Below are 221,473 nucleotides of genomic sequence, written 5' to 3'. Positions count from 1 at the left end.
ATGCCCTGCAACAGCGCGGCGATTGCGCCTGCGGTCAGGATTTTCACGGGTACGAGCTCCCTGCCTCTGCGGTCTGTGATTGCGCGAAGGTAGTATGTGGCGCGTGCCAACGCAATGAGGGCGGCTGATTTGCCGCCCTCGCATTCGCATCATTTCGCCTGTTGGTCACATATTGGGATAATTCGGCCCGTCGCCGCCCTGGGGCGTGGTCCAGACGATGTTCTGGGTCGGATCCTTGATGTCGCAGGTCTTGCAGTGCACGCAGTTCTGGAAGTTGATGACGAATTGCTGCTCGCCGTCCTTTTCCACGAACTCGTAGACGCCTGCCGGGCAGTAGCGGGCCGAGGGGCCGGCATACTTGGGCAGGTTCACCTGTACAGGGACGGTCGGGTCCTTCAGCTTGAGGTGGGCAGGCTGGCTTTCCTCGTGGTTGGTCATCGAGAAGCTGACATTGGTCAGCCGGTCGAAGCTGAGCTTGCCGTCGGGCTTGGGATAGTCGATTTCCTTGTGCTTGCTGGCCGGTTCGGTAGCCTCGGCATCGTTCTTGCCGTGGCCGATCGTGCCGAAGAACGAAAAGCCCAGCGTGTTGGTCCACATGTCGAGCCCGCCAAGCGTGAGCGAGGCGGTGAGGCCGTACTTGGACCACAAGGGTTTGACGTTACGGACCTTTTTCAGGTCCGCCCCGATGGCGCCGTTGCGGACTTCGGTCTCGTAATCGGCCAGTTCGTCGCTGGCGCGCCCGCCCTCGATGGCGGCGTGGGCGGCCTCGGCCGCGGCCTTGCCCGACAGCATGGCGTTATGGTTGCCCTTGATGCGAGGCACGTTGACCATGCCGACCGAGCAGCCCAGCAGGGCGACGCCGGGGGCAACCATCTTGGGCATCGACTGGTACCCGCCCTCGGAAATGGCGCGGGCGCCGTAGGCGACGCGTTTGCCGCCTTTCAGCAGGTCGGCCACCACCGGGTGATGCTTGAACCGCTGGAATTCCATGTAAGGGTAGAGGTGCGGGTTCTTGTAGTTCAGGTGCACCACGAAGCCCACATAGACCTGGTTGTTGTCGAGGTGGTAGATGAACGAGCCACCGCCCGCGTTCTTGCCCAAGGGCCAGCCCATCGTGTGGGTGACGGTACCTTCGCGATGCTTTTCCGGGTCGATTTCCCAGATTTCCTTCATCCCGAGGCCGTATTTCTGCGGCTCCTTGCCTTTGGAAAGGTCGTATTTCGCGATGACTTCCTTGGAGAGCGACCCGCGCACGCCTTCGCCCAGGAACACGTACTTACCGTGCAGTTCCATGCCGGGCTCGTAGCCCGGTCCGGGGGTGCCGTCGGCGTTCTTGCCGAATTCGCCGGCCACGACGCCCTTTACCTCGCCGTTCTCGCCATAGACGATTTCCGAGCAGGCCATGCCGGGGAAGATCTCGACACCCAAGGCCTCGGCCTGTTCGGCCATCCAGCGGCAGACATTGCCCATCGAGACGATGTAATTGCCGTGGTTGTTCATCAGCGGCGGCATGGGGAAGTTGGGGATACGGACCTTGCCCGCCTCGCCCAGCATGTAGAAATTGTCTTCCTTGACCGGGACGTTCAGGGGAGCGCCCTTTTCCTTCCAGTCGGGGATGAGCGCATCGAGGCCGCACGGATCGAGCACCGCGCCCGACAGGATATGCGCGCCCACCTCGGAGCCTTTTTCCAGCACGACGACCTCGCGCTCGGGGTCGAGCTGTTTCAGGCGGATCGCGGCGCTCAGGCCCGCGGGCCCCGCGCCGACGATCACGACGTCGTATTCCATGGCTTCGCGTTCGACTTGGGTCATCTTGGTCCTCTCCTGGTCGTCCGGTCGTATTCCGGCCCGCGTAAGAAACTTCGCAACTGGTTATCGCGCGGGGTTGCGCAAGGTCAATTCGAACACGACGTAACAGGTACCCAAAAGCGTCAAAAAGGCGCAAGTTTCGGCGCGATTGCGCGGGCGACGGTCAGGTCCCACTTGCATTGCCGGGTCAGGTCGGGTCAATCTGTCGCGCATGGTTTGAAAATGGCACGGGGTCGCGGAAGGGCGGCCCCTTGGTGATACTAGGGACAGAAAAAAGGACAGGTCATGGATAAGATCCCGATGACACAGGACGGTTTCGATGCGCTGAACGCGGAGCTGAAACAGCTGAAATCCGTCGAGCGCCCCGCCATCATCAAGGCGATTTCCGAGGCGCGCGAGCATGGCGACCTGTCGGAGAATGCCGAGTACCACTCCGCCAAGGAAAAGCAGTCCTTCATCGAGGGCCGTATCAAGGAACTGGAAGGCGCGATCAGCCTGGCGGACGTGATCGACCCCAAGAAGCTGTCCGGCCCGATCAAGTTCGGCGCCACGGTGACCCTGGTGGACGAGGATACGGACGAGGAAAAGACCTATCAGATCGTGGGCGAGTACGAGGCCAATATCGAAAAGGGCCTGCTGAACGTGAAATCGCCGATCGCGCGTGCGCTCATTGGCAAGGAAGAGGGCGATAGCGTAGAAGTGCGCACACCAGGTGGCGACAAGGCCTACGAAGTGCTGAAGGTCGCCTTTATCTGACCCGATACCTTTCACTCAGGTTTGCCCATGACCGACCGAAACCAGTCACCGCAGACGCCGCTTGGCGTCTATGACCGGCCCCGCAAGGACAGGGTGACCGGGGTCGAGGTGATCGCGCTCGCCCTGACAGCGGTGTGGCTGCTGGGAACGGCGGTGTTCTTTCTGGTGCTGGAGCCGATGGGCATGTTCACCGAATCCGGCGGGGCGCTGCAGTTCGTGGTGGTGCTGCTGGCGATCTTCATGCCGGTGGCGATGATCTGGGTCGCGGCGACCGCGGCGCGGTCCAGCAAGGTGATGCGTGAAGAGAGCCAGCGCTTGCAAACGGCGATCGACGCGATCCGGCAAGCTTACGTGGCGCAGAGCCAGGGCGTCCATGACGTTTCGCAGACCTCTGTCGCCAAGAAGCTCGAGGAAATCGCGGCGGCGCAGCGCAAGACGGAGACGGCCCTAGCCACGTTCTCGACCGTGCGGCAGGCCACGGAGCCGCGCCCCGCGCCGGTGCACGCGCCGGAAGAGACCAGCTCCGACCAGGTGGCGCTGCCGCTGGGCACGCCGCCCGAGGACATGACGCCCCCCTTGGCCACCGAGGATTTCATTCGCGCGCTGAACTTTCCCGAGAATGCCGAGGACAGGGCCGGCTTTGCGGCGTTGCGGCGGGCGCTGAAGAACCGGCAGAGCGCGCAGTTGATCCAGGCCAGCCAGGACGTGCTGACGCTGCTGTCGCAGGACGGTATCTACATGGACGACCTGCGCCCCGACATGGCCCGCCCCGAGGTCTGGCGCCGCTTCGCCGCCGGGGAACGGGGGCGCGCCGTGGCCGCGCTGGGCGGGGTGCGGGACCGTTCGTCGCTGGCGCTGACGGCCGCGCGGATGAAGCAGGACACGATCTTTCGCGATGCGGCGCACCACTTCCTTCGGCTTTTCGACCGCACGATCAGCCAGTTCGCCGAGGTGGCGACGGATGCCGAGATGTCCGAGATGTCGGACACGCGTACGGCGCGCGCCTTCATGCTGGTGGGCCGGGTGGCGGGCACGTTCGATTGATAGCGGTCCGGTCGGCCCAACCCGAAAGCGGCGGTTGCCCGATGCCTTCGAACCCGGCAATATGAACGCCGCAAGACAAAGGGAACATCATGCGCAAGTTTCTCGTGGTGCTGGACGACAGCCGCGAATGCCTCAACGCGATGCGGTTCGCCGCCATGCGCGCCAAGAACACGCAGGCCGGTGTCGAAATTCTCGCGGTGATTCCGCCCGAGGAGTTCAACCACTGGATCGGCGTTGGGGACATCATGCGCGAGGAGGCCCGCGAGCGAATCCACGCGCATTTCGAGGTTTTCGCCAAGTGGATGCGCGACAAGCAGGGCATCGACCCCGAGCTGGTCATCCGCGAGGGCGAGCCGGTGGCCGAGATCATGGCGCAGGTCCAGGAAGACACCGAAATCGGCGTGCTGGTGCTTGGCGCCAGTGCCGACAAGAAGGGCCCGGGCCCGCTGGTGTCGCAATTGTCGAAGAATTCCGGTGGGTTGCCGATCCCGATCACCATTGTTCCGGGTGATTTGAGCAAGGAGCGGCTGGAAGCGATCACGTGACCGTCTTTTTTAGAATCGTTCCAAACCTTGACAGCGCCCACCCCGCTGCGCATATCTTGAGCAACTGAAAAAGAGGGCGCGCACCATGTTCATCCAGACAGAATCGACCCCGAATCCCGCAACGCTGAAATTCCTTCCCGGCCAGACCGTGCTGGAAGCCGGGACCGCGGATTTTCCCACGGCGGACACTGCCGACAAGTCGCCGCTGGCCGCGCGCGTCTTTGGCGTGGACGGTGTGACCGGGGTCTTCCTCGGCAATGATTTCGTCACCGTGACCAAGCAGGACGCGGTGGAGTGGGATCACGTGAAGCCCGCGATCCTGGGCGCGATCATGGAGCATTTCCAGTCCGGTCAGCCGGTCATGACGGGCGAGGCCGCCGAGTCGGGCCACGCCGCGAGCGAAGGCGAAAACGCGGAAGTCATCGACCAGATCAAGCAGCTGCTGGACACCCGCGTGCGCCCGGCGGTGGCGCAGGATGGCGGCGATATCACGTTTCATGGCTTTGAACGCGGCGTTGTCTACCTGCACATGCAGGGCGCCTGTGCCGGGTGCCCGTCCTCGACCATCACCCTGAAGATGGGGATCGAGAACCTGCTGCGCCACTACATCCCCGAAGTCACCGAGGTGCGTCCGGTCGGGGTCTGACCTCGTGACCGACGCTCGGCGCGTTCTGGCATTCGACACCTCCGGCCCCTGGCTGGGGGTGTGCTTGCTTTCGGGGCAGGGCATCGTGGCGGAATCGCATGTCGAAATGCCCAAGGGCCAGGCCGAGGCCCTTTTCCCGGCGCTGGAAGAGACGCTGGACCGCGCGGGGGCCGCATGGGGCGACCTCGATGCTATCGGCGTGGGGATAGGGCCGGGAAATTTCACAGGCATTCGCATTTCCGTTTCCGCGGCGCGGGGGCTGGCCCTGTCGCTGGACGTGCCCGCAGTGGGGGTCAGCATCCTGGAAGCGGCGGCGTTCGGCCTTGACGGTCCGATCCTGTCGGTACGCGATGCGCCGCGGGATCAGGTCTATGCCCAAGGGTTCGGATTGCGGCGGGCGTTCGGGCCGAAGCTGGTGCCGCTCGACGAGGTGTCTGCGGAGATTTTCGACGCCAATCTGCAGTGTGTCGGTGCGGCAGCCGAGCCCGTGGCGGCCCGGATCGGGGCGCAGGCGTTGCGCCCGCTCCACGATCCCGCGACGGCGATTGCCCTGATCGCGGCGAGCAGGTTGGGCGAGCCGGTACCGCCGCCCGCGCCGCTCTACCTCAAGCCCGCGGACGCGGCGCCGTCACGGGACGTGCCGCCGGTCATCCTCGATGACGCCTGAGGCGCTGGCGGATCTTCATGCGCGGGCCTTTGCAGGGCAAAGTCGCAGCTGGAGCGCGGCGGAATTTCGGGACCTTCTGGACTGGGACCATGTTTTCGTCGTGGGGGACACCAAGGCCTTTGCCATGGGGCAGGCCGTGGCGGGCGAAGCCGAGTTGTTGACATTGGCCACCGATCCGAGGGTGCGCCGCCAGGGGCGCGGGCGGGCCTGCCTGCGCGCTTTCGAAGACGCGGCCGTGTCCCGCGGGGCCGAGCGCCTGTTTCTGGAAGTGGCCGCCGACAATGACGCCGCGCTGGCGCTCTACCTGTCCGAAGGGTTCTCGGACCTGGCGCGGCGGGTGGGCTACTATACCCGGTCCCAGGGCCGCCCGGTCGATGCGCTTGTGCTGGAAAAGCGACTGATCTGAAGCGCGTCAGATCGCCGGGCTGTGGCCCGCGCGGCTGAGGTCGTAGGCGTCGAGGCTGCGGGCGATCATCCGCGTCAGCGGGCGCGCCGCCGGGGGGATGAAGAGACCTTCGTTGCTGAGGTCGACAAGTCCGTCGAAGGCGCGTGCCGTCGGTTCGAGCAAGCTGCGGACAGCCTGGCGGGACATGCTGAACGTCTCGCAGATTTCACCGGCATCGACCCGGAAATCGCACATGACGGCCTCGATGAGGCGCGCCCGCAAAAGATCCTGACCCTTGAACACGTGCCCTCGACTGGTGGAGAAGCGGCCCTCGCGAATGGCGCCGGTGTGGGCGCCGGTGGCGGGGGCGTTCTGGGCATAGCCTTGCGGAAAACGCGAGATCGACGAGGCGCCAAGGCCCACCAGGACCTCGGACGTGTCGTCGGTGTAGCCCTGGAAGTTGCGGCGCAGGCGCCCCAGCTTCTTCGCGATGCTGAGGCCGTCATCGGGCGTGGCGAAATGGTCTATCCCGATCTTCTGATAGCCATCCCAGACGAACAGGCGGCGGGCGGCATCGAACAGCTCCAGCCGTTCCTCGGGCGTGGGCAGCGCGTCGGACGGGATGAGTTGCTGGCGCTTGGCCATCCACGGCACGTGGGCATAGCCGTAAAGCGCCACGCGGTCGGGGTTGAGCGACAAAAGCTTTTGCACGCTTTCGACCATGCGCGCCCCGGTCTGGTGCGGCAGGCCGTAAAGGATGTCGGCGTTGAGGCTGCGCACCCCGGCGGCGCGCAATGCGTCGATCGTGTCGCGGGTGATGTCGAAGGTCTGGATGCGGCCGATGGCCTGCTGGATCACGTCGTCGAAATCCTGCACGCCCACGGACGCGCGGTTCATGCCCGCGGCGGCGAGCGCCTCGATCCGGGGGGCGTCGATCTCGTTCGGGTCGATCTCGACCGAGAACTCGGTGTCGTCGCCGAACGGCACGGCGTCGCGCACGGCGCTGGCGAGGTCGGTGATCAGGTCGGCCGACAGCAGCGTCGGCGTACCGCCGCCCCAGTGCAGGCGCGACAGGGTGACGCCTTCGGGCAGGGTGTTCTTCAGAAGCGCCAGCTCGGCCTTGAGCGTTTCCACGTAGGCGGCGACGGGCGAGAGCGACTTGGTGCCTTGCGTCCGGCAGGCGCAGAACCAGCACAACCTGCGGCAGAAAGGCACATGCAGGTAAAGCGAAATCGCGCTGCCCGGCGTGATGGCGGAAATCCAGTCCCGCATGGTCGAAAACCCAACGGAATCAGAGAAATGCGGGGCCGTGGGATAGCTGGTGTAACGCGGTACATTCGCGTCGAACAGTCCCAGTCTGCGGAGTTGTTCTCGGTCAATCATGACGTTAGATTAGAGGTGGGAAAACACAAAAACCTTGATGCAGATCAACTCGACCGAAAGCACTGTCGATGCTCAAAGACGCACATGACGCGATCCCCCGTGAATGCGGGGAATGCCCCATTCGGCACAGGGCGGTGTGCGCGCGATGTGACGCGCAGGAACTGGAGCAGCTGGACCAGATCAAGTACTACCGCAGCTTCGAGGCGGGACGGACGCTGATCTGGGCTGGGGACCGGATGGATTTCGTGGGCTCGGTCGTTTCCGGCATCGCGATGCTGACGCAGACGCTGGAGGACGGGCGCACGCAGATGGTGGGTCTGCTGTTGCCGAGCGATTTCGTGGGCCGTCCGGGGCGCGAGAAGGCGGCCTATAACGTGGTCGCGGTGAGCGACGTGGTGATGTGCTGTTTCCGCAAGCATCCCTTTGAAAACATGATGGAAGTCACCCCGCATATCGGGCAGCGCCTGCTAGAGATGACGCTGGACGAGCTGGATGCGGCGCGCGAATGGATGCTGCTGCTGGGGCGCAAGACGGCGCGGGAGAAGATCGCGTCTTTCCTGGCCATCCTGGGTCGGCGCAACGCGGTGCTGAACATGTCCAAGGCCGCGGGCCAGGTGGTGTTCGACCTGCCGCTGACACGCGAGGCGATGGCCGATTACCTTGGCCTGACGCTGGAGACGGTGAGCCGGCAGATCAGCGCGTTGAAGCGCGACCAGGTGATCCACCTGGAAGGCAAGCGGCATGTGACGGTGCCGGATTTCGACCGCCTGCTGGAAGAGGCGGGCGACGACAGTGACGGCGGGATGCTGGCCTGAGCCCGGGAATCGGGGTTAACCGTTTGATTTCAGTCAAAATTCGATGTCGGTATCGCGTCGGTATTTGAGTGGTATCGCGACGGTGCGATTTTCCCGGATTGGTGGGGTTAACCGAGCGTTCGGGGTTAATGCCTGGTTAAGGCGCGGCGCGTGGGTTTTCATCCACCAAAGGTGGGTTTTCACCCACCCTACGGTGTGTTGGGCGGTCTTGACTTCACGAGGGCGGGGGCTTTGTTAGCGGGCATGACCGATCTTTCGACCCGCTCGCTGGACGACCTTACCCTTGACGAAGCCGCGCGGCCGACGGCGCCGCCTGTGCCGGAGGCCACGGACAGGCACCGGCGGCAGGGCCGGCAGCTGGCGGCGATCCACCGGCACTACCTGATGGAGATGGCGCAGATCGGCGCGGTGCTGGCGCGGATCGAGGCGCGGGACAGCCCGCCCGACGACCTGAGGCAGATCGTGCTGTCGCTGGACATGGCCGAAAATTTCCGCGTGTTCGGAACGCTGTGCGGGCGCGAGTGCCAGGTGTTGAAGCTGCACCACGACATCGAGACCACGGATATGTTTCCGCGGATCGAGGCGGCGGGCGGCGGGATGTTTTTGGAGGTCGTGGCCAAGCTCCTGTCCGAGCACGAGGTGGTCCACGAGTTGATCGTCCGCCTGGGGCACGCCGCGGACGCGCTTGCGGACAACCCCGTCGAGGCGAACTTTGCCCAGGCCGCCGCCACGTACCGAAAGCTGGAAGAGGTCGTGCGTTCGCATTTCGGGTACGAGGAGACGGAACTGGAAGAGGCCATCGGGTACTACCTCGGGTCGGTCTGAGGCCGAGGGGGACAAGACCTGTGCCTTGTCCCGAGCGCCGCGATGGTCCCCGCCTTAGTGCGCCATGAAGAGCGGCAGTGGCGCATGCTCCAGCATGTGGCGGGAGGCGCCGCCGAAGACCGCCTCGCGGACGCGGGAATGGCCGTAGGCGCCCATGACCAGCGCGTCGGCGTCGATGTCCTGCGCGCGGCGCAGGAGCACGTCGGCGACGCGGGGCAGGGTTTTCGACAGCACGTCGATTTCGACCGTGACGCCGTGGCGCACCAGATATTGCGAGACCAGCCCGCCGGGATCGGAGCGGTTCGGGCCGTGCACCGGCGGATCGACCACCACGACATGCACGCGGTCGGCGCGTTGCAGCATCGGCAGCGCGTCGCGGACCGCGCGCAGCGCCTCGCGCCCGTCATTCCAGGCGACCACGACCCGCCTGGGGTCGAGGGTGATGTCGGCGGCGTTCGGCAGGACCATGGCGGGGATGCGCCCGTCGAACAGGATCGCCTCGGTCAGGGGGGCAAGCTCGGGGCCCAGCCCCTCGCCGTAGGGCATGGGCAGCACGGCGAGATCGGCAAAGCGGGCGCGGTCGGCCACATGGTGCCCCAGGTCGGCCAGCTGCGCGACGCCCTTGTCGCAGGACCAGAAGAAACCGTCCTGCTTGCCCAGAACCGCGCGCGCGGCGCTGTCGATCTCGGCGGCTTCCTCGTGGCAGCCTTCGAATATGTTCTGCACCATCATGGCGGAGGCGCCGGCGCCGGAGAAGTAATGCGTGGCCGGATCGCGGGCGACACCGAGGCTGAGCACGTCGAGATGCGCGCCGTGCAGGCGGGCGAGATCGGCGGCATGGGTCAGGGTGTGCTCGACCCGGGACAAGTCGGACAGCGCGCAGAAGATCGTTTTCCAGGACATTGCGGTACTCCGTTTATTGACCGTTCGCGCAGAGCGTAGGTCCGGGCCGCGTGGCGCGCCTTGATGGGGATCAACCGTTACCTGCAAAACCTTTGATGCAGATCAAAGCGCCCCGAGTCGCCATCGGAAATAAGCGGGTCAGTCTGATAGATCCGTGCGGCGCCCCCGGGGGGCGTCCGTGCGGACATACGGCAAAGGGACGCAAAATGGGTAACTACGTAAAACTGATCCTGCTGGGGCTGATCGCGTTCTTCGCGCTGTTCGCCGCCAACCAGGCACGGGATATCGCGTACCTTGTGAATGCGCTGACCATCGCCCTGGTGGCGGCGGGCATGTTCATCTGGGTGCTGCGCAACACGGACGAGGACCGCCCCGTGGTCGATCTGTCCGGGGAATACATGGACGGGGTCGTGCGCGCCGGGGTGATCGCCACGGCGCTTTGGGGAGTCGTGGGCTTTCTGGTGGGGACGTTCATCGCGTTCCAACTGGCCTTTCCGAGCCTCAACTTCGAATGGGCGCAAGGCTACATGAACTTTGGCCGGCTGCGGCCCCTGCACACCAGCGCGGTGATCTTCGCCTTTGGCGGCAACGCCCTGATCGCGACGTCGTTTTACGTGGTGCAGCGCACCTGTGCGGCGCGCCTGTGGGGCGGGAACCTGGCGTGGTTCGTGTTCTGGGGATTCCAGCTGGTGATCGTGCTGGCCGCGACCGGCTACCTGCTGGGCGCGACGCAATCCAAGGAATATGCCGAGCCGGAATGGTACGTGGACTGGTGGCTGACCATCGTCTGGGTGTCCTACCTGGCCGTGTTCGTCGGCACGCTGGTGAAGCGGAAAGAGCCGCATATCTACGTGGCGAACTGGTTCTACCTGTCGTTCATCATCACGGTCGCGATGCTGCACGTGGTGAACAACCTGAGCATCCCGGTGAGCATCTTCGGTTCCAAGTCCGTGCAGGTCTTTTCGGGCGTGCAGGACGCGATGACGCAGTGGTGGTACGGGCATAACGCCGTGGGCTTCTTCCTGACCGCAGGGTTCCTGGCGATGATGTACTACTTCGTGCCGAAACAGGCCGGGCGGCCGGTGTTCAGCTATAAACTGTCGATCATCCACTTCTGGGCGCTGATCTTTCTTTATATCTGGGCCGGTCCGCACCACCTGCATTACACGGCGCTGCCCGACTGGGCCTCGACGCTGGGCATGGTGTTCTCGATCATCCTGTGGATGCCGTCCTGGGGCGGGATGATCAACGGTCTGATGACGCTGAGTGGCGCGTGGGACAAGCTGCGGACCGATCCGGTGATCCGAATGATGGTGATCAGCCTGGGCTTTTACGGGATGTCCACCTTCGAGGGGCCGATGATGTCGATCCGCGCGGTGAACAGCCTGTCGCATTACACCGACTGGACCATCGGGCACGTGCATTCCGGCGCGCTGGGCTGGAACGGGATGATCACGTTCGGCTGCCTTTACTTCCTGGTGCCGAAGCTGTGGAACCGCGAGCGGCTGTATTCCCTGAGCCTGGTGAGCTGGCACTTCTGGCTGGCGACGATCGGGATCATTCTTTACGCGGCGTCGATGTGGGTGACGGGTATCATGGAGGGCCTGATGTGGCGTGAAGTGGATGCCAACGGGTTCCTGGTGAACTCTTTCGCCGACACGGTGAGCGCGAAGCTTCCGATGTACGTGGTGCGCGGTCTGGGCGGGGTCATGTTCCTCTCCGGTGCACTCATCATGTGCTACAACCTTTACATGACAGTCAGACGGAGCCCGGCGGTGCAAACCGACAACTCCGCTGTCCCGGCTGAATAAGGAGGGCCGGAAAAATGGCTGACGATAGAATGCAGAAACCCCCGATGCCGGCTTCGGCCTCGGGCGTGGGGGACCGGCCCAAGAAGAAGACCTTCCTGGACCGGCACCAGATCCTGGAACGCAACGTGACCCTGCTGGCGATCTTTGCCTTCCTGGTGGTGACCATCGGCGGCATCGTGCAGATCGCACCGCTGTTCTGGCTGGAGAACACCATTGAGGAAGTGGAAGGGATGCGTCCCTACACCCCGCTGGAGCTGACCGGGCGTGACATCTACATCCGCGAGGGATGCTACGTCTGCCACAGCCAGATGATCCGGCCGATGCGGGACGAGGTGGAGCGGTACGGGCATTACAGCCTTGCGGCAGAGAGCCAGTACGACCACCCGTTCCAGTGGGGGTCGAAGCGCACCGGGCCGGACCTGGCGCGCGTTGGCGGGCGGTACTCGAACGCCTGGCATGTGGACCACCTGCGCGACCCGCAATCGGTGGTGCCGGAATCGGTGATGCCCAAGTATGGCTATCTCGAGGAGCGGCTGATCGACGGGCAGTACGTGGATGAGCTTCTGGCGACGCACAAGCTGGTGGGTGTGCCCTACGAGGACGCGCATGTGGAAAACGCGCAGGCGGATTTCAAGGCGCAGGCCGATCCCGACAGCGACTATGACGGGTTGATCGAGCGGTATGGCGAAAGCGCGCAGGTGGCCAATTTCGACGGCCGTCCGGGCATCAGCGAAGCCGACGCCCTGATCGCCTATCTGCAGATGCTGGGCACGCTGGTCGATTTCTCGACCTTCACGCCCGTGGCCAGCCGGTAAGGAGGGACGACGATGGACACCTATTCCCTGCTGAGGGAGTTCGCGGACAGCTGGATGCTGCTGGCGCTCTTCACCTTCTTCATCGGCGTCGTGCTCTGGGTCATGCGGCCCGGATCGCGGGGCGCCTACCAGGATGTCGCCGACATTCCCTTCCGCAACGAAGATGCGCCGGCCCCGGCCACGCGCCGTGCCTCCGAGGAGGACCAGAACAATGGCTAAGAAACCGCAAGACAAGCACGAGGTCGAGACGACCGGCCACGAATGGGACGGGATCGAGGAGTACAACAATCCCTTGCCGCGCTGGTGGCTGTGGGTGTTCTACGCCACCATCATCTGGGGCGTGTGGTACACGATCGCCTATCCGGCCTGGCCGATGATCTCGGGCGCGACGCAAGGTTACCTGGGGTACTCGACCCGGGCCAACGTGCAGACCGAGATCGAGGCGGCCGAGGCGGCCAACGCGCAGATCAACGAGCGGCTGGCAAGTGCCGAGCTGGCGGCGATCCCCGGCGATGACGAGCTGGCAGGTTATGCCCGGTCGGCCGGAGAGGCGGTGTTCAACACCTGGTGCGTGCAGTGCCACGGGCGCGAGGGTGGCGGGGCCACCGGCTATCCGACGCTGTCGGACGACGCGTGGCTGTGGGGCGGCACGATGGAGGCGATCCATACCACCGTCACCCACGGGATCCGCAACGACGAGGACCCCGACGCGCGCTACTCGGCCATGCCGGCCTTTGGTCGTGACGAGCTGCTGACCGAGGAAGAGGTCGTGCAGGTGGTGAACCACGTAATGTCCCTGTCGGGCGAGCCGCAGGACGCGGAAGCCGCCGAAGCCGGTGCGGAAGTGTTCGAGTACAACTGTGCCGCCTGCCACGGCGAGCAGGGCAAGGGCATGGTCGAACAGGGCGCGCCCAACCTGACCGACGCGATCTGGCTTTATGGCGGGGATTACGACGCGCTTTACGAGACGGTGTGGAACTCGCGCTTTGGCGTGATGCCGCCCTGGCAAGAGCGCCTGACGGAGGCCGAGATCCGCGCGGTGGCGGCCTATGTCCACCAGCTGGGCGGCGGCGAATGAGCTGACGTTCCCATATCGAAATTCCCGGAGGCACTATTGCAATGCCCCCGGGACGGCACCGGCCCCTCCCTCTGTTCGCGCATTCCAGGAGGGGCCGGTGTTTTTCGTTTCACCAGGTCAGTTTTCGAGCACGCCCGACAGGGCGCGCAATACCGCCTCGGGCGCTTCGAGCTGGGGCAGGTGGCCGACGCCCGGCAGCGTCTTAAAGTCCGACCCTGGCATCAGGCCATGCAGGGCGCGGCCCCGGTCGAGCGGGATCCAGGGATCGGCCTCTCCCCAGATTATCGTGACCGGGCAGCGGACCTCGCCATAGCGGGGTTCGATATCGGCGGTGAAGCCCTCGTCGGCCTGGGCGAACTGGCGGTAGAAACTGGCGCGTCCGGCGTCATCCAGCCAGGGGGCGACGAGCGCCTCGGTGTCGTCGGCATCAAGGCCGGTGACCAGCGCTCCGCCGATATAGGCCCGCACGATGGCCTCGTGGATATGCGGGGGCAGGCCGGTGAAGGCGTCGACATGGCGGCCGACATGATCGAAGAAAGCCGACCCCCAGGGCCGCATCGCCACGACGTTCATCAGCACGAGACGGTCGAATTCGGCCCCGTGCAGCAGATGCGCGCGCAAGCTGGTCGCCCCGCCGAAATCATGCGCCACGACGCGGGGGCGGTCGAGGCCCCAATGGGTGAGCATGTGGGCAAAGACCTGTCCCTGCACGTCGAGGCCGGTGGGCTGATCGGCGCGTTTGCCGGAGCGGCCATATCCGGGCATGTCGTACCAGTGGACGCTATGGGTTTCGGCCAGGGCGGGGATGAGCCGGTGCCACGACACCGACGACCACGGCCAGCCATGGGCAAGCACGAGCGGCGGACCCGACCCGGCGCTGCCCCAGGCGACGGGGCCGGCGGGCGTGTCTGCGGTGTGAGCCAGGTTCCAGGTCATAAGGTGGGTCCTGTTGGTCAAAAAAGACCCGTGGCGCGGCCATGAGACCGGGACCACGGGCCAGTCAGGGGAGAAGCCCCGCGCGCCTAACGCGCGCGCGGGCCGACATCAGGAGTTTGGAAGGGCCAGCGGCGCGTGCGCCAGGGCCAGGGACAGGGCCGGGGGCGCGAGGCCGGTTTGGGATGAAAGATGCGGGCCTCGAACATTGGGTCGGCCTAGCGCGGCAGGCGGGCGATGCGATGCGCCTCAAGCTCGGCATCGCGGCGGTTGTCGAAGCGCGTGTTGGGCGCCCAGTGGCCGCGGCCCTCGCGAATGTTGGTGTCATTGAGGCGGGTGGCGGTGCGGAAGCTATCTGAAAGAATACCAAGCATGTCGTGTTCCTTTCGGGTTCGTGTGATAGCCTCAATCTGGCACCTATAGCGCGTCATTGCGACTCAGGAAAAATTCCGATATGTAAGCTGAGATTACATGACGGATTGGCTGACCCTCCCGCCCCTGACGGCATTGCGCGCCTTTGCGGCCCTGTCCGAGACCGGCTCGGCCCAGGCGGCGGGGGCGGCGCTGAATGTCAGCCATGCCGCGATAAGCCAGCAGGTCAAGGCGCTGGAGACGCGGATGGGGGTGCCGCTGGTGGATCGCAGCGGGCGCAAGCTGCAGCTGACCACCGAGGGGCGCGAGCTGGCCGATGCGCTGAAGACCGGGTTCGACACGATCGCGCGCAGCATCGACGCCCTGACCGGGGCCGATGCGGACCGGGCGGTGCAGGTGTCGACGACGCAGTTGTTCGCCTCGACCTGGCTGATGCCGCGGCTGATGGATTTCCAGACGCGGCACCCGGGCGTGGACCTGATGATCAACCCGTCGGCGGAGCTGCACGAGCTGACGCCGGGGGGCTATGACCTTGCGATCCGGTTCGGCGACGGCAATTGGCCGGGGCTGGAGGTGGAGATGCTGGTGCCGTCGGACATCGTGATCACCGCCGCGCCCAAGCTGGTGGGCGACTGCGAGATCACCCGGCCCGAGCACCTGCTGGCGTATCCGTGGCTGGAGGAGCTGGGCACGTCGGAATCCACCGACTGGCTGCGCAAGCACGGGGTGACGGAAGGGCGCGCCAAGAGCGTGACGCAGGTCCCCGGCAACCTGATGCTGGACGGCGCGCGGGCCGGGCAGGGGGTGATCAGCACCGCCATGTCCTCGGTCGAGGCGGAGCTGGAGGCGGGGCGGCTGAAGCTGCTGTTTCGGGATGCGGGTGAAACGGGGTACCACATCGTCACCCGGCCTGGCGTGCTGCGGCCCAAGGCAAGGGCCTTCGTGACGTGGCTGCGGCGGCAGGCGTCCGAGAGGACCGACGCGGCGGTTTGACCTGAGTCAAAGTATTCGCGCCGTGGGCGTGTCAGAACGCAGGGGCGCAACAGACCATATCGGAGCGAGAGCTATCCGTGTCCTCTACATCTGAGTCCCCCGAAACCCCGCCCAGCCTTTATGCCGCGCGGGAGCCCGTCTTTCCCAAGCGCGTCAGCGGCTGGTTCCGCAACTTCAAATGGATCCTGATGATCTTTACGCTGGGGATCTATTACGTCACGCCGTGGATCCGCTGGGACCGGGGGCCGTCGCTGCCCGACCAGGCAGTGCTGGTGGACATGGCGAACCGGCGATTCTTCTTCTTCTGGATCGAGATCTGGCCGCATGAATTCTATTTCGTGGCAGGGCTCTTGGTGATGGCGGGCCTGGGCCTGTTCCTGTTCACCTCGGCGCTGGGCCGGGTCTGGTGCGGCTATGCCTGCCCGCAGACGGTGTGGACGGACCTGTTCATCCTGGTGGAACGCTGGGTCGAGGGGGACCGCAACGCGCGGCTGCGGCTGCACCGTCAGAAGAAGATGGATGCCCGCAAGCTGCGCCTGCGGCTGACCAAGTGGGCGCTGTGGCTGCTGATCGCGGTGGCCACGGGGGGTGCCTGGGTGTTCTATTTCACCGATGCGCCGACGCTGTTGCGTGATCTTTTCACGCTGGACGCGCATCCCATCGCCTATACGACCATTGCGATCCTGACCGGCACGACGTTCTTTTTCGGCGGGTTCGCGCGGGAGCAGATCTGCATCTATGCCTGCCCGTGGCCGCGCATCCAGGCGGCGATGATGGACGAGGATACGCTGACCATCGGCTATCGCTACTGGCGGGGCGAGCCGCGCGGCAAGGGCAACGTGCGGCGGCGGCAGACCGAGGACGCGGTCAAGGCCGAGGCGGCATCGCACGCCGCCGGGGCAACCGCCGGGGGCAGTTACGCCCGGACGCCGGTGCCCAATGGCGAGAGCGACATGGTGCCCGATGCCACGGCGGCGGCGAAGGGGCCTGGCGACTGCATCGACTGCATGGCCTGCGTGAATGTCTGCCCGATGGGGATCGACATCCGCGACGGGCAGCAGATGGAGTGCATCACCTGTGGCCTGTGCATCGACGCCTGCGACGACATCATGGCCAAGATCGGCAAGCCGCGCGGCCTGATCGACTACATGGCGCTGACCGACGAGGTGCGCGAGCGCGAGGGCAAGCCGCCGAAGCCGATCATGAAGCATATCCTGCGGCCCCGGACGATCATGTATACATCATTGTGGTCGCTGGTGGGCGCGGGGCTGCTCTTTGCGCTGTTCATCCGGGCGGATATCGACCTGACGGTGGCGCCGGTGCGCAACCCGACCTTCGTCACCCTGTCGGACGGGTCGATCCGCAACACCTACGAGGTGCGGCTGCGCAACAAGCATGGCGAGGCGCGCCCGATGCGGATTTCGGTCAAGGGGGACCCGTCGGTGCGCGTGCAGCTTGAAGGCACCCCCTATGAAACGGTAGATGTGCCGGCGAACGAGACCTATTTGCAGCGCGTCTACCTGATCGCGCCGCAGGGGTCGGAGGCCGCACGGAGTGACGCCACGGATGTACGTCTGTGGGTCGAGGACATCTCGAACGGGGACCGGGCCCACAAGGACACGGTGTTCAACGGGAGGGGCGAATGAAGACTGATTTCACGATCAAGGGATGGCACGTCTTCGCCGGGTTCGCCGGGGCGTTTTCGATCATCATCGCGGTGAACCTGGTGCTGGCGTTCTCGGCGGTGAAGACCTTTCCGGGGCTGGAGACGAAGAACTCCTATGTCGCCAGCCAGAGCTTTGACGACCGGCGCGACGCGCAGGAGGCGCTGGGCTGGAGCGTGGCGGCGACGCACAAGGCGGGTTTGCTGGAGTTGAAGATCACCGATGCGGACGGCCAGCCGGTGGAAGTGGCGGCGCTCGACGCCACGGTGGGGCGGGCGACCCATGTGAAGGATGACGTGACGCCCGCGTTCCGGTTCGACGGCGAGGCGTATTTCGCCACCGTGCCGCTGGGCGCGGGCAACTGGAACATCCGCATGGAGGCCCGGGCCGAGGACGGCACGGTGTTCCAGCAGCGCGTGGTGCTGATCAAGGAGGACGGCGCGTGACCGTGGCGATGCGGCATCAGGCGGCGATGGGCTGCCCGGCCTGTGCGGCGGCCCCCGGTGTGGACGACGTGGAGGTCGCGCCGGAGGCGGGGCAGATCGCGCTGTCGCTGCCGACGATCCATTGCGCCGCGTGTATTTCCAAGATCGAGGACGGGCTGACCGCGCATCCCGGTGTGCGCTCGGCGCGGGTGAACCTGACGCTGAAGCGGGCGAGCATCGACGCGGACGCAGACGTGACGCCCGCCGAGATGGTGGGGCTGGTCGAGGGGCTGGGATACGAGGCGCATGAGCTGGACCCCGGCACGCTGAACGCCACGGCGACGGACCGGGCCGGGCGCGAGCTGTTGATGCGGCTGGCGGTGGCGGGCTTTGCCGCGATGAACGTGATGCTGCTGTCGGTGGCGGTCTGGTCCGGGGCGGATGATGCGACGCGGGACATGTTTCACTGGATTTCGGCGGCGATTGCCCTGCCCGCAGTGGCGTTCTGCGGCGTGCCGTTCTATCGCAACGCCTGGGCGGCGCTGCGGCAGGGGCGGCTGAACATGGACGTGCCGATCACGCTGGCGGTGGGGCTGGCGGTGGTGACGTCGCTGTGGGAAACGGCCCTGTCGGGGCATCACGCCTATTTCGACGCGGCGATTGCGCTGGTGTTCTTCCTGTTGGCGGGGCGCTACCTGGATCACCGGACACGGGCCGTGGCGCGGTCGGCGGCCGAGGAACTGACGGCGCTGGAAGTGCCGCGCGCGTGGCGGATCGAGGACGGTGGGGAGGTCGAGCGGCCCATCGCGGAACTGGCGGTGGGCGACGTGCTGGTGGTGCGCGCGGGCGGGCGCGTGCCGGTGGACGGCGAGATTATCGACGGGACTTCGGAACTGGACCGCTCGCTGTTGACGGGCGAGACGGTGCCGGTTTTCGCCGGGCCGGGGCAGGCGGTGTCGGCGGGCGAAGTGAACCTGACCGGGCCGCTGCGCATCCGCGCCAGCGCGGTGGGGGCCGAGACGTCCTTGCACCGGATGGCGGATCTGGTGGCGATCGCGGAATCGGGGCGGTCGCGCTATACCTCGTTGGCCGACCGGGCGGCGAAGCTATATGCCCCAGGCGTGCATATCCTGTCGGCCTTAGCCTTTGCGGGCTGGTTTCTTTACACGTTCGACATGCGCACCGCGCTCAATATCGCGGCGGCGGTGTTGATCATCACCTGCCCCTGTGCGTTGGGGCTGGCGGTGCCGGCGGTGACCACGGCGGCGTCGGGGCGGCTGTTCCGCAAGGGGATGCTGATCAAGCACGAGACCGCGCTGGAGCGGCTGGCGGAGGTCGACACGGTGGTGTTCGACAAGACCGGGACATTGACCGCGGGGGTGCCGGTGCTGACCAATGCGCAGGGTCTGGACGATGCCGCGCGGGGCGTTGCGCTGGCGCTGGCGCGGGGCTCGGCGCATCCGCTGGCGCGGGCGATTGCGAAGGCATTGGGCGAGGCGGAGGCGAAGGCGGCGGACGTGACAGGGATTGCCGAGGTGCCGGGCTATGGCGTGTCGGGGCGCGTGGGCGACCTGGAGGTGCGGCTGGGCCGCGCGGCCTGGGTCGGGGCGGAGCCCTGCGACCGGACGGCGACCTACCTGAAGATCGGAGAGGCGGCGCCCGTGACGCTGACCTTCGAGGACGCGTTGCGGCCCGGCGCGGAGGAGGCCGTGGCGGCGCTGTTGCGCGCGGGCAAGGCGGTCTGGCTGGTGTCGGGCGACACCGAACCGGCGGTGAGGGCGCTGGCGGACCGGCTGGGGATCGCGGCGTGGCACGCGGGTGTGCTGCCCGAGGACAAGGCGCGGATCGTGGCGGAGCTGTCCGATCAGGGCGCGCGTGTCCTGATGGTGGGCGACGGGCTGAACGACACGGCGGCGCTGGCGGCGGCGCATGTGTCGATCTCGCCAGCCTCGGCGCTGGATGCGGCCCGGGTGGCGAGTGACGTGGTTCTGCTGGGCACGGACCTGGCCCCGCTGGCCGAGGCGCTGGTGGTGGCGGGCAAGGCGCGGCGGCGGATCACCGAGAATTTCCGGCTGGCGACGCTCTACAACATCATTGCCGTGCCGCTGGCGATGGCCGGTCTGGCGACGCCGCTGATCGCGGCCTTGGCGATGTCGGCGAGTTCGATTACCGTGTCGCTGAACGCGCTGCGGCTGTCGGGGAGGCGCGCATGACGATCCTGGCCTATCTGATCCCGATCTCGCTGATCCTGGGCGGGCTGGGGCTGGCGTTCTTCGTCTGGACGGTGCGCAGCAACCAGTATGACGACCCGGAGGGGAATGCCGAGCGCATCCTGCGGGACACTTACGACGACAAGCCGAAGAGGTAGCGGGCCGGGTGGCCGGGTGGCGGCCGTCGGATTTCGAGTATTTTCAGCAAGAAAAAACCGGGGGCGGGGCCCGGAATGGAAAACGCCTGCGCAATGGGGGCGCAGGCGTTTGTTTTTGCCGGATCGTGGCGGCCCGCGTTACGCGCCGGGATCGATCATGAAGCAGGTGATCTGCTTGGCCTGAAGCCGGCGGCAGGCGAGGTCCGCGCTTTCGCGGGTCATTCCCATGAAATTGGCGTCGAACCCGGTGGAGCGTTTGACCACCTTGCGCAGCGAGCCGTCGAGGGTCTCCATCTCGTTCAGGGCGGTTTTCAGCAGGACCTTCTGGGCCTTGTACTGGCTGGGATAGCGGCCCACGTTGATGCCCCAGTGGCGGCCGCCCGAGGTGGAAATGCGGGTGACCACCTTTTGCACCGGGTCGCCGGCGGGCTCCTGCGCCTTTGCCGTGGTGTCCGCAGACGGATCGACGCTCGCCAGGACCAGGTCCTCGGGGCGGGCCTTGGGGGTCGCCGTGGGCAGGGCGCTGCCCTGGGCGGCGGGCGGCGTGGCCTCTTCGGTGATGGTCTCGGCGGCGGCCAGAAGGGCCTTTTCGATGTCTTCCTTGTTGCCCACGTTCGGAGTGGCCTCGGCCACGATCGCCTCGCCGGGGCGGCGCTGCGGACGCAGGGATTTCTTGACCGCGGCGGCGGAGGCCAGGCGCACGGTCTTGCCGACGCCGCCGGGCACGGAATGGCCGTCGTCGGCCGGGCCAGGGCCGATCTTGCCCATGTAGACGGGCTTGGACGGGCGGTTCACGGCGACGCGGGTGGGGGCCTCGCGAAAGCCCAGATCCAGGAGCTCGGCCACCTTGGCGTTGCGCGAGGCGGTGGAGCGGCCGCCGAAGACGGTGGCGATGATGCGCTCGCCGCCGCGCTCGGCGCTGGCGGTCAGGTTGAAGCCGGCGGCGCGGGTGTAGCCGGTCTTGATGCCGTCGGCGCCGCGGTAATCGTTCAGCAGGCGGCGGTTGGTGTGATAGACCTTCTTGATGCCCGCATCGGCGGTGACCCGCGAGAAGAGGTTGTAGTACTCGGGGTAGTCATAGAACAGGTGCCGGCCCAGCAGGCTCATGTCGCGGGCGGTCGAGAGGTGGCCCTCTTCGGTCAGGCCGTGGGCGTTCTTGAAGGTGGTGCGGGTCATGCCGAGCGCCTTGGCGGTGCGGTTCATGCGCCGGGCGAAAGCGGCTTCGGAGCCTTCGATCGCCTCGCCGAGCGCCGTGGCGGCGTCGTTGGCCGATTTGACCGCCGCGGCGCGGATGAGATAGCGCAGCTTGATCGTCGAACCCGACCGCAGGCCGAGTTTCGACGGCGGCTCGGACGCCGCGTGTTTGGAGATGCGCACGGGCGTGTCGAGCGTGATTTCGCCGTTCTCGACCGCCTCGAAGACCACGTAGAGGGTCATCATCTTGGTCAGGGATGCCGGGTGAAGGCGGGTGTCGGCGTTGCGCGCGTGAAGCACCTCGCCGGATCGTGCGTCCATCACCAGTGCTGCGTAAGGGGCCGCGACCGCGCTCAGCGGTACGATAACCATCATCCAGATAGTGGCCATAGCCACCAGACCCCAGCGGATGGGCTGCCTGCTTCGCGTTCTCATGGAACTGCTCTTTCTCTGCCTCGTTCACCGCCGGTTTTCCGGCTGGCTATTCATTATGGGAAAAAAGGTAGCACAGGGGGGCATTTCGATAAAGTGTTTATTTTCAAAGATTTTGAGGTCATCCTTCGAGGAATCGGGGCACATGTTGTGGTGGGTTGTGCCCTGACCGCTAAACCGGCAATTGTGGCGGGATTATGTCGGTCGGGACGGCAGGCGGCGGGCCGGGTTCCACGACGTCCGTGGAACTGGCGCATGACCCCGCGCGTTTGCGTGCGAAGAGGAGGGGGACCTCATGTCAAATCGCAGTTTCGCCGTGATCGGCCTTGGGAATTTCGGCAGCACGGTGGCGACCGAGCTGGAACGGTTCGGCAACCACGTGATCGGCGTGGACATCGACGAAACCCGCGTCAGCCGCCACGCGGACAAGCTGGGCGAGGCCATTATCCTGGACGCACGCGACGACGAAGCCCTGAAGGAAGCGGGCATCGGCGAGGTCGACATGGCGCTGGTGGCGGTGGGCGACAACCTGGAATCGAGCATCCTCGCGGCGGTGAACCTGCGGCAGGTGGGCGCGGGCGCGGTCTGGGCCAAGGCCACCAGCCGGACCCATCACCGAATCCTGTCGCGGATCGGCGTGGACCGGGTGATTCACCCCGAGGTCGAGATCGGCCAGCGCATCGCGCAGGTCATGCACAATCCGCTGGTGCGCGACTATGTCGGCCTGGGCAACGGTTTCTTCGTGGTGAACCTGAAGGTGCCGGAAAAGCTGGAGGATACCACGCTGTCGAAGCTGAACCACGTGGACAAGTTCGACTTGCGCTGCCTGGGCGTGATGCGGGGGACCAAGTTCCTCGGGCAGGACGGGGACGATTGCACGCTGAAGGCCGGTGACCTGCTGTTGATGCTGGGTGAACGCAACAACCTGCGCGACTTTTCCGCGAGTCTCTGAGCGTGGCGCGACGATCGTCGATCAAGCTGGGCTCGACACGTCTGAGCCTGTCGCCGCCGGCGGTTCTGGCGGTGATGTATTTCCTGACCGTGGCGCTGGGCGCGCTGCTGTTATGGCTGCCGGTGTCGCATCACGACAAGGTGGGCCTGGGCGAGGCGATCTTTACCGCGACCTCGGCGGTGACGGTGACGGGCCTGGTGGTGGTCGATACCGGGTCGGATTTCACCCTGTTCGGGCAGATCATCATCGCCTGCCTGATGCAATTCGGGGGGCTGGGCCTGATGGTGTTCGCGGTGCTGATCCTGACCGCGTTCGGCATTCCCATCGGGATGCCGCACAAGGTGATGCTGCGCGAGGACCTGAACCAGGCGACGATCAGTAACCTCGGTCGGCTGGTGCGGATCATCCTTTACGTGGCGCTGGGCTGCGAGGCGGTGGGCGCGGTGCTGCTGGCCCTGGTCTTCGTGCCGGAGCTCGGCTGGGGGCAAGGGCTGTGGTACGCGGTGTTTCACAGCATCTCGGCCTTCAACAACGCGGGTTTCGCACTGGAGCCGGACAGCCTGTCGAAGTGGGTGGGCAACCCGGTGGTCAACCTGACGGTCACCACAATGTTCATCCTCGGCGGGCTGGGGTTCATCGTGGTGGGCGACGTCTATCAGCATCGCAAGTGGCGCAAGCTGTCGCTGCATTCCAAGCTGATGATCGCGGGGACGCTGTGGCTGATCGTGATCGGGGTGGTCTGTTTCGCGCTGCTGGAATGGAACAACCCCCGCACGCTGGCCGGGCTGGAGAGCACGGGCGACAAGCTGTGGGCCAGCTGGTTCCAGGGCGTGACGCCGCGCACGGCGGGGTTCAACACGATCGACACCGCGGCGATGAAGGATTCCACCTCGCTGCTGACGATCATGCTGATGATCGTGGGGGGCGGGTCGACCTCGACCGCGGGCGGGATCAAGGTGACGTCGCTGATCGTGATGCTGCTGGCGACGGTCGCGTTCTTCCAGAGGCGGCCGGCGCTGCATGTCTTCGGGCGGAGCCTGCCGCTGGACCAGGTGCTGAAGGTGATGGCGCTGGCGACGATCAGCGGGCTGTTGATGTTCGCGAGCCTGTTCGTGCTGACGGCGACGCAGAACATCGCGTTCCGGGACCTGGCGTTCGAGGTGGCCTCGGCCTTTGGCACGGTGGGGCTGTCGCACGGGGCGACCGGCGAATTGAACTGGCTAGGGCGGGCCGTGATCATCGCGGTGATGTTCCTGGGCCGGGTGGGGCCGCTGACGCTGGGGTTCTTCCTGGCGGTGAAGAGCCGGCCGCGGGTACGCTACCCGAGCGACAAGGTGTTCCTGGGGTGAGGCGATGGTGGGTTGGAAACCCACCCTACCCGGGATGTCAGAGAAAATAATCCTCCAGTGTCAGGCTCCAGTCGTCGCCTGCGTGATACACGAGGTCGTCCTCGATGATCTGAGAGGTGAGGGTCCCGGGTGAGTCCTCGTGGATCCTGAGAATGTCGATGCCGATTTCGAAATCCGTGATCGTAGCGTGGCCCGCCTCCGCGGTCCGGAACACGAAGCGATCGCTGCCGGCCCCGCCGGTCACGACATCGTTGCCTGCGCCGCCCATCAGCAAGTCGTTGCCGTCGCCGCCGGTGAGGGTATCGTGGCCGTTGCTGCCAAAGAGCCGGTCGTGTCCCGCGCCGCCGGTCAGCGAGTCCCGGCCTTCGCCGCCAGACAGGCGGTCGTTTCCATCGCCGCCGGTCAGGGTATCGTGGCCGTTGCCGCCAGAGAGGCGGTCGTTTCCGTCGCCGCCGATCAGGGTATCGTGGCCGTTGCCGCCAGAGAGGCGGTCATTGCCGTTGCCGCCGATCAGGGTATCGTGGCCGTTGCCGCCGGAGAGGCGGTCGTTTCCGTCGCCGCCGATCAGGGTATCGTGGCCGTTGCCGCCGGAGAGGCGGTCGTTTCCGTCGCCGCCGATCAGGGTATCGTGGCCGTTGCCGCCGGAGAGGCGGTCGTTTCCGTCGCCGCCGATCAGGGTATCGTGGCCGTTGCCGCCCGAGAGGCGGTCATTGCCGTTGCCGCCGGTCAGGGTATCCTGACCATTGCCGCCGGAAAGACGGTCGTTGCCATTGCCGCCGGTCAGGATATCGTCGTCCTCGCCGCCAAAGAGCCGGTCATTGCCGTCGCCGCCCGTCAGGGTGTCTTCGCCGTCGCCGCCAAAGATCCGGTCGGCGCCCGCGCCGCCCTGCAGGTCGTCGCGGTTGTCGCGCCCCCGGAGAATGTCGTTGCCGTCCCCGCCGAACATGAAGTCGGCGCGGGCGCTGCCTTTCAGCACGTCCGCGTCCGCCGTGCCGATGCTGCGCTCCATGGCGGCGAAAACGTCGTGTTGCAGCGCCCCCACATCGGTGTTGCGCAGGATGATGTCGCTGAGGGTCGTGTCCCAGAGCGCCGCGCGCGCCGCGTCGGTGAGCCCGTCGCGGGCCTCGCTCCAGAACGGATCGCCGTCGCGCAGGCGCGAGAACTGGTCGACCACCATGATGTGGAAGGTTTCGCCCAGGAGCCCGGTTTCGAGAGGATCCTCGGCCAGGCCGCCGATCCAGGCATCGACCAGGTCGACGGAGCCGTAGACCGCGGCAAGCTTGGCCGCCAGCGTGGTGTCGGACGTGATTTCCTGAAAGGTCGTGGCCCGTGCAAGGCCCAGCGCCTCGCGCAGGTCGTTGTAGCTGGCGATGCCGAGGTCGCGGCCGCGCTGGATGTTGAGCGCGGCGAGATCGAACCCGCCCGCGCCCGGCGGGCCGAACAGGAAGGAGCGCACGTCTTCGACCACTTCGGTGTCGAGCGCCTGGGCCGCCTGGGTGGCCGCGCCGCGCAACACGTTCTCGATCAGGTCAGGCTGATCGAGCAGTGCCGGCTGGAAGAAGGCGTCGCGCAGGGCCAGCGACGGGCCGACCGTGCCGTCCTCGGCCACGCTTTGAAGGTTCGAGGACAGGAGCGTGTGTCCGAGCCGGAACACGGCGGTGGAAAACTCGACCGAGATGCCGGGGTTCACCGTCGGGTCGTAGCCGTCATAGGCGGCAATGGCGTCCGGGCCGACGAGGATCGGCAGGAATTCGTTGAAGGTGACGGTCTGAACGAGGGCCTCGACCTGGGCGCGGGCCGTGTTGAAGAGTTCGTCATCGGTCAGCGTCGGGTCGGCTGCGGCCAGTTCATCGACGATGCGGTTATGCTCACGGGTGAAAATCGTGTGCATCGAGGACAGCATCACGTTTTCCGCGGCACGCACGTCGCCGGTCATCAGCGAGTCACCGTCCAGCACGAGCCGCTGGTTCTCGTCCAGCAGCAGCTTGCCCCCGTCCACGCGCAGCGCGGCCAGCGTGGCGGCGTCGGAGCCATAGATCATGGAGGCGTCGATGAAACTGGTGATCTCGTTCGCGTAGACGCCGTCATGCTGATCGACACGGAAGAACGGGATCTGGGCGGAACCGGTGTGGTACGGGTCGAAATAGGGGTCGCCCGCGGGGACGTCGATTGGCTCGTACTTGGTCGAGCCGGCCTCGGTCAGCGAGATGTCGTGGTCGATGAACTGGCCCCAGACCCACAGGAAATCCGAAGCGCCTGCCGCGTTCTCGGTATCGGCGGATTGCGCCGCCACCGCGTTGGAGACCTCGCGGGCGCCGGGCCTGTCCGCGCCGGACATTTCGCCATTCGGGCCAAGGTCCTTCGGAGCGATGCGCAACAGTTGCGTGCCCGTCGACCCCCAGTCCGGATTCCCGGTATTCGACCCGGTCCCGTCTGCGGGCCGAGGCAGTATGCTGGCAAATTGTGACACGTGGCTTCCCCTCACCTTGTGTCGCGCTTACGACGCGCAAAACATATTCAGTGGGCGTTCAGAGCCCTAATTCATCAAAAAATGCGCAGCGAAATGGGTGCGACTCATCTGTGATAACTCACACAGTATATCACGAAACCGTGAGCGATGTTTTTCATTAACCAAGAAACTTACTGTTTACGGCGCCAGCGGTCGCGGCGCCTCGCGCAACAGCGGCTGTCGGGTCTGGCAGCAGGCCCCCCGACGACCATTGCCCGCAAGAAAAGCCTCTGGGCGTTTCGCCTGTTGCCCGGTGGGACGGCGACGGGCGAAACGCGGTCGTTTCGGAGCGACAGGCCTCAGTTCAGGGCTTCGTCCGTGATCTGGTGGGTCCAGGCGGCCTCGCCCGGGTCCTTGGTGATCACCGGGTCGGAGCCGCCCGACAGGAGCGAGTCCACCGTGCGCTGGAAATCTTCCGGGTCGAGCGCGCCGTTGGAGCCGGCGGTCAGCTTGGCGACTTCGCTCATCATCCGCTTCTGGTGCTCTTCCGTCTGCGCGCCGGTGGCGTCGTTGTCGAGCACGATCATCGCGGCCTCGTCGGGGTTTTCCTCGGCCCATTTCCAGCCTTTCATCGAGGCACGGACGAAGCGGGTCATCTTGTCGGCGAAGGTGGGGTCCTCGAGGTTTTCCTCCAGCACGTACATGCCGTCCTCGAGCGTGGCGACGCCCTGGTCCTCGTACTTGAACACCACGAGATCGTCGGGCGTGAGGCCGGCGTCGATGACCTGCCAGTATTCATTGTAGGTCATGGTCGAGACGCAGGCCGCCTGGTTCTGCAGCAGGGGATCGACGTTGAAGCCCTGTTTGAGGACGGTGACGCCGTCCTCGCCGCCTTCGGTCGGGATTTCGAGCTGGCTCATCCACGACAGGAAGGGGTATTCGTTGCCGAAGAACCAGACGCCGAGCGTCTTGCCCTTGAAATCCTCGGGGCCTTCGATGCCGGTGTCCTTGCGGCAGGTCAGCATCATGCCGGAGCTTTTGAAAGGCTGGGCGATGTTGACCAGCGGCAGGCCTTTCTCGCGGCTGGCAAGGGCCGAGGGCATCCAGTCGATAATCACGTCCGCGCCGCCGCCAGCGATGACCTGTGCGGGCGCGATGTCGGGCCCGCCGGGCTTGATGGTGACGTTCAGGTCTTCCTCTTCGTAGAAGCCCTGGTCCTGCGCGACGTAATAGCCCGCGAATTGCGATTGCGTCACCCATTTGAGTTGCAGCGTGACGTCGTCGGCGGCCTGGGCCATGCCGCCCCAGAGGGTGGCGGCGGCGAGGCCGAGGGTGGTGGTGAGATGTTTCATTGTCTTCTCCCTGTTCTGGTTTGCTTTGGTTATGTCCGGCCCCGTTGGGACGGGTGCCAGAAGGTGACGGCGCGTTCGATCAGGACGACCGCGCCGTAAAATCCCGAGCCGGCGAGGGCGGCGACGACGATCTCGGCCCAGACCAGATCCATCGCGAGGCGGCCCACCGAGGTGGAGATGCGAAAGCCCATGCCCTGGATCGGCGAGCCGAAGAATTCCGCCACGATGGCGCCGATGAGCGCGAGCGTGGTGCCGATCTTGAGCCCGTTGAAGATGAAGGGCATGGCGGCGGGCAGGCGGAGTTTCAGAAGCGTCGTCCAGTAGCCGGCGGCGTAGGTGCGCATCAGGTCGCGCTGCATGGCGTCGGCCTCGGACAGGCCCTGCACGGTGTTCACCAGCATGGGGAAGATGACCATGACGACGACGACGGCGGCCTTGGACTGCCAGTCGAAGCCGAACCACATCACGAGGATGGGGGCGAGGCCGATGATGGGAAGGGCGGCGGCGAAGTTGCCCACCGGAAGCAGCCCGCGTTTCAGGAAATCGGAGCGGTCGACGGCGATGGCCGTCAGGAACGCGGCGCCGCAGCCGAGGATGTAACCGGTCAGCGCGCCCTTGATGGCGGTCTGGAGGAAATCGCCCCAGAGGATGTTGAGGGAATTGGCGAAGGTCACGGCGATGACGCTGGGGGCGGGCAGGAGGGCGAGCTTGATGCCCAAACCCCAGACGAGGCATTCCCAGACGGCGATGAGCGTGGCCCCGAAGACGATGGGGGCGGCCAGTTGTGCGGCGGTGTTCTGCGGGTGGCGGGCTAGCTGCGTGTTGATCCACCAGCCCACGGCCCAGATGAGTGCACCTGCGATCAGCCAGCTCATGTCGCCATCCCCATGCGCTTGAGCGTGATGCGCTGGATGAGGCCGATGAGGCCCACCAGAACAGCGGCCAGCGTGGCGGCCATGATCAGCGCGCTCCAGATCTGGATGGTCTGGCCGTAATAGCTGCCGGCCAGAAGCCGCGCGCCGAGGCCCGCGACGGCGCCGGTGGGCAGTTCGCCGACGATGGCGCCCACAAGGCTGGCGGCCATCGCGATCTTCAGAGAGGTGAAGAAATATGGCATGGACGATGGCAGGCGCAGCTTCCAGAAAGTCTGGGAGCGGCTGGCATGCCATGTGCGCATCTGGTCGAGTTGCATGGCGCTGGGGCTGCGCAGGCCTTTCACCATGCCGACGACGACCGGGAAGAACGACAGGTACATCGAGATCATCGCCTTGGGCAGCAGGCCGGAGATGCCCACGGCGTTCAGCACGACGATGATCATGGGCGCGATGGCGAGGATCGGGATGGTCTGGGACGCGATGACCCAGGGCATGACGCTCATGTCCATCGTGCGGTTGTAGACGATGCCGATGGCCAGAAGCGTGCCGAGGGCGGTGCCCAGCAGGAAGCCGAGCGCGGTGGAACTGAAGGTGATCCAGCTGTGGTAGATCAGCGAGCGCTTGGAAAAGGGCCGCCCGCTGGCGATCATCGCGCCGGTGGTGTTCCACATCTCGGTCGCTACCTGGTGCGGGGCGGGAAGCTTGGGCTTTTCCTGGGACCAGGTGTCGGAGACCAATTCGGGGAAGGTCAGCGTGACTTCGGCCCGCGCGGCCTTGTCATAGGCCCAGGGCGCGTTGAGGGCGACCGCGCCGGCGTACCAGAGGGCGATGAGAGTCGCGACGACGGTGAGGACGGGGACGATGTTGCGCATCAAAGCAACCGCCAAGTGCCTCGGGGCTTTTTGGTCAGTTCCCCTCGGTCTACGAGCTGCTGGGCAGCCCAGCGCATCTCGTACTGCCAAATATAATAGTCATCTCCTGATGCTTTGAGCGCCTTCTCGTGGTGAATGTAGATGTGTTTTGCCAGTTCCTTGATAGTAGCAGAACCACCAAGAGCTTTCAGGCCATCGCGCACGATCGGAACTAAGTCATCTCTAAGCGCCATAATTAGTCCTCATAGCTTTGCCCCGCGCGAAGCCCGTCGCGGACGCGGTGGGCAATTTCGAGGAATTCCGGCGTGTCGCGGATATCGAGGGGGCGTTCGCGCGGCAGGGTGCTTTCGATCACGTCGGCGATGCGGCCCGGACGCGGCGACATGACGACGATTTTCGTCGAGAGGTACACCGCCTCGGGGATGGAGTGGGTGACAAAGCAGATGGTCTTGTTCGTCCGGTCCCAGAGGTGCAGCAGTTGTTCGTTGAGGTGATCGCGGACAATCTCATCGAGCGCGCCGAAGGGTTCATCCATCAGCAGAATATCGGCATCAAAAGCCAGCGCCCGGGCGATGGAGGCGCGCTGCTGCATCCCGCCGGACAGTTGCCAGGGGAATTTCTTTTCGAACCCCGCGAGATCGACCAGTTCGAGGACGCGGGCGATGCGGCTTTGCTGGTCGGTCTTGGAATAGCCCATGATTTCGAGCGGCAGGCGGATGTTGCCGGCGATGGTGCGCCACGGATAGAGGCCGGCGGCCTGGAAGACATAGCCATAGGCGCGGCGCTGGCGGGCCTCGGCGGGAGTCATGCCGTTGACGGAAATGCTGCCGCCGGTGGGGTGTTCTAGATCGGCCATGCAGCGCAGAAAGGTCGTCTTGCCACAGCCCGAGGGGCCGATGAAGGAGACGAAATCGCCCTTCTCGACGTCCAGCGTCACGTCCTTGAGCGCATGCACGGGCCCGTCATTGGTCTGGAATGTCAGCGACAGGTCGCGGGCGGCAATCACGGAGCTGGGGGTCGATGTGGCTTGGGCGTCTTGCATTACGGTGTCGTGTCTCCGGGCCGGGTGAATGGAACAATCTCACGCCGCAAAGCGGTGTCAAGGCGGGCCCCGGCGTCATCTGCCTGTGATGCAGGCACATGATGAAATTGCGGGCAGCGGCGCGGGCGGATGGCGGCGTGGTTCATTCGCAGGGCGCCAGGTCTTCGACCGAGCCGTCGGGCAGGGTCAGCGTGACGCCGGTGCCATCGGCGCTGCGGGTGATGCCGAGGACCTGTTTGCGGGCCTCGGCGTCGCCGGGGCAGGTGGCCATGAGCGTGCCGGTCTGCACCGCGGTGATCTGGCAGATCGCGCCGTGCAGGTTGAGGTGGCCCGCGACGATGGCGACCTCGTTTTCCTTGGTGGCCTCCTGCCCGAGAATGCGGGCGCAGCCGTCGGGGTTGCCGAGCGGTGCTGCCAGCTGGGCAGTCGCCGGGTTGGCCAGCAGGAGAAGGGCGAGGGCGAGGCGCATGGGGGTGGGTGCCCGACGGGGTTGTGATGGCGCATGGGGCTCGATCGTGAGGACCTGGTGGCTGCTGGCATCGGTCGGGAAGGTACGCGCGCGGCTTCTGGCATGGATCACAGGGTGCTGGGCCGGCTGCATTTCAGCGACCCTGCGGTTTCGGAAAGCTCGTTTCCTGCCGCACCATGCGCGATACGCCCATCGGGTGTGGTGAAAATTGACAATTCCCGGATAGGTTGATACAATTGAACATATTTTCTGATGGTATTTTTGTTTCCATTTGGGTTGCCAGCTTCGTTTCACGCCAAACAAGGGGATTACCATGAAGTATGTATTTCAATTTCTGATCGCCGTCTGCCTGATGCTCTCCACAGTCTCGTCCGTGCCGGCGCAAACCGCCAGCACCAACGACGCCAAGACGCCGACACAGGCGGCTCCGGCGAACTGTCCGGCGCCGGGGACGATTGTCTTTGACAACAGGCATGTCGAGGAAAACATCCAGAGGGCGATCTTCGGGTACGTCAACCAAGCAGTTTCAGCGGGCTGTTTTCCCTGCTGCTTTTGCTGCGGCGAGGGCGACTGCTGCGATGAATGCAAGGATAACAACAACCTTACCATCCGCCCCCCATCCAACGAGTGACGCGGTCGCGTTTACCGCTTTCCTGCCAGCAGAGAGGCCGGGTCATCAAATACCCGCCGGAATATTCAGCGGATCGCGCTCGATCATCTTGGGCGCGGTCAGCGCTTTCCATTTCGACAGCGCCTCGTGTGCCGAGGGGAAGGCGGGGCGGGGGACGAAACGGCCGCGGCCCGGCTGGGGCTGGGAGTTCTGGCCCCAGGCCCAGATGACCTCGCCGCGCGAGATGGTGTAGCGGGAATTGGCGGTGACCTCGAAGCCCTCGAACACGTTGTAGTCGAGGATCGAGTGGTGGTTGGAGGCCGAGATCGTCTTGGTGATCTTGGGGTCCCAGACCACGATATCTGCATCCGCGCCTTCGACGATGGCGCCTTTCTTGGGGTAGATGTTGAGGATCTTGGCGACGTTGGTGGAGGTGACCGCGACGAATTCATTGGGCGTCAGGCGTCCGGTTTCCACGCCGCGCGTCCAGAGCACGGGCATCCGTTCCTCAAGCCCGTTGGAGCCGTTGGGGATCTTGGTGAAATCGTCGACGCCCATGCGCTTTTGCTCGGTGGAGAAGGCGGCGTGGTCGGTTGCGACGACCTGGAGCGAGCCCGCCTGAAGGCCCGCCCAGAGGCTGTCCTGGTGTTCCTTGTTGCGGAAGGGGGGCGACATGACGCGGCGGGCGGCATGGTCCCAATCCTTGTTGAAATACTCGCCCTCGTCGAGCGTGAGAAATTGCGCCAGCGGCTCGCCGTAGACGCGCATCCCCTTTTGGCGGGCGCGGCGGATGGCCTCGTGCGCCTGTTCGCAGGAGACGTGCACGATATAGAGCGGCACACCGGCGGCATCGGCGATGGTGATGGCGCGGTTGGCGGCCTCGCCCTCGAACTCGGGCGGGCGGGAATAGGCGTGGCCCTCGGGGCCGGTGATGCCCTTGGACAGCATCTCCTGCTGCATGTCGGCCACCAGATCGCCGTTCTCGGCATGGACCATGGGCAGCGCGCCCAGCTCGCGGCAGCGCTTGAAGGAGGCGAACATCTCGTCATCCTCGATCATCAAGGCACCCTTGTAGGCCATGAAATGCTTGAAGGAGTTGACGCCCATGTCGACGGCGTCCTTCATCTCGTTGAAGATGGTCTCGTTCCAGCCGGTGACGGCCATGTGGTAGCCGATATCGGAACAGATCTGGGGGGCGGATTTGCGGTGCCATTCCTCGATTGCTTTCTTGATGGAGCCATCCGCGCCGGGCAGGCAGAAATCCACCAGCATCGTGGTGCCGCCACAGGCCGCGGCCCAGGTGCCGGTCTCGAAGGTTTCGGCCGCTGTGGTGCCCATGAAGGGCATTTCCAGATGGGTGTGCGGATCGATGCCGCCGGGGATGACGTAGGCACCTTCCGCGTCGATGGTCTCGTCGCCCTTGAGGTCCTCGCCGATCTGCTTGATCTTTTCGTCCTCGATCAGGACATCGGCCTTCCACGTGCGGTCTGCGGTGCAGACGGTGCCGTTCTTGATGACTTTGGTGGTCATTGGCTAGCTTCCTTCCTTTCCAAAGGTTTGGTATCGCCCGATCGAACTTTCCCAATCTTTTACAAAAGGCCTAACTTTGAATCCTTTAGGATAAGCTTGGCCGTCGAACATAAAGGCCGATCCTTTTCGCTTCATCTTTACTGTAATGAATTTCGCCAGCTTATTGGCGTCGTGCAAAGGCTGCCATCCTTTGTTGTAACGAACTACAGGTTCCCCGTTCGGAGAACGATATTTGAGCGAACGATGGATTGTCTTCGCCTCATAAGTTCTTCCGACCTTGGTGAGCCTGTAGATGGGTTCTTGACCAATGTGAGGCATTACAACAATGCATCCGAGGCTTGGTAAAACAGGTGAGATCCGAACTCCGCGATGCAGACGGTGCCTTTAATGATAACTTCGGTAGTCAATTAGTATCTCCCTCTTTTGAGGTTGCTAAGCCGCGTCTATATCGATGACGAGGTTATCGTATATAACTACCGAGTTTGGATTCATCCGAACTCCGCTACCCGGATTAGCGATCAAGTACTGAGCTGCTTCTTCAACTGTTCGAAATTGCACTTCATCTTGGACTTGATTGCGCCTTCTTCCTTCGCCGTCTCGTGCTCGCTCTCTAGGGAAACAGCGGAATGTTGGATGGTCGCGGCCAGCTCCTGCAACAGGATACGCTGTCCTTGCTCCATCTCGTGTGCGAATAATCACTCCACAATCTCCGCCGTCTCCACCACCGCGTGCATCAGGACGTCCGTGCCTGCGGTGGCCCAGTCCTTGGAGATCTCCTCGGCCTCGTTATGCGACAACCCGTCGACGCAGGGGCACATGACCATGGCGGTGGGGGCGACGCGGTTGATCCAGCAGGCGTCGTGGCCGGCACCCGAGACGATGTTCATGTGCGAATAGCCAAGACGCTCTGCCGCGTTGCGCACGGCGGTGACGCAGCCCTCGTCGAACTCCACCGGGTCGAAGCCGCCGGCGACTTCGAACGCCACCTCCAGCCCCATGTCGTCGCAGATCTCCGTTGCGGCGGCTTTCATCCTTGAGACCATGTCCTCGATCACCGCCTTGTCGGGCGACCGGAAATCGACCGTGAAGACGGCCTTGCCCGGGATCACGTTGCGCGAGTTGGGGTAGATGTCGATATGCCCGGCGGCCCCGACGGCATGGGGGGCGTGGGACAGGGCGATCTCCTCGACCTTTTCAAGCACGCGGGCCATGCCGAGGCCGGAATTCTTGCGCATCGGCATCGGAGTGGAGCCGGTGTGGCTGTCCTTGCCGGTGATGGTGACCTGCGTCCAGTTGAGCCCCTGCCCGTGGGTGACGACGCCGATATCCTTGCCTTCGGCCTCCAATATCGGGCCCTGTTCGATATGCAGCTCGAAGAAGGCGTGCATCTTGCGGTTGCCCACCGGCTCGTCGCCCTTCCAGCCGATGCGGTCGAGCTCGTCGCCGAATGTCTTGCCGTCGGCATCGACGCGGTCATAGGCCCATTGCTGATCGTGCACGCCGGCGAAGACGCCGGATGCAAGCATGGCGGGGGCGTAGCGCGTGCCTTCCTCGTTGGTCCAGTTGGTGACCACGATGGGGTGCTTGGTCTTGATGCCGAGGTCGTTGAGGGTGCGGATGATTTCCAGCCCGCCCAGCACGCCGAGAACACCGTCATACTTGCCGCCCGTGGGCTGGGTGTCGAGGTGGGAGCCGACGTAAACGGGGAGCGCGTCGGGGTCGGTGCCGTCGCGCCGGGCGAACATGTTGCCCATGGTGTCGAGGCCCATGGTCATGCCCGCCGCCTCGCACCAGGACTGAAAGAGCGCGCGGCCCTCGGCATCCTCGTCGGTCAGGGTCTGGCGGCTGTTGCCGCCGGCGACGCCGGGGCCGATCCTGGCCATCTCCATCAGGCTGTCCCAGAGCCGGTCGCCGTCGGTCTTGAGATTTTGGCTCGGTGCGGTCATCGCTGTCCCCCTGTCTGTCGTATCATAGCACGGGTGGACGCGATACTGGCTGCCATCCCGGTTGCCACTTTTTTACCAAATGGTAAAAGCACGATTGCGAAGCGGGGCGGGCATGTCAAGCATTGCACCCGTCGCTGGCCAATTCGGGCCGGGCGGTGCTAGATCTTCGGGCAGGGAAATGTGAGAGGCGCGATGGAAGACGGGAGGACGCCCGAGGGCGGGGCCAAGCCGAGCCGGATACAGTTGCGTAACCGCAAGCGTATCCTGGACGCGGCGCTGGACGTGTTTTCGATGCACGGGTTCCGGGGGGCGACGCTGGACCAGATCGCCGAGGCGTCGGGGTTGTCCAAGCCCAACATTCTTTATTATTTTGCCGGCAAGGAAGAGATCCATGTCACGCTGCTGAACGGGTTGATGGACACGTGGCTGGATCCGATGCGCGCCATCGATCCCGCCGGCGAACCGCTGGCGGAGATCCTGCGCTATGTGCATCGCAAGCTGGAGATGAGCCGGGCGCTGCCGCGCGAGAGCCGGCTGTTTGCCAACGAGATCCTGCAAGGCGCGCCGATGATCGGGCCCGGGCTGGTGTCGGATCTCAAGCCGCTGGTGGACAAGACCGCGGCGCTGATCGAATCCTGGGGCGCGGCGGGGCGGCTGAAACCGGTCGACGGGCGGCACCTGATCTTTTCGATCTGGGCCACGACGCAGCACTATGCGGATTTCGACGCGCAGGTGCAGGCGCTGTTGGAGGGCCGGGACGTTCACGGCGAGGCGTCCGTGTTCCTGGATGCGCTCTATCGCCGGATGCTGGCGGTGTAGCGCCCGCACGGGGGCGCGATACGCCTAAAATGCTGTCTAGATTCCCGTCGCGGGAGACCACCGCGCCATGGTATGTTGATCTTTGGGTGCGGGTGCCGGATCTAGCGATCCCTCGTGTTTGGAGTGGACACATGAACATCACAGGACCAGCCCCTGTGACCGTCCTGCCCTCGGTGCCGACCGGCGCCGGGCAGAACCTTCAGAAACTCGCCGTCAAGAGCGCCTCGGGGTCGGCGGAAAGCAGTGCGAGCGGCAACAATTCCGACAATGCCACGGGCGGCGACGGACCGCGCGCGGAGGCAAGCCTGCGGCCCGGGCGGGATGCGATATCGCGATTGCCGGCCAGGGCGTCGGGCGAAAGCGTGCTCGACGCGCGGATCAAGAGCCAAGAGACGCCGCGCGATCAACTGGTCGCGGCGCAGTATGAACTGGTCGGACGGCAGCAGGACCTGCTGCGGGCCAGCACGCGGCTGGAGCAGTCGCGCGCGGCGCGCGACATCACCGACCTGCGCGAGATGATCGCGGTTCTGAAGATCGAGATGGGTGGCGAGGACGCGTCGAACGGGGCAGAACCTTCTGCCGTCAAAGCCGGGGATTGATGCGTTATCCGACACGCCCGAATCGCGGCTGACCCGTGAGATGCCACGCACCATTCGGTCGGTGCACGCGTTTCGCATTTGGCCGATGCCGCCGGCCACAGGCGCAACGCTTCGGATGGCCCGGGGAAGCGTGGGGCGCTGCGGTGCCTGCGGGCGCAGAAGCCTTAACCTGATTTTTACCAGGATGGCGGCAGGGTCGCGGCATGACGCAGATCATTCGTCCCGTTCCCGCCGCGCCCTGGGTGGCGCAACTTTTCTCGAGCCAGTCCGCGCGCAAGGGTGCTGTCGTGCGCCGCTCGCGTCGGTGGGTGGAGCGCGAGGTCGGCCGCGACGCGTTCGAGCGCGAAGTGCGCAGGCGGGGGTTTCACCTGATTGAAACCGGCGACCAGATGATCGTCGTTTGCCATGCGGGGCCCATCCGGATCGTGTTTTGATTCCGTGCGGGTGACCCCCAGAAAATTCGTACGAATTTTCTGGGGGTTCAGATTCTTCGTACGAAGAATCTGGGGTGGTTATTCTGCGGCGCAGGTTCCCGGGTTGTTTGGGTGGGTGGTCCAGTTGGCGTAGTCGTTCTGCACCGTCTTGCCGGTCCGGGGATCGGTCGTGCCGGGGGCCAGCTCTTCCATCGTGATGCAGTTCTCGACCGGGCAGACATTGACGCAGAGGTTGCAGGCGACGCATTCGGCGTCGATCACCTCGAACGTGCGGTCCGGGGATATCGAGATGGCCTGGTGCGAGGTGTCCTCGCAGGCGGCATAGCAGCGGCCGCACTTGATGCAGAGGTCCTGGTCGATCCGGGCCTTGGTGACGTAGTTGAGGTTGAGGTGCTGCCAGTCCGAAAGGTTCGGCACGGCGCGGCCGACAAGCTGATCGGTCGAGGTGAAGCCCTTCTCGTCCATGAACTGCGACAGGCCGGAGATCATCTCCTGCACGATCTTGAAGCCATAGGTCATGGCCGCCGTGCAGACCTGCACATTGCCGGCCCCCAGCGACATGAATTCGGCCGCGTCGCGCCAGGTGGTGATCCCGCCGATGCCTGAAATGGGCAGACCGGCGAGCGAGGGCGTGCGGGCGATCTCGGCCACCATGTTGAGGGCGATGGGTTTCACCGCGGGGCCGCAATAGCCGCCATGGGCGCCCTTGCCGTCGATGGTGGGTTCGGGGGCGAAGCTGTCGAGGTTGACGGAGGTGATCGAGTTGATCGTGTTGATCAGCGAGACCGCGTCGGCGCCACCGTCCCTGGCCGCCTGGGCGGGTTTGCGGACGTCGGTGATGTTGGGCGTGAGCTTGACGATGACGGGCAGATCGGAGTGTTTCTTGCACCATTCGGTGACCTGGCCCACATATTCCGGCACCTGGCCCACAGCGGAGCCCATGCCGCGTTCGGACATGCCGTGGGGACAGCCGAAGTTCAGTTCGACCCCGTCGCAGCCGGTTTCCAGAACGCGGTCGAGGATGGATTTCCAGCTGTCCTCGTCCACGGGCACCATCAGGGACGCGATGAGCGCGCGGTCAGGGTAGTCTTTCTTGACCCGCGTCATCTCGTCGAGATTGGTTTGCAAAGGCCGGTCGGTGATCAGTTCGATGTTGTTCAGCCCCAGCAGGCGGCGGTCGGCGCCCCAGATCGCGCCATAGCGCGGTCCGTTGACGTTGACCACGGGCGGGCCTTCTTCGCCCAGGGTCTTCCAGACCACGCCGCCCCAGCCGGCCTCGAAGGCGCGGCGGACGTTGTATTCCTTGTCCGTGGGCGGGGCGGAGGCCAGCCAGAAGGGGTTGGGCGAGGTGATGCCGATGAAGTTCGTGGTCAGGTCAGCCATGTCTCGCTCCTTCAGGCGCTGAGGGTCGCGTGGATGTCTTCGGCGGCGTCGCGGCCTTGGGCCACCGCCGTCACGGTCAGGTCGTCGCCGCCCGCGGCGCAGTCGCCTCCGGCCCAGACGCCGGCGACCGAGGTGCGGCCCGGGCCGGTGACGGCGATCTTGCGGCCGTCGAGATCGGGCAGGGCGTCGCCGGCGAGCGCCTGACCGATGGCCTTAAACACCTGGTCGGCGGGGATGCGGACGGTTTCGCCCGTGGGGGTGAGGGCGTCGTCGGTATAGTCGAACTCGATCTCGCGGACGGTGCCGTTGCCGTGGAGGGCGCGGGGCGTGGCGTTCGTGATGATGCGCACGCCCTTGGAGGCGGCGAGGTCCTGCTCGAAGACGCTGGCGTTCATGCGGTCGCGGCCACGGCGATAGACCAGCGTGACGTTGAGCGCGCCCAGCAGTTTAGCCTGCACGGCGGCGTCGATGGCGGTCATGCCGCCGCCGATCACCACCACGTCGCGGCCCACCTGAAGGTCGCGCAGGTCGCTGGCCTGGCGCAGATCGGAGATGAAATCGACCGCGTCGAGCACGCCGGTCTTGTCCTCGCCGTCGAGGCCGAGCGCGTTGACGTTGCCCAGGCCGATGCCGAGGAAGACCGCGTCGAACTGATCGCGCAGGGTGTCGAGGGAAAGGTCGGGGCCGAGGGCCTTGCCGTTTTCAAGGGTGATGCCGCCGATCTGCATCAGCCAGTCGACCTCGCGCTCGGCAAAACCGTCGGCCGTCTTGTAGGCGGCGATGCCGTATTCGTTGAGTCCACCGGGCTTGGGCCGGGCGTCATAGAGCGTGACGGCATGGCCGTGCATCGCCAGACGATGGGCGCAGGCCAGACCAGCCGGTCCCGCGCCCACCACGGCGACCGACTTGCCCGTCTCGGGCGCGCGGGCGAAGGGATGCGTGCCCGCGGCCTGAAGGGTGTCGGTGGCGTAGCGTTGGAGTTGCCCGATTAGGACTGGCTTGCCCTCGGCGGCTTCGCGCACGCAGGCCTGTTCGCAGAGCGTCTCGGTCGGGCAGACGCGGGCGCACATGCCGCCGAGGATGTTCTGGCTCAGGATCGTCTTCGCGGCGGCCTCGGGCGTGCCGGTGGCGATCTGGCGGATGAAGAGCGGGATGTCGATATCGGTGGGACAGGCCGTAATGCAGGGCGCGTCGTGGCAGAAATAGCAACGATCGGCGGCCACCAGCGCCTCGTGCGGGTCAAGCGGTGGATGCAGATCGGAGAAATTGCGGGCGAGGTCGTCCTCTGACAGGCGGCCGGAGGTGATGCCGGGGGTCAGGGCGGAATGGCTCATGGAGGGCTCCAGTGGCTGTACGCTTTGGAGAAAGTATTGCACAGTTCAAAATTTTATCAATTGGTAAAATTTAGGCGGTTTGTGAAGACGGATGAAAGGGCGCTCGGCAGGGCGCGACAGGCCCTGATGTGCTTGGCGCCCGGCGCAGCGGTGGGTGAACCTGCGCATTGCGCAGAACCACCCACCCTACGATGTTCGGGAAGGGTTCACCGGCGGTTCTCGTGTTCCAGGCGCTGGCGGGCGATGTGTTCGTGGGCCTCGGCCTTGCGCTGGTCGGTCAGCGCCCGTTCGACGAAATCGAGATGTGTCTCGACCGCCGCGCGGGCCGCTTTGGGATCGCGGGCAAGGATCGCGTCGCGGATGGCACGGTGCTGGTCCAGCAGGCTGGAGCGCCTGGTGGACTGGTTGAAAATGACCTTGCGGTTGTAGAACACGCCGTCCTGCATCAGCTGGAACATCGAGCGCATCATGTGCAGCATCACCACGTTGTGGCTGGCCTCCAGTATGGCCATGTGGAACTCGGCATCGAGCCGCGCCTCGCGTTCGGGATTGGCGCGGCCCTTGGCCTGTTCCATGCGGGCGAAAGTGGCGGCGATGACCTCGAGGTCGGTGTCGGAGGCGAGCCGGGCGGCGCGTTCGGCGGCGAGGCCTTCCATGTCGCGGCGGAAGGCGATGACGTCGAAGACCGCCTCGTCATCGCTGGCGAAAAGCTCGATGAGGGCGGGAGAGAATGCGCTGCCCAGCACGTCGGCCACGAAGATGCCGGCGCCGGCGCGTGTGGTCAGCAGGCCTTTCTGCTGAAGCTCGGCCACGGCCTCGCGCAGGGACGGACGGGAGACGCCGAAGCGGTCGGCAAGCTCGCGTTCCGAGGGCAGGCGTTCGCCGGGGCGCAGGATGCCGCGCAGGATCAGCTTCTCGATCTGGCGGGTGACCGCGAGCGAGAGTTTTTCGGGCGTGACTTTCTGGAACGGCATGAGGCGCCTCGGGATTGAATTGGTCAAATCATATGACCGGAGGCGATAGGGGGCAAGCGTACCGCAAGGGGCGGGAGATCCTCGGATCACGTCCAAGGATGACGCGGCACCTTAACCGGCGGTGTAGTTGCCGGACTGGTCGGGCAGGAACGCCTCGACCGCCGCGGTGGCGATGACGATGGTGTCGCCGGTGTCGGGGTTCACCACATTGTGCCCGCCGAACGTGGCCGTGACGGTGGCGTTTCCGCGCGGAAGGCAAGTGGCGAGCGCATCCGTGTCGAGCTTGTCCGGCTCCTGCACGCCGATGGTGACCTGCACGCGCATCTGCGAGGGGTCGAGCGCGGTGGTCGCGTACATCGGGATCGCCGAGCGGCGGATGGCGGATTCGATCGCGCGGGCGGCGGCCTTTTGATAATCCATGCCGTACTGGTCGTTGCCCATGCCCATTTCGATGATGAAGCGGTGATCGGTCATTTCGCGGGCTCCAGGTTCAGGCTGACATTGATGGCGGCGTTGACGATGACGGTGGGCTCGCCGTCGGGACGGGGGACGTCGAGGCCGCCCTTGTGGGCGGTGACGGTGACCTGGCCGTAGGGGAAGACGTCCGACAAAGCGGCGGTGTCGACGGCGTCGGGGTCCGGCGCGGCGATTTCCACGTCGATGATCATCGCCTCTTTCGGTTGGCCGAAAAGCTCCGCGAGGTTGATGGAGTTGCGCCAGAGCGCGTCCTGCAACGCGCGGCGGGCGGCGGCGGTGTAATCGCGGTGGCGCAGGGACGAGCCGATGCCGAATTCGGTGAGAAGGCGCGTTTTGGGCATGTGGAGGCTCCCCTGTGTGGCGTTGGGATTTGAGTATTTTTGGAACGGTGAAATTGCAAGGCGTCATTGGATCGGCGGACGCGCTGCGGGAAAGGCGCAGGGCGGTGCACCGTCGCGCCGCCTGCGATATCGAGCTTGGGCCGTGCGCGTTTCACGCTGCCGCGGCGGAACGCGGCGCGAGGCGACAGCCATGGCGGGGCAGAGGCCCGGCATATCCCTGTGGGACGATTCGGCCGAGGAGCCGGAGAGCGGCGGGCCGATGCGGGCGACGTGGTGACGGACGTGGCCATCGTGGGCGGCGGCCATACCGGCCTGGCGACACCGGCCTGGCGACCGCGCATTGTTGTGCACCAGCTGTGGAAGAGCCTCCAGGCCCAGCGGTTGCGCAACTGCAAACCGCCGCCCGGCATGGGGCGGCGGCAAAAACACGATACGTGTCCCGGCTTAGTTCCAGAAGCCTTCGTCGACGCTGTTCATGGCCTCGATGTCTTCTTCGTTGAAGCGGGTGACGAACGTGTAGCTCATGTCGTCGACGGGGACGAGCTTGGCGTCCTTCACCGACAGCATGACGTGCTTGTCACCGATGTCGAGGAAACCGCCGACTTCGACGATGATGCCGGTCAGCTTGCCGTCCTTGGACATCACGAGATCTTCGATCTCGCCGATCTGGTTCCATTCCGAGTTGACTTCGTCATACTCGGCCATGTCCCAGCTTTCGCCTTCGTCGTTGGCTTCGTTGGTGGTGTAGACCGCGCCGCCGGTGATGTCGCGGCTGCGGATCAACTCGCCTTGCATCTGGCTCATTTCTTCGCTGGACTTGTCCCAGTCCAGGCCGCTGTCATTCATGGCGGTCTTGTCGGAATCGCCTTCGGTCTGCATGTTGCCGCTGGCGTCGGCGCTGTTGTCCGAACTGTTCATCCCGGTGCTGGACTCAACCTGCGTGTTGCCGGTGTCGGTGTCCATTTCCTCGTTCGAGTCGCTTTGCGCGAACGCGGTGGTTGCGGCCAGGGCCATTGCGATGGCTGTGCTGCCGATCAGTTTCATGATGTTCCTCCTTCGTCATATGGTATCTGCATGATCAACGCGGGGGCCCCCCGGACACGTTCCTGTGAAGGCGAGAAAAAGAATGCGCCTTTCGCATGAAACAAATCGCGGTCCCTCGCGTTACGGCGGGCGCGAAAAAGCCATTGGTTACTGTTTCTTAACCATGGATCGGCGATGATCGCGCGATGCGTCCGTTGCTCTTGATACCGCTGTCGGCCCTGGCGGCCTGCGACACGGCCAGCCCGGAATTTTCCGGTGTCGCGCCGGTCCGTATCGAGGCAGGCGCGTCGGTGTTCGATATCCGGGTGGAGGGCCGCAGGGCCGAGGCGGTCCGGCTGAACGCGCAGCCTGCGTTCCGGCTGTCCAGCGTGGGCGTGCCCGCGGTGCTGGCCATCGAGGCGGTCAGCGGCTGCCGGGTGGACCGTCTGACCGGAGACCAGGCGATGATGCGGGCGACCCTGGATTGCGGCAGTGGCGCCCCGGCGCCGCGGCGGCCCGAGACGTATCTTGAATGCGACGCCTTCGAACTGGACGCGGCGGGCGGCGAGTTGATCTGCTACCCGTTCTGAACCGTGGGCGCGGTCAGGGCCTTTTCCATGTAGACGCTCGTGGCGTTCGGGCGGTAGTCGCCGAAGATGCCGCACCGGGTGAAGCCGTGCCGTTCGTAAAGACGGATCGCGGCGTCGAGGACCTCGCCCGTTTCGAGCCGCAGAACGGGCACGTCGTCGCCGCGGGCCTCGTCCTCGAGCGCGCGCAGGATCGCGGCGCCGACGCCGCGGCCGCGGGCGGCGGGAGACGTGAACATCGACTTGATCTCGGCATAGCCGCGCTTGAACGCCAGCGCCCCGGTGCCCAGCGTTTCGGCCCCGTCCCGGGCGGCGACAAAGCAGATGCCGGGCCCGCGCAGCTCCTCCAGGTCGAGGAAATAATTGTCTTCGGGCGGAAAAAGCGCGCGCATCATGGCGTGGCTTTGTTCCAGCAGGGCGCGGGGGCCGGGGGCCTTGGGGTTGGCCTGTTCGATGATGAGCATGGCGGGGACCTATTCGACGGTCACGGTCGTCACGGCCTCGATCGGGGTGCCGTTCGTGGCAAGGTGGCCGTGATCGTTGGCATTCAGCGTCACGCGGATTTCGTGCGTTCCCCTGGGGAGCGCGTCAAGCTGGACCCAGGGGCTGTAGGCGCGGGGCTGTTTCACGCCGTTGATGTAGACATGGGCGTGGCCGTGGCCGGGACGGTGGTCGCCGTTCACGCCTTCGGGGTCGAAGGTGAAGTTCGTGGTGACGATGTGCAGGTTGCGGCTTTGCGGGCCGTCGGGATGGATTTCGATGGCCAGCGTCGGCGCGGGGTCGCCGGCCTCGATCATCTGGTGATCGTGCATCGCCTGGCCCTCGCCGTGGTCATGGGCGGAATGGTCATGGGCCATCCCGTCGGACATCGCCGCCTTGGACATGGCGGGGCGGTCGATCACCGTGGCGGTGACCAGGGCCCCCAGGCCGGTGCCGGCGGCGAGACCGGCCAAGAGCAAGGCAATCGGGTTGGACATTGCGCGGCGTTCCGGGACAACGGCGTGAAGATTTCTGCAGCATATGGGCTTGGCGCGTGCGCTGCAATATCGTGGGCCAGGACAGGGCGGTAGCGCAAGTCTGAGCCATGAGAACGCAATATCTTGTGGATAAGTGGCGTGTCCGCGCCATATGCAGGGGTTTTGCGTTGACAGGGGCCAAGGTCCTGCGCTTGCATATCCTCCCAAGGCCGGAATCACGTCCAAAATCCAGACCGGCCCGAGCAGAGGGACACGCACCGTGCAGTTCACCAAGCTGAGATTGACCGGGTTCAAGAGCTTCGTCGACCCCACCGACCTTTTTATCCAAGACGGTCTGACCGGGGTGGTTGGGCCGAACGGATGCGGCAAGTCGAACCTGCTGGAGGCGTTGCGCTGGGTGATGGGCGAGAACCGCCCGACCTCGATGCGGGGCTCGGGTATGGAGGACGTGATCTTTGCCGGGGCGGCGACGCGGCCGGCGCGCAACTTTGCCGAGGTGAGCATTCATCTGGACAATTCCGACCGGCTGGCGCCGGCGGGGTTCAACGACGCCGATCACCTGGAGATCATTCGGCGGATCACGCGGGATGTGGGCAGCGCCTACAAGGTGAACGGCAAGGACGTGCGGGCGCGGGACGTGCAGATGCTGTTTGCCGATGCCTCGACGGGTGCGCACTCTCCGGCGCTGGTGCGGCAGGGGCAGATCTCGGAGCTGATCAACGCCAAGCCCACGGCGCGGCGGCGAATCCTGGAGGAGGCGGCGGGGATTTCCGGGCTTTATCAGCGGCGGCACGAGGCGGAGCTGAAGCTGAAGGGGGCCGAGAGCAACCTTGCGCGGGTCGATGACGTGATCGAGCAATTGGCGACGCAACTGGCGCAGCTGGCACGGCAGGCGAAGCAGGCGGCGCGGTACCGGCAGATCGGCGAGGAATTGCGGCAGGCCGAGGGGCTGTTGTTGTACCGGCGCTGGAAGGAAGCGGACCTGGCGCGGGCCAATGCGCAGAAGGAACTGACCGAGCGGACGAGCGATGCGGCCCGGGCCGAGGCGGCGGCGCGCGAGGCGGCAAGGCTGCGGGCGCGGGCCGACGAGGCGCTGCCGCCGCTGCGCGAGGAAGCGGCGATTGCGGCGGCGGTGTTGCAGCGGTTGCAAGTGAGCCGGGACACGCTGGCCGAGCAGGAGGCTGCCGCCAGGGACCGGATCGAGACGCTGCAATCGCGGATCGAGCAGTTGGCCCGCGACATGGAGCGCGAGGAGAGCCTGAACCGCGACGCGGGCGAGACGATCGAGCGGCTGGAATGGGAAGCGCAGGAACTGGCCAAGGCCTCGGACGGGCATGAGGGCAAGCTGGATGCGGCGAGCGGTGAGGCGGCGGATGCCAGCCAGGTGTTGCAGGCGCGGGAGACCGAGCTGTCGGAACTGACCGAGGATGTTGCGCGGCTGGCCGCGCGGCACCAGTCGGCGCAGCGGCTGGTCGAGGACAGCCGCAAGACCCGCGACCGGGCGGACGCCGAGGCGGCGCGGGCCAAGGACGCGGTGGAAGCGGCGCAATACACAGTGAGCCGTGCAGGCGAGGAATTCGAGGCCGCCGAGAAAGCCGAGAAAGAGGCGACCGAGGCGGCGCAGGCGGCGGAGGTCGCGCTGACTGAAGCCGACGAGGCGCGGGCCGATGCGCAGGGGCGCGAGGCCGACGCCCGGGCCGGACGCTCGGAAGCCGAGGGCGAGGTGAGCGCCCTGTCGGCGGAAGTGTCGGCGTTGGCGCGCCTGCTGGAGCGGGACACCGCCGAGGGCGGACAGATCCTTGACGCGGTGCAGGTGGCGGCGGGATATGAAAAGGCGCTGGGCGCGGCTTTGGCAGACGACCTGCGCGCGCCGGAGGTGGAGGCGGACGGGCCCTCGGGCTGGGTTGCGCTGGACGGGTATGCTCAGGCGCAGACCTTGCCCGAGGGTGTCGTGGCGCTGGGCACGCATGTGAACGTACCGGGTGTGCTGGCGCGGCGGATGGCGCAGATCGGGCTGGTGGATTCGGATGACGGGCCACGGTTGCAGGCGCTTCTGAAACCGGGGCAGCGGCTGGTCAGCGTCGAGGGTGACCTGTGGCGCTGGGACGGGTACCGCGCCTGGGCCGAGGATGCGCCGTCGGCCGCCGCGCTGCGGCTGGAACAGCTGAACCGGCTGGAGGAGTTGAAGCAGCAGCTGTCGCATGCCACGGCGCGGGCCGAGGGCGCGCAGAGAGCGCACGAGACGCTTAAGGCCCGGCTGGTGGAGTTGACCGAGGCGGACAAGGCCGCGCGCGAGGCACGCCGCGCTGCCGATGGCAAGGTCGCCGAGGCGAACCGGGCGCTGAGCCGGGCCGAGGCGGAGCGGAGCCTGGCGGGGTCCAAGTTGGAAAGCCTCGGTCTGGCGGTGAAGCGCCACGAGGAGGAGGCGCTGGCCGCGCGCAAGACGCTCGCCGAGGCGGAGAAGGCGATGGGCGACCTGGGTGATCTGGATACCGCGCGCGCCGAGGTGGAAGACGTCAAGATGACGGTCGAGGCGGCGCGGATGACGATGATGTCCAAACGCTCGGCCCATGACGAGCTGCGCCGCGAGGGCGAGGCACGGCTGAAGCGCAGCCAGGAAGTGACCAAGGAATTGTCCGGCTGGCGGCACCGGCTGGAGACGGCGAAGACGCGCAGCGCGGAGCTTGCCGAGCGCAAGGAGGCGAGCGAAGCGGAGCTGGCCGAGGCCGGGGCGAAGCCCGGCGAACTGGCGGCGAAGCGCGAGGCGTTGAATGCGGACATTTCGAAGGCCGAGGCGCGGCGGGCCGAGGCGGCTGACACGCTGTCGAACGCCGAAGGCGTCGCGCGTGAGGCTGTGGCCAACGAGCGCGACGCCGAGCGCCTGGCCGGCGAGGCGCGCGAGGCGCGGGCGCGGTCCGAGGCGCGCGCGGACGCCGCGCGCGAGACCCAGGCACAGGCGGCGGGACGGATCGAGGAGGAACTGGACTGTTCGCCCGAGGACCTGCTGGAGACGTTGCAGGCCGATCCCGAGACCATGCCCGCCTCGGAAGCCATCGAGGCCGATGTAAACCGCCTGAAACGCCAGCGCGATGCGCTGGGCGCGGTGAACCTGCGGGCCGAGGAAGACGCGCGGGAAGTCCAAGAAGAGCACGACACGCTGGTCAACGAAAAGTCCGATCTTGAGGAAGCGATCCGCACCCTTCGCAATGGTATCGCGTCGCTGAACCGCGAAGGGCGCGAACGGCTGCTGACGGCGTTCGAGCAGGTGAATTCGAATTTCTCGATGCTGTTCAAGCACCTTTTCGGCGGCGGCGAGGCGAACCTGGTGATGGTCGAGAGCGACGACCCGCTGGAGGCAGGGCTGGAGATCATGTGCCAGCCGCCGGGCAAGAAGCTGGCGACGCTGAGCCTGCTGTCGGGGGGCGAGCAGACGCTGACCGCGCTGGCGCTGATCTTTGCGGTGTTCCTGGCCAACCCGGCGCCGATCTGCGTGCTGGACGAGGTGGACGCGCCCCTGGACGACGCGAATGTGGGCCGGTTCTGCGACCTTCTGGACGAGATGTGCCGCCGGACCGAGACGCGGTTTTTGATCATCACGCACCACGCGGTGACGATGAGCCGGATGGACCGCCTGTTCGGGGTGACGATGGGCGAGCAGGGGGTGAGCCAGCTTGTTTCGGTCGACCTGAAGAAGGCCGAGCAGATGGTGGCGTGAGCCGCCTGTCCTTTTCCCTGAATTTTAGCCTTTTCTTCATCCCTTAAGTGTCCCTAGGCTCCACTGCAATCCATTGCAGTGAGAGGAGGTGGTAGGGCTGGATGAAAAGACATTCAGGAAATGGATGGTCGTTTTGGCGGCGGGAACGTTGACCGTTGCGATCGTCCGACTTTGGATAGGGCTTTGAAGTCCTGACAAAGAAAGACCCCGCGAAGCTGCAACTTCGCGGGGTCACGTCTTCAGTGATAGACTGGAAGACATTCAGATATGTGCACTATGATGCGCTTTTCTTGCCAAAAAGTAAAGCCGAGCGCGCGACCTTGGTTAACGCCTCAGGGCAGCGGCCCGGTTTGCCAGAGGGTGATGCGCAGGCCGCCATGTGCGACGGGTGGGCCGGGTTGGGTAAAAGGCAGGCCGGTGGCGTTGGCGAGGCTGGCATCGGTGGTCACGAGGCCAACGCGCCAGCCGGAAAACCGCTCCGCGAGGGTCTTGCCGAGCGCGCCGTAGAGGCCGAAAAGCTGTTTGCGCTCGCCGATGCGGGTGCCGTAGGGCGGGTTCACCATGATCAGGCCGGGCGGGCCGTCCGGGCGTTTCAGATCGCTGAAGGCGTGGTGCGAGATCGTGATGAGGTCGCCGAGGCCGGCGGTCTCTGCGTTGGAGCGCGCGCCGGTGACGGCACCGGCGTCACGGTCGCTGCCGTGGAAGCGGAGGCTGGTTTCGGTGTCGGGTTGGTCAGCCGCCAGATCCTTCCATGCGCCTGCATCGAAATTGGCGAAGCGCTCGAATGCGAAACTCCGGTCGCGGCCCGGGGTGCGGCCGAGCGCGATCTCGGCAGCCTCCAGCAGGAAAGTGCCGGAGCCGCACATCGGGTCGAGCACGGGCTCGGTGCCGGTATAGCCGCATTGGCGCAGGAACAGGGCGGCAAGGGTTTCGCGCATGGGGGCCTTGCCGACGAAAGGTTTCTGGCCGCGGCGGTGGAGCGGCGCGCCCGAGGTGTCGAGGCTGAGCAGGCACTGGTTGTCTTCGATCCTGAGCTGGACGCGGACGGGATCGTCGCCTTCCAGGGGCGCGCCGGTGACGTGGTGGATGGCGCGGGCGACGCGTTCGGCGGCGGCGCCCTGGTGGTAGATTTTGGATTTCCGGGTTGTCGCCTCGACCGTGATCGGCACGTCGGGGCGCAAGAGGCCCGCCCAATCCACCTCGCGCGTGAGAGATTCAAGCTGGTCGAGATGCATCGCCTGGAAGCGGGCGACGCGGGCCAGGACGCGGCCCGCGCCGCGCAGCGCGAGGTTGGCGCGCCAGACGTCCGGCCAGTGACCGCGAAAGCGGACACCGCCGGGCATTGCCTTGGGCTTGGCGAACCCCGCCGCCTGTGCCTCGTCCTTCAACGCGAGTTCGAGGCCGGGCGGGGCGGTGAGAAAGATTTCGAAAGCGCGGCGTGGCGTCATAGGGCGTTCAGAAGCGCGGGCGTGGGCCACGCGTCGGCGGGCATCCCGAGTTCCTGCTGGACGTCCTGCACGGCGGCGCGGGTGCCGGAGCCGAGGATGCCGTCGATCTTGCCCACGTCATAGCCACGCGCGGCGAGCTTTTCCTGAAGTTGTTTCATTTGCGCGCCGGAAAGGCCCGGATCGGGATTGCCCGCGTCGAACACCGGCGCGCCTTCCAGACGGTTGGCGAAATAAGCTGCGGTCAGGACGTAAACGTAGCTTTGGTTCCATTCGAAATAGACGTTGAAATTGGGGTGCGCGAGAAAAGCCGGACCTTTGCGCCCTTCGGGCAGAAGAATATTCGCGGGCAGGTCGCCACGGATCTGGCCGTGGCGCGGGGTGACGCCCATCGCCGCCCATTCGGAGGCGGGCAGGGTGGTGCGCAGACCCGTCTTGGACCAGTCGAGGGTGTCGGGCACATCGACTTCCTGCAGCCAGGGCTCGCCCGCGCGCCAGCCCAGATGTTGCAGCATCTTGCCGCCCGACATCAGCGCGTCGGGCGCAGAGGTCTTGAGATCGACGTGACCGTCGCCGTCGCCATCGACGCCGTTGTCGATGATGTCCTGCGGCAGCATCTGGACCATGCCGATTTCACCAGCCCAGGCGCCGGTGGTGCGCGCGGGGTCGAAATCGCCCATCTGGTAGAGGTCGAGGGCGGCAAAGACCTGCGGGCGGAAAAGCTCGGGCCGGCGGCAGTCATGCGACAGGGTGACGAGCGCGTTGAGCGTGTTGTAGTCGCCCTGGAAGCCGCCGAAATCGGTTTCGAAGGCCCAGAAGGCCAGGAGCACCCCGCGTGGCACGCCGTATTCGGCCTCGATGCGCTCGAACACGGCATCGTATTGCTGTGACTTGGCAAGGCCGGTGTTGAGGCGGCCCGAGCTGATCAGGCGGCGGGCGAATTCGGTGAAGGGTTTCTGAAAGACGCCCTGGCGGCGGTCGGCATGAAGGACGCTCTGATCCTGGCGCACGGAGGCGAAGAAGCTGTTCACCCGGTCCGGTGCGTGGCCGCGGGAAATCGCCTCTTGTCGGAGCGCGTCGACGAAGCCGGAAAAGGAGCCGCCGCAGCTTTGACCATAGGCGGTCGTGGCGGTGCAGAGCGACAAGGCAAGGGCGAGGCAGCGGATCATCAGTACTTCCTTTTTTGGGTGACAGTGCAGCAGCCGGCCGGTCAAGGCCAGTCCGGAAAACCTGTATTCGGCCGGTGTGTTATTCAATATCGCCTGACCCGAGCGCACGCGGCGGGCGGAGCGTTTCATCGAGTTGTACCGTCAGAGCACGACAGGCGGTGAGAGGCAGGCGCGTGGGGCCGCACGGGTGTCCGATCGGCCAGAATTAACCATTGATTAACCTTTTGTCCCGAAGACTCCGATCATTCTAAGCGCGAACACAAGTACCGAAGAAGATCAGAAGGTGAAAAAGCGACCATCGCGTGTGCTGATCGTGGAAAGCGATGCAGCACTTGGCCGGGTGTGGCAGCGCCACCTGGAGCGTCATGGCATCTGGGTGCGGCTGGAGCATGACCAGCAGGGCGCATTGGACGCGCTTGGCGCGATGCGCTGCGACCTGATCATCCTGGACATTATCCTGACACGCAGCAGCGCCTTTGCCATCGCCGATGCGGCGGAGCGGCGGTTTCCCGGAGTGCCGATCCTGTTCGTGTCGAAAACGTCGTTCTTCTCGGACGGATCGGTGTTCGGGCTGTGCGCGAACGCGCGGGCCTTCGTGAGCGCCGATACGCCGCCCGACGACCTGACCGCGATGGTGGAGCATTACGCGCGCTCGGGCTGAGGCGTGGTGTCGGGGGCGGCAAGCCGGGTCTCGATCCTGGAGGTCTGTTCCAGGGTCCGGTGGACCGGGCACTTGTCCGCGATTTCCAGGAGACGCTGACGCTGATCGTCGCCGAGCGCGCCCCTGAGGCGGATCGTGCGGATGAAGCTGTCGATCTTGGCCGGGCTGGTGCCGTCGGCATCCTGGGCATGGACCTTGTCGTGGGTGACGTCCACCGACACGTGATCGAGCGGCCAGCCTTTGCGGCGGGCATACATTCGTATGGTCATCGACGTGCAGGCCCCCAGCCCGGAGGCAAGAAAGCCGTAGGGACTCATGCCGCGGTCGGTGCCGCCATAGGCCTCGGGCTCGTCGGCGCGGACGTGGTGATGCGGCCCGGCGTGGATGTCCTGAAGAAAGCCGTCGGGATCGACCTCGCACACCCGCACGACGCCTTCGGGCGCGCCGGGGGGTGGCGCGGGGCGCTTGAGATCGAGATAGCGCTGCGCCCACGCGGCGATGACGCCGGCGGCGTATTCGGCATCGCCGGGGTCGGTGACCAGGTGGTCGGCGCTGTCGAGGGTGACGAAGCTTTTTGGATGCTTCGCGGCCTTGAAAATTTCGGTGGCGTTGTCGATGCCGACGGTGTCGTCGCGCGGAGCGTGCAGCACCAGGAGCGCGCGCTTGAGGCCGGAGATCTTCGGCGCGAGGTTCTCTGCGCGAACATCCTCGACAAATTTCTGGCCGATTCGAATGGGGTAGCCGCCCAGTGTGACCTCTGCCGAGCCGTCGGCGGCGATCTGGTCGAGCGCGCCGTCGAAGTTGTGCGTGACGTGGCCCGGATCGAAGGGCGCGGCGATGGTCGCCACGGCGCGGGCACTGTCGATGCGCGAGGCGGCGGCCAGCACGGCGGCCCCGCCGAGGGAGTGGCCGACCAGCAGACTGGGGGGCATGTCGCGGGCGGCCAGCGCGTCGGCGGCGCGCAGGAGATCCTCGACATTCGAGGTGAAGGAGGTGTTTTCGAACTCGCCCCCGGAATGGCCCAGCCCGGTGAAATCGAAGCGCAGCACGGCGATGCCCGCGCCCGCCAGCCGCGCGGAGATGCGGCGCGCGGCGGGAATGTCCTTGGAACAGGTGAAGCAATGCGCAAAGAGCGCGGTCGCCAGGTGCGGCCCCTTTGGCAAGTCGAGCCGTGCGGCAAGCTCGTGCCCGTCATGGCCCGTGAAAGTGAAGCGTTCGGTCGGCATGGGTGATCCTTTCGGTTGCCCTCAAAATGGCGGTTCCGGGCGGATGCGTAAGGTGTGTTTCAGGCCCGTCTCGGGAATGTGAGGCCGTGATGTTGCACAGGGTCGCCTTGGGTCGGACCACCCCCCATGCGTTGTTGCCCGACACCGCCGGGCTGTGCCATGGTGGCGGTATATTTGCAAAGTGATAGATGCAGGCATGTCCAGCAACTCCCTTATCGCCAAGTCGGTTATCCTGGTCTCCGCCCTTGTGGGCGGCGTTGTCGGGGTGTTCGAACTGGGTGATCGGTTCATGACGTCGAAACCGTCCGGGGACGTGGTGGTGACCAAGTCGGCGGCAAGCGGATCGTCCGACCCGGCGGAGCGTGGGGCCGACGGGGCGGAGGGCCCGGACGACGCGACCGCCGCGCTGTCAGAGACCGTCACAGAGGCCGATGGAACCGCAGGCACGGCGCTGGAGCGCGAGGTGGCGCAAAGGGTCTCGGAGCATCTGACGCGGATGGAGTGCCGGAACGTCACGGTGGGCCGGGTGTCTGCGACGGCGACGACCGTGCCGGAAGAGGAGACCAGCCACGGGTTCGAGGGGCACTTGCTGGACGGGGCCGTGACCCTGACAGGCAAGAGCGGCCCCGAGCGGATCCGGTTGGCGGGTTCGGGCAAGGGGCCGACGGGTGCGGTGAGTGCCGTGGACATGGCCCTGCGCGGGTTCGGGGATCATCTGAAGTTGACGGAAATTTTCGAAGAGAATTGCAGAGGGGACTGAGAATGCGGTGGACAAATCTTGTGGCGGCCTGCGGTTTCATGGCGCTGGCCGGGGGCGTCAATGCCGCCTCTTCGGTGGATGAGAGCCTTGAGGAGATCGCGGGTCAGATCGTGGAGCGGACCCGCACCGACGGAACGGCCACCATCGGGATTTCGACGTTCACCCACAGCGACGGCACGTGTTCGGACCTGTCGAATTATATCAGCGAGTTCATCGTGGACAGCCTGTTCAACGCGGGCGCGGGCACGATAGACATCATCGAACGGTCGCAACTGAGCGCCATTTTCCGCGAGATGGAGCTGGTCTTTGACGGCACGATCGCGCCGGATGCCGCCAAGCGGCTGGGCGAGATCGAGGGGGTCGATGCGCTGGTCACGGGATCGCTGATCCAGTTCGGCGAACAGGTGAAGGTGCAGGCGCGGATGATCAGCACGCAGGATGGACGGCTGTTCGCCACCGCGCGGTCGGAATTTCCCAGCGTGGGCAGCGTCGCGCAGATGATGGCGACGCGCAGCCGGGGCGCCTGCGGCTTTGCCGAGGCGGCGGGCGGCGGTGAGGACACGCCGACGACACAGGTCGTGGTGGTCGAAGGGGGCGGCGGACAGGCCACTGCAACGCAGGCCGGGGCGCTGGTCGAACCGTCCCGCCGCTATGCCGCGGATGTCTACGATGCCGAGGTCTCGACCCTGATCTATTCGAAATCGGCGGGCGACGCGACCTTTGCCATGCGGTTCAAGAACACCTCGGAGAACACGATTGCGCTGGCGTACATGCCGGAGTCCCTGTCTGTCGCGGACGGGCAGGGCGGGTTCATGGAATACAAGGGCAACTGGTCGGGCCTGCGCAGTTGTTATAGCGAGAACTACCTTCATTATTGCAATTCGAGCGACCCGAAATATGCCACCGTGCTGCCGCCGGGGAAGGCCGCGCAGCTGAATTTCCAGATGACGGGCGACAAGGATGTCGATGACCCGCGCTTCACGCTGGCGCTGGAACTGGTGGTGACGCCGAACGTGGAGGACAAGGAGGCCTACGCGGTTCAGTCGCTGGGGTTCTACGACATGCCGCCGGACAGCTGAGCGCGATCAGGCAAGACCCATCAAGGCCGCATCGAAGGGATACTTGGTCAGGTTCTCGTAGCCCGTGTCGGTGATCAGCACCTGGTCCTCGAGCTTGATCGAGAAATCGCCGCCGACCTCGCCCACCAGCGCCTCGACGCAGAGGGTCATGCCGGGTTCCAGCGGGTAGTCGAACGAGCCGGGCACGGCCTGGTCGGGGTACGCGACGAGGGGCCATTCGTCGCAAAGGCCGACGCCGTGCATCAGGCAGCCGTATTTCTGGGCCTGGTAGCGGTCGTCGAGCACATGGGTGCCGGCGCTGAGTTCGGGGATGGTGACGCCGGGTTTGAGCATTTCCATGTTGGTCATGATGTGCTCGTGCGCGTGCTGCATGGCATAGATCATGTCGGGGCGCGGTTTGGCGTCGCCGATCCACCAGCTGCGCGAGATGTCGACGCAGATGCCGTAGCTGCCGACAAGGTCGGTGTCGAAAGAGATGATCTCGTTGGCTTGGGTGATGCGTGGGCCGCATTCCTGGAACCACGGGTTGGAGCGCGGGCCGGAGGCAAGCAGGCGGGTTTCGATCCATTCGCCGCCGCGGCGGATGTTTTCGGCGTGCAGGATGGCCCAGATATCGTCTTCGCTGGTCTGGCCCAGCGGCACGTTCTGCCGTGCGAAACGCTCCATTTCGGCGACGGCGGTCTCGCAGGCGTGCGAGGCGCAGCGCATGGCGAGGATCTCGTCGGGGCCTTTGACGGCGCGGCACTTTTCCGTCAGTTCCTCACCTTCCATGATCTGCAAGCCCTGCGTTTCCAAAGCGCGGAGGCCGTGGAGCATGATCTTGTCCACCGCGAGGCGCGTGTTGCCGGGGGCGTGTTCGGCCAAAAGCACGCGCACCTCGTTCGAGAAGGTGTCGGCGGCCACGTCCACCTTGTCGCCCCGGTCGAAATAGAAGAGGTCCGCGCCGGAGCGTTGTTCGCGCACCAGCGGGTTGAAGGTGCTGAGGAAGGGCGAGTTCTTGTAATCCCACATCACCATGTAGCCGTCGGCGCAGACGAGCAGCGCGCGGAACGGGTTGTGGGTGTTCCAGAGCTGCATGTTGGTTGAATCGGTGGCGTAACGGATGTTGAGCGGGTCGAAGACCAGCAGCCCGGCATAGTCGCGGTCCTGGATGAAGCGGGTCAGGCGCTCCCAGCGGTAGCGGCGCATGGCTTGCAGGTCCGGCAGTTGGAGGCCGGCGGCCTCCCATTCACGGAAGGCCCGTTGGGTTGGGCCGATCTCGATCCGGTCGGCGTCATTGGGAGTGTTGTCGCCCAGTACGGGCCCGCGAGAGGGGTCGATCTTGCGCGTGTCGCGGAAATGGATGTTCATGGTGGGGCGCTCCTGGCTTCTTGCCAGATTGGGTGCCCGAAGCCCGCCTTGCGCGACGGAATGCGACATCGCGAATGTCGGAACTGCGACGGCGCGCGTCACAAAGGTTTTGCGAAACCGTCACGGTCCTTTTGGACAAGCGGCGATATTCCCGAGCGATGAAAACACGACATGGGAGATCGAGAATGATCCGTTTCACATTCGCCGCGGTGCCTTTCGCCATTGCCGGGCTGGCCGCACCGCTGGCCGCCGAAGAGGTCGGCTACGGGCCGCGCCCGGCCTACCTGATCGACCGGATGGAAGAGGGGCCGCTGAAGAACAAGCTGGCCTCGTGCATGGGGCAGACGCCGGCGCCGTCGGATTTCTCGATCGGACACCGGGGCGCGCCGCTGCTCTTTCCGGAACATACGGTGGAGTCCAACAAGGCCGCCGCGCGGATGGGTGCGGGCATTCTGGAATGCGACGTGACCTTTACCAAGGATCACGAGCTGGTCTGCCGTCACGCGCAGAACGATTTGCACACGACGACCGATATCCTGGCCTCGGACCTGGCGGGGACCTGCGTGACGCCGTTCAGCCCCGCCGAGGGCGAGACGGAGGCCACGGCGGAGTGCCGGACCTCGGAGATCACGCTGGCCGAGTTCCGCACGTTGACCGGCAAGATGGACGCGGCGAACACGTCGGCAACGACGGTCGAGGAGTACATGGACGGCACCGCCAATTGGCGCACGGACCTATACGCGGTCGAGGGCGGGACGTTGATGACCCATGCCGAGTCGATCGAGCTCTTCCGGGACCTGGGCGCTAAGTTCACGCCCGAGCTGAAGAGCCCGGCGGTGGAGATGCCGCATGACGGGTTCAGCCAGGAAGACTATGCGCAGAAGATGATCGACGAGTACAAGGCGGCGGGCGTGCCGGCCTCGGACGTGTGGGTGCAGAGTTTCAACCTCGACGATGTGCTCTACTGGATCGAGAACGAGCCGGAGTTCGGCGCGCAGGCGGTGTACCTGGACGGCCGGTACGACGTGGAGGGGTTCGATTACATGGACCCGGCGACGCTTGAGCCGTCGATGCAGGAGCTGGCCGACCAGGGCGTGAACTATATCGCGCCGCCGATGTGGATGCTGGTGACGCTGGAGGGCGACGAGATCGTGCCGTCGCCCTATGCCACGGCGGCCAGCGAGGCCGGGCTGAACATCATCACCTGGACGCTGGAACGCTCTGGCCCGCTGACTGGTGGTGGCGGCTGGTATTTCCAGTCGGTGGCGGACACGATCGACACCGATGCGGATTATTTCACCATGCTGCACGCGCTGCATGACAAGGTCGGCGTGGTCGGCGTGTTCAGCGACTGGCCCGCGACGGTGACCTATTACGCCAATTGCATGGGGCTGGACTGAGAATAACAAAATCCGCCCGGTGCCTGTGCGTCGGGCGGATTTATATTGAGTATTTTGGGAACGATGAAAGGCGCGGTCAGGCGCTGCGCACCGTGTCGATCATCAGTTGCACGTTGTCGGGATCGGCGTCGGGCGTGATGCCGTGCCCGAGGTTGAAGATGTGCGGGCCGCCGCGGAACGCCTCGACCACGGCCTTGGTTTCGCGCACCAGGGCGTCGCCGCCGGTGACCATGTGCGAGGAGGCGAGGTTGCCTTGCACGCAGCCGTCTTTCTGGACATGTTCGGCGGCCCATTCGGGGCTGACGGAGTTGTCGATGGCGACGCAATCGGCGCCGGTTTTTGCGTGGAAGCCGATATAGCCGTCGCCGGCTTCGCGCGGGAAGGCGATGACGGGAATGCCGGGGTGTTTCTCCTTGAGCGCCGAGATGATGCGCTTGGTCGGCGCGACGGCGAAATCCTCAAAATCCTGACCCTTGAGGGAGCCGGCCCAGCTGTCGAAGACCTTGACCGCCTCGGCGCCGGCGTCGATCTGGGCTGAGAGGTAGTGGATGGTTGCTTCGGTGATGCGTTCCATCAGCGCCTCGAAGAGCGGGCGGTTCTCGGACTTGAGCGCGTGTGCGGGGCCCTGATCGGGCGTGCCGCGACCGGCGATCATGTAGGTGGCGACGGTCCAGGGGGCGCCGGCAAAGCCGATGAGCGTGGTCTCGGACGGCAGGGCGCCGGAGAGGTTGCGGACGGTCTGGTAGATCGGGTTGAGCGTCTCGTGCACCTCGTCGGCCGGGCCGAGCTTGTCGAAATCGGCCTGCTGGGTGATGGTCGACAGGCGCGGACCCTCGCCGGTGACGAACCACAGGTCGGCGCCGAGGGCCTGTGGGACCAACAGGATATCGGCGAAAAGGATTGCCCCGTCAAAGCCGTAGCGGCGGATCGGTTGTAGCGTGACCTCGGTGGCGAGGTCCGGATTGTAGCACAGCGACAGGAAATCCCCGGCCTTTTCGCGCGTGGCGCGATACTCGGGCAGATACCGCCCGGCCTGGCGCATCATCCAGATCGGCGGTGTCGCCTGCATCTCGCCGGCGAGGGCCTTGAGGATGGTTTTCTGTGACGCCATGTCCGGTCTCCCTTTTGCTGGTTTGGTCCTCTTTGAGCCTTGGAAAGTCAACCAAAACTTGTCAGCCCAGATTTACACGTCTAGACCGTCTGCATGACAGTGACCATGCCCACCCCCGCCGCGCCGCTGAAGATCGGGACACGAGGATCGCCGCTTGCCCTGGCGCAGGCGAACGAGACGCGCGACCGTCTGGCCGACGCCTTTGACCTGCCGCACGAGGCGTTCCAGATAGTGGTCATCAAGACCACGGGCGACCGGGTGATCGACCGGCCTTTGAAGGAGATCGGCGGCAAGGGGCTGTTCACGCGCGAGATCGAGGAGGCGATGCTGTCGGGCGAGATCGACATCGCCGTGCACTCGATGAAGGACATGCCGGTGTTGCAGCCCGAGGGGCTGATGCTGGACACCTATCTGCCGCGCGAGGACGTGCGCGATGCATTCGTGTCACCGCGCTACGAGGGGCTGGCCGGGCTGCCCGAGGGCGCCAAGGTGGGCACGTCGAGCCTGCGGCGCAAGGCGCAGGTGCTGGTGAAATTTCCGCACCTTCAGGTGGTGGAGTTTCGCGGTAACGTGCAGACAAGATTGAAGAAACTGGATGACGGCGTGGCCGAATGCACGTTCCTGGCGATGGCCGGGCTGAACCGACTGGGACAGCCCGAGGTGGCGGTGGGTGCGGTGGACACGGACGACATGCTGCCCGCTGTGGCGCAGGGGGCCATCGGGATTGAGCGGCGGGCAGATGACAGCCGCGCGGCCGAGATGCTGGCGGCGATCCATGACGTCGAGACGGGCAAGCGGCTGGCCGCGGAGCGCAGCTTTCTTGCGACTTTGGACGGGTCCTGCGAGACGCCGATTGCCGGGCTGGCGGAGTTGCAGGGCGACACGATCCGGCTGCGCGGCGAGGTGCTGCGGCCTGATGGCAGCGAGAGCCTCAGCGACGAAGGCGAGGCGCCGGTCGAGGACGGGGCCAAGCTGGGCGACGCGCTGGCGCGCGGGTTGCTGGAGCGCGCGGGGCCGGGATTTTTCGACTGGCGGGAATAGCAGGTAGGTTGACGAGTTTCCTGTCCAGTGGGGGCGGGTTATTGGGTTGCGCGCGATGAACAAGAGAACGATCGAGATTTTTTCCGTCATCGGGGCGATTGCGGCGGTGATCGGCGTCGCGGTGGCGGTCTACTTCGGGTATCGTTCGTTGTCGCAACCGGGGATCGAGGTTCAGGGCATTTCCGAGCTGGTGGACGAGGCGCGCAAGGGCAACGAGATCAGCGGCGATATTCTGGACGCGGTGGCGGCCAAGGACCCGATAGAGGCGCTGTCGCGGCGCGGCTATGACTGGACACGAATGGATTTCTTCCGTGCGCTGCGGATGCAGGACGAAACTTCGGTCGCGCTCTACTGCGATGCCGGTCCGGTGAACGTGTTCGATGGTGACCTTGGCCTGCTTTGGACCACCAAGGATATCCCGCCGGCCCGGATTGCGACGCTTGGCGATTGCGCCGCTTTCGACAGCCGGTCGGTGTGCGGGAACGACGATTACCTGACGGCGTCGGCACGTGAATTCGATTGGGACGCGTATGTCGAACTTTGCGGCGCCGCGCCCGCGGAGGTGCTGCGGCAGCATGTGGCCGCGTGACTTGAGGCCGAGGCCAGCGAGGCACGGGACTATTGCGCGGATTTCAACGGCGCGTCCGACAGCATGAAAGACGCACTGTCCCGGAATTTCATGCTGCATTGGACGCGGTACAAGACCTGGCACAGGTTTGGCGGGGCGCATTCGGCGGTGGAGTTCTGTGACGGGGTCGCGCGCCTCGCCAAGTGAGGTGACGGCGGTGGGGCGCGTGGGTTCTCACCCCACAGAGGTGGGTTCTCACCCACCCTACGTGCAGGATTGACGGAACCCGGGGCGCGGGGCATCGTCGATGGATGCGGATCGAGGACAAGACCGACACCACCCTGACCCTGGTGGATGACCAGAAGGACAAGACGCTGGGGCTGACGCTGGCCGGGACACTCGTGGCGGGCACGTGTCTTTTCATGGCGTGGGAAGGGTTTCCCGAATTGCTGTTGCCGGGAGCGGTGCTGATCGTCGTGATGGTGGTCTACTGGAAGCGCAGCAGGATGCGGTCGGAGATGGTGTTCGACCGGACGGCGGACCGGGTGACGCTGCGCGTGACGGACCGCAAGGGGGCCGAGGAATGGGAGTGGCGGTTGAGTGACGTCGAAACCGCCGTGATCGGTACGGTGGGCGCCCAGGGCACGGATAGCGGGATCGACCGGCCGCATTTGCGCCTGACGGATGGGACCTATGTGCCGATGCGACCCTATCACGCGGCGGGCAGCCAGAGCTGGCACGCGGTGGCGGCGGTGAAGCTGTTCCTGGGGCAGAAGCTGGAAGATGCGCCGGTGGGGTGGTTGCCGCCCGAAGCGTTCGACCGGCATTTCGCGGAAGAGATGGCGCGGCTTTACCGGAAGTGACGGGTGCGCACGCGTGGGGTTTCATTCACCATGGGTGGGTTGTCATCCACCAAAGGTGGGTTGTCACCCACCCTACGGGGTGTCGGGCCACGGTAATGCGCGCGCGGGATCAATGCGCGGCTTGCCGCGCCGCGGCGCGCTCTTGCCGTCGCCGAAAGGGAGGCCGCCCGTCACGCGGGAGGCGTGCCGACCATGTAGGGCGCATCTCTGGTGCGTCGGGCTGGCGATCGGTGCCGACGGCGAGTCGCGTGGAGCTTTTGCGGGTCTGGCGGCCATGAAGTGCCCGGAACCTCACTTGGTTCGCCCTCCCGCAGTCCGGCGGTAGCGCGGCCGCGAAAGACTGCTATTGCCGCGAGAGGTCCAGGGTCAGGCCCGGGACGGGTGCGCTTGGGTGAGCGCTGCGTGCGGGATCAAGGCACGGCGAGTTGGTTCGGCTCGGCGCCTTGCTCGAATGTCTTGCGGATTTGGCGTGGATAAAGTGCTGTAGACCCACCGTTGGCTCGCCGCACCGCGGCCCGTCGATGCGCGGCCTTCTGGTCCAGAACCACCGCGTCCCGGACTTGATCCGGGACCTCTCAGGAGATGTCAGGTTTCGGAGGCCCGCGTGAGCGACAGGCGGGCGGTTTCCAGGTGTTCCTTCATGATGGTCGCGGCGCGCTCGGGTTCGCGGGCGCGGAGCGCATCGAGGATCTGGCGGTGTTGCCGGTTGTAGGTGGTGATCGTCGGCTCGTCCAGCGTCAGGCGGCGCATGCGGGTCCAGTCGTCCTGTCCGCGGACGCTGCCGATCTGGGTGAGGATCCAGACCAGCAGGCCGTTGCGGGTGCTGTCGGCGATGGCGCGGTGAAACTGCGTGTCGGCCTCGGAAAACGCGGCGGGGTCGTCGAGGCTGGCCTCCATCAGTTCGCAAAGTTCTTCCATCCGGTCGAAATCGGCGTGGCGGCCGTGCAGGACCGACAGGCGGCAGCTGTGCGGCTCGAGCGCGAATCGGGCATCCATCAGTTCCAGCGGTGTGGCGTTGTCGATGGCGCTGGCCGCCGCCGTCTCGGTCTTGTGCATGACATAGGTGCCGCTGCCGGGGCGGATCTCGACAAAACCTTCGGATTCCAATTGCATGAGCGCCTTGCGCACGGTGCCGCGCGCGGCACCGTAGGTCTCGGACAGGACCCGTTCGGGCGGCAGGCGGTCGTGCTGTTGCAGCGTGCCCTTCGATATTTCGCGCCGGATGAGGCCGGCAATGTCCGCCGAGCCCATTCTTTGTGCGTCACCCACTGTGATTCCTCCATTATTTGGACCAATTATATACCGTATAGCGGCCATTTCCAGCAAAAACTGCATGTTTGGATCAAATTCGGTTGACTTTTGGATTGCGTCTCGGAATCGTGAGGGTGCTGGGCGGCATCGCGATGCCTGCCCATGCCACCTAAAATACCGGCCGTCATTCGATCCTCGATCTGACAAAGGCGGCGCAACATCAGGGAGCTAAACCGTGGCTGAAATGGATCTTGAGAAATTTGTCGAGGCCCCCGGGCGCGACGAGAAAATCAAAGAAGTCCGCAAGATGATCGATGCGAAGGGCATCGAGTACCTTTACCTGCAATTCGTGTCGGTGACCGGCAAGATCATGGGCAAGGGCATTCCTGCCGATCACTGGGAAACCGTCGCGAAGAAGGGCTTTCAGCTGGTCTATGGCGCCACGGTGAACCTGTTCACCAACCGTGCGGGCGAGTATCTGGGTTATGGACCCGAAGCGGCCGAGCTGGTGGGGATCCCGGAACCGGAAACCTTCATGCAGCTGCCCTGGGCGCCGACCATCGGGCGCTTTTACTGCACGTTGTTCCGCAACCGCGAGGAAAAGGAAAATCCGGGTGGGTTCCTGACCTCGGACTGCCGGGGCAACCTGCGCCGGATGCACGAGGACTTCAAGAAGAAGCACGGCCGGAGCCTGCGCATCGGGACCGAGCCCGAGATGATGTGGCTGAAGTTCGACGAGAACGGCAAGCCGCGCGACGGCTATTCGAAGCCCTATTGCTATCACATCGACCAGTTCGAAAGCCTGCGTCCGGTGTCGATGCAGGTGATCCGGTATGCCCGCATGATGGGTCTGGACATGATCCAGGGCGACCACGAGGACGCGCCCGGGCAACTGGAGCTGAACTGGATGTTCGATGACGTGCTGCGCAACGCGGACCGTCTGACCACGTACCGCCAGATCTGTGCGCAGGTGGCGCGCGAGAACGGCATTTTCGCCTGCTTCATGACCAAGCCGTTCATGGGCGTGTCGGCCTCGGGCTGTCACCACAACATGAGCCTGTGGCGCGGCGGCGAGGACGAGTTCGTCAAGTGCGGCAACGATCCCAAGGATCTGCCGGGGATGAAAGACAACTACATGTACGTCAAGGGCGGTGAGAACACGTTCATGCCCGATGACGACGACCCGCAGATGCCCGGCAAGGAGGGCCTGGAGGCGATCGGCGGCGTGGTGCATCACCTGCAGGCGCTGACCGCAGTGGGCTGTTCGACGGTGAATTCCTATCGCCGGCTTTGGGACACGGGCTTCTGGGCGCCGGTCTTTGCCGACTGGGGCTTCCAGAACCGCACCACGGGCCTGCGCGTGTCGGCGCCGGGGCGGTTCGAATACCGTTCGGTCGACAGCATGGTGAACCCGTACCTGATGGGCTCGACCCTGTTGGCGGCGATGGACGATGGCATCGACAACAAGCTGGACCCCGGCAAGCCCGAAGAGCGCAACATCTACGAGGCGATCAAGGACGGCAAGGACGTCAAGAAACTGCCGATGAGCCTGGGCGAGGCGCTGGAATACCTCAAGAACGACGAGGTGGTGCAGCGCGGGATGCCCGGCGAGATGTACCGGCTTTACGACGAGTACAAGCACGACGAATACGCCCGGTTCATGTCCACCGTGACGGATTGGGACAAGGACACGTACATGGAGTGCCTGCCCTGAGGCATCCCATGCGTCTGGCGGCGGGTTGAGGAGCCCGCCGCCGATCAAACGACTATGCAACCCAGAGGAGGCGTTTCCAGATGTGTGGAATTGCTGGACTAATCTACAAGGGCAAGAGCAGCGATGTGGGGTCGGAGATGACCTCGATGCTGCTGGCGCTCAAGCACCGGGGGCCGGACAGTACCGGCTACGCGGTATATGGTGAACCGACCGAGGGCGATTACATCATGCGCCTGAAGGTGGCCGAGGCCGAGGACATGGAAAAGGGCCGTGGCGTTCACAAGGTGATCGAGGACCGCATCGCCTATGTCGAACAGGTGATGGAAGAGCATGGCGCCAAGATCAAGTCCAAGGACGCGCCGCTGGAATACGCGCTGCGCTATGTGTTCACCGGCGCCGACAACCTGGGCGAGATGGCCGAGCATATCGAGGAGCAGGACGGTATCGAGATCCTGTCGATGGGCAATGGCCTGGAGCTGATCAAGGACCTGGGCGATGCATCGGTTGTGTCAAAGGCCTACGGTCTGAATGACTTCAAGGGAACGCACGCCATCGGGCACACGCGGATGGCCACGGAATCGGACGTGGATATCAAGTCGGCCCACCCGTACTGGGCGTTTCCCTATAACGACGTGAGCGTGGTGCATAACGGCCAGATCACCAATTACTGGATCATGCGCCGCGAGATGGAGCGCAAGGGTCACCGGTTCATGTCGAACTGCGACTCTGAGCTGCTGGCGGTCTATACCGCGCATAACCTGGCCAACGGCATCACGCTGGAGGAAAGCCTGCGCAAGTCGATCGAGGAGATCGACGGGGTGTTCACCTACCTGGTGGCCACCAAGGACCAACTGGGCATGGCGAAAGACACGATGGCGGCGAAACCGCTGGTTCTTTATGAATCCGACGACCTGATCGCGATGGCGAGCGAAGAGGTGGCGATCCGCGCGATCCTTCCGCAGGAAATCGACACGACAGATCCCTATGATGAGGAGGTCCGGGTATGGCAAGCGTGAGCGACGCAGAACTGAAGAAGATGACCCAGGAGGAGCGGGTGACCGCGCTGGGCATGCGGACCGAACAGCTGACGGGCAAGTCGCTTTACGTCGAGTTCGACCCGGATGCCGAGGAGCGGTTTACCTACCCCTGGGCGCCCGACGTGGACTTCAACAAGCGGACCGAGATCGACTGTGACGGCAAGACCGTGACGGAAGTGAACTCGAACATCCGCGAGTTGATGCGCGAGGGGTATGGCACGATCGTGCTGCAGAACCCGCGCGGGATGCACAGCGTCGGCGTGGGGATCCTGAGCAAGCTGAACCTGATCATCGAAGGCTCGACCGGGTATTTCACCACCGGGCTGATCGACGGGCCGAACGTGCGCATCAACGGGCGCGTGGGCTGGTCCTGCGGCGAGAACATGATGTCGGGCACGATCATGATCGAGAAGAATGCCGGCTCGACCTTCGGCGCGGCCATCCGGGGCGGCGACCTTGTGTGCCGCGGCTCGGTGGGGTCGCGCACGGGGATCGACCAGAAGGGCGGTACGATCATCGTTGGTGGCGATACCGGCGCGCTGAGTGGCTTCATGATGCAGCGGGGCCGGATGGTGGTCTGCGGGAACGCGGGCAAGAACCTGGGCGACTCGATGTATGACGGCACGATTTACGTGGGCGGCGAGATCAAGAGCCTTGGCGTGGATGCTGTCGAGGCGGAGCTGACCGAGCTGGACAAGAAGTGGCTGACACGGAAGCTGACGCAATACGGCCTGATGCCCGAAAAGGGGGTGGATCACTTCACCAAGGTCGTCGCGGGCAAGATGCTGTGGAACTACGACAACCTCGAGCCGTCCGAGAAGAAGCTGATCCTGTGATGGCGGGGTGAACCCCGCCCTACACCCCGTAGGCCGGGGTTGACCCCGGCACCTGACAAAGGAGTTACAAATTATGGCTGATGGTGATCTGCCGCAGAAAAAACAGCTGAACCGCGATGTGAATCGCATCGGTGACAGCTTTATCTTCCCGCCGCGTGTGATGGATGACATCCACATCAAGTCCGAGCTTGGCCGCTACCGGATGCGGGGGTTTTCGCTGTTCAAGAAGATCCCGCACTGGGATGACCTGACATTCCTGCCCGGTACGCTGACGCGCTTTGTGATCGAAGGGTATCGCGAGAAATGTGAGACCAAGACCGTGATCGGGCCGCGCGCCAAGGTGCCGCTGGAGCTGGACATCCCGGTCTATATCACCGGCATGTCGTTCGGTGCGCTGTCCTATGAGGCGAAGACCGCGCTGGCCCGCGGCGCCACGATGGCGGGCACGGCGACCTGTTCGGGCGAGGGGGGCATGATCCCCGACGAGCGGCGCTATAGCTCCAAGTGGTTCTATCAGTGCATCCAGTCGCGCTATGGCTTCAACCCCAACCACCTTGTTCTGGCCGATGGCTGTGAATTCTTCATCGGGCAGGGCTGCAAGGTTGGTCTGGGTGGGCACCTGATGGGTCAGAAAGTGACCGACCAGGTGGCCGAGATGCGGTCGCTGCCCGCGGGGATCGACCAGCGGTCGCCGGCGCGTCACCCCGACTGGCTGGGCCCGGACGACCTGGCGCTGAAGATCCAGGAGATCCGCGAGGCGACCGACTGGCAGATTCCGATCCAGCTGAAGCTGGGCGCGAGCCGCGTTTTCGACGATGTGCGGATGGCGGTGAAGTGTGACCCGGACAGCATCTATATTGACGGGATGGAAGGTGGCACGGGCGCGGGCCCGCACCTGGCCACGGAAGATACCGGTGTGCCGGGCATGGCGGCGATCCGTCAGGCGCGCAAGGCCATCGACAGCCTTGGCAAGCGCGGCGAGATCAGCTTGGTCTACGCCGGCGGGATCCGGAACGGCGCGGACGTGGCCAAGGCCATCGCGCTGGGCGCGGATGCCATCGCGATCGGCCACTCGGCGATGATGGCGCTGAACTGCAACAAGGACATCCCCGAGGCCAACTATCCCGAGGAGATCGGAGCCGAGCCGGGCTATTGCTACCACTGTCACACGGGGCGCTGCCCGGTGGGCGTGGCGACGCAGGACCCCAAGCTGCGCGAGCGGTTGGACCCGGACGAGGCGGCGGAGCGCGTGTACAACTTCCTGCACACGCTGACCATCGAGGCGCAGCTCTTCGCACGGGCGTGCGGCAAGACCTACCTGCACTCGTTGGAACCGGAGGACTTGGCCGCGCTGACGATGGAGGCCTCGGCCATGGCGGGGGTTCCGCTGGCGGGCACCGGCCATACGGTTGGCGTCGAGGATTATCACCATTTTTAAGGGTGTGGCGGGGTTAACCCCGCCCTACCGCAAACGTAGGCCGGGGGTCACCCCGGCGCCCCGGAAGAGGAGAAAACAATGGCTGGAACACAGTATCGCGGCTCGGAGATCACCGATGTCGACCAGTTCCTGAAGGACAAGGACGGGCTTGGCTCGGAACGTGAAAAGGAAATCGGCCAGCATATCGGCTATCGCTATGACGTGAACCTTGTGCCGGATTATGACCGGATCACGCCGTTCCTGGAAAAGTACATCGAGACCATGGGCTGGGACGATCTTAACTGGCTGGAAGACGTGCACATGGGCTATGAAGAAGGCTCGCCGGCGGTGTTCGATCGCAACAACAACGGCTGGGTGCGGGTGCCCGACACGATCGAGCTGCCCGACAACCAGCAGGACCGGGACATGATCGCGCGGGAACTGCTGATCAAGTTCCAGATGTCGGACCGGCACCCTTTGGTGAACCTGCGCAAGGCCTATATGAAGTTCTAAGAGGACTTTGAAAGGACCAGAGATGACGCGCCCGATCCATATCGCCTGCCTGCAGACACGGCCCATGCCCGATTTCGCATCGGCCTGGGCGGAGGCGCGGCCGCTGGCCGAGAGGGCGGTGGCGGACGGGGCGAAGGTTCTTTTCCTGCCGGAATATTGCGGCGGGTTGAAAACGGAGGGTGCGGCTGTGGCGGCGCCTTCTGCCCCCGAGGCGGATCATCCGTTTTTGAGAGATGCGCAGGCGTTTGCGCGGGAGGCGGGGGTGTGGATCAACCTAGGCTCCATCGCCGTCGATGGGCCTGACGGGCGGATCATTAATCGCGGGATCATGCTGGACGAACAGGGCAGGGTCACGGGGCGGTATGACAAGATCCACATGTTCGACATCCAGTTGAGCGAGACGGAAGTGTACCGCGAGAGCGAGCGGGTGGCGCCGGGCAACCGGGCCGTCATACACGACACGCCGTTCGGGCGGATCGGGCATACGATCTGTTACGACCTGCGGTTTCCGATGCTGTGGCGCGGGCTGGCGCAGGCCGGCGCGGAGATGCTGATCTGTCCCGCGGCCTTTACCAAGAAGACGGGCGAGGCGCATTGGCATGTGCTGAACCGGGCAAGGGCGATCGAGAATACGCGGTTCGTGGTGTCGCCCTGTGCGATCGGGCCGGTGCCGGGCGGGGGCGAATGCTTTGGTCATTCGCTGATCGTCGGGCCGTGGGGCGAGGTGATTGCCGAGGGTGGCACGGAGCCGGGCGTGGTTCAGGCGGAGATCGACCTGGATGCCGTCGAGACCGCTGCTGGCCGGGTGCCGAGCCTGACCAGCGACCGGGAGTTCGACATGGAAACGCCAGACCCCGAGAGGAGCGTGGCATGACATCTTTGGCGGCCCAGTTGGGCCAGAGCTATTCCGACAACCCGCTGCGGCTGGGGTTTTTGAAGTGGCAGTGCCATGTGCGGCAGCTTGCGATGCGCAACAATGACGGGCGGCCGGATGATGCGATCATGCCGGAGGTGACGCCGGAAGGGCACGAGGCGCCCATGGGCGTGGTGATCACGCTGTTGAACAAGGCGCCGGGGTATTCGGTGACGCCGGAATTGCAGCACATGGCGGCCAAGACCAACGACCCGGCGCAGCGGCGGCAGACGGCGCTGCAATTCCTGTCGGCGACGTATTACCAGAAGGCCAAGGAGTTTTCCGATATCCTGACCGCGACCTTCCCGCCGGGCAGCGCAGGCGCGAAGACGCTGCACGAGGCGGGGCACGCGACGTTGCGGTTCGAGGCCTACGGGCAGGCGTTCGAGCTTTACTGCAAGGTCTGGCGGCTGGCGCCGCACAACCTGCTGCACCAGGCGACGATGGCACATAATGTCCTGTTCAACCCGGCCCTGCCGCCGGCGACGGAAGTGCTGGGCTTCGAGCCCGACTGGGACGCGAGCCGGGCCGATCCGCCGGTGGGCGGGCGGCGCTAGGCTTCCAGTTCGATCGAGCGCGTTTCACGCGCGCAGGTTTGCCTCGGCCTTGTGGCCTCGGGGGCGTGAGGGTGGCGTGACGCGCTCGGCCTGAGGTCTTGCCCGTGGCGGGCGGGGGCCTGCGGCGCGAGTATTTTTGGCAAGAAAAAGCGGGGATTGAGCGTGGTCCGGCGGGGGCGCGAAATTTGAATCGACGCGGCAATACAAAATGTATACATTATGTATTCAGCAAGGAGAGTCGATTTGACCGCCGACAAGAAAACCCAGTGCCTGGAAGACATGCGGATGCGTATCCTGACGCAGGAGATCGCGCCCGGCAGCGACCTCGACGAGGCGACGCTGTGCGAGCGTTACGCCATGTCGCGCACGCCGATGCGCGAGATCCTGCAGCGGCTGGGCGGCGAGGGGTATGTGGACCTGACACAGAACCGCGGCGCCAAGGTGGCGTCGATGGACCTGCCGGTATTGCGGACATTCTTTCAGACCGCGCCGATGATCTATGCCAATGTCGCGCGGCTGGCCGCCGAGAACCGGCGGTCGGATGAGATTGACGGGTTGAAGGACATACAGGACTCGTTTCGCCGGGCCACGCAAAGCGGCGACGCGGCGAAGGCGGCGTTGCAGAACCACCGCTTTCACCTGGCGATGGGAGAGATGGCGCACAATCCCTACCTGCTGCCCAGCCTGAAGCGCATGCTGATCGACCATACGCGGCTGAGCCAGACGTTCTATCGCCCCGCCTCGGCGGACGAGTCGCTGCGGGTGGTGAAGGCCTGCGACCACCATGACGCGATGATCGTGGCCATCGAGCGGCAAGAGCCGGGCCTGATGGTCGATCTGACGATAGAGCACTGGAACCTGTCGCGGGATCGGCTGGAGCGCTTCGTGAGCCCCGACCCGTTGCCGATTGACGTTTTGCCGATGAAGGATCGTGAAAATGCAGTTTGAGGGGATCTGGACGCCCATCGTGACGCCCTATCGGGAGGATTTCACGGTGGACGAGGGCGCGCTGGGCGACGTCGTGGAGCAGTTGATCGCGGGCGGTGTGGCCGGGATTATCAGTGCCGGGACCACCGGCGAGTATTACGCGCAGACCTTTGAAGAGCGTGAATGGCTGGCGCGTAAAACGCATGAGTTGATCAAGGGGCGTGTGCCGCTGGTGGTGGGCACGGGCGCGCTGCGCACCGAGGACAGTATCGAATTTGCGAAGATGGCCAGGGATGTGGGCGCCGATGCGATTTTGGTCGCGACGCCGCCCTATTCGGTGCCGACGGGGCGCGAGATCGCGCTGCACGCGCTGGCGATCGACCGGGCGGTGGATATGCCGGTGATGCTGTACAACTACCCGGGCCGGATGGGTGTGAACATGGACGAGGAGACCCTGGATCGCCTGGGCCGCTCGCCGAATTTCTGCGGCATCAAGGAAAGTTCGGGTGATATCAACCGGCTGCACTTGATCGCACGGGACTATCCGCATCTGGGGCTTCTGTGCGGGATGGATGACCAGGCGCTGGAATTCTTTGCCTGGGGCGCGAAAGGCTGGGTCTGTGCCGGGTCGAATTTCGCGCCCGAGGCGCATGTGGCGCTCTACCGGGCCTGCGTGGTGGAGGGGGATTTCACCAAGGGCCGGGCGATCATGTCGGCGATGATGCCGCTGATGCGGGTGCTGGAGCAGGGCGGCAAGTTCATCCAGTGCATCAAGCATGGTGTGACGATGCGGGGCATTCCGGCGGGGCCGCCGCGCAAGCCGCTGTTGCCGCTGAACAAGGATGACAAACGGGCGCTGGAAGAAGTGATCCGTACGATGAATACCGCGATTGCCGCGATCGAAGGGGGCAAGAAATGAGCAAGCTTCTGACACGGGACGAATACGGCGCGATTGCCGCCGAGATCGATCTGCCCAAGGCGCCTTTCGTGGATGGCAAGTTCCGCAAGGGATCGGGGCCGGTGATGGAGACGGTGAACCCGGCGACGGGGGACGTGCTGGCGAAGATCTCGACCGCGAACGCGAAGGATGTGGATTTCGCCGTGGAAAAGGCGCGGGAAGCTTTTGAGCGCGGGGAGTGGGCGAAAGCGCATCCCAGTGAGCGGAAGGATGTGCTGATCCGGCTGTGCAAGCTGATCACGCGACGGCGGCACGAATTCGCGGTGATGGAGAGCCTGGATAGCGGCAAGCCCATCCGCGACTGCGAGACGGTGGACATTCCCGAGGTCATTCACACGATCAAGTGGCATGCCGAGCTGATCGACAAGATCTATGACCAGGTGGGGCCGTCGGGCGACGACGCGCTGAGCCTGATCGTGCGCGAGCCTCTGGGCGTGGTGGCCTGCGTGCTGCCGTGGAACTTCCCGCTGTTGATGATGGCGTGGAAGATCGGGCCGGCGCTGGCGGCAGGCAATTCGGTGATCGTGAAGCCGGCCGAGCAGACCTCGCTCACCGCGTTGCGGCTGGCGGAGGTGGCGCATATGGCGGGCGTGCCGCGCGGTGTGTTGCAGGTGTTGCCGGGGGATGGGCCGAGCGTGGGCGAGCCCTTGGGCCTGCATATGGGCGTGGACATGGTGAGCTTTACCGGCTCGACCGAGACCGGCAAGCGGTTCCTGCGCTATGCGGCTAATTCCAATATGAAAAAGGTGACTTTGGAATGCGGGGGGAAAAACCCGGCTGTGGTTCTGGAGGATGCCGAAAACCTCGATCATGTGGCCGAGCATGTGGTGAACGCGGCCTTCTGGAACATGGGCGAGAACTGTTCGGCGGCCAGCCGGGTGATCGTGCACAAGGCCGTCAAGGCGCCGCTGATGCAGCGGATCGTGGCGCGGATGCGCGACTGGAAGACCGGCGATCCGCTGGACCCGGCCAATCATCTGGGGGCGCTTGTCGATGGCGAGCACACGAAGAAGGTGGCGGGGTATCTGAAAGGCAAGGCGGTGGCCGGGGGCGCCAAGCCCAAGGGCAATTTCATCGCGCCGACGGTCTACGAGGTGAAGAAGGACGACAAGCGGGCGAAGGAGGAGATTTTCGGCCCGGTCCTGTCGGTGATCGAGGTGGCGAGCGAGGCCGAGGCGATCGCGTTGGCCAATGACACGGCCTACGGGCTGGCGGCGTCGGTCTTTACCTCGAACGTGCGGCGGGCCATTCGGGCGGCGCGGGAGATCCGGGCGGGGACGGTGACGGTCAACTGCTATGGCGAGGGGGACATCGCGACGCCTTTTGGTGGCTACAAGCAGTCGGGGTTCGGTGGGCGCGACAACGGTGTCCATGCCCATGACCAGTTCACCGAGGTGAAGACGATCTGGGTCGATCTGAGTGATCCCAAGGACGGAGATCTGGTGGGATGAGCCGGGTCGGGTTCCTTGGGACCGGGCATATCGCGGCGCCGATGGCGCGGGCGCTGGCACGTAAGGGACATGACGTAACGGTGTCGCGCCGCAGCGAGGCGGTGTCGGCGGCGCTAGCGGAGAGCGGTCTGGGCATCGCAGTGGCGGAGAATGCGGCGGTCGTGGAGCAAAGCGATGTCTTGCTCTTGTGCCTGCGCCCGGCAGTCTGGAAAGACGTCGTTGCGGGCCTGCCGTTCCGGGCGGAACAGAAGATCGTTTCGGTCATGGCGGGCGTGCCGATGGCCGAGATCGTGGCGGCCTGTGCGCCGGTGCGGGACGTGTCGGTGACGATCCCTTACGGGTTTATCGAGAACGGTGGCTGCCCCTTGCCGGTGGCGGGGGATCCGGGTGTCGTGCAGGCGCTCTTTGGGACAGAGAACCCGGTGCTGCCTCAGGCGGACGAGGCGGCGCTGAACCACCATTTCGCGGCCTCGACCATGGTCGCCGCGGTGCTGGGCCTTCTGGAAGAGGGCACCGGGTGGCTGGCGGGCAAGACCGGGTCACCCGAGGCGGCGGAGATCTATGTGAGCAACCTGGTGACCGGGGTTCTGAACGGCCTAAGCCGGGACCGCGCGGGCGAGTTGCATGACGAGAAGATTGCGCTGGCCACACCCAACACCCTGAACCTGCAGATGGTCGAGGGGCTGGCGGCGCAGGGGGCCTTTGACGGGCTGCCCGGGATACTGGACGGAATATCAGACAGCATGGAGGACGACGCGTGACAGCAGTAACAGAAAAACCGGCGCGTCGAGGGCGCGGCACACGGACCGCGCTGCGGGCCGTGCGGGACGTGAAGATGTTGCCCAGCCTTAAGCGGGGGCTGCCGCTGACCGAGCCGATGAGCGCGGAAGAGATCGAGCGCATCGACGCGGCGAGCATGGATATCCTGGAAAACGTGGGGGTGGTGTTCCGCGACGAGATCGCGATTGCCGACTGGAAGCGTGTGGGCGCGGAGGTGCGCGACGGCGACCGGGTGCATCTGGACCGGGGGCTGGTGCGGGAGTTGATCAAGTCGATCCCCGACACGTTCACCTATCACGCGCGGAACCCGGCCAATAACCTGCCATTCGGCCGCGAGCACGCGATCTTCGTGCCGATGACGGGCGCACCGTTCCTGCGCGATCTGGACGACGTGCGGCGCAATCCGACGCTGGAGGACCTGGCGAATTTCCACAAGCTGGCGCAGATGTCGCCGGCGCTGCATTCCAGCGCGCATCATATCGTGGAGCCCTATGACCACCCGATCAGCCAGCGGCATCTGCGGATCACCTATTCCAGCATGAAGCACTCGGACAAGACGTTCATGGGGATGACGACCAGCCCGAAGAACGCCGAGGATGTGATGGAGATGTGCGCGATCCTCTTTGGGGAAGACTTCCTCGAGGATCATCCGGTGGCGACGGGCAACTGCAACGGCAACAGCCCGCTTGTGTGGGACGAAACCATGCTTGGCGCGATGCGGGCGTTCTGCCGCCGCAACCAGCCGGTGCTGTGCAGCCCGTTCGTTCTGGGCGGGGCCAATACGCCGGCGTCTGTTGCGCCTGCCGTGGCGCAGTTGAATGCCGAGGCGCTGAGCGCGCTGGCCTATACTCAGGTCGTGCGCAAGGGGTGTCCGGCCATTTACGGGCATTACCTTTCGACGGTCAGCATGAAGTCGGGCGCGCCGATGGCGGGAACGCCGGAGATCAGCCTGATGAACATGATGATCGGCCAGATGGCGCGGTTCTACGGCGTGCCGTGGCGGTCCTCGACCAACCTTGGCGGGGCCAAGACGCTGGACGCGCAGGCGGGGTACGAGAGTGCGACGACCCTGATGGCGTTGCAGATGGCCGGGACCAATTACATGTGGCACGCGGCGGGCTGGAACGAGGCGGGGATGCATTGCTCGATGGCGAAGTTCGTGATCGACGCCGAGCAATGCGCGATGGCCTACCGCATGGCCGAGGGCATCCGCTGGGACGATTTCGATGAGGCGGTGGCGGCCGTGGGCGATATCGGCCCCGGGGGGCATTACCTTGGCCATCCCCATACGCTGGCGAATTTCCAGCGGGCGTTCTTCATGCCGGATCTCTTTGACAACAACTCGATCGAGCAGTGGCAGGCCGAGGGTGGGGTGGAGGCGAATGCAAGGGCGCAGGCCTATGCGCGCAAGATGCTGAACGAGTATGAAGAGCCGAAGCTGGACGAGGCTGTGAACGAGGCGCTGCTGGCGTATGTTACGAAACGGGAAAGCGAGATCCCGGCGGCGGATGCGTTGAACCAGGAGTATTGAGAACGCGCGACGGCGCAAAGGAGTGACGCGCATGGGCAACCTGCCGTATCTGGACCTGAAAGACCCGGGGTTTTCCACCCGGGGGCCGGAAGTTGTCGCGGCGCGGGAAGCCCATTGGTTCGCCGAGACGCCCTTTGGTCTGGCGGTTTTGCGGTATCGGCAGGTGGGCAAGATCCTGCGCGACCGGCGGTTTCGGCAAGGCAGTCACAACTGGCCGGACACGGTGGGGATCGAGGGGCGGTTCGCGGATTTCTGGCGGGATTCCGTGATCGGGCGCGAAGGCGACGCCCATCAGAAGCTACGCGCGCTGGCGGTACCGGCGCTGAGCGAGGAGTACGTGCTGTCGCTGGTCCCGGCCTTCGATGAGATCGCGCGGGACCTTTGTGCGGAACTGCGCGAGAAGAGCGCCTGCGAGTTCCAGTCGGCATTTTGCGAGCCCTTTGCGGGGCAGGCGATCACCACGCTGCTGGGGATGGAACGCGAGGCGTGGCCGCTGGTGGCGCATAACGCCGCCGACCTGGGGCTGGCGATGGGGATCGAGGCGCCGAAGTATCAAGAGCGGTTCAACGCGGCCTGCGAGACGCTGTTTCAACTGGCCGATCAACTGGTGGTCAAGGTGCGGCGCGGTGAGGATAGCGAGAGTTACGTTGCGCGCATGGTGACGGAGTTCGACCGCAACGGGGACTGCACGCACGAGGAATTGCTGAACACCATCGTGATTTCGATCTTCGGCGGGGTGGATACGACGCGGGCGTTGCTGGGGCTTGGCCTGTCGCTGTTTATCGAGAACCCGGAGCAATGGCAGATGCTGCGCCGGGACGAGAGCCTGATCCCGAACGCGGTGGAGGAGTTCATCCGCGCGCGGCCCACGACCACGTGGTCTACCCGCGAGGCCGTGGAGGATGTGGAGATGGACGGGATGGTGATCCCCAAGGGCACGGTTTTGAACCTGCTGGTCCATGCCTCGGCGCGGGACCCGGAGATTTGCGATGATCCGGCCTTTGACATCACCAAAAAGCGCAAGCGGCATTTCGGCTTCGGCGGCGGGGCGCATCACTGCATCGGGCATTTCGTGGCGCGGACGGATACGGGTTGTGCGCTGGATGCGCTGCGGCAGACGTTCCGTACGGTGGCGTATGATGGCGCGCCGGAATGGTTGCCGGACAGCGGCAACACAGGGGCACTCAGCCTGCCAGTGAAGTACGAGGTGGCGTGATGCGGTTCGAGGGACAGTGTGCGCTGGTCACAGGCGGCGCGGGCGGCATCGGCGCCGCGCTGGTGCGGGCGCTGCGGGCCGAGGGCGCTCTTGTGGCGGTGAGCGACCGACAGAGCGGCGCGGTGGAGGCCGAGGCGCATCTGGATGGTGACCTGCTGGACGGGGCGTTTTGCGACGCGCAGCCGGGAAGGGCGGAGGCGGCGTTGGGCGGTCTGGACCTGGTGTTCAACAATGCGGGCGTGATCACGCGGGGTGACATTACCACGGCGCGCGATGACGACTGGCGCCTGACCATGGGGGTGAATGTGGAGGCGCCGTTTCGGATTTGTCGGGCGGCGATCCCGATCCTGGCCGCGCGGGGCGGCGGGGCGATCGTGAACACCTCGTCCTGCTGGGGGTTGCGGCCGGGACCGAGCCATCCGGTCTACGTGACCAGCAAAGCGGCGATTGCCAGCCTGACGCAATGCCTTGGCCGGGATCACGCGCACCAGGGCATCCGGGTGAACGCGGTCTGCCCCAACGAGGTGGACACGGCAATGCTGCGCACGGGCTTTGCGGCACGCGGGTTGGACCCGGAGCGGGCCATCGAAGACCTGAACGCGAGCGTGCCGCTAGGGCATATCGCCAGCCCGCAAGAGATCGTGGACGTGATGCTGTTCCTGGCGTCGGACGCGGCGCGGTACATGTGCGGGGCGCTGGTGGAAGTGAACGGTGGAAAGGCCGTGATATGAGCAGGTTCGACGGCAAGGTCGCGCTGGTCACCGGCGGGTCGAGCGGCATGGGCGCGGCCACGGCGGCGATGCTGGCCGAGGGCGGCGCACGGGTGTTCTGTGCGCAGCGCGGCGCGTCGGCGCACGAGGATATCGCGGCGGATTTCAGTGATGAGGCGGTGCCCGAACGGGTGATGGCAGAGGTCGCGGAGAAGGCGGGCACGCTTGATATTCTGGTGAACAATGCCGGGATCATGCGCGAGGGCACTGTCGAGGAGACGTCAAAGGCGGACTGGGACATCCAGTTGCATATGAACCTCACGGTGCCGTTCCTGCTGATCCGCCACGGGATGGGGATGTTGCGCGCGGATGGTGGCGCGATTGTCAATCTCGGCTCGGTCGAAGGGCTGGGCTCGAACCCGCGGCATCCGGCCTATGCCGCGTCGAAGGCAGGGTTGCACGGGCTGACCCGTGCCGTCGCGGTGGATCACGGGAAGGACGGCGTGCGCTGCAACGCGGTGGCGCCGGGGTGGATCGACACACCGCTGAACGAGGATTTCATAGAGAGCATGCCGGACCCGACGGCGTTTCGCGCCGGGATCGCGGGGATTCACCCTGTGCGGCGGACCGGCAAACCCGAGGAGGTGGCGCAATTGATCTGCTGGCTGGCAAGCGACGAGGCGAGTTTCGTGACCGGACAGGTTTGGACCATAGACGGCGGCCGGATGGCCCAATTGAGCCTGCCATGAAGGTGCGCCGGATGCCTTGCGATCCCGGTGTGACCGGGTGGAACGCGATCCTGCCCGAGGCGGAACCTGCGCAGCCGCTGGAAGAGGCGGCGACGGCGGACTGGCTGGTGATCGGCGGCGGATTTGCCGGGCTGGCGGCGGTGCGGCGGTTGAGTCAGCTGCACCCGGAGGCGCGGATCGTGCTGCTGGAGGCGAAGCGGATCGGTGAAGGGCCGGCGGGGCGAAACTCGGGCTTCATGATCGACCTGCCGCATGACCTGTCGTCGGAGGATTACGGCGGCGCGCTGGAGAAGGATATGGCGCAGACGCGGATGAACCGCGCGGCGATAAACTTTGCCGCAGAGATGGCGGAGGCGTTCGGGCTGGGCGTGGAGGCGTTCGTGCGGTCGGGCAAGACCAACGCGGCGGCGAGTGCGAAAGGGCATCGGCACAACTTGGATTATGCCGCGCACCTGGAGGCGATGGGCGAGGCGCATGATCTGCTCGATGCCGACGCCATGCGGGATCTGACCGGATCGGACTATTACCGCAGCGGGCTATACACGCCCGGGACTGCGATGATCCAGCCGGCGCTGTTCGTGCAGGGCGTGGCGCGCGGGCTGGCCAGCAATCGCGTAAGGATTTGCGAGGATAGCCCGGTGACGGAACTGCGGCGCGAGGGTGATTGGGTGGCCATGACGCCGAAAGGCCGGGTGACGGCGCCGAAGGTGATTTTGGCCGTCAACGGACATGCCGAGAGTTTCGGGCAGTTCAAGGGACGGCTGCTGCATCTGTTTCTCTATGCGTCGATGACCCGGCCTTTGAGCGAGGACGAGCTTGCACGACTGCGCGGCGCGGCGCGTTGGGGGCTGACACCTGCCGACCCGATGGGCAGCACGGTGCGAAAGATCAGCGGGACGGGCGGCACGCGAATCATCATGCGCAACCGGGTCACGTATGATCCGTCGCTGAAGATTTCCCAAGGCCGGGTGGCAGGGATGGGACGGTCGCATGACAAGGCTTTCGCGGCGCGGTTCCCGCAATTGGCGGGCGTCGAAATGGAGTATCGCTGGGGCGGTCGGTTGTGCCTGAGCTGGAACGGCGCGCCGGCGCTGGGCGAGGTCGAGGAGGGGCTTTTCTCGGCCTGTTGCCAGAACGGTCTGGGCACGGCGCGGGGCACGCTGCACGGGATGGCGATGGCGGAGCTGGCTTCGGGGATCGAGAGCGAGATCGTGGACCACGTCATGGCGCAGGGAACACCGTCGCGCCTGCCGCCGCTGCCCTTCACCTATGTCGGGGCGACTGCGACGATGAAGTGGGGAGAGTGGAAGGCGGGGGCGGAACTCTAGCCTGAGATTATTCGTACGAATAATCTTGGGGGAGAATTTTCGTACAAAAATTCTGGCGCTCAGTGGCGGGCGAGGTCGTTGAGGATCGGGCAGTCGGGCCGCGTGTCGCCGGCGCAGCACGCGACCAGGTGGCCGAGCGTGTCGGCCATGGATTGCAGTTGCGCGATCTTGTCATTGATCCGTGCAAGGTGCTCGCGGGCGATGGCCTTGACGTCGGCACTGGCGCGGGTGTCGTCCTCGTAGAGCGCCAGCAGCGTGCGGCAATCCTCTATCGAGAAGCCCAGCGTGCGCGCGCGGCCCAGAAAGGCGAGCTTGTGCAGGTGGGTGTCTTCGAAGACGCGGTATCCGTTGGCACCGCGCTCGGGCGTGACAAGGCCGATCTCCTCGTAATAGCGGATGGTCTTGGGCGGCAGGCCGGTCTTGTCCGAGACTTGGGAGATGTTCATGGGGTGGGCTCCGGCGAGAGGCGGCGCAGCCGCAGGGCGTTGCTGAGCACGAAGACAGAGGACAGCGCCATGGCGCCGGCGGCGAGCATCGGTGACAGGAGTGCGCCGGTCAGCGGGAAGAGCGCACCGGCGGCGACAGGAATGAGCGCGGCGTTGTAGGCAAACGCCCAGAAGAGGTTCTGGCGGATGTTGCGCAGCGTGCGGCGCGAGACATGCAGCGCGGTCAGCACGTTTGCGGGATTGCCCGAGACGAGCACCACGTCGGCGCTTTCGATGGCCACGTCCGTGCCGGTGCCCATGGCGATGCCGATATCGGCCTGCGCGAGGGCGGGGGCGTCGTTGATGCCGTCGCCGACGAAGGCTGTGGCGCCGTGGATGTCTTGCAGGCGGGCGATGGTGTCGCGCTTGTCGCCCGGCAGGACCTCGGCCTCGACATGGTCGATGCCCAAGGTGGTGGCGACGGCGCGGGCCGTGGCTGCCGTGTCGCCGGTGACGAGGGCGGTTTGCAGGCCGCTTTCATGCAGGGAGCGGATGGTGTCGCGGGCCGCAGGCTTGATCGGGTCGGAGACGGCGAGAAGGGCGGCAAGACGTCCGTCGATGGCGGCAAAGACCGGGGTCTCGCCTTGGGCGGTCAGGTGCGCCAGCGCGTCGGCGAAGGGGGCGATGTCGATGGCATGGTCGTGCATCAGCCGGGCGGTTCCGGCCAGCACGTTCTGGCCGTTGACGGTTGCCGAAAGGCCGTGGCCGGGGATGGCCCGGAACTCGGTTACGCGGGGCAGGGTGAGGCTTTCGTCGCGGGCCGCGGTCTCGATGGCGCGGGCGATGGGGTGCTCGGACTGCGCCTCGGCCGCGGCGATGGCGGCGAGGGTGTCGGCGCGGTCGACCCCCGGGGCGAGGTGCAGCGTGGTGAGGGTCGGGCGGCCAATGGTGAGGGTGCCGGTCTTGTCGAAGGCGACCACGCGGACTTCGGCCAGCGACTGGAGCGCATCGCCCTTGCGGAAAAGAACGCCGAGTTCGGCGGCGCGGCCGGTGCCGACCATGATCGAGGTGGGCGTGGCCAGTCCCATGGCGCAGGGGCAGGCGATGATCAGCACCGAGACACCGGCGACGAGGGCGAAGCCGAGGGCGGGGCTGGGGCCGAAGGCGAGCCATGCCAGGACGGTGAGCACCGCGAGGGTGATGACCACGGGCACGAAGACGCGCACGACCTTGTCGGCCAGGGCCTGGATCGGCAGCTTGGCGCCCTGGGCCTCCTGCACCATGGCGACGATGCGGGCGAGCATGGTGTCGCGGCCCACACCGGTGGCGGTCATGGTGAGCGCGCCGTCGCCGTTGATGGTGCCGGCGATGAGCGTGTCGTTGGTGGTTTTCGAGACGGGCAGGGGCTCGCCCGAGATCATGGATTCGTCCACGTGGGACGTGCCGTCGGTGACGGTGCCGTCGACGGGGATGCGGTCGCCGGGGCGCAGTTGGAGCGTGTCCCCGACGCTCACCTGCGCGACGGGAATGTCCTGTGCCGCACCCTTGCGGATCACGCGGGCGGTGTCGGGTTGCAGGCCGATCAGGCGACGGATGGCGGCGCCGGTCCGGCCGCGGGCGCGGGCCTCCATCCAGCGGCCCAGAAGGATGAGGGTGACGATGACGGCGGCGGCCTCGAAATAGACGGCGGCGGTGCCGGGGGGCAGGACGCCGGGGGCGAAGAGGGCCACCGTCGAGTACCCCCAGGCGGCCAGGGTGCCGAGGGAGACGAGGCTGTTCATGTCGGGCGCACCGCGCAGGAGCGCGGGCAGGCCCAGCACCAGGAACTGCCGCCCCGGCCAGGCGAGGACCAGCGTGGTGAAGAGAAATTGCATGGTCCAGAGGGCCTGGAGGCCGATGGTTGCGTGCAGCCGGTCGTGGAAGGCGGGTACGAGATGGCCGCCCATTTCCGATATGAAGACAGGCAGCGTCAGCACGGCGGCGATCAGGGTCGCATCGCGGGCGTCGGTGACCTCGGTGGCGCGACGGGCGGCGGCGGGATCGGGCGTCTCGTCCTCGGCGGGGCGGGCCGGGTAGCCCGCCCGGGTGGCGGTGCGGGCGAGGTCGGCGGGGGTGGTGGTGCCCGAGAGGTAGGTGACCTGTGCCGTCCGGGTGGCGAGGTTGACGGTGGCGCTGAGCACGCCGGGCGTGGCGGTCAGGCTGTCCTCGACCCGGCCCACGCAGGAGGCGCAGTGCATCCCGTCGATCGCGAGGGTCGTTTGCGCGGTACGGGCGGGGTAGCCGGCAGAGGAGAGCGCGCCTGTGATGGCGGTAAGCGACGCGGTGCCGGTGGCCACCTGCGCGGTGCCGGTGGCGAAGTTCACGGTTGCGCGGCCGAGGCCGGGCAGCGCGCCGAGGGCGCGTTCGGCGCGGCCCGCGCAGCCGGCGCAGGACATGCCGTCAAGTTCGAGGTTCAGCGTTGTCATGCGGCAGAGATAGGGGTTCCAGTGACTGGAAGGTCAAGGGAGTTTTCGGGAAATTCATGGGAGTCGCGTGGGTTTTCACCCACCCTACGCGTTGGTGAAGCGCTTGTGCGAGGGGTGCGGTGGGGTGGAACCACGCCCTACGCGTCGGTGAAGCGCTTGTGCGAGGGGTGCGGTGGGGTGGAACCCGACCCTATGCGTTGGCGGAGCGCATGTGCGAAGGGGGCGGTGGGGTGGAACCCCACCCTACGCGGTTGCGAAGCGTTTGTGTGAGGGGCGCGGTGGGGTGGAACCCCAGCCTACGGGGTTGCAGGTTACTTCCGGGCGCGCAGTTTGAAGACGCCGGTCGCCTCGGCGATGAGTGTGCCGGTGTCGTCGCGCACCTCGCCTTTGGCGAAGAAGGTGGAGCGGCCTCCGCCGGTCACGCGGGCCTCGGCCACCAGGTGCTTCCCGGTGGCGCGGGCGAGGTAATTGACCGTCATGCTGAGGGTGAGCGCGTTCTGTTTCACGTTCGGATCGCCGGTGAAGCAGCCGCAGAAGCCCATCGCGGTGTCGAGGATCGCGGCATAGACACCGCCGTGGGGCAGGCCCTGGCGGTTCATCAGATGGGGCGCGATGGGAGCCTCGACCCGGGCGTAGCCTTCGGACCAGTCGGTCATGTCGAAGCCGAGGGTTTCGGAGAGTGGCGAGGGTGCCTCGCGCAGATTGGGGTCGAAGGTGTCGGTCATTCGGTGGCGGCTTTCAGGCCCGAGCGGGCGAAGAAGGGAACGTAGGCGCCCAGTTTCAGGGCGCGGTCGGGGTCGGAGGCGTTGCCGTCGAGGGCGCGTTTCTTGACGCCCTGAAGGATGGCGGCCATGCGGAAATAGGTGAAGGCGAGGTAGAAATTGAAATCCGCGATGCCGGGGATGCCGCGCCGTTCGCAATAGGTGTCGATGAACTGCCGGTCGGACCAGAGGCCGTGGGCGGCGCGGTCGATCCCCTCCAGCCCGCGCCCCTCGGCGGTGGCGGGCATGGACCATTGCATGATGACCGCTGCAAGGTCGGCATAGGGGTGGCCGGTGGTCGACAGCTCCCAGTCGAGCACGGCGGCGACGCGGGGGGTGTCGGGGGCGAAGAGCAGGTTGTCGAGGCGGTAGTCGCCATGGACGAGCGTGCGCTGGCCGTCATCGGGGGGCATGTGGGCGAAGAGCCAGTCGATGAGGGCGTCCATCTCGGCGATGTCCTCGGTCGCGGTGGCGCGGTACTGCTGCGTCCAGCGTTCGGTCTGGCGTTCGCAGTAGTGGCCGGGCGGGCCGTAGTCGGCGAGGCCGGTGGCGTCGAGGTCGACGGAATGGATGGCCACGAGGGTTCGGTTCATGGCGTCGATGAGGGGGGCGCGGTCTTCGGGGGCGATTTCGGGCAGGGACGGCTGGTCGAAATTGCGGCCTTCGACATGGTCCATGACGTAGAAGGCCGAGCCGATCACGCTGTCGTTCTCGCAAAGGGCGTGCATCTTCGGCACCGGCACGCCGGTTTCCGCAAGGGCCTTTTGCACGCGGTATTCGCGGTCTACCGCGTGGGCGGATTTGAGGAGCACGCCGGGGGGCTTGCGGCGCAGGACGAATTGGCCCGAGGGCGTGTCGAGCCGGTAGGTGGGGTTGGACTGACCGCCGGAGAACTTGGTGGCGGTGATGGGGCCTTCGAGGGCGGGCAGGTGGGTCTTGGCCCACGCCTCGAGCGCGGCGGTGTCGAGGGGCAGGCTCACGCGCCGTCCTCGCGCAGGTCGGGGTGGACGTAGTCGGAGAATTGCTCGCGCAGGGTCAGCTTGGAGACCTTGGCGGTCGCGGTGAGCGGCAGGGCATCGGTGAAGAGGATGTCGTCGGGCATCTGCCACTTGGCGAAATGCGGCTCCAAGTGAGCGTGGATGTCCGCGAGAGTGGGCTTTTCGTCACCGGCTGGGACCACGACCAGAACCGGGCGTTCGTCCCACTTGGGGTGAGGCACGGCAATGACGGCGCAGGTGTCGATCAGCGGGTGCGAGATGGCGGCATTTTCGAGGTCGATGGAACTGATCCATTCGCCGCCCGATTTCACCAGATCCTTGGCGCGGTCGCGAACGATCAGGCGGCCATTGTCATCGACGGTGGCGACGTCGCCGGTGCCGAACCAGCCGTCTTCGTCCATTGCGGCGGCGGTGGCGTCGTCGTTGTTGTAGTAGCCCGAGATCACGGTGCTGCCGCGCACGAAGAGCTCTCCGGGGCTTTCGCCATCGTGCGGGACGAGATTGCCCGCGTCGTCCTTGAGCTTGAATTCGACACCGAAAAGGCGGCGGCCCGCGCCGACCTTGGCGTCGATGCGCTCGTCGAGGGGGGCGTCGTTTAGGCGGCTGGGCAGGATGCCGCGGGTGCCGATGGGGCTCATCTCGGTCATGCCCCAGGCCTGGTTGACGTTGACGCCCATCTCCTCGAAGGCGGCAATCATCGAGCGGGGGGCGGCGGAGCCACCGACCACGAGATCCTTGAATCCGTTGGGTGGCGTGCCGCGCTTGGCGATCTCCTGTTGCAGGCCGGCCCAGACGGTGGGCACGCCCCAAGCCGAGAAAACCTGTTCGGAATCCATCAGGTCATAGAGGCTGGCCCCGTCGAGTTGGCGCCCCGGCATGACCATGGTCATGCCCGCCAGCGGCGCGGTATAGGGCATCCCCCACGCGTTGACGTGAAAGAGCGGGACCACGGGCAGGACGCGGGACCCGTGGCGCAGGCTTTGCGGGTGGCCGGCGATGACCAAGAGCGCGTGCAGCACGGTGGAGCGGTGCGAATAGAGCGCGCCCTTGGGGTTGCCGGTGGTGCCGGAGGTGTAGCAGAGGCCGGCGGCGGTGTCTTCGGGGAAGCTGGGCCAGTCGTAGGTCTGGGGCTGGTCCGCCAGCAGGTCCTCGTAGGCGAGGGCGCCGTCTGGGGCGTCGGGCATGTGGTCGGCATCGGTCAGGACGATGACGCGGCAGCCGTTGGGCAGGGTGACCTTCTCCAGGAGCGGCACGAGGCTGATATCGACGCAGATCGCGCTGTCCTGCGCGTGGTCGAGGATATACTGCATCTGCTCGGGCGGAAGGCGGGGGTTGATCGTGTGGCAGACGCCGCCGATCCCGGCGATGGCGTAGTACAGCTCGAAATGGCGGTAGCCGTTCCAGGCGAGCGTGGCGATGCGGTTGCCGGTTTTCAGATCCAGCGCGTCGAGCGCGTGGGCCAGTTGGCAGACACGGGCCAGCGTCTGGGGATAGGTGGTGCGGTGAGTATCACCTTCGTCGCGCACGGAGACGAGGCCCTGTTCGGGGAAGGCCTCGGCGGCGTAGGTCAGGATGTCGATGATCCTGAGCGGGCGGTGCTGCATCTGGCCGAGCATGGTGCGGGTCCCCCTGAGCGGAATGGCGGGATCAATTGGTGGCACGAATGGCGGTGCGGTGCAATCCGGCGGCGCAAGGCTTGACGGCGTGCGCCAAACCCCGCATGTGCACGGCAAACCCCAAGGAGAGCCTGCCATGCCGTTCGACCGTTCCGTCAAGATCGCGCCATCCATCCTGTCTGCCGATTTCGCCAATTTCGGGGCCGAGATTCGGGCCATCGAGGATCAGGGCGCGGATTGGGTGCATGTGGACGTGATGGACGGGCATTTCGTGCCGAACCTGACCTTCGGACCCCCGGCAGTGAAGGCATTTCGTCCGCATGTGACAACCTTCATGGACGTGCACCTGATGATCGCGCCGGTGGATGTGTATATCGAGGCCTATGCCGAGGCGGGCGCGGACATGATCAGCGCCCATGTCGAGGCCGGCCCGCATATCCACCGCACCTTGCAGGCCATTCGCGGGGCGGGGTGCAAGGCCGGGGTCTGCGTCAACCCCGGAACGCCGCTGGAGAGTATCGAATACGTTCTGGACATGGTGGACATGGTAGTGCTGATGACGGTGAACCCAGGCTTTGGAGGGCAGAAGTTCATCATGTCGGGCGTCGAGAAGACGCGGCGGCTGCGCCAGATGATCGGCGACCGCGAGGTGCATATCCAGATCGACGGCGGCGTGACGCCGGAAACCGCGCCGCTGGTCGTGGAGGCGGGGGCGGATGTGCTGGTGGCCGGATCTGCGGTGTTCAAAGGTGGATCGGTGGAGGCACCGGAGGTCTACGGGCAGAACATGCAGGCCATTCGGGCAGCGGTGGCGGGCTGAGGCCAGACCGTTGCAGCGCGGGAACTGCGGACGAAGGGTTTTGTGTTGTTCGTTTTGCTGACCAAGCTGCCGTTCACCTTGGACGTCGCTAACGACGCCTTGGTTTGGACTTGCCCTGGAAAAGTGGAGAGCACCAACTGAGGAACCAGGAGGTGTTCTATGGGAAACGGAAACAGACCGACGCCGGAGTTCCGGCGTGAAGCGGTGCGGCTGGCGCTGACCAGCGGCCGGACGCGACGGGAGATCGCGGAAGATCTGGGGATCGGGCTTTCGACACTGACGCGATGGCTCAGTCGCGAGCGGGACGCTGGTGGGCCGGTCGAGGCATCGGTCGATCTGCACGCGGAGCTGAAGCGGTTGCGACGCGAGAACGCGGTTCTGAAGCAGGAGCGCGACATCTTAAAAAAGGCCGCAACCTTCTTCGCGAAAGACGCAAGTCGATGAGCTTCGCTTTCATAGAGGCGGAGAAGGCCAGCTTCCCGATCCGGCGAATGTGTCATGTTCTCGGTGTCAGCCAGAGCGGGTTCTTCGCTTGGCGGGACCGCCCTGCCTGTCATCGCCAGCAGCAGGACATGATCCATCTTGCCCACATTCGAACGGCCTTTGAGCTGTCGAACGGGACCTACGGCAGTCCCCGCATGCACCGCGACCTCGTCGATGAGGGGCTCAAGATAGGGCGGCACCGCACGGCACGACTGATGCACGAGAACCAGTTGATCGCGCGGCAAAAGCGGCGCTTTAAACGGACGACGGACAGTGAACATGCCTGGCCTGTGGCGCCCAACCTCGTGGCACAAGATTTCGCGGCGGACTGTCCGGACAGGAAGTGGGGGGCGGACATCTCCTACATCTGGACGGCAGAGGGCTGGCTTTACCTTGCCATTGTCTTGGACCTCTTCTCGCGCCGCGTCGTCGGTTGGGCCACGAGTGATCGTCTGAAGCGTGACCTCGCCATCGCAGCCCTGCGCCATGCTCTGGCCGCTCGCAACCCTGAGCCAGGACTGGTTCACCATTCCGACCGCGGATCGCAATACTGCTCGGTGGACTATCAGGCGCGGCTCCGCAAACGTGGCATCTTGATCTCGATGAGCGGGCGCGGGAACTGCTATGACAACTCAATGGTGGAAACGTTCTTCAAAACCATCAAGTCGGAGCTGATCTGGCCGGTCGCCTGGAAATCCCGCCAACAGGCCGAAAACGCCATCGCCAGATACATCGACGGGTTCTACAATCCCGTCAGACGCCATTCATCGCTCGGCTTCCAAAGCCCGATAGCATTCGAGCGAAAGGCCCGCGAAGTGAGCTAAACGCTCTCCACCAAAACCGGGCAAGTCCATTATTACCAAATGAAGAGAGTGAGGTCACAACTGAAGCAGTCGATCAATTAGAGAATACGAATGAAGGGACCAAGTAGGTTTGGGCTCCCAGCCACAATTCACTCTTCGCGCACACAAGCCCGCAACAAAAAAGCCCCGCCAAACGGCAGGGCCTTCGTATTGTGCGATGCGCAAGGGCGATCAGGCGTTGGCGGCCTGGGCCTTGGCGATCTCTTTCTTGACCTTGAGCGCGCGATCCGACAGTTCGGCATCTTTCGACTTGGCCAGGAAGCCGTCCAGCCCGCCGCGGTGGTCGACGCTGCGCAGGGCAGCGGCGGTGATGCGCAGCTTGATGCCGCGACCCAGCGTTTCGGATTGCAGGGTCACGTCGTTCAGGTTGGGCAGGTAGCGACGCTTGGTTTTGTTGTTGGCGTGGCTGGAGTTGTTGCCAACCATCGGGCCTTTTCCGGTCAGTTCGCAGCGGCGCGACATGGGTTCATCCTCGTTTTTGTCGGGCCGCTTGGGCGGTCCCTCTCAATACAAACGGGCACCGCCATAGGCAGCGCCCTGAATTCCGTTGCGCGTCTTTACGGCCAAAGCCATCGCCCGTCAAGGGATTCGGGCCGGGTTTTTGACAGTTCGGCGTCAGCCCTTGTCGCGCCCGTGCGGTGCCGTGAGGTCAAGGTCGGGACCGATGGGGATGATGCGGTGCGGGTTGATCATATCGTGGCTGTAATGGTAGTGGCGCGTGATGTGATCGAAGTTCACGGTCTGAGCAACCTCGGGCCATTGATAGAGCTCCCGCAGGTAGCCCCACAGGTTGGGATAATCGACGATCCGGGCGCGGTTGCACTTGAAATGCCCGTGATAGACCTTGTCGAAGCGGATCAGCGTGGTGAACAGACGCCAGTCGGCTTCGGTCAGCTGCGCACCGGCCAGGTACCTGCGCTCTGACAGGAGGCCCTCCAGCCAGTCCAGCGTCTCGAACAGCGGAATGACGGCGTCTTCGTAGGCGTCCTGGGTCGTCGCGAAGCCTGCCTTGTAGACGCCGTTGTTGACGGTGTGATAGACGCGCTCGTTGATGTCCTCGATCTCGTCCCGCAATTCCTTGGGGTAATAGTCGTCGTCGTTGCCGGTGATGTCGTTGAAGGCGGAATTGAACATGCGGATGATCTCGGCGCTTTCATTGGACACGATGGTGTCGCGCTGCATGTCCCACAGGATCGGCACGGTCACGTGGCCGGTCGTGTCGGGATTGGCGCGAATGTAGAGATCGCGCGCGAATGGCAGGCCGAATAGCTTGTCGCCCGTGGCGCCCGGGAAATCGGTGTCGAACGTCCAGCCATCGGAGAGCATGTCGGGATGCACGACCGACACGTCGATCAGGTCGGTGAGACCCTTCAGGCGACGAAAGACGAGCGCGCGGTGCGCCCAGGGACAGGCAAGCGAGACATAGAGATGGTAGCGCCCCGCTTCGGCCTTGAAGCCGCCCTCGCCGCTTGGCCCGGCACTGCCGTCGGCGGTGATCCAGTTGCGGAATTTCGAGGTCTCCCGCTTGAATTTGCCGCCATGCTTTTTCGTGTCGTACCAGCCTGTATGCCATGTGCCGTCGATCAACTCGCCCATCGGAGCCTCCTTTTCCTGTCCCCCAACACTTAACCGCGCCAATGGTTTCGGGCAGGGCAGATCCCCGCGCAGAGACTGTGCAGCGGCACACAGGGAGTTGCGCCCGGAGCCTGGAATTCGCGGCCTCCGGCCCGCCCGTCGGTCGAATGCCGGTTGCCGAAGCCGAGTTTGTCGTGGAACGTGGTGCCGGACATGTGAACGGTGACGGGTGCCGCCATTCATGCCATGGCGCACAAGGGCGTGACCCGGCATACCGAAAAGGAGCGAGAAATGAACGAGATCCTGCTGGAGTTCGCCGGACGGCAGGCCGATGCCGGGGCGACCCAATTGCCCGAGACGTACCGGCAGCTTGCGGTCAACGCGGCGTTCCACCTGAAGACCCGGACCGCCGGCAGCGCGGTTTCATCGCAGGTGCAGGAGGTTTCGGAGTTCCGGCTGAACCTGAAGAAGGGCCGGATCGTGTTCGTGCCCCCCGAGGGGCCCGAGATCGCGGCCGAGGCGCAGGTCATCGGCACCTATTCCGACGATGGCAGCTGGATGTGGGCCTGGGGGCATCCCGACGTGCCGGTAGAGATGCAGCAGGCCGCCTGGGCCGTACAGCAATTCGGAGAGCGCCAGGAGATCGAGGAACTGCTGAGCCGTGGGGGTGCCATAGGTGCCGCGCGGCTGGCGGAATTCCAGGCGATCTGTGCCTATATTTCGGATGCCGATGGCGTGTTCATGGGCCCGCACGGCGCCGGGGGGCAGGTGGCGGTCTGCTATTACCTTGGCAATCAGCTCGAGGGGCTTCTGGGCGGGTGACGCGTCGCAAGTGCATTGCGGCAATGCGGCGAAAAATTTACGTGACTGTCATGGTTTAGCCCTACATTCTCGCCTAGCGATTCTGTTCGAAGGTGACTGCCATGACCACTTTTCTTTCTCCCGAGATCCTTGCGGGCCTCGAAGAGGCGCGGACACGTGGCTGGCAGAAAAGCAATCGATTGAGGGTCGAGGCCGGACCGCAGTCCCATAACGTGGTGCGGGCCTGGGAAAACGGGTTCGCCCTGCGCGCCGGTTCCGCGCCGCATCTTCGCGGTCTCGTCGACCTTTATGACGGGTCCCGCCATCTCAAGCGCTGCCTGATCGTGGCGTCCGAGGATGACGGGCAGGAGATCCGTTTCGAGTTGAAAGTGGTCAACGAGGCGTCGGGGGAGCAGCCTCTGGATTTCGCCCGCCCCGATGATGCGCCCGTTGCACTGATCGGCGACGCCTGACGCGCGGTTTCACTGTTCCGACAGTAGGCCGGGGAGCGCGAGGGGCTGGCCCCTCGCCCCGGTCAGAGTGCGCCTGCGCACTCCGAACCCACGCCCCCGGACGCTATTGAAGGTCCGAGAACGCGTCCTGTAGCCGCGCGACAGCCTCTTGCACGCGCGCGCGCTGCGTGGCGATGTTGAACCGCAGGAAGCTTTCGCCGCCGGTCCCGAAGGTGGGTCCGTGATTGGCGGCGATCTTTGCCGTCTTTTCGACCCGCGCGGTGAATTCCTCTCGGCCCATGCCGGTGCCGGAGAAGTCGACCCAGGACAGGTACGTCGCCTCGAGCGGCATGGACCGCAGGCCGGGGATGGCGTTGATCCCCGCGTCGAACAGTTTCCGGTTGCCATCGAGATAGAGCATCAGGTCATCGACCCAGGCCGCCCCTTCGGATGAATAGGCGGCCTCGGCCATGACGAGGCCGAAGGAATTGGGCGACAGGCCGAGCCCGGCCATGCGCGCGGCGAATCTCGCGCGCAGGCTCTCGTCCGCGATGATGACATTGCCGGAATGCGAACCGGCGATGTTGAAGGTCTTGGTGGTTGCCGTCATCATCACCAAGCGGTCGGCGATACCGTCGATATGGGCCATGACGGTATGCGTGTGCCCCGGGTAGACAAGATCGTGGTGGATTTCGTCGGACACCAGCACGAGGTCGTGACACTTGGCGAACGCGGCGACGCCCTCCAGTTCTTCCCTGGTCCAGACGCGGCCGCCGGGATTGTGCGGCGAGCAGAGCACCAGCAGTTTTTCCGACCCGTCGAGGATCTCGTCGTAGGCGGCGAAATCCATCCGGTAGCGGCCGTCCTCATCGACCAACGGGCATTCCACCACCCGGCGCCCTGCCGAGGTGATGACCCGCGCGAAGGCATGGTAGACGGGCGTGAACAGCACCACCCCGTCGCCGGGATCGGTGAAGGCGTCGACGCACATGCCGGTGCCATTCACGAGCCCGTGGGTGGTGAAGATCCAGGACGGGTCCACCTTCCAGCCGTGGCGGGTTTCCATCCACCAGCAGATCGCCCGGCGATAGCCGCTGTCATCGCCGTAATAGCCGAAGATGCCGGGATCGAGCATCCCGCGCAGCGCGTCGCTGACCGCCTGTGGCGGGCGGAAATCCATGTCGGCGACCCACATGGCCAGCCCCTCCTCGGCGGGGACGCCATAGATCTGTTCCATCTTGTCCCATTTGCTGCAATTTGTGCCGCGTCGCTCGATCGGGTCGTCGAAAGTCAAGGTGGTCTCCGGTGTTGGTATTGGTCGTGTCGGGCGCACGCTATGGCGTTGCAGGGCCGGGCGCAATCGCCTAAAGCATTTCGCGCGATGGCCGGGCGCCCGGCTTCAAAACCTGACGACGAGCGGTTACATAACGCCCATGCTGCGACCGATCCTGATCCATCCCGACCCGCGCCTGAAAAAGGTGTGCGCGCCCGTTCCGGACCTGAGCGACGATTTGCGCGCTCTGGCCGACGACATGCTGGAGACGATGTACGACGCGCCGGGCATCGGCCTCGCCGCGCCGCAGGTGGGCGTCATGGACCGGCTGATCGTGCTGGATTGTTCTAAGGACGACGAGGCCGGCGAGCCGCCGCGCCCGCTGGTGATGTTCAATCCCGAGGTGGTGGCCGGTTCGGACGAAAAGAACGTTTACGAGGAAGGCTGCCTGTCGATCCCCGACCAGTTCGCCGAGGTGACGCGCCCCAAGGTCGTGGATGTCAGGTGGATCGACCGTGACGGGAACGAACGGTCCGACACGTTCGACGGGCTTTGGGCGACCTGCGTGCAGCACGAGATCGACCATCTGAACGGCAAGCTGTTCATAGATTACCTCGGCCCGATGAAACGGCAGTTGATCACGCGCAAGATGCAGAAGCTGAAGCGTGAAATGGCGCGGGGCTAGGCCGGTGGCCGTACGCCCTTTCGTGCCCTGGCCGGACAAGCGGTTGCGCACGGCCGCCGACCCTGTCGAGGCGGTCACGGATGCCGAGCGCGCGATCTGGGACGACATGATCGACACCATGGATGCGATGCCGGGCGTGGGCCTGGCCGCCGTGCAGATCGGGGTGATGCAGCGGCTGGCGGTGGTCGATGCCAGCGATGCGCGCGGACAGGCGGTGCGCATGGCGAACCCCGAGATCCTGCATGCCAGCGCGCAGACGCGCGACCATGACGAGGCCAGCCCGAACCTGCCCGGCGTGCACGCGAGGATCAGCCGCCCCCGCGCCGTGACCGTCCGGTTCCTGAACGCGGAAAGCGAGGTCGAGGAGCGGGATTTCGTCGGGCTTTGGGCCACCAGCGTGCAGCACCAGGTCGATCATCTGAACGGGAGGATGTATTTTCATCGGTTGAGCAAGGTGAAGCGCGACATGCTGTTGCGCCGCGCGGCCAAGCAACGCTGACAGGTCAGGAGAAAACCATGCGCCTCGTTTTCATGGGAACGCCCGACTTCTCGGTGCCGGTGCTCGAGGCGCTGGTCGAGGCGGGACACGAGATTGCCGCGGTTTACTGCCAGCCGCCGAGGCCCGCGGGGCGGGGCAAGAAAGATCGCCCCAGCCCGGTGCAGGCGCGGGCTGAGGCGCTGGGGCTGACGGTGCGCCACCCGGTCAGCCTGAAAGGCGAAGATGAGCAAGAGGCCTTCGCCGGCCTCGATGCGGACGTGGCCGTGGTCGTGGCCTATGGATTGATCCTGCCGCAAGCCATTCTGGATGCGCCGCGGCATGGCTGCCTCAATATCCATGCCAGCCTGCTGCCGCGCTGGCGCGGGGCGGCGCCGATCCACCGCGCGATCATGGCGGGGGATGACAAGACCGGGGTCTGCATCATGCAGATGGAGGCGGGGCTGGATACGGGCCCGGTGCTGTTGCGGCAGGAAACACCGATCGGCACGGAGGAAACCACGGGGACGCTGCATGATCGTTTGTCCCGCATGGGGGCCGAGACGATCACGACGGCGCTCGGGCGACTGAAGGATCTGACGCCCGAGCCGCAGCCGGAGATCGGCGTCACCTATGCCGACAAGATCGACAAGGCCGAGGCGCGGATCGACTGGACGCGCCCCGCAGAGGAGGTCGACCGGCAAATCCGTGGTCTCTCCCCTTTCCCCGGCGCATGGACTGATCACGACGGCACGCGCATCAAGTTTCTCGCCTCGCGGATCGGCGCGGGCAGCGGTGCGCCCGGCGAGGTGCTCGACGACGCGCTGACAATTGCCTGCGGCAGCGGTGCGGTCCAGGTCCTGCGCCTGCAGAAGGCCGGACGTGGCCCCCAGGGGACGGCGGAGTTCCTGCGCGGCATGGCGCTACCCGAGGGCACCCGCCTCTGACCCGCCTCTTCCTCTGGCCCAAAATATCCCAAAGCGTTCTGCCCCGATCACGTGTTCCGGGATGGGGGCAGAACGCCCGCAACGTCCGAATGTCGTACCGCGATTTTCCGAAAGCCGCTTCGCCAAAGCGTTTCGCCTTTTACCTGAGCCATCAGCGATAGGCGAAACGCGTGTAACGATTGGCTGTTGCGCTGCGTTTCGCGATAAGCTGTGACTCAGGTTTATCGCGAAACGCTTTAGTCTTTCGAAAAACGCTTCGGGGAGCGCGAGGGGCTGGCCCCTCGCCCGGTCGGACTGTGCTTGCGCAGTCCGAAAGCCGGTGACCTGCGCTTGCGTCCGGGTCCCAAACAGGCCAGCATCGCACCAACCAGAGCAACGAGGTCTCATGTTCCTGCAACTGTTCGGCACGGTGGTGATCGCCGGGATCGTCGGCTATATCAGCGAGAAATCCGGCTTTACCCGCAACGGCATCCTGCAGTCCATAATCATCTGCGTCGGCGGGGCCTTCCTGTTCTATTTCATCCGAATCATGTTCGGCTTTCGCTTTGGCGCACCCGGGGTGGACGCGATCCTTTCGTCCATCGGGGCGCTGATCATCATTCCGACGCATTGGCGCCGGAAGCGTTGACACGGAGCCGCTGACAGGGGAGCGTGGCATGGGACTGATCTATCTCGTCATCATCGGAGCCGTGGCCGGGTATCTTGCCACGCGCATCATGCGGATCGACGCCGATCCGCTGATGACCATCGGGATCGGCGTGGCGGGCGCCTTGCTGGGCGGGTTGATCCTGCAAGGCATCCTGGCGTTTCTGGGCCTGCTGGGCGGCATCATCGGCGCGGTGCTGGGGGCGCTGGTGCTGATCTGGGGCTACCAGGCGTATAAGGCGCGGAAATAGCTCAGGCCCGCGGCGGGCGCGAGCGGTAGACCGGCAGGCGCCAGCCGAAGGCCAGCGAGCCCGCGCGCAGGGCCCAGGTGACGCCGGCGCAGGCGATCAGAATGAAAAGCTCCTGCCGCGTGACCAGCGATACCGCCACGGCAGCCAGCGATCCGGCGAATGCGGCGGTGACGTAGAGTTCGCCCTGTTTCAGCACCAGCGGCACCTCGTTGCAGACCACGTCACGCAGCAGCCCGCCAAGGCAGCCGGTTACCATCCCCATGATCATAACGATCGGCAAGGGCTGCGCCATGGCCAGCGCGGTGCCGACGCCGGCGGGGACGGCCACCGCAAGCGCGAGGCTGTCGAGCCACAGAAGCAGGCGGTACCGGCTCTCAAAGAGATGCGCGGTGAAGAAGATCAGAAGTGCTGCGGCGCAGGCGGTGGCGATGAAGCTGGGATTGGCGATCCAGAAGATCGGGTTGCGATCCAGAAGCACGTCGCGCACCGTACCGCCGCCGACCGCCGTGAGGCAGGCGATGAAGGCGAAGCCCACGACGTCGAGCTGCGCGCGGGAGGCGACCAGCGCGCCGGTCAGAGCGAAAATCAGCACCGAGGCGTGATCGAGCAGAAAGAGCGCCGTCATTCGCGGGACTTGCCGGGCTTGAAGGGGGCCATGCCCGCGCGGGCCAACTCGTCAGCGCGTTCGTTTTCCGGGTGGCCGGCATGGCCCTTGACCCATTCCCAGGTGACGTCGTGGCGCTGGGCCGCGGCATCGAGACGTTGCCAGAGATCGACATTCTTGACCGGCTTCTTGTTCGAGGTTTTCCAGCCGTTGCGCTTCCAGCCGTGAATCCAGCCGGTGACGCCGTTCTTCACATAGGCGCTGTCGGTGACGATGGTGATGCGCGTCGGTTTCGAGAGCGTCTCGAGCGCGGTGATGGCCGCGAGCAGTTCCATCCGGTTGTTGGTGGTCTCGGCTTCACCGCCGCTGAGTTCGCGCTCCTTGACGACGGTCTCGCCGTCCTTAGCCTGGAGCAGCGCGCCCCAGCCGCCGGGGCCGGGATTGCCGGAACAGGCGCCGTCGGTATAGGCGAAGAGCTCAGTCATCGGCGGGCTTTCTTGCAAGGATCGTGACCCATTCCGCCACCGACCCGTCAAGGCCGGTATCGGCGCCGGTGCGCGTCTCGACCGGGTGCAGGCCCGCCGCGCGCAGAAGGCCGGCAAGCTCGGTTTCGGTGACATAGGTATAGAGCCGCCCGAGCGTGTCGCGGTGTTCGCCGGTGCCGGTTTTCATGCCGATGTGAAAAAGTCCGCCGGGTCTCAGCGCGGTCACGAGGGCGGCCAGATGGCGGGGCAGGTCGGCGCGGGGCGCGTGCAGGAGCGAGAAATTCGCCCAGATCGCGTCATAGGCCGCGACTTCATCGATATCGTCGAATTTCGCGAGACGGGCGGTCACGCCCGGTTGCGCCTCTGCGAGGGCGACCATTTCCGGCGTGGCGTCGGTGGCCGTGACCGCGTGACCCTCGGCGGCCATGATGCCCGAAGCGATGCCGGGGCCGCAGCCGAGGTCGAGGATGCTGCTGCCGGGGGCGAGGTTGTCGAGAAAGAGGCGCAGCACCGGGTCCTTGCCCGCGTCCTTCGTCACGTCGGCATAACGCGCGGCCTCGGACCCGTAGACCCGGATGGTCTGGTCGTCGTGGCTCATTGCGTGAGGCCGATCACGAGGCAGAGCACGACCACGGCGGTGATGACCAGGCGCAGGCGCATCCACCAGTTCGGCGCCACCCCGTCGCGCCAGAACAGCCAGTCCAGCGCGAGGATGCCGGCGAAGCCGACGATCAGCATGATCCCGGCCTTGTAGGCGCCGCCGCCTTGGGTGAAGAACACCCAGAGCGCGGGAATGACCGAAAGCACATAGCCGGTGGTGGCCGAGGGGCCGGTCATGCGCGTGGCAAACCCCCAGAGCACCCCGGACATGAAGCTGAGGATCACCGCGCCGTAGAACAGCCCCACGTAAGGACCGACGAAGCGGGGACCGACCACGCGCTGGGTCCAGATCGCCAGATCGGGCCAGAGCACGGTCAGCGCGCTCCACAGGAACGGCAGCAGGCCGGCCAGTGCCAGGATCAGGGGTGTGCGGGGGATCTCGTTCACGGGGCGGGGCGGTCCTTGGCTGCAAGCGTCGGAGTTGGTTTAGAAGGCCGCCCCGGCGGGATCAAGTGTCAGACATGTCGCGCGCCCGGTGTTTCAGCGTGCGGATTAGACGGACGGAGCGGGCGAGAGCCGTGAATCCGGTGCCAAGCGCGGTCACGATCAGCGCGACAAGCAGGGCGTGGCGCGTCTCAAAAAGTCCCAGTTCGATGGCCGACAGGACCGCACCGGCGGTGATCGCGGCCATGCGCTGCGGCTTGGCGAAGGGGCCCGAGAAATCCGAGCCCAGCCCCTCGGCCCGGCCGAGTTCGCGGATATAGGCGGTGGCGATGGCCAACGCGCCGCCCAGCAGGCCGAGCGCGAGTTGCCCGGTGGCCAGCCCCGCGCCGGTCAGGATCAGCAGGTCGTCGGCGCGGTCCGGGGCCTCGTTCCAGAAGGGGCCGTCGGGTTCGGACTTGCCGCCCTCGACGGCGACCATCCCGTCGAAAAGATTGCAGAGCAGGCGCAGCTGACAGCCGAGCGCGGCGAGAAGCAGCAGGACGATGGCGGCGGTCGTACCCGTGTGGGCGGAGGCCCAGAAGGCGAGGCAGGCCAGCGCCGCGAAGAGGATGGAGCCCTGGCTGATGCGGTTGGGGGTCAGCGACGTGCGGCTGAGCCAGCGGGCGGTGCGGCGCGCCCAGCCGGTGTCGCGGCTGTTCAGGGGGCGGCGGGTGTCGGTCATGGGGCGTGCCTCAGGCGGTGGTTGTAAAGCGCGGCGTAACTGGTGGCGACGGTGACGGGCAAGGCGAGTGTCGTGGCGATTTCCGGCGTGCCGACGGCGCGGTGCACGAGCGACAGCAGCGTGACCGATATGGCCGCGCAGGCAAGGGGCGACAGGATCAGGCCGGGCAGCCCCGAGATGCGCGGCAGCAGGTGTTCGATCACCGCTTTCAGGGCAAGAGTGATCGTGGCCGAGAGAACGCCCTGCACGACGCCGGAGACCAAGGGCGTGGGCATCGGGTGCGCCGCGTTGGCAAAGACCGCCCAGCCGCCCATCAGAACGAAACCGCCTGCCATGTGCGCGAGGTTCGAGCGTTCGAGGCTCACGTCAGCGACCAGTAGTACCGGGTCAGGTGAAAGAAGAGCGGGGCCGAGAAGACGACGGAATCGAGGCGGTCGATGAAGCCGCCGTGACCGGCGATCATGTGGCCCCAGTCCTTGACGCCCCGATCACGCTTGATGGCCGACATGACCAGCCCGCCGAAGAACCCGGCGAGCGTGATGACGAGCGACATGCCCGCCGCCTGCAAGGGTGTGAACGGCGTGATCCAGAAAAGCGCGGTGCCGATCAGCGTGGCCGAGGCGACGCCGCCGATGAGCCCTTCCCAGGTCTTGGAGGGCGAAAGCGAGGGCGCGACGGGATGGCGGCCGAAGAGCTTGCCCCAGGTGTATTGCAGGACGTCCGACAGCTGGACCACCACGATGAGGAAGGCGATGAGCAGGACGTTGCGCGCCTCGAAACCGGGGATGTCGAGGAAGAGGAGCGCGGGCACGTGGCTGGCGCAGAAGACGCAGATCATCAGCGCCCATTGCATCTGGCTGATGCGGACCAGGAAATTGCGGCTGTCGCCCTGCAACACCGCGATGATGGGCAGGATGAGGAAGGCGTAGACCGGGATCAAGAGCGACCACATGCCGTACCATTCGTCCCAGATGAGCCAGTATTGCGCCGGCAGGATCACGAAGAAGGCGCAGGCGATGGCCCAGTGGTCGGACGCGCGGCGGGTGGTCAGCGTCACGAATTCGCGCAGGGCGGCGAAGGAGGTGAAGGCGAAAAGCGCGATCACGCCGCCTCGCCCGGCGAGGAAGGCAACGGCGAGAAACGCCGTCATGCCCCACCAGGCAAGGATGCGGGCGTTGAGGTTCTCGATGGTGGCGTTGGAGCCATCCGGCGCGATGCGCTGCTTGAGCACGTAGCCGATCCCGCTGGCGACGATGAGGATGCCGATTATGCCCGCCAGCAGGGTCAGGAAATCCGCGTGCGTTTCGTTCATGCCCGGGCCTCCTCTGCCTGTGTGTCATCGGCCGGGGCGAGCGCCAAGAGGGCGGTTTCGGCCCGCTTGAGGAAATCCTTGCGCTCCTCGCCTGGCGCGACGCGGATTGGCGCACCGAAGGTGACGGTGCACAGAAGCGGGATCGGCACCAGCTTGCCCTTGGGCATGACGTCGTTGAGGTTGTCGATCCAGACCGGGACCAGGTCCACCTCTGGGCGGGCGTCGGAGATGTTGTAGAGCCCGCTCTTGAACGGCAGGAGGGGTTTGTCGGTGGTGTTGCGCGTGCCCTCGGGGAAGATGATGAGCGAGGCGCCGGTGTCGAGCCCTTCGAGGATGAGCTTCATCGGGTCCTCGTTCCGGGTCTCGTTGTTGCGGTCGATCAGGACCGCGTTGAAGACATCGCGGCCGATGAAGGTCTTGAGCGGGGATTTGAGCCAGTAATCCGCGCCGGCAACAGGGCGTGTCCCGCGGCGCAGGTTCGGGGGCAGGACCGTCCAGATCAGTATGAAATCGCCGTTGGATGTGTGGTTCGCGAAATAGACCCGCTGGACGGGTTCGGGCTCGGAGCCGTCCCATACGGCGCGAACGGCCGTGATAAGCCGCGCGAAGGTGGTGATGGCGCTGCCGGTCAACCAGGCAAGGAAGCTGCGTGTCACGTGATGGGTCCCGTCTTTCGGGGCAGCCTACAGTTACAGGGTGAATTGGGAAGACAGGAAATCCTGACCCCGGCGAAGAGGTCCCGGGTCAGGCCCGGGACGGGCTGCGCGGGTTGCCGCGTCGTGCCATTGCCCGGCGGTGTGGCGCGGGCAGAAGGCTGGGGGACCAGCGGGTTCCGCCGACAGAATGCCGAAGCGGGCAAGGCCTTCAGGCGGGTTCGCGCAGGACCCGTGGGACCTTGAATTCGACGTTTTCCTGCGCGGTTTCGACCTGTTCGATGGTCACGTCGAAACGGTCGCGAAAGGCGTCGATGACCTCGTTGATCAGCACTTCGGGTGCCGAAGCGCCTGCCGTGATGCCCATGGTGGTGATGCCGTCCAGCGCGCGCCAGTCGATATCCGCGGCGCGCTGCACCAGCTGCGCGTAGGAACAGCCCGCGCGGGCGCCGACCTCGACCAGGCGTTTGGAGTTGGAGGAGTTGGGCGCGCCCACGACCAGCATCGCCTCGGCCTTTTCGGCCATCGCCTTTACCGCCTCCTGCCGGTTGGTGGTGGCATAGCAGATGTCTTCCTTGTGGGGGCCGACGATGTCGGGGAAGCGGGCCTGGAGCGCCTGGACGATATCGGCGGTGTCGTCGACCGACAGCGTGGTCTGCGTCACGAAGGCGAGACGCGCGGGATCGCGCACCTCGACCCGGCCCACGTCTTCGGGCGTTTCGACGAGCAACACGTCGCCGGTGGGCAGCTGGCCCATCGTGCCGATGGTCTCGGGGTGGCCGGCATGGCCGATCATGATGATCTGCAGCCCGTTCGCGGCATGGCGCTCGGCCTCGATATGGACCTTGGAGACAAGCGGGCAGGTCGCATCGACATAGACCATTTCGCGCGACGCGGCCTCGGCCGGGACCGCCTTGGGCACGCCATGCGCCGAAAAGATCACCGGGCGGTCGTCGGGGCATTCGTCGAGCTCTTCGACGAAGACCGCGCCCTTGGCGCGCAGGTCGTCCACCACGTACTTGTTATGCACGATCTCGTGCCGGACATAGACCGGCGCGCCCCATTTCCCGAGTGCCATCTCGACGATCTTGATGGCGCGGTCGACCCCGGCGCAAAAGCCGCGCGGGGCTGCGAGATAGAGGGTGAGGGGCGGTTTGGTCATGGACACTCCTGTTCCCTCAAGACGTAAGGGTTGCGGCGTGCGGCGTCCAGTGGTGGGTGGCAAATCGGGGCGCGAGGTGCGGCCGCTTTCGGCTGCCCCCGGCCCCGTTTCCCGGCGGCTCGTTCAGGCCGAGGCTTGCTGACGCTCTTGCGAATCTTCGCGCGGCGGGCGTCCGATGACCTCCTTGAGGTCTTCGAGTTCGATGAAGTTGTCGGCCTGGCGGCGCAGGTCGTCGGAGATCATCGGCGGTTGGCTGCGGATGGTGGAGACCACGGATACGCGAACGCCCTGGCGTTGAAGGCTTTCGACCAGCGGGCGGAAATCGCCGTCGCCGGAGAACAGAACGATGTGGTCGATCCGCGGGGCAAGCTCCATGGCGTCCACCGTCAATTCGATGTCCATGTTGCCCTTCACCTTACGGCGACCCTGGCTGTCGGTGTATTCCTTGGCCGGCTTGGTGACCATGGTGAAACCGTTGTAGTTGAGCCAGTCGACAAGCGGGCGGATCGGAGAGTAGTCGTCGTTTTCCAGCAGCGCCGTGTAGTAGAAGGCTCGCAAAAGCTTGCCACGACGCATGAATTCCGTTCGCAGCAGCTTGTAGTCGATATCGAACCCGAGCGCCTTGGCCGCAGCGTACAAGTTCGAACCGTCGATGAACAGCGCGAGCCGCTCGTCCTTGTAAAACATAAAATGTCCTTCCGAGTGTGTTTGCCCTGCCGCAACGGTGTACTAATGGAGTGGATTTGAAACCGGACAGGACTAGTCGGTGTACCTAGGAGTTTAGTTTGCGCTACGCAAGCGTTTAGATTGTATAGAGGATAAGTCGGTCACATGCCTGAGCAACTATTCCTGATAGCATTGGGCGGGAATTTGCCGTCCGATACGGGGGCGCCGGAGACGACCCTGCGCGCGGCGCTGGCCCAGTTGCCGAGGGCGGGCGCGCGCGTTGTGGCAGTCAGTCGCCTGTATGAAACGCCCTGTTTTCCCGCGGGGGCGGGGCCGGATTACGTGAACGCCGCCGCCGTTCTGGCCTTCGACGGCGATCCTGCGGAAATGTTGCAACTTTTACACGAAATCGAATCCGCGTTCGGACGGGCACGGCAGCAGCGCTGGGGCCAGCGCACGCTGGACCTGGACCTGCTGGCGGCAGGTGCGCAGGTCTTGCCGGACCGGGCCACGTACGAGGCCTGGCGCGCGCTGCCGCTGGAGCAGCAGATGCGGCGGACCCCCGACAACCTGATCCTGCCGCATCCGCGGATGCATGAGCGGGCTTTCGTCCTGGTGCCGCTGAATGACGTCGCGTCCGATTGGGTTCATCCGGTGCTGGAACGCAGCGTGGCGGCGATGCTGGCGGACCTGCCCGCTGACGCCCGGGCAGAGGTGCGGGCGCTGGACTGATTCTGTGCTTGTAAACACCTGCCCGAGGCTTTAAATGAAGGGCTTCTTGAGACTTTGCCCTATCCGGAGGCCCCATGGCGCGCGTAACCACAGAAGACTGCGTTGATAAAGTTCCGAACCGCTTCGACCTGGTGATGCTGGCGGCACACCGCGCGCGCGAGATCTCGTCGGGGTCGCCGATCACCGTGGACCGCGACAACGACAAGAACCCGGTCGTGGCGCTGCGCGAGATCGCCGAGGAAACGCAAGGTGCCGACGACCTGCGCGAACGGCTGATCGAATCGAACCAGAGCCAGATCGAGGTCGACGAGCCGGAAGACGATTCCATGGCGCTGCTGATGGGCGAGGAAGCCGAGAAGCCGGCCGACGACGACATGTCGGAAGAAAAACTGCTGCGTGCGCTTATGGAGGCGCAGGGCCAGGGCTGAACCCCTGCGCGCGGACGGGTGATGGAAAGCGGACCAGATGATTGGTGCTGATACGCTTGTCGATCTTGTCCGCGCCTATAATCCGAAAAGCCATAGCGATCTGATCCGTGACGCCTATGCGTTCGGAATGGAGATGCACGAGGGCCAGACGCGGCACTCCGGGGAGCCCTATTTCAGTCATCCGGTGGCGGTCGCCGCTATTCTGACGGAACAGCGGCTGGATGATGCGACCATCATCACGGCTCTGCTTCACGACACGATCGAGGATACGCGCGCGTCCTACAACGCCGTGGCCGAGCGGTTCGGCGGAGAGATCGCCGACCTCGTGGACGGCGTGACCAAGCTGACCAACCTGCAGCTGTCCAGCACCGAGACCCAGCAGGCCGAGAACTTCCGCAAGCTGTTCATGGCGATGTCGAAGGACATGCGCGTGATCCTGGTGAAGCTGGCCGACCGGCTGCACAACATGCGCACGATCCGCGCGATGCGGCCCGAAAAGCAGCTGAAGAAAGCGCGCGAGACGATGGATATCTTCGCGCCGCTGGCCGGCCGGATGGGGATGCAGTGGATGCGCGAAGAGCTGGAGGACCTGGCGTTCCGCGTGATCAACCCCGAGGCACGCGCGTCGATCATGCGGCGCTTCATCACCTTGCAGCGCGAGGCGGGCGACGTGATAGAGCGGATCACCGGCGACATGCGGCTGGAATTGCAGGAGGCCGGGATCAAGGCCGAGATCCTTGGCCGCGCCAAGAAACCCTATTCGATCTGGCGCAAGATGCAGGAAAAGGAGATGGGCTTTTCCCGGCTGAGCGACATCTACGGGTTTCGCATCATCACCGCGTCCGAGGATGACTGTTACCGCACGTTGGGGGTGATCCATCGCCGCTGGCGGGCGGTGCCGGGGCGGTTCAAGGACTATATCAGCCAGCCCAAGTCGAACGGCTATCGCTCGATTCACACCACTGTGTCGGGCCGCGACGGCAAGCTGGTCGAGGTGCAGTTGCGCACCCGCCAGATGCACGAGGTGGCCGAGACGGGCGTGGCGGCGCACTGGTCCTACCGCGACGGCGTGCCGGCGGAGAACCCGTTTGCCGTCGACCCGGCCAAGTGGATTTCCAGCCTTACCGAGCAGTTCGACAGCGAGGAGGACCACGACGAGTTCCTCGAGGCGGTGAAGCTGGAAATGTACGCCGACCAAGTGTTCTGCTTCACGCCGAAGGGGGACGTGGTGAAGCTGCCACGGGGGGCGACGCCGATCGATTTCGCATATGCCATCCACACGCGAATCGGCAATGGCTGTGTCGGCGCCAAGGTCGACGGGATGCGCGTGCCGCTGTGGACCCGGATCAAGAACGGCCAGTCCGTGGAGGTGATCACCGCCGACGGGCAGACGCCGCAGGCGACGTGGCTGGATATCGCCACGACGGGCAAGGCGCGCGCCGCCATTCGCCGGGCCCTGCGCGAGGTCGACCGAGACCGTTACATCCGGTTGGGCCGGGAACTGGCGCGCGCGGCGTTCGAGCATGTGGGCAAGAAGCCCACCGACAAGGCGCTGGAACGTGCCGCCAAGACCCTGCGCCTGAAGGGGCGTGACGAGGTTCTGGCCCGGCTGGGAAGTGCCGAGTTGACCACCAGCCGCGTTCTGAACGCGGTCTACCCGGACCTTGCGCCGGACACCGGCAACGAGGTGGGGCTGGACCGTGCCGTTGTCGGGCTTGAGCCGGACCAGCGGTTTGACCGTGCCCCCTGTTGCCAGCCGCTGCCGGGGGAGCGGATCGTGGGGATCACCTATCGCGGCAAGGGCGTGGTGGTCCATTCGATCGACTGCGAGAATCTGCAGCGCTACGAGGAACAGCCTGAGCGCTGGATGGACCTGCAATGGCACGGCGGCACGCATGCTGCCGTCTACGAGGCGACGCTGAATGTGACGATCGGCAACGATGCGGGGGTACTGGGACGTATTTGCACGTTGATCGGAGAGCAGAAGGCCAATATCTCGGACCTGACATTCGTGGATCGCAAACCGGACTTTTACCGGCTGCTGATAGATGTCGAGCTGCGCGACGCGGAACATCTGCATGGCGTCATCTCGGTGCTGGATGCGGAAAGCGATGTAGCCACGGTGGAACGGTTCCGCGACCCCGGTCGGCTGGCGGCCAGTGGCGGAACGGAACAGAGCTGACCCAGAGGAGCCGCGCCCCGTGGTTTTCAAACGCCGTGACAGACTGCCTTGGTGGAAGGCCACGTTACGGTTTCTCTGGCCGAGATCCGGCTGGACGCGGGCGTTTCATTACGTGCGGCACCGCGTCAGGCGTCTGCCCGACCCGCCGCACCGAATCGCCCGGGGGGTTTTCGCCGGGGTCTTCGTCAGCTTTTCGCCGTTCTTCGGGCTGCACTTTCTGCTGGCCGCCGTGGTGGCGTCGATCTTGCGCGGCAACATCGTGGCTGCGCTCCTGTCGACCTTCTTCGGCAACCCGCTGACCTTTGTCTTCATCGGCGCGTCTTCGCTGCAGACCGGATATTTCATGCTCGGGCTGCGCAACAATCCCGACCTGGAGGCGCATGGCACGCTCGGCAGCAAGTTCGTCGATGCGGGGCGGGACCTGAAAGACAACCTTTGGGCGATCTTCAACGAGCAAAGCGCCGACTGGAGCCGGCTGACCGTCTTTTACGACGAGGTGTTTTTTCCCTACATGGTCGGCGGATTGATCCCCGGAACCATCGCCGGCCTGACCTGCTATTATGTCAGCCTGCCATTGATCCAGGCCTATCAGAACCGGCGCAAGGGAATGCTCAAGGCCAAGCTGGCCGCGATCCGCGAAAAGGCGGCGGAGAAGGCGGCCGAGAAGGCCGCGGCAAAGAAGGCCAGGGATGGCGCCAATGACAAGGCTGACGCGGAGCCCGAGAAGCACTAGGGTCAGGAACGAGTCGTTACCCTTGCTCTGGAGGATGTCATGAGTGATGCCGGAAAACTGCGCCTTGGCGTGAATATCGACCATGTGGCGACGGTGAGAAATGCCCGCGGCGGCGCCACCCCCGATCCGGTACGCGCCGCCAAATTGGCCGAGGAGGCCGGGGCGGACGGGATCACCGCACACCTGCGCGAGGACCGCAGGCATATTTCGGACGCGGATATCGACGGGCTGATGGCGGCGCTGAAGGGACCCTTGAACTTCGAGATGGCCGCGACCGAGGAAATGCAGAAAATCGCCCTGCGCCACAAGCCGCACGCGGTTTGCCTGGTGCCCGAAAAACGCGAGGAGCGCACGACCGAGGGCGGGCTGGAGGTGGCGCGCGAGGAAAACCGGCTGGCGCATTTCATCGCGCCGCTGCGCGAGGCGGGGTGCCGCGTGTCGATCTTCATCGCCGCGGACCGCCGCCAGATCGAGGCGGCGCACCGGATCGGGGCCGAGGTGATCGAGCTGCATACCGGGGCCTATTGCGATGCCCATGCCGAGGGAAATTTTCAGGCGCGGGACAGGGAACTGGCCGCCCTGAGGGACATGTCGGCCTTTGCCGATTCGCTGGGGCTGGAAGTGCACGCGGGTCACGGGCTGACCTATGAGACGGTGCAGCCGGTGGCGGCGTTTCCGGAGGTCATGGAACTCAATATCGGGCATTTCCTGATTGGCGAGTCGATCTTTCGCGGGCTGGAGCCGGCGATCGGGGAAATGCGGCGCCTGATGGACGAGGCGCGGGCAGATCCGCAGCGCATCGCCGGATGATCTGGCTGCGTTACAGCGCCGTCTTTCTGGCCGTGGCTATCGGCGTGTCCCAGGCGGTGCGCTTGTTGGGGATCACCAAGGACGAGATGCTGGGCTCGGCGGCGCAGATCATCGTGCCGGCGATGATCGCCGCGCTGATCGAAGGGCAGCAATATGTGCGCCGGCACGGGGCTTTGCCCGGCGCGCGCCGGGCCTGGAGCTTTGCCTTCATCGGAACGCTCGTCGCCACGTCTCTGAACGTGGCGCTGGCCTATGCGGGACCCGGCCTCGCGCCCGAGTTCGCCAAACTGGCCATCGCCGTGCCGGGCTCGCAGCAATTCGTGACGCTGCTGTTGATGTATGCGGGCGGTTACCTGCTGGCCAACCGCTTTTTCTTCGGCATCGGTGCGGGCAACACGGTGAGCCGCGACAAGGCCCGTGAAGAACGGGGTTTGAAATGACCGGCGGTGGCGATGTGGCACTATGGACCTCGGTGGCGAGCTTCGCCTTTGCCGCCGGATCACCAGGACCCGCGACGCTGGCGGTCGCAGGAACGGCGATGGCAAAGGGGCGCCGGGCCGGTGTTGCGATGGCGCTTGGGCTCGCGCTCGGGCTGACAGTATGGGGCGTGCTGGCCGGGCTGGGCCTGGGATTGCTAATCGCGCATTTCGCGCCGGCGCTGCTGTTGCTGAAACTTGCCGGCGCGGCGTATCTTTTTTACCTCGCGGCGATGTCCGCGCGTTCGGCGATGCAGCCGGTCGCGGAACTGGATGCGGGCGGACAGGCTTCGGCGAGGGCAGGTGCCGGCATGTTCCGTCGTGGGCTGTTGCTGAACCTTTTGAACCCCAAGGCCGTGCTGGCCTGGGTTGCAGCACTTGCGTTGGGAAGCGCGGGGCCGGTGACGATCGCGGTCTGCGCCGGTGTAGGCCTGGCGCTTTACCTTTTCTACGCGACGATCTTTTCCAGGGCGGCGGTCCGGGCGGCCTACCGGAGGTTTCGGCGCGGTCTCGACGCTTTTTTCGCCGGGTTCTTCGGCCTGGCCGGAGCGCGGCTGTTGGTCTGGAAAGCGGAGCAATGAGGCAAGTATGTGCGGCTGTGGCCCTGGCGACGGCCTTACCACCCGCCATTGGCCCTGAGGACCGGACATTGCGATTTACCCTGAACCAGGCGACCGGCGGGATTGGCGCCAGCCTGCAGTGACGGTGCGGTGGTTGCGTTGGCGCACGCTTGCCGCTCTGCTCTTGGGGGCGTGGGCGTTGTGGACGCTGGAGGCCGCGCGGGGCGGGGTCGAAATCGACGAGATGCGGGTGGGGCCGACCCCGGTGACGATCTGGGGCGCGGAGAATACCGGTCCGGCGGTCGTCATGGCCCACGGCTTTGCCGGATCGCGGCAGATGATGCAGGGCTATGGCCTGGTGCTGGCGCAGGCCGGGTACCGGGTCTATGCCTTCGATTTCCTGGGCCACGGGCGGCATCCGCAGCCGATGTCGGGGGATGTGACGGCGGTGGACGGCACCACGCGGCTGTTGGTGAACCAGACACTGGAAGTGATCGACGCCGCGCGCGCGAACGACGGCGACATCGCGCTGGTCGGGCATTCCATGGCCACGGATGTGCTGGTGCGGGCGGCGCGCGAGGTCGAGGGTATCGGGCCGCTGGTGTTGCTGGCCACCTTTTCCGGCGCGATTACGGCCGAGGCGCCCGATGACGTGCTGATGATCACCGGCGCGTGGGAGCCGCGCTTGCAGGGGTTCGCGGCTGATGCGGTGGCGGAGGCCGCGGCGGGCGTGCGACGCGAGGCCATGATTGCCCCGGCGGTGGAGCACGTGGCGATCCTGCACTCGCGTGCGGGGCGAAAAGCAACGCTCGACTGGCTGAACACATATTACGGGCGGCACGCCGAGGTGCCCGTGCCGCAGACAGGCTGGGCGCTGATCGGAATGCTGGCGGCAATCACGATGCTGTTCGCGCCCGTGGCGCAGCTGTTTCCGGCACGAGACGTGCCGATGCGCGCCCTGTCATGGCGGCGGTTCGCCGGCGTGGTCTGTGCGCCGATGCTTGTCACCCCGGTGGTGGCGGCGCCGGTGGAAACGCAGGTTTTGCCCGTTCTGGTGGCGGATTACCTGGCGCTGCACCTGTTGATCTATGGCGTGATCCAGCTAGCCGTTCTGTGGGTCACGAGCGCGCGACCCGGCGCGTTCAGTGTCACGGGAGGGGTCCTCGTGCTGATATGGACCGTGGGCCTTTTCGGGTTCGCGCTGGATCGGTACGGGGCCAATTTCTGGCCCGTGCCGGAGCGGTGGGGGATCATCGCCGCGCTGGCCCTTGGCGCGGTGCCGTTCATGCTGGCCGACGCGTGGTCGGTGCACGGTGCGGGACCCGCCCGCCGCGTGGTGGCCCGAATCGGGTTTCTTGTCTCGCTGGCCATTGCGGTGGCGATGGATTTCGAGGGGCTTTTCTTTCTGCTTCTGATCGCGCCGGTGATCGTGCTGTTCTTCCTCAGTTTCGGCTGGATCGGACGTGTGGCGGCGCGCCGCTTTGGCGCCATCGGGCCGGGCGTTGGGCTGGGGCTGGCGCTTGCCTGGGCTTTGGGTGTAAGTTTCCCTCTGTTTTCAGCCGGATAAAGGGTGCATTCATGATCCTGGGCGTCGGAACGGACCTGGCCAATATAGATCGGATCGCCGGTACGCTGGAGCGGTTCGGCGACCGCTTTCGCAACCGGGTCTTCACGGAAGTGGAGCAACGCAAGTCCGAACGCCGCAAGGACGTGGCGGGCACCTATGCCAAGCGCTGGGCCGCGAAAGAGGCCTGTTCCAAGGCGTTGGGGACGGGACTTCGGATGGGGATCGCCTGGAAGGACATGGCGGTGAGCAACCTCGCCACCGGGCAGCCGGTGATGGCGGTCACCGGCTGGGCCGCCGAACGGCTGGCCGAAATGACGCCGGAGGGGCACGAGGCCATTATTCACGTCACCCTGACCGACGATCACCCCTGGGCGCAGGCCTTTGTCGTGATCGAGGCGCGGCTGGCGACGTGAGGACGCCGGGTCGCCTTTGCCGGCGCGGCTTGACACCTGTGCCGCCGCCCCGCATGTAGCGCAGAAGAGCAATCGGAGACAGGCATGGCCGAAGAATCCAAGACATCGAGCGCGATCTGGGAAACCGTCAAGACGGTCTTCTGGGCACTGCTGATCGCCGGTATTTTCCGCACGATCCTGTTCCAGCCCTTCTGGATCCCGTCCGGGTCGATGAAGGACACGCTGTTGATCGGGGATTTCCTGTTCGTCAACAAGTTCGCCTATGGCTACTCCTACGCCTCCTGCCCGAACATCAAGATCGAGCGGATCGGGCTGGATATCGACGCAAAGAACATCTGTGGCTTTCTCGATGGCGACAACACGCGCCTTCTCGGGTCCGAGCCTGAACGTGGCGACATCATCGTGTTCCGCCATCCCAGCAACGGCACGGATTACATCAAGCGGGTCGTGGGCCTGCCGGGTGACCGGATCCAGATGCAGGATGGCGTGCTGAACATCAACGGCGAGCCGGTCGAACTGGAAGATGCGGGAACCTTCGAGGAAGTGCTGGAACCCCAGGGCCCGCTGGGCAAGACGCCGCGCTGTGCCAACGGGGCCGTGGGAGTGGGAGGCATCTGCGAGAAAGAGCGGCAGATCGAGACCCTGCCCAACGGCGTGTCGCACAGCATCCTGAACGTGGGGCCGCAACGGTATGACAACACCGGCGTCTACGAGGTGCCCGAGGGGCATTACTTCTTCATGGGTGACAACCGGGACAATTCCACCGACAGCCGCGCGCCGCTCACCGCGCCGGGCGGGGTGGGCTATGTTCCGTTCGAGAACCTGATCGGCCGGGCGGACCGGGTGATCTTTTCGTCGGCGGGCCGGTCGATGCTGTTCTTCTGGACGTGGCGCGGCGACCGTTTTTTCGAGAAGCTGGATTGATCCAGCGATGAAGCTTTCGGGCGATCTCAAAGCGTTCGAGACCCGTTTGGGACATGAATTCGAGCGGCCCGAGTTGCTGGTGCGGGCCGTGACGCACGGGTCGATGACCACAGCCAACCGCGACGACAACCAGAGGCTGGAGTTCTTGGGCGACAGGGTTCTGGGGCTGGTCATTGCCGAGGCGCTTCTGGAAAGCGACAAGGGCGCCGCCGAAGGGCAGCTTGCGCCGCGTTACAACGCGCTGGTGCGCAAGGAAACCTGCGCCGAGGTGGCGCGGCAGATCGACCTCGGTCAGGTGCTGAAGCTGGGGCGGTCCGAGATGATGTCGGGCGGGCGGCGCAAGCAGGCGCTGCTGGGTGACGCGATGGAGGCGGTGATTGCGGCCGTCTACCGCGATGCCGGGTTCGACGCTGCGCAGGAGGTGATCCTGCGGCTGTGGGGGGACCGGGTGACGTCCGTCAAGGCCGATGCCCGCGATGCCAAGACCGCGCTTCAGGAATGGGCGCAGGCGCAGGGCCTGGCCCCGCCGGTCTACAGGGAGACGGCGCGCAGCGGGCCCGACCATGCTCCGCAATTCACCATCGAGGCCCGGCTGGAAAACGGCGAGGCCGAAGAAGCCACTGCCGGGGCCAAGCGGCAGGCGGAGCAAACTGCCGCCAAGGCGTTGCTGGCGCGGGTGGCGTCGAGCAAGCCCTAGCGGATGACGATCACGGACTGGTTGGCGTGGCGGGTGATCCGCGCCGCGTTCGGGCCGACGAGGTAATCCCGCAATTCGGGCCGGTGCGCGCCGACGACGATCACGTCTGCGCCGATCCTGTCGGCCATGCGCAGCACGCTGTCATAGATCGTACCTTCGGTCACGTGCACCTGCGCCTTGCCGTCGAAGGCACCATCCGTCCAGTCTTGCAGCGCCTTTTCGGCAGCGCTCTTCGCGGTGCGGTTGTAATCCCCCTCGAAGGCGGCACCGACCATGTTCATGCCGCTGCCGGGGACAACGTTGATCACGTGGATCTCGGCGCCGTCGCCGGCAGCCAGCAGCTTGGCGGCCTGTGCCAGCCGGTGGGCGCCTTCCATCGCGTTGATGTCGATGGCCAGGAGAAGCTTGTTGAACATGATGTTCCTCCTCAGAACGCGGGTTGGGTGGCGCGGGGCCTCTGGATCAGGACGATGCCCGCCAGCAGGATCAGGGCGGGGATGAAGAACAGTTCCTTGGGCAGGCGCTCGTTCTCGATCTCGACCTTGCTGATCACCACGGGGGTGTCGCCGTAGAAGTCGTACTCGATGCCGATGGCCTCGAAATGCGGTGTGCCGGGGAAGGGTTCTTCGAGTTTCAACTGGCCATCTTCTTCGAGGATGCTGAGACCCTGTTCCGAAAGGGCGGCGGTGCCGTCGCCCTCGATGCCGGGGACCGAGATGGTGATGGGCCGGATCTCGCCATTGTCGAAATCCGGGCCTTCGATGGTCAGGCGCATGTCCTGCCCGGTCTCGGCGCTGTCTATGAGGGCATAAATTTCGGTTCCGGTGGCCGTCTGGTAGGGTTCGGATATCTGATCGAGGAAGAAGCCGGGACGGAAGAGCATGAAGGCGATGAACAAGAGCACAGCGCTTTCCCATTTTCGCGACTTTGCGATGAAATAGCCTTGGGTCGCGGCCGCGAACAAGAGCATGGCGATGAGCGATATGCAGAAGACCATGACCGCCTTGGCAAAGCCCACGTCGATCAGGAGCAGGTCGGTGTTGAAGATGAAGAGGAACGGCAGGAGCGCCGTGCGGATGTCATAGCCGAAGCCCTGGATACCCGTCTTGATCGGGTCGCCGCGGGAAATCGCGGCGGCGGCATAGGCGGCAAGGCCGACGGGTGGCGTGTCGTCGGCGAGGATGCCGAAGTAGAAGACGAACATGTGCACCGCGATCAGCGGCACGATCAGGCCGGCCTGTGCGCCCACCGATACGATGACGGGCGCCATCAACGACGACACCACGATGTAGTTGGCGGTGGTGGGCAGGCCCATGCCGAGGATCAGCGACAGGACCGCCACGAGGAACAGCAGGATCATCAGGTTCCCGCCCGAGATGACCTCGATCACCTGGCCGATGACCTGGTGCGCGCCGGTCAGGGAGATTGTGCCGACGATGATGCCGGCGGCGCCGGTGGCGACGCCGATACCGATCATGTTGCGCGCGCCCAGGATCAGCCCGTCGATGAAATCGCGCCAGCCGTGCCAGGTTTCATTCCCCGGGCTTTCGCCCCGGAACATCGCCTTGAGCGGACGGTGCGTCAGCGCGATGATGACCATGAAGAACGTCGCCCAGAACGCCGAAAGCGCGGGCGACAGACGGTCGAGCGTGTCGGTGCGCACCATCAGGTTCCACACCAGGATGAAGATCGGGATGGCGAAATAGAGCCCGCCGATGAGTGTCGGCGTCAGTCGCGGCGCCTCGGGCGGGCCATCTTCGTCCTTGTCCATCTTCAGGTCGGGATACCGCGCGGCGATGGCCACGAGCACGACATAGAGCACGGCCACGAGCGCCACGGCGGCATAGACCGAGTTGCCCGTGATCGGCTCGAGAATGCCGCGCAGGCCGATCATCAGGAAGGTGCAGAGACCGAGGAAGATGAAGCCCGAGAGGAACAGGATCAGGATCATCAGCACGCCGATGCGGCGGCCCGGTTTTTCCAGCCCCTTGAGGCCCATCTTCAGGCTTTCGAGATGCACGATGTAAAGCAGCGCGATGTAGGAGATGACCGCCGGAAGGAAGGCGTGCTTGACCACGTCGATATAGGGGATGTTGACATACTCGACCATCAGGAAGGCCGCCGCGCCCATCACGGGCGGTGTCAGCTGGCCGTTGGTGGACGAGGCCACCTCGACCGCGCCCGCCTTTTCCGCCGGAAAGCCGATGCGCTTCATCAGCGGGATGGTGAAGGTGCCGGTGGTGACGGTGTTGGCGATGGACGAGCCCGAGATCATGCCGGTCATCATCGACGACAGGACCGATGCCTTGGCCGGGCCGCCGCGCAGGGCGCCCAAGAGGGCAATGGCCACCTTGATGAACCAGTTGCCGCCGCCGGCCCGGTCCAGCAGGGCGCCGAACAACACGAAGAGGAAGATCATCGTGGTCGAGACGCCGAGGGCCACGCCGAACACCCCTTCGGTCTGCATCCAGTAGTGTCCCAAGGCCTTGGACAGCGACGAGCCGCCATAGTTGGTGATGTTGCGCGCCCATTCCGAGTAGCCGCCGAAGAAGGCGAACAGGATGAAGCAGCACGCGATGATCACCAGCGGCAGGCCCAGTGAGCGGTAGACCGACACCAGAAGGACGATCATCCCGATCGCGGACATGGTGACGTCGGTGGTGTTCCACAGGCCCGGACGGTCGGCGATCTCGAACCGGAAGACCACGAGGTAAAGGCAGGCCGACACGCCGAGGATCACCAGAATCCAATCGTAGAGCGGTATGCGGTCTCGGGGCGAGGATTTGAACAACGGAAAGGCAAGCGTCGCCAGCATGATGGCAAAGGCCAGGTGCACGAAGCGGGCCTGTGCGACGATATTGGCGAAGATGGACATGCCCGTGGCCTGGGCCAGTATGCCCGGCACGCGTGAGGCGATGTAGAGCTGGAAGAGGGACCACGCGATACAGGTGCCGATGATCAGCTTTGTCTGCCACGCCGCGGCCGGGTTGCGGGCGCCGGTATCGGCCTCGGCCAACATGTCGTCGGCGGAACGGGTGTTTTGGGTCTGGTCGCTCACTGTCATGCCCCCTGAAGCAAGTATGTGTATGATGGTGCGAGGGGCGCCCCGTGCGGGGCGCCCCTCGAAGCCCGGGGGCTTATTCCATCAGGCCAAGTTCCTTGTAGGCCTTTTCCGCACCGGGGTGCAGCGGGGCCGACAGGGCGTCCTGAACCATCTCGGAAGGCTCGAGGTTGGCAAAGGCCGGGTGCAGCTGGCGGAAGTCGTCGATGTTTTCCATGACCGCCTTGGCCAGAACGTAAACCGTGTCTTCGGACACGTCGGCGGAGGTCACGAGGGTCGCGCCCACGCCGAACGTGGTGACGTCCTCGTCGTTGCCGGCGTACATGCCGCCGGGAACAGTGGCGGTGCGGTAGTAGGGGTTTTCCTCGATCAGCTTGTCGATGACATCGCCGGTGACGTTCACGAGCGTGACATCACAGGTGGTCGCCGCTTCCTGGATGGCGGCGGCCGGGTGGCCCACGACGTAGACCATGGCGTCGATGTTGCCGTCGCAGAGCTGTTGCGACATTTCCGAGCCCTTGTACTCGGTCGCAAGTGCGAAATCGTCCATGGTCATGCCGTATTCTTCCATCAGCACCTCGGTCGTGGCGCGCAGGCCCGAGCCGGCATTGCCCACGTTGAAGCGCTTGCCCTTGAGGTCCTCGAAGCTTTCGATGCCGGCGTCGGACCGGGCGATCAGCGTGAAGGGTTCGGGATGAACCGAGAAGACCGAACGGATTTCCGGGAACGGATTGTCCGAGAAGGTCGAGGTGCCGTTATAGGCGTGGTACTGCCAGTCGGACTGTGCGACGCCGAATTCCAGCTCGCCGGCCTTGATCGTGTTGATATTGTAGACCGAGCCGCCGGTGGACTCCACGGCGCAGCGGATGCCGTGATCCTTGCGGGACTTGTTGACGAGACGGCAGATCGCGCCGCCGGTGGGATAGTAGACGCCCGTCACGCCACCTGTGCCGATGGAAATGAATTCCTGCGCCGAGGCGGGGGCGGAAATGGCTATTCCTGCGGCGGCAAGGGCGCCGAGAAGGTAGTTTTTCATGGTGTTCTCCCTTAGTTGCGAACATCATCTCGAGATGAGTCGATGGGGTCAGTAGAGACAGAACTGGCCAAGCTTGCAAGACCGTCAGGCGACAAATTAATAAATTCAAGATGTTAACGACATGAGCCACGTGTTTCACCGCAACAGCCGCGCCAATATTCCGACCGTATCGCGGGGCGAGGGCGCCTATCTTTACGACCGGACCGGCAAGGCCTATCTGGACGGATCGGGTGGAGCGGCGGTGTCCTGTCTGGGGCATGGCGATGCGCATGTGACCGACGCGATCAAGGCGCAACTGGACCGGATCGCCTTTGCCCATACCGGGTTCCTGACGTCGGAGCCGGCGGAAACGCTCGCCGACCGGCTGGTGGCGGTGGCGCCGGGCGGGCTGAAGCGCGTCTATTTCGTGTCGGGCGGATCAGAGGCGATGGAAGCGGCGCTGAAGCTGGCGCGACAGTATTTCATCGAGGCCGGTCAGCCCCAGCGCAGCCGGGTGATCGCGCGGCGTCAAAGCTATCACGGCAACACGCTGGGCGCGCTGGCGACCGGCGGCAATGCGTGGCGGCGCGCGCCTTTCGCACCGCTGTTGATGGACGTGAGTCACGTGTCGCCCTGCTATGCCTACCGGGGGATGCAGGAAGGCGAGACGGCGCAGGGCTATCTCGCCCGGCTGGTGGCCGAGTTGGAGGCCGAGATCGAACGGCACGGACCCGAGACGATCATGGCTTTCGTGGCCGAACCCGTGGTGGGGGCGACACTGGGCGCGGTGCCGCCCGTCGCGGGATATTTTCGCGCTGTCCGAGAGCTTTGCGACCGGCACGGCATCCTTCTGATCCTCGACGAGGTGATGTGCGGAATGGGGCGGACCGGCACGCTGTTCGCGTGCGAGCAGGACGGGATCGCACCGGATATCTGCGCCATCGCCAAGGGGTTGGGGGCCGGGTATCAGCCGATCGGCGCGATGCTGTGCACCGGCACGATCCACGACACGATCGCGGAAGGGTCCGGGTTCTTCCAGCATGGGCACACCTATCTGGGGCATCCCACCGCCTGTGCGGCGGCGGGGGCGGTGTTGGACCGTTTGCTGGACGACGGCCTGGCGGCGCGTGTGGCGCCGCTGGGGGAGGCATTGCGGGCGCGGTTGATCGAACGTTTCGGGCAGCACCCGCATGTTGGCGACATTCGCGGGCGCGGGCTGTTCCAGGGGATCGAATTCGTCGAGGACCGACAGACCAAGGCGCCGTTCGACCCGGCCCGCAAGCTGCATGCCCGGATCAAGGCGGCGGCGTTCGAGGCGGGGCTGATCTGTTACCCGATGGGTGGCACCGTCGATGGGCAACGCGGGGATCACGTGCTGTTGGCGCCGCCCTTCATCCTGACCGAAGATCAGCTGGGCGAGTTGGTCGACAAGCTGGGGCAGGCGGTGGACGCCGCACTGGCCTGAGCGATGGGCTTATTCGGCGGCGGCTTTCAGGCTGGACATCAGCCGGTGGAATTTTTCGCCCTGGACGGTGACATGCTGGCGCAACAGGTTGCCGGCCTGATCGCCGTCTCCGGCCTCGATGGCGGCGAGGATCGCATCGTGTTCCGCCACCGATTGCGCCATTCGTCCGCGCCAGCGCAATTGCAGGCGGCGAAAGGGGCGCAGGCGGCGTTGCAGCCGCAGGCATTCCTGTTCGAGAAACGCGTTGCCGGTCTGGGCATAGAGCGTGGCGTGGAAAAGATCGTTCTGATCGTAGTTGCCATCGGCGTCCTGCGCCTCGGTCGCGGCGCGGCATCGCTCGTTTATGGTGCGCAATTCGGACAGGGCCGTGTCGGAAATGCGTGACGCGGCCAGCCGGGCGCAGACCGCTTCCAGCTCGGCCATGACCTCGAACATCTCGATCAGTTCGACCGGCCCGGGCTGGCGCACGAAGACCCCGCGACGCGGCAGCTGTTCCACCAGGCCGGACAGGATAAGCCTTTGAAGCGCTTCTCTTATCGGGGTTCTGGAGACGTTGAAGCGTTCGGCCAGCTGAACCTCGTCCAGGCGAGCGCCATCGTCGAACGTTCCATCGAGGATCAACTCCTCGATAGCGTCCGCGATGAGATCTGCGCGCTTGCGTTCCATTTCAATCCGCTAGCATACCGCCGTCTAGAGCGCAAGAAAACCATTCTTGTATACAAAAAATTTGACTGCTTACACAATGTCGTTAGGTTGCAGGGCAGTCCGAATACGAATCAGGACGTTTTGGGAGGAACATATGAAACTGAATTTCACAGCCGCAGTCGCGGCAGCAGCCCTTTTCGCTGGCAGTCTGACGGCGAGTGCCGAAGAGCTGCGCCTGTCGCACCAGTGGTCCACTAGTGACGTGCGTCACAAGGTGGCGCAGATGGTCGCCGACGAGGTCGCGGCGGCGGATGTCGATCTGGATATCCAGATTTTCCCGTCGCAATCGCTGTTCAAGGCACGCGAGCAATACAAGCCCTTGGCGCGCGGGCAGGTCGACATGATCGTCTTTCCGTTGTCCTATGCGGGCGGTCTGCGCAACGCCTATAACCTGACGCTGATGCCGGGGTTGGTGAAGAACCACGATCATGCCGCGCGCCTGAACGAATCCGAGTTCATGGGCGATATCGAAGCCATCATGGCCGAAGATGACATCATGGTGCTGGTCCACGGCTACCTGGCCGGCGGTTTCGCGGGCAAGGAGAAGTGCATCACCGCGCCGGAGGACGTGGAAGGTCTGCAGACCCGCGCGGCGGGCAAGGCGTTCGAGCAGATGCTGGCGGGTGCCGGTGCCTCGATCGCGTCGATGAGCTCGGCCGAGATCTATAACGCGATGCAGACCGGCGTTCTGGATGCCGCGAACACCTCGTCCTCGTCCTTTGTCAGCTACCGCATCTACGAGCAGGTGTCGTGCTTTACCCCGGCGGGCGACTATGCGCTGTGGTTCATGTACCAGCCGCTGTTGATGAACAAGTCCAAGTTCGAAGGCCTGAGCGAGGAACAGCAGACCGCGCTGATGGAAGCCGCCGAGAAGGCCGAGGCGTTCTATCTGGAAGAAGCCAAGAGCCAGGACGGCAATGCGCGTGACGTGTTTGCTGACAATGGTGTCGAGATCGCCGAGATGAGCCAGGAAGAGTTCGACGCCTGGCGCCAGATCGCGCAGGAAACGGCCTACAAGGCCTTCCTCGAAGGCTCGCCCGAGGGTCAGGAACTGCTGGACAAGGCGCTGGCCGTCGAGTGATCCGCTGAACCATTCGTCGGGTCCGGCACGCCGCCGGGCCCGACGCCGCGTACCATTTCCACTTTTTCAACGGAGGCCGAGCGATGTCCGGATCCGCCCATGCCACAGCGGCCGCCCGCCACGGTGGCAACCCCATCCTGCGCGTCATCGGCTGGATCAGCCAGATCTGCGGCGTCGTCGCCGCGCTGATGATCGTCGTGTCCGTGTTGATCGTCTGTCAGATGATTTTCATCCGGTTCGTGCTGAACCAATCCACGATCTGGCACACCGAAGGCGTGACGTACCTGATGATCGGTGCGACCATGCTGGGCCTGCCGTACGTGCAATACGTGCGGGGTCATGTGAACGTTGACCTGCTGCCGATCATGATTCCCAACAAGGCGCGGCGGGTGCTGGCCGGGATCGTCATGGCGCTGACCCTCGCCGTGGTCGGCATGATGCTTTGGCACGGCTATCATTTCTGGCACGAGGCCTGGGACTGGGGCGAGACGTCGAACACGCCGTGGAACCCCAAGCTGTGGGTGCCGTATCTTGCGCTGCCGCTGGGCTTTGGCCTCTATGCGCTGCAACTGGCGGCTGACCTTTTCGCAATGACGACGGGCATCGACAAGCCCTTCGGGCTGGAGGACGTCTGATGGATCCGCTTGCACTGGGTGGCCTGGTTGCCCTCATCACCATCGTCGTCCTGTTTTCGGGTATTTCGGTGGCCGCGGGCCTGCTGGTGGTCTCTGCCGGGTTCCTGATCGTCTTCGACGGGATGAGTTCGCTGTCGCTGATGCCGGAGATTTTCTTTGGCAAGCTGGACAATTTCGCGCTGCTGTCGATCCCGATGTTCATCATCATGGGCGCCTCCATCGCCTCGACCCGCGCGGGTGCGGACCTTTACGAGGCGCTGGAGCGCTGGCTGACGCGCGTGCCGGGCGGGCTTGTGGTGTCGAACCTCGGCGCCTGTGCGCTCTTTGCCGCGATGTCGGGGTCGAGCCCGGCTACATGTGCGGCCATCGGCAAGATGGGCATCCCCGAGATGCGCAAGCGGGGCTATCCCGATGGTGTCGCCGCGGGCTCGATCGCTGCGGGCGGGACGCTGGGTATCCTGATCCCGCCGTCGGTCACGATGATCGTCTACGGGATCGCGACCGAGACCTCGATTGGCCGCCTGTTCCTGGCGGGCGTGTTCCCCGGCCTGCTGCTGGTGGGACTGTTCATGGCGTGGTCGCTTTACTCGACATGGAAGTCGGGTAACGCGAGCGTCCTGTCGGCGGGCAGCTACACCTGGAAGGAACGTCTGGAGATCCTGCCGCGTGTCCTGCCATTCCTGTTCATCATCTTGGGCGTGCTTTACGCCATGTATGGCGGCATCGCCACGCCGTCGGAAACGGCCGCCGTGGGCGCGCTGATGTGCATGTTGATCGCCATGATCATCTATCGCTTGTGGGACCCGCGCCAGATCTGGACCGTGCTGCGCGACAGCACGCGGGAAAGCGTGATGATCCTGTTCATCATCGCGGCGGCGGGCGTGTTCTCCTACATGCTGTCGTCGCTTTTCATTACGCAGTCGATCGCGGAATGGATCGGCACGCTGGACGTGAACCGCTGGGTGCTGATGGGCGCGATCAACGTCTTTCTGATAATCGCGGGCTTCTTCCTGCCGCCGGTCGCGGTGATCCTGATGGCGGCGCCGATCCTGCTGCCGATCATCACCACTGCCGGCTTTGATCCGATCTGGTTTGCCGTGGTGCTGACGATCAACATGGAAATCGGGCTGATCTCGCCGCCCGTGGGTTTGAACCTTTACGTGATCAACGGCATTGCGCCTGACATCTCGCTGAAGACGATCCTGACCGGGTCACTGCCCTTCGTGGCCTGCATGGTGATCGCGATCATCCTGCTGTGCCTGTTTCCGGGCATCGCCACGTGGCTGCCCGATATGGTGATGGGAGCGGGGCTATGACGTTGCTTGCCGACCTACTGTCTACAGTGTTCGAGCGCCGTTACGGCGCTTCGCGGGGCCTGCCTCGGGATAACCGGCCGATCGAGGACCTGACGGCGGACCTTATCGGGGCCACGGGCGAGGTTTCGGGACAGGCCGTGGCGCGGCAGATCCTGGAACGCTACGAGACCTGGGACGATCCCGCGAAGCTGGCGTTTTTCCGGCACCTTGCACAGGACATGGTGATCAACCCCGAGGTCGTACGCGACGCGCTGGACGCTTATGAGCGCGGGCAGTCCAAGGCCACTTATCGCGCCTTTCTGAACGCGTCCGAGTCGCCCCGGCAGGAGTTGATCCGGCGGATGAACCAGGTCCCGGGTGCGACCAAGCGTCTGGTCGGGATGCGAACCGACCTGTTGCGGCTGGGACAGGACGATGACGGTTTGCAGGCACTGGACCTGGATTTCCGGCATCTATTTGCCAGCTGGTTCAACCGCGGGTTCCTGGTGCTGCGCCCGATCAGTTGGGAAAGCCCGGCGCATATTCTCGAGAAGATCATCGCTTACGAGGCGGTGCACGCCATCGACAGCTGGGAAGATCTGCGGCGCAGGCTGGAGCCCGCCGACCGCCGCTGTTTCGCGTTCTTTCACCCGGCCATGCCGGACGAGCCGTTGATCTTTGTCGAGGTGGCGCTGACCAAGGGTATTCCCGGGTCGATCCAGGACGTTCTGGCCGAGGCACGCGACCAGATCGACGCCGAACGGGCCGATACCGCCGTGTTTTACTCGATTTCGAATTGCCAATCGGGGCTGGCGCAGATTTCCTTTGGCAACTCGCTGATCAAGCAGGTGGCGGCGGATCTGTCGCTGGAAAACCCGGCTTTGCGGAATTTCGTGACGCTGTCGCCGATCCCCGGCCTGACACGGTGGATGACGAGCGTGGACATCAATCCCGAGGCGCAACAGCCCGACGCGCTGTGCGAGTATGCCGCCTATTACCTGACGCAGGCCAAGCGCGGCGACGGTTTGCCGCTCGATCCGGTTGCGCGGTTTCATTTGGGCAACGGGGCCCAGGTGCACAAGGTCCATGCCGGTGCGGACGTGTCGGACAACGGATTGAAGCAATCGGCGGGCGTGATGGTGAACTACCTTTACGATCTGGCCAAGGTGTCGCAGAACCACGAGCGGTTCGCGGCGGAGCAACGCGTGGCCACGTCGAGCGAAATCAAGACACAGGCCGCCGCGGCGGCGAAAACCGTGCCGGAGGAGGGAGCAGCATGACCAACCCGCTTTTTGACGCCCTGTTCGGAGATCACATCGGCAAGGACACGATCTTCCTTCATCTGCCCGATGGGGACACTCTGACCCACGACGGATTCCTGAAGCTGACGGCGCGATATGCCAATGCCTTTGCCGCGCAGGGGCTGACCCCCGGAGACCGCGTTGCGGCGCAGGTCGAGAAATCGCATGACGCGCTGGCGGTCTATGCGGCCTGCGTGCAGGCCGGGCTGGTCTTTCTGCCGTTGAATACCGGCTATACTGTCGACGAACTGAGCTATTTCATCGAGGACAGCGGCGCGTCGATGGTGATTTGCAAGGGCGACCGGCGCGAGGCGTTGACACCCATCGCCAATAAGCACCGCGCCCAGATCGAAACGCTGGAGGACGATGGCACCGGGAGCCTGCCGGACAAGGCGGGTGAACAGGCGGACAGTTTCAAGACCGTGAAGCGGACCGAAGACGACCTTGCCGCCTTGCTTTACACCTCGGGCACCACGGGGCGCTCGAAGGGCGCGATGCTGAGCCAGGGCAATCTTCTGTCGAACGCGCAGACGCTGGCCGAGCACTGGCGGTTTACCTCGGACGATGTCCTGCTGCACGCGTTGCCGATCTTTCACACCCATGGCCTGTTCGTGGCGACCAACATCACGCTGGTTGCCGGCGGGTCGATGATTTTCCTGCCGAAATTCGACCTCGATACGGTGATAGAGCTTTTGCCGAAGGCCACGTCGATGATGGGCGTGCCGACCTTCTATACCCGTCTTCTGGACGATCCGCGTTTCGACAAGGATCTTGTGGCGCATATGCGGCTTTTCGTGTCGGGCAGCGCGCCGCTGCTGGCCGAGACGCACACCAGGTTCGAACAGCGGACCGGGCACCGCATCCTCGAACGCTATGGCATGACCGAGACGAACATGAACACCTCGAACCCCTATGACGGGGAACGGCGTGCCGGCACCGTCGGCTTTCCGTTGCCCGGGGTGGAGTTGAAGATCACCGATCCCGAAACCGGCGAGGAGGTGCCGCAGGGCGAGGTTGGCCAGATCGAGGTGCGCGGACCCAATGTTTTCCAGGGCTACTGGCAGATGCCCGAAAAGACGGCCGCGGAACTGCGCGAGAACGGGTTTTTCATTACCGGCGACCTCGGGATTATCGACGACAGGGGGTATGTCCAGATCGTCGGGCGCAACAAGGACCTGATCATCTCGGGCGGGTACAACATCTATCCCAAGGAGATCGAGCTGGTGCTGGACGAACAGCCCGGCGTGCTGGAAAGCGCGGTCATTGGCGTGCCGCACGCGGACTTTGGCGAGACGGTCGTGGGCGTTCTGGTGCCCGAAGCGAATGCGGAGCCGGATCTGGAGGCGATTGCCGAGGCCACGTCGCAGGCGCTGGCGCGGTTCAAGCATCCCAGAAAGCTGATCATCCGCGACGAGCTGCCGCGCAATTCCATGGGCAAGGTCCAGAAGAACCTGTTGCGGGATGAATTCAAGGACCTGTTCACCCCCGCCTGAGAGGTCAGTCCAGACCGGCATCGTGCAAAAGCTCGGGAAGCTTCTTCCTGACCTTGAAGTACCCCGCCGTGGCGTGGGGCCAGACGATTGCGTCCCAGTCGCGGCGCCATTCGCGGAGCGTGACGCCTGCATTGTCCAGGGCCGGCTTCGCCGCGTTCAGCCAGTCGCGTAGCGGGCCTTCGGGCACGTAAGGCGTGGCAATCTGGCGGGCGCCTGCGCGTGTCGCCCAGCGGGCAAGCTCGGCCGGATCGTTTGCTTGCAGGTTCTCGGCCTTTCGCGTGATGCGCTGCGCGGTGTCGGCCAGGGCCGCGGCCTCGAACTCGACGACTTTTCCGCCCACGGGCCGGGGTGAGCGCAGGGCACTGGCCGCAAGTGTGGCCCTGGCGCGAATATCGAGGTCGCCGAGCGCGAAGTCGTCGGGGCGGCAGTCTTCTTCGGTGATCAGAAGGGCGGTCGGAACGCCCGCATCCGGTGCGACTGGCGTGCGCAGCGGTTGAAGTTCGGGCAGGCCGTCCGGCTCCTGGTTTTCCAGCCCTTCGGTCACGCCGGCAAGGTCGGCGGCATCGGGTGAAAAGCGATGGTCGGTGAACTTGGCGATATTCCAGGCTTCGGCGGCATAGAACTTGCCGCGCGTGTGCAGACCGGCGACCCACCGCCAGCTGAGCATGTTGGAGGCCGGATCGCCATCGAGCAGGTGGCGATAGAAGAAATCCGCCCCCAGGCGCCACGGCAGGCGCAGCGTGAAGATCCAGATCGAGGCGAACCACATGCGGGCGTGGTTGTGCAGGTAGCCGGTGTCGGTCAGCTCCTGCGCCCAGGCGTTCATGCAGTCGAGATCGGTCTGGCCCGCTTCGGCACGCTCGACTGCGCGGCGCAGGTCTGAGTCGCGGTCCAGCTGCGCCAGATCGGCGCGAAGACCGTCGCGGTAGCTCTGCCAGACCTGTGGCCGACGCTCCAGCCATCCTTTGAAATAGCTGCGCCACAGAACCTCTTGCAGGAACCTTTCGCCGGTCTCGGGGCCGTGCGCGCGCAGCACCGCCGCAATCAGCCCAGGCTCGGTGATCATGCGGCGGCGAAGGTAGGGCGAAAGGCGCGAGACGGCGTCGTGTCGTCCGGTGCCTTTGTCGACATTCCTGTTGTGGGCATAGCGCGCGCCAAGCTGCGGCAGAACCCGCGCCAGATGTGCCTCGGCCGCATCGCGGGTCGGGGTCGGCCAATCCGGTGCCAGGGTTTCGGCCGTGGTTTCGTCTGTCATCGCATCCCTTTTCTGCAGGTCGGGCGGAGAGATAATGCGACCGTCGGCAATGTCTACAATCTGCGGGTCAGGCCAGGCGCCGCAAGGCGCCGCGCAGGGCGCGGGCCTGCAATGGCTCGGCGAGACTTGGGGTTGCGTCGTATCCCATACGCTCCATCGCCGGGCCTTCCTGCGCGTGCGGAGTGGCGGTGAGACCCGCCCATATCAGCGACAGGAGTGCCCGTTTGTCGGACTGTGCCTCGCTCAGGTCCGCAAGGGCCTTGACCAACAGCTGCTCGATATCGGTGAAATCGGTGCCGAGCGGATAGTCCGGCAGAAGGCCCTCGCGGTAGGGGGCAAGCCATGTCGCGATGGTTGCCGGTGTATTGGCAGCGTGCGCGGGCGGAACCGTCCAGTCGGGATCGAGTTTTCCGGCCTTTTTGGCTGACCCGGCAAGCTCCTGCTGAAAGCGGCTGTCGGCGATGCAGATCAGGCGCTTGATGACCTCTTCGTCCGGCAGGCCGCGCAGGAAGGCCGCGCCGTATTCGGTGACCACGACATCGCGCATGTGGCGGGGCACGGTGGTGACGGGCAGTTGCCAGACGATGTTCGAACCAAGGTCGCCGCCGCTTTGTCGCGTGGCGGGCAGGGTCAGGACCGCATGGGCGTCGTCCAGCGCGAAGGCCTGTTCGAAGAAATTGAACTGGCCGCCGACCCCGCTGACCACCTGGCCCGGTTTCGCGGAATCCGACATCGCGTCGCCAAGCAGACTGACCTGCATGGCACCGTTGACGAAGCGGGCGTCGCGGCGGTCGTCCCGCTTGGTGGGCTCGTCGCCGTAGAGCGCATTGGTGAAACTGACCGGCATCATTCGGATCCTGGCGCGGCGGTCGGGCGGCAAGGCACGGAGGCGCTGGTACATGTCGCGCGCGTCCACGAAGAAACCGGCGTGGACCACGGCGCCGTCATGTGCTTCGCGGCGTAAAATGTCGGCCTCGAACAGCGCCACGAGGCCGCCCACGAGCATTTCTGTCACGGCATAAAGTCCGGTGCGGAAGGGGCCTTCCTCGGCCCCTTGCAGGGTAAACGGCGCGGTGCGCCAAAGATCGTGCAGCGCGGCGCGGTCGCGGGCAATCAGCGCGTTTGCCACCGCGTCGCCGATTGCGCCGATACCGATCTGCAGCGTGCCGCCATCGGGGACGAGCCGCGAGACATGCAACGCGATGGCGTGCTGCGCATCGGCCACGGGACGACGCGGGACGGAGAAAAGATCGACCTGACGCGGTGGCTCCAGCACCATGGCGACTTCGCGCGCCTCTATCTCGGCGGGTCCGTCCATGTAGGGCAGGGCATCATTCAGCTCGGCCACGGCCATGAAATCCATCTCGCCGGCGCTGCGCCGCGCAAAGAGATCGGCGGAAATGTCGGTGTTACTGGACATGCTGAAACGCGCGCCGTCGCGCGGCATCAGCTGGGCAAGCACGTTCGGCTTTTGCGAAATCAGGACGTCGCGGGCATGGGTGTAGTTGGCCGAGATATACTGCCGTTGGGCATAGTCGTTGCCGAGCCAGCTTGCGGCCTGAAAGAAGAACTCGGAGACCTCGATATTGTCGGGCAGGTCGCCGCGCTTGATGAGGTCGACATAGGACAAGGAGGGCGCGGTGCCGAAGAGGCGATCCATCGCGGTGCCGAGAAACCGTTTCTCCAGCTCCGTGGATGGGTCGGGGCGTTGCAGGCTTAGCGCCGTGAATATCTTCAGGGAAAGCGCCGGATCGTCCACCGCCGCCCGCACCAGCGCGTTGACGATCGTGATCGGCTTGCCCAGTCCAAGCGGCAGGGCAAGGCGTATCTCGCCACCGTTGGCTTGGTAGACCGCCCGCGCCATCGTGTCGGCGTCGGTATAGACCTCTGGCGTGTCAGCCAAGGTTGGACCAGCCGGGATCGGGGGTGAAGCGCGGGCCGTGCGTGGCTTCCAGTTCTGCGAGGCGTTGCTTGATCTCCGAGATGCCGCGGGTTTTGGCGTACTGCATCGGACCACCGCGGAACGGGGCCCAGCCGGTGGCGAAGATCAGCGCGGCATCAACCTGATCGGCATCCTTCGCCACGCCTTTGCGCAGAACCTCGGCGCAGGCGTTCAGCATGGGAAGGATAAGGCGGTCGGTCAGATCTTCGGGCGCGTCGTTCATGTCCGCGTCGGGATGGGGCGTGCCGTCGGACCAGTCGTAGAAACCCTGGCCGGTTTTCTTGCCGAGATCACCCTTGTCGACACGGGCGCGCAGATCGTCACTGATCGGTGGCATGGAGGCATCCAGGCTGGCTTGAAGGCTTTCGGCCACGTGAAGACCGATGTCGAGCCCAACCTGATCGGCCAGGGCGACCGGGCCCATGGGCATGCCGAAGCGGATGGCGGCGGTGTCGATCACTTCTTTCGAGACTCCCTCATCCATCAGGACCATCGCCTCGAGCATGTAGGGAACGAGTGCGCGATTGACGACAAAGCCGGGGTAGTCGCTGACCAAGGCGGGCAGTTTGCCTGTGGCACCGCAGAACGCGGCGAGGCGGTTGGCAGTTTTTTCGTTTGTCGCGCTTCCCTTCACCACCTCCACGAGATCGATTTTCGATACCGGGTTGAAGTAGTGCAGCCCGGCGAAGCGAGACTTGGCAGGTGCGGCGCCGGCAAGATCGTCGACCGACAGGCTGGACGTGTTGGTGGCAAGGATCGCGTCCTTCTTCAAAGCGCCTTTCAGTCCTTTGAAGATCTTCTCCTTAACCTCCTGTTCTTCGCTGGCGGCTTCGATCACGAGGTCGGCGTGGGCGAGCCCGTATCCGTGCGGGTCGGGCATGAGGCGGTCCAGCGCGTCGCGGGTCTCCGTGCTGCTGAGGTGTTTGGCCTCGCAGATTTTTGCCGCCGTCCTGACCGCCTTGCCCAGCGGATCTGTTTCGATATCGCCCAAGGTCACGGTCTTGCCCTTGATGGCGGCAATCGCGGCGATCTCGGCCCCCATTGCGCCTGCGCCGATAACGTGGACATGGGCGATGCCGTCCTCGCCGCGTCCGGCGTCTTTCAGCGATTGCTGAAGGAAGAAAACCCGCCGCAGGTTCTTCGATGCCTCGGTGTCGAGCAGTTTTGCGAAACTGTCGATCTCGGCCTGCTGCATCGCATCGCGGTCATCGCCGTGTTTTTCCCAGAGGTCGATCAGGGCGTGCGGTGCGGGATAGTGTTCCTTCGGGGCCTTCTCCTCGGTCTTGCTGCGCATCTGGCGAGCGGCAAGACTGCGGGCCTGGTCGAAGGAAAAGGCGCGGGACTTGAGACCGGGCGTTTGACGCTCGATCTTGCCATTTCTTGCCGCGCTTACGGCGGCGGCGACGTGGCGCTCCTCGACGATGGCGTCGGCGATGCCTTGCGACTTGGCGCGCTTGGTATGCGCGGTCTTGCCGGTCAGCATCATGGTCATGGCGTCCGTCGGGTCGATCAGCGCGGGCAGACGGAACGTGCCGCCGAGACCGGGGTGCAGGCCAAGCTGAACCTCGGGGAAGCCGAAGGAGGCACCGGGCGTGGCGATGCGATAATCGCAGGCCAGCGCCAGTTCAAAACCGGCCCCCAGCGCCGCGCCGTGGACCACGCAGATCGTGGGCCAGGGTAGCGCCTCGATCCGGTCCAGGACGTCATGCGCCTGTTTCAGCAGGGCGGCGGCGCCCTGGTCGGTCATGGATTCGAAGCCCGAGATATCGGCACCGGCGGCGAAGCCTGCCGGTTTTGCCGAGCGGATCACGAGCGCGGCGGGCTTGTCGGCCTCGGCGGCGGCGATGTGGTCGTCCAGTTCGCGGATCACGTCTTCGGAGATCGTGTTGACGCTGCTGTCGGTCTTGTCGAGGACGAGCCAAAGCACGTTGTCGCCGTCCCGCGCCGAGCGCCAGTTGCCTTGAGTCTCTCCGACCGGGCCCAGTTCCAGCTTTGTGTCGCCCAAGAATTTCAGGACAGGTCCGGTCATTGCACAGCCTCTAGCAGCATCGCGCCGCCAAGGCCGCCGCCGATGCATTCCGTTGCGATGCCGCGTTTCGCACCGCGGGCTTTCATCGCGTTGGCAAGGTGCAGGACGATGCGGTTGCCACTTGTGCCGACCGGGTGGCCCAACGAAATCGCCCCGCCATCGACATTGAGTTGGTCGCGGTCGATGCGGCCGAACGCGCCGTCGAGGCCCAGAACGTCGCGGCAGAAGTCATCGTCATTCCAGGCGGCAAGGCAGGATAGGACCTGCGCCGCGAAGGCCTCGTTTAATTCCCAAAGGTCGATATCCTCGATGCCGAACCCGTGACGCTTTACGATGGGCGTGGAGGACATGACCGGCCCCAGCCCCATGATCGACGGATCGAGCCCGGCCCATTCGCTGTCGGTGACTTCGGCCAACGGTTCCAGACCGTGGGCGTCTACCGCTTTTTCGGACGCGAGGATGCACCAGCTTGCGCCGTCGGTGATCTGACTGGAATTGCCGGCCGTCACTTTCCCGTAAGGTGGCTCGAAGACGGGTTTTGGCTTGGCCAACCCTTCCATGTCGCTGTCGGGTCGGACGCCATTGTCGTGGTCGTAGACAGTTCCGTCGCGCGCGAAGGCGGGCATCAGTTCGCCGTCCAACCGGCCTTCCTTGTGAGCGGCGGCAAGGCGGTGATGGCTTTGCATTGCGTAGGCGTCGGCGGTTTCACGGTCGATATTGAAGTGATGCGCCAGAACCTCGGCGGTCTGGCCCATGCTGAGCGTCGTGATCGGGTCGGTCAGGCCGCGCTCCAGCCCGACGACGGGCTTGAAGAACTCTGGTTTCAGTCCGGCCAGGTTTTTGGCCTGGTCCAGCGGGCCCTTGGCGGTGCTCATCCGTCCGAACCATTCCACGGCAGACTGGCGCAAGGTCAGGGGCGCATGGCTGAGAGCCTCGGCGCCGCCGGCGAGGATCATCTGGTGACTGCCCTCACGTATGTAGCGATAGGCGGTGTCGATGCTCTGCATCCCGGAGCCGCAGTTGATCTGCATCGTAAAGGCAACGGTCGTTTCAGGCAGGCCAAGCCGCAGGCCGGCAACGCGGGCCGGGTTCATCTCGTCCGCGATCACGTTGACGCAACCCAGTGTCACAAGGTCCAGCGCCGCGCGGTCAAACGGCTGCCGGGCCAGCAAGGGCCGGCCGCATTGAACGGCGAGATCGACCGGGGTGAACGGCCCGGGGCCGGCCTGGGCCTTGAGGAAAGGCGTGCGTGCACCGTCGACCAGAAAGACGCGATTTCTTCCGTCAGTCCTTGTCATTCCGCGGCCTCGCGGTGGCTGTTGTCGCTTGAGTGCGGTGCGGGAAAGAGCGCGGCGAAATCTTCGGCGGCGTAATCATCGACGGCCACCACCTCGTCCACCAGCCGGGTCATCTCCTTGATGTCCGCCATTTCGGCATCGCTAAGAATTCCGGCTTCCAACGCCTCCTCGGGTGTCTTTTTCGCATCGCGCAGGCGTTTCATGACGGGCGCCATTTCCGTGACCTTGGCGTAGCATTCATTGAGAACCTGCACGCCGTCGCGATTGCAGCCATCGGCAATGCGGCCGACGATGCGGTCGCGTGCCTCGGACGGATCGTAGAGCAGGTCGCTGCATTGCGCGACCAGCCTGTCGTCAGGTTTGCGCTGTGCCATGCCGGGCAGGGTGAAGAACCGCAGAAGGGCAGCGGCCCACCGGGCCGGCAGGTTGGCGATGACCTCGTCCAGTGCTGTCTGGATGTTGTGAAAGGCATCGGCGGCGACATAGCGCAGCACGGGCAGGTCGGCTTTCTGGCGGCCTTCGTCCTCCCAGCGTTTGAGGGCGGCCGAGAGGATGTACATCTCGGACAAGATATCGCCCATGCGGCCCGAGATCATTTCCTTGCGCTTGAGTGCGCCACCCAACGACAGAAACAACATGTCGGCGGTCAGCGCATAAGCGGCAGACCAGCGCGACAGTTGCCTGTAGATGTCCGTGGCGTCGCCAGCGGCCGGGGCCGGCGCGAACCGACCGCCGGTCAGGGCACGGCCCCAGCTGCGGAAGAGCGTGCGCGTGCTGTGGCCGACATGCGCCCAAAGGGATTTATCGAACATCTCCAGCGCCTTGTCGGGGTCGTCTTCCTCGAGCGCCATCATGTTGTCGAGCATGTGCGGATGCGCCCGGATCGAGCCCTGGCCAAAGATGATCAAGCTGCGCGTGACGATGTTGGCGCCTTCGACCGTGATGCCGATCGGCACGGCACGGTAGAGCGGCAGCAGGTAATTCGACGGACCGTCGATCACCGCCTTGCCGGAATGGACGTCCATCGCATCGTTCAGCGCCTCGCGCATGCGGAAGGTCGCGTGGGCCTTCATGATCGCCGAGATCACCGACAACGCGCGGCCCTCGTCAAGCCCGGCACAGGTCAGATGCCGCGCGGCATCCATCGCATAGGCGTCTGCCGCAAGCCGGCCCAGACGGGCCTGCACGCCGCCGAACTTGCCGATTGGCAGGTTGAACTGCTGGCGGATGCGGGCATAGGCGCCGGTTGTGTGCGCAGACAGGGCTATGGCGGCGCAGCCCATGGAGGGCAGCGAGATACCGCGCCCGGCAGCCAGTGCGCTCATCAGCATCATCCAGCCTTCGCCGGCATAATCCTGACCGCCGATGATGTTGTCGAGCGGGATGAAGACATCCTTGCCGGTGGTCGGTCCGTTCATGAACATCGTGGACGACGGGATGTGGCGACGGCCGGTTTCGACACCCTCGAGGTCTGTGGGGACGAGCGCGCAAGTGATACCGATATCGGGGTTGCCGCCCAAGAGGCCATCGGGGTCGCGCAGCTTGAACGCCAGCCCAAGAACGGTGCAGACCGGCGACAGGGTGATGTAGCGCTTGGCCCAGTTGAGGCGGATGCCCAGCACCTCTTCGCCTTTCCATTGGCCCTTGCAGACGACACCGTCGTCGATCATCGCGCCCGCGTCGGATCCGGCCTCGGCGCTGGTGAGACCGAAAGCGGGCAGTTCGCGCCCGTCGGCGAGGCGCGGCAGCCAGTAATCCTTTTGTTCGTCGGTGCCGAACTGATGCAACAACTCGCCCGGGCCAAGCGAGTTCGGTACCATGACGGTCACGGCGGCGGCGACCGAACGGGTCGAGATATAGCGGACGATTTCGGAGTGGGCGAAGGCGGAAAATTCGAGTCCGCCATGCTTTTTCGGGATGATCATGCCGAAAAACTTGTTTTCGCGCATGAACTGCCAGACCTCGGGGGCAAGGTCGCCGGTTTCGTGGTTGATCTTCCAGTCGTCGATCATCGCGCACAGGTCCTGCACGGGACCGTCGAAAAACGCCTGTTCTTCCTCGGACAGCTTCGGCGATTTGACGTTGCGCAGCTTCGACCAGTCGGGGTTTCCCGAGAAAAGTTCCGCCTCCCACCACACTTCGCCGGCGTTCAGCGCCTCGCTTTCAGTCTTTGACAAACCGGGCAGAACGCCCTTGGCCCACTTGAAGATGGGTTTGGTGATCGCGCGCGCGCGGAAGCTGGACATGCGGGAACTCCTTTAGGGGCCAACGCCTCACCCAAGCGGAAGTTCCTGCGCGCAGCGGTGCGGGCCACAGCGGAGGTGCCTGACGCTGCGTCAGAAGCCGCTGATGGCCGGAAGCCAGGTCGACAGGATCGGAATGAACGTGATGAGGACAAGGGCCGTCGCGAGAGCCACGAAGAAGGGTGGCATCTCCCGGATCAGGGTCGAGGGCCGCAGGCCGACCGTCGAGGACACGACGAAGATCAGACTGCCGACAGGTGGCGTCGTCAGCCCGAGCGTGAGGTTCACGATCACGATGATTGCAAAGTGATTGGGGTCGATGCCCAGCGCAAAGCTGATCGGGGCGAGGATCGGCACCAAGATCATCACGCCCGGCAACGGATCCATGAAAAGGCCGAAGACCAGCAGCAGCAGGTTGACGGCGAGCAGGAAAACGATGGGTGCCAGATCCCACGAGATGATCGTTTCGGCCAGGAACTGCGGAATCGACTCGATGATCAGCACCCAGGCAAAGGCGCGCGCGGCGCCGAGGATCAGCAGCACCGCGCCCGAGGTCAGGGCCGCACGCAGCACGATGCCGGGCAGGTCACGCAGGCGCAGCGAGCGATAGACGAACAAGCCGACGAAGAGGGCGTAGAAAACGGCGATGACCGACGCCTCTGTCGGGGTGAAGATACCAAAGCGGATACCGCCAACGATCAGGGCAATCAGGATCAGGGCGGGCAGGGCGAAAAGCGCGATGCGCGCGATTTCCGCGATTGAGGGCATCGGTTCGCCCGAGGCATAGTTGCGCCGCTTGCTGACATGGGCATTGGCCAGAAGGACCATCAGGGTGATCACGAGACCCGGCAGAATCCCGGCCATGAAGAGTGAGCCGACCGAGACGTTCTGGTCCTGCATCGCGTAGATGATCATGGTGATCGAGGGCGGAATGATCGGGCCGACGACGGCGCTGGCGATGGTCAGCGCACTGGCGTAGGGCCGGTCGTATCCGCCCTTTTCCATCATGCGGATCATCATCGTGCCCGGTCCGGCGGCATCGGCGAGCGCGCTTCCCGAAATCCCCGCGAACATGGCGGAACTGACGACGTTGGCGTGCCCCAACCCGCCGCGCAGGTGTCCGACGAGTGACTGGGCCAAATGCAGGATGGCGAGGGTCACGGCACCGCCTGTCATGATCTCGGACGCAAGGATGAAGAACGGCACGGCCAGAAGCGGAAAGCTGTCGAGACCCGAGAACATTTCCTTGACGACGACCAGCGGCTGATAGCTGGAGGCCAGCATGATCGCCGCGAAGACCGAGATCGCCATGGCGAAGGCCACGGGCAGCCCCAGGATCAACAGCAGGAAAAGCGCAGGAAAGAGGATCTCAGCCATTGGCGCCGCCGGTGACGGTTTCATCGTCAACGCCGCGTGCGTCGAGGCTCTTGTAGTCTCCGGCGTTGATGAAGGGACGCGCGATCAGCAACAGATGGACGATCAGCAAGGCGAACCCCACCGGCATAGCCGCGTAGACATAGAGAAATGGCAGGCGCAGGGCCGGCGTGACCTGGAACTGCATCCGCTGGGCGTATTGCCAGCCGACATGCACCATGTAGCCGAAGAAGGTCAGCAGGATGAGAACGATCAAGGCGCGAAGAAGTTTTTGCCCGATTGCGGGCAGTTTGTCCTGAAGGTTCGTGATTGCGACGTGTCCGCCGATCCGCAGGATAAGGCCCGCGCCGGTGAAGGTCAGCCAGATCATCAGGTAGCGGGCGGCCTCGTCCGCCCAAGGCAGGGATTGCGCGGTGAAGTACCGCAGGAAAATATTCGCCCCCACGATCAGGGCCATTGCCGACAGCATCAGGATAAGCGCCCAGCCATTCAGCACGACGAATATATGTTCGAGCCTTTTCACGTGGCGCCCCCGTTCGGTTCACCGGCGCCGGGTGGGCGCCGGTGGGTGTCATCACTCGAAGTTGACGATCGAGTTGACAAGATCCTTGCCGTAGGTTTCGTAGTAACCCTCATAGGCCGACGCGATGGACTCCTGGAAGGCGGCCTTCTGTTCGGCCGATAGTTCGTTGACCTTCATGCCGCGCTCTTTCAAGGTTTCCACGCCCGTGGTCTCGACATTATCGACATAGCCGCGCATGGCCGTCACGGCCTCTGCCGCGGCCGTCTCGAAGGCGGCTTTCTGCGTGTCGTCAAGGCCATCCCAGAAGGGTTTGGAAACAAGCAACATGGCGGGCGAATAGACGTGGCCCGACAGCGTCAGGTATTCCTGAACCTCGTCCAGCTTGACCGAGACGATCACGGACAGAGGGTTTTCCTGACCGTCGATCACGCCCTGTTGCAGGGACGAGATTACCTCGGGCCAGGCCATCGGCGTGGGGGCCGCCCCCATGGCGTTGAATGCCGCAAGGTGCACGGGGTTTTCCATTGTGCGGATCTTCAGGCTTTCGACATCGGCCGGTGTCTCGATGGCGTTGCGGTTGTTGGTGATGTGGCGGAAGCCCTGTTCCCCCCAGGCCAGCCCGTGCAGGCCGACAGCGTCGAACTTGCCGAGGATTTCCTGGCCGATCTCACCATCCAGAACCGCGCGGGCGTGGTCCAGATCCCGGAACAGGAAGGGGATATCGAAAACGCCCGTGTCGGGCACGAAGTTGGCCAGCGTGCCGGAGGACACGATGGTGGCTTCGATGGTACCCAGTTGCAGCCCTTCGATCACTTCGCGCTCGCCGCCCAGGCCGGACGAGGGGAAATGCTTGAACTCGAACGCGTCGCCGGTCTCGGCCTTGACGACCTCTTCGAACTTCTGCGCCGCGACGCCGTAATGGCTGTCGGGGGCGAGGGCGTAGCCGATCTTGACTTCGGTCTGCGCAAGGGCCGGAAGGCCCATCGCAAGGAAGATGCCGGTCGAGACCAGCCCGCGGGTAATGAACGTCATGGTTTTCCTCCCGTTTAACGTTTGGTTTTTGCTACACAGGTATTTTTGGGCTGACAACCCCGAGCCGGAGCGTCCCGGTGCCTGGGCATCACCCGTCTTTCCGCTGTCTGAACAGGTGGACCAGTTCCGGCACATAGGCGTCGTTGGGGCCGGCGGCGACCGTCGCGGCAAGGGCGGCTGAGACGCCGTCGGCAACAGACGTCTGCGCACCCGCCGCCTGGGACATGCTGCGGTAATAATCGATATCCTTCAGGGCATTGGACACGTAAAAGGGCAGGGCATCGCGATCCTGCGAGACGATGAAGGGCGCCAGCCGGTCGAGGGCCGCACTTGCGCCACCGCCACCCGCCAGCACATCAACGAAGACCTGAGGGTCTATGCCGGTATCGGCGGCCTGGGCCGCCGCCTCGGCGAGCAATGTCATGAAACCGACCGACACGTAGTTATGCAGAAGCTTGAGCCGATGTCCGTGCCCAAGCGGGCCGACGTGATCGACATTCTCCGTGAAAGAGGCCAGGACGGGGCGCACGGCATCGAGGCTCTCGGCCGCACCGCCGACCAGCAGGTTCAGCGTGCCCTCATGGGCATGTTGCGCCGTGCGAGTCATCGGCGCGTCCAGATAGTCGCCGCCGGCGGCCCGAACCAGTTCGGCCATACGCAGGGTCGAGTCGGGCAGCGCGGTCGAGCAATCCACCACGATCGTCCCCGGGCGCAGCGACGCGGCAAGGCCGTCCGGCGCGCCGATGATCGCCTCGACCTGGGGCGAGCCGGTGACGCAGAGGATGACCACATCGGACGCTTCTGCGATCTCTGCGATGGTGGCGCACGCCCTGCCGCCCTGTGCCAACAGGTGGTCAGTGGGCTGGTTGCCGGGGTGATCGAGAAAATGCAGCGCGCAACGGCCGCGCGACAGGATGTTGCGGGCGATGCCGTGGCCCATGAGCCCGACGCCGATGATGCCGACTTGCATTGCGTTGTGCCTCCGATCGTCTTCGTTGATTGCGTGGCGGGTCGTGGATCCTAGTCCGCGTTGATCCAGATTGCCTTGGTGTCGAGATATTCTTCCATATGCTCGGTTCCCCCCTCGCGCCCGTATCCCGACATCTTGACGCCGCCGAAGGGCACGGCGGGGTCGATGGCGTGGTACATGTTGACCCAGACGGATCCGGCCTTCAGCCGATTGGCCAGCTTGTGCGCGGTGCCCAGATGGGTCGAGAAGACGCCAGCCGCAAGGCCGTAGGGCGTGGCGTTGGCGCGGGTCACGACCTCGTCCAGATCGTCAAACGGCAGCGCCGAGATTACCGGGCCGAAGATTTCTTCGCGTGCGACTCGCATCGTGTCGGTCACGCCGCCCAGCACCGTCGGTTGGAAAAAGTGCCCGCCTGCAAGGTCCGCGCCTTCGGCCCTTGCGCCGCCGGTGATGACCTCGGCCCCTTCGCGCGGGCCTGCGTCGAGGTAACCCGCGATGCGTTGGGCTTGCCGGGCCGAGATGATCGGGCCGATATCGGTGTCTTCTCGAATGCCGTGACCGATCCGCAGCCCGGCGGCATACTCGGCCACGCGGCGCACGAACTCGTCGTGGATTTCGCGGGCCACGAACAGGCGCGATCCCGCGATGCAGATCTGACCGGAATTGGCGAAGACGGCCATCGCTGCGACCGGCACCGCCTTTTCGATATCGGCGTCACGGCAAACGATGACGGGCGACTTGCCACCCAATTCCAGCGACACGCGCTTGAGATTCCCGGTGGCCGCGCGGGCGATGGCCTGTCCGGTGGCGGTCGAGCCGGTGAAGACGATCTTGTCGACGCCGTCGTGTTCGGCCAGTGCCGCGCCGGCCTCGGACCCGAGGCCCGTCACGATGTTCAGGACCCCATCGGGCAAACCGGCCTCCTGCATGATCCGGGCGATCATCAGGACGGTCAGAGACGCCTCTTCCGACGGTTTCAGAACCACGGTGCAGCCGGTCGCGATGGCCGGGGCAATTTTCCAGATTGAGCCGGCAATCGGCGCATTCCAAGGGATTATGGCCCCGACGACGCCGATGGGCTCTCGCACGGTCTGGGAATAGATCTCGCCGGGGAACGAGTTCGGGATGGTCGCGCCATGGATCGCCACGGCCTGGCCGGCATAGAAGCGCAACATCCCCAGCACGCGGCGGCCGTTGGCGAGCGTGCGCTGGATCGGCATGCCCATGTCGAGCGTGTCCGACAGGCAAAGGTTTTCCCACTCGGCCTCGAGCCGATCCGCTATGCGCAGCAGCAGGGCTTGGCGCTCGAACGGAGTCCATTTCGACCAGGGGCCCTCGAACGCCGCGCGCGCGGCCTTGACCGCGATGTCGATATCGGCGGCGTCACCCTTGGGGACCGTTGCCAGAAGGCTTCCGTCCGCGGGGTTGCGCGCCTCGATGACCTCTCCGGAACGGGCTTCGCACCAAGCCCCGTCAATGAACATCTTCTGACTTGCGCCATCGTAAAGAGCGGTGGCCGATGCGCTCCAATCTTTCATGGTGCCCTCATCTTAAGTGAATGTGCTGGCTCGCGATGCCCCGTTAAGCTAACGGGGCAGCCGTTGCGGCGTGTCTACACCAGTCGGTTTCCCCAAGACCAGCGGATAACTCGACGTGTTGAGGCGCCAAGACCGTTCATACCTTGGAGGCCAATGGTCCCGAAGGAAAGGTCGAGGCGGTTCGATCGACGGCTGCCGAAAGTGTCGAGCTTTGCGATGACCTCGCTCGGCTTCGCCTATCCAAAGCGATGGCAGTCAATCCATTAAGAGGCTATGAGCGCTCCTTTTTCTTCAAGCGAACGGATCTGGTCCTTCGAATACCCATGTTCGGTCAGAATTTCCGCGCCATGCTGACCGAGCGTCGGTGCCGGGGTGGTGACGGCGCCGGGGGTGTCGCTGAACTTGATCGGCAGTCCGATGGCCTTGACCGCGCCGGCCCTCGGATGATCGGTTTCCACGATCATGTCCCGTGCCAGAGCCTGTGGGTCGTTGTGCATCTCGGAGATGGTCATCACCGGGCCAGCGGGCAGGCCCGCGGCCTCCATCCGGTCCAGCCAGTCTTGCGTGTCGTGTTGCATGAAGTGGTTTTCGAGGATTGGAACGAGCTCTTGCAAATGTTGCATGCGGGCGAGGTTGGTCTCGAAGCGGGGATCGCTGCCGAGTTCGGGTGCGTTAATGATCTCGAGCAGGCGCATCCAGTTGCGCTGGTTTGCGGCGCCGATATTGATCCAGCCGTCGCGCGTGCGAAACGACTGGTAGGGCGCGTTGAGCGGATGCGCCGACCCGAGGGCGCCCGGCGATTCGCCTGTCGCGAAGGCGATTGCTGATTGCCAGTATGTTAGCGAGATGCCGGCCTCGAAGAGCGAGGTGTCGACCATCTGTCCCTGGCCCGTCTTCTGCGCATGTGAATAGGCTGAAACGCACCCCAGAGCCGCAAGAAACCCCGCAGTGATATCGGAAATCGGCGCGCCCGGCTTGACCGGCGGACGGCCCGGCCCCTCGCCCGTGATCGACATAAGGCCCGACATGCCCTGTGCAATCAGGTCGAAGCCACCGCGCTCTGCATAGGGGCCGGTGCGGCCAAATCCGGAGATGGCGCAATAGACCAGCTTGGGGTTTCTTTTCCGCAGTGTGTCGTAGCCAAGCCCGAGGCGTTCCATCGTGTCGTGACGGTAGTTTTCGATTACCACGTCGGCATCTTCGAGCAGTTTGCCCAGAGCCGAGATGGCATCGGGATCCTTGAGATTCAAAGCGATGCCGCGCTTGTTGCGGTTCATCATCAGGTAGGCGGCGCTTTCGCCGTTGATTTCGGGCGGCAGGAATCGGCGGCTGTCATCGCCGTCGGGCTTTTCCACCTTGATCACGTCTGCGCCCATATCGGCCAGCATCATGCCGCAGGCCGGGCCGGCCATGATATGCGCAAGTTCGATGACCTTCATGCCGGCAAGGGGACCTTGGCTGCTCATTCTCCACTCCATTCGGGTTTGGTCTTGTTCAGGAAAGCTTCGAGTCCATGCTTGAAATCCTTGCTCATGTAGCACATGGCGATGAGATCGTTGTCTTCCACAGCGAGCGCCTCGCGGTTGCGGCGCATCGCCTCTTTCGTGGCCCGCAGGGTCAGGGGCGCCATGTCCGCAAGATGCTCGGCCAGAGCCTCGGCACGCAGCAGCAGGGCGTCTTCATCGCTCAGCACCTCGGAGACGAGGCCGGCTGCCAGTGCCTCGTCGGCGGTCATCAGGCGCGCGGTGAAGATCATCTCGCGGACGCGCCCCGCGCCGATAAGTTCGCTCAACCGGGCCAGGTTGCCGGCATTGAGGCAATTGCCGAGCGTCCGGGCGATGGGAAAGCCGAATTTCAGCTGTGCGCTGGCGATCCTGATGTCACAGGCCGCGGCTATCGAGGCACCACCGCCGGTACAGGCGCCGTGGATGGCGGCCACGGTAGGCACGGGACAAGTATCGACGGCGGTCAGGATGCGGGTGATCTCGTTCTCGTAGTCATGCGCGTCCTGCGCCGTCTTGAAGCCGCGAAACTGCGTCATGTCTGTGCCCGCCGCGAAGGCCTTGCCGCCCGCGCCGTGGATGACCACCGCGCGCACGGACCCGTCCGTCGGAACGTTGGCGCAAATGTCGGCCAGTTCCTCGTACATGGCGAAGGTCAGGGCATTGCGCGCCTCGGGACGATTGAACGCGATCCAGAGGGTCTTATCGCGAAGCTGCGAGTTGAGTTCGTCTGTCATTTCAAGAAGGTCTCCACAGGAAAACGGGGCATGGCTGATCGGAACATGAACAAGGTGCGGTGCGTCGGGAGCTACGCCCTGCACGGGCGGGCTGCGAGCCGTCGTCGGCGTGCACACCGCGCATCTAGTTCGGGAGTTGGTTCAGTCATCGTGGTGTAGGCGTTTCAGGCACTGTCGGACTCGAGGCCGCCGGAGCCCATCGCCTTCAGGTGCGCCGCGAACTTGTTCATCATGTGGGTCTTCATGACCTGACCGAGCCCCTGCGCATCTCGGGCGCGGAGTTTCTCCATTATGTCTTCATGTTCCTCAATCGCCTGGGCCCAGCGTTCTTCGGACAGGTTGACCATGAACCGCGCCCGGCGGACGCGCATTCCGAGCATGCGGTGATGCATTTCCAGGATTTCGTTCCGCGCGCCTATCAGCAGGGCGTTGTGGATGTCCTGGTTGGCCTTGAAGTAGGTCTGGCGGTCCCGGGCCTTGTAGGCCTTGACCATCGCGGCGTGGCGTTTCTCGATGGCTTGGATCTCGGCATCGCTCAGGTTGCGGCAGGCCAGTTCACCGGTGAGCTGTTCCAGCACCGCGATCACGGGAAACGTGCTTTCCACTTCGGCGCGTGTCACCTCTGCGACGCGTGCGCCCCGGTTCGCCTGCAGGATGACCAAGCCCTCGGAACCGAGAACCTTGAGCGCTTCGCGCAGCGGGGTCCGGGAGACGCCGAAGGTTTCGCATAATTCCTTTTCGGGAACCTTTTCGCCCGGCTTGAGGGCGTCTTCCACGATCAGGTTGCGCAATCGCTCGACCAGTTCCTGGTGGAGCGTCGGTCGCTTGATGCTTTCATTCAGGTTCATCACCGCATCCTAATATTCAATTACTTGATCCAGCAAGCGTGCCACGTGCAGCGCGCGCCGGGGCGTGCCGTCGGCAATCTGATGCCGGCAGGAGGTTCCGTCGGCCACGATGAACGCATCCTTCGGCGCCGCATCCAGCGCCGGAAAGAGATCGAGGCCGGCCATCTTGAGCGACACGTCAATGGTCTCGGGCGCGTAGCCGAAGGCGCCGGCCATGCCGCAACAGCTGCTTTCTATCATGTTTACGTCTGCGTCGGGGATGCGATTGAGCAGGTCGAGCATCGGATTGACGGCATCGTGGGACTTCTGATGGCAATGGCCGTGCACGTAGATCGGGCGGTCAATCGGCTGCATCGGAAGGTCTGCGGCTTGGACGAGATATTCCTCGAACGTTTGCGTGGCCGTAGCCAGCGCCTGCGCCTCGTGGCCGGGGCAAAGTGCCAGGAACTCGTCGCGGACTGTCAGGATCGACGAAGGTTCGAGCCCGACCAAGGGAATCCCGTTTGCCACGGCCGCCTTTGTCGCGTCGATGACGCGTTGCGCCTCAGAACGGGCCTCGTCGACGCATCCAACTGCCAGCAGGGTGCGTCCGCAATCGAGCGACCTGCCGCTGTCATCGCGGGCCACCGCGACGCGCTTGCCGGCCGCGCGAAGGACACGGATTGCGGCGCGCAGGTTCTCTGGTTCGAAGTAGCGATTGAAGACATCCGCGAACAGCAGGACATCGGGGTTGGCATCCTGCGCCTCGTCATCGCGGAACGGATTCGAGGACCAGACCGGAAGGTCACGGCGGTGCGACACTCCTGTAATCTTTTCGGTCAGCTTGCGCACCGGGCCGATCTTGTTGCGCAGGTTCATGAGCCACGCGAGCCGGGCCGCCGTTGGCGCGTAGCGGGGCAGGTAGCCCACCAGCTTGTCCGCGAGCGTGAGGCCGGAGTTCCGGCGCCGGGCGGCCAGGACTTCGATCTTCATGCGGGCCATGTCGACGCCGGTGGGGCATTCGCGGCGGCACGCCTTGCAGGACACGCAGTATTTCATCGTGTCGGCCATGGCGTCCGAGGTCAGCCCGCCGGGCATTTGCCCGCTGATCGCGAACCGCAGCGTGTTGGCGCGTCCGCGCGTCGCGTCGCGCTCGTTCCGGGTGGCGCGGAAAGACGGGCACATGACGCCGCCCTTGAGTTTGCGGCAGGCACCGTTGTTGTTGCACATCTCGACCGCGCCCTGAAAGCCGCCCCCGGCGCCCGGCCACGCGGACCAGTCGAGCGCGGTCTCGAACTCCGGCACGTCATAGTCCGGCCCGTAGCGGAAGACGCGACGATCATCCATCGCAGGGGCGTGCACGATCTTGCCGGGGTTCATGAGGCCGCCCGGATCGAACCGCGCCTTGACCTCCTCGAAGGCCGAGACGATGCGCGGGCCGAACATCTTTTCGTGGAATTCCGACCGTACGATCCCGTCGCCGTGTTCGCCGGAATGCGACCCCTTGTACGTCCTGACCAGGTCGAAGGCTTCCTCGGCGATGGACCGCATGGTCCTGACGTCCTTGTCCTGCCGCATGTTGAGCACGGGCCTCACGTGGAGGCAGCCGACCGACGCGTGAGCATACCACGTGCCCTTCGTGCCGTGGCGCGTGAAGATATCGGTCAGCCCCTGGGTGTATTCCGCAAGGTCGGGCAGGGCCACGGCGCAATCCTCGACGAAGGAAATCGGCTTGCCGGCCTCTTTCATCGACATCATCACGTTGAGGCCCGATTTGCGATACTCGGCGATGGCGCTCTGCAGGGTGTTGTCCGTCACGGGGACGACACCGCCCCATGCCTTGGCGTTGTTGGTGAATGCGTAACCGAGGTCGCCCATCATCCGGGACAGCTCTGCCAGCTTGGCGGCGTTGGCCTCGGCGCTGCCTTCAGCGAACTCGACCAGCAGGAGCGCGGCCGGATCGCCCTCGACGAAGGATTCGATCGTGTTGCGGAAGAGGGGTATGTCGCGGCCGAGCGCGACCATCGTATCGTCGATCAGTTCGACCGCCTGCGGGTCGAGCGTGACGAGATGCTGGGCCGCGTCCATCGCCGCGTAGAAGGTGGGAAAGTGGCAAACCCCGGTGACTTTCTCGCCCGGAAGGCGGGCGAGGCCGAGCTCGAGCTCGGTGAAATAGGCCAGCGTGCCTTCCGAGCCGACGAGCAGATGTGCCATGTTCAGGTCATTGCGCGTCAGCGCGTCGATATTGTAGCCGCCCACACGACGCTGGACCTTGGGAAAGCGGGCGTCGATCTCGTCTGCTTCGCGCCGCCCGAGGGCCCGCATGTCGGCCACCAGGTCGGCGTAGCTGCCGGGTTCGGGGGCGTCGGTGTCGAAACGTGCCCGGGTGCCGTCAGGCAGAATGGCCGAGATCGAACGGACATTGTCGCGCATGATTCCGTAGCGCAAGGATTTGCCGCCCGAGGAATTGTTGGCGGCCATGCCGCCGAGCGTGCAGCGCGACGCGGTGGAGGGATCGACGGGAAACCAGAGTCCGTGCGGCTTCAGCGCGCGGTTCAGTTCATCGAGAACCAGGCCGGGCTCGACCCGGGCGGTCATGTTCTCGGCGTCGATGTTCAGAATGCGGTTCAGGTGCCGGGTGTTGTCCAGGACCACGGCGCGATTGACCGTCTGGCCGCATTGAGAGGTGCCGCCGCCGCGCGGAAGTACCGGCACCGCTTCTTCCCGGGCGATTTCCATGGCCGCCTCGATATCCTTCACGGTGCGAGGCACCACGACCGCGTCGGGAATCATCTGGTAGATCGATGCGTCGGTCGCGTAGCGGGCGCGCGCAGCGGAATCGGCCATCACCGAGCCTTCGACAGCACGGCTCAAGCGGCTTGAAAGGCGACTGTTGTTGCGCATCGTGTTCTGTTTTCCCTTCCTGTTTCGGGCGTAATTCCAGACCCGGAACTTTTCAGTTGACTGAATTATGAATTCATAATTACGCTGAGGCAACATCAAATCGTGCCGACCAACGGCGCGCCTGGAAGGACAAGTTGCAATGCGCCAAGCTGGCAGACATTTCCTGCAAATTCCCGGCCCGAGTGCCGTGCCAGACCGAATACTAAAAGCGATCGGGCAGCAGACCATCGACCATCGCGGCCCCGATTTTGCCGATGTCGGCAAGAAGGCGCTGGACGGCATGAAGACCATCTTCAAGACCGAGCAGAACGTGTTCATCTTCCCGTCCTCGGGCACTGGCGCGTGGGAGGCGGCGCTGGTGAATACGCTGTCGCCGGGCGACAAGGTGTTGATGTTCGAAACCGGGCACTTCGCGACGCTGTGGAGCAAGATGGCGCGCAAGATCGGGCTGGAGCCGGAGTTTCTGGAAGGTGATTGGCGCGGCGGGGCCGAGCCCGACCGGATCGAGGCGCGTCTGCGCGAGGACAAGGACCACGAGATCAAGGCGGTCTGCGTCGTGCATAACGAAACCTCGACGGGGTCTGTGTCGCCGATCGAGGAGGTGCGCAAGGCGATCGACGCGGCGGGCCATCCGGCACTCTTTATGGTCGATTCGATCTCGGGCCTTGCCTCGGTCGACTTCCGTTTCGATGAATGGGGTGTCGATGTGTGCGTGTCGGGCTCTCAGAAGGGGCTGATGCTGCCGCCCGGGCTGAGCTTCAACGCCGTGAGCGACCGGGCGCTGGAGCATGCCAAGTCGGTAACCATGCCGCGCAGCTATTGGGACTGGCACGACATGGTCGGGCCAAACGCCACGGGGTATTTCCCGTACACGCCCGGAACGAACCTGCTGTATGGTTTGAACGAAGCGATCGACATGCTGCATGAGGAAGGTCTGGACAACGTCTTTGAGCGCCACGCACGGCATGGTGCCGCGACGCGCGCCGCGGTGCGGGCGTGGGGGCTGGAAGTGCTTTGCGCCAGGCAGGGGCAGGAATCCGGGGTTTTGACCGCGGTTCTGGTCCCGCAAGGGCATTCGGCCGATGCGTTCCGCGCGACGACACTGAAGCACTATGACATCTCGCTTGGCAACGGACTGTCAAAAGTGGCCGACAAGGTGTTCCGCATCGGGCACCTGGGTGATTTCAACGACCTGATGCTGATGGCCACGCTGTCCGGTGTCGAGATGGGGCTGGAAAAGGCTGGCGTCCCGCACCAGTCCGGCGGCGCACAAGCGGCGATGGAGCATCTGAAAAAGTCAGATAATACGCGGTTTGCCGCGGAGTAACGCTCTGGGAGGAGCAATAAGGGAGGAGAAACTATGACTTTCAAAGCAACCATCCTGGCCAGTGCGGCGGCGATTGCCATGCCGCTTGCCGCAAGTGCGGCGGACATGACCCTGCGCTTCGGCCATGTCGGCAACCCCGGATCGCTCTTCGAGGCCTCCGCGGACGCCTTTGCCGAGTGCGCGAATGGCAAGCTGGGCGACAAGGCCGAGGTGCAGACCTTCGGTGCCAGCCAGCTGGGCAAGGACCGCGAACTGCTGCAAAAGCTGAAGCTGGGGCAGGTGGATTTCTCTCTGCCCTCCTCGGTGATGTCGTCGGTCGCGCCGGAATTCGGCGTGTTCGAGATGCCCTATATAGTCAAGGATCGCGATCACATGCGCCGTATCCAGGCCGAGTTGGGCGACGTATTCCAAGCGGCGGCGCAGCGTGAGGGATACCGGATCATCGGTTACTTCGAGAACGGGTTCCGCCACATCACCAATAATGTGCGTCCGATCAACAAGCCCGAGGACTTGGAGGGCGTCAAGCTGCGCACGCCGAACGGCGAATGGCGTGTGAAGATGTTCCAGCTGTATGGTGCGAACCCGACGCCGATGGCGTTCTCGGAGGTTTTCACCGCGTTGCAGACCAAGGTGATCGACGGTCAGGAAAACCCCTATGCGCAGATCGCATCGGCCAAGTTCCAGGAGGTGCAGGAGTACCTCTCGATCACCGGGCACGTCTACACGCCGGGCTATGTCCTCGTGGCCGAAAACCAGTGGCAGAAGCTGCCTGAGGACGTACGTGCCGAGCTTGAAGCGTGCGGTGCCGAGACGCAGAACTTCGTCTATGAGCACGCGGCGAAGCTGGAGACCGAACTTCTCGAGGTGATCCGCGAGGCCGGGGTCGAGGTCAACGAAGCCGACAACCAGGCCTTCATCGATGCCTCGGCGCCGATCTATGAAGAGTTCGCTACGACTGTCGACGGCGGTGCGGAGCTGATCGAGAAAATTCAGAGCCTCGCTTCCGGTTCCTGATCCCGACTGCGCAGGGGGCCGTCAGCGACCCCCTGCAAACACTGCTGCACCTGAGCACCAAACGTCGCAAGACTATCGCCGGGCACGCCGCCCGGCAGGGACCCATCATGTTCAACTCACTGCGTAAATTCTTCGAAGTCGCCCTGGAGTACTTCGTGGTCTTTCTCATGGTTATCCTGACCGCCATCGTCGTCGTCGCGGTGATTTACCGTCTTCTGGGGTCAAGCTTGGCCTGGTACGACGAGATCGCCGCCATCCTGTTGGCATGGATCACCTATTACGGCTCGGCGCTGGCCGCTTTGCGGCGTCGCCATATCGGCTTTGATACTGTGCTGCTTGCGATCCCCATGCCCGCGCGCATGTGGGCAGTGGCGTTGGCCGAGGCCACGACCGCCGGCTTTTTCATCCTTCTGGCCTGGGCAGGGTTCACGGTCATGTCGATCCTCGGGGGCATGTCGCTTGTATCGGTCACATGGGTGCCTGTCAGTTTCACCCAATCGGTGATCCCGGTCGGTGCGATCCTGTTCCTGATATGCCAGGCGCTGAGTCTTCCTGATTATTGGCGCAAGACGGCCGCCGGCGTGTCGCTCGAACATGCCGAGATCGAGGAAGAGGTCGAAACCGAAATGAAGAAAGCGGGGAACGCCTGATGCTGATGCTCGGTATCTTCATCGCGATGGTCGCGATGATCTGTCTGAACGTGCCGATCGCAATTGCGCTGGCCGTGTCCGCGATCGGAGGGCTGCTGGCGCTCGAAGGCACCAACTCGCTCGTGAATGTCGCGCTGGACATGTATAGCGGCGCGACCAAGTTCTCGCTTATCGCGATCCCGATGTTCGTGCTTGCCGGCGCAATCATGAACGCCGGCGGTATCACCGACCGGCTGATCAATTTCGTGGCGGCCCTCATCGGCTTCATCAGGGGCGGGCTGGCGCATGTCAATATCGGTGTGTCGCTGTTCTTTGCCGAAATATCCGGCTCTGCCGTTGCGGACGTGGCGGCGATGGGGTCGGTGCTGATCCCGCAAATGAAGAAGCGTGGGTATTCCGGCGCGCTCGCCGCGGCTGTGACGTCGTCTTCGGCGTCTCTTGCGATCATCATTCCGCCCTCGATCCCGATGATCCTTTACGCGACCTCGGCCAATGTTTCGGTCGAGCAGCTGTTCGTGGCCGGCGTGGTTCCGGGGGTGATGGGCGCGGCGGGTCTGATGGGCGTCGCCTATTACTTCGCCCGTCGCTACGACCTGCCGCGCGAGGAGGCGTTTTCGGGCCGTCGCGTGTGGGAGACGTTCGTTGACGCGCTGCCGACCTTCGCGCTGCCGGTCATCATCCTGGGCGGCATCTTTGGCGGCTACGTCACGGCGACCGAGGCCGCGGGCCTTGCCGTTCTGGCAGCCATCGCGATCAGCCTGTGGTATCGCCAGGTGGATTTCAAACATCTGCAGCAGTCGATGCTCGACGGTGGCATGCAGACGGCGGTGGTCATGCTGCTGGTGGCGGCATCTGTGGTGATGGGCGGGTTTCTGACGCGCGCACAGTATCCTCAGGAACTGGCGGCGGGGATCTTGAGCCTCACGGAAAACAAGTGGTTGATCCTGCTGATCCTGAACTTCTTCTTCCTGATCATCGGGTTTTTCCTGCATTCGGCTGCGGCCATCATCCTCGTCGTGCCGATTGTCATCCCGTTGATCGAGGCTGTTGACATCAACCCGATCCACTTTGGGCTTGTTGTCACGCTGAACCTTGCCATCGGGCAACAAACGCCGCCCGTGGCCAGTGTTCTGATCACGGCATGTGCGGTGGCGCGGGCGAACATCTGGGAAGTGAGCAAGGTCAACATCTACTTTGTCGCGGTTCTGTTGACCGTGCTCCTGATGTGCACGTACATCCCGTCCATCCCACTATTCCTGGTGGATTATTTCTATAATTAAAGCTGATTGTCGGGCCGGCTTGCACAGGCGTGCCGGCCCGACCTCGAGGAGCTGCCTTCATGAACCTTGAACTTGCGAATGCACTGATCGCTTCTGCCCTGGAGTATCGGCATGCGCATGACATGAAACCCCTCACGATTGCGGTGATTGATGCCGGAGGGCATCTTGTTGCGCTTCAGCGCGAGGATGGCACGAGCAACCTGCGACCGGAAATTGCACAGGGCAAGGCAAAAGGTGCAGTGGCAATGGGCCTGGGGTCGCGGGCGCTGTATACCCGGGCACAGGAACAACCGTTCTTTATCGACGCCATGAACGCACTGAACCGGGGCCAGCTGGTGCCTGTTCCCGGCGGTGTCTTGATATACCGCGATGAGACGCTGATCGGGGCAATCGGTATCACGGGTGATAGCTCGGACAACGATGAAGCATGCGCCGTGTCCGCCTTGAGCGCGCATGGTCTGACTGCGGGAACAGGTTGAAGCGCCTGCGATATTCGCTGCACGACCGCCCGCCATGCGTGAGCCGCGTCTTCCGATAACGAACTTCTGTCGCTGGAATGGCCGATATCTGACTGCTGGCCCCGAGGTGATTGAGGATGATCGCCCCAGCCAGTCTCGGGCCTGGAATGTTATTCCCGAGGCGGTACGTCTATCGAGACTCTGCCCAGGTCCTGCGACCTGATCACCAGTGCGGGTTTTGTGGCCTCGTCTGCCGCATATGAGTTGACGCTTGGCAACCGAACTTCCAACACCGTCAGAGACTTGATACGCTCCCTCCGAAGTAACCAGGTCTGCCAAGAGGGCCTATGACGAAAAATCTGCCGAAGGCCTGTGGTGCACGGGTTGGAGCAATCCGTGAGTAAGAACGAAGTTCAATATACCGATTTCGGGTACCAACCTGATTTTGTCCGCTGTTATCGGGATACAATCAGGCGCGGAGTGCCGAAATCTCTGAATGTCCATGTTTACCAAGGCAACGAGCCGGGACCGAGCCCCTTGGTCGTTTGTTTTCATGCCGGAGGTTTCCGTACCGGGCGTATTGTGCATGGTGACCACCGCGCGATCGCCCGGTGGCTAACCAAATCAAATATCTCCGTGGCGTTCCCAGAGTACAGGCTGGGTGCCAAGAGATCGGATTTGTCGGAAAGTACCAGATCGAGAATGAGTGAGTTGGAAGCGCTGGCCATTTCAGGATTTCCGGCACGCTTTCGGCGCAGCGAGGCATTGGCCGCATTGGAAGACGCGTGCGCACTGCTGGTTTGGATGGAAGCCAACAGAAACGAGTTCAATTTCAGCGGTAAGCTTGTCTTGGCGGGCGGATCGGCAGGAGCAATCACGGCGTTGAACGTTCTTTACCTGGCACCACATCTCGGGCTGTCTGTACCCGAGGTCGGTGGAGCAATTTGCTACTCGGGCGGCTTCGCCTTTCCAAGCCTTGCCGACACCGTACATACGCCGGTATTCGCGGTACACGGCCCCGAAGATGACCGTGTTCCGATGCATTCGATCGTGGAATTGTCGAAGCGCAACCCGGCTGTGTCCTTGTTGGTCTCGAACGAGCACAGCCATGGTAGCCTGAAGCTATGTCCAGGTGAGGCCAAGAAAGATACGTATGGACGGCTAATCTCCAAGGTGAATGAATTCAGCTAGGGTCGTCAGAGTTTGGGGATTCCCAAATCGGTGGCTGAATGATTGAATGTTACAGACACTCTAACTGAGCCAAAAAATCGAAGATGAAGGGTCTCGAGGTCGTTGCTCAGACGGTCAGGGACCGGAGCATTCGACCCCATACAGGTGATGGATATGCAAAAGAAAACGGGCGGCGAAGGAAACCGGAGAGACGTGTGGATCGCAGGCGCGGGGCTGTCCGCGGCGGTCGTGGCACGCGAGTTGGCGGAGGCCGGGTATCACGTTCAGGTCTTCGAGGCGCGAGACCACATTGCCGGCAACTGCTACACCGAACGCGACCCGGAAACCGGCATCATATTGCACCGCTACGGGCCGCACATCTTTCACACCGGGGATGACGAGGTGTGGGACTACGTCAACCGCTTCACCACCTTCGTGCCTTACGACCACAAGGTCTGGACGACCGTTGGCGGGCGTGTCTTCCCGCTGCCCATCAGCCTTGCCACGATCAACCAGTTCTACGGCCGCGCCATGGGACCGGCCGAGGCGAGGGATTTCCTTGCCGACATCGCCGAAGACATCGCGCACCCTGAAAATTTCGAGGAACAGGCGCTTTCGATGATCGGCCGCGACCTGTACGAGGCGTTCTTCAAGGGTTACACCGAAAAACAGTGGGGCCGGTCCCCGACCGAACTTCCCGCGTCGATCCTCAAGCGCCTGCCGGTCCGCTTCTCCTACGAGGGGAGCTACTTTGCCCATGCCCACCAGGCGCTTCCGAGCGACGGCTACACGCCAATGGTCGAGGCCATGCTCGACCATCCTTCGATCACGGTGCACATCTCGACAGCGCTCGATCCCGCAGAGGTGCCGGACGGCGTGCATCTCTTCTGGTCCGGGCCGCTTGACGCCTATTTCGACCACGTCCACGGGCATCTGGGCTACCGCACGCTCGATTTCCGTCACGAGCGCAGCAGCGGCGATTTCCAGGGCTGTCCGGTCATGAACTACGGCGAACCGGATGTGCCCTATACCCGCATCACCGAGCACAAGCATTTCGCACCTTGGGAAAGCCACGACAGCACGATCATCACCCGCGAATACTCGCGCGAGGCAGGGCCAGACGATATCCCCTACTACCCGATCCGCCTGACGAACGAAAAGGAACAACTCGCGCTCTACGTAAAGGCCGCGCAGGAAACGCAAGGCGTAACCTTCCTCGGTCGGCTTGCAACCTACCGCTATCTCGACATGGATGTCTGCATCCGCGAGGCGCTCGATGCCTCCCGCGTCTTTCTTGCCGCCGAAGCGAAGGGCGAGCGTTTGCCGGCGCTACTGGTTTCTCCCTGAGAGGCTCACGCGGAAGGCCCGGCTTGCCCCGCCTCAGGGCCGAGCCGCCTTTCGATACGTCACGATCGCACGACCGTGGAACCGGCACCCGACCTATTTCAGGGCTTTGGTAATTCGCAGTGCAGCCTGCATCTGTGAAAACGCGACGAATTCATATTTGTCCTCGGGAATGGTTTCGGTGAGCGCCTTGTATTCATGATGCTCCCACGCGGGGTACCCGAACAATTCGTCGAACAGGATGACAGAGCCGACGCGCAGCCGCGGTTTCGCCAGTTGCAGAATGGTCTTCGCCGGTTGATATGTGTCGGTATCGACATGAAGATAGGCGATGTCGCCCGGGTTCTTCTTGAGGAAAGGCTGGAATGTGTCGTCGATCCAGCCCTTGACGAGTTCAACATTGGGCTCGACCTTCGGAAGTTGCCCGCCGAGATCAAAATGCCCGCTCTTGTGATGGTTGCCTGTCCAGTTCTCGGACAAGCCCTCGAAACTGTCGAAGCCGAAGAGTGTTCGATCGGGATGCAGGCCCGCCATATGGTTGATTGAGCCGCCAGTGAAGACGCCGCACTCGATCATCAGCCCCTCATCCTTAATCAAGGTGGCCACATAATCGAGAAGATGCGACTTCCTGCCGAACAGAAGCGCGTTGGCGATGTTGGCTTCGATGAAATCCGCCGAGCGTTCGTTGGCCCGGTCCTTTACGATCTGTATCGGTTTGTCACTTGGCATTGGCTCGATTTCTCTTTCCGTTACTTGGGGTATCATCCTACCGTCGCGACGGTAGACGCTGTTGCCTGTCTGGCGATTTGATACCCCCTGTCCGGGCCTGTCCAAAGAAAAATCTGTGCGCTGAGTGTCGACATGTTCGACCATCGACATTCGGGCAATAGCGCCCCGTCACGCTCCTGCGATAGTTGAACAACAGATGTCGTTCTTTTCGCCTCCGAAATCTTCTTTCTGTTGAGGCAATTGCCGACATGCATAAACTAGCGAGAACCTGGCACCTTAATGACAGACCACGAGCAAACAACGCAATGGGCGAACTCAGCAGTATCGTACTTCCCGAAGGACACAAGTTCCTGCGGGCGGTCCCCGTCGAGAAACAGGACGATGAAGCATTCGTCGCCTCTTACGACAGTCAAACCTTGTTTTACGATGTCTTCTATGACGGATCGAACAATCTGGTCCGCATGATCGGTCCGGATCTGAGGAACCTTAAGAACTATTTCAAGAACGCGATCCTCGAGGTCGATGGCGTCGAAGTTCAGGAGCGGAACATCGTCAAGCTGGGGCCTCGCACGAATGAGGTGACCTTTTCATCGCCGCATCCGGATCCCAAGCATCTGCGCCTGTTTCAGCCCCGGACCCCGCAATTCGAAGAGGTCGTGGAAATCAATCGCTCCAACCTCGAAAAATTCCGGGGAAAGAACGCCCTCGTCGCAATATCCAAAAACAACGACCTTCAGTGGATCGAGGACTGGCTGACTTTCTATTCACGACGGCATGGGGCAAACGCTGTCGTGCTGATTGACAATGGAAGCGATGCCTATTCGCCCGAGGATATCAGGCAGACAATCGCCAATGTGAAGGCGATCGAAGCCGCCGAGGTGATTTCGGCGCCTTTCCCATTCGGACCACGCGCAACGACGCGGGTCGAGATCGGCTCGAAGTTTCTTCACCTGTCGATGCTGCATGTCGCGCACAGGAAATATCTGGCCGAGGCGAATGCTGTTTTGTCGGTTGATATCGACGAACTGGTGCTGGGCCGCGATGACGAGACGGTTTTTTCCGCAGTCAAGTCCACGGCGGACGGCTACATGTCCATTCGCGGACGCTGGCGTTATGCACGCAAACCGGAAGGCTCGGCAAAGGTCACGCATGCCGACCACGTTCTTCAGCGACGGGGTGCGGATGCGCGGATGCAGCCCAAATGGTGCCTGGACCCGCAAGGGCCTTTGGCCGGCAGGTACTGGCGCGTCCACGGAATATCCGGTGCACAAAGAAACTTCGAGCATCACTTCTACTATCTTCATTGTCGTCAAATCACAACGAGTTGGGATTACGCACGTGGTTTCGAGGACGAAGAGAATTTCGAGGAGGCGCAGGACGCCTCGTCTCTTCGGGACGTGTTCGAAGGCGTGAGCAGCTCGACCTGACCGGCCCTTTTGCCGCAAAGCAGCCATCCGGTCATATTGCGGCAAACGGCCGCGCCGAGGCGATATCGACAGATGCTGGAACTTACACGCATGTCCGGTTTCGGAAACCAGCAGATGAGTGATACGAACTTGTTTCCGCCAAGGGTTCGTGGCGCAATGATCTGCAGCCTTTTGCCCTGTCCTGAGCTATCCGGTCCATCCAAGGCCCGATGAAATCGAATTCATCGATTGCAGGAGCGGGATGGAAACACGGTTCGGCTCTTCACGGGACCGCACCTCGCGTAGCAATGCGACCTGCAGGGTATTGACCCGGTCCAGCCCGGGGCGAATCCTGTCGAAACGCGCGCGCATACGCGGAAACCTTTCGGCAATCTTCTCACTCCCGGTCAGGAAAGCGATACCGCTGCATGCGAGCGCGTATTCCTTGGCGATCGCATCAGTCACGCGCCGCCGAATATCGTCATCCGTGACCAGCGACGCGTATTCCTCCGCAATGTCCAGATCGGCCTGGAACAAGGACTTCTCGACCTCGTCGGCAATCAGGCGAAAGAGCTTGGTACGCTCGAACATCGCCAGAAGCGTGTCTTCGCCACGGGTGCCCTGAAACTTCCGGAACGCTTCGATGGCCGAACCGAACCCATACCAGCCGGTGATCAGGTGGCGGTTCTGCGACCATGCAAAGACCCACGGTATCGCCCTCAGGTCAGCCAGCGACGCGGCACCGAACCGGCGCGCGGGACGCGAGCCGATCTTGAGCATTGCCAGTTCCTCGACCGGGCTGGCCTGCTGGAAATAGTCGATGAAGCCGGGCATGTGCAGCAGCGTGGAATAGGCGGTTTGGGACAAGCCTGACAGCGCCTCCAGCGCCTCGTTGAATTCCGGCGCGCGGGGTGGGTCGTCCGCATCCGCCGAATGCTTCAGAACGCTGGACGCCAAAAGCTCAAGGTGCGCGGCGGCGGTACCGCGGTTGGCGTAGTTGGCCGACACCACCTCGCCCTGTTCCGTCAGCCGCATCCGTCCCGAAACGGTGTTGGTCGGTTGCGCCGCGATGGCGCGATCCATCGGCGCGCCGCCACGACTGACCGAACCGCCGCGGCCGTGAAAGAAGACCGGGGTCAGACCTTTCGATTTCAGAACGCGCGTGATCCTGCGCTGTGCCTGGTCAAGCTCGCAGGTCGAGCAGACAAAGCCGCCATCCTTGTTGCTGTCCGAGTAGCCCAGCATGACTTCGATAGCCGAACCGTCCCGCGTCAGGCTGCGCTTCGCCAGCGGAACATCGAGCAGGCCAAGAAGGATATCGGGGGCGGCGCGCAAATCCTCGATGGTCTCGAACAGCGGCACGACCTTGATTTCCAGTGTTTCGGCGCCGAACCCTGCGTACCGGGCCAGCAGGAAGACCCCCAACAGGTCGTCGGACGAGCGCGTCATGGACAGGATGAAGGGGCCTAACGCGGCCGGGTCCGGCCCGTAGCGGCGTTTCGACATCAAGGTCAGCAGGTCGATCAACTCGTTTGCCTGATCGGACAGCGCGTTGCCGTCAGGCGCAGGCAGCTGCGGCTCAGACAGTTCCGACCGAAGCCGTTTCGACCACGCCGGATCGCCATACTCCGGCACGTTGCCATCGTCCCGCTGGCGCCAAATCTCCGCGATCGTTTCTGTTGTTACGGTCGAGTTCTGTCGGATGTCGAGCGTATAGATGCTGAACCCGAAAACCTGTGCCCGCCAGCGCACCGGGCGGATATAACGCTGCGCCAGATGCCGGGCGTCGACCGAGGCGAGCGCGGTCTCGATGATTTCGAGGTCGGTGATGAAATGGCTGACATGGCGATAGGTTTCAAGCCGGTGCAGGATCGCGGAAGTCGCCTGTCGAAAAAGCTCGTTGGGGTTGCGGTCACGGTAGGGTGAAACCGAGGCGAGGCGCTCTAGCTCTGCCTGCATTTCCGAATTCAACGGGACGATCCGGTTGCTAATGCTCAGACGCTCGGCGGCGATGCGCAGATGCTCTCGGTACATGTCCATCGCCGTATCGCGCGCCCGTTTGAGAGCATGGGCGGTACTGTCGGTGGTCACGTTCGGATTGCCGTCACGATCGCCTCCGATCCAGGAGTGGAAGCGGATGCAAGGCGAAACCATGTCGAAGGTCCCGAAGCGGTTCGCTGCCGCCTGCTCGAACTGTTCGAACACCTGCGGCACGGCGTCGAAGATTCCGTCACGGAAGAACTGCAGCCCCCATTCGATCTCGTCGCTCAGGCCGGGACGTTCCAGCCGCAGTTCGCCCGTCATCCATAGAAGGTCGATCTCGCCTTCGATATCGGCCAGAATGCCTGTGCGTTCGCGGGTGGTCCACCGTTGCGCTTCCAGCGCAACGAGGCTGCGATAGATCCTGCGGTGGATTTCCAGGATCGTCACCCGCTTGGCTTCGGTCGGATGCGCGGTCAGGGTCGGTCCGACGGAAAGGCTGGCCGAGATCTCTGCGAGGCGTTCCGGGGTCAGATCATGGCGGTCGAGGGCCTGCGCGAAACTGCTCGGCACGGTTTCGGCCCCGGTTTGCGTTTCGGTTTGGCGCCGGTCGCGGATCGCCGCATTTTCCTCGACGATACGCAAAAGTTGGAACCAGATATTCAGGGCCTGAAGATAAGGCACGGCAGCGGCCCCGGTGGGGATCGCCCCCTCGCTGTCGTTCCGCGCCCATTCGGACACGTGCGGTGCACGTCGTTCAAGGACATTGCTCCACAGCTCGAAAAGTGCCCGGCGCAGGTCGACCGCATAAGCCTCGCCGTCTTGGGTGCCGTCGCAGGCGGCATTCAGCAGGACAGACGGCATCAGACGCTGCCCGCGCTCGGCGAACCTGTCGCACAAACAGTTCTGTCGCCGCAGTTCGCCCGGTGATCAAGATTATCGACCATGACATTCCTCTTGTTGCGGCGCCGGCGTGCATCATACAGCGCCGCCCAGTTCTCGCCCGGTGTCGTTTCCGTCACGCTACCATCCTTGTCCGAAAGCCGCCTTTAGGAATCCGTCAGAATTCGACAGGAATCCACGCATCTCCAGGGACAACGTGCCGAGCCAGAATGACATGACACGTCGGCGCATGACTACCTACACTTGAGTTTGAAGCGGTGTTCAATCGGAACACTGGAGCGAAGGCTTCAAGCGACAGGTTGAAAGACCATTGCTTGCAGGCTCGGCTCAATGGGGTCTGACCGCACCTAGACAGCTTCAGATTGCGCTCGGCGGCAGACCTTGTGCAGTTGCGGGGAAAAGGTGCTTCGTTCCGCAGAGTAGGCCTTGCTCGGATCAATTGCGGACGTGTGATTACGGGCCAAGACAGCCCTTCAGGTCGTGCAGAACGAGTACCTGCTCAGGTTGGAGCTGAAATTTCGGTTTTGACGTATCGTTCTTTTGGTTTGACGCGACGTACCTCGGCAATCGGGCAATTCTGGAGAACAAGTCTATTCGTTTGTTTGTCCCACCGGCTCATTCAACGCCTGAAGCTCTGGATATCGTCCGCCGAAAGGGCATAGCCGATCTCGGCCAGTTGGGTGGACCGCGACGCCGTGCCGAACATGCCGGTGACCGTCACGGGCTCGAACATGCCGGAGCTTTCGAAGGGCGTGCCGGTGGTCACGAAGACCAGCTGGTTCGCCGGGGGCGGGGGCACGTGGACGCAGGCGCCGATGTAAGGCACCAGGATGAACGCGGTGATGCCGGTACCCTCGTGGTCGAGCGGCACGATAAAGCCCGAGATCTGGACGATCTTGCCGGTCCAGTCGGTGCGGATGCCTGTGGATGGCGGCTGACGGGCTGCCATGCTGCTTTCGTCATGCGGCAGGATACCTTGCAGGTTGCCGGGCAGAGACGTGTCGTCCTCTGGCAGAAGGTCGCGCCATTCCAACGCGACCACCGTGTCGGCCAGCGCCTGCCCGGCAAACCCCGATGCGGCGAGGAATAGAAGCATGGACCGACGGGTCAGGCCTTTCACTGCCATTCGTAGACCTCGATCCGCTCGGCGGTCATCCGGTATCCGACATCCGCGATCTGGGTCTTCATGGACTTGGCCGAGAGCCGCCCCGAGACCCAGACCGGATCCCATAGGGAGTCGCTGGGCCAGGGGGTTTTCGTGGTGACGAAGACAAGCTGGTTGGGTGGCGGTGGGGGCGTGTGGATGCAGGCGCCCACGTAGGGCACCAGCATGAAGCTCGTTACGCCTTGGGAATTGACATCGAACGGGATGATATAGCCGGGCAGCTTGATCGGCTTGCCGTTGAGGCGCGTGTTCATCCGCCACGCGTTGCGGTCGTATTCCGGCACCCAGGTGTCATTGGCCTCGTCGATCTTGCCGGGGCCGATGATCTCGCCATAGGGCACGCCCTTGGGGATCAGGTCCGGCCATTCAATCACACGGTACTGGCTGGCCATCGCCCGGCCCGGAAGCAGGGTTGCTGCAAGCATGGCCAGGACGGCCCGGCGAGAGGGATGCGTGCGTGTCATATCCTGACCATCATGCCATCAGACAGCGACAGGCGGTAGGCCCTGAGGGCCGGAAACAGGCTGACAAGCGCCGCCGCGACGATCACACCTGCGAGAGTGGCCAGTTCCCGCCCATTCGGCGGCGCGATCGGTAGCCAGAGGCCGAAGGCGCTGTCCACCACCGGCTGCGTCAGCGCCAGCCCGCCGTAAAGCAGCGCGAGGCCGAGGAGGGCGCCCAAGGCGGCCATCAGCGCCGCTTCCAGCACGAGCAGGCCGAGGATGGTCGACGGGCGCGCGCCCATGGCCCGCCAGATCGCCATTTCCCGCCGGCGTTCGTTGAGCGAGGAAAAGATCATTGCCATCATGCCCAAGAGGGCCGTCACCACAACCATTGCCGACACGCCGATCAGCGCGGTTTCGGCCACGCCGACGATCTGCCACAACTCCTGCAAGGCGACACCGGGCAGGACCGCCAGCAGCGGCTCTTCGGGGTAAGTGTTGATCCAGCGTTGCAGGCCGAAGATCTGAAGCCTTGACTTGACCCCGACCAGCGCGGCCGTCACCGCCGAAGGCGACAGGTCCATCTTACGTATCTGCTCGACGGGCGTGCTTTGGCCGGGAAATTGCGCGCCGGACTGCCAATCGACATGGATCGCCTCAATCGCCTCCAGGCTGACGATGACGGTACGGTCTACCGGGGTGCCGGTGCGGTCGATGATGCCCGCCACGCGAAAGGGCTGATCGTCGTGATGGGTAAAGGACGCAAGCCCGTGTGACACGACGATCGGGTCGCCGACCGCATAGCCCAACGTTGCCGCGACCTCGGCACCAATGACCGCGTCGTAAAGATCTTCCAGCCCGTGGCCATTGCCGATCTCCAAAGACCGACCGCCGCGATACTTGTAGTGCTCAAAGAACGCCTGCGTGGTGCCCATCACCCGGAACTGTCGGTGGCTGTCGCCCAGCGATATGGGCACGATCCAGTCCACCTCGGGCCGGTCGGCGATATCGCGGTAGCTTTCCCAGGTCACGTTATTGGTGGCGTTGCCGATCCGGAATACGGAATAAAGCAACAGCTGAACTGATCCCGAGCGCGCCCCGACAATCAGGTCGGTGCCCGAAATAGTGTCGGCGAAACTGGCCTTGGCGCCGGTGCGCACCTTCTCGACCCCGAGAAACAGCGCGACCGACAGCGCGATGGCCAGCACCGTCATGCTGACGGTCAGGGCGCGCGCCATGAGAGAGCCGAAGGCAAGGCGCAGGATCATGCGGCCTGCCTTTCGACGCAAGCGATGTCAGTGAGGTGCACCACCCGGTCGAACCGCGCGCCCAGCCTTTCGTCATGGCTGACCATCAATAGAGACGAACCCGCAGCCGCGATCTGGCCGAACAAAAGGCCCAGAAACGCATCCTGCGTCGCGGCATCGAGCGCCGAAGTCGGCTCGTCCGCGACGATCAGGGGCGGCTGGCCGATCAGGGCGCGGGCGACGGCGACGCGCTGCTGCTGGCCGACCGAAAGGCGCCCGGCCTTGGCCTGAATGATGTCGCCGGGCAGGCCCAATGCGGTGCACAACCTTGCTGCATCGTCTGGGCCGGCACGCTTGCGCCGTTCCGGCGCGAACTTCAAAGGCAGCAGTATGTTGTCCGACACGCTGGCATAGGGCAGCAGGTTGAATTGCTGGAAAATGACGCCGATCCGCTCGGCCCGGAACCTGTCGCGCGCACCAGCCTGCATGGTGGCAAGATCGGTGCCGGCCAGATCCACCCGACCGGCATCGGCGGTGACGATCCCGCAGACGAGCGACAAGAGCGTGGACTTGCCCGACCCGCTTTCACCCAGAAGCAGAACGCTTTCGCCCCGGTCCAGCCGGAACTCCGGCACCGACATCCCGAAAGACGTCCGCCCCGGCCAGCGGAACCGCACGTCTTGCAGAGTCAGGGCCGGGTCCGCCATCGCTACTCGAAAGCGACTTCGGCGGCGTCTGGCGTCAGTTCCGCCGTGCCCGCACCGGCCTCGGTCACGTATTGAACCTCGATTTCCCCGGCATTGGGGAAGCGCTCGAAGAACGGGAAAGCGATGGAGGTCAGCGCGTCCTCATCCTCGCAGGCAAAGCCGTAGGTGACGTGGAATTCGCTATGCTTGGCCTCGGCCTCATCACCGTGTTCATGTTCGTGCGCGTCGGCCTCCGCTTGATCGTGATCGTGGTCATGATCATGGTCTCCTTCCATGTGCTCATCGGTTTCGTCGTGCTCGTGATCGCCGGTGTGCAAATGGGCCAGCACCGCGTTCAGCTGACAGCCTGCGGCATCGGGTAGGGCCACGATCTCTTCCGGGGTCAGGAATTGACGGATCGCGGCGGCCACGGCCTCCCTGTCCTCGGCAGAGGTCGCTTCGTGCTCGAAGCCGACGATGTCCATGCCCGGCGACAGGAGGTTGATCTCAATCGCACCGTGTTCGATCGCGATCTCGACTGTCGAGACGCCGTGCACATGCGCGTCCAGCTCGCGCGTGTCCTGCGCGATTGCGGATGCGGCGAGGGTCGTGGTGGCCAGGGCCAGATAGATCGGTTTCATGACAGGTCCTTTCAGGGTTCATTGATGAAGTCAGATGCGTGCCAATGCAACGGCGCCAACACGGTACGAGCGCTCAAATCCGTGTGGCTCTGGAAACTTTCAGTAATTGCGTCTCGACCTGGGCGACGGCATCAAGCGCGTCACCAGCCAGCGCGGGCGCGGCCAACTTTTCAGCCGGGATCAGGGAGGAGTTGCATTTCATGTGGTTCGGTCCTCTCCTCTCGTCATGTCTCTGGGTTGCCGGTCCGACAGGTCAGCCTGTCGCGGGCAAGCGTGATCCGCTCTGCCCGGTCGAGCCGGGCCAGGATGGCGTCGGGCGCTTCGCCCTCGGCCCGTGCCTTTTGCCAGATGCGGCGGCACGAGGCGGGCGACCACGCCAGCGCCGCCTGGTGCATCCAGTTGCGCAATGGCTGTGGCAGGGCGTCGAAATCGCGCATCGGGTCGCTGCGCCGGCGGCGGCGCAGGCTGGTGGCGATGTTGCGGCTCATGACTCGTCGTCCGGATCGGTGACCGGGTCCAGCGCCAGCATCAGGCGAGTTTCGCCCGTGCCCTCGATAGGTGGCGATCGGTGCAGCAGGTGAGGATCGGGTTGCGCCGGCCAGAGCGTGCCGCGCATGACGAAGGGCGATCCGGTCGGCACCGTATGGATGGTGGCCGGCACATCGTCACGCGCCACACCGTATTGCGTGCCCGTGCCGCGATAGGTGCACACGAGCCGGGCCGTGACCCTGTCGATGTGGAACCGGCGGCAGGCATTCGTCGTCACCGCGTCCAACCGCAGGCGCAGCCACCGCGTACGTGTCATCTCACCAAACGTGGTCGCCAGCCCCGCGATATCGTCGATGAGGATCCGGCGCTCCGGTGTGTCGGGCATGCTCGCCTCGTCGCAGGCCAAGCTGACGGCCGAGGCAATCTCGGCGGGTCGCACGATGACCCGGGTCGAGGGCAGTACCTCGGGTGGTAGCGTTTCCAGCCAATGCAGCACGGTTTCGAGAAGCCTGCGCTGGCAGATCACGCCCCCCACGCCCGGCAGCCGGATCGCGCCCATGTCCTCGGGGCCATTGACGCTCAGTACGCCCGACCCGGCGCCTTTTGGAACAATCGGGTGCAGGGTCATGCCGCGGCCCTCCGCCAGGCGGGGAACGGGTCGGGTAGGTCGGGCAGTTGGTCCGGTCCCGGTGCCACGCTTTCGGGCACCAGCGCCGCGTCCAGCCGCGCCTTCAGTGTGGGCCAGTCGATACCTGCCCCGATGAACACGATTTCCTGCCGGCGGTCGCCCCAGGGTTCTTGCCAATGCGCCCTCAGGTAGTCCTGCGCGGCGGCGTGGTCGGGGTGCCGTTCTTTCGGCACCGTGGCCCACCATTGGCCCAAGGGTGTGACCGATGACAGCGAATACTCCGCCACCCAGTCGGGCCACGTGGCGATCCAGAAATGCCGGCGGGAGTGTAGAACGGTTTGCATGTAGGCTCCTGTTTGGCACCGGATCTGCAGTCCGACTTGGATCGGGTTCTTTTAACCCGAACGGGAACGCCCTCGGCGGCATGGGCATCGCCCCGGAAAATTCGAGCCGCGTCAGTGTGTTCACGGCGGTTCCGGGATTGTCTCTTTCCGAACATCCTTCAGTTGGTCTCAATCTTCAGCGCGGGTCGCACTGCCGTCGCTTTCCCTGGATAACATGATCAGTGATACTAAATAACATAACAGCGTTATCTTATAGGGTTTTGAGAAACACAAGTGGCAGAATGCTCATGCAGACCAATTTCACTCATGGCGGACCTGCCATTCACAGCCGGTGGTCGCTATTCCACAAGTCTGCAGCGAACGACCGACCTACGCCTGAACTGCCTCGAAAGCGCCCGCTCACGATCTTTTTCGTCAATGTTCAGCCGAGCTTGAAGCGGAGATCAGCAGAGCTTCCTGGAGGTCAGCCTCGGCTCGCGAGAACGCCCATCGGTTCGGCGCCCTTAAGGCGTCGACCGGCTGGACCCGTCAAGCGCTCAAAGCTGACAATAAAAGCGGCCGTCTGGCGCTAACGCAACGAACCCACTGAACCTGACTTGGCTATGGAGCCTCACATCAGGCCGAACAAGCGCGGTATCGTAAGCGAAAGGTCTGGCCAGAAAGTGGTCAGCATAAGTACCGGGAAGGCCACGAATCCCATCAGTCCGAGCGCTGGCATCACGGCTTGCAAGATGGGCACACGGCATATCTTGCAGGACAGGAAAAGCGTGGGCGCGACAGGCGGGCTGTTGGCGCCGATCACCACCGAACAGGCGACGATCGCCGCGAAATGCACCGGGTCGATATCGTTGGCGACCATCAGCGGCAGGAAGAGCGGTGCGATGACCACGGTGACCGAGACGTCGTCCATCAGCGCGCCCGCGACGATCAGGACGAGGTTCACCACCAGAAGCGCGCCCACCGGGGTGGTCACGACCGACTGGATCGCTTCGGTCAGGTCCTGAGGAACACGCTCGAACGCCATGATGCGCGAGATCATGAAGGAAAAGAGCAGGATGAGGATGATCGTGCCCGTCGTTTCGGCAGCGCCGAGAACACTGCGCCCGAGGCTGCCCCAGGTGAATTCGCGATAGATGAGTCCGCCCACGATGAGAGCCGCGACTGCCGCCACGGCGGCGGCCTCGGTCGGTGTGAAGATACCGCCATAGATACCGCCCAGGATGATGATCGGAAGCGACAGGGCAGGCAGCGCATTGAGAGTGACGTGGCCGAAGCTTTGGGTGTCCTCCGCCTCCAGTTCGATTTCGTCGAAGGCGCGGCCGACGAGGAAGCGGTTGTAGAGAATGAGACCGATGATGAGGATGATCGCGGGGCCGATCGTGGCCGCGAAACAGGCGGCGACGGATTGGCGGGTGACGACCGCGAAGAGGATCATGGTGATCGAGGGTGGGATCAGGATGCCCAGCAGGGAGGAGATCCCGAGCAGCGCTGCGATGCGCCCGCGCGGGTAGCCCCGTTGCACCAACGGCTCTGTCATGATCGAGCCGATCGAGGCGATGGCCGCGGTGGCGGTGCCGGAAATGGCGCCGAAGATGCTGGAGGAGAGGACCATGGCCGTGCCCATGCCGCCTCGGCCCGTCGCAAGGCGGCTTACGAAGGCGATGATGCGGCGGGCGATGCCGCCCGACTGCATCAGGTAGCCCGTCAGGATGAAGAGCGGCAGCGCCACGAGCACGACAGAGTTCAGCGATCGAAAGCCCTGTAGCATCAGGGTATTGAGGTTCACGTCATAGACCCAGGTGAGATAGGCGAGAACACCGGCGAAGGACCATGCGACGGGAAGTCCGACGCCCATCAGCAGGATGAGCAAGGGCAGAGCGATGAGGGCGTCCATTGGGTATTGTCCGTGATTTCAGCGGCGCATGAGCCGCCGGCAGGCGTCAATCGCATCGCGCAGGGCGTAGGCGAAACAGCCCACCGCGGCGACGCCTATGGCGAATTGCGGGATCCAGAGAGGGATTTGGAAGGCGGGCGTGCTTTGCGGGCGTTTCATGCCCCAGGTGAACATGTGGTAGGCCCAGACCATGAAGAAGCAGGTAACCACGATGGTCAGCGTCGCGATGAGCAGGTCATGCGCCGCCTTGCCGCGCGGGTTCTTGAGGCTACCGGCGATCCAGTCAACGGTCAGGTGTTCGTGGCGCCGCGAGGCGATGACCGCTCCCACCATGTAGAGGGCGACCGCGGCCAGCATGATCAGCTCGTGCAGGCCCACGACCGAGAGGCCCAGCACATAGCGCGCCACCACGAGAAAGAACATGAGCCCCACCACCGCGGCGGAAGAGACCACCCCGATCACGTTCAACACGATCGCGATGGCCCCGCCGATGCGGCCCAAGGCCGATGTGCGTTCAGAGCTCGCCGGCATTCGCACGGATCGTGTCCATGATCTCGCTTCCGATGCGCTCTTCCATAAGCGGCCAGACGGCCTCGCGCACCTTCTTGGCCATTTCTGCAAGCTGTTCATCGGAGGGTTCGATGTACTCCATTCCCGCGGCCTTGGCCTGTTCGATGTAGTACTGGTCACGCTCCTGCGCCTGATCGAAAGCTTCTTCCATCACGGTCAGCGCTGCGTTCTGCACCACCTGCTGGTGCTCTTCCGACAGGTCTTCCCAAGCGCCGGTGTTCATGGCGATTACGCCGGTGACAAATTGCATCTTGGTCTGGTTGTAGTAGTCCAGAACATCCCGGAAATACTCGTAGTCCCAGTAGATGATGTTGGCGCCGTCGCCGTCGACCACGCCGGTCTGGATGGCGGTAAAGACCTCGGACCAGTCGATCGTCGCGGTCTGGTAGCCCAGTGCCTGCACCGACTCGGCCATCGGGAACATGGCGGGCACGCGGATCTTGAGATCGGATGCCTCTTCCTCGCTCATGGCGTACTTATTCGCCGAGGCGATGCCGTTGAAGCCTTCGGGCCACGGGCCGAAGAACTTGAGGCCGAGATCATCGTAGATGCCAACCAGCATGTCGTTGACCCAGCCGCCGGGCTTGTAGGCTTCGAACGCCTCTTCCCAGCTGGTGACCATGTAGGGCGTGAAGAGCACGCCCAAGCGTTCGTCGTAGGCCGTGATCGGCCAGTTGATCATCATGTCGATATCACCGGCCACGAAGAGGTCGAAGACCTCGGCCTGGCTGCCCAGCTCGTTCTGGTAGAAGACATCGACCTGAACTTCGCCGTCCGTGCCTTCTTCGATCAGCTCGGCCCAACGGTCGAGCGCGTCGCCGGAAGGCGAGCCCTTGGCCCCTGAGTCAGTCGCCAGCTTGAGCTGGGTCTCGGCCAGGGCCGGGGCGGCCGCAAGCATGAAGACCGAAGCGGTCAAGCACAGGATTTTCCTTGCAAACATATTGATTTCTCCTGCTGGATGTTCCGCTGCTTTGTCTCCTGCAGCGTGTGGTTTGAGGATGTGGTCACGTTTGTACTATACTGTCAATCGGTACGCTCTACGCTCATTCTGCAGCACGGTCGAAGCCTTGAGATCTTCCCGACGCGCTTTGTCTTCCGGCCTTTCATGCTTCGTGCCGGTTCTGCCACAACTCCCATTTGAACCGCGTGCGCACACCGAGGTCGAGAAAGGGGCGCGGTGGTAACAGACTGGGCGAACCGAGGCTTTCCATATCCGCTATCAGAGGATTGTCTTGGCCGGTTGCGACGTCAGCTGCAAGGATACCGCCAAAGGTGCCCTTCGTGACGCCGACCGCGTTCTGGCAGACCGCCGACCAGATATTCGGTGCGACCTGACCGAATGCCGGCGAGGCATTGCGGGACAGGCAGACGAAGCCGCTCCAGGTATGTTCCATCTCGACCGCCTCGAGCCCCGGAAAACGCTGATCGAAGAGCCTCTTGTGTCGCTGCTTCACCGCATCCTGCTCTCCGGGATTGATCCGCTGGCTGGGGCGGTAGTTCAGACCTTGCCGGATCAGGATCCGGTGGTCGGACGTGTAGCGCATGGTGATCCCGGCAAAGGCGTTGGCTGGGGTGAGACCCCAGGGGCGCGGGGCGCCGTAGATCCGCCGTTCCTCCTCGGTCAGGGGGCGAGTCAGGCTGGCATGGGCAATGAGGTGCAGAAACGTGCGCTGGTGAAAGCCGAACTGCTCGGAAAAGCCGTTGGCCGCCAGGATCATCTTGGGCGCGCGCACCGACCCCTTGGCCGTGGTGAGCCGAACGCCGTTCGCGTATTCGGCCTCGATCACCGGCGAATTCTCGTGTAGCTGGACGTTGTCGGGCAAGGTGTCGGCCAGACCCCGGGTCAGCGCGGCGGGGTTCATCAAGACACAGCCGGGCGTGTAGACGGCCGCGGTGAAATGCGGCGACCCGAGCGTCTGTCGCAGCGCGTCGCCCTCGATCCATTCGAAGGGTTCGCCCAGCGCCTCGAGCTCTTTGCGGAAAGGTACGAGGACCTGTTCGGTCCCTCGGGGCGAGACGGCCGCGTGGTACTTGCCCGCGCGGGACCAGTCGCAGTCGATGCCGTGCCGTTCGACCACGCCTTCGAGGTGATTGAGCGACATCCGCGCGAGTTTCATGAAGCGGTGGCTGCCCTCCAGTTCGTCAAGCGAGGAGCCGACATTGTGAGGCAGGTCGATGCCGAAACCCGAGTTCCGGCCCGACGCGTTCTCGCCCGCCTGGCCTGCATCGATCAGGACGATCTTTTCGTCGGGACGGTTCTCGGCCAGGCGCCGTGCGGCGGCGAGGCCGGCATAGCCCGCGCCCAAGACGATCCAGTCGGCGGCCACGTCGCCCTGCAGTTCGGGACGGGGCATGCGGTCGGGCAGGATCGCGCTCCAACCGTTGGTCTTGTCATCCGCGGGAAGCCTGGTGATCTGCATCTTTCAGGCTTCCTTGGCCCAGTCGGCCGGCTCGATCGCGAAGAACACCAGCGCATCTTCGGCCACGTATGTGAGCGCGGTGCCCTTTGGCAGCCAGATGCTTTGGTGCGGTTCGACGGCAAGATCGCCATCGGCTGTGCGCACCGTCAGGCTGCCCTCCAGCACGAGGATCACCTCGTCATACTTGATGGTCCAGGGGATTTCGGCCTGCTTGAGTTTGACATATCCGCTGCCGAGCCGGGTGCCGTCTTCCGGCCCGCTGAGGGTCGCCGCCTTGGCCATGTGGCCGTATTCGAAGCGCGGCGTGAATGTGATAGCGTCCGGCGAAACAACGCGGGCTGGCGATTTGTCAGGCATCGCGATTCTCCCTCATCCTGTCAGAAAATCTTCCTTGTTGACCACAAGCCATACAGTCCTGTATCTTTCCATGCAACCCTGTACGGAGAGTGCCGATGGCCCTCGTCTCGACTGACGCAAGGCAAGTTAGACAGCCCCGGTTGACAAGTGAGGACTGGATCGAATGCGCCTTGACCGTGCTGGTCGAGAGCGGGATCGAGGCGGTCCAGATCACTGCCCTGTCCCGGCGGCTGAACGTGACGCGCGGCAGCTTCTACTGGCATTTCGAAAGTCGAGAATCCCTGCTCGATGCCTTGTTGACGGAATGGCGTGCTCGCAATACCGGGGTGATGGTCGAAGCTTTGGCAGGGTCCGACTCGCTGGACGACGGTATCCTTGCGCTGTTCTCGGTCTGGGTGGACCATCGCAGGTTCGACCCGCGCCTCGACCAGGCGATCCGCGACTGGGCTAGACGCTTCGAGAAGCTGCGGTCCTCGGTCAAGGCGGAGGATGCGGCCCGGGTCCAGGCGATTGCGGCCTTCTTCGGGAAGCACGGATTTGATCCTACCGAGGCGTTCATCCGAGCCCGGGTGATCTATTTCACGCAGATCAGCTATTACGCACTGCATCTGGAAGAGGACGAGGCGCTGCCGGAGCGCATGAGCTATCTGGAGGCCTATTTCCGAAGCTTTACGGGACGGGACATTTCCCCGGAAACCGCCGCTAAATATCGGGCGCGTATTCTGGATGGCGGTGACGCATGACTGTCGCCGCCGAGACCGGCAAACGCAGGCGCGGCCGTGCTGCGAAACGCCACCGCAAGCCCGAGGCGGCGTTCGATGCGGCCTGGCGATGCTGGCGCAATCCTTATCCGCCGATAGAGCAGTTCAACGCAGCAGAGATTGAGGCGATCCACACGGCGTCGATGCAGGTTCTCGCGGATGTTGGGGTTCGGGTCCTGAGTGAAGAGGCGCGACGGATTTACGTCGCGGCGGGCATGACGGATGCAGGCGAGCAGGTGGTGCGCTTTGATCCGGACCTGGTGGAAGCTCTGGTCTCGAACACGCCGTCCGAAACGACGCTCTATGGCCGTGGCGACAGCCGGAATGTAACCATCGGTGGCAAGATGGTGGGTGTCTGCACGACCGGTGGAACCCCTAATTTTTCGGATGCGAGGAACGGTCGGCGCCCCGGTAGCTTGGCCGCTTTGGATGACCTGTGCCGGGTGGCGCAAGCCTTTGATGTCATCCACATGATCGGCCCGTTTGTCGAGGCGCAGGACATTCCGCCCAACCTAAGGCATCTCGCAATGACCCGTTCCGTGCTGACGCTGACGGACAAGGTGCCTTTCGTGTTTTTCCGCGGAACCCAAGCCGTGGCCGACGCGTACGAGATGATCCGGATTGCGCACGATCTTACGCAAGAGGCGTTCGTGGAGACCCCGGTGAGTTACTCGGTTGCGAATTCCAACTCTCCGCTGCAGCTCGATCACCTTATGTGCCGCGGGATAATCGATGCTGCGCGTGCAGGGCAATTGATGGTACTGACGCCTTTTACCCTGGCCGGGGCGATGGCGCCCGTAACATTGGCGGGTGCCTTGACCCTTCAAAATGCCGAGGCGCTGGCCGGAATCTGCCTGAGCCAGATCGTTCGACCCGGCGCGCCTGTCTGCTATGGCAGTTTCACCACCAACGTTGACATGAAAACCGGGGCGCCGGCCTTTGGGACGCCTGAATACACCAAGGCGGCATTTGCTTCCGGGCAATTGGCGCGACGCTACAAGATCCCGTTGAGATCGTCGGCCGTGACGACCTCGAACGCGCCGGATGCGCAGGCGGCCTATGAAAACCAGATGTCACTTTGGGGCGCCCTGATGGGAGGGACCAACCTTTTGCTGCACGGCGCCGGTTGGCTGGAAGGCGGGCTTACAGCCTCGGCGGAAAAATTCATTATCGACGTGGAGCAGCTGCAAATGTTCGCCGAACTGTTCAAGCCGGTTGAGGTCAGCGAGCAAACCTTGGGGCTCGAAGCCATCGGCGACGTTGGGCATGGGGGGCACTATTTCGGTACGCAACACACGCTTGATCGGTTCGAGGCCGCATTCTACTCGCCGCTGTTGTCCGATTGGTCCAACTACGAAAACTGGGTCGAGCGCGGAGCCCTTACGGCGACGGACAGGGCGCACCGGATATTCTGTGAGACAGTCAACGCGCATGAACCTCCCGCAATGGATGCGTCACGTCTGGAAGAGCTGGATGATTTCATTGCACGCCGCACCGCTGAAGGGGGTGCGAACCTAGACAGGTAGTTCGAGAGTGAAGTGAGGGAACGCTGACCAGTAAACCTTCGAAGATGCAGCCGTTTAGCGCGCTGAAATTACGGTGGCCTGTTCCGCTCATGTGCGACGCAACAGGTAGCTGTCCATTATCCAACCGTTTGCGGCGCGCGCTTCGCTGCGTTTTTCCACGATTTTCTGCCCGACGTCGATGAGAGCACCTTCGATGAGGATCTGTTTCTCGGAGCCGAGATACGCGCCCCACCAGATATGAAGGCCGGTCGGGTCGATCTGCTGGAATGAGCAGAGTCCGTCCAGCATCACGACTGCGGTGGTTTCATTTTCAGGCAGGCCGCCGTCGCGAAGTTGGCGTCCGGTGGTGATGCGCACGGGACCGTCCACGGTATTGAGCGGGATGCAGTGGGCCGCGGTGAGTGCCTGAATTGCCGTGATGCCGGGCACGACGCGGATCGCCGGTATTGGAGTGAGACGTTCGGCGATCCGTATGGTGCTGTCGTATAGCGAAGGATCGCCCCAGACGAGCAGAGCCACCGGCCCGTCGACGGATTGCCCGCCCAGGGCCGCGATCCAGCGTCGGGCGATCTCGTCGTGCCAGGCGGCGACGCGTTCCATGTAAGGCAGGTCGGGGTCGCGTACCGGGTATTCGAAGGGCACGATGCGGGCCGTGCTGCCGGACGCGGTGATGATGGCGCGTCTGAGATGGGCGAGATCCTCTTTGTCGTCGCCTTTTGTCGGCAGCAGTATGACGGCGGCGTTCCGCAACGCATCCGCTCCTTCGAGGGTGACATGCGCGGGGTTGCCCGTTCCGATCCCGATGAGCCAGAGATTTTCGATCATTGGAAGGGTCCGGTTCTGGCCCGTCGCGGCGCGCCGAGGGGGCGGGGATGTGGGGCGCGTCGTTGCATCATGTGTCCGCTAGCGATCCGTAAAGGATGAGCGCGGGATGGTCGCCGCTCTCTTGCGCCAGCAGGTCCGACAGGGTTGCGACGGTGTGGCGGGTGATCTTCTGTTCCGGGCGGCTGACGGCTTCGGCCAGGATCGCGGGGGTCGCGGGCGGAAGGCCCGCGTCGATCAGGCGCGCGGCCAGTTGCGGAAAGGTGCGCTTGCCCATGAAGACGACGGTGGTCGCGGCCGGGTCTGCCAGGGCGGCCATGTTGACGTCCTCGGGCAGGGCGCCGGTGACGTCGTGGCCGGTGATGTATTGTACGCGCCGTGCCGTCAGGCGGCGGGTCAGAGGAATGCCGGCGGCGGCCGCGGCGGCATTCGCCGAGGGAACGCCGGGGATGATCTCATAGGGAATTTGCTCGGCCTTGAGGGCGACGATTTCTTCTTCCAGTCGACCGAACACGCCGCTGTCGCCGGATTTCAGACGCACCACGCGCTGATCCAGGCGGGCGTAATCCACCAGCAGGCGGCTGACGTGGTCCTGCTTGGGCGAGTTGCGCCCGGCCCGCTTGCCCACGCCCACAAGGTCGGCGCCGCGCCGTGCGTGGGCCAGGATCGGGCCCGAGGACAGGTCGTCGAAAAGCACGGCGTCGGCACGTTTGAGCCGGTCGACGGCCTTGAGCGTCAGCAGATCGGGGTCGCCCGGTCCCGAGGACACGAAGGACACGAAGCCGGTCATGGCGTTTCGTCCCCGGTGATGAGGTGAAAGAAGGTGCCGGAGACGTGACCCCGGGTCGAGCCGGTTTCCGGCACCGGGTTGCCATCGGCATCCGCCACCTGCGCCAGCGGTGCGTCGGGCTGGTCGAGGATGGTGGAATAGTGGAATTCATGACCGCGCAGGGTTGCGCCTGAATCGAATCCCGGCATCGGGGCCGAAAGGGTCGCGCGGCGGTATCCGAGGTGGAACTTGCGCTTTTCGTAGGAGGTGACGAGGCCGAGAAGCCTGGCCATTTCGTGGCGCGTTCCCTCCTTGTCGATCAGTGCTTGGCCAAGCGCCATGTAGCCGCCGCATTCGCCATGCACAGGCTTTGATTCGGCGTGTTTGCGCAAGGCGTCGCGGAACCGCGTGGCGGCGGCAAGCTTGCCTGCGTGCAGTTCGGGATAGCCGCCGGGCAGCCAGACGAGATCGGCGTCGGGATCGGGCGCCTCGTCCGCCAGGGGAGAGAAGGGCAGGATCTGGGCCCCGGCGGCGTGCCAGCCTTCCAGCAGGTGCGGGTAGGTGAAGCTGAAGGCCGCGTCGCGGGCGATGGCGATGCGTTGCGCCGGGGGGCGGGGCAACGCGGCGGGCGCGGGCAGGGGGGCGCCTCGGGCGGCGGATTTGATCGCGTCCAGATCGACATTCTCGCGCAGGAAGGCGGCATAGCCGGCGATGGCGGCGTCGAGGTCGGGATGTTCGACCGCCTGGATCAGCCCCAGATGCCGTTCCGGCAGGGTGAGGTCGCCGCGCCGGGGCAGGACGCCCAGCACGGGCAGCCCCGCGCGGTCCATCCCCAGCCGGGTCAGCCGTTCGTGGCGGGGCGAGGCGCAGCGGTTAAGGATGACCCCGGCGAAGGGCAGGTCGGGCATGTATTGCCGGAATCCCAGCGCTGTGGCGGCGGCGGATTGCGCCTGGCCGCCCACGTCGAGCACCAGCACCACGGGCCAGCCCATGGCCTGCGCGGTTTCAGCACTTGAACCGAAGCCTTGCTGGCCACGCGTTGCGACGCCGTCATATAGCCCCATTGAGCCTTCGGCCACGCAGATATCCGCGCCCGCCGCCTGCCCAGCGATGGCCTGCCAAAGCCCCTTGCCCATGGCCCAACCGTCAAGGTTGAAGCTGTCGCGCCCGCAGGCGGCTTTGTGAAAGGCGGGGTCGATGTAATCGGGGCCGGACTTGAACGGTTGCACGTTCAGCCCGTCATCGGCCAGCGCCCGCAGGAGGCCCAGCATCACGGTCGTCTTGCCGGTGCCCGACGACGGCGCGGAAATCAGCAGGCCGGCGCTCACGACGTGCCTTCGCTTTCCGGGGTCCAGTCAGACCATGGGCTGTCGGCGCTTTGGGGCCGGTAGCGGCGGTCGTAATCCACGGAATAGAGGCAGGATTCGTCGAACCCTTCGCCTGACAGCGCGGGGCCGACCAGGATCAGTGCGGTGCGCGTTATGTTCCCGCCAAGGCGGGAGGCGATATCGTCGAGCGTGCCGCGGATGATCTGCTGATCCGGCCAGGAGGCGCGGTAGACCACGGCGACCGGACAGTCGGCGCCGTAGGCCGGTGTGAGGTCGGCGGTAACGGTGTCGAGGTTCTGGATCGACAGGTGAATGGCGAGGGTCGCGCCGGTGGCTGCGAAGTTGGACAGCGTCTCGCCCGCGGGCATCGAGGAGGCGCGACCGGGCGTTCGGGTCAGCACGACGGATTGCGCGATTCCGGGCAAGGTCAGTTCCGTGCCCAATGCCGCGGCGGCGGCGGAGAAGGCCGGCACGCCGGGCGTGACCGAAACCGGGATGTCGAGGGCCCGAAGCCGGCGCATCTGTTCGCCCATGGCCGACCAGACCGAAAGATCGCCGGAATGCAGGCGGGCCACATCGTGGCCGGCCCGATGGGCGGTCTGGATTTCCGCGATGATCTGGTCGAGATCGAGCGGTGCGGTATTGATGATACGCGCGCCGTCGGGGCAATGCGACAGCACCGCCTCGGGTACGAGAGAGCCGGCGTAAAGACAGACCGGGCAGGACGCGATGATATCGCGGCCGCGCAGGGTCAGAAGATCGGGCGCGCCGGGGCCGGCGCCGATGAAGTGAACGGTCATGGGGTCTTTCCTTGGGCCAGGGCACAGGCGGCCATGCGGTCGGTTGAAATCGAGCGGGCGGCCAGCAGCGTCGCGCCGGGGCCAGCGGCGGCAAGCGCTGCGGCTTCGGCTACCGAGCCGGTGCCGCGTGCGCGCAGGGACGCCGCGGAGGTGCTCTGTGTGGCTTGCCGCGTCAGGTCTTCGGGCGGTATTGCGTGCAGGGGCAGGCCAAGTTCGCGGGCGAAGGGCGCCAGTTGATCGGCCTTGTCCTGTGCGGTGGCCAGCGCATCGGGCGTGCCGCCGGTCCGGGCCAGCGCATCGCGGAACGACGCGCGCGTGGCGCGGGTGGTGAATCCCATCCCGGCGACAATCATGGAAAGCTCCATTGCGTGATCGGGTAGGCCTGCGCCCAGCCGCGTTTGCGTCCCATGGGTTGTGCTTGAGCGACCTCGAAACGGTGCAGCTCGCCGCCACGGCGGGCGTGGGCATCGGCCAGAAGCGCCTCTGATTCCAGGGTGACCGCGTTGGCGACTATGCGCACGTCGTCCATGGCCTCGACAAAATCCAGAAGCGGTGCCGACAGACCGCCGCCGATGAAGATGGTATCGGGTTTTGGCAGGTCGTTCAGCGCGGCGGGGGCAGTGCCCTCGACCACATTCAGGCGGTCGACGCCGAGCGCGCTGGCATTGGCGTTGATCAGCGCGATACGGTCAGCGCGGGGCTCGATGACGCTGGCCGTGAGGGACGGGTCACACAGCAGCCATTCGATCCCGATACTGCCAGAGCCGCCGCCGATGTCCCACAGATGTTCGCCCGGTCGGGGGGCCAGCGTCGAGAGGGTCAGCGCCCGGATGTGGCGCTTGGTCATGACGCCGTCGGTTTCAAACAGACTGTCCGGCAGGCCGCTGGTGCGGGGCAGGATGGGGCCGTTGCCCGCCACCTCGACCGCGGCGCAGACCGGGTGGGCGAAATCGCCGGACAGGGCGTCGGCGGTGGCGTGCGTGATCCGTTCGCGTGGGCCGCCAAGCGCCTCCATCACTGTTACCTCTGAGGTGCCGAACCCGGTGTCGCGCAGGTAGGTCGCAAGCTCTGGCACCGCATCGCCATCGCGCAGCAGAACGATCAGGCGCACGCCCGGGGCCAGGTGCGGGCGCAGGCGGGTCAGCGGGGCAGCGTGCAGGCCGGTGCAGATCGTGCGGTCGAGCGGCCAGCCGAGGCGGTTCGCGGCGAGCGAAAACGTCGACCGTCCTGGCAGGGCGCGCCATTCGGACGGGTCCAGATGTGCGGTGATCGTCGTGCCCGCGCCGAACCAGAACGGGTCGCCGGACGCCAGGACGACACAGGGCGCGCCGCGCAGGGACAGCAGGTCTTCGACCCCTTTGGCGAACGGCACGGGCCAGGGGATCGTGCGGGCGGGCGTCTCGATCAGTGACAGGTGCCGCTCGGGCCCCATGACGATTTCCGCCGCGTTCAGCGCGGATCGGCTTGCGGCGCACAGGCCGTCCGGGCCATCTTCGCCCAGACCGATGATCGTCAGCCACGGAGCCTCAGACATGACACCGACCGTTCTGCTGCTGGGTGGCACGACCGAAGCCATGCAGATGGGGCAGGCGCTGGCCGCGCAGGGCGTGCGGGCCACGATCAGCCTTGCGGGACGGGTCAAGACCCCCGCAGCGCAGCCGCTTCCGGTGCGTATCGGGGGCTTTGGCGGGGTGGACGGGCTGGTTCACCACCTCACGGCGCAGGGCGTGACCCATGTGATTGACGCGACTCATCCCTTTGCCGCGCAGATGAGTGCAAATGCGGTGGCTGCCTGTGACGCGTTGGACACGCCCTTGCTGGCACTGACCCGAGCGCCGTGGCAGGCCGAGGCGGAGGATCGTTGGACCCATGTGCCGGATATTGCCGGCGCGGTGGCTGCGCTGTCGGGTCGGTCCAGGCGCGTTTTTTTGGCGTTGGGCCGCATGATCCTGCCCGCCTTTGCCGCGCAGCCGCAGCACGACTACCTGTTGCGGCTGGTCGATGCGCCGGATCGGGTGCCGCTGCCCAAGGCGCAGGTCGTCACTGACCGCGGTCCGTTCGACCTGGAAGGCGATCTGGCACTGATGCGGGCGCATGGGACGGAACTGGTCGTGTCCAAGAACGCGGGCGGCACGGGGGCGCGGGCCAAGATCATCGCGGCGCGGCAGCTTGGCCTGCCGGTGATCATGATCGACCGGCCCGCCATTCCGGTCCGCAAGGAGGCGCATAGCGTGGAAGAGGCGCTGGACTGGCTTCATGGCGCCACCGCGCGCGGCGTATAGACGATGGGCGCGCCGCGCCGTTCGATGAGCCGGGTGGTGGAATTGCCGACCAGAACGACCGTGCGCATGTCGGCCATGTCGGGCGTACACTGTGACAAGGACACGACGCGCAACGACTCTTCGGGCGTGCTGACGGCGCGGGCGAATATCACCGGGCGGTCGTCGCCGCAGGCGTCGTTCAGGATGTCCAGTGTCCTGGCAAAGCCTTCTGGCCGGGATTTCGACCGCGGATTGTAGAAGGCCATGGCGAAATCCGCCTCTGCCGCGAGGCGCAGGCGTTTTTCGATCAAGGCCCAGGGCTTGAGGTTGTCGCTGAGGTTGATGGCGCAGAAATCGTGGCCGAGGGGTGCCCCGGCGCGCGCGGCGGCGGCCAGCATGGCGGTGATGCCGGGCAGGACGCGTATGTCGAGCTCGCGCCAGTCGGCCGGGCCGGCCTCGACCGCCTCGAAAACGGCAGAGGCCATTGCGAAGACGCCCGGATCGCCCGAAGACACCACGACCACGCGCTTGCCTGCGCCGGCCATGTCCAGCGCGTGGCGGGCACGGTCCAGCTCGACTCGGTTGTCGGAGGGGTGCAGCGTCAGCCCGGGGCGTTCGGCCACGCGGGCGACGTAGGGAATGTAGCCGACCACATCCGTGGCCTGGGCAAGTGCTGCGGTGACTTCGGGCGTCACCAGGTCGTCCGCGCCGGGGCCGAGGCCTGCTATGAAAACGCTTCCCGTCATGGGCGCCGACCCTGCCCGTGCACGATGATGATCGAGAAATAGGGCGTGATCTTGTCCTCGGCCTCGGACAGGCGCTGTACTGTCTGGTTGGGCATCGAGGCGTATTCCACGAGCCAGGCTGCATCGTACCGGCCCGCGCGGCGCAGGGCGCGGCGGATCTTTTCGATGTTGCGGCCGATCTTCATGACCACCAGCGCGTCGGCCCGCGTCATGTTTTCGACGAGCGCGTCCTCGGGCAGGGTGCCCATGAGGGTCGAAAGGATGTCGTCGCCCCATGTGATCGGCGCGTCGGTGGCCGTCCATGCGGCGGACATGCCGGTGATGGCGGGCACGACCTGCACCGGGCAGTCGTCGCGCAGGCGTGAATGCAGGTGCATGAAAGAGCCGTAGAAGAACGGATCGCCTTCGCAGACGATCACCACGTCCTCGCCGGCCTGGGACAAGGCACACAAACGGTCGGTGCAAGTCTGGTAGAATGCGGACAGAATTTCGTTGTAGCGCGGATCGGTCAGCGGAATTTCTGTGGTGACGGGGTATTCCATCGCGATCTCGGTGACGTCGGCGCGCAGCATTCCCTCGACGATGCGCCGGGCCTGGCCTTGCCGCCCCGCCTTGCGGAAAAACGCGACGTTCCGCGCACTGCGCAGCAGGCGGTCGGCTTTGACCGACAGAAGCTCGGGGTCGCCGGGGCCGAGGCCCACACCCCAGATCGTGCCCGGCGTGCTCATTCCGCGCGGCTCGCGATGGCGTTGATGGCGGCCACGGTGATGGCGCTGCCGCCCAGGCGTCCCTCGACGATGCAGCAGGGCACCGGCTGATCGGCCCAGAGCGCATCCTTCGATTCGCGCGCGCCGACAAAGCCGACGGGGCAGCCGATGATGGCCGCCGGGCGCGGGCAGGCCGGGTCTTCGAGCATGTTGAGCAGGTGGAAAAGCGCGGTGGGCGCGTTGCCGATGGCCACGAGCGCCCCGGCCAGTTTCGGGCGCCACAGTTCCAGCGCGGCGGCGGAGCGCGTGTTGCCCATTTCGCGCGCACGTTCGATGATGCCATCGGCGTGCAGGGTGCAGATCACCTCGTTTTCGGCAGGCAGGCGGCTGCGCGTGACCCCTTCGGAGACCATGCGCGCATCGCAGAAGATCGGTGCGCCCCCCTCAAGCGCGGCACGGGCGGTGCGGGCAAAGCCGGGAGAAAAGCGCACATGCTCTTCCAGCCCGACCATGCCGGCGGCGTGGATCATGCGGACGGCAATGGGCTCTTCGTCGGGGTCGAACCGCGACAGCGCGGCTTCGGCCCGAATTGTGGCGAAGCTTTCGCGGTAGATCGCCGCGCCGTCCTTTTCGTATTCGTATGGCATCAAAGGGTCTCGTTCAGGTCTTTGGGGCTCAGGCCCCGTGCGCAGGGTGTGTCCCACGGGGCTCCGTTGCGGACAAGGTCGAAACGACCGTCGCGTCCGGTCAGGGTGGTGTCTGCGGCGCGGGGAAGGGCACAGCCCTTGGCGCAGCCGGAGACATGCAAGGTGCCGGAAACGCGGGGGGCGAGATCGCGGGCGATATCCATCGTGGAAACGCTTGCTTGAGGGCAGAAGGGCGCTCCGGGGCAGGCATGGGCGCACATGAGCGGATTGCCGGGTTCGGTGACGAAGGGCGTGTCACCGGGCGTGCCGCCCAACAGCAGAAAAAGGCGGTTCAGCATCAGGCGGATGTGCGATGCGCCGGTGGTTTCCAACAGGGTCTGTAGATCGGTGGCAGCCAGTTTGCCGAACGGCGCGCCGAGGATGAAACCTTCGGGCGCGGGGCCGGGAATGCTTGGGGCGGGCGGCGTTCGCGGTTCTGCGACAGTCCAATCCTGGGGAAGGGCGTGCGTGGCCAGATGCCGCGCCATGCGGCCCGCCGCGTGACCGCCGGTCTCGGTGAACCATTGGGCGAGGTCCAGAAGGGCGGATGTGGCCGAGGCCTCTGTCACGGGGCGGGCCTTGGCGGCGCTGTCGGCGCGCAGGAGCAAAGCGCCGGAGGCGTCCAGTTCGAACCGGAAATCGGCCGAGCCGTCGCCAAGGCAGGCGTCGGGGCCGGTGTCGATGGCGAAGCCCATCTTCTCGGGTAGGTCGGGAAGCTGCGGAAGGGTGGCGAGGATTTGGTCATAGAGCCGGTCGGTCAGCCCGCTCGCATCGCGCCGGGCGGGGACGAGGATGTTGCGATGACCCTCGATGGCAGGGTCTGCATCTATCAGCCCGAGCGCGTCGAGCGCGGTGAGCAGGGCGGGATGGTCGGCCTCAGCCACGCCGCGCAATTGCAGGTTGGCGCGCGAGGTCAGGTCGATCACGCCGTTGCCGTAGCTCTGCGACAGGTCGCACAAGGCCAGGGTCTGGGCGCTGGTCAGTTCGGCCCGAAAGGGGCGCACGCGCACGACCAGCCCGTCGCCCGACATCATCGGGCGATGCGCGCCGGGGCACCAGCCCTTGACGATTGGGTGTGTCGCGCTGTTCATGCGCTGTCCTCAAGCCCGGCCAGGATGGCGTTGCGGCGGGTTTGCCAGAGGCCGGCATCGAGCAAGGCGCGGAACCGATCCTGCATGGCGGCATATGCTTCGGGGTTGGCCTCGCGCAAAAAGGCGTCGGTTTCGGGGTCGCCCAACGTGGCGTCATGATAGGCATCGAACAGATGCGGGCCGACGACCTGCGCGAGATGGGCGAAGGCGGCCATGTGGTCGAGAGTGGCGGCGATTTCGGCGGCGCCCCTGAAGCCGTGGCGTTTCATGCCTGCGATCCAGCCGGGATTGGTGGCGCGGGCATGGACGACGCGGGCGATCTCCTCGGGCAGGGTGCGGGCGCGGGGACGCTTGGGATCGGTGTTGTCGAGATGATAGAGCGCGGCCCGACCGCCGGTCACAGATTGCGCGGCGGCGAACCCGGCCTCGTGCGTGGCATAGTCGGCAGCGAGCAGAAGGTCCGTCTCGGGCAGATCCTGAAGGTGCACGAAGCTGTCGGCGTTTTCGACCCGGGCGCGGATGCCGGCGTCGTCGCGGGTGGCGTGGTCGCCATCAAGCGCCCAGGCGGAGGCGGAAAGCCAGGCCTCGCCCGCCTGGGTGCGGGCCTCTGCGGTGTAGGTTTCCGGTGCTGCACCCATGCCGAGGCCGAAGCTGCCGGGGGCGGGACCGTAGACGCGCGCGCCGGAGGCGTGACCGGCATAGGGGTTCCAGTCGGGGGCTTCGTCGCGTTGTTCGAGGGCGCGCACGGCTTGAGAGAAGAGGCCCGAGAGCGTCGGAAAAACGTCGCGGAAGAGGCCCGAGACGCGCAGGGTGACGTCAATGCGGGGGCGGTCGAGTTCGGCGATGGGCAGAACCTCCAGACCCGAAACACGTTCCGAGCCCTTGTCCCAGACTGGCCTGACGCCCAACAAATGCAGGGCCATGGCGAATTCCTCGCCCGCCGTTCGCATGGTGGCAGACCCCCAGAGATCGACGATCAGGCCACGGGGCCAGTCGCCTTCTTCCTGAAGATGACGCCGGATCAGTTCCTCGGCCAGCTTGACGCCCTGGGCGTATGCCGCCCGCGTGGGAACAGAGCGGGGATCGGTGGTGAAGAGGTTGCGCCCGGTGGGCAGGACGTCGTCGCGGCCGCGATAGGGCGAGCCGGAGGGGCCCGCCGCGATGCGCCGCCCGTCGAGCGCGTCGAGCAGAGATTGCCGCTCGGCCAGGGCGCTGTTTTGCATCGGTTCCGCGTCGGTATCCGGTCGGCCCCAGATGTGCAGCCCGTCACCGAACATGCTTTCCTTGATGTCGCAGACAAAACGGTCGATGCGGGTGATCGCCTCGGCGGTCGATGTGGCGCGGTCGAGACCCAGGTCGTTTTCGACACCGAGGGCCTGCGCCTCGGCTCGGATATCGGACTGCAGGCGGTCGCGGCGGCGGGGGTCGAGCCCGTCGGCGGTGGAGAACTCGTCGAGCAGCGATTCCAGCGTCGACAGGCGGTCGGGCGCTGCGCTGGCTTGCATCGGCGGAGGCACGTGGCCCAGGGTCACGGCGCCGATGCGGCGCTTGGCCTGTGCGGCCTCGCCGGGGTCGTTGACGATGAAAGGGTAGATGACGGGCAAGGCGCCGGTCAGCGCCTCGGGCCAGCAGGCGGGCGACAGGGCGACGGCCTTGCCCGGCAGCCATTCCAGAGTGCCATGCGCGCCGATATGGATGAGCGCGTCGGCCTGGGTTTGCAGCCAGAGGTAGAAGGCAACATAGGCATGGCGGGGCACGCGGGACAGGTCGTGGTAATCGTCATCTCGGGCCTTTGGCGTGCCGCGTTCGGGTTGCAGCGCGACGATGGCGTTGCCGAGACGCAGGGCCGCGAAACGGAACTCCCCGTTCACGACATCAGCGTCGTCCTCGGGACGTCCCCAGGCCAGGTAGAGATCCTCGCGCAGAGGGGAAGGCAGGCGCGCCAGCAGCGTCTTGTAGTCCGCAAGCGACAGGCGCATGTCGCGCGCCAGCAGGCGGTCCTCCAGCGCGTCCGGTGTCGCGCCCAGCGTGTAGCCCGCCTTGCGTAGGTCCGACAGGATGGCGCGGGCCGAGGCGGGGGCGTCGAGGCCGACGGCGTGCCCCATCTGCCAGTCCTTGCCGGGATATGTGGACAGCACAATCGCAGGGTGACGCGACACGGCGGGTTTGGCGGCGAGGTCGAGCCAGCCTTGCACGCGAGAAACCAGCGCCGCGGTCAGATCCGGCTCGGCCCGGTGCGCATAGCGGGAAAACTCCAGATCGGGATCGCGCGTGCCGGGTTCCTTGAACGACACCGTGCCGCCGGTCAGCCGCCCGTCGACCTCGGGCAGGACGACATGCATCGCAAGGTCGGCAGGCGAAAGGCCGCGCTCGGAGCCGTCCCATGCGTCGCGGGTGGAGGTGGCCAGCGCGGCCTGGAACACCGGCACGTTGCCTGCGTCGAGTGGCGAGGTGCCGTTGTCGCCCTTGCCGGAAAAGGCGGTGGCGTTGACGATGGAGTGGGGCTTGTAGCCCTGCACTTGCCGGCGCAGCCAGCCCGCCGCCTCGGGGGCCTTGAGCGAGGGCGTGAAGAGGGCGCGAACATGATGGCCACGCGCCTGGAAGGCCCGCATCAGCGCCTCGATCGGGGCGAGGTCGGCGGCCACCACGTAGGAGCGGTAGAAGACGATCAGGATGCGCGTCTGCGCGACGGGAAGGTCTGCGAGCGGGCAGCAGGCACCGTGCTCGGGCGTCCAGGCGCCCACCATGGGCAGCACCTTGGCCCCGCGCACCGGCGCGGCGTAGAGGCCTGCGGCCAGTGCCAGCTGTTGCAGGGCGGCCTGTGCCGCGATGCTGCCGCCATTGTCGCAAAGCTCCGCGAGGCGCCGCAGGGTCGAGACGGGCAGGGTGGAATAGGCGTCGAGCCGCGGGTCGGGCCGGCCGTCGGCGGGCAGCACGGCGAGCGCGATGCCTTTCTCTTGCGCCAGGGCCAGGACCTGCTGAAGCCCGTATTCCCAATAGGGCACCCCGCCGATGAGCCGGATCAGGATGCCCTTGGCGCCGGTCAGCGTCTGTTCGACATAGGTGTCGACCGACAGCGGGTGCCGCAGGGCGGTGAGGTTGGCGAGGCGCAGGCCCGGCAAGCCGTCGCGCCGCCGATGCCAGCCTTCCGCGAAGGCGCCAAGGTCGCTGTCGGAAAACGACAGCACCACCAGGTCCGCCGGGCTTTGGCCCAGGTCGGTGGGGGTGTCAGTTTCCTCCAGACCGTGGCTTTCGCGGAAGACGACGTGCATCGCTTACTCGGCGGCCTCGGCCGGGGCCAGAACGGCGCGGATCGCGTCGACATTCACGTCGTCATGTTCGGCGATGACCACGAGACGGCCGCGGCGGGCCTCGTCCGGTTTCCACAGGCGGTCGTATTGATGGCGCACGCGCGCGCCCACGGCCTGCACCAGAAGGCGCATCGGCTTGCCGGCGACGCTGGCGTAGCCCTTGACGCGCAGGATGTTCTGGCTGTTGGCCAAGTCTTCGATCCGGCTGACCAGATCGGCGGGATCGGCGAGTTCCGGGATGTCGATGACGACGGATTCGAAATCGTCATGCTCGTGATCGTCATGGTCGTCGTGGTGGCTGGGGCGAGCGTCCATGTCGTCTTCTGCTGCGGCTTCCAGCCCGAGAATCACGCGGGGATCGACGGCGCCCTCGGCGACCTCGACCACGGGCAGGGGGCGGGGGGCTTCGGCGGCAATGACCTCCTTCGCCTTGACCACGCCTTCTGGGCCGGCAAGGTCGGGCTTGGTCAGCAGGATGATGTCGGCGCAGGAGATCTGGTCCTCGAAGACTTCCGACAGAGGGGTTTCGTGGTCGATGCTGTCATCGGCCAGGCGCTGGGCGTCGACCCGGGCCACGTCGGGGGCAAAGCGGCCTGCCGCGACGGCCTCGGCATCGGCGAGCGCAATGACGCCGTCGACGGTGATCTTGGAGCGGATATCTGGCCAGTCGAACGCCTTGAGCAAGGGCTTTGGCAGGGCGAGGCCGCTGGTTTCGATCAGGATGTGATCGGGGCGCGGATCGAGCGCCATCAACGCCTCGATCGTGGGGATGAAATCGTCGGCCACGGTGCAGCAGATGCACCCATTGGCCAGTTCCATGATGTTTTCCGCCGGGCAATCGGGGATGGCGCAGCTTTTTAGGATGTCGCCGTCGACGCCGACATCGCCGAATTCGTTGACGACCACGGCCAGGCGGCGGCCGCCGGGATTCTGCATCAGGTGGCGCACCAGCGTCGTCTTGCCGGAGCCCAGAAAGCCCGTGATGACGGTGACGGGAAGTTTCGCAAGATCGGTCATTGGTCAGCCTTTGCAGTCAGGGGTGGGATGCGCGCAACGCAGTTGCGCTTGAAATGTTCGGGGCGCTGGCGCCACGGGATCAGACCGTCGTCGGTCTGTTGATAGAGGACCGCGCCTTGCAGCAGCATGTCGGGATGCGACGTTTCGTCGAGATTTCCGTACAGATACGTCCAGCGTTCGCCGCCGCGCATGGCGGCGGTGCAGCCTGCGTCGCAGTTCTGCAGGCATTCCACGGGGGTCACGGTGACGCCGTCGGGCAGCGCACGCGCCGTGACTTCCTCATAGAGGCGCTGGCCGGGGCGGCGCTCGTCCTCGGGGATCTCCTGCCCCTTGCGGCACTTGATGCAGATCAGCAGCTCGATGGGCGTGCTCATGTATCCTCCAATGTCGGGGGTGCGCGCGGAGGTGGCGGGTGGCCACCCATCCGAGCCCGGCACACCCCGTCCGGTCCGTCTGTTCCTTCTTGTTGGCAGGTCTCCCGGCTTGCGGTTTCGGGCCTTTCGGCCCACGGTTTCCGGCCTTCCCGGCATTGCGCCAGTGGCGGTGGAAACCTTCCCGTTTCACGGTCGCGGGGGCGGCTGTGCCTGGCGCGATGCGCTGCACATTCCCTTTTCACCTGTTTACACAGGCACCAACACGGTGCGACATGCTGCGAAAACCCACCTTGTGTCAAGGAGACGTCACATGTCCGACCCGTCTGACGCGGAAAAGACCGCGCGCCACAACGAGAAGATGAAGAAGATCAAGGCCGCGCGTGACCGCATGATGCAGGACAAGACCGAGGAGAAAGGTCTGATCATGGTCCATACCGGGCCGGGCAAGGGCAAGTCGTCTTCGGGATTCGGGATGATTCTGCGCTGTATCGCGCACGGGATGCCCTGTGCGGTGGTGCAGTTCATCAAGGGCAACTGGGTAACCGGCGAGGCCGAGATTCTGCGCAACCGGTTCTCGGACGAATGCCGGTTCTTCATTTCGGGCGAAGGGTTCACCTGGGAGACGCAGGACCGGGAACGCGATATCGCCGCTGCGCAGAACGGGTGGAGCATCGCGAAGGAGCAGATACGCGACCCAGAGATGAAGTTCGTGCTACTGGACGAAATCAACATCGCGCTGCGTTACGACTATATCGACATCGACGAGGTCGTGGATTTCCTTCTGCACGAGAAACCGGCGATGACGCATGTCTGCCTGACGGGGCGCAACGCCAAGCCCGAACTGATCGAGGCGGCCGACCTTGTGACCGAGATGAGCCTGGTCAAGCACCCCTTCCGGGACGGGATCAAGGCCCAGAAAGGCGTGGAGTTCTGATGGATCCTGTGCTGGCCGGCGGCGGAAATGTCACGAGGACAGTATCGGGTGAAAAGGTCCGGCCATGCCCGCGTTGATGATCCAGGGCACCGGGTCGAATGTCGGCAAGTCGATGCTGGTGGCGGGCCTGTGCCGGGCCGCGCGCCAGCGGGGCTTGAGCGTGGCACCGTTCAAGCCGCAGAACATGTCGAACAACGCCGCGGTGACGCCGGACGGTGGCGAGATCGGTCGTGCGCAGGCGCTTCAGGCGATGGCTTGCGGTGTGAATTTGCACACCGACATGAACCCGGTTTTGCTGAAGCCGGAAACGGATGTCGGCGCGCAGGTGATCGTGCAGGGCAAGCGCCTGACCACGGCGAAGGCGCTGGAGTATTCCAGCCTGAAGCCGACGCTGATGGCGGCGGTTCAGGACAGCTTTGCCCGCCTGAGCGCACAACATGACCTTGTGATCGTCGAAGGGGCAGGTTCGCCCGCCGAGATCAACCTGCGCAAGGGTGACATCGCGAATATGGGCTTTGCCGAGGCGGCGGATGTGCCGGTGGTCCTGTGCGGCGATATCGACCGCGGGGGCGTCATCGCGCAGATCATCGGCACGCAGGCTGTCCTGCCGCAGGCGGATGCGGCTCGCATCGGGGGTTTTCTGATCAACAAGTTCCGCGGTGATCCGGCGCTGTTCGAGGATGGCTACCGGGAGATCGAGGCGCGCACCGGCTGGCGCGGCTATGGCGTGGCGCCATGGTTTCCCGAGGCATGGCGGCTGCCGGCGGAGGACGCGCTGGATATTGCGGACAGCCCGGTTCAGGGCGCATTTCACATCGTCTGCCTGCAATTGTCGCGGATCGCGAATTTTGACGATCTGGACCCGCTGACGCAGGAGCCGGGCGTGCGTGTCACGATGCTGCAACCGGGGCAGGTGTTGCCGTGCGACGCGGATCTGGTCATCATTCCGGGTTCGAAATCGACGCGCGGCGATCTGGATTTTCTGCGCCGGCAGGGATGGGACATCGACGTTCTGGCACATCACCGGCGCGGCGGCAGGGTGCTGGGCATCTGCGGCGGCTACCAGATGCTGGGCCGCATGGTCTCGGACCCGGCGGGGATCGAGGGGGCGCCGGGGGAGACGTCGGGGATTGGATTGCTGGACATCGAGACGGTCATGGGGGGCGACAAGAGCCTGGCTCAGGTCGACGCGCACCACGTGGGGCTGGACCTGCCGTTTGCCGGATACGAGATTCATATCGGCCGCAGCGACGGCCCGGACCGCGCGAGACCGTTCGCCAGTGTGGATGGCGTGGCCGAGGGGGCGGTGTCTGTCGATGGTCGCGTGGCGGGCAGCTATCTGCACGGGATGTTCGGCGATGACAGGTTCCGCGCAGCTTGGCTCGGGTCGAACGGGGCCGATGCCTCGGATCTGGGGTATCAGGCCATGGTTGAGCGCACGCTGGATGAACTGGCGGCGCATCTTGAGATGCATCTGGATGTCGCGGGTCTTTTGGCGCTGGCCAGATGAGGTCAGGCGGAGCCGATCGCCTCTTCTAGTTGCGGCCAGCCATAGCGATGGCGCGGGCCGGTTTGGCCAGCCATGGCACCACCTGGAGCGCGCCTTGCACGCTATTCCACGTGGCCACGCAAAGGGAAGTTTCATAGGTTGCCACGGCATTGAGCAACCGCGCCAGGTCGGATTTGCGCGGCAGCGCTGCGCGGGCTTCGTCGGTAATGCGCGGAACCTGGTGGGGTTCAGGATTGATGCCGGTCGACAGATCGAGCCAGTCGGCGGGGGCGCCGCCCAGCCTGACAACGGCTGTTTCAACGTTGCCGTTGTGATGCAGGAGTGCCGTCCTGATGGTCTTAGAGCAGCGCAAGACCGACCAGCACAAGGGCGCAAAGTGCCATAGCGCGCCGGTAGAGCGACAAGGCGCGTTTCAGATCTTCGGGGGTCGGATCGGGAGCGGAGCCGTTCAACCAGGGCTCGTCGGTGGGACGACCGTCATAGATGCGCGGACCGGACAGCCGGACGTTCAGCGCACCGGCCATCGCGGCCTCGGGCCAGCCCGCATTCGGAGACCGATGCCGCGGCGCGTCCCGTCGCATCACGTGAAGCGCGTGAAAAAGCGCCCCCGAGGCCAGTGCGAAGATGAGGCCGGTCAGCCGGGCGGGAAGCCAGTTCACGAGATCATCCAGCCGGGCGGCGGCTTTGCCGAACGCCTCGAAACGGTCGTTGCGGTGGCCGATCATGGAATCCATCGTGTTGATGGCCTTGTAAATTGCGATGCCGGGCAGGCCCAGGATCACGCCCCAGAAGATCGGGGCAACGATTCCGTCGGAGGTATTCTCGGCAAGGCTCTCGGTGGCAGACCTGGCGATGGCCGGCGTATCGAGCTTGGTCGGGTCGCGCCCGACGATCATGCTGACGGCATGGCGCGCGGCGGGCATGTTTCCGGCGGCCAGCGGGTGTGCGACGGCGGCTACATGCGCGTGCATGGAGCGCATGGCAATGAGCGGCCAGGCCAGCACCGCGCCGATCATCGCACCGACCCACCCATGGGGCAGGATAGCCTGACCGATCAGGGCGGGCAGGCCGGCGAGCAGGGTTATCCAAAGGACCGTCACGCCCCCGGCCAACAGGCGCCGACGGCGGGACCCGCGATTCAGCCGGTGCTCGGCCATTGTGATGGCCCGGCCAAGCCAGGTGACCGGGTGGCCGATACGGGCGTAGAGCCGGTCGGGCCAGCCGAAGGCGAGGTCGAGGGCCAGGGCGCCCAGCATCATAAGGGCGAAACTCATGCGCGGCCTGTATCGAAGCTGAGAATGGTTTTGAGCCGCGCTTCTTGCAGCTCGGATGGGCCGCATGGCGGGTTGGTTCCCGGCGCAAAGGTCAGCCCGCGGGTGGAGCCGGTATGCGCGCGCACCATGCCCACGGTACCGAGACCCCTTGCGAGGTCGGCCATCGGATCGCAAGGGCCACGTCGCGCTTTGCAGCGAGGCGCGGAGTCCGAGGCGAGGGCGGCGTCGCTGCGCAGGTCGCCTGTCTTGGTCGCTACTGCCCGGCCATCGGTGAAAGGCAAGGCCTCCTCGGACGGGGCCGCGACACGCAACGGCGAACAGGCCAAGGTGATCAGGGCCACCTGCCCCGAAGGACCGAACCGCCCATGAAGCCATTCTCCGAAATGGCCGCAGATCGTGACATACCTCATGTGCGGTTGACCTCGATCACCGAGAGCGGGCTGTCGGGGCCGCAGCGCAGGCGCGTCACCGACAGGTGCGCCACCTCGAATGCCAGACCGCCGGGGGCGTGCCCGGTCACGAAGCCGAGCGCGGCGCGGATCACGCCGGCATGGACGACCAGGGCCACCGGGCCGTGCGCGGCGGCATGGCGCCCGTGCTCGATCAGGGCGGGTGTCACACGCGCGCAGAGGTCGTTGAAACTCTCGCCGCCTGGCGATCGGTGCGCCGCGAGTGCCGCGCTGTCCAAAACGCCGATGTCGGGTAACAAGTCAAAGGCCAAGCCGTCATGCGCGCCAAAGTCCTGCTCCCAAAGGCGTGCGTCCTGCTCGCAGGCACCGAAAAGCGCATTGGCCGTCTGGCGGCAGCGTTGTGCCGGACTGCTGATGACCCGGGTGATATAAACCAGCCGATTTCTGAGCGCCGCGACCGCGGTGTCGTCGAGGACGGCCGCGACATCGGTGCGGCCATAGAGATGCCCCGGATCGGCCACGGGGGCGTGACGGATCAGGACAAGCTCTGGCCGGGGGGGCGCAACGGGTTCCAGGACGTCGCCTTTCAGCTTTCTTTTTTCCTCGAAAAATGCTTTCCCACGCTGCAATGAAAAAGTCGATACTCATCACCGGGGGCGCGCGTTCCGGCAAGTCGGCATTGGCCGAGCGGATGGCTTTGCAGCCCGCCGGACGGGCCATCTATATCGCGACCGCGCGTCTGCACGCAGGCGACGACGAGATGGCCGAGCGCGTGGCGAAACACAAGGCGCGGCGCGGTGCGGCGTGGGAGGACGTTCATGCGCCGACCGATCTGGCCGGGGCGTTGCAGGACACCGACGGCAGCGTGCCGCGGCTGGTCGATTGCCTGACGCTCTGGTTGACGAACCTCATCCTCGAAGACAGTGACTGGCAGGCCGAGACCGACAGGTTGGTCGAAACGCTGGCAAGCCAGGCCGCGCCGGTCGTTTTCGTCACCAACGAGGTGGGCCAGGGGATCGTGCCCGAGAACAAGCTGGCCCGGCTGTTCCGCGATGCCGCGGGTTACGTGAACCAATCCGTGGCGCTGGCCTGTGACGAGGTGTGGCTGACCGTGGCGGGCTATCCGATGAAGGTGAAGCCGAATGACCATTCTTTCTGACGTCTCGTCGCTGGGCGAGGTTGCCGGGCTTGCCGGGTCTTTGTCCGTAACGGATAAAGACGCCGGCGAGGCGGCGCTGGCGCGCCAGAACAGCCTGACCAAGCCGCCGGGCGCCTTGGGACGGCTGGAGGAGCTGGCGATTTTCATGGCGGGCTGGCAAGGCACGGACCGGCCCGCCATCGCCAGCGCGCAGGCCCTTGTTTTTGCCGGCAATCACGGCGTCTGCGCGCAGGGAGTCAACCCCTTCCCGCAGGACGTGACGGCGCAGATGGTGGCGAACTTTGAAAATGGCGGCGCGGCGATCAACCAGTTGTGCCGCGCAAATGGAGCCGAGCTGTCGGTGATTGCGCTGGAGTTGGACCAGCCGACCGCGGATATCACTGCCGGGTCGGCCATGTCAGAGGCTGAGACGCTGGACGCCCTGCGCCGAGGGGCTGCGGCCGTTGATCCTGGCGTCAGTGTGCTGATCCTCGGCGAGATGGGCATCGGAAACTCGACCATTGCCGCCGCGATGGCCAAGGGCGCCTTCGGCGGAGAGGCGGCGCTTTGGGTGGGCAAGGGGACGGGATCGGATGACGCCGGGGTCACGCGCAAGATCGACGTGGTGACACGCGCCTGCGCGCGTCATTCGGACGCCAGAGGTCTGGAAATCCTTGCCCGGCTCGGCGGGCGCGAACAGGCGGCGATCTGTGGCGCCGTGCTGGAAGCGCGGGCGCGGCGCATTCCGGTCATCCTCGACGGTTTCATCTGCACGGCGGCGACGGTGCCGCTTTTTGCCGCCGACCGTCGGTTCCTGGACCATTGCCTAGTCGGGCATGTCAGCCGCGAGCCGGGGCACGCGCGGCTTCTGGCGGAACTGGGCATGCGGCCGATCCTGTCGCTGGACATGGCGCTGGGCGAAGGCTCGGGCGCGGCGATTGCGTTGGGCGTGTTGCGCTCGGCGCTGGCCTGTCACAACGGGATGGCGACGTTTTCCGAGGCCGGGGTGTCCGGTCAATGAGCCTGCGTGCGCGCGTTGCCGAGTTTCAACTGGCGGTGATGCTGCTGACCCGGCTTCCGGCGGGGCGGATCGGGGACGATCCGCCGACGATGCTGGCCGCTCGGTGGGCCTTTGTCCCGGTGGGAGCCCTTGTCGGCGCGTTGACGTGGCTGGTTTTTAGCGTGGCAGAGGCGAGTGGCGCGTCCGAGCAGATTTCGGCCCTGCTTGCGCTGGGCGCAATGGCGCTGGTCACCGGCGCGCTGCATTTCGACGGGCTGGCGGATTTCGCCGACGGGCATGGCGGCGGGCACGACAAGGCCCACGCGCTGGAGATCATGCGCGACAGCCGCATCGGCAGCTACGGCGTGGTTGCGGTGGGGGTGGCTGCGGCCCTGTGGGCGGTATCGGTGGCCGAAGCCGACGCCGGCTTTTGGACCTTCGTCGGCGCGGCCATGCTCAGCCGCGCAGCCATGGTGGCGGTCCAAGAGAGCCTGCTTCCGGCCCGCGCGGACGGCTTGGGGCGTAGCGCGGCGGGGCGCAGCAAGGCCGCGCGCGGCGTCCTCGTGGCTGCGGCGGTCGTGGCGCTGGTGTTTTCGCCCTGGGCGCTGTTGGCCTGCGCGCTGGTGACTTTTGCCATCGGCTGGCTGGCGTGGCGCAAGATCGGCGGGCAAACCGGCGACGTTCTGGGGGCTGTGCAACTGGTCTCGGAGACCGCCATCTGGGTCGCGCTGGCCTGCCTTTGAGGTCCTTGGGATGCCGCGTTAATCCTGCCAACCCTCGTGCATGATAAGGTCATCGAGCGATATCCGCTGCCGCCACCCCTTGGCGGCCAGTTCGGGCTGTTCGTAAAGCTGATCGACATATCCGACGCAAAGGTAGGCCACCAGCTCGACATGTTCGGGGATGCCGAGCAGAGTGGCGATCTCGCGGTGGTCGAAAATGCTGACCCATCCGACGCCGATCCCCTCGGCGCGGGCCGCGAGCCAGAGGTTCTGCACTGCGCAGACGGTTGAATAAAGATCCATGTCACGATTGTGCGTGCGGCCCAAAACCACCTTGCCGCCGCGGGTGCGGTCGCAGGTGACTACGATATTGAGCGGTGCCTTGGTGATCCCTTCGAGCTTCAGCGACCTGTAGGCGGACTGACGGTCATCGGGGAACATGGCGGCGGCTTCTTCGTTGGCGCGGCTGAAAATGCTGTGCACCTGGGTTCTGAGTTCGGCGTCACGCAACAGAATGAAGTTCCACGGCTGCATGAAGCCGACGGAGGGCGCGGCATGAGCCGCTTCGAGGATTCGGCGCAGCGCGTCATCGTCGATCGGGTCGGGCAGAAACTCGTTCCGAACGTCGCGGCGCGCCTCGATGATATCATAGAGGCATTGCCTTTCGTGCGAGGAAAAGACGCGTGCCGGACTTGGCCTGGGTTGATCCGCCATGAGGGGCCTTTGCGATAGATGCGGCGAGTTTCGGGTGACCCTGTCAGAGGGCGATGTCCAGTGGAACGCGTCGGCAAGCGGCATTGCTTTGAGGTCCGGCGCGGCGATTGTCATGTCTATGTCAGAACGGGGCGGGACTTTGCAAGCATGACTCAGATTGCGTGCCCGAGCCGGGCGGGAACTCTCGTCTTGCGGTTCGGTCGCTGGGTTCGAGATTCGCCTATCGCAATGCGTTGTATTGTTGACAGGTGGCAATGCTTGCTAGACTAACGAGGATGATCGGTTCCATTTCCGCACGGGATGGAGAACAGGGAACGCGGTGCGCCTGAAAACACTTGGCAATTCCGTGGCTGTCCCCGCAACTGTAGGCGGCGAATCAGGCTGAATACGTCACTGGAGCAATCCGGGAAGGCCAGCCAGACGATGAAGACCCGCAAGCCAGGAGACCTGCTGATCGCGACTGAAACCACAAGGCCTTCGGGTGTGAAGGCAAAGAGGTAGTACTATGACTGTAAAGACTGCAACGGCCACACAGACCGCATCGGCCTCCGCGCTGGTGTCGGTGTTCGCGATCGCCGCGCTGGGTCTTGGCGTGATCTTCGTGGCAGGCCACGTTCAGGCCGGGACGCTTCACGACGCGGCGCATGACGTGCGTCACGCCACCGGCTTCCCCTGCCACTGAACCGGTGTTTACGCGTCTGCTGACCAGCGCCTTGTTCGCTGGCGCTGCCGCAGGGTTGATTATCGCCCTGTTGCAGCTTTTTTTCGTGCAGCCGGTCCTGCTTCACGCAGAGCTTTATGAAGGCGGCGAGCTGGTGCATTTCGGGACCGACTCGACTGTTACGGCCACGCCGGAGCTGCCTGGCTTCGATGCCGTGCGTGACGGGCTGAGCATCATCTTCACGATGCTGATCTATTCCGGTTACGCGATGATTCTGGTGGCGCTGATGTCGCTGGCCGAGACCCGTGGTGCGGCGATAAACGCGCGTACGGGCCTGATCTGGGGGGTTGCCGGGTTTGTCGCGGTGCACCTTGCGCCGGGCTTTACCCTCGCGCCGGAAGTTCCGGGCGTGGCTGCTGCCGATGTCTACGAGCGCCAAGTTTGGTGGTTCGCAACCGTGCTGACGGCGGCCATTGCCATGTGGCTGATCGCGTTCAGCCGCAACTGGGCCGGGTGGGGCGCCGCCGTGGTGCTGTTGCTGGCGCCGCATGTCATCGGTGCGCCGGAACCCGAGGTCTTTACCGGACCTGTGCCGACAGAAATCGGCGCCTTGTTCGCATCGCGCGCGCTTGGGATCGGATTGGCGGCCTGGGTCATGCTAGGAGCCTTTGCGGGTTTCTTCTGGTCGCGCGAAAGCGAAGCGGCCGGCCAGGCTCAGACCGCCTGATACCGGCAGATCACATTCCGGGCGCGTGCCTTGCGCGCCCGCCTTCTTGTTAAGGCTGAATTTGGACCCGATCATGGACCGTTCCATTCCAATGCTTCTTATCGGCCTTGTTTTCGGCGGGGGCATCGGGTTTGCGGTCGCCGCGGCGAACGGTGTCACTTTTGACGGGCATGATCATGGCGACCCAGCCCATCATGGCGGTCACGAGCAACACGCCGGGGCAGGCATGCACGATCACGGCGACATGTTGTCGGTTCCGGCAGGCGCCGATGCGCCGACGCTAAAGATCGAGGTGACGCCCGATCCGTCCGCCGGATGGAACCTGCACATCATGACCGAGAACTTCCGGTTCTCGCCGGAGAATGCCAGCCGTGACCATGTCCCGGGCGAGGGACATGCCCATGTCTATGCCAACGGCGTCAAGCTGGCGCGGGTCTATGGCCCCTGGATGCATCTGGATACCCTGCCCGAAGGCGAGGTAGAACTGGAAGTGGCATTGAACAGCAACGATCACCGGCCGCTGGCCGTAGACGATACGCCGGTTGCGCGGACCGTCACGCTTAGCAACTGAGCGCCGGGACACGCCCCACCAGACAGAACCTAAGCCTGCCGCAGGGCTGCGCGTCCTCGATCCAGCCGTCTGGGGTGGCAAGGTAGGCGTGCAAGGTTGCGACGATATCTTCTGCATCCGCCGCCGGATCTACCCCGTTGAAGAAGTATGTGGCCCGGCCCGGGCCCTGCATGGCCATGGAAACCGGACTGGCACAACCATTCATGCACCCGCGTTCGACGACCATCACCGTTTTCGCCAGACCAGAACCCGTCAGTTTTGCATGCAGATCCAAGAGGTCTGATGGACCGCAGTTCTGACAGAAATGAACAGTGGCGGAGGGCGGCATTCGGTTTCTCGTTTGGTGTCTGCCCCAAGAGACATACAGATCTCTGCCAACCCGTCAATTAGGGCGGGATGGTCCGGCGTGGACCTGACCGCTCAGTGCCCAGGATTTTCCGGATCGGCGTCCGCATCGCCGCGGTCGAACGCAACCGCCCAGGCGTTCAGCAGAGGGCTGTCGCCGTGCTGGCGCCGCCACTGTCGGATCGCGTTGCGAAGACCGGCCCGGGCCACGCGGGTGTCGGGTTCGACCCAGGTTTCGGGGTCACGTGCCTCGCGGAGCGCGGTCCACACGCGCTGTTTCTGGTCGACGTAGTCCTGGGGGCCCCAATCGGACAGCAGCGCCTGGAACGCCGCGAATGCCGTCTCGTCAAAGTCCTGGTCCTCGCCGAGGCGTCCCATGACGGGACTGTTCGGGTGAAAGCCACAGCAGGGCACCCAGCCGTCGGGAATGGGCGTGTTGGCGGAATGGGTCCGATTGGCACGCAACAGCTTGGGCAGCACATGGGTGTGTGGCCCCTCGGGCGAGGTGCCGCCGGTGTCCGGTCCGCCGATCATCTGGTAGACTTCGACCCGGCCAAGGCGGGTCAGGGCGACGCGATGCGGATGCGCCTTCAGGATCGCACCCATTGCCGGGTTGTCCTGTTCGAAAAGCGAGCGCCCGGCGTTCGCGCGGAGAGTTTCCAGCAACGCCGGGTCGGCGGTGCGGATGCAGAAATCGACCTGCGGCTGGGCGAGGCCCATGTCGAAGATGACCGCCTCTCGGTCTTCATCGCGGATCGAATGCGCGTCGGGGCCGAGTTCGGTCAAAACATCCCGCCGGTTCATCGAAGCGGCGTCTTCGGGCAGGCAGAGCGAGACCGCCTGCGTCCAGCGGTGGGATCGGGGACTGAGCGTCTCGTAGGCAACTGGCCGGACGCCATCCAGTGTGTCGATACGGATGCCGCCGCGCGTTGTGACCTGCTGCAATGCTGATGCTTCGGTCGCCGGGGGATCGCCCGCCACTTGGTGAAATTCTGCAATCGCGCCGAAAGAGCCCATGTTCCATCCCGCATTCGGGTCGTTCAGCCCGTCCTTCAGTACGGCTTCAAGATGTTGCATCGAACATTTCTCCTCTTGTGGCCAACCATTGGCGTGCGCCGTCCAGAACGGCGGAATAGACGGCGCGGCCCGCGGCTTCGCCGATTTCGGTGTGAAGGCCGGCATAGCGTGTCTGCCCCGGCAGCGCCGCGACGGCAATGCAATCGGTTCCGGTCCCGGTGGCGCGACCGGGCGCGAGTGGCATGTCCACGTCCATCACAGCAGCCGTGCGCGCCTGAACCGCGATGCTCATGGCCTCGATGAGCGCGACGTCGGTAAGGCGGCGGTTGAGGCGGAGTGCTATGTTGATGGTGCCCCAGTGTTCGTCTTCGAGAGCGGTCCTGTGACCGACGCGCTCGGCGTTGCTGAGACCCACGGTTGCGACGGCCTGCGCCTCTGTCGCGCCAACGGTGGCGACGGCGTGGGTGAAGCTGCCAACATCGCGGGAGGTCAGGACGGCCACGGCATCCTCGGAATTTCGCACCGCAAGCTCGGCTTGCAGCCAATCATGGGCGTCAAGGTCCTGTGTCAGGTCCGCGTCGCGCACTTCGCGCCAGACAATGCGGCGGGCGTGGACAAGACCGGGCCTGTGGACGGCCCAGCTAAGCACCTGCATCTCTTGTCCGAGATCGAATTCCAGCCAGGGGCGGTGGAGGGAGACGCCGTTCATTGCAGCACCTCGAGCGGCTGGAAAACGAAGCCCTTGTCGGTGTCCTGAAACCATGCCGTCACGCCGAAAATCTCGGCGAGGCGTCGGTCGGTCAGTACATCGGCGGGCTTGCCGTCCGCAACAAGCCCCTTGTTGCCCAGCATGATCAGACGGGTGCAGTGGCGGGCGGCAAGCCCGAGGTCATGCAACGACACTAGGGAGGATTTGCCGGTCCGTGCAAGCGCCGCGAAGGTCTGCATGGTGGAGATCTGGTGGGCGGGATCCAGCCCGGCGATCGGTTCGTCCGCGACAAGCAGCGGAGTTTCCTGTGCCAACGCCCGGGCGATCAGCACGCGGGCCTGTTCGCCGCCCGAAAGCTGCGTGGCATCGCGGTGGCGAAACTCGGTCAGCTCCATCCAGTCGAGTGCATCGTCGACGGCCTTGCGGTCGTGGTCAGCCGGGTTCTGGATAGAGTTGAGGTAAGGGGTGCGACCCAGCATTACTACGGTTTCCACGGTTACCGGCCAGGCGATCTCGCGTGCCTGGGGCATCCAGGCGGCTTGCCTGGCGCGCGCGTTTTCCGACAGGGTGGCGAGGTTGCTGGAGCCGGTGAAGGGCAGCAGGCCGAGCGCGGCCCGCATCAGTGTCGTCTTGCCCGCGCCGTTGGGGCCGATCAGGCCGACGAACTCGCCTGTCCCGATCTCGAAACTGACGTCGCGCAGCACATCGCGATTGCGCAACGCGACCGTGAGGTCCTTGACGGACAGAAGGCTCATATCCGTTCCTTTCGCAGCTTCAGGATGAGATGCAGGAACAAGGGCGCGCCGACAAGGGCGGTCAGCACGCCGAGCTTGAGGTCGCGAGCGGGCAGGATGACCCGCACGGCAATGTCGGCGGCCAGAACCATGGCCGCGCCGCCAAGCGCAGAGGCCCAGAGCAGACGGGAGGGATGCGCCCCGACCAGGGGGCGCAAAAGGTGCGGGACCACGAGGCCGACAAAGCCGATCGCGCCTGCGACCGCCGTGCCCGCGCCGACGACGCAGGCGGTGCCGAGCACCAGCAGCAGGCGCAGGCGGACAAGGCGGATGCCCATGGCCGCCGCCGCATCCTCGCCCAGGGTCATCGCGTCGAGGCCACGCCCGAGGCCGGCCAGCAGGGCAAAGCCCACGGCCATGAAGGGCATGGCGAGCCAGACATGCGTCATCGAGCGGTCGGTGAGCGAGCCCATCATCCAGAAGACGATTTCATTGGCGGCGAAAGGATTGGGCGAGAGGTTCAGCACCAGAGAGGTCAGCGCTCCGGCCAGGGCCGAGACCGCAATGCCGGCAAGGATCAGGGTCAGGGAGGTGCCGCGAGGGCCGGCCAGCGACATGACCAGGACCACGCCCAGCAAGGCGCCCGTGAGCGCGGCCAAAGGCAGACCGAGCGCGAACGCACCCGCCAGTCCGGTATGGATCGCCAGGACCGCCCCAAGCGCGGCAGAGCCGGAGACACCGATCAGGCCGGGTTCGGCCAGCGGGTTGCGCAGGTAGCCCTGCATCGCCGCCCCGGCCAGCCCGAGGCTGCCGCCGATGAGCACGGCAAGGATAGCGCGCGGCAGGCGCACCTCGCGCATCACCAGCGTCAGGGGGCCGCCATCGCCCAGAAAGAGCGCAGACAGGCTTTGCCTGGTGCCGATGCCGGCGGGACCGATCAGAAGTGACGCGGCGAATAGCGCGACGACAACCAGCAGGAGCGACAAAAAAAGCGCCCTCATTGCCGGTCTCCGAAGAGGGCGTCGCGATCGGCGGCAAGCTCCTCGATGGCACGCAGCACGAAGGGCGTGCCGCAGACCCAGTCGCGGTCGGTGATGCTGGCCCGTTCGCCCGTCCGGCGCAGCGTTTCGATGACCGGATGGCTCATGATCGCCTCGGCGCGGGATTCGCCGGGATAGGGCTGCGAAGTGATCACCAGATCGGGGTTCGTGACGGCCAGCACCTCGAGCGGGACCTTCATGCCCGATCCGTACCCGGCCTCTGCCGCGGCGTTGGCGAAACCCGCCGTGGTCAGGATCTGGCCCGCCAGTGTCTGTTCCCCCGAGGTGTAGCCGTTGGCGTAGTAAAGTACGGCACGGGGCCGCTGCGCCACGTCGGCGCGCAGGTTGGCCAGACGCGTGTCGAAGTCCGACGCCATGGCCTGGGCCGTATCCTCGCGGTGCAGTACCTCGCCCATCTGCAGGATGCGGTCGCGCACGTCTTCCAGCGAGGAGGCGGGATCGAACACCACGACCGGGATATCCAGCCGGCGCAGCATCGCCACGGTGGCGCGGGTCGAGTAGGCACCTGCGATCACGAGATCGGGCTGCATGAGGAATATTTCCTCGGCCAGACCGTGATTGATGACGTGCTCTTTTGCCTGCTCTGCCATGGCCGAGGAGCGGGGGTCCGCCGCGATATAGGTCACCGAATGCAGCTGACCGGGGGCGGCCAGCATCATCGCCAACTGGTCGGTGCAAAGGTTCATGGAAACGACGCGGTGCGGCGCCTCGGCCGCAACGGGGCTGGCGCCGCACAGCAAAGCTGCGAGGGCCGGTCCGGCAAGGGCCGTGGAGAGACGCCGCACCGTCATCTCAGAAAGTGGCTGTCAGGCCGAAGAACGCCGTGCGGCCGGGGGTCTCGTAGCCGAGAACCTCCTGGTACTTTTCATCCGTCAGGTTCTCGATACGGCCATAGATTTCGACGCTATCTGTCAGCTGGTGCCGCAGTCCGACGTTGACAAGCGTATAGTCCGGCAGGGTCACGGGCACCGATATGAAGCTGGGCGGGAAGAACAGATCGACATTGTTCGCCACGTGCTGCACGTCCATGGTGAACCGCGTGCGGTCATCGGGGAAGTCGTAGCCAAGCTGCAACAGCACCTCGTGTTCCGGGCGGCGTACCTCGGTGCTGCCGTTGGGGTTCTCGGCATCCAGCCACGTGTAATTCAGCCCAAGGTCCAGCCGCGCGTTCACCTGCCAGGTCGCACCGATTTCCACGCCTCTGCGGTCGCTTTTTCCGGCCTGGTTGAAGGGTGTCAGGCTGCCGGTGCCAGGATCGACGGTGGACGAGATCTCGTTGGTCAGCTCGTCATCGAAATAGGTGACGTCAATCAGGCCGCGCCCGCCTAGGAATTGTTGTTCCACACCGAAATCCCAGCCTTCGCTCTGCTCGGGTTCCAGGTTCGGGTTGCCAATGAAGTTGTTGGAAAAACCGAATTGTTCGAACATGGTCGGGTTCTGGACGCCTGTGCCGTAAGAGGCGTGAAGTCGCGTGGTCTGACTGGGCAGCATGTACGACACACCGACAGCGTAGGTCGTAAAATCCTCGAACTCGTCGTTGAAATCATGCCGGACGCTGGCCTGCACATCAAGACTGTCGGTCAGGTTGCCCTGGTATTCCGCCACGAGGGCGGTCTGCTCGCGCGTCTGTTTGATCAGCTGGCTGGGTGCGAAGACGAAGGCGGGGTTGTTGTTGACGAACGTCTCCCGCTCCCACTCGGCGCCGAGGGTCAGGATGTGGCGGGCGGTATCGACCGCGCCGCCATCCAGCGCGACGCTGCCCTTGTAGCTGATTTTCTGGCGTGTCTCTGTGGTGTCGCCCGACTGTGCGCCGGTGCCGTTGAAACGATCGGTCTGGATGTCTGCAAAAGACAGATCCAGGCGGTTTCTGAAACGACCGCCGAACGTGTCGAGCTGGGCGTAGATGGAGCCGAAGGTCTCGGCCGTATCGGACCCGGAAAAGTCATCAACGAGGATCTGTCCGGCAGGTGTAAGCGCGGTGTAGATCTGGCCGTCGGAGTCCGAGTCGCTTTTCACGTGCCGTAGCGTGCCGCCGAAGGTCAGGTTTTCGGTCGCGTAATAATGGACGTTGAGGTTGTAGGTCTCGTTGAGATCACCGTCATCCTCGCCATTCAGGCCCGACACGTCATAGCCGCCGGTCTCCCGGCGCGTCGCGGAAAAGCTCAGAGCAAGTTTTTCGGTGCGCTGCCGCAAGGCCAGGCTGACTTGCGTCGTCTCGTCGGTGCCGATCTCGAACCCGGCTTGCCCGCTGAAGCCCGGCTCGGTCGCGCGCTTGGTGGTGATCGAGATCACACCGCCGATGGCGTTCGAGCCGTAAAGTGAGGTTTGCGGCCCGCGCAGGACCTCGATGCGCTCGATGTCGGCGCTGAGAAGACCGCTGAAATCGTACTCGCCCTGGCTGGGCGAGGCCACTTCCACGCCGTCGATGATGACCAGCGTGTGGTTGCCTTCGTGGCCGCGCATCCGGACCTGGGTCAGGCCGCCGGCGGGGCCGGTCCGCGAGACGGAAACACCGGGCAGCGAGCGGATGATGTCGACCGCATATCGTGACCCGCGATCCTCGATATCCTCTTCGGTCAGGACAGTACCGGCACGGCCGTAGGCGCTGCCTTCAATCGGGGTCAGACCGCCGGACACGAAGATCGTTCCGAGGTCATATGGCGTGTCCTGCGCAATGGCGGGCTGGGTGAAAAGGGCGGTGGATGCCGCAAGCGCGGCTTTGAATGAGCGTGACATGGCGTGTCCCTCCGGATCTCGCGTGACGCGATGGCTTTTGTTTGTGCCTTTGGAGGGGTGACTCCGCAGACGGTGATATCGTCACCGCTACGGAAAGTCCGTTGTCGAAACGCGCCCCGCGTTCGGACAGGGTGATCACCTCGGCAGGTCTCCTGACTTGCGGGTCAATGCTTGGCCGGGTCTTCCCATCATGCGCCGCATGACAGTGACATGGTCCGGCTTCGCTCTCCGCCTACAGTTGCGGGGGCAGTTGCGGATTGGACGCCAGACGCGTCGCACCGCATTCCCTATTATCCCGCCGGAAAACCGCCGGGAACCGAAGTGAGTCGATGGTTAATGGATGAAATGGTCTGAGAAAAGATAAAAATCGAAGGCTGGAAGGTTTCATCCGCAGCCGGGTGGTACACTGAAGCCCGGGCCCATTCACGTTTCACATGGCAAAGCCGTCGATCCCGAGCTTCTCATTCGGGTGGCGGACCGCTCAGCCTGATCGAAGAACCGGCACGGTCGTTTCCGCGTCGTCCGACACCGCCATGCTATGGACCATTGTCCGAAACCAAATGGCTCAGATCTAGAGAGGCTCCGGTCATGCCCACTGTGGTAACGTCGTGATCGGCGAAATCGGAATGTTCGTCGCGGGTGCTGGTGCCCCCCTGTCTCACCGTGGAGGCGGCCATACGGGCGGGTTCGTAGGAAACACCCTGACGGATTTGATTGAGCCGCGGTCTTGTCCATGACGCTTGGTCTAGATTAGGAAGGATTGAATGTGGACTTGCCCTGGAAAAGTGGAGAGCACCAACTGAGGAACCAGGAGGTGTTCTATGGGAAACGGAAACAGACCGACGCCGGAGTTCCGGCGTGAAGCGGTGCGGCTGGCGCTGACCAGCGGCCGGACGCGACGGGAGATCGCGGAAGATCTGGGGATCGGGCTTTCGACACTGACGCGATGGCTCAGTCGCGAGCGGGACGCTGGTGGGCCGGTCGAGGCATCGGTCGATCTGCACGCGGAGCTGAAGCGGTTGCGACGCGAGAACGCGGTTCTGAAGCAGGAGCGCGACATCTTAAAAAAGGCCGCAACCTTCTTCGCGAAAGACGCAAGTCGATGAGCTTCGCTTTCATAGAGGCGGAGAAGGCCAGCTTCCCGATCCGGCGAATGTGTCATGTTCTCGGTGTCAGCCAGAGCGGGTTCTTCGCTTGGCGGGACCGCCCTGCCTGTCATCGCCAGCAGCAGGACATGATCCATCTTGCCCACATTCGAACGGCCTTTGAGCTGTCGAACGGGACCTACGGCAGTCCCCGCATGCACCGCGACCTCGTCGATGAGGGGCTCAAGATAGGGCGGCACCGCACGGCACGACTGATGCACGAGAACCAGTTGATCGCGCGGCAAAAGCGGCGCTTTAAACGGACGACGGACAGTGAACATGCCTGGCCTGTGGCGCCCAACCTCGTGGCACAAGATTTCGCGGCGGACTGTCCGGACAGGAAGTGGGGGGCGGACATCTCCTACATCTGGACGGCAGAGGGCTGGCTTTACCTTGCCATTGTCTTGGACCTCTTCTCGCGCCGCGTCGTCGGTTGGGCCACGAGTGATCGTCTGAAGCGTGACCTCGCCATCGCAGCCCTGCGCCATGCTCTGGCCGCTCGCAACCCTGAGCCAGGACTGGTTCACCATTCCGACCGCGGATCGCAATACTGCTCGGTGGACTATCAGGCGCGGCTCCGCAAACGTGGCATCTTGATCTCGATGAGCGGGCGCGGGAACTGCTATGACAACTCAATGGTGGAAACGTTCTTCAAAACCATCAAGTCGGAGCTGATCTGGCCGGTCGCCTGGAAATCCCGCCAACAGGCCGAAAACGCCATCGCCAGATACATCGACGGGTTCTACAATCCCGTCAGACGCCATTCATCGCTCGGCTTCCAAAGCCCGATAGCATTCGAGCGAAAGGCCCGCGAAGTGAGCTAAACGCTCTCCACCAAAACCGGGCAAGTCCACGCGCGCATACAGTTCTTCCGCAAGTTCGAAGCTTCAGAGCTAAAGATGAGCCCTTATCAAATTGGTCTTGTTTACCGCGTTATAGGCAGGGACGGAAAATTGGTTTCAGTAGTTCCAATTGGGCGTGGGAAATCAGAAATCGTCGATGCAAAAGAACAGACATTGGACGCAAGTCAGTTGATCCCTTTTGATGAAGCTCGTTTCTTTTGACACGCTTGCTCTGCATACGTTGGTCAGTTTAAGAGAAGCCGCCATTTGAAGTGAGTTCTTCAACGGCAGCTTTGTCCCGCTGAGCGGCCATCTGTGCAAAGCGCAGTGAACGACTGCTTCTTGAACTTTTTCATCGTCCGCTGTTGCGGTCATCATCGATGGGTCCTTTCGGGCCCCTCTCTGCACGCGGGTAATTCGCACCCCATGCCGTAGCTGTTTGTGATTTTTGGCAAGGGTTGAGATTTGGGTTGGTGTTGTTGTTCGAATAACGTCATTTGATGGCTGATAAGCTTATTACCATCAGCACTGCAAATGTTGTTCAAGCATCCGTTTCCCTTTGAGCTCGAAAAGGACACGAAACTGTCCACGAGTGATGCATTCGTGCATAACTATTAGATTTTAATAACTAAAATTTTCTTGCAAAATGTGAACCCCTGCTGAACGATGGTTGCAGGCTCAAATGTGAGTCTAAAAAATTCATGAGCAATGAGGCTCTCCGATCGTGACGAAGACGTCGCGGTGGAGGGCCTTTTTTTGTTGCCGATTCAACGGCCGCTCGTAACCAACAGAGGAGACAACCTAATGAAACGTCGCGACTTTCTTGGAGGAGTAGGTGCTCTCGGTGCAGCTGGTGCCCTTTCGGCGCCCGCGCTTCTGACGACCGCTGGGCGTGCCATCGCGCAGGGTGGCGATATTCCCGTCGGTTTGCTGTTTTCACTGACCGGCGCCGTGGCCGTGGTGGAAAGCACTCTGCACGATGCTGCGCTGATGGCGATTGAAGAGATCAACGCCGCCGGCGGGGTGCACGGCCGGCAGTTGCGGCCAATAATTGAAGACCCGGCATCCGACCCAGCGACTTATGCAGACCGCGCTCGGCGCCTGATGATCCGCGACAAATGCGTCAGCGTTTTCGGCTCTTACACCTCGGCGAGCCGGCAGGCGGTGTTGCCGGTGACCGAGCAGCGCAAGAACCTTTACTGGTACCCTACGCTTTACGAAGGCCGCGAGTGCTCGAGAAACGTCATGTATGGCGGCGCCGTGCCGAACCAGCAGCAGGATGACTTGATCGCCTGGGCGATCGAGAATTACGGCCCGCGCTTCTACATGATCGGCAACAACTACGTCTATCCGAAGGAAGAGAACAACTACTGCAAGACCCTGTTGGCCGAACTGGGCGGCGAGGTCGTGAACGAGGAATACGTCCCGCTTGGGCATTCCGACTTCAGCTCGGTCATCAACCGCATCCGGTCCGAGAAACCCGACGTGATCTTCGCCACCGTCGTGGGCGATTCCGACGTGGCCTTCGCCCGACAGTATCACGCGGCCGAACTCGACCCCGCGCAGATGCCGGTGATCAGCCTCACCCGGTCCGAGGTAGAGGTGAAAGCCATCGGCGGCGAAGCGGCGGCCGGGCACTTCTCCTCCGCGCCCTACTTCATGGGCCACGACACGCCCGAGAACGAGGCCTTTGTCGAAGCCTACAAATCCCGCTATGGCGCGGACCAGGTCACGCATTTCGTGTCCGAGGCGGCCTACTTCCAAGTCTACCAGTTCAAGGCGGCGCTGGAGAAGCTAGACCCGGGCAACATCACGCCCGAGACGATCCGCGACGCGGCCGTGGGCCTCACGCTCAACGCGCCGCAAGGCGAGGTGCTGATCGACGAGAACCTGCACACCCACCTTTGGCCCAAGATCGGCCAGTGGCAGAGCAACGGCCAAGCCGAGGTGATCGTGGAATCGCAGGAGCGAATCGCGCCCAAACCCTACGCCGCCTACGAGGGCCAGAGTTGCACCGGCGAAGGTCTCGTCAAGGCCTGACGGTCATCCACTCATAACTGAAACCAACGTCCGGCCCCGACACAAGGGGGTCGGACCCACGGGGAAGGACCGTTTACATGGACGTGCTAGCGAACCAACTCTTTGCCGGACTGAGCATGGCGTCGATCCTGCTCATGATCGCGCTTGGATTGGCCATCATCTACGGCGCGATGGGGGTCATCAACCTCGCGCACGGCGAATTCGTGATGCTGGGCGCCTACGCGACCTGGGCGTTGCAGACCTTCGCGGGCATCGGCATCCTCCCGGCGCTGCCGCTCGTCTTCATTGCGGTCGGCCTCGTCGGCTGGGTGATCGAGAAGGCGGTGGTGCAGAAGCTCTACCACCGGCCGCTGGACACGATCCTCGCGACATGGGGCATCGGCATCATCCTGCAACAATGCGTGCGGCTTGGGATCGGGGCGGAATCGCGCTTCGTCAAGGGGCCGGACATCCTGTCGGGCAATACCGAGATCGGCCCGCTCATCATGTCGAACTACCGGCTCTTCGTGATCGCGCTGTCGATGGTCATGCTCTACGGGACGTGGCTGCTGATGACCCGGACTGAGTTCGGCATGAAGCTGCGCGCCGTCATCCAGAACCGCGGCATCTCCGAATGCTACGGGATCGAGGCCAAGCGCATCTATTCCATCACCTTCGCTTATGGCGCGGGGCTCGCCGGAATTGCCGGAGCGCTCATCACGCCGCTCTTCAGCACCATCCCGACGATGGGCACGGGCCTCGTGGTCGACGCGTTCCTCGTGGTGATCGTCGGTGGGCTCGGCAGCCTGATCGGGGCCGCATCCGCAGCCGTGCTCATCGGGGAGGCGACCGCCATCTTCTCGATCCTGATGAACGACACATTGGGCCGGATCGCCGTTCTCGCTGGGATCATCGTGCTGATCCGCTTCCGCCCGCGGGGACTCTTCCCCACCGACACCCGCCGCTGAGGAACCTTTCCGATGTCCAGACTTCACTACGACCTCGCCGCCTTCGCCCTCTTCGCCATCATCATCGTCTTCGGTGTGCCGGCGCTGATGGGCTATGACGGGTTCGAGCTCAACACCTTCGCGCGCTACCTAGCCCTTGCCACCGTGTCGATGGCGCTGGCGCTGTCCTGGGGGACCGCGGGGCTTCTCAACCTCGGGCAGGCCGCAACATTTGGCATGGGGGCCTACGCGATGGCCATGCACCTGAAACTCCGCGCGAGCGATGGGTTGCCGGACTTTATGGGCTGGAACAACGTGCCCGCGCTGCCGCTCATCTGGGTGCCGTTCGAATCGCTGGCCTTCACCCTCCTCGCGGGGCTTCTGATCCCGGCCTTCATCGGCGGGCTGATCGCGATCTTCATGTTCCGCGCGCGCATCGCGGGTGTGTTCGTGGCGATCATCACGCTCGCCTTCCTCGTGGCATTTCAGCTTCTCGTCATCAACCAGCAGGGGCTGACCGGCGGGCAGAACGGCCTCACGGGGCTGGCGCAGTTCACGATCATGGGCTGGCGCGTCGATCCCTACAGCACTGTGTTCTACTACCTCGTCGCAGGCTGCCTGACGGTGGCGCTCGCGATCGGCGTCTACCTCACCCACAGCAAGTTCGGCCTCGTGCTGCGCGCCATCCGCGAGGACGCGGACCGCACCCGGTTCTTCGGCTACAACGTCGCCACCTACCAGACGGCCGTGTTCTGCATCTCCGCGGCGCTCGCGGGTTGGGCGGGCATGCTCTACACGATGGTTCTCGAATTCGCGTCGCCCACCTACATGGGCGTTTCCTTCAGCCTCGCCATCGTCATCTGGTGTGCCGTGGGCGGACGCGAATCCGTCATCGCCGCGGCCATCGGAGCGATCATCGTCAACATGCTCGAAGGGCGGCTTTCGGACGTCTTCGTCGAAGGCTGGAACCTCATGCTCGGCGTAATCTTCGTGCTGGTGGTCATGTTCATGCCGCGCGGCATCTACGGGCTGCTCACCGGGATCGGCCAGCGGCTGACAACGCCGCGCCGCACCGCGCGCCGCGAGACCGGCACCGCGATCCCTGACGAGCAACTCGAACCCCAGCAGGAGACGTAACCATGGGCCAACTGCAAGTCACCGACCTGCTGGTCGACTTCGGCGGCCTGCGCGCCGTCGACAATCTGAGCTTCACCGTCAACGAAGGCGAAATCCTCTGCCTGCTCGGCCCAAACGGCGCGGGCAAGTCGACGACGCTCGACCTGATCTGCGGCAAGACGCAGCCGACCGGCGGGTCGATCCGGCTCGACGGCGCGGAAATCTCGCAGATGCTCGAGTTTCGCCGCGCGCGGCTTGGCATCGGGCGCAAGTTCCAGGTGCCGTCGGTTTACAAGGAGCTGACCGTGGCCGAGAACATGTCGGTCGCGCGATCGCACCGCCCCGGGCTTTGGAGCACGTTCACACGGATGGCGCTGTCGGACATGGGCGGCACCGGGGAAATCCTCGATCGCGTCGGGCTGTCGGAGAAGCGCGGCGAGATTGCCGGCAACCTGTCGCACGGCCAGACCCAGTGGCTCGAGATTGCGATGCTGATCGCGCAGGACAGCCGACTTATCCTGATGGACGAACCCACCGCCGGCATGACCGTGCAGGAGACCGAGCGCACCGCCGAGATCTTCCGGTCGCTGAGCGCCACGCACACGCTGATCGTGGTCGAACACGACATGTCCTTCGTGCGCACGGTCGCGGACCGCATCCTGGTGATGAACCAGGGCGCGCTGCTAGCCGAAGGCTCCATCGAGGAGATCGAGGCCAACCAGGCCGTCAAGACCGCCTACCTGGGACACTGATCATGGAACATCTGCAAGCAAGAGACCTCTATTCCTTCTACGGCAAGAGCCCGGTGATCCAGGGCGTGTCCTTCGACCTCGGGGCGGGTGAATTCCTCGCCGTTCTGGGGCGCAACGGGGTGGGCAAAACGACCCTCCTCAAATCTGTGATGGGGCTGACCGACCGCTGCGAGGGCGGGCTCGCCTTCGGAGATACCGATATCCTGAGCTACGCGACGCCGCTGCGAGCGCGGCTCGGCATCGGCTACATCCCGCAGGGGCGCGAGATCATCCCGCAATTCACCGTCCGCGAGAATATACTGATGGGAACCTTCGCGCGCACCGACGGCAAACGCGACATCCCCGAATACCTGTTCGAGATGTTCCCAATCCTCGACGAATTCATCAACCGCCGCGGCGGCGACCTCTCGGGCGGCCAGCAGCAGCAGCTCGCGATCGCGCGGGCGCTGGCGATGGATCCGAAGATCCTAATCCTCGATGAGCCGACCGAGGGCATCCAGCCCAACATCGTCAAGCAGATCGAGGAGGCGATCGTGCGGCTCAACCGCGAACGCGGCCTCGGCATCATCCTTGTCGAACAGAACGTCACCTTCGCACGCGCGGCGTCGGACCGCTTCATCGTGCTCGACAAGGGGCGCGTCGTTCTCGACGGCAAATCCGACGACCTTACCGAAGAGGCTGTCGAAAAACACCTGACCTTCTGACGGGTCAGGGCAAACCACCACCACACGGGATCAACAGGAAAGGACCGAACCCATGAGACACGGTGACATTTCAAGCAGCGACAACACGGTCGGCGTGGCTGTCGTGAACTACAAGATGCCGCGGCTGCACACAAAGGCCGAGGTGATCGAGAACGCCGAGAAGATCGCCGAGATGCTCGTCGGCATGAAGAAGGGCCTGCCGGGCATGGATCTCGTGATCTTCCCCGAATACAGCACCCACGGAATCATGTACGACGAAGACGAGATGATGGAGACCGCCGCCACCATTCCCGGCGACGAGACCGAAATCTTCGCGCGGGCCTGTCGCAAGGCCAATGTCTGGGGGGTGTTCTCGCTCACCGGGGAACGGCACGAGGAGCATCCCAAGAAGACGCCCTACAACACGCTCATCCTGATGAACAACAAGGGCGAGATTGTGCAGAAATACCGCAAGGTCCTGCCGTGGAACCCGATCGAGGGTTGGTATCCGGGCGATCAGACCTACGTGGCCGAGGGTCCGAAGGGCTTGAAGGTCAGTCTGATCATCTGCGATGACGGCAACTACCCCGAAATCTGGCGCGATTGCGCGATGAAGGGGGCAGAGCTGATCGTGCGCTGCCAGGGCTACATGTATCCCGCGAAGGATCAGCAGGTTATCATGTCGAAGGCGATGGCATGGGCCAACAACTGCTACGTGGCCGTGGCCAACGCGGCGGGGTTCGACGGGGTCTACAGCTATTTCGGCCACTCCGCGATCATCGGCTTCGACGGGCGCACGCTCGGGGAATGCGGCGAAGAGGACATGGGCATCCAGTATGCCCAGCTTTCGATCCCGGAAATCCGCGACGCGCGGGCCAACGACCAGTCGCAGAACCACCTCTTCAAGCTGCTACACCGGGGTTATACCGGCGTGCATGCCTCCGGCGACGGGGAGAACGGCGTGGCGGAATGCCCGTTCGAGTTCTACCGCAACTGGGTCAACGACGCTGAGAAGACGCGGCTGCATGTAGAATCCTTCACCCGTTCGACTGTGGGCGTGGCCTGTTGTCCCGTCGGCGGATTGCCGACTGGCGAGAAAGAGAAAGAGGCGGACTGATCCGCCACGACCCGGCGGTGCGGCCCGAACGAGCCGCTCCGCCAATCGTATTATTGTATGGAGTGAATATGCCTTTCCTGACTGATCGGTTGCATGACACACAAAGGCAAGAAAAGCTGGCGGCCGCCTTGGCGGACGAGAATGCACGTGTAACCGGGCGCCCAGTGAATAGGGTCAATCCCGGAAGAGGCCTGGCGTCGCGTTTCTCATTCGATACCGCCGACATCGAGGCCGAATTACGCGCATCGATCATCGGACAGGAAGAGCCGATCAGCCAGGTGCTGGAGATCCTCAAGGTGGTCCGCGCCGATATCGGTGATTCGCGCAAACCGCTGGCGTCCATCCTCTTTTGTGGGCCGACAGGTGTCGGCAAGACCGAGACCGTCCGCACCATCGCCCGAGCGATGTACGGGGATGCCGACGCGTTTTGCCGGATCGACATGAACACGCTTTCGCAGGAGCACTATGCGGCTGCCTTGACAGGGGCGCCGCCAGGCTATGTCGGCTCAAAGGAAGGCACCACGATCCTTGACCAAGAGAAGATCGAGGGCACCCGGAACCTTCCCGGGCTTGTGCTATTCGACGAGTTGGAAAAGGCAAGCAACGAAGTGGTTCTGGCGCTGATGAACGTGTTCGACAACGGCATTCTCACCGTAGCGTCGGGTGAGCGCACCTATTCGTTTAGAAACAGCCTGATCTTTATGTCGTCGAATCTTGGAGCCCGGGAACTGATGGCGCTCGACGAGGTGGGCGGGTTCAGCCCGCGCGCGCTATGGTCGCGGCTGCTTGCAGCGCACAAGCCGAGGAAAGAACGCGCGCATGATATTGTTATGCGCTGTCTACTGGATCGATTTCCGCCAGAACTTGTAAACCGGATCGATCATGTCGATACATTTAATTGGATCAGCAGCGACAAGATGCCGGAATTGGTGGACGTGGAACTGGCGCGGTTGAACCGACGCCTGAAAAAGCATGATCTCTGGCTTGAAATCTCGGAAGACGTCAAAGGTTTTATCGCAGCAAAAGGCTATGATAAGCGGTTTGGCGCTCGTGGACTTCGCAGGGCAATGCGGCGTTATCTTGAATTTCCACTGGCTGGATATTTGCTTGGCGACCATGGGGACTTTTCGCCCCCTGATGGAAGTGCCATTGTCAGACTCCAAGCCCAATGCCGGGATGAAACCGTTTCGTTTCGGCAGTTTTGAAAGGGATGTGATCTTTGGAGAGTTGGAAGGTCGGGCTGCTTTTCTCGGAGACAGGCGTTACTTCGATCATCGAGCGGTCGCAGCTCAATGGCGCATTGCTGGCTATCGACCAGATCAACGCGAGGGGCGGAATCCTCGGTCGGCCGATCGAACCTGTCCGGTATGACCCCTCATCGGTCGTTCGACGATACGGCGAACTGGCCGAGAAGCTGATCATTGATGACAAGATAGGCGTGATATTCGGCTGCTACATGTCATCTTCCCGCAAGGAGGTTCTTCCGGTCGTAGAACGCCGGAACGCACTCTTCTTCTATCCAACGCTTTACGAGGGCTTCGAATACTCCCCCAACATGATCTACGGCGGAGCTTGCCCGAACCAAAACAGCGTGCCTTTGGCGAATTACCTGATGAATGCCTATGGTAAACGGATTCACTTCGTTGGCTCTGACTATATTTACCCAAGGGAGTCCAACCGTGTTATGCGCAATGTTCTTCGCCAAGGAGGCGGGGAAGTGACCGGAGAGGTTTACTTCGATCTCGAGGCGAAAGCTGACGACTTTTCCGCGGTCGTTGACGATATCATGGCAGTGAAACCGGACGCAATCTTCTCCACTGTTGTCGGGCAGGCCTGTATAGAGTTTTATAAAGCCTACCATGCGGCCGGAGGCAATGGCAGAGAGTGCCCGATCGCCAGTCTCACCACCAATGAAGGAGAGATTGACGCGATAGGTTCACAAGCTTCGACCGGGCACATTACGGCCGCGCCATACTTCCGCTCGATCAATTCGCCGGCGAACCGCCGCTTTCTCAGGGCATACGAGGAAAAGTTCGGCTCGACGGTTGATGTCACAAGCTGTTGCGAGGCGACATACAGCCAAGTGCACATGTTCGCCCGTGCGCTTGAAGAAACGGGTGAGATCGACACGGAATGCCTGCGAGAAGCTCTCTTGGGGGCCAGCTTCGACGCGCCGCAAGGGCAGATCAAGATCGACCCCGACAACAACCACACCTACCTTCAGTCGCGGATTGCCAAAGTTGACGAGGCTGGCGAATTCGTCATTGAGACGAAGGTGCGCCGTGCCATCAAACCGGATCCCTACCTTGTCTATCCGGCCATCCACGACTGGAGTTTCCGAACGCTGAAGGTAGCTGGAGGTGGGCGACGGAATGAGTGATCCGATCCAGGATCTGAGGGACCTTCATGCGCTCGTCGTCCACCCTCGGGACCGTAGCGCAGACGAACTGATGCAGCAGGTCAACAGGATTGGATGCAATTTCGATCACATGTGGCCGGTGCCGAAGACGCTGCCGGAAAAATTCGACCTCGTTTTTGTGGATGTCACGGATCAGAGCGCGCAGAAGCTGAAGACTTTCATCGGCAACAATGCAAAGCCACCATCAGTCGTGGCGATCATTGGGTATGAGAACCCGTCGGTTCTTGATCTCATTTTCGAAATCGGTGCTCACTCGGTTCTGATGAAGCCGGTGCGAGCAGCCGGCGTGCTCAGCAGCATGCTCATGGCAAGGCGGTTTCAACAGGAACAACATCGCTTCAAGAAAGACCTCACAAAACTGCGTGAAAAGCTCGATAACGTGCAGAAGGTGAATGATGCCAAATTCATCCTTATGCGTCATCGCGGCATCACAGAGCGAGAGGCCTATGACCTAATCAGGAAGCAGGCTATGGCGAAGAGGACGACCACCACGGAAATCGCGCAATCGATTATCAACGCCGAGAGCATCCTCAGTAATATGGGAGACACATAACTATATTGAGCGGTTTTTGCATTATTCGCTCAAAAACAACCCACCGGTTCGAGCTCGCTTTCTCAGCAGCGCCATCGTCGAAGGTGGAAAAACTGTCGAATTAATCATTCTACGTACTCTCCCTTTAGCTGCATAGGAAAGATAAATGTCGGCGTGCTAGTTGATCATCTTACCGTGAAAACACTCTAGAAAAGTTTCAGACTTCGCGCGTTCTTCTTCCAACTGGCCAGTCTTTTGCTGGCTTCACCTGTAGACGCATTGGCAGCATGATCGACGATCAGCGCGAGGGTCGCGTTGATCCCTAACGTGGATTCGAGAAACATACCGGTATTGGACGGGCTGTAGAGACAGGCATCCGCAATCTCGGCGCTCCAGTGGCAAAACTCGTCGGAGACCACGATGAGCGAGCGCCCCTGCCGCTTGGCGATACGCGCCAGCGCCTGTCCCTCGTTTGCGTAGGGCACCACATCTAGCATTACGAGGCATTCGTGCTTTGTGGCGCTATTGTCGCTGTCGAGCCATTCACCCAGCATGCTGTCATGGGGCGATAGATATTGCACTTTGGGTCGGGCAATGGAAAGACGCCGGGCGAAATCCTCGGCCAGACCGCGCACTGATTGAAAGCCGGTCACATAGATCCGAGAGGCGGAGCCGACGATCCGCCGTGCCCTGTCCCAGTGTTCGTTGTCGGTTTGCTGAAAGACTGTACGCACCGCAGACAGTTCCGCTTCCATGATCTGCGACATTCTGCTGTCGATATCTGCGCTTGGACTGATCGAAGGGCCGCCGATCGTAAATTGCTCACGCAGAAGCTGCTTGAGGTGCTTGGTGCCGCCGTACCCCAGCCTCCGCATCAGCCGGCCCACTGTTATTTCGCTAACACCGGCCCTTTGGGCCAGGGACTTGCCCGTTTCGGGACCGATGGTTTGCACATTTAGCAAGATGAATTGCGCTACCTTTGCTTCCTGCTTGGGCAGTTTGGGAAGTTCTCTCTCCAGTTTTCCTACGAAATCTCCCAGAGGCCCCTGGGGAAACGACGCAAATCCGCTGCTCATGCCAACCTCCTAGAAATGACAGAATAATAACCTTTGACAGAAACGATACTATTAAAACACCATTGGCAAATCAAATCAAAGTCCGAACACAACGAACAACGACAGGGAATGAAAAATGATTGAACGAACAGCAATTCGTACCGCTGCGGTGTCGGTTGCAGCGCTTGCCACGACCACAGTGGCCCAAGCCGAGGGAGAGCTGAATCTCTACAACTGGGGAGACTACATCAATCCGGCCGTGCTCACCGCCTTTACGGAGGAAACCGGGATCGAGGTCAATCTCGATACCTACGGAAGCAACGAGGAGATGCTTGCTAAGATCCAGGCGGGCGCTTCGGGATACGACATCGTTTTTCCATCGGTGCACATGCATGACATTATGTATCAACTGGGCCTGCTGGCGAAGACCGATATTGGACAAAGCGAGAATTTCAGCAATATCGACCCGCAATTCATCCGTGCAGAGACCGATCCGAATGCGGAATATTGCTTGCCCTATGCCTGGGGCAACGTGGGCGTCGTCTATAATAAGACCAAAGTCGAGGAGATGAGCAGCTGGGCCGACCTGTTCGACCTTGCCGCCAGCGGTGAGAAGATCGTCCTGCTGGACGATCCGCGCGAGACCATTGGCATTGGTCACATCATGAACGGCACATCGGTGAATTCCACCGACGAGGCCGAGGTCGTGGCTGCCGCCGACGTCATCAAGGAGAACCTGGAAAACGTATCGGCCTTTTCCTACGACAGCATCCCGCTGGTAACCTCAGGTGATGTCGCCGCGGCGCATTGGTACGTAGGCGCCAACATCTTCGTGCAGCAGAATCCGGATGTACTAGCCTATTATATCCCGTCCGAGGGGGCGACGATGTACCAGGAAGACATGTGCGTTCTGAAGGATGCACCGAACGCAGACAATGCCAAGGCTTTCATGGAATTCTACCTGCGCCCCGAGATCGCGGCATTGAATGTCGAACAACAGATGAACGGCACGCCCAACATCCCGGCGCAAGAGTTGATCCCCGACGAAATAGCCGAGAACAAGTCGATCTACCCGGACGCCGAAACTCTGGAGAAACTTCAGATTTTCGTCGACCTAGGACAGGACCTGCGGCTTTACAATCGCGAGTGGACCGCGATCAAAACCGCCCAGTAAACACCTGTGACAAGTAGCGGGCGCGACGGCCGGCCGGTCGCGCCCCTTTAAGCGAGAATTAGCGGAGATGCCAAGCCGATGTCGCCAATTCTAAGCGTCAAGGACGCGACCAAGCGTTACAGCACACCCGAGGGCGGAACGATTACCGCTCTCGACGGCGTGTCTCTCGATGTGCAACAGAATGAGTTCGTGACCTTGCTGGGCCCGTCGGGGTGCGGCAAGACGACCCTGCTGCGCACGATCAGCGGTTTCGAGGATCTCGAAGGTGGCTCGATTGAAATTGACGGGACTCCGGTCACTCATCTGCCCCCGCACAGGCGACCGGTGAACACGGTCTTCCAGCGCTATGCGCTGTTTCCGCATCTAACGATTGCGCGCAACGTGGCCTACAGCCTCGAGGTGGCGGGCCTGAAGCGCGCCGAAATCGGGTCGCGCGTGGGCGAGATGCTGGAGCTTGTCGGCCTTGGTGGTTTCGGCGATCGGAAGATCAACCAGCTATCTGGCGGACAGCAGCAGCGCGTGGCATTGGCGCGATCTCTGGTGGCGCGGCCCAAGATATTGCTGCTGGACGAGCCGCTGTCGGCGCTGGACAAGAACCTGCGGCAAAAGATGCAGCAGGAGTTGAAGACCCTGCAGGAAGAGGTCGGCATTGCGTTCGTGTTTGTCACCCATGACCAAGAAGAGGCTCTGACCATGTCGGACAGGGTCGCTGTCTTGTCAGATGGCAAGATTCAGCAGTTCGGTACGCCCGAAGAGCTCTATCGCCGCCCGCGGAACGAATTTGTCGCGCGTTTTCTCGGAGCAGGAAATCTTCTTGGTGCGACCGTTTCCGAGCGCAAGGAAGCCGGTGCTATCGCGATACTAGAGTCGGGGCAAGTTGCGCATCTGCCTTCGACCGACGCCGCACGTGGCGAGAGGATCAAGCTTTTGATACGGCCCGAAGACGTCCGGATGGACAGCACCAGGGATGCAGGCGCCTTGCGGTTCGAGGGAACGGTCAGACAGGTGTTGTTCGTGGGAACTGACTACATCGTTCACGTCGAAACCGATGACGGCGTCGAGCTGAAAGCCACCTTGCGCCCCAGGGCGGAGGATCGCGGCGGTGTCACGGCACCGGGAGCACGCATCACGCTGTTCGTTCAGCATGAAGCGCTGCATCCGGTCACGTCTGCGAGAGTGGCATAATGGCACGGCGTGACACGAGCCAAGGCCGCAAGATGCTCTCGCTTCTAGGACTGCTTGCACCGCCCACGATCTTTCTTGGCGTGTTCTTCATCACGCCGCTGGCCATAATGGTGATTTATTCCTTCCTCGAGCCCGGTCTTTACGGCGGGGTGGTGTGGAATTTCTACGATCTCAACTATGGCAGGATCCTTGGCTGGGCCGACACGAGGTACGAGAAATTTGACCCAGTTTATCTGACGATCTTTCTACGCTCCGTCCGCTTGGCCTTGACAACTGTCCTCCTGTCATTGGTCATTTGCTATCCGGCTGCCTTCTGGATCAGCCGCATGCCTCAGGGCCGCAAGAACTTCTTCTTGTTCCTGATCACGCTGCCTTTCTTCGTCAGCCTGGTGGTCCGGCTGTTTGCCTGGGTGCTGATCCTGCGGCCGACTGGGTTCCTGAACCAAGCGCTCATGGAAATCGGAATGATTTCCGAGCCGCTGAATCTGATCTTTACCGATACCGCCGTGGTCATCGGCATGACCTATGTGTTCATACCCTTCATGTTCCTGCCGCTTTACGCCTCGATTGAGAAGCTGGATATGTCGCTGGTAGAGGCGTCGGCTGACCTTGGGGCAACGCGCCTTCAGACCTTCCGCCGGATCATTCTTCCGGTCACGCTGCCGGGCATTGTCGGCGGGTCGATCATTGTGTTCATCCCGTCGCTGGGCAACTTCATCGTGCCTTCGGTACTGGGCGGGGCAAAGGTGATGATGATCGGCAACCTTATCGAGCAGCAATTCCTGTCGGCGCGAAACTGGCCCTTCGGCTCGGCTCTCGGGATGATGGTGATGGCGGCGGTTCTGTTGTTGCTGATGATCTACGTGCGGATGATGACGCGCGAAGAGGAATATGCCACGGCTGCGAAAGTGAAGGAGAGCTGAGACATGAAAATTCGCAAGCTTCTGCGTTCCAGCATCCTGCCGATCTATGGCTACTTCTTCTTTGCTTTCGTCTATGCGCCGATCCTGCTGATCGTCGTGTTCTCGTTCAACTCCAACCCGGTCAACATGATGATCTGGGAGGATTTCACCTTTGACTGGTACAAGACGATCTTCGGCTTCACCTCCGCGGCCACGGAATCCGCGCTCTACCTCGATTCCACTGATCAGCTTTACGCGGCGGTGAAGAACAGCCTGGTCGTGGCGCTTGTCACCACCGCGGTCGCCACTGTCTTTGGTACTGCGCTCGCGCTGGCCATCGCGCGGTTCCGTTTCCGGTTCAAACCATTCTACCGGGCGCTGATGTTCATGCCGATGATCATGCCGGACATCCTGCTGGGTATTGCGCTGCTGATCTTCTTCGTCAGCGTCGGCATCGAGCTGTCGGTTTTTACGATCATCATTGGCCACTGCACCTTTCTGGTGTCCTATGTCTTCATAGTTGTTTCGGCCCGGATCGCCGATATGGACGAGGCCTTGGAAGAGGCCTCTGCCGATCTGGGAGCGAATTCCTGGGTGACGTTCCGGCGGGTGACTCTGCCGATGATCATGCCGGGGGTCGTGGGGGGCGCGCTTCTTGCCTTCATAATCTCGATGGACGACCTGGTGATCACCTATTTCATCGCTGGCGTGGACAGCCAGACATTGCCGGTCTTCATCTACGGGATGCTTAGAAGGGGCATCAAACCCGAGATTAACGCGATTGCGACGATCATGCTGCTATTCTCGCTGATCATCGCTTCCGTTGGGCTCTACATGAGAGCGAGAAAGGCCTGATATGACACGTGTGACGACCACGAAGCCACGGGCGCGCGATACGGGCTTGCCTTTCCTCGGGCAGACCGGACCAAATAATGCGATTACCGACGTTCCCGGTGTTTTGGTTGGCTACGAGACGCTTTGCTCGCATGCCGATCCGACGCTGCGTACCAGTGACATGCATGTTCAGACCGGGGTCACCGCTATCCTGCCGCGCGGCTTCGCAAAGGAGCCGCGCCCGGTTCTGGCTGGCCAGTTCACACTCAACGGAAACGGAGAAATGACAGGCAGCCACTGGATCCGGGACGGTGGCTATTTCGTCGGGCCGGTCATGCTGACCAACACCCACTCCGTCGGTGCCGTCCACGAAGGCGCGACACGCTGGATCGTGGAGCATTACGCGGAAGCCTGGGAGAACAATCACCTATGGGCGATGCCGGTCGTCGCCGAAACCTATGATGGCGTTCTGAATGACATCAACGGCTTTCACGTGCGGCCGGAACATGCCCTGAAGGCCATCGCGGCCGCTGATACCGGCTCGGTGAGCGAGGGCAACATCGGCGGCGGCGCCGGGATGATCTGCTACGAGTACAAGGGCGGCACCGGCACGTCGTCGCGTCGGATCGAGATTGACGGCGAAAATTACACGATGGGGGCGCTTGTTCAGGCGAACCATGGGCTGCGCCCCTGGCTGACCGTACTTGGAACGCCGGTTGGCGCTACGATGACCGAAGACCGGCTACCGGATTTCGAAGCCGAGCGCGGGTCGATCATCTGCGTCCTTGCGACCAATATACCCCTGTCCTCTAGCCAATTGGAGCGTTTGTCGCGTCGCGCATCGATCGGCATCAGCCGATCCGGCTCTCCCGGCGGGAACAACTCGGGCGACATTTTCATGTCTTTTAGCACGGCCAATGAACTGGAACTGCCGCAACTTTCCGGACCGTGGCGGTCGGTCAAACAACTCAATGACGAATTGCTGGACCCAGTCTATCTCGCCGCTGTACAGGCTATAGAAGAGGCCGTCCTGAATGCCATGTTCGCTGCTGAAGATACACCGACCACACGACCATCAGGCAAAATCTGCAAAGCCATCGACCATGCGCAACTTCTTGGCGCAATGCAAAGTGAAGGTGTTTATGATCCCAAAGCGAAATCTGTCGTCATAGAAGACTAGGATCTGAACTCTGAGGTCGAGTTCAGGGGATTTCGCGGCATTTCACAAATTGATTTCCCAGCGGACGAAAATCTGACGTTTGCTGCGGTCTGCGCCAAAGTCCGCTATGCGCGTCATTTTTGGCCATCCGTATTCCTGAACATTTCGGTGGATCACGTTCGTGGGTGAGGACCATGATGTCTCATCAATTTTGAGTCTTATCCAATCAACGTCCGAGATCAGCCTCCGTCGATTGTTTGGCTCAATTGGCTAGAAGCTGCACGATAGCTCTTCGGCGTCATGTTGAAGAGTGACGCAAACTCTCTTGAGAAGTGAGAGGAGTCCGCGAAGCCGAGATCAGCGGCCACTTGTCCGACCCTGTCCGTGGTGTGCAGAAGCCGCCATGCGCCATATCGAAGGCGCATTACCCGGTAGAACCTGGAGGGCGGCTGACCGACGCATTCAAGGAACCGACGGCTCAGCTGGCGTGTGCTAAGCCCCACTTTCTTCGCCAGATCATCGACAGAGATGGGAGCATTTAGGGTCTGCTCCATCAAGCCAATCGCATGTCTGACATCCGCGTCCTTCACACCACTCATGTCGGTTACGAATTGAGGTTGTGGCGCCGAGGATTCCCGTTGCCGGTTCAGGATCATGTGACGCAGGCTCTGTTGTGCCCTTTCAGCACCGCAATGACGGGACACCAAGTATAGAGCTAGGTCCGATGCCCCGGTCGAGCCAGCACAGGTGATGCGGTCTCTGGCATCGAGGAATATGCGATCTGACACAGTCTCGATGCCGGGGAATTGTTCGCGGAACTCTTCCCGGACATTCCAGTGGACGCATGCTGGGCGACCCTTCATAAGACCTGCGCGCGCGATATTGAAGGTGCCAGTGCAGAGACCAATCAGCGTCACGCCCTTGTCGGCGGCATCTTTGAGATATGCATCCAACCAAGCGGGCTGTCGTCTGTCTCTATAGTCGTTCCCGGCGCTTACAGCGATGTAGTCGACCTCCGCGGGATCGGGTGGCGGCCCTTGTGGTGTTACGGTAAGACCGCAGCTCGCTTGGACGGTCCTGTGTCCGGCAATCTCCCAACCGCATTCGATCTGACGACTGCGCCCACCCTCATCGGCTGCCAGTCGTAGCGCGTCGACAAACCCGGAGAATGCATTGAGAGTGAAATTGTCCAACGGAAGAATCGCCACGCGGAACTTCTGTCGCCCGCCTCCGGGCCGGTTTGACCGAACCTTGATATTCGACATTCCGTGCTCCAATCCGGAAAAATGACTGCGGCATTCTTCATTATGTCCGAGGTATTCTATTTTGTTGTCGTTTTTGCTTCTAGCCTTTCCAAATACAAAAACGACCCGACAGGAGAAACCGAAAATGATGAACCGCATATTATCCGTCACGGCGATCGCAAGTTGTCTGGCTCTTTCGCTTCCGGCAGCCGCTCAAGACCATACGTTCAAAGCGAACATGCCCGGCAACGAACAATCGATTGCCTACCTGTCGGTCGAACGGTTCGACGAGGTGCTCGGCGAGCTGACTGGTGGGGCGGTCGATATCGATCTCTTCGCCAACAGCGCCCTAGGCGATCAGGAAAGCTCGCTGGAATCCATGCAGACCGGTCTACTCGACATGGCCACGGTGGAGACGCCGATTACCAGTGTGGTGCCCGAACTTGGAGCAACCGCGCTGCCCTACATCTTTTCCGGCCGTGACCACGTGAAGGCGGCGCTGGATGGCGACGCCGGCGAGATGATTGAAGAAATGCTGCTTGCAAAGGGCCTGCGCCCTGTTGCTTTCCTCGAAGGTGGTTTCCGCCAGATCACGAACGATGTCCGCCCGATCAACGTGCCCGCCGATCTGGATGGCATCAAGATGCGGACGCCGGGCAGCGCGCTGCGGATCAAGATCTTCAACCACTACGGCGCCAACGCATCGCCTCTTCCGTTCAGCGAGCTCTATTCGGCGCTGCAGACTGGCGTGTTTGACGGCCAGGAAAACCCGGTCATCTGGGTCCAGTCTCAACGGTTCTACGAGGTTCAGGACTACCTGTCGCTGACCAACCACCTTTACACGGTCACCTACCTGCTGATGAGCGAGGACAAGTTCCAGAGCCTCACTGAAGAGCAACAACAGGCTGTCATGGAAGCCGGAGACGCGGCCGAGGCTTATTCGGTCGAGCTAGGCACGAAGGCGGACGCCGAGATTGTCAGCTTCCTCAAGGAGCAGGGCATGCAGGTGAACGACGCCGACATCGCGGCCTTCACCGATGCGTCTTCCGCCATTTGGACCGAGTGGGCCGCTGAGCAGTCTGGTTCGGCGCAGGACCTGATCGACGCCATCGTCGCTGCGCGTCCCTGATACAAAGAAAGGAGGCATCGCGATGATCAACCGAATTCTTGAAGGCGTTATCGCGATGCTTCTAGTTGCCGCTGTAGGCGTCGCGTTTCTCGCCGTTATCTATCGCTACGCACTCGATTCCGCACTGAGCTGGAGCTTCGAAGTCTCGCTTGCGCTGCTGACCTACATCACGTTCATCGGCGGTTATCTCGCGCTTCGCAAAGGTGCGCATCTGAAGGTCGATCTTCTTCTTGCGCGGATGCCATTCCCGATGCGGGGTGCGGCATTCCTGCTGAACCAGGCTCTAATCGGCGTCATTGGCTGGATCATGGCCTGGCATGGCACCAAGCAGATGCTGCGGTTCTCGGACCAGCTGACCAACGTGCTCGAAGTGTCCACGTCCTGGTATTACGCAGCCATACCCATAGCTGGAGTTCTGATCTGCCTCGATGCAGTGATCACCACGATCCGGGGCCTGATCCGGATGTCTCGGGGCGAAGAACCCGTTACGGCAGCGTCAAAAACCTCCACCACCTCCGTCGACCTTTAAGGCACCGATATGACCCTCTTGCTCGCTCTCTGCGTCCTTCTTGGGCTGATCGGCTTTGGCGTCCCCATCGCCTTTGCGCTGATCTCGATCGCCGTAGGAATATTCTGGCTTGCCGATGTCGACCAGCTCATCGTGGCGCAGCGCCTTTACAGGGGCGTCCAGAGCTTCCCGCTCCTAGCCGTTCCGCTGTTCATCCTTGCCGGTCAGATCATGACCCGAAGCGGCATCTCGGGCCACCTCGTGGAATTCGCCAAGACCCTCGTCGGCCAGATGCGCGGTGGGTTGGCGGCGGTGAACATCGTCACGTCGATGTTCTTTGCGGGCATGAGCGGCACGTCGATGTCCGATACCGCCGCCGTTGGCGGCATGCTGATCGATCCGATGGTCAAGCGCGGCTATAGCCGCCCCTTCACGGGGGCCGTGACGGCCGCATCTTCGACCATTGGCATCATCATCCCGCCAAGTGTCCCTATGGTCATCCTCGGGGCGTATCTCGGGATCTCCACTGGCGCCCTGTTTGCCGCCGGCCTGATCTCGGGTGTCGTGCTCGGCATCGCACTGATCGTCACAGCCTGGCTGATCTCTATCCGCGCTGGATATCCCGTCGAAGCGCCGTTCTCGGCGAGCCGCGCAACGAAAGCCTTTGCCCGGGCGCTGCCGGCTCTATTGATGCCAGCCATTATCCTCGGCGGCATCCTGGGTGGGGTTTTCACAGCCACCGAAGCCTCCGCAGTTGCGGTTGTTTACGGCACCGCCGTGGGAATGTTCTACTACCGAACCCTCAAGCTTAAGGTGCTCTATCAGACGTTTTGCGAAGCTGCCGTCCTCAGCGGCGCGGTGATGCTCGTCACGGCTGCGGCACATGTGATGGGCTTTGCCTTCACCTACGAACAGCTGGCCGACGACATCCTGCGCCCTCTGGCAGAGATAGATCTGTCGCCGGTGATGTTCCTTGTCCTGCTGAGCGCCGTGATGATCGTGGCAGGCACTTTCCTCGACGGGATCGCGATGATCTTCATCATCGTGCCGCTGTTCTTTCCGGCCATCCAGTTCCTTGGCATCGATCCGGTGCATTTTGGAATGGTTGTCGTGCTGTGCTGGGGCATCGGCCAACAGACGCCGCCGGTGGGCGCAGCGCTCTTCATCACCAGTGTGATCGCAAAGGTAGACATGTTCTCGCTCACACGCGCCAACCTGCCGTTCATTGCGGTCATGCTGCTCGTGCTTGGCGCCGTAATTCTCTTCCCCGAGGCGATGGTTCTGTGGATCCCGCGCGCCCTCGGTCTCTAATCTCTGAAAGAAAGAAGGTTTCGACATCATGATGACACCCAACCGTTTCCTGGACGTGATCTACACGCATACGGACGGCGAGCCGACCTGCATCATCCCCGGCGGGATCCCTTATCCCTACGGTCTGGATATCGTCGCCAAGCGCGACTTCATCCGGCGCCACTATGATACCGTTCGCACCGGCTTGCTGCGGGAACCGCGCGGTCACCATGACATGGTCGGCGTGTTTGTCACACCGCCGTCGAGCCCCGATTTTGATGCCGGCATGCTTTGGTGTGACGGGGATGACTTCATGGAAATGTGCGGCCACGGCACCATTGCGCTGTCCATGGCTATGGTCGCACATGGCATGGTGCACGATGACGGCGGTGATGTCGTGAAGATCCGTTTCGAGACACCGGCAGGGCCAGTCACGTCGGAAGTCGGGCGCGAGAATGGCCAGGTCGCCTGGACCCGTTTCCAGAATGTCCCGGCCTTTGTTCTGGCACAGGACGTGCCGGTAACACTTCCCGAGGTCGGTGAGGTGATGGCTGACATCACATTCGGGGGGAACTTCTTTGCGGTTGTGAAGTGGCCTTATCCGAACCAGCCCATCGGCCCGGAGAATGGCCGAATGCTTTCGGAATTGGGCGTAATGGTGAAGGACCAGATCAACGCAAAAATGAAAATCACTCATCCGACGGCGCCCCACATTCAAGGTTTGAACTTCACGACATTCTGGCAAGAGCCAGACCACCCAGACAGTCTTTATCGCAACGTTCACGTCTTTAGTGACGGCAAGCTGGACCGCTCGCCAGGTGGGACAGGGACATCTATGATGATGGCCGCCTTCGAGGCGCGCGGGAAGATGGAACTTCACGAGCAAATTCGCTCCGAAGGTTTGCTCGGAATTGGCAGGTTCGAGGGCGAGTTGATCGGCGAGACGAGGCTCGGAAACCTTCGGGCGGTCATCCCCACCGTAAAGGGAACTGCGAAGGTGACAGGCTACGCCAAGTGGCTTCTGGACGACAATGATCCAGTTGGACGTGGCTTCGTGGTCACCTAACCTGACCGGCGGCGGCGAGGATGAATCATGCATTCCAAACGCCTCGCCGCTTTCGCAAAGAAGATGGTCCGTTACCCTGTCTGCAGTTCTCGCTGTCGACAGTGCTGAAATTTGGAACGCTAGCCGGTGCTACGCTGCGCAGTCGGCGCGACTCAAAAATAGTTTCGCCGCGGCATGTATCAAAGTAAATAACGCGACCCCCGTAAGCTACATTATGTTAACGGCGTCGTCGGTCGGATTGCGGACCTTCACCGCACATGCGCGAAGCTTGATGAGCCTCAGTTTG

Annotated in this window: 224 protein-coding genes, 1 pseudogene and 3 riboswitches (1 of these 228 only partly in view); of the genes and pseudogenes, 114 read left to right on the top strand and 111 right to left on the bottom strand. The window is 64.1% G+C overall.

Translation table 11 applies throughout. The annotated features are described in order from the left end of the window. Window positions 1-47 carry the start of a tetratricopeptide repeat protein gene (locus tag FIU89_RS18075; RefSeq protein ID WP_254701730.1) on the bottom strand. 1,666 nt of this gene lie to the left of the window's left edge, so 47 of the gene's 1,713 nt are visible here — the first part of the coding sequence; it begins with the start codon at window positions 45-47; its stop codon lies beyond the left edge, outside the window. 118 nt (window positions 48-165) lie between these two features. Continuing rightward, window positions 166-1,812, bottom strand: a complete 1,647-nt coding sequence (locus tag FIU89_RS18070) for an electron transfer flavoprotein-ubiquinone oxidoreductase (RefSeq protein WP_152493877.1) — start codon at window positions 1,810-1,812, stop codon at window positions 166-168. Between the two features lie 282 nt (window positions 1,813-2,094). Here FIU89_RS18070 and greA point away from each other — a divergent pair, with 282 nt between their 5' ends. From greA to FIU89_RS18040, 6 genes are all read left to right on the top strand, one after another. Beyond that, window positions 2,095-2,565 carry a transcription elongation factor GreA gene (gene greA, locus FIU89_RS18065; RefSeq protein ID WP_152493876.1) on the top strand — a complete coding sequence of 157 codons (471 nt, stop codon included), beginning with the start codon at window positions 2,095-2,097 and terminating at the stop codon, window positions 2,563-2,565. A 27-nt stretch (window positions 2,566-2,592) separates the two neighbouring features. Continuing rightward, window positions 2,593-3,609 carry a hypothetical protein gene (locus FIU89_RS18060; protein WP_152493875.1) on the top strand — a complete coding sequence of 339 codons (1,017 nt, stop codon included), beginning with the start codon at window positions 2,593-2,595 and terminating at the stop codon, window positions 3,607-3,609. Between the two features lie 89 nt (window positions 3,610-3,698). Then, window positions 3,699-4,154: a universal stress protein gene (locus FIU89_RS18055; protein WP_152493874.1), complete on the top strand. Its 456-nt coding sequence runs from the start codon at window positions 3,699-3,701 to the stop codon at window positions 4,152-4,154. An 85-nt stretch (window positions 4,155-4,239) separates the two neighbouring features. Then, window positions 4,240-4,800, top strand: a complete 561-nt coding sequence (locus FIU89_RS18050; protein ID WP_152493873.1) for a NifU family protein — start codon at window positions 4,240-4,242, stop codon at window positions 4,798-4,800. Window positions 4,801-4,804: 4 nt separating this feature from the next. After that, on the top strand, window positions 4,805-5,467 hold the full coding sequence (gene tsaB / locus FIU89_RS18045) for a tRNA (adenosine(37)-N6)-threonylcarbamoyltransferase complex dimerization subunit type 1 TsaB (protein WP_152493872.1): 663 nt from the start codon (window positions 4,805-4,807) through the stop codon (window positions 5,465-5,467). Further along, entirely contained in the window at window positions 5,457-5,873 is a 417-nt protein-coding gene (locus FIU89_RS18040; protein ID WP_152493871.1) for a GNAT family N-acetyltransferase, read from the top strand. The genes tsaB and FIU89_RS18040 overlap by 11 nt, the downstream gene beginning before the upstream one ends. Before the next feature lie 6 nt (window positions 5,874-5,879). Here FIU89_RS18040 and hemN read toward each other — a convergent pair whose 3' ends face one another. Further along, window positions 5,880-7,235 (bottom strand): oxygen-independent coproporphyrinogen III oxidase, encoded by a 1,356-nt coding sequence (gene hemN, locus FIU89_RS18035; protein WP_152493870.1) that lies wholly within the window; start codon window positions 7,233-7,235, stop codon window positions 5,880-5,882. A 68-nt stretch (window positions 7,236-7,303) separates the two neighbouring features. On the opposite strand from hemN, the gene fnrL reads away from it, so the two are divergent. Both fnrL and FIU89_RS18025 read left to right on the top strand, forming a co-directional pair. Then, window positions 7,304-8,050 carry a transcriptional regulator FnrL gene (gene fnrL / locus FIU89_RS18030; protein WP_152493869.1) on the top strand — a complete coding sequence of 249 codons (747 nt, stop codon included), beginning with the start codon at window positions 7,304-7,306 and terminating at the stop codon, window positions 8,048-8,050. A gap of 243 nt (window positions 8,051-8,293) precedes the next feature. Then, entirely contained in the window at window positions 8,294-8,875 is a 582-nt protein-coding gene (locus tag FIU89_RS18025) for a hemerythrin domain-containing protein (RefSeq protein WP_152493868.1), read from the top strand. A gap of 54 nt (window positions 8,876-8,929) precedes the next feature. On the opposite strand, the gene FIU89_RS18020 is transcribed toward FIU89_RS18025, so the two are convergent. Then, on the bottom strand, window positions 8,930-9,778 hold the full coding sequence (locus FIU89_RS18020; RefSeq protein ID WP_152493867.1) for a universal stress protein: 849 nt from the start codon (window positions 9,776-9,778) through the stop codon (window positions 8,930-8,932). 206 nt (window positions 9,779-9,984) lie between these two features. Here FIU89_RS18020 and ccoN point away from each other — a divergent pair, with 206 nt between their 5' ends. From ccoN to ccoP, 4 genes are read left to right on the top strand one after another with little or no spacing between them, the layout of a single operon-like run. After that, window positions 9,985-11,589 carry a cytochrome-c oxidase, cbb3-type subunit I gene (gene ccoN, locus FIU89_RS18015; RefSeq protein ID WP_152493866.1) on the top strand — a complete coding sequence of 535 codons (1,605 nt, stop codon included), beginning with the start codon at window positions 9,985-9,987 and terminating at the stop codon, window positions 11,587-11,589. Window positions 11,590-11,633: 44 nt separating this feature from the next. Beyond that, a complete protein-coding gene (ccoO, locus tag FIU89_RS18010) occupies window positions 11,634-12,404 on the top strand; it encodes a cytochrome-c oxidase, cbb3-type subunit II (protein WP_152494586.1) in 771 nt (256 codons plus the stop codon). 12 nt (window positions 12,405-12,416) lie between these two features. Continuing rightward, the gene (locus tag FIU89_RS18005) at window positions 12,417-12,623 is read left to right on the top strand and encodes a cbb3-type cytochrome c oxidase subunit 3 (RefSeq protein WP_152493865.1); all 207 of its coding nucleotides are present in this window, start codon (window positions 12,417-12,419) and stop codon (window positions 12,621-12,623) included. Next, a complete protein-coding gene (gene ccoP, locus FIU89_RS18000) occupies window positions 12,616-13,482 on the top strand; it encodes a cytochrome-c oxidase, cbb3-type subunit III (protein ID WP_152493864.1) in 867 nt (288 codons plus the stop codon). The genes FIU89_RS18005 and ccoP overlap by 8 nt, the downstream gene beginning before the upstream one ends. 117 nt (window positions 13,483-13,599) lie before the next feature. On the opposite strand, the gene FIU89_RS17995 is transcribed toward ccoP, so the two are convergent. Together FIU89_RS17995 and FIU89_RS22365 are read right to left on the bottom strand one after the other, a co-directional pair. Continuing rightward, entirely contained in the window at window positions 13,600-14,418 is an 819-nt protein-coding gene (locus FIU89_RS17995; RefSeq protein ID WP_152493863.1) for an alpha/beta fold hydrolase, read from the bottom strand. Between the two features lie 215 nt (window positions 14,419-14,633). Further along, window positions 14,634-14,789: a hypothetical protein gene (locus FIU89_RS22365; protein WP_172978161.1), complete on the bottom strand. Its 156-nt coding sequence runs from the start codon at window positions 14,787-14,789 to the stop codon at window positions 14,634-14,636. Between the two features lie 97 nt (window positions 14,790-14,886). Between FIU89_RS22365 and FIU89_RS17990 the strand changes: the two genes are divergently transcribed. The 5 genes from FIU89_RS17990 to ccoS all read left to right on the top strand — a co-directional run bounded on the left by FIU89_RS17990 (window position 14,887) and on the right by ccoS (window position 20,237). Then, complete coding sequence (locus FIU89_RS17990) at window positions 14,887-15,780, top strand: LysR family transcriptional regulator (RefSeq protein ID WP_152493862.1); 894 nt, start codon at window positions 14,887-14,889, stop codon at window positions 15,778-15,780. A gap of 77 nt (window positions 15,781-15,857) precedes the next feature. Next, complete coding sequence (locus tag FIU89_RS17985) at window positions 15,858-17,426, top strand: cytochrome c oxidase accessory protein CcoG (protein ID WP_152493861.1); 1,569 nt, start codon at window positions 15,858-15,860, stop codon at window positions 17,424-17,426. Continuing rightward, complete coding sequence (locus FIU89_RS17980) at window positions 17,423-17,890, top strand: FixH family protein (protein ID WP_152493860.1); 468 nt, start codon at window positions 17,423-17,425, stop codon at window positions 17,888-17,890. Before FIU89_RS17985 ends, FIU89_RS17980 begins: the two co-directional genes overlap by 4 nt. Then, the gene (locus tag FIU89_RS17975; protein WP_254701729.1) at window positions 17,887-20,082 is read left to right on the top strand and encodes a heavy metal translocating P-type ATPase; all 2,196 of its coding nucleotides are present in this window, start codon (window positions 17,887-17,889) and stop codon (window positions 20,080-20,082) included. The genes FIU89_RS17980 and FIU89_RS17975 overlap by 4 nt, the downstream gene beginning before the upstream one ends. Beyond that, window positions 20,079-20,237: a cbb3-type cytochrome oxidase assembly protein CcoS gene (gene ccoS / locus FIU89_RS17970; protein WP_152493859.1), complete on the top strand. Its 159-nt coding sequence runs from the start codon at window positions 20,079-20,081 to the stop codon at window positions 20,235-20,237. Before FIU89_RS17975 ends, ccoS begins: the two co-directional genes overlap by 4 nt. A 138-nt stretch (window positions 20,238-20,375) precedes the next feature. On the opposite strand, the gene FIU89_RS17965 is transcribed toward ccoS, so the two are convergent. Next, window positions 20,376-21,866, bottom strand: coding sequence for a D-alanyl-D-alanine carboxypeptidase family protein (locus FIU89_RS17965; protein WP_152493858.1), 1,491 nt, complete (start codon window positions 21,864-21,866; stop codon window positions 20,376-20,378). A 292-nt stretch (window positions 21,867-22,158) separates the two neighbouring features. On the opposite strand from FIU89_RS17965, the gene FIU89_RS17960 reads away from it, so the two are divergent. Then, on the top strand, window positions 22,159-22,815 hold the full coding sequence (locus FIU89_RS17960) for a TrkA family potassium uptake protein (RefSeq protein WP_152493857.1): 657 nt from the start codon (window positions 22,159-22,161) through the stop codon (window positions 22,813-22,815). Window positions 22,816-22,889: 74 nt separating this feature from the next. Further along, the gene (locus FIU89_RS17955; protein WP_152494584.1) at window positions 22,890-24,164 is read left to right on the top strand and encodes a TrkH family potassium uptake protein; all 1,275 of its coding nucleotides are present in this window, start codon (window positions 22,890-22,892) and stop codon (window positions 24,162-24,164) included. Between the two features lie 37 nt (window positions 24,165-24,201). Here FIU89_RS17955 and FIU89_RS17950 read toward each other — a convergent pair whose 3' ends face one another. From FIU89_RS17950 to FIU89_RS17920, 7 genes are all read right to left on the bottom strand, one after another. Beyond that, window positions 24,202-26,634: a peroxidase family protein gene (locus tag FIU89_RS17950; protein WP_152493856.1), complete on the bottom strand. Its 2,433-nt coding sequence runs from the start codon at window positions 26,632-26,634 to the stop codon at window positions 24,202-24,204. 338 nt (window positions 26,635-26,972) lie between these two features. Next, window positions 26,973-27,965, bottom strand: a complete 993-nt coding sequence (locus tag FIU89_RS17945) for an ABC transporter substrate-binding protein (RefSeq protein ID WP_368373269.1) — start codon at window positions 27,963-27,965, stop codon at window positions 26,973-26,975. 29 nt (window positions 27,966-27,994) lie between these two features. Then, window positions 27,995-28,840, bottom strand: a complete 846-nt coding sequence (locus tag FIU89_RS17940; protein WP_152493855.1) for an ABC transporter permease — start codon at window positions 28,838-28,840, stop codon at window positions 27,995-27,997. Next, a complete protein-coding gene (locus FIU89_RS17935) occupies window positions 28,837-29,715 on the bottom strand; it encodes an ABC transporter permease (RefSeq protein ID WP_152494582.1) in 879 nt (292 codons plus the stop codon). The genes FIU89_RS17940 and FIU89_RS17935 overlap by 4 nt, the downstream gene beginning before the upstream one ends. After that, window positions 29,712-29,945, bottom strand: a complete 234-nt coding sequence (locus tag FIU89_RS17930; RefSeq protein WP_152493854.1) for a hypothetical protein — start codon at window positions 29,943-29,945, stop codon at window positions 29,712-29,714. The genes FIU89_RS17935 and FIU89_RS17930 overlap by 4 nt, the downstream gene beginning before the upstream one ends. 2 nt (window positions 29,946-29,947) lie before the next feature. Then, window positions 29,948-30,754, bottom strand: a complete 807-nt coding sequence (locus tag FIU89_RS17925; protein WP_152493853.1) for an ABC transporter ATP-binding protein — start codon at window positions 30,752-30,754, stop codon at window positions 29,948-29,950. A 142-nt stretch (window positions 30,755-30,896) separates the two neighbouring features. Then, window positions 30,897-31,223, bottom strand: a complete 327-nt coding sequence (locus FIU89_RS17920) for a hypothetical protein (RefSeq protein WP_152493852.1) — start codon at window positions 31,221-31,223, stop codon at window positions 30,897-30,899. Window positions 31,224-31,536: 313 nt separating this feature from the next. On the opposite strand from FIU89_RS17920, the gene FIU89_RS17915 reads away from it, so the two are divergent. Continuing rightward, complete coding sequence (locus FIU89_RS17915; protein WP_152493851.1) at window positions 31,537-31,854, top strand: hypothetical protein; 318 nt, start codon at window positions 31,537-31,539, stop codon at window positions 31,852-31,854. Window positions 31,855-31,899: 45 nt separating this feature from the next. Here the strand turns inward: FIU89_RS17915 and hydA are convergent, their stop codons facing one another. The 3 genes from hydA to FIU89_RS17905 all read right to left on the bottom strand — a co-directional run bounded on the left by hydA (window position 31,900) and on the right by FIU89_RS17905 (window position 35,309). After that, window positions 31,900-33,363 carry a dihydropyrimidinase gene (gene hydA / locus FIU89_RS17910; protein WP_152493850.1) on the bottom strand — a complete coding sequence of 488 codons (1,464 nt, stop codon included), beginning with the start codon at window positions 33,361-33,363 and terminating at the stop codon, window positions 31,900-31,902. Between the two features lie 518 nt (window positions 33,364-33,881). Beyond that, entirely contained in the window at window positions 33,882-34,019 is a 138-nt protein-coding gene (locus FIU89_RS22360; protein ID WP_172978159.1) for a hypothetical protein, read from the bottom strand. Window positions 34,020-34,058: 39 nt separating this feature from the next. Further along, window positions 34,059-35,309 (bottom strand): Zn-dependent hydrolase, encoded by a 1,251-nt coding sequence (locus FIU89_RS17905; protein ID WP_152493849.1) that lies wholly within the window; start codon window positions 35,307-35,309, stop codon window positions 34,059-34,061. A gap of 192 nt (window positions 35,310-35,501) precedes the next feature. Here FIU89_RS17905 and FIU89_RS17900 point away from each other — a divergent pair, with 192 nt between their 5' ends. The 3 genes from FIU89_RS17900 (at window position 35,502) to FIU89_RS17890 (ending at window position 37,161) form a co-directional block, all read left to right on the top strand. After that, window positions 35,502-36,128 (top strand): TetR family transcriptional regulator C-terminal domain-containing protein, encoded by a 627-nt coding sequence (locus FIU89_RS17900; RefSeq protein ID WP_152493848.1) that lies wholly within the window; start codon window positions 35,502-35,504, stop codon window positions 36,126-36,128. Between the two features lie 131 nt (window positions 36,129-36,259). Then, window positions 36,260-36,727, top strand: coding sequence for a hypothetical protein (locus tag FIU89_RS17895; RefSeq protein WP_152493847.1), 468 nt, complete (start codon window positions 36,260-36,262; stop codon window positions 36,725-36,727). A gap of 203 nt (window positions 36,728-36,930) precedes the next feature. Further along, window positions 36,931-37,161 carry an N-(5'-phosphoribosyl)anthranilate isomerase gene (locus FIU89_RS17890; protein WP_152493846.1) on the top strand — a complete coding sequence of 77 codons (231 nt, stop codon included), beginning with the start codon at window positions 36,931-36,933 and terminating at the stop codon, window positions 37,159-37,161. A gap of 78 nt (window positions 37,162-37,239) precedes the next feature. On the opposite strand, the gene preA is transcribed toward FIU89_RS17890, so the two are convergent. The 6 genes from preA to FIU89_RS17860 all read right to left on the bottom strand — a co-directional run bounded on the left by preA (window position 37,240) and on the right by FIU89_RS17860 (window position 42,714). Further along, a complete protein-coding gene (preA, locus tag FIU89_RS17885) occupies window positions 37,240-38,544 on the bottom strand; it encodes an NAD-dependent dihydropyrimidine dehydrogenase subunit PreA (protein ID WP_152493845.1) in 1,305 nt (434 codons plus the stop codon). Window positions 38,545-38,555: 11 nt separating this feature from the next. Beyond that, a complete protein-coding gene (locus FIU89_RS17880; protein ID WP_152493844.1) occupies window positions 38,556-39,878 on the bottom strand; it encodes an NAD(P)-dependent oxidoreductase in 1,323 nt (440 codons plus the stop codon). Window positions 39,879-40,084: 206 nt separating this feature from the next. Continuing rightward, window positions 40,085-40,852 (bottom strand): FCD domain-containing protein, encoded by a 768-nt coding sequence (locus FIU89_RS17875; RefSeq protein ID WP_152493843.1) that lies wholly within the window; start codon window positions 40,850-40,852, stop codon window positions 40,085-40,087. Between the two features lie 111 nt (window positions 40,853-40,963). Then, complete coding sequence (locus FIU89_RS17870) at window positions 40,964-41,326, bottom strand: Lin0512 family protein (RefSeq protein ID WP_152493842.1); 363 nt, start codon at window positions 41,324-41,326, stop codon at window positions 40,964-40,966. Next, window positions 41,323-41,670: a Lin0512 family protein gene (locus tag FIU89_RS17865; RefSeq protein ID WP_152493841.1), complete on the bottom strand. Its 348-nt coding sequence runs from the start codon at window positions 41,668-41,670 to the stop codon at window positions 41,323-41,325. The genes FIU89_RS17870 and FIU89_RS17865 overlap by 4 nt, the downstream gene beginning before the upstream one ends. 444 nt (window positions 41,671-42,114) lie before the next feature. Continuing rightward, entirely contained in the window at window positions 42,115-42,714 is a 600-nt protein-coding gene (locus tag FIU89_RS17860) for a PRC-barrel domain-containing protein (RefSeq protein ID WP_254701728.1), read from the bottom strand. A gap of 185 nt (window positions 42,715-42,899) precedes the next feature. Here FIU89_RS17860 and FIU89_RS17855 point away from each other — a divergent pair, with 185 nt between their 5' ends. Further along, entirely contained in the window at window positions 42,900-43,283 is a 384-nt protein-coding gene (locus FIU89_RS17855; protein ID WP_152493840.1) for a hypothetical protein, read from the top strand. On the opposite strand, the gene FIU89_RS17850 is transcribed toward FIU89_RS17855, so the two are convergent. Next, window positions 43,271-43,744: a GNAT family N-acetyltransferase gene (locus tag FIU89_RS17850; protein ID WP_152493839.1), complete on the bottom strand. Its 474-nt coding sequence runs from the start codon at window positions 43,742-43,744 to the stop codon at window positions 43,271-43,273. The genes FIU89_RS17855 and FIU89_RS17850 overlap by 13 nt on opposite strands. 9 nt (window positions 43,745-43,753) lie before the next feature. After that, window positions 43,754-44,257, bottom strand: coding sequence for a hypothetical protein (locus tag FIU89_RS17845; RefSeq protein ID WP_152493838.1), 504 nt, complete (start codon window positions 44,255-44,257; stop codon window positions 43,754-43,756). Window positions 44,258-44,516: 259 nt separating this feature from the next. Here FIU89_RS17845 and smc point away from each other — a divergent pair, with 259 nt between their 5' ends. After that, window positions 44,517-47,972 carry a chromosome segregation protein SMC gene (gene smc / locus FIU89_RS17840; RefSeq protein ID WP_152493837.1) on the top strand — a complete coding sequence of 1,152 codons (3,456 nt, stop codon included), beginning with the start codon at window positions 44,517-44,519 and terminating at the stop codon, window positions 47,970-47,972. Window positions 47,973-48,304: 332 nt separating this feature from the next. On the opposite strand, the gene FIU89_RS17835 is transcribed toward smc, so the two are convergent. Together FIU89_RS17835 and FIU89_RS17830 are read right to left on the bottom strand one after the other, a co-directional pair. Next, window positions 48,305-49,420 (bottom strand): class I SAM-dependent RNA methyltransferase, encoded by a 1,116-nt coding sequence (locus FIU89_RS17835; protein WP_152493836.1) that lies wholly within the window; start codon window positions 49,418-49,420, stop codon window positions 48,305-48,307. After that, complete coding sequence (locus FIU89_RS17830; RefSeq protein WP_152493835.1) at window positions 49,417-50,586, bottom strand: lytic murein transglycosylase; 1,170 nt, start codon at window positions 50,584-50,586, stop codon at window positions 49,417-49,419. Before FIU89_RS17830 ends, FIU89_RS17835 begins: the two co-directional genes overlap by 4 nt. A 283-nt stretch (window positions 50,587-50,869) precedes the next feature. Here FIU89_RS17830 and FIU89_RS17825 point away from each other — a divergent pair, with 283 nt between their 5' ends. Then, window positions 50,870-51,247 carry a response regulator gene (locus tag FIU89_RS17825; protein ID WP_152493834.1) on the top strand — a complete coding sequence of 126 codons (378 nt, stop codon included), beginning with the start codon at window positions 50,870-50,872 and terminating at the stop codon, window positions 51,245-51,247. Here FIU89_RS17825 and FIU89_RS17820 read toward each other — a convergent pair. Further along, window positions 51,229-52,473 (bottom strand): bifunctional alpha/beta hydrolase/OsmC family protein, encoded by a 1,245-nt coding sequence (locus tag FIU89_RS17820; protein WP_152493833.1) that lies wholly within the window; start codon window positions 52,471-52,473, stop codon window positions 51,229-51,231. The two genes, FIU89_RS17825 and FIU89_RS17820, sit on opposite strands and share 19 nt — an antisense overlap. 196 nt (window positions 52,474-52,669) lie before the next feature. On the opposite strand from FIU89_RS17820, the gene FIU89_RS17815 reads away from it, so the two are divergent. Together FIU89_RS17815 and FIU89_RS17810 are read left to right on the top strand one after the other, a co-directional pair. Next, on the top strand, window positions 52,670-53,233 hold the full coding sequence (locus FIU89_RS17815; RefSeq protein WP_152493832.1) for a hypothetical protein: 564 nt from the start codon (window positions 52,670-52,672) through the stop codon (window positions 53,231-53,233). Between the two features lie 2 nt (window positions 53,234-53,235). Beyond that, window positions 53,236-54,312, top strand: a complete 1,077-nt coding sequence (locus FIU89_RS17810) for a FlgO family outer membrane protein (RefSeq protein ID WP_152493831.1) — start codon at window positions 53,236-53,238, stop codon at window positions 54,310-54,312. Between the two features lie 6 nt (window positions 54,313-54,318). On the opposite strand, the gene dddP is transcribed toward FIU89_RS17810, so the two are convergent. Further along, on the bottom strand, window positions 54,319-55,662 hold the full coding sequence (dddP, locus tag FIU89_RS17805) for a dimethylsulfonioproprionate lyase DddP (RefSeq protein ID WP_152493830.1): 1,344 nt from the start codon (window positions 55,660-55,662) through the stop codon (window positions 54,319-54,321). 185 nt (window positions 55,663-55,847) lie between these two features. Between dddP and FIU89_RS17800 the strand changes: the two genes are divergently transcribed. Beyond that, window positions 55,848-57,062 (top strand): glycerophosphodiester phosphodiesterase family protein, encoded by a 1,215-nt coding sequence (locus tag FIU89_RS17800; protein ID WP_152493829.1) that lies wholly within the window; start codon window positions 55,848-55,850, stop codon window positions 57,060-57,062. Window positions 57,063-57,138: 76 nt separating this feature from the next. Here the strand turns inward: FIU89_RS17800 and hemE are convergent, their stop codons facing one another. Beyond that, window positions 57,139-58,173 (bottom strand): uroporphyrinogen decarboxylase, encoded by a 1,035-nt coding sequence (gene hemE / locus FIU89_RS17795; RefSeq protein WP_152493828.1) that lies wholly within the window; start codon window positions 58,171-58,173, stop codon window positions 57,139-57,141. Window positions 58,174-58,266: 93 nt separating this feature from the next. On the opposite strand from hemE, the gene hemC reads away from it, so the two are divergent. From hemC to FIU89_RS17780, 4 genes are all read left to right on the top strand, one after another. Further along, window positions 58,267-59,214: a hydroxymethylbilane synthase gene (gene hemC, locus FIU89_RS17790; RefSeq protein ID WP_152493827.1), complete on the top strand. Its 948-nt coding sequence runs from the start codon at window positions 58,267-58,269 to the stop codon at window positions 59,212-59,214. Between the two features lie 55 nt (window positions 59,215-59,269). After that, the gene (locus FIU89_RS17785; RefSeq protein WP_152493826.1) at window positions 59,270-59,803 is read left to right on the top strand and encodes a hypothetical protein; all 534 of its coding nucleotides are present in this window, start codon (window positions 59,270-59,272) and stop codon (window positions 59,801-59,803) included. Window positions 59,804-59,866: 63 nt separating this feature from the next. Then, window positions 59,867-59,989 (top strand): hypothetical protein, encoded by a 123-nt coding sequence (locus tag FIU89_RS22870; protein ID WP_302848998.1) that lies wholly within the window; start codon window positions 59,867-59,869, stop codon window positions 59,987-59,989. 104 nt (window positions 59,990-60,093) lie between these two features. Beyond that, window positions 60,094-60,645 carry a hypothetical protein gene (locus FIU89_RS17780; RefSeq protein WP_152493825.1) on the top strand — a complete coding sequence of 184 codons (552 nt, stop codon included), beginning with the start codon at window positions 60,094-60,096 and terminating at the stop codon, window positions 60,643-60,645. Window positions 60,646-61,230: 585 nt separating this feature from the next. Here FIU89_RS17780 and FIU89_RS17775 read toward each other — a convergent pair. Continuing rightward, on the bottom strand, window positions 61,231-61,914 hold the full coding sequence (locus FIU89_RS17775) for a FadR/GntR family transcriptional regulator (RefSeq protein ID WP_254701727.1): 684 nt from the start codon (window positions 61,912-61,914) through the stop codon (window positions 61,231-61,233). 226 nt (window positions 61,915-62,140) lie between these two features. Between FIU89_RS17775 and FIU89_RS17770 the strand changes: the two genes are divergently transcribed. The 16 genes from FIU89_RS17770 (at window position 62,141) to FIU89_RS17695 (ending at window position 78,533) form a co-directional block, all read left to right on the top strand. Continuing rightward, on the top strand, window positions 62,141-63,610 hold the full coding sequence (locus tag FIU89_RS17770) for a glutamine synthetase family protein (RefSeq protein WP_172978202.1): 1,470 nt from the start codon (window positions 62,141-62,143) through the stop codon (window positions 63,608-63,610). Between the two features lie 80 nt (window positions 63,611-63,690). After that, window positions 63,691-64,626 carry a glutamine amidotransferase gene (locus FIU89_RS17765; protein ID WP_152493823.1) on the top strand — a complete coding sequence of 312 codons (936 nt, stop codon included), beginning with the start codon at window positions 63,691-63,693 and terminating at the stop codon, window positions 64,624-64,626. Next, on the top strand, window positions 64,614-65,483 hold the full coding sequence (locus FIU89_RS17760; RefSeq protein WP_172978157.1) for a GXGXG motif-containing protein: 870 nt from the start codon (window positions 64,614-64,616) through the stop codon (window positions 65,481-65,483). Before FIU89_RS17765 ends, FIU89_RS17760 begins: the two co-directional genes overlap by 13 nt. Before the next feature lie 73 nt (window positions 65,484-65,556). Next, a complete protein-coding gene (locus FIU89_RS17755) occupies window positions 65,557-66,921 on the top strand; it encodes an FMN-binding glutamate synthase family protein (RefSeq protein ID WP_152493822.1) in 1,365 nt (454 codons plus the stop codon). Between the two features lie 78 nt (window positions 66,922-66,999). After that, window positions 67,000-67,413: a hypothetical protein gene (locus tag FIU89_RS17750; protein WP_103764724.1), complete on the top strand. Its 414-nt coding sequence runs from the start codon at window positions 67,000-67,002 to the stop codon at window positions 67,411-67,413. 22 nt (window positions 67,414-67,435) lie between these two features. Then, complete coding sequence (locus tag FIU89_RS17745; RefSeq protein WP_152493821.1) at window positions 67,436-68,287, top strand: carbon-nitrogen hydrolase family protein; 852 nt, start codon at window positions 67,436-67,438, stop codon at window positions 68,285-68,287. Next, window positions 68,284-68,883, top strand: a complete 600-nt coding sequence (locus tag FIU89_RS17740; RefSeq protein ID WP_152493820.1) for a hypothetical protein — start codon at window positions 68,284-68,286, stop codon at window positions 68,881-68,883. The genes FIU89_RS17745 and FIU89_RS17740 overlap by 4 nt, the downstream gene beginning before the upstream one ends. A 243-nt stretch (window positions 68,884-69,126) precedes the next feature. Continuing rightward, entirely contained in the window at window positions 69,127-69,831 is a 705-nt protein-coding gene (locus FIU89_RS17735; RefSeq protein WP_254701726.1) for a GntR family transcriptional regulator, read from the top strand. Beyond that, window positions 69,821-70,729 carry a 4-hydroxy-tetrahydrodipicolinate synthase gene (gene dapA / locus FIU89_RS17730; protein ID WP_152493818.1) on the top strand — a complete coding sequence of 303 codons (909 nt, stop codon included), beginning with the start codon at window positions 69,821-69,823 and terminating at the stop codon, window positions 70,727-70,729. The genes FIU89_RS17735 and dapA overlap by 11 nt, the downstream gene beginning before the upstream one ends. Further along, window positions 70,726-72,219: an aldehyde dehydrogenase gene (locus tag FIU89_RS17725; RefSeq protein WP_152493817.1), complete on the top strand. Its 1,494-nt coding sequence runs from the start codon at window positions 70,726-70,728 to the stop codon at window positions 72,217-72,219. The genes dapA and FIU89_RS17725 overlap by 4 nt, the downstream gene beginning before the upstream one ends. Beyond that, on the top strand, window positions 72,216-72,980 hold the full coding sequence (locus FIU89_RS17720) for an NAD(P)-binding domain-containing protein (protein WP_152493816.1): 765 nt from the start codon (window positions 72,216-72,218) through the stop codon (window positions 72,978-72,980). The genes FIU89_RS17725 and FIU89_RS17720 overlap by 4 nt, the downstream gene beginning before the upstream one ends. A gap of 74 nt (window positions 72,981-73,054) precedes the next feature. Then, window positions 73,055-74,530 (top strand): trimethylamine methyltransferase family protein, encoded by a 1,476-nt coding sequence (locus FIU89_RS17715; protein ID WP_254701889.1) that lies wholly within the window; start codon window positions 73,055-73,057, stop codon window positions 74,528-74,530. Between the two features lie 31 nt (window positions 74,531-74,561). Further along, the gene (locus FIU89_RS17710) at window positions 74,562-75,746 is read left to right on the top strand and encodes a cytochrome P450 (RefSeq protein ID WP_152493814.1); all 1,185 of its coding nucleotides are present in this window, start codon (window positions 74,562-74,564) and stop codon (window positions 75,744-75,746) included. After that, window positions 75,746-76,477 (top strand): SDR family NAD(P)-dependent oxidoreductase, encoded by a 732-nt coding sequence (locus FIU89_RS17705; RefSeq protein ID WP_152493813.1) that lies wholly within the window; start codon window positions 75,746-75,748, stop codon window positions 76,475-76,477. Before FIU89_RS17710 ends, FIU89_RS17705 begins: the two co-directional genes overlap by 1 nt. Next, window positions 76,474-77,205: an SDR family NAD(P)-dependent oxidoreductase gene (locus FIU89_RS17700; protein WP_152493812.1), complete on the top strand. Its 732-nt coding sequence runs from the start codon at window positions 76,474-76,476 to the stop codon at window positions 77,203-77,205. Before FIU89_RS17705 ends, FIU89_RS17700 begins: the two co-directional genes overlap by 4 nt. A gap of 11 nt (window positions 77,206-77,216) precedes the next feature. After that, the gene (locus FIU89_RS17695; RefSeq protein ID WP_254701725.1) at window positions 77,217-78,533 is read left to right on the top strand and encodes an FAD-binding oxidoreductase; all 1,317 of its coding nucleotides are present in this window, start codon (window positions 77,217-77,219) and stop codon (window positions 78,531-78,533) included. A gap of 59 nt (window positions 78,534-78,592) precedes the next feature. Here FIU89_RS17695 and cueR read toward each other — a convergent pair whose 3' ends face one another. The 5 genes from cueR to FIU89_RS17670 all read right to left on the bottom strand — a co-directional run bounded on the left by cueR (window position 78,593) and on the right by FIU89_RS17670 (window position 84,798). Continuing rightward, window positions 78,593-78,979, bottom strand: coding sequence for a Cu(I)-responsive transcriptional regulator (gene cueR, locus FIU89_RS17690; RefSeq protein ID WP_152493810.1), 387 nt, complete (start codon window positions 78,977-78,979; stop codon window positions 78,593-78,595). Continuing rightward, window positions 78,976-81,423 carry a heavy metal translocating P-type ATPase gene (locus FIU89_RS17685; protein ID WP_254701724.1) on the bottom strand — a complete coding sequence of 816 codons (2,448 nt, stop codon included), beginning with the start codon at window positions 81,421-81,423 and terminating at the stop codon, window positions 78,976-78,978. Before FIU89_RS17685 ends, cueR begins: the two co-directional genes overlap by 4 nt. 311 nt (window positions 81,424-81,734) lie before the next feature. Beyond that, window positions 81,735-82,148 (bottom strand): PaaI family thioesterase, encoded by a 414-nt coding sequence (locus tag FIU89_RS17680; RefSeq protein WP_152493809.1) that lies wholly within the window; start codon window positions 82,146-82,148, stop codon window positions 81,735-81,737. Further along, a complete protein-coding gene (locus tag FIU89_RS17675) occupies window positions 82,145-83,164 on the bottom strand; it encodes a phosphotransferase family protein (protein WP_152493808.1) in 1,020 nt (339 codons plus the stop codon). The genes FIU89_RS17680 and FIU89_RS17675 overlap by 4 nt, the downstream gene beginning before the upstream one ends. Next, window positions 83,161-84,798: a long-chain fatty acid--CoA ligase gene (locus FIU89_RS17670; protein ID WP_152493807.1), complete on the bottom strand. Its 1,638-nt coding sequence runs from the start codon at window positions 84,796-84,798 to the stop codon at window positions 83,161-83,163. Before FIU89_RS17670 ends, FIU89_RS17675 begins: the two co-directional genes overlap by 4 nt. Window positions 84,799-84,934: 136 nt before the next feature. On the opposite strand from FIU89_RS17670, the gene rpe reads away from it, so the two are divergent. Both rpe and FIU89_RS17660 read left to right on the top strand, forming a co-directional pair. After that, window positions 84,935-85,618, top strand: coding sequence for a ribulose-phosphate 3-epimerase (rpe, locus tag FIU89_RS17665; RefSeq protein ID WP_152493806.1), 684 nt, complete (start codon window positions 84,935-84,937; stop codon window positions 85,616-85,618). Window positions 85,619-85,777: 159 nt separating this feature from the next. Continuing rightward, a protein-coding gene (locus FIU89_RS17660) for an IS3 family transposase (protein ID WP_152493699.1) occupies window positions 85,778-86,925 on the top strand; the annotation gives its coding sequence in 2 pieces (ribosomal slippage) (window positions 85,778-86,051 and window positions 86,051-86,925; 1,149 coding nt in all). Between the two features lie 210 nt (window positions 86,926-87,135). Here the strand turns inward: FIU89_RS17660 and rpmB are convergent. Further along, entirely contained in the window at window positions 87,136-87,426 is a 291-nt protein-coding gene (gene rpmB, locus FIU89_RS17655) for a 50S ribosomal protein L28 (protein WP_152493805.1), read from the bottom strand. Between the two features lie 153 nt (window positions 87,427-87,579). Beyond that, window positions 87,580-88,560: a glutathione S-transferase family protein gene (locus FIU89_RS17650; RefSeq protein ID WP_152493804.1), complete on the bottom strand. Its 981-nt coding sequence runs from the start codon at window positions 88,558-88,560 to the stop codon at window positions 87,580-87,582. A gap of 270 nt (window positions 88,561-88,830) precedes the next feature. On the opposite strand from FIU89_RS17650, the gene FIU89_RS17645 reads away from it, so the two are divergent. Further along, complete coding sequence (locus FIU89_RS17645) at window positions 88,831-89,361, top strand: DUF6882 domain-containing protein (RefSeq protein ID WP_152493803.1); 531 nt, start codon at window positions 88,831-88,833, stop codon at window positions 89,359-89,361. Window positions 89,362-89,462: 101 nt separating this feature from the next. After that, complete coding sequence (locus FIU89_RS17640; RefSeq protein WP_152493802.1) at window positions 89,463-89,813, top strand: hypothetical protein; 351 nt, start codon at window positions 89,463-89,465, stop codon at window positions 89,811-89,813. Window positions 89,814-89,916: 103 nt separating this feature from the next. Here the strand turns inward: FIU89_RS17640 and FIU89_RS17635 are convergent, their stop codons facing one another. Beyond that, window positions 89,917-91,086 carry a MalY/PatB family protein gene (locus FIU89_RS17635; protein WP_152493801.1) on the bottom strand — a complete coding sequence of 390 codons (1,170 nt, stop codon included), beginning with the start codon at window positions 91,084-91,086 and terminating at the stop codon, window positions 89,917-89,919. A gap of 139 nt (window positions 91,087-91,225) precedes the next feature. On the opposite strand from FIU89_RS17635, the gene def (FIU89_RS17630) reads away from it, so the two are divergent. From def (FIU89_RS17630) to FIU89_RS17610, 5 genes are all read left to right on the top strand, one after another. Next, entirely contained in the window at window positions 91,226-91,750 is a 525-nt protein-coding gene (def, locus tag FIU89_RS17630; protein WP_152493800.1) for a peptide deformylase, read from the top strand. 4 nt (window positions 91,751-91,754) lie between these two features. Further along, complete coding sequence (def, locus tag FIU89_RS17625) at window positions 91,755-92,249, top strand: peptide deformylase (protein WP_152493799.1); 495 nt, start codon at window positions 91,755-91,757, stop codon at window positions 92,247-92,249. Window positions 92,250-92,266: 17 nt separating this feature from the next. Beyond that, the gene (gene fmt / locus FIU89_RS17620; protein ID WP_152493798.1) at window positions 92,267-93,172 is read left to right on the top strand and encodes a methionyl-tRNA formyltransferase; all 906 of its coding nucleotides are present in this window, start codon (window positions 92,267-92,269) and stop codon (window positions 93,170-93,172) included. A gap of 385 nt (window positions 93,173-93,557) precedes the next feature. Next, window positions 93,558-93,800 carry a hypothetical protein gene (locus FIU89_RS17615; RefSeq protein WP_152493797.1) on the top strand — a complete coding sequence of 81 codons (243 nt, stop codon included), beginning with the start codon at window positions 93,558-93,560 and terminating at the stop codon, window positions 93,798-93,800. 28 nt (window positions 93,801-93,828) lie between these two features. Then, window positions 93,829-94,068 carry a GlsB/YeaQ/YmgE family stress response membrane protein gene (locus tag FIU89_RS17610; protein WP_152493796.1) on the top strand — a complete coding sequence of 80 codons (240 nt, stop codon included), beginning with the start codon at window positions 93,829-93,831 and terminating at the stop codon, window positions 94,066-94,068. A gap of 1 nt (window position 94,069) precedes the next feature. Here FIU89_RS17610 and FIU89_RS17605 read toward each other — a convergent pair whose 3' ends face one another. The 10 genes from FIU89_RS17605 to FIU89_RS17560 all read right to left on the bottom strand — a co-directional run bounded on the left by FIU89_RS17605 (window position 94,070) and on the right by FIU89_RS17560 (window position 100,736). Next, the gene (locus FIU89_RS17605; protein WP_152493795.1) at window positions 94,070-94,693 is read right to left on the bottom strand and encodes a trimeric intracellular cation channel family protein; all 624 of its coding nucleotides are present in this window, start codon (window positions 94,691-94,693) and stop codon (window positions 94,070-94,072) included. Beyond that, window positions 94,690-95,157 carry a ribonuclease HI gene (gene rnhA / locus FIU89_RS17600; protein ID WP_152493794.1) on the bottom strand — a complete coding sequence of 156 codons (468 nt, stop codon included), beginning with the start codon at window positions 95,155-95,157 and terminating at the stop codon, window positions 94,690-94,692. The genes FIU89_RS17605 and rnhA overlap by 4 nt, the downstream gene beginning before the upstream one ends. After that, window positions 95,150-95,755, bottom strand: a complete 606-nt coding sequence (locus tag FIU89_RS17595) for a class I SAM-dependent methyltransferase (RefSeq protein ID WP_152493793.1) — start codon at window positions 95,753-95,755, stop codon at window positions 95,150-95,152. Before FIU89_RS17595 ends, rnhA begins: the two co-directional genes overlap by 8 nt. Next, complete coding sequence (locus FIU89_RS17590) at window positions 95,752-96,204, bottom strand: DUF3429 domain-containing protein (protein ID WP_152493792.1); 453 nt, start codon at window positions 96,202-96,204, stop codon at window positions 95,752-95,754. The genes FIU89_RS17595 and FIU89_RS17590 overlap by 4 nt, the downstream gene beginning before the upstream one ends. Before the next feature lie 61 nt (window positions 96,205-96,265). Further along, the gene (locus tag FIU89_RS17585; protein WP_152493791.1) at window positions 96,266-96,922 is read right to left on the bottom strand and encodes a CDP-alcohol phosphatidyltransferase family protein; all 657 of its coding nucleotides are present in this window, start codon (window positions 96,920-96,922) and stop codon (window positions 96,266-96,268) included. Then, entirely contained in the window at window positions 96,919-97,287 is a 369-nt protein-coding gene (locus tag FIU89_RS17580) for a hypothetical protein (protein ID WP_216647037.1), read from the bottom strand. Before FIU89_RS17580 ends, FIU89_RS17585 begins: the two co-directional genes overlap by 4 nt. Beyond that, window positions 97,284-98,234 carry a phosphatidate cytidylyltransferase gene (locus FIU89_RS17575; protein ID WP_152493790.1) on the bottom strand — a complete coding sequence of 317 codons (951 nt, stop codon included), beginning with the start codon at window positions 98,232-98,234 and terminating at the stop codon, window positions 97,284-97,286. The genes FIU89_RS17580 and FIU89_RS17575 overlap by 4 nt, the downstream gene beginning before the upstream one ends. Further along, entirely contained in the window at window positions 98,231-98,890 is a 660-nt protein-coding gene (locus FIU89_RS17570) for a 1-acyl-sn-glycerol-3-phosphate acyltransferase (protein WP_152493789.1), read from the bottom strand. Before FIU89_RS17570 ends, FIU89_RS17575 begins: the two co-directional genes overlap by 4 nt. A gap of 208 nt (window positions 98,891-99,098) precedes the next feature. Next, entirely contained in the window at window positions 99,099-100,049 is a 951-nt protein-coding gene (gene ispH, locus FIU89_RS17565) for a 4-hydroxy-3-methylbut-2-enyl diphosphate reductase (protein WP_152493788.1), read from the bottom strand. Between the two features lie 123 nt (window positions 100,050-100,172). Next, complete coding sequence (locus FIU89_RS17560) at window positions 100,173-100,736, bottom strand: NYN domain-containing protein (RefSeq protein ID WP_152493787.1); 564 nt, start codon at window positions 100,734-100,736, stop codon at window positions 100,173-100,175. A gap of 144 nt (window positions 100,737-100,880) precedes the next feature. Here FIU89_RS17560 and folK point away from each other — a divergent pair, with 144 nt between their 5' ends. The 11 genes from folK (at window position 100,881) to rnc (ending at window position 110,237) form a co-directional block, all read left to right on the top strand. Beyond that, the gene (gene folK, locus FIU89_RS17555) at window positions 100,881-101,447 is read left to right on the top strand and encodes a 2-amino-4-hydroxy-6-hydroxymethyldihydropteridine diphosphokinase (protein WP_152493786.1); all 567 of its coding nucleotides are present in this window, start codon (window positions 100,881-100,883) and stop codon (window positions 101,445-101,447) included. Window positions 101,448-101,521: 74 nt separating this feature from the next. Continuing rightward, window positions 101,522-101,875, top strand: coding sequence for a DNA-directed RNA polymerase subunit omega (rpoZ, locus tag FIU89_RS17550; RefSeq protein WP_057791126.1), 354 nt, complete (start codon window positions 101,522-101,524; stop codon window positions 101,873-101,875). 37 nt (window positions 101,876-101,912) lie between these two features. After that, complete coding sequence (locus FIU89_RS17545; RefSeq protein WP_152493785.1) at window positions 101,913-104,057, top strand: bifunctional (p)ppGpp synthetase/guanosine-3',5'-bis(diphosphate) 3'-pyrophosphohydrolase; 2,145 nt, start codon at window positions 101,913-101,915, stop codon at window positions 104,055-104,057. 19 nt (window positions 104,058-104,076) lie between these two features. Beyond that, window positions 104,077-104,790 carry a DUF2062 domain-containing protein gene (locus FIU89_RS17540; protein WP_152493784.1) on the top strand — a complete coding sequence of 238 codons (714 nt, stop codon included), beginning with the start codon at window positions 104,077-104,079 and terminating at the stop codon, window positions 104,788-104,790. 39 nt (window positions 104,791-104,829) lie between these two features. Beyond that, window positions 104,830-105,600, top strand: a complete 771-nt coding sequence (locus FIU89_RS17535; RefSeq protein ID WP_152493783.1) for a pyridoxine 5'-phosphate synthase — start codon at window positions 104,830-104,832, stop codon at window positions 105,598-105,600. Then, window positions 105,597-106,040 carry an ABZJ_00895 family protein gene (locus FIU89_RS17530; RefSeq protein ID WP_152493782.1) on the top strand — a complete coding sequence of 148 codons (444 nt, stop codon included), beginning with the start codon at window positions 105,597-105,599 and terminating at the stop codon, window positions 106,038-106,040. The genes FIU89_RS17535 and FIU89_RS17530 overlap by 4 nt, the downstream gene beginning before the upstream one ends. Then, a complete protein-coding gene (locus tag FIU89_RS17525; RefSeq protein ID WP_152493781.1) occupies window positions 106,037-106,657 on the top strand; it encodes a LysE family transporter in 621 nt (206 codons plus the stop codon). Before FIU89_RS17530 ends, FIU89_RS17525 begins: the two co-directional genes overlap by 4 nt. 133 nt (window positions 106,658-106,790) lie before the next feature. After that, window positions 106,791-108,203, top strand: a complete 1,413-nt coding sequence (locus tag FIU89_RS17520; RefSeq protein WP_254701723.1) for an alpha/beta hydrolase — start codon at window positions 106,791-106,793, stop codon at window positions 108,201-108,203. Window positions 108,204-108,214: 11 nt separating this feature from the next. Beyond that, a complete protein-coding gene (gene acpS / locus FIU89_RS17515) occupies window positions 108,215-108,616 on the top strand; it encodes a holo-ACP synthase (RefSeq protein ID WP_152493780.1) in 402 nt (133 codons plus the stop codon). 84 nt (window positions 108,617-108,700) lie between these two features. Beyond that, window positions 108,701-109,540 carry a signal peptidase I gene (gene lepB, locus FIU89_RS17510; RefSeq protein ID WP_152493779.1) on the top strand — a complete coding sequence of 280 codons (840 nt, stop codon included), beginning with the start codon at window positions 108,701-108,703 and terminating at the stop codon, window positions 109,538-109,540. A gap of 7 nt (window positions 109,541-109,547) precedes the next feature. After that, entirely contained in the window at window positions 109,548-110,237 is a 690-nt protein-coding gene (rnc, locus tag FIU89_RS17505) for a ribonuclease III (RefSeq protein ID WP_152493778.1), read from the top strand. Here rnc and FIU89_RS17500 read toward each other — a convergent pair. The 3 genes from FIU89_RS17500 to FIU89_RS17490 form a co-directional block, all read right to left on the bottom strand. Further along, entirely contained in the window at window positions 110,234-110,653 is a 420-nt protein-coding gene (locus FIU89_RS17500) for a universal stress protein (protein ID WP_152493777.1), read from the bottom strand. The two genes, rnc and FIU89_RS17500, sit on opposite strands and share 4 nt — an antisense overlap. Before the next feature lie 11 nt (window positions 110,654-110,664). After that, the gene (locus FIU89_RS17495; protein ID WP_152493776.1) at window positions 110,665-113,301 is read right to left on the bottom strand and encodes a TRAP transporter permease; all 2,637 of its coding nucleotides are present in this window, start codon (window positions 113,299-113,301) and stop codon (window positions 110,665-110,667) included. 73 nt (window positions 113,302-113,374) lie between these two features. Further along, window positions 113,375-114,334: a TAXI family TRAP transporter solute-binding subunit gene (locus tag FIU89_RS17490; RefSeq protein WP_152493775.1), complete on the bottom strand. Its 960-nt coding sequence runs from the start codon at window positions 114,332-114,334 to the stop codon at window positions 113,375-113,377. A gap of 121 nt (window positions 114,335-114,455) precedes the next feature. Here FIU89_RS17490 and FIU89_RS17485 point away from each other — a divergent pair, with 121 nt between their 5' ends. Next, window positions 114,456-115,778, top strand: a complete 1,323-nt coding sequence (locus FIU89_RS17485; protein WP_152493774.1) for an aspartate aminotransferase family protein — start codon at window positions 114,456-114,458, stop codon at window positions 115,776-115,778. Between the two features lie 9 nt (window positions 115,779-115,787). Here the strand turns inward: FIU89_RS17485 and FIU89_RS17480 are convergent, their stop codons facing one another. Beyond that, complete coding sequence (locus FIU89_RS17480; protein WP_152493773.1) at window positions 115,788-116,444, bottom strand: GntR family transcriptional regulator; 657 nt, start codon at window positions 116,442-116,444, stop codon at window positions 115,788-115,790. Window positions 116,445-116,577: 133 nt separating this feature from the next. Here FIU89_RS17480 and dctP (FIU89_RS17475) point away from each other — a divergent pair, with 133 nt between their 5' ends. The 5 genes from dctP (FIU89_RS17475) to FIU89_RS17455 all read left to right on the top strand — a co-directional run bounded on the left by dctP (FIU89_RS17475) (window position 116,578) and on the right by FIU89_RS17455 (window position 122,288). Beyond that, on the top strand, window positions 116,578-117,564 hold the full coding sequence (dctP, locus tag FIU89_RS17475) for a TRAP transporter substrate-binding protein DctP (RefSeq protein ID WP_152493772.1): 987 nt from the start codon (window positions 116,578-116,580) through the stop codon (window positions 117,562-117,564). 83 nt (window positions 117,565-117,647) lie between these two features. Next, complete coding sequence (locus tag FIU89_RS17470) at window positions 117,648-118,199, top strand: TRAP transporter small permease subunit (RefSeq protein WP_152493771.1); 552 nt, start codon at window positions 117,648-117,650, stop codon at window positions 118,197-118,199. Further along, window positions 118,199-119,515: a TRAP transporter large permease gene (locus tag FIU89_RS17465; protein WP_152493770.1), complete on the top strand. Its 1,317-nt coding sequence runs from the start codon at window positions 118,199-118,201 to the stop codon at window positions 119,513-119,515. The genes FIU89_RS17470 and FIU89_RS17465 overlap by 1 nt, the downstream gene beginning before the upstream one ends. Next, window positions 119,512-120,774: a malonyl-CoA decarboxylase gene (locus FIU89_RS17460; RefSeq protein ID WP_152493769.1), complete on the top strand. Its 1,263-nt coding sequence runs from the start codon at window positions 119,512-119,514 to the stop codon at window positions 120,772-120,774. Before FIU89_RS17465 ends, FIU89_RS17460 begins: the two co-directional genes overlap by 4 nt. After that, window positions 120,771-122,288, top strand: a complete 1,518-nt coding sequence (locus tag FIU89_RS17455) for a malonyl-CoA synthase (RefSeq protein ID WP_152493768.1) — start codon at window positions 120,771-120,773, stop codon at window positions 122,286-122,288. Before FIU89_RS17460 ends, FIU89_RS17455 begins: the two co-directional genes overlap by 4 nt. Before the next feature lie 4 nt (window positions 122,289-122,292). Here the strand turns inward: FIU89_RS17455 and FIU89_RS17450 are convergent, their stop codons facing one another. From FIU89_RS17450 to FIU89_RS17385, 14 genes are all read right to left on the bottom strand, one after another. After that, window positions 122,293-123,543: an FAD-binding domain-containing protein gene (locus FIU89_RS17450; RefSeq protein ID WP_152493767.1), complete on the bottom strand. Its 1,251-nt coding sequence runs from the start codon at window positions 123,541-123,543 to the stop codon at window positions 122,293-122,295. Between the two features lie 67 nt (window positions 123,544-123,610). Further along, window positions 123,611-125,446: an acetyl-CoA hydrolase/transferase C-terminal domain-containing protein gene (locus FIU89_RS17445; protein WP_254701722.1), complete on the bottom strand. Its 1,836-nt coding sequence runs from the start codon at window positions 125,444-125,446 to the stop codon at window positions 123,611-123,613. After that, complete coding sequence (locus tag FIU89_RS17440) at window positions 125,439-127,514, bottom strand: 3-hydroxyacyl-CoA dehydrogenase NAD-binding domain-containing protein (RefSeq protein ID WP_152493766.1); 2,076 nt, start codon at window positions 127,512-127,514, stop codon at window positions 125,439-125,441. The genes FIU89_RS17445 and FIU89_RS17440 overlap by 8 nt, the downstream gene beginning before the upstream one ends. Further along, window positions 127,511-128,812: an acetyl-CoA C-acetyltransferase gene (locus FIU89_RS17435; RefSeq protein ID WP_152493765.1), complete on the bottom strand. Its 1,302-nt coding sequence runs from the start codon at window positions 128,810-128,812 to the stop codon at window positions 127,511-127,513. The genes FIU89_RS17440 and FIU89_RS17435 overlap by 4 nt, the downstream gene beginning before the upstream one ends. Further along, window positions 128,809-131,058: an acyl-CoA dehydrogenase gene (locus FIU89_RS17430; protein ID WP_152493764.1), complete on the bottom strand. Its 2,250-nt coding sequence runs from the start codon at window positions 131,056-131,058 to the stop codon at window positions 128,809-128,811. Before FIU89_RS17430 ends, FIU89_RS17435 begins: the two co-directional genes overlap by 4 nt. Before the next feature lie 90 nt (window positions 131,059-131,148). Beyond that, complete coding sequence (locus tag FIU89_RS17425) at window positions 131,149-132,432, bottom strand: TRAP transporter large permease (protein ID WP_152493763.1); 1,284 nt, start codon at window positions 132,430-132,432, stop codon at window positions 131,149-131,151. Further along, window positions 132,425-132,952 carry a TRAP transporter small permease gene (locus FIU89_RS17420; protein WP_152493762.1) on the bottom strand — a complete coding sequence of 176 codons (528 nt, stop codon included), beginning with the start codon at window positions 132,950-132,952 and terminating at the stop codon, window positions 132,425-132,427. The genes FIU89_RS17425 and FIU89_RS17420 overlap by 8 nt, the downstream gene beginning before the upstream one ends. Before the next feature lie 51 nt (window positions 132,953-133,003). Further along, a complete protein-coding gene (locus FIU89_RS17415) occupies window positions 133,004-133,984 on the bottom strand; it encodes a TRAP transporter substrate-binding protein (protein ID WP_152493761.1) in 981 nt (326 codons plus the stop codon). 88 nt (window positions 133,985-134,072) lie between these two features. Next, window positions 134,073-134,954, bottom strand: coding sequence for an NAD(P)-dependent oxidoreductase (locus FIU89_RS17410; RefSeq protein ID WP_152493760.1), 882 nt, complete (start codon window positions 134,952-134,954; stop codon window positions 134,073-134,075). Between the two features lie 50 nt (window positions 134,955-135,004). Next, a complete protein-coding gene (locus tag FIU89_RS17405) occupies window positions 135,005-136,492 on the bottom strand; it encodes an aldehyde dehydrogenase (protein WP_152493759.1) in 1,488 nt (495 codons plus the stop codon). A gap of 263 nt (window positions 136,493-136,755) precedes the next feature. Next, complete coding sequence (locus FIU89_RS17400; RefSeq protein ID WP_216647036.1) at window positions 136,756-137,958, bottom strand: CaiB/BaiF CoA-transferase family protein; 1,203 nt, start codon at window positions 137,956-137,958, stop codon at window positions 136,756-136,758. Continuing rightward, window positions 137,955-138,731 carry an enoyl-CoA hydratase/isomerase family protein gene (locus tag FIU89_RS17395; RefSeq protein WP_152493757.1) on the bottom strand — a complete coding sequence of 259 codons (777 nt, stop codon included), beginning with the start codon at window positions 138,729-138,731 and terminating at the stop codon, window positions 137,955-137,957. The genes FIU89_RS17400 and FIU89_RS17395 overlap by 4 nt, the downstream gene beginning before the upstream one ends. Window positions 138,732-138,895: 164 nt before the next feature. Beyond that, a complete protein-coding gene (locus FIU89_RS17390) occupies window positions 138,896-139,579 on the bottom strand; it encodes a GntR family transcriptional regulator (RefSeq protein ID WP_152493756.1) in 684 nt (227 codons plus the stop codon). Between the two features lie 9 nt (window positions 139,580-139,588). Beyond that, entirely contained in the window at window positions 139,589-142,432 is a 2,844-nt protein-coding gene (locus FIU89_RS17385) for an FAD-binding and (Fe-S)-binding domain-containing protein (protein WP_368373268.1), read from the bottom strand. A gap of 169 nt (window positions 142,433-142,601) precedes the next feature. On the opposite strand from FIU89_RS17385, the gene FIU89_RS17380 reads away from it, so the two are divergent. The 7 genes from FIU89_RS17380 to glf all read left to right on the top strand — a co-directional run bounded on the left by FIU89_RS17380 (window position 142,602) and on the right by glf (window position 149,708). Next, window positions 142,602-143,789 (top strand): alanine--glyoxylate aminotransferase family protein, encoded by a 1,188-nt coding sequence (locus FIU89_RS17380; RefSeq protein WP_152493754.1) that lies wholly within the window; start codon window positions 142,602-142,604, stop codon window positions 143,787-143,789. Between the two features lie 33 nt (window positions 143,790-143,822). Beyond that, on the top strand, window positions 143,823-144,803 hold the full coding sequence (locus FIU89_RS17375; protein WP_152493753.1) for a TRAP transporter substrate-binding protein: 981 nt from the start codon (window positions 143,823-143,825) through the stop codon (window positions 144,801-144,803). A 107-nt stretch (window positions 144,804-144,910) separates the two neighbouring features. After that, window positions 144,911-145,453, top strand: coding sequence for a TRAP transporter small permease (locus FIU89_RS17370; RefSeq protein WP_152493752.1), 543 nt, complete (start codon window positions 144,911-144,913; stop codon window positions 145,451-145,453). Further along, complete coding sequence (locus tag FIU89_RS17365) at window positions 145,453-146,733, top strand: TRAP transporter large permease (RefSeq protein ID WP_152493751.1); 1,281 nt, start codon at window positions 145,453-145,455, stop codon at window positions 146,731-146,733. The genes FIU89_RS17370 and FIU89_RS17365 overlap by 1 nt, the downstream gene beginning before the upstream one ends. Window positions 146,734-146,792: 59 nt before the next feature. Next, a complete protein-coding gene (locus FIU89_RS17360) occupies window positions 146,793-147,212 on the top strand; it encodes a heme-binding protein (RefSeq protein ID WP_152493750.1) in 420 nt (139 codons plus the stop codon). 681 nt (window positions 147,213-147,893) lie between these two features. Then, complete coding sequence (locus FIU89_RS17355) at window positions 147,894-148,382, top strand: hypothetical protein (protein ID WP_152493749.1); 489 nt, start codon at window positions 147,894-147,896, stop codon at window positions 148,380-148,382. A 153-nt stretch (window positions 148,383-148,535) separates the two neighbouring features. Further along, window positions 148,536-149,708, top strand: coding sequence for a UDP-galactopyranose mutase (gene glf, locus FIU89_RS17350; protein ID WP_152493748.1), 1,173 nt, complete (start codon window positions 148,536-148,538; stop codon window positions 149,706-149,708). Between the two features lie 93 nt (window positions 149,709-149,801). Here glf and FIU89_RS17345 read toward each other — a convergent pair whose 3' ends face one another. Further along, window positions 149,802-150,434, bottom strand: coding sequence for a class I SAM-dependent methyltransferase (locus tag FIU89_RS17345; protein WP_172978156.1), 633 nt, complete (start codon window positions 150,432-150,434; stop codon window positions 149,802-149,804). 305 nt (window positions 150,435-150,739) lie between these two features. On the opposite strand from FIU89_RS17345, the gene FIU89_RS17340 reads away from it, so the two are divergent. Then, entirely contained in the window at window positions 150,740-151,861 is a 1,122-nt protein-coding gene (locus FIU89_RS17340) for a hypothetical protein (RefSeq protein ID WP_152493746.1), read from the top strand. Between the two features lie 186 nt (window positions 151,862-152,047). Here FIU89_RS17340 and FIU89_RS17335 read toward each other — a convergent pair whose 3' ends face one another. The 16 genes and pseudogenes from FIU89_RS17335 to FIU89_RS17270 all read right to left on the bottom strand — a co-directional run bounded on the left by FIU89_RS17335 (window position 152,048) and on the right by FIU89_RS17270 (window position 165,607). Next, a complete protein-coding gene (locus FIU89_RS17335) occupies window positions 152,048-154,684 on the bottom strand; it encodes a phosphoenolpyruvate carboxylase (RefSeq protein ID WP_152493745.1) in 2,637 nt (878 codons plus the stop codon). Continuing rightward, entirely contained in the window at window positions 154,684-154,842 is a 159-nt protein-coding gene (locus tag FIU89_RS22355) for a hypothetical protein (protein ID WP_172978155.1), read from the bottom strand. The genes FIU89_RS17335 and FIU89_RS22355 overlap by 1 nt, the downstream gene beginning before the upstream one ends. A 500-nt stretch (window positions 154,843-155,342) precedes the next feature. Next, window positions 155,343-155,819 carry a DUF3299 domain-containing protein gene (locus FIU89_RS17330; protein WP_254701721.1) on the bottom strand — a complete coding sequence of 159 codons (477 nt, stop codon included), beginning with the start codon at window positions 155,817-155,819 and terminating at the stop codon, window positions 155,343-155,345. A 20-nt stretch (window positions 155,820-155,839) separates the two neighbouring features. After that, on the bottom strand, window positions 155,840-156,352 hold the full coding sequence (locus FIU89_RS17325) for a DUF3299 domain-containing protein (RefSeq protein ID WP_172978154.1): 513 nt from the start codon (window positions 156,350-156,352) through the stop codon (window positions 155,840-155,842). Next, window positions 156,349-157,599: an ABC transporter permease gene (locus FIU89_RS17320; RefSeq protein ID WP_152493743.1), complete on the bottom strand. Its 1,251-nt coding sequence runs from the start codon at window positions 157,597-157,599 to the stop codon at window positions 156,349-156,351. The genes FIU89_RS17325 and FIU89_RS17320 overlap by 4 nt, the downstream gene beginning before the upstream one ends. Beyond that, window positions 157,596-158,285 (bottom strand): ABC transporter ATP-binding protein, encoded by a 690-nt coding sequence (locus FIU89_RS17315; protein WP_152493742.1) that lies wholly within the window; start codon window positions 158,283-158,285, stop codon window positions 157,596-157,598. The genes FIU89_RS17320 and FIU89_RS17315 overlap by 4 nt, the downstream gene beginning before the upstream one ends. Before the next feature lie 2 nt (window positions 158,286-158,287). Further along, entirely contained in the window at window positions 158,288-158,905 is a 618-nt protein-coding gene (locus FIU89_RS17310; protein ID WP_152493741.1) for a DUF2796 domain-containing protein, read from the bottom strand. Window positions 158,906-158,978: 73 nt separating this feature from the next. Then, the gene (locus tag FIU89_RS22865; RefSeq protein ID WP_302848997.1) at window positions 158,979-159,107 is read right to left on the bottom strand and encodes a hypothetical protein; all 129 of its coding nucleotides are present in this window, start codon (window positions 159,105-159,107) and stop codon (window positions 158,979-158,981) included. Between the two features lie 22 nt (window positions 159,108-159,129). Further along, window positions 159,130-159,393, bottom strand: a complete 264-nt coding sequence (locus FIU89_RS17305) for a DUF6525 family protein (protein ID WP_152493740.1) — start codon at window positions 159,391-159,393, stop codon at window positions 159,130-159,132. Next, a complete protein-coding gene (locus tag FIU89_RS17300; RefSeq protein WP_152493739.1) occupies window positions 159,390-160,022 on the bottom strand; it encodes a DUF1826 domain-containing protein in 633 nt (210 codons plus the stop codon). The genes FIU89_RS17305 and FIU89_RS17300 overlap by 4 nt, the downstream gene beginning before the upstream one ends. Next, a pseudogene (locus FIU89_RS17295) lies at window positions 160,019-160,357 on the bottom strand (GTP-binding protein); the annotation flags it as partial. The pseudogene FIU89_RS17295 and the gene FIU89_RS17300, both read right to left, overlap by 4 nt. Before the next feature lie 619 nt (window positions 160,358-160,976). Beyond that, window positions 160,977-162,260 (bottom strand): TRAP transporter large permease, encoded by a 1,284-nt coding sequence (locus FIU89_RS17290; protein ID WP_152493737.1) that lies wholly within the window; start codon window positions 162,258-162,260, stop codon window positions 160,977-160,979. 18 nt (window positions 162,261-162,278) lie between these two features. Continuing rightward, window positions 162,279-162,791 carry a TRAP transporter small permease gene (locus FIU89_RS17285; RefSeq protein WP_152493736.1) on the bottom strand — a complete coding sequence of 171 codons (513 nt, stop codon included), beginning with the start codon at window positions 162,789-162,791 and terminating at the stop codon, window positions 162,279-162,281. After that, a complete protein-coding gene (gene dctP, locus FIU89_RS17280; protein WP_152493735.1) occupies window positions 162,775-163,770 on the bottom strand; it encodes a TRAP transporter substrate-binding protein DctP in 996 nt (331 codons plus the stop codon). Before dctP (FIU89_RS17280) ends, FIU89_RS17285 begins: the two co-directional genes overlap by 17 nt. A 163-nt stretch (window positions 163,771-163,933) precedes the next feature. Continuing rightward, a complete protein-coding gene (locus FIU89_RS17275; RefSeq protein ID WP_152493734.1) occupies window positions 163,934-165,250 on the bottom strand; it encodes an FAD-binding oxidoreductase in 1,317 nt (438 codons plus the stop codon). A 3-nt stretch (window positions 165,251-165,253) separates the two neighbouring features. After that, window positions 165,254-165,607, bottom strand: a complete 354-nt coding sequence (locus FIU89_RS17270) for an ethanolamine utilization protein EutQ (protein WP_152493733.1) — start codon at window positions 165,605-165,607, stop codon at window positions 165,254-165,256. Between the two features lie 140 nt (window positions 165,608-165,747). On the opposite strand from FIU89_RS17270, the gene FIU89_RS17265 reads away from it, so the two are divergent. Together FIU89_RS17265 and FIU89_RS17260 are read left to right on the top strand one after the other, a co-directional pair. Next, window positions 165,748-166,350, top strand: coding sequence for a TetR/AcrR family transcriptional regulator (locus tag FIU89_RS17265; RefSeq protein WP_172978153.1), 603 nt, complete (start codon window positions 165,748-165,750; stop codon window positions 166,348-166,350). Then, window positions 166,347-167,894, top strand: a complete 1,548-nt coding sequence (locus tag FIU89_RS17260) for a trimethylamine methyltransferase family protein (protein ID WP_152493731.1) — start codon at window positions 166,347-166,349, stop codon at window positions 167,892-167,894. The genes FIU89_RS17265 and FIU89_RS17260 overlap by 4 nt, the downstream gene beginning before the upstream one ends. 87 nt (window positions 167,895-167,981) lie before the next feature. Here the strand turns inward: FIU89_RS17260 and cobF are convergent, their stop codons facing one another. The 6 genes from cobF to cbiE form a co-directional block, all read right to left on the bottom strand. Then, window positions 167,982-168,719, bottom strand: coding sequence for a precorrin-6A synthase (deacetylating) (gene cobF, locus FIU89_RS17255; RefSeq protein ID WP_152493730.1), 738 nt, complete (start codon window positions 168,717-168,719; stop codon window positions 167,982-167,984). A 67-nt stretch (window positions 168,720-168,786) separates the two neighbouring features. After that, window positions 168,787-169,506 carry a uroporphyrinogen-III C-methyltransferase gene (gene cobA / locus FIU89_RS17250; protein ID WP_152493729.1) on the bottom strand — a complete coding sequence of 240 codons (720 nt, stop codon included), beginning with the start codon at window positions 169,504-169,506 and terminating at the stop codon, window positions 168,787-168,789. Beyond that, complete coding sequence (locus FIU89_RS17245; RefSeq protein WP_254701888.1) at window positions 169,503-170,756, bottom strand: cobyrinate a,c-diamide synthase; 1,254 nt, start codon at window positions 170,754-170,756, stop codon at window positions 169,503-169,505. Before FIU89_RS17245 ends, cobA begins: the two co-directional genes overlap by 4 nt. A 53-nt stretch (window positions 170,757-170,809) precedes the next feature. Then, window positions 170,810-171,613: a precorrin-4 C(11)-methyltransferase gene (gene cobM / locus FIU89_RS17240; protein WP_152493727.1), complete on the bottom strand. Its 804-nt coding sequence runs from the start codon at window positions 171,611-171,613 to the stop codon at window positions 170,810-170,812. Continuing rightward, window positions 171,610-171,966, bottom strand: a complete 357-nt coding sequence (locus FIU89_RS17235; protein ID WP_152493726.1) for a cobalamin biosynthesis protein — start codon at window positions 171,964-171,966, stop codon at window positions 171,610-171,612. The genes cobM and FIU89_RS17235 overlap by 4 nt, the downstream gene beginning before the upstream one ends. Next, window positions 171,963-173,147: a precorrin-6y C5,15-methyltransferase (decarboxylating) subunit CbiE gene (gene cbiE / locus FIU89_RS17230; RefSeq protein WP_152493725.1), complete on the bottom strand. Its 1,185-nt coding sequence runs from the start codon at window positions 173,145-173,147 to the stop codon at window positions 171,963-171,965. Before cbiE ends, FIU89_RS17235 begins: the two co-directional genes overlap by 4 nt. Between cbiE and FIU89_RS17225 the strand changes: the two genes are divergently transcribed. Further along, window positions 173,146-173,895 (top strand): cobalt-precorrin-6A reductase, encoded by a 750-nt coding sequence (locus tag FIU89_RS17225; protein ID WP_152493724.1) that lies wholly within the window; start codon window positions 173,146-173,148, stop codon window positions 173,893-173,895. The two genes, cbiE and FIU89_RS17225, sit on opposite strands and share 2 nt — an antisense overlap. Here FIU89_RS17225 and cobJ read toward each other — a convergent pair. Genes cobJ through FIU89_RS17190 form a run of 7 tightly spaced genes read right to left on the bottom strand, consistent with a single transcriptional unit; the run spans window position 173,868 to window position 181,806 of the window. Then, window positions 173,868-174,620: a precorrin-3B C(17)-methyltransferase gene (gene cobJ, locus FIU89_RS17220; RefSeq protein ID WP_152493723.1), complete on the bottom strand. Its 753-nt coding sequence runs from the start codon at window positions 174,618-174,620 to the stop codon at window positions 173,868-173,870. The two genes, FIU89_RS17225 and cobJ, sit on opposite strands and share 28 nt — an antisense overlap. Then, window positions 174,617-175,348 carry a precorrin-2 C(20)-methyltransferase gene (locus FIU89_RS17215; RefSeq protein WP_152493722.1) on the bottom strand — a complete coding sequence of 244 codons (732 nt, stop codon included), beginning with the start codon at window positions 175,346-175,348 and terminating at the stop codon, window positions 174,617-174,619. Before FIU89_RS17215 ends, cobJ begins: the two co-directional genes overlap by 4 nt. Then, a complete protein-coding gene (locus tag FIU89_RS17210; RefSeq protein WP_152493721.1) occupies window positions 175,345-175,974 on the bottom strand; it encodes a precorrin-8X methylmutase in 630 nt (209 codons plus the stop codon). The genes FIU89_RS17215 and FIU89_RS17210 overlap by 4 nt, the downstream gene beginning before the upstream one ends. Then, window positions 175,974-177,104: a cobalamin biosynthesis protein CobG gene (locus tag FIU89_RS17205; RefSeq protein ID WP_152493720.1), complete on the bottom strand. Its 1,131-nt coding sequence runs from the start codon at window positions 177,102-177,104 to the stop codon at window positions 175,974-175,976. Before FIU89_RS17205 ends, FIU89_RS17210 begins: the two co-directional genes overlap by 1 nt. After that, window positions 177,101-180,376, bottom strand: a complete 3,276-nt coding sequence (gene cobN / locus FIU89_RS17200; RefSeq protein ID WP_152493719.1) for a cobaltochelatase subunit CobN — start codon at window positions 180,374-180,376, stop codon at window positions 177,101-177,103. The genes FIU89_RS17205 and cobN overlap by 4 nt, the downstream gene beginning before the upstream one ends. Window positions 180,377-180,379: 3 nt before the next feature. After that, window positions 180,380-181,432 carry a cobalamin biosynthesis protein CobW gene (cobW, locus tag FIU89_RS17195; protein WP_152493718.1) on the bottom strand — a complete coding sequence of 351 codons (1,053 nt, stop codon included), beginning with the start codon at window positions 181,430-181,432 and terminating at the stop codon, window positions 180,380-180,382. Next, entirely contained in the window at window positions 181,429-181,806 is a 378-nt protein-coding gene (locus FIU89_RS17190; protein WP_152493717.1) for a DUF1636 domain-containing protein, read from the bottom strand. Before FIU89_RS17190 ends, cobW begins: the two co-directional genes overlap by 4 nt. Before the next feature lie 76 nt (window positions 181,807-181,882). Next, window positions 181,883-182,083: riboswitch (cobalamin riboswitch) on the bottom strand. Window positions 182,084-182,116: 33 nt separating this feature from the next. Between FIU89_RS17190 and cobO the strand changes: the two genes are divergently transcribed. Together cobO and FIU89_RS17180 are read left to right on the top strand one after the other, a co-directional pair. Next, on the top strand, window positions 182,117-182,740 hold the full coding sequence (gene cobO / locus FIU89_RS17185) for a cob(I)yrinic acid a,c-diamide adenosyltransferase (protein WP_152493716.1): 624 nt from the start codon (window positions 182,117-182,119) through the stop codon (window positions 182,738-182,740). A 64-nt stretch (window positions 182,741-182,804) separates the two neighbouring features. Then, complete coding sequence (locus FIU89_RS17180; protein ID WP_152493715.1) at window positions 182,805-184,250, top strand: cobyric acid synthase; 1,446 nt, start codon at window positions 182,805-182,807, stop codon at window positions 184,248-184,250. Window positions 184,251-184,275: 25 nt separating this feature from the next. Here the strand turns inward: FIU89_RS17180 and FIU89_RS17175 are convergent, their stop codons facing one another. From FIU89_RS17175 to FIU89_RS17160, 4 genes are read right to left on the bottom strand one after another with little or no spacing between them, the layout of a single operon-like run. Then, the gene (locus FIU89_RS17175) at window positions 184,276-184,617 is read right to left on the bottom strand and encodes a hypothetical protein (RefSeq protein WP_152493714.1); all 342 of its coding nucleotides are present in this window, start codon (window positions 184,615-184,617) and stop codon (window positions 184,276-184,278) included. Continuing rightward, entirely contained in the window at window positions 184,589-185,524 is a 936-nt protein-coding gene (gene cbiB, locus FIU89_RS17170) for an adenosylcobinamide-phosphate synthase CbiB (RefSeq protein ID WP_152493713.1), read from the bottom strand. Before cbiB ends, FIU89_RS17175 begins: the two co-directional genes overlap by 29 nt. Beyond that, complete coding sequence (locus FIU89_RS22490; RefSeq protein ID WP_216647035.1) at window positions 185,521-185,934, bottom strand: hypothetical protein; 414 nt, start codon at window positions 185,932-185,934, stop codon at window positions 185,521-185,523. The genes cbiB and FIU89_RS22490 overlap by 4 nt, the downstream gene beginning before the upstream one ends. After that, window positions 185,931-186,563: a histidine phosphatase family protein gene (locus tag FIU89_RS17160; RefSeq protein ID WP_254701720.1), complete on the bottom strand. Its 633-nt coding sequence runs from the start codon at window positions 186,561-186,563 to the stop codon at window positions 185,931-185,933. Before FIU89_RS17160 ends, FIU89_RS22490 begins: the two co-directional genes overlap by 4 nt. Here FIU89_RS17160 and cobU point away from each other — a divergent pair. Genes cobU through FIU89_RS17145 form a run of 3 tightly spaced genes read left to right on the top strand, consistent with a single transcriptional unit; the run spans window position 186,563 to window position 188,815 of the window. Further along, complete coding sequence (cobU, locus tag FIU89_RS17155; RefSeq protein WP_152493712.1) at window positions 186,563-187,093, top strand: bifunctional adenosylcobinamide kinase/adenosylcobinamide-phosphate guanylyltransferase; 531 nt, start codon at window positions 186,563-186,565, stop codon at window positions 187,091-187,093. The genes FIU89_RS17160 and cobU overlap by 1 nt on opposite strands. Continuing rightward, window positions 187,077-188,093 (top strand): nicotinate-nucleotide--dimethylbenzimidazole phosphoribosyltransferase, encoded by a 1,017-nt coding sequence (cobT, locus tag FIU89_RS17150; protein WP_152493711.1) that lies wholly within the window; start codon window positions 187,077-187,079, stop codon window positions 188,091-188,093. The genes cobU and cobT overlap by 17 nt, the downstream gene beginning before the upstream one ends. Then, window positions 188,090-188,815: an adenosylcobinamide-GDP ribazoletransferase gene (locus FIU89_RS17145; protein WP_152493710.1), complete on the top strand. Its 726-nt coding sequence runs from the start codon at window positions 188,090-188,092 to the stop codon at window positions 188,813-188,815. The genes cobT and FIU89_RS17145 overlap by 4 nt, the downstream gene beginning before the upstream one ends. Window positions 188,816-188,833: 18 nt before the next feature. Here FIU89_RS17145 and bluB read toward each other — a convergent pair whose 3' ends face one another. Continuing rightward, window positions 188,834-189,508 (bottom strand): 5,6-dimethylbenzimidazole synthase, encoded by a 675-nt coding sequence (gene bluB / locus FIU89_RS17140; protein ID WP_152493709.1) that lies wholly within the window; start codon window positions 189,506-189,508, stop codon window positions 188,834-188,836. Between the two features lie 263 nt (window positions 189,509-189,771). Beyond that, window positions 189,772-189,978: riboswitch (cobalamin riboswitch) on the top strand. A 35-nt stretch (window positions 189,979-190,013) separates the two neighbouring features. On the opposite strand from bluB, the gene FIU89_RS17135 reads away from it, so the two are divergent. The 3 genes from FIU89_RS17135 (at window position 190,014) to FIU89_RS17125 (ending at window position 191,467) form a co-directional block, all read left to right on the top strand. Beyond that, window positions 190,014-190,190, top strand: a complete 177-nt coding sequence (locus FIU89_RS17135; RefSeq protein WP_152493708.1) for a CbtB domain-containing protein — start codon at window positions 190,014-190,016, stop codon at window positions 190,188-190,190. A 4-nt stretch (window positions 190,191-190,194) separates the two neighbouring features. Beyond that, window positions 190,195-190,896, top strand: coding sequence for a CbtA family protein (locus FIU89_RS17130; RefSeq protein ID WP_152494572.1), 702 nt, complete (start codon window positions 190,195-190,197; stop codon window positions 190,894-190,896). 73 nt (window positions 190,897-190,969) lie between these two features. Beyond that, the gene (locus FIU89_RS17125) at window positions 190,970-191,467 is read left to right on the top strand and encodes a hypothetical protein (protein ID WP_152493707.1); all 498 of its coding nucleotides are present in this window, start codon (window positions 190,970-190,972) and stop codon (window positions 191,465-191,467) included. Here FIU89_RS17125 and FIU89_RS17120 read toward each other — a convergent pair. The 7 genes from FIU89_RS17120 to FIU89_RS17090 form a co-directional block, all read right to left on the bottom strand. After that, window positions 191,457-191,693 (bottom strand): DUF1636 family protein, encoded by a 237-nt coding sequence (locus FIU89_RS17120; protein WP_254701887.1) that lies wholly within the window; start codon window positions 191,691-191,693, stop codon window positions 191,457-191,459. The two genes, FIU89_RS17125 and FIU89_RS17120, sit on opposite strands and share 11 nt — an antisense overlap. Before the next feature lie 194 nt (window positions 191,694-191,887). Continuing rightward, on the bottom strand, window positions 191,888-192,889 hold the full coding sequence (locus FIU89_RS17115; protein WP_152493705.1) for a hypothetical protein: 1,002 nt from the start codon (window positions 192,887-192,889) through the stop codon (window positions 191,888-191,890). Further along, complete coding sequence (locus tag FIU89_RS17110) at window positions 192,876-193,538, bottom strand: adenosylcobinamide amidohydrolase (protein ID WP_152493704.1); 663 nt, start codon at window positions 193,536-193,538, stop codon at window positions 192,876-192,878. The genes FIU89_RS17115 and FIU89_RS17110 overlap by 14 nt, the downstream gene beginning before the upstream one ends. Then, entirely contained in the window at window positions 193,535-194,293 is a 759-nt protein-coding gene (locus tag FIU89_RS17105) for an ABC transporter ATP-binding protein (RefSeq protein WP_152493703.1), read from the bottom strand. The genes FIU89_RS17110 and FIU89_RS17105 overlap by 4 nt, the downstream gene beginning before the upstream one ends. Further along, window positions 194,290-195,273, bottom strand: a complete 984-nt coding sequence (locus tag FIU89_RS17100; protein ID WP_152493702.1) for an iron ABC transporter permease — start codon at window positions 195,271-195,273, stop codon at window positions 194,290-194,292. Before FIU89_RS17100 ends, FIU89_RS17105 begins: the two co-directional genes overlap by 4 nt. After that, window positions 195,270-196,124, bottom strand: coding sequence for an ABC transporter substrate-binding protein (locus FIU89_RS17095; protein WP_152493701.1), 855 nt, complete (start codon window positions 196,122-196,124; stop codon window positions 195,270-195,272). Before FIU89_RS17095 ends, FIU89_RS17100 begins: the two co-directional genes overlap by 4 nt. Window position 196,125: 1 nt before the next feature. Continuing rightward, window positions 196,126-198,069 (bottom strand): TonB-dependent siderophore receptor, encoded by a 1,944-nt coding sequence (locus FIU89_RS17090; RefSeq protein ID WP_152493700.1) that lies wholly within the window; start codon window positions 198,067-198,069, stop codon window positions 196,126-196,128. Window positions 198,070-198,193: 124 nt separating this feature from the next. Continuing rightward, window positions 198,194-198,405: riboswitch (cobalamin riboswitch) on the bottom strand. A gap of 485 nt (window positions 198,406-198,890) precedes the next feature. Between FIU89_RS17090 and FIU89_RS17085 the strand changes: the two genes are divergently transcribed. The 11 genes from FIU89_RS17085 to FIU89_RS17040 all read left to right on the top strand — a co-directional run bounded on the left by FIU89_RS17085 (window position 198,891) and on the right by FIU89_RS17040 (window position 209,662). Further along, window positions 198,891-200,038, top strand: a protein-coding gene (locus FIU89_RS17085) for an IS3 family transposase (protein WP_152493699.1) whose coding sequence is annotated in 2 segments (ribosomal slippage) — window positions 198,891-199,164 and window positions 199,164-200,038 — 1,149 coding nt in all. Because the reading frame shifts where the segments join, the coding sequence is not laid out codon by codon here. 75 nt (window positions 200,039-200,113) lie between these two features. Beyond that, window positions 200,114-200,278 carry a hypothetical protein gene (locus FIU89_RS22350; RefSeq protein WP_172978151.1) on the top strand — a complete coding sequence of 55 codons (165 nt, stop codon included), beginning with the start codon at window positions 200,114-200,116 and terminating at the stop codon, window positions 200,276-200,278. 582 nt (window positions 200,279-200,860) lie between these two features. Continuing rightward, a complete protein-coding gene (locus FIU89_RS17080; RefSeq protein ID WP_152493698.1) occupies window positions 200,861-202,096 on the top strand; it encodes a transporter substrate-binding domain-containing protein in 1,236 nt (411 codons plus the stop codon). 77 nt (window positions 202,097-202,173) lie between these two features. Next, on the top strand, window positions 202,174-203,043 hold the full coding sequence (gene urtB / locus FIU89_RS17075) for an urea ABC transporter permease subunit UrtB (protein WP_152493697.1): 870 nt from the start codon (window positions 202,174-202,176) through the stop codon (window positions 203,041-203,043). A 12-nt stretch (window positions 203,044-203,055) separates the two neighbouring features. After that, complete coding sequence (gene urtC, locus FIU89_RS17070; protein ID WP_152493696.1) at window positions 203,056-204,159, top strand: urea ABC transporter permease subunit UrtC; 1,104 nt, start codon at window positions 203,056-203,058, stop codon at window positions 204,157-204,159. Between the two features lie 2 nt (window positions 204,160-204,161). Next, window positions 204,162-204,890 carry an ABC transporter ATP-binding protein gene (locus tag FIU89_RS17065; protein ID WP_152493695.1) on the top strand — a complete coding sequence of 243 codons (729 nt, stop codon included), beginning with the start codon at window positions 204,162-204,164 and terminating at the stop codon, window positions 204,888-204,890. Window positions 204,891-204,892: 2 nt separating this feature from the next. Then, window positions 204,893-205,594, top strand: coding sequence for an urea ABC transporter ATP-binding subunit UrtE (gene urtE, locus FIU89_RS17060; RefSeq protein WP_152493694.1), 702 nt, complete (start codon window positions 204,893-204,895; stop codon window positions 205,592-205,594). Window positions 205,595-205,646: 52 nt separating this feature from the next. Next, complete coding sequence (locus FIU89_RS17055; RefSeq protein ID WP_152493693.1) at window positions 205,647-206,690, top strand: aliphatic amidase; 1,044 nt, start codon at window positions 205,647-205,649, stop codon at window positions 206,688-206,690. Between the two features lie 68 nt (window positions 206,691-206,758). Next, window positions 206,759-207,895: an AAA family ATPase gene (locus tag FIU89_RS17050; RefSeq protein ID WP_152493692.1), complete on the top strand. Its 1,137-nt coding sequence runs from the start codon at window positions 206,759-206,761 to the stop codon at window positions 207,893-207,895. Window positions 207,896-207,909: 14 nt separating this feature from the next. Further along, complete coding sequence (locus FIU89_RS17045; RefSeq protein WP_254701719.1) at window positions 207,910-209,070, top strand: transporter substrate-binding domain-containing protein; 1,161 nt, start codon at window positions 207,910-207,912, stop codon at window positions 209,068-209,070. After that, a complete protein-coding gene (locus FIU89_RS17040; RefSeq protein WP_254701718.1) occupies window positions 209,063-209,662 on the top strand; it encodes an ANTAR domain-containing response regulator in 600 nt (199 codons plus the stop codon). The genes FIU89_RS17045 and FIU89_RS17040 overlap by 8 nt, the downstream gene beginning before the upstream one ends. Before the next feature lie 185 nt (window positions 209,663-209,847). Here FIU89_RS17040 and FIU89_RS17035 read toward each other — a convergent pair whose 3' ends face one another. Then, complete coding sequence (locus FIU89_RS17035) at window positions 209,848-210,717, bottom strand: MurR/RpiR family transcriptional regulator (protein WP_152493691.1); 870 nt, start codon at window positions 210,715-210,717, stop codon at window positions 209,848-209,850. Window positions 210,718-210,832: 115 nt separating this feature from the next. Between FIU89_RS17035 and FIU89_RS17030 the strand changes: the two genes are divergently transcribed. The 5 genes from FIU89_RS17030 to FIU89_RS17010 all read left to right on the top strand — a co-directional run bounded on the left by FIU89_RS17030 (window position 210,833) and on the right by FIU89_RS17010 (window position 215,971). Beyond that, on the top strand, window positions 210,833-211,870 hold the full coding sequence (locus tag FIU89_RS17030; protein WP_152493690.1) for a PotD/PotF family extracellular solute-binding protein: 1,038 nt from the start codon (window positions 210,833-210,835) through the stop codon (window positions 211,868-211,870). A gap of 78 nt (window positions 211,871-211,948) precedes the next feature. Next, on the top strand, window positions 211,949-213,055 hold the full coding sequence (locus tag FIU89_RS17025) for an ABC transporter ATP-binding protein (protein ID WP_152493689.1): 1,107 nt from the start codon (window positions 211,949-211,951) through the stop codon (window positions 213,053-213,055). Beyond that, window positions 213,055-213,978, top strand: coding sequence for an ABC transporter permease (locus FIU89_RS17020; RefSeq protein ID WP_152493688.1), 924 nt, complete (start codon window positions 213,055-213,057; stop codon window positions 213,976-213,978). Before FIU89_RS17025 ends, FIU89_RS17020 begins: the two co-directional genes overlap by 1 nt. A gap of 3 nt (window positions 213,979-213,981) precedes the next feature. Next, complete coding sequence (locus FIU89_RS17015) at window positions 213,982-214,812, top strand: ABC transporter permease (protein WP_152493687.1); 831 nt, start codon at window positions 213,982-213,984, stop codon at window positions 214,810-214,812. A 1-nt stretch (window position 214,813) separates the two neighbouring features. Next, window positions 214,814-215,971: a P1 family peptidase gene (locus tag FIU89_RS17010; RefSeq protein ID WP_152493686.1), complete on the top strand. Its 1,158-nt coding sequence runs from the start codon at window positions 214,814-214,816 to the stop codon at window positions 215,969-215,971. A 218-nt stretch (window positions 215,972-216,189) separates the two neighbouring features. Here the strand turns inward: FIU89_RS17010 and FIU89_RS17005 are convergent, their stop codons facing one another. Next, the gene (locus tag FIU89_RS17005; protein ID WP_216647034.1) at window positions 216,190-217,353 is read right to left on the bottom strand and encodes a GlxA family transcriptional regulator; all 1,164 of its coding nucleotides are present in this window, start codon (window positions 217,351-217,353) and stop codon (window positions 216,190-216,192) included. Here FIU89_RS17005 and FIU89_RS17000 point away from each other — a divergent pair. Genes FIU89_RS17000 through FIU89_RS16985 form a run of 4 tightly spaced genes read left to right on the top strand, consistent with a single transcriptional unit; the run spans window position 217,340 to window position 221,187 of the window. Beyond that, complete coding sequence (locus FIU89_RS17000; protein ID WP_152493685.1) at window positions 217,340-218,323, top strand: TRAP transporter substrate-binding protein; 984 nt, start codon at window positions 217,340-217,342, stop codon at window positions 218,321-218,323. The genes FIU89_RS17005 and FIU89_RS17000 overlap by 14 nt on opposite strands. A 22-nt stretch (window positions 218,324-218,345) precedes the next feature. Further along, complete coding sequence (locus tag FIU89_RS16995) at window positions 218,346-218,852, top strand: TRAP transporter small permease (protein ID WP_152493684.1); 507 nt, start codon at window positions 218,346-218,348, stop codon at window positions 218,850-218,852. Window positions 218,853-218,861: 9 nt separating this feature from the next. Further along, window positions 218,862-220,142: a TRAP transporter large permease gene (locus FIU89_RS16990; protein ID WP_152493683.1), complete on the top strand. Its 1,281-nt coding sequence runs from the start codon at window positions 218,862-218,864 to the stop codon at window positions 220,140-220,142. 28 nt (window positions 220,143-220,170) lie between these two features. Next, window positions 220,171-221,187 (top strand): proline racemase family protein, encoded by a 1,017-nt coding sequence (locus tag FIU89_RS16985; protein ID WP_152493682.1) that lies wholly within the window; start codon window positions 220,171-220,173, stop codon window positions 221,185-221,187. Window positions 221,188-221,473 lie beyond the last annotated feature (286 nt).

Origin of the sequence: Roseovarius sp. THAF27 (assembly GCF_009363655.1) — a bacterium.
GTDB lineage: Bacteria > Pseudomonadota > Alphaproteobacteria > Rhodobacterales > Rhodobacteraceae > Roseovarius.
The sequence above is the reverse complement of the archived record's forward strand: the minus strand, read 5'-3'. Positions and strand labels throughout refer to the sequence as shown.

What these genes read in the sequence shown, in the direction of transcription:
- FIU89_RS18070 (WP_152493877.1), bottom strand. Translation starts at nt 1,812, where the DNA reads ATGACCCAAGTCGAACGCGAAGCCATGGAATACGACGTCGTGATCGTC.
- greA (WP_152493876.1), top strand. Translation starts at nt 2,095, where the DNA reads ATGGATAAGATCCCGATGACACAGGACGGTTTCGATGCGCTGAACGCG.
- FIU89_RS18060 (WP_152493875.1), top strand. Translation starts at nt 2,593, where the DNA reads ATGACCGACCGAAACCAGTCACCGCAGACGCCGCTTGGCGTCTATGAC.
- FIU89_RS18055 (WP_152493874.1), top strand. Translation starts at nt 3,699, where the DNA reads ATGCGCAAGTTTCTCGTGGTGCTGGACGACAGCCGCGAATGCCTCAAC.
- FIU89_RS18050 (WP_152493873.1), top strand. Translation starts at nt 4,240, where the DNA reads ATGTTCATCCAGACAGAATCGACCCCGAATCCCGCAACGCTGAAATTC.
- FIU89_RS18040 (WP_152493871.1), top strand. Translation starts at nt 5,457, where the DNA reads ATGACGCCTGAGGCGCTGGCGGATCTTCATGCGCGGGCCTTTGCAGGG.
- hemN (WP_152493870.1), bottom strand. Translation starts at nt 7,235, where the DNA reads ATGATTGACCGAGAACAACTCCGCAGACTGGGACTGTTCGACGCGAAT.
- fnrL (WP_152493869.1), top strand. Translation starts at nt 7,304, where the DNA reads ATGCTCAAAGACGCACATGACGCGATCCCCCGTGAATGCGGGGAATGC.
- FIU89_RS18025 (WP_152493868.1), top strand. Translation starts at nt 8,294, where the DNA reads ATGACCGATCTTTCGACCCGCTCGCTGGACGACCTTACCCTTGACGAA.
- FIU89_RS18020 (WP_152493867.1), bottom strand. Translation starts at nt 9,778, where the DNA reads ATGTCCTGGAAAACGATCTTCTGCGCGCTGTCCGACTTGTCCCGGGTC.
- ccoN (WP_152493866.1), top strand. Translation starts at nt 9,985, where the DNA reads ATGGGTAACTACGTAAAACTGATCCTGCTGGGGCTGATCGCGTTCTTC.
- ccoO (WP_152494586.1), top strand. Translation starts at nt 11,634, where the DNA reads ATGCCGGCTTCGGCCTCGGGCGTGGGGGACCGGCCCAAGAAGAAGACC.
- FIU89_RS18005 (WP_152493865.1), top strand. Translation starts at nt 12,417, where the DNA reads ATGGACACCTATTCCCTGCTGAGGGAGTTCGCGGACAGCTGGATGCTG.
- ccoP (WP_152493864.1), top strand. Translation starts at nt 12,616, where the DNA reads ATGGCTAAGAAACCGCAAGACAAGCACGAGGTCGAGACGACCGGCCAC.
- FIU89_RS17995 (WP_152493863.1), bottom strand. Translation starts at nt 14,418, where the DNA reads ATGACCTGGAACCTGGCTCACACCGCAGACACGCCCGCCGGCCCCGTC.
- FIU89_RS22365 (WP_172978161.1), bottom strand. Translation starts at nt 14,789, where the DNA reads ATGCTTGGTATTCTTTCAGATAGCTTCCGCACCGCCACCCGCCTCAAT.
- FIU89_RS17990 (WP_152493862.1), top strand. Translation starts at nt 14,887, where the DNA reads ATGACGGATTGGCTGACCCTCCCGCCCCTGACGGCATTGCGCGCCTTT.
- FIU89_RS17980 (WP_152493860.1), top strand. Translation starts at nt 17,423, where the DNA reads ATGAAGACTGATTTCACGATCAAGGGATGGCACGTCTTCGCCGGGTTC.
- ccoS (WP_152493859.1), top strand. Translation starts at nt 20,079, where the DNA reads ATGACGATCCTGGCCTATCTGATCCCGATCTCGCTGATCCTGGGCGGG.
- FIU89_RS17965 (WP_152493858.1), bottom strand. Translation starts at nt 21,866, where the DNA reads ATGAGAACGCGAAGCAGGCAGCCCATCCGCTGGGGTCTGGTGGCTATG.
- FIU89_RS17960 (WP_152493857.1), top strand. Translation starts at nt 22,159, where the DNA reads ATGTCAAATCGCAGTTTCGCCGTGATCGGCCTTGGGAATTTCGGCAGC.
- FIU89_RS17955 (WP_152494584.1), top strand. Translation starts at nt 22,890, where the DNA reads ATGTATTTCCTGACCGTGGCGCTGGGCGCGCTGCTGTTATGGCTGCCG.
- FIU89_RS17945 (WP_368373269.1), bottom strand. Translation starts at nt 27,965, where the DNA reads ATGAAACATCTCACCACCACCCTCGGCCTCGCCGCCGCCACCCTCTGG.
- FIU89_RS17940 (WP_152493855.1), bottom strand. Translation starts at nt 28,840, where the DNA reads ATGAGCTGGCTGATCGCAGGTGCACTCATCTGGGCCGTGGGCTGGTGG.
- FIU89_RS17930 (WP_152493854.1), bottom strand. Translation starts at nt 29,945, where the DNA reads ATGGCGCTTAGAGATGACTTAGTTCCGATCGTGCGCGATGGCCTGAAA.
- FIU89_RS17925 (WP_152493853.1), bottom strand. Translation starts at nt 30,754, where the DNA reads ATGCAAGACGCCCAAGCCACATCGACCCCCAGCTCCGTGATTGCCGCC.
- FIU89_RS17920 (WP_152493852.1), bottom strand. Translation starts at nt 31,223, where the DNA reads ATGCGCCTCGCCCTCGCCCTTCTCCTGCTGGCCAACCCGGCGACTGCC.
- FIU89_RS17915 (WP_152493851.1), top strand. Translation starts at nt 31,537, where the DNA reads ATGAAGTATGTATTTCAATTTCTGATCGCCGTCTGCCTGATGCTCTCC.
- hydA (WP_152493850.1), bottom strand. Translation starts at nt 33,363, where the DNA reads ATGACCACCAAAGTCATCAAGAACGGCACCGTCTGCACCGCAGACCGC.
- FIU89_RS17905 (WP_152493849.1), bottom strand. Translation starts at nt 35,309, where the DNA reads ATGACCGCACCGAGCCAAAATCTCAAGACCGACGGCGACCGGCTCTGG.
- FIU89_RS17900 (WP_152493848.1), top strand. Translation starts at nt 35,502, where the DNA reads ATGGAAGACGGGAGGACGCCCGAGGGCGGGGCCAAGCCGAGCCGGATA.
- FIU89_RS17895 (WP_152493847.1), top strand. Translation starts at nt 36,260, where the DNA reads ATGAACATCACAGGACCAGCCCCTGTGACCGTCCTGCCCTCGGTGCCG.
- FIU89_RS17890 (WP_152493846.1), top strand. Translation starts at nt 36,931, where the DNA reads ATGACGCAGATCATTCGTCCCGTTCCCGCCGCGCCCTGGGTGGCGCAA.
- preA (WP_152493845.1), bottom strand. Translation starts at nt 38,544, where the DNA reads ATGGCTGACCTGACCACGAACTTCATCGGCATCACCTCGCCCAACCCC.
- FIU89_RS17880 (WP_152493844.1), bottom strand. Translation starts at nt 39,878, where the DNA reads ATGAGCCATTCCGCCCTGACCCCCGGCATCACCTCCGGCCGCCTGTCA.
- FIU89_RS17875 (WP_152493843.1), bottom strand. Translation starts at nt 40,852, where the DNA reads ATGCCGTTCCAGAAAGTCACGCCCGAAAAACTCTCGCTCGCGGTCACC.
- FIU89_RS17870 (WP_152493842.1), bottom strand. Translation starts at nt 41,326, where the DNA reads ATGACCGATCACCGCTTCATCATCGAAATGGGCATGGGCAACGACCAG.
- FIU89_RS17865 (WP_152493841.1), bottom strand. Translation starts at nt 41,670, where the DNA reads ATGCCCAAAACGCGCCTTCTCACCGAATTCGGCATCGGCTCGTCCCTG.
- FIU89_RS17860 (WP_254701728.1), bottom strand. Translation starts at nt 42,714, where the DNA reads ATGAAACTGATCGGCAGCACAGCCATCGCAATGGCCCTGGCCGCAACC.
- FIU89_RS17855 (WP_152493840.1), top strand. Translation starts at nt 42,900, where the DNA reads ATGCGTCCGTTGCTCTTGATACCGCTGTCGGCCCTGGCGGCCTGCGAC.
- FIU89_RS17850 (WP_152493839.1), bottom strand. Translation starts at nt 43,744, where the DNA reads ATGCTCATCATCGAACAGGCCAACCCCAAGGCCCCCGGCCCCCGCGCC.
- FIU89_RS17845 (WP_152493838.1), bottom strand. Translation starts at nt 44,257, where the DNA reads ATGTCCAACCCGATTGCCTTGCTCTTGGCCGGTCTCGCCGCCGGCACC.
- FIU89_RS17835 (WP_152493836.1), bottom strand. Translation starts at nt 49,420, where the DNA reads ATGACGCCACGCCGCGCTTTCGAAATCTTTCTCACCGCCCCGCCCGGC.
- FIU89_RS17830 (WP_152493835.1), bottom strand. Translation starts at nt 50,586, where the DNA reads ATGATCCGCTGCCTCGCCCTTGCCTTGTCGCTCTGCACCGCCACGACC.
- FIU89_RS17820 (WP_152493833.1), bottom strand. Translation starts at nt 52,473, where the DNA reads ATGCCGACCGAACGCTTCACTTTCACGGGCCATGACGGGCACGAGCTT.
- FIU89_RS17815 (WP_152493832.1), top strand. Translation starts at nt 52,670, where the DNA reads ATGTCCAGCAACTCCCTTATCGCCAAGTCGGTTATCCTGGTCTCCGCC.
- FIU89_RS17810 (WP_152493831.1), top strand. Translation starts at nt 53,236, where the DNA reads ATGCGGTGGACAAATCTTGTGGCGGCCTGCGGTTTCATGGCGCTGGCC.
- dddP (WP_152493830.1), bottom strand. Translation starts at nt 55,662, where the DNA reads ATGAACATCCATTTCCGCGACACGCGCAAGATCGACCCCTCTCGCGGG.
- FIU89_RS17800 (WP_152493829.1), top strand. Translation starts at nt 55,848, where the DNA reads ATGATCCGTTTCACATTCGCCGCGGTGCCTTTCGCCATTGCCGGGCTG.
- hemE (WP_152493828.1), bottom strand. Translation starts at nt 58,173, where the DNA reads ATGGCGTCACAGAAAACCATCCTCAAGGCCCTCGCCGGCGAGATGCAG.
- hemC (WP_152493827.1), top strand. Translation starts at nt 58,267, where the DNA reads ATGACAGTGACCATGCCCACCCCCGCCGCGCCGCTGAAGATCGGGACA.
- FIU89_RS17785 (WP_152493826.1), top strand. Translation starts at nt 59,270, where the DNA reads ATGAACAAGAGAACGATCGAGATTTTTTCCGTCATCGGGGCGATTGCG.
- FIU89_RS22870 (WP_302848998.1), top strand. Translation starts at nt 59,867, where the DNA reads ATGAAAGACGCACTGTCCCGGAATTTCATGCTGCATTGGACGCGGTAC.
- FIU89_RS17780 (WP_152493825.1), top strand. Translation starts at nt 60,094, where the DNA reads ATGCGGATCGAGGACAAGACCGACACCACCCTGACCCTGGTGGATGAC.
- FIU89_RS17770 (WP_172978202.1), top strand. Translation starts at nt 62,141, where the DNA reads ATGGATCTTGAGAAATTTGTCGAGGCCCCCGGGCGCGACGAGAAAATC.
- FIU89_RS17765 (WP_152493823.1), top strand. Translation starts at nt 63,691, where the DNA reads ATGTGTGGAATTGCTGGACTAATCTACAAGGGCAAGAGCAGCGATGTG.
- FIU89_RS17760 (WP_172978157.1), top strand. Translation starts at nt 64,614, where the DNA reads ATGGCAAGCGTGAGCGACGCAGAACTGAAGAAGATGACCCAGGAGGAG.
- FIU89_RS17755 (WP_152493822.1), top strand. Translation starts at nt 65,557, where the DNA reads ATGGCTGATGGTGATCTGCCGCAGAAAAAACAGCTGAACCGCGATGTG.
- FIU89_RS17750 (WP_103764724.1), top strand. Translation starts at nt 67,000, where the DNA reads ATGGCTGGAACACAGTATCGCGGCTCGGAGATCACCGATGTCGACCAG.
- FIU89_RS17745 (WP_152493821.1), top strand. Translation starts at nt 67,436, where the DNA reads ATGACGCGCCCGATCCATATCGCCTGCCTGCAGACACGGCCCATGCCC.
- FIU89_RS17740 (WP_152493820.1), top strand. Translation starts at nt 68,284, where the DNA reads ATGACATCTTTGGCGGCCCAGTTGGGCCAGAGCTATTCCGACAACCCG.
- dapA (WP_152493818.1), top strand. Translation starts at nt 69,821, where the DNA reads ATGCAGTTTGAGGGGATCTGGACGCCCATCGTGACGCCCTATCGGGAG.
- FIU89_RS17725 (WP_152493817.1), top strand. Translation starts at nt 70,726, where the DNA reads ATGAGCAAGCTTCTGACACGGGACGAATACGGCGCGATTGCCGCCGAG.
- FIU89_RS17720 (WP_152493816.1), top strand. Translation starts at nt 72,216, where the DNA reads ATGAGCCGGGTCGGGTTCCTTGGGACCGGGCATATCGCGGCGCCGATG.
- FIU89_RS17715 (WP_254701889.1), top strand. Translation starts at nt 73,055, where the DNA reads ATGTTGCCCAGCCTTAAGCGGGGGCTGCCGCTGACCGAGCCGATGAGC.
- FIU89_RS17710 (WP_152493814.1), top strand. Translation starts at nt 74,562, where the DNA reads ATGGGCAACCTGCCGTATCTGGACCTGAAAGACCCGGGGTTTTCCACC.
- FIU89_RS17705 (WP_152493813.1), top strand. Translation starts at nt 75,746, where the DNA reads ATGCGGTTCGAGGGACAGTGTGCGCTGGTCACAGGCGGCGCGGGCGGC.
- FIU89_RS17700 (WP_152493812.1), top strand. Translation starts at nt 76,474, where the DNA reads ATGAGCAGGTTCGACGGCAAGGTCGCGCTGGTCACCGGCGGGTCGAGC.
- FIU89_RS17695 (WP_254701725.1), top strand. Translation starts at nt 77,217, where the DNA reads ATGCCTTGCGATCCCGGTGTGACCGGGTGGAACGCGATCCTGCCCGAG.
- cueR (WP_152493810.1), bottom strand. Translation starts at nt 78,979, where the DNA reads ATGAACATCTCCCAAGTCTCGGACAAGACCGGCCTGCCGCCCAAGACC.
- FIU89_RS17685 (WP_254701724.1), bottom strand. Translation starts at nt 81,423, where the DNA reads ATGACAACGCTGAACCTCGAACTTGACGGCATGTCCTGCGCCGGCTGC.
- FIU89_RS17680 (WP_152493809.1), bottom strand. Translation starts at nt 82,148, where the DNA reads ATGACCGACACCTTCGACCCCAATCTGCGCGAGGCACCCTCGCCACTC.
- FIU89_RS17670 (WP_152493807.1), bottom strand. Translation starts at nt 84,798, where the DNA reads ATGCTCGGCCAGATGCAGCACCGCCCGCTCAGGATCATCGACATCCTG.
- rpe (WP_152493806.1), top strand. Translation starts at nt 84,935, where the DNA reads ATGCCGTTCGACCGTTCCGTCAAGATCGCGCCATCCATCCTGTCTGCC.
- rpmB (WP_152493805.1), bottom strand. Translation starts at nt 87,426, where the DNA reads ATGTCGCGCCGCTGCGAACTGACCGGAAAAGGCCCGATGGTTGGCAAC.
- FIU89_RS17650 (WP_152493804.1), bottom strand. Translation starts at nt 88,560, where the DNA reads ATGGGCGAGTTGATCGACGGCACATGGCATACAGGCTGGTACGACACG.
- FIU89_RS17645 (WP_152493803.1), top strand. Translation starts at nt 88,831, where the DNA reads ATGAACGAGATCCTGCTGGAGTTCGCCGGACGGCAGGCCGATGCCGGG.
- FIU89_RS17640 (WP_152493802.1), top strand. Translation starts at nt 89,463, where the DNA reads ATGACCACTTTTCTTTCTCCCGAGATCCTTGCGGGCCTCGAAGAGGCG.
- def (WP_152493800.1), top strand. Translation starts at nt 91,226, where the DNA reads ATGCTGCGACCGATCCTGATCCATCCCGACCCGCGCCTGAAAAAGGTG.
- fmt (WP_152493798.1), top strand. Translation starts at nt 92,267, where the DNA reads ATGCGCCTCGTTTTCATGGGAACGCCCGACTTCTCGGTGCCGGTGCTC.
- FIU89_RS17615 (WP_152493797.1), top strand. Translation starts at nt 93,558, where the DNA reads ATGTTCCTGCAACTGTTCGGCACGGTGGTGATCGCCGGGATCGTCGGC.
- FIU89_RS17610 (WP_152493796.1), top strand. Translation starts at nt 93,829, where the DNA reads ATGGGACTGATCTATCTCGTCATCATCGGAGCCGTGGCCGGGTATCTT.
- FIU89_RS17605 (WP_152493795.1), bottom strand. Translation starts at nt 94,693, where the DNA reads ATGACGGCGCTCTTTCTGCTCGATCACGCCTCGGTGCTGATTTTCGCT.
- rnhA (WP_152493794.1), bottom strand. Translation starts at nt 95,157, where the DNA reads ATGACTGAGCTCTTCGCCTATACCGACGGCGCCTGTTCCGGCAATCCC.
- FIU89_RS17595 (WP_152493793.1), bottom strand. Translation starts at nt 95,755, where the DNA reads ATGAGCCACGACGACCAGACCATCCGGGTCTACGGGTCCGAGGCCGCG.
- FIU89_RS17585 (WP_152493791.1), bottom strand. Translation starts at nt 96,922, where the DNA reads ATGACCGACACCCGCCGCCCCCTGAACAGCCGCGACACCGGCTGGGCG.
- FIU89_RS17575 (WP_152493790.1), bottom strand. Translation starts at nt 98,234, where the DNA reads ATGAACGAAACGCACGCGGATTTCCTGACCCTGCTGGCGGGCATAATC.
- ispH (WP_152493788.1), bottom strand. Translation starts at nt 100,049, where the DNA reads ATGACCAAACCGCCCCTCACCCTCTATCTCGCAGCCCCGCGCGGCTTT.
- FIU89_RS17560 (WP_152493787.1), bottom strand. Translation starts at nt 100,736, where the DNA reads ATGTTTTACAAGGACGAGCGGCTCGCGCTGTTCATCGACGGTTCGAAC.
- folK (WP_152493786.1), top strand. Translation starts at nt 100,881, where the DNA reads ATGCCTGAGCAACTATTCCTGATAGCATTGGGCGGGAATTTGCCGTCC.
- rpoZ (WP_057791126.1), top strand. Translation starts at nt 101,522, where the DNA reads ATGGCGCGCGTAACCACAGAAGACTGCGTTGATAAAGTTCCGAACCGC.
- FIU89_RS17545 (WP_152493785.1), top strand. Translation starts at nt 101,913, where the DNA reads ATGATTGGTGCTGATACGCTTGTCGATCTTGTCCGCGCCTATAATCCG.
- FIU89_RS17535 (WP_152493783.1), top strand. Translation starts at nt 104,830, where the DNA reads ATGAGTGATGCCGGAAAACTGCGCCTTGGCGTGAATATCGACCATGTG.
- FIU89_RS17530 (WP_152493782.1), top strand. Translation starts at nt 105,597, where the DNA reads ATGATCTGGCTGCGTTACAGCGCCGTCTTTCTGGCCGTGGCTATCGGC.
- FIU89_RS17525 (WP_152493781.1), top strand. Translation starts at nt 106,037, where the DNA reads ATGACCGGCGGTGGCGATGTGGCACTATGGACCTCGGTGGCGAGCTTC.
- acpS (WP_152493780.1), top strand. Translation starts at nt 108,215, where the DNA reads ATGATCCTGGGCGTCGGAACGGACCTGGCCAATATAGATCGGATCGCC.
- lepB (WP_152493779.1), top strand. Translation starts at nt 108,701, where the DNA reads ATGGCCGAAGAATCCAAGACATCGAGCGCGATCTGGGAAACCGTCAAG.
- rnc (WP_152493778.1), top strand. Translation starts at nt 109,548, where the DNA reads ATGAAGCTTTCGGGCGATCTCAAAGCGTTCGAGACCCGTTTGGGACAT.
- FIU89_RS17500 (WP_152493777.1), bottom strand. Translation starts at nt 110,653, where the DNA reads ATGTTCAACAAGCTTCTCCTGGCCATCGACATCAACGCGATGGAAGGC.
- FIU89_RS17495 (WP_152493776.1), bottom strand. Translation starts at nt 113,301, where the DNA reads ATGACAGTGAGCGACCAGACCCAAAACACCCGTTCCGCCGACGACATG.
- FIU89_RS17490 (WP_152493775.1), bottom strand. Translation starts at nt 114,334, where the DNA reads ATGAAAAACTACCTTCTCGGCGCCCTTGCCGCCGCAGGAATAGCCATT.
- FIU89_RS17485 (WP_152493774.1), top strand. Translation starts at nt 114,456, where the DNA reads ATGAGCCACGTGTTTCACCGCAACAGCCGCGCCAATATTCCGACCGTA.
- FIU89_RS17480 (WP_152493773.1), bottom strand. Translation starts at nt 116,444, where the DNA reads ATGGAACGCAAGCGCGCAGATCTCATCGCGGACGCTATCGAGGAGTTG.
- dctP (WP_152493772.1), top strand. Translation starts at nt 116,578, where the DNA reads ATGAAACTGAATTTCACAGCCGCAGTCGCGGCAGCAGCCCTTTTCGCT.
- FIU89_RS17470 (WP_152493771.1), top strand. Translation starts at nt 117,648, where the DNA reads ATGTCCGGATCCGCCCATGCCACAGCGGCCGCCCGCCACGGTGGCAAC.
- FIU89_RS17465 (WP_152493770.1), top strand. Translation starts at nt 118,199, where the DNA reads ATGGATCCGCTTGCACTGGGTGGCCTGGTTGCCCTCATCACCATCGTC.
- FIU89_RS17460 (WP_152493769.1), top strand. Translation starts at nt 119,512, where the DNA reads ATGACGTTGCTTGCCGACCTACTGTCTACAGTGTTCGAGCGCCGTTAC.
- FIU89_RS17455 (WP_152493768.1), top strand. Translation starts at nt 120,771, where the DNA reads ATGACCAACCCGCTTTTTGACGCCCTGTTCGGAGATCACATCGGCAAG.
- FIU89_RS17450 (WP_152493767.1), bottom strand. Translation starts at nt 123,543, where the DNA reads ATGACAGACGAAACCACGGCCGAAACCCTGGCACCGGATTGGCCGACC.
- FIU89_RS17440 (WP_152493766.1), bottom strand. Translation starts at nt 127,514, where the DNA reads ATGACCGGACCTGTCCTGAAATTCTTGGGCGACACAAAGCTGGAACTG.
- FIU89_RS17435 (WP_152493765.1), bottom strand. Translation starts at nt 128,812, where the DNA reads ATGACAAGGACTGACGGAAGAAATCGCGTCTTTCTGGTCGACGGTGCA.
- FIU89_RS17430 (WP_152493764.1), bottom strand. Translation starts at nt 131,058, where the DNA reads ATGTCCAGCTTCCGCGCGCGCGCGATCACCAAACCCATCTTCAAGTGG.
- FIU89_RS17425 (WP_152493763.1), bottom strand. Translation starts at nt 132,432, where the DNA reads ATGGCTGAGATCCTCTTTCCTGCGCTTTTCCTGCTGTTGATCCTGGGG.
- FIU89_RS17415 (WP_152493761.1), bottom strand. Translation starts at nt 133,984, where the DNA reads ATGACGTTCATTACCCGCGGGCTGGTCTCGACCGGCATCTTCCTTGCG.
- FIU89_RS17410 (WP_152493760.1), bottom strand. Translation starts at nt 134,954, where the DNA reads ATGCAAGTCGGCATCATCGGCGTCGGGCTCATGGGCCACGGCATCGCC.
- FIU89_RS17405 (WP_152493759.1), bottom strand. Translation starts at nt 136,492, where the DNA reads ATGAAAGATTGGAGCGCATCGGCCACCGCTCTTTACGATGGCGCAAGT.
- FIU89_RS17400 (WP_216647036.1), bottom strand. Translation starts at nt 137,958, where the DNA reads ATGAGCAGCCAAGGTCCCCTTGCCGGCATGAAGGTCATCGAACTTGCG.
- FIU89_RS17395 (WP_152493757.1), bottom strand. Translation starts at nt 138,731, where the DNA reads ATGACAGACGAACTCAACTCGCAGCTTCGCGATAAGACCCTCTGGATC.
- FIU89_RS17390 (WP_152493756.1), bottom strand. Translation starts at nt 139,579, where the DNA reads ATGAACCTGAATGAAAGCATCAAGCGACCGACGCTCCACCAGGAACTG.
- FIU89_RS17380 (WP_152493754.1), top strand. Translation starts at nt 142,602, where the DNA reads ATGCGCCAAGCTGGCAGACATTTCCTGCAAATTCCCGGCCCGAGTGCC.
- FIU89_RS17375 (WP_152493753.1), top strand. Translation starts at nt 143,823, where the DNA reads ATGACTTTCAAAGCAACCATCCTGGCCAGTGCGGCGGCGATTGCCATG.
- FIU89_RS17370 (WP_152493752.1), top strand. Translation starts at nt 144,911, where the DNA reads ATGTTCAACTCACTGCGTAAATTCTTCGAAGTCGCCCTGGAGTACTTC.
- FIU89_RS17365 (WP_152493751.1), top strand. Translation starts at nt 145,453, where the DNA reads ATGCTGATGCTCGGTATCTTCATCGCGATGGTCGCGATGATCTGTCTG.
- FIU89_RS17360 (WP_152493750.1), top strand. Translation starts at nt 146,793, where the DNA reads ATGAACCTTGAACTTGCGAATGCACTGATCGCTTCTGCCCTGGAGTAT.
- FIU89_RS17355 (WP_152493749.1), top strand. Translation starts at nt 147,894, where the DNA reads ATGAGTGAGTTGGAAGCGCTGGCCATTTCAGGATTTCCGGCACGCTTT.
- glf (WP_152493748.1), top strand. Translation starts at nt 148,536, where the DNA reads ATGCAAAAGAAAACGGGCGGCGAAGGAAACCGGAGAGACGTGTGGATC.
- FIU89_RS17345 (WP_172978156.1), bottom strand. Translation starts at nt 150,434, where the DNA reads ATGCCAAGTGACAAACCGATACAGATCGTAAAGGACCGGGCCAACGAA.
- FIU89_RS17340 (WP_152493746.1), top strand. Translation starts at nt 150,740, where the DNA reads ATGGGCGAACTCAGCAGTATCGTACTTCCCGAAGGACACAAGTTCCTG.
- FIU89_RS17335 (WP_152493745.1), bottom strand. Translation starts at nt 154,684, where the DNA reads ATGCCGTCTGTCCTGCTGAATGCCGCCTGCGACGGCACCCAAGACGGC.
- FIU89_RS17330 (WP_254701721.1), bottom strand. Translation starts at nt 155,819, where the DNA reads ATGCTTCTATTCCTCGCCGCATCGGGGTTTGCCGGGCAGGCGCTGGCC.
- FIU89_RS17325 (WP_172978154.1), bottom strand. Translation starts at nt 156,352, where the DNA reads ATGACACGCACGCATCCCTCTCGCCGGGCCGTCCTGGCCATGCTTGCA.
- FIU89_RS17320 (WP_152493743.1), bottom strand. Translation starts at nt 157,599, where the DNA reads ATGATCCTGCGCCTTGCCTTCGGCTCTCTCATGGCGCGCGCCCTGACC.
- FIU89_RS17315 (WP_152493742.1), bottom strand. Translation starts at nt 158,285, where the DNA reads ATGGCGGACCCGGCCCTGACTCTGCAAGACGTGCGGTTCCGCTGGCCG.
- FIU89_RS17310 (WP_152493741.1), bottom strand. Translation starts at nt 158,905, where the DNA reads ATGAAACCGATCTATCTGGCCCTGGCCACCACGACCCTCGCCGCATCC.
- FIU89_RS22865 (WP_302848997.1), bottom strand. Translation starts at nt 159,107, where the DNA reads ATGAAATGCAACTCCTCCCTGATCCCGGCTGAAAAGTTGGCCGCGCCC.
- FIU89_RS17305 (WP_152493740.1), bottom strand. Translation starts at nt 159,393, where the DNA reads ATGAGCCGCAACATCGCCACCAGCCTGCGCCGCCGCCGGCGCAGCGAC.
- FIU89_RS17300 (WP_152493739.1), bottom strand. Translation starts at nt 160,022, where the DNA reads ATGACCCTGCACCCGATTGTTCCAAAAGGCGCCGGGTCGGGCGTACTG.
- FIU89_RS17290 (WP_152493737.1), bottom strand. Translation starts at nt 162,260, where the DNA reads ATGGACGCCCTCATCGCTCTGCCCTTGCTCATCCTGCTGATGGGCGTC.
- FIU89_RS17285 (WP_152493736.1), bottom strand. Translation starts at nt 162,791, where the DNA reads ATGCCGGCGAGCTCTGAACGCACATCGGCCTTGGGCCGCATCGGCGGG.
- dctP (WP_152493735.1), bottom strand. Translation starts at nt 163,770, where the DNA reads ATGTTTGCAAGGAAAATCCTGTGCTTGACCGCTTCGGTCTTCATGCTT.
- FIU89_RS17275 (WP_152493734.1), bottom strand. Translation starts at nt 165,250, where the DNA reads ATGCAGATCACCAGGCTTCCCGCGGATGACAAGACCAACGGTTGGAGC.
- FIU89_RS17270 (WP_152493733.1), bottom strand. Translation starts at nt 165,607, where the DNA reads ATGCCTGACAAATCGCCAGCCCGCGTTGTTTCGCCGGACGCTATCACA.
- FIU89_RS17260 (WP_152493731.1), top strand. Translation starts at nt 166,347, where the DNA reads ATGACTGTCGCCGCCGAGACCGGCAAACGCAGGCGCGGCCGTGCTGCG.
- cobF (WP_152493730.1), bottom strand. Translation starts at nt 168,719, where the DNA reads ATGATCGAAAATCTCTGGCTCATCGGGATCGGAACGGGCAACCCCGCG.
- cobA (WP_152493729.1), bottom strand. Translation starts at nt 169,506, where the DNA reads ATGACCGGCTTCGTGTCCTTCGTGTCCTCGGGACCGGGCGACCCCGAT.
- FIU89_RS17245 (WP_254701888.1), bottom strand. Translation starts at nt 170,756, where the DNA reads ATGCTGGGCCTCCTGCGGGCGCTGGCCGATGACGGGCTGAACGTGCAA.
- cobM (WP_152493727.1), bottom strand. Translation starts at nt 171,613, where the DNA reads ATGACCGTTCACTTCATCGGCGCCGGCCCCGGCGCGCCCGATCTTCTG.
- FIU89_RS17235 (WP_152493726.1), bottom strand. Translation starts at nt 171,966, where the DNA reads ATGATTGTCGCCGGGATGGGATTCACCACCCGCGCCACGCGCGCGTCG.
- FIU89_RS17225 (WP_152493724.1), top strand. Translation starts at nt 173,146, where the DNA reads ATGACACCGACCGTTCTGCTGCTGGGTGGCACGACCGAAGCCATGCAG.
- cbiE (WP_152493725.1), bottom strand. Translation starts at nt 173,147, where the DNA reads ATGTCTGAGGCTCCGTGGCTGACGATCATCGGTCTGGGCGAAGATGGC.
- cobJ (WP_152493723.1), bottom strand. Translation starts at nt 174,620, where the DNA reads ATGACGGGAAGCGTTTTCATAGCAGGCCTCGGCCCCGGCGCGGACGAC.
- FIU89_RS17215 (WP_152493722.1), bottom strand. Translation starts at nt 175,348, where the DNA reads ATGAGCACGCCGGGCACGATCTGGGGTGTGGGCCTCGGCCCCGGCGAC.
- FIU89_RS17210 (WP_152493721.1), bottom strand. Translation starts at nt 175,974, where the DNA reads ATGCCATACGAATACGAAAAGGACGGCGCGGCGATCTACCGCGAAAGC.
- FIU89_RS17205 (WP_152493720.1), bottom strand. Translation starts at nt 177,104, where the DNA reads ATGAACAGCGCGACACACCCAATCGTCAAGGGCTGGTGCCCCGGCGCG.
- cobN (WP_152493719.1), bottom strand. Translation starts at nt 180,376, where the DNA reads ATGCACGTCGTCTTCCGCGAAAGCCACGGTCTGGAGGAAACTGACACC.
- cobW (WP_152493718.1), bottom strand. Translation starts at nt 181,432, where the DNA reads ATGACCGATCTTGCGAAACTTCCCGTCACCGTCATCACGGGCTTTCTG.
- FIU89_RS17190 (WP_152493717.1), bottom strand. Translation starts at nt 181,806, where the DNA reads ATGAGCACGCCCATCGAGCTGCTGATCTGCATCAAGTGCCGCAAGGGG.
- cobO (WP_152493716.1), top strand. Translation starts at nt 182,117, where the DNA reads ATGTCCGACCCGTCTGACGCGGAAAAGACCGCGCGCCACAACGAGAAG.
- FIU89_RS17180 (WP_152493715.1), top strand. Translation starts at nt 182,805, where the DNA reads ATGCCCGCGTTGATGATCCAGGGCACCGGGTCGAATGTCGGCAAGTCG.
- cbiB (WP_152493713.1), bottom strand. Translation starts at nt 185,524, where the DNA reads ATGAGTTTCGCCCTTATGATGCTGGGCGCCCTGGCCCTCGACCTCGCC.
- FIU89_RS22490 (WP_216647035.1), bottom strand. Translation starts at nt 185,934, where the DNA reads ATGAGGTATGTCACGATCTGCGGCCATTTCGGAGAATGGCTTCATGGG.
- cobU (WP_152493712.1), top strand. Translation starts at nt 186,563, where the DNA reads ATGAAAAAGTCGATACTCATCACCGGGGGCGCGCGTTCCGGCAAGTCG.
- cobT (WP_152493711.1), top strand. Translation starts at nt 187,077, where the DNA reads ATGACCATTCTTTCTGACGTCTCGTCGCTGGGCGAGGTTGCCGGGCTT.
- FIU89_RS17145 (WP_152493710.1), top strand. Translation starts at nt 188,090, where the DNA reads ATGAGCCTGCGTGCGCGCGTTGCCGAGTTTCAACTGGCGGTGATGCTG.
- bluB (WP_152493709.1), bottom strand. Translation starts at nt 189,508, where the DNA reads ATGGCGGATCAACCCAGGCCAAGTCCGGCACGCGTCTTTTCCTCGCAC.
- FIU89_RS17135 (WP_152493708.1), top strand. Translation starts at nt 190,014, where the DNA reads ATGACTGTAAAGACTGCAACGGCCACACAGACCGCATCGGCCTCCGCG.
- FIU89_RS17125 (WP_152493707.1), top strand. Translation starts at nt 190,970, where the DNA reads ATGGACCGTTCCATTCCAATGCTTCTTATCGGCCTTGTTTTCGGCGGG.
- FIU89_RS17120 (WP_254701887.1), bottom strand. Translation starts at nt 191,693, where the DNA reads ATGGTCGTCGAACGCGGGTGCATGAATGGTTGTGCCAGTCCGGTTTCC.
- FIU89_RS17115 (WP_152493705.1), bottom strand. Translation starts at nt 192,889, where the DNA reads ATGCAACATCTTGAAGCCGTACTGAAGGACGGGCTGAACGACCCGAAT.
- FIU89_RS17110 (WP_152493704.1), bottom strand. Translation starts at nt 193,538, where the DNA reads ATGAACGGCGTCTCCCTCCACCGCCCCTGGCTGGAATTCGATCTCGGA.
- FIU89_RS17105 (WP_152493703.1), bottom strand. Translation starts at nt 194,293, where the DNA reads ATGAGCCTTCTGTCCGTCAAGGACCTCACGGTCGCGTTGCGCAATCGC.
- FIU89_RS17100 (WP_152493702.1), bottom strand. Translation starts at nt 195,273, where the DNA reads ATGAGGGCGCTTTTTTTGTCGCTCCTGCTGGTTGTCGTCGCGCTATTC.
- FIU89_RS17095 (WP_152493701.1), bottom strand. Translation starts at nt 196,124, where the DNA reads ATGACGGTGCGGCGTCTCTCCACGGCCCTTGCCGGACCGGCCCTCGCA.
- FIU89_RS17090 (WP_152493700.1), bottom strand. Translation starts at nt 198,069, where the DNA reads ATGTCACGCTCATTCAAAGCCGCGCTTGCGGCATCCACCGCCCTTTTC.
- FIU89_RS22350 (WP_172978151.1), top strand. Translation starts at nt 200,114, where the DNA reads ATGAGCCCTTATCAAATTGGTCTTGTTTACCGCGTTATAGGCAGGGAC.
- FIU89_RS17080 (WP_152493698.1), top strand. Translation starts at nt 200,861, where the DNA reads ATGAAACGTCGCGACTTTCTTGGAGGAGTAGGTGCTCTCGGTGCAGCT.
- urtB (WP_152493697.1), top strand. Translation starts at nt 202,174, where the DNA reads ATGGACGTGCTAGCGAACCAACTCTTTGCCGGACTGAGCATGGCGTCG.
- urtC (WP_152493696.1), top strand. Translation starts at nt 203,056, where the DNA reads ATGTCCAGACTTCACTACGACCTCGCCGCCTTCGCCCTCTTCGCCATC.
- FIU89_RS17065 (WP_152493695.1), top strand. Translation starts at nt 204,162, where the DNA reads ATGGGCCAACTGCAAGTCACCGACCTGCTGGTCGACTTCGGCGGCCTG.
- urtE (WP_152493694.1), top strand. Translation starts at nt 204,893, where the DNA reads ATGGAACATCTGCAAGCAAGAGACCTCTATTCCTTCTACGGCAAGAGC.
- FIU89_RS17055 (WP_152493693.1), top strand. Translation starts at nt 205,647, where the DNA reads ATGAGACACGGTGACATTTCAAGCAGCGACAACACGGTCGGCGTGGCT.
- FIU89_RS17050 (WP_152493692.1), top strand. Translation starts at nt 206,759, where the DNA reads ATGCCTTTCCTGACTGATCGGTTGCATGACACACAAAGGCAAGAAAAG.
- FIU89_RS17040 (WP_254701718.1), top strand. Translation starts at nt 209,063, where the DNA reads ATGAGTGATCCGATCCAGGATCTGAGGGACCTTCATGCGCTCGTCGTC.
- FIU89_RS17035 (WP_152493691.1), bottom strand. Translation starts at nt 210,717, where the DNA reads ATGAGCAGCGGATTTGCGTCGTTTCCCCAGGGGCCTCTGGGAGATTTC.
- FIU89_RS17030 (WP_152493690.1), top strand. Translation starts at nt 210,833, where the DNA reads ATGATTGAACGAACAGCAATTCGTACCGCTGCGGTGTCGGTTGCAGCG.
- FIU89_RS17025 (WP_152493689.1), top strand. Translation starts at nt 211,949, where the DNA reads ATGTCGCCAATTCTAAGCGTCAAGGACGCGACCAAGCGTTACAGCACA.
- FIU89_RS17020 (WP_152493688.1), top strand. Translation starts at nt 213,055, where the DNA reads ATGGCACGGCGTGACACGAGCCAAGGCCGCAAGATGCTCTCGCTTCTA.
- FIU89_RS17015 (WP_152493687.1), top strand. Translation starts at nt 213,982, where the DNA reads ATGAAAATTCGCAAGCTTCTGCGTTCCAGCATCCTGCCGATCTATGGC.
- FIU89_RS17010 (WP_152493686.1), top strand. Translation starts at nt 214,814, where the DNA reads ATGACACGTGTGACGACCACGAAGCCACGGGCGCGCGATACGGGCTTG.
- FIU89_RS17000 (WP_152493685.1), top strand. Translation starts at nt 217,340, where the DNA reads ATGATGAACCGCATATTATCCGTCACGGCGATCGCAAGTTGTCTGGCT.
- FIU89_RS17005 (WP_216647034.1), bottom strand. Translation starts at nt 217,353, where the DNA reads ATGCGGTTCATCATTTTCGGTTTCTCCTGTCGGGTCGTTTTTGTATTT.
- FIU89_RS16995 (WP_152493684.1), top strand. Translation starts at nt 218,346, where the DNA reads ATGATCAACCGAATTCTTGAAGGCGTTATCGCGATGCTTCTAGTTGCC.
- FIU89_RS16990 (WP_152493683.1), top strand. Translation starts at nt 218,862, where the DNA reads ATGACCCTCTTGCTCGCTCTCTGCGTCCTTCTTGGGCTGATCGGCTTT.
- FIU89_RS16985 (WP_152493682.1), top strand. Translation starts at nt 220,171, where the DNA reads ATGATGACACCCAACCGTTTCCTGGACGTGATCTACACGCATACGGAC.